The 225,391-nt window shown below is 44.3% G+C and carries 254 protein-coding genes, 6 tRNA genes and 1 pseudogene (2 of these 261 only partly in view); 55 read left to right on the top strand and 206 right to left on the bottom strand.

Annotated features, from left to right (window positions below):
• The 10 genes from rsmB to EIZ58_RS09220 form a co-directional block, all read right to left on the bottom strand.
• A protein-coding gene (gene rsmB / locus EIZ58_RS09265; protein ID WP_134700313.1) for a 16S rRNA (cytosine(967)-C(5))-methyltransferase RsmB crosses the window boundary here: on the bottom strand, window positions 1-681 show its start. It extends 687 nt beyond the left edge of the window; the window shows 681 of its 1,368 coding nt (coding positions 1-681); the start codon lies at window positions 679-681; its stop codon lies off the left edge, out of view.
• A 19-nt stretch (window positions 682-700) separates the two neighbouring features.
• Entirely contained in the window at window positions 701-1,630 is a 930-nt protein-coding gene (gene fmt / locus EIZ58_RS09260; protein ID WP_134700312.1) for a methionyl-tRNA formyltransferase, read from the bottom strand.
• Window positions 1,631-1,694: 64 nt separating this feature from the next.
• Entirely contained in the window at window positions 1,695-2,171 is a 477-nt protein-coding gene (def, locus tag EIZ58_RS09255; RefSeq protein ID WP_134700311.1) for a peptide deformylase, read from the bottom strand.
• A 32-nt stretch (window positions 2,172-2,203) separates the two neighbouring features.
• Window positions 2,204-4,633, bottom strand: a complete 2,430-nt coding sequence (gene priA / locus EIZ58_RS09250; RefSeq protein WP_134700310.1) for a primosomal protein N' — start codon at window positions 4,631-4,633, stop codon at window positions 2,204-2,206.
• Entirely contained in the window at window positions 4,633-5,841 is a 1,209-nt protein-coding gene (gene coaBC / locus EIZ58_RS09245) for a bifunctional phosphopantothenoylcysteine decarboxylase/phosphopantothenate--cysteine ligase CoaBC (RefSeq protein WP_134700309.1), read from the bottom strand. The genes priA and coaBC overlap by 1 nt, the downstream gene beginning before the upstream one ends.
• A 59-nt stretch (window positions 5,842-5,900) precedes the next feature.
• On the bottom strand, window positions 5,901-6,113 hold the full coding sequence (rpoZ, locus tag EIZ58_RS09240) for a DNA-directed RNA polymerase subunit omega (RefSeq protein ID WP_134700308.1): 213 nt from the start codon (window positions 6,111-6,113) through the stop codon (window positions 5,901-5,903).
• A 3-nt stretch (window positions 6,114-6,116) separates the two neighbouring features.
• Complete coding sequence (gmk, locus tag EIZ58_RS09235) at window positions 6,117-6,752, bottom strand: guanylate kinase (protein ID WP_134700307.1); 636 nt, start codon at window positions 6,750-6,752, stop codon at window positions 6,117-6,119.
• Complete coding sequence (remA, locus tag EIZ58_RS09230; RefSeq protein ID WP_134700306.1) at window positions 6,745-7,005, bottom strand: extracellular matrix/biofilm regulator RemA; 261 nt, start codon at window positions 7,003-7,005, stop codon at window positions 6,745-6,747. Before remA ends, gmk begins: the two co-directional genes overlap by 8 nt.
• Before the next feature lie 13 nt (window positions 7,006-7,018).
• Window positions 7,019-7,903 carry a YicC/YloC family endoribonuclease gene (locus tag EIZ58_RS09225; protein ID WP_134700305.1) on the bottom strand — a complete coding sequence of 295 codons (885 nt, stop codon included), beginning with the start codon at window positions 7,901-7,903 and terminating at the stop codon, window positions 7,019-7,021.
• 70 nt (window positions 7,904-7,973) lie between these two features.
• Window positions 7,974-10,709 carry a calcium-translocating P-type ATPase, SERCA-type gene (locus EIZ58_RS09220; RefSeq protein WP_134700956.1) on the bottom strand — a complete coding sequence of 912 codons (2,736 nt, stop codon included), beginning with the start codon at window positions 10,707-10,709 and terminating at the stop codon, window positions 7,974-7,976.
• A 138-nt stretch (window positions 10,710-10,847) separates the two neighbouring features.
• Between EIZ58_RS09220 and EIZ58_RS09215 the strand changes: the two genes are divergently transcribed.
• Entirely contained in the window at window positions 10,848-12,566 is a 1,719-nt protein-coding gene (locus tag EIZ58_RS09215; protein WP_134700304.1) for an Rqc2 family fibronectin-binding protein, read from the top strand.
• A gap of 13 nt (window positions 12,567-12,579) precedes the next feature.
• Complete coding sequence (locus EIZ58_RS09210) at window positions 12,580-13,071, top strand: hypothetical protein (RefSeq protein ID WP_134700303.1); 492 nt, start codon at window positions 12,580-12,582, stop codon at window positions 13,069-13,071.
• A gap of 134 nt (window positions 13,072-13,205) precedes the next feature.
• Here the strand turns inward: EIZ58_RS09210 and EIZ58_RS33220 are convergent, their stop codons facing one another.
• From EIZ58_RS33220 to EIZ58_RS08940, 55 genes are all read right to left on the bottom strand, one after another.
• On the bottom strand, window positions 13,206-13,349 hold the full coding sequence (locus tag EIZ58_RS33220) for a hypothetical protein (RefSeq protein ID WP_167577584.1): 144 nt from the start codon (window positions 13,347-13,349) through the stop codon (window positions 13,206-13,208).
• 51 nt (window positions 13,350-13,400) lie between these two features.
• Window positions 13,401-14,051: an orotate phosphoribosyltransferase gene (pyrE, locus tag EIZ58_RS09205; RefSeq protein WP_134700302.1), complete on the bottom strand. Its 651-nt coding sequence runs from the start codon at window positions 14,049-14,051 to the stop codon at window positions 13,401-13,403.
• Window positions 14,032-14,760 (bottom strand): orotidine-5'-phosphate decarboxylase, encoded by a 729-nt coding sequence (pyrF, locus tag EIZ58_RS09200; protein WP_370297664.1) that lies wholly within the window; start codon window positions 14,758-14,760, stop codon window positions 14,032-14,034. Before pyrF ends, pyrE begins: the two co-directional genes overlap by 20 nt.
• On the bottom strand, window positions 14,754-15,674 hold the full coding sequence (locus EIZ58_RS09195; protein ID WP_134700300.1) for a dihydroorotate dehydrogenase: 921 nt from the start codon (window positions 15,672-15,674) through the stop codon (window positions 14,754-14,756). Before EIZ58_RS09195 ends, pyrF begins: the two co-directional genes overlap by 7 nt.
• Window positions 15,671-16,465 (bottom strand): dihydroorotate dehydrogenase electron transfer subunit, encoded by a 795-nt coding sequence (locus EIZ58_RS09190; protein WP_134700299.1) that lies wholly within the window; start codon window positions 16,463-16,465, stop codon window positions 15,671-15,673. The genes EIZ58_RS09195 and EIZ58_RS09190 overlap by 4 nt, the downstream gene beginning before the upstream one ends.
• On the bottom strand, window positions 16,458-19,676 hold the full coding sequence (gene carB / locus EIZ58_RS09185; protein WP_134700298.1) for a carbamoyl-phosphate synthase large subunit: 3,219 nt from the start codon (window positions 19,674-19,676) through the stop codon (window positions 16,458-16,460). The genes EIZ58_RS09190 and carB overlap by 8 nt, the downstream gene beginning before the upstream one ends.
• A complete protein-coding gene (locus tag EIZ58_RS09180; protein WP_134700297.1) occupies window positions 19,660-20,760 on the bottom strand; it encodes a carbamoyl phosphate synthase small subunit in 1,101 nt (366 codons plus the stop codon). The genes carB and EIZ58_RS09180 overlap by 17 nt, the downstream gene beginning before the upstream one ends.
• A 27-nt stretch (window positions 20,761-20,787) precedes the next feature.
• Window positions 20,788-22,080, bottom strand: a complete 1,293-nt coding sequence (locus EIZ58_RS09175) for a dihydroorotase (protein WP_134700296.1) — start codon at window positions 22,078-22,080, stop codon at window positions 20,788-20,790.
• Window positions 22,081-22,358: 278 nt separating this feature from the next.
• Entirely contained in the window at window positions 22,359-23,285 is a 927-nt protein-coding gene (locus EIZ58_RS09170) for an RluA family pseudouridine synthase (protein ID WP_134700295.1), read from the bottom strand.
• Window position 23,286: 1 nt separating this feature from the next.
• A complete protein-coding gene (gene lspA, locus EIZ58_RS09165) occupies window positions 23,287-23,742 on the bottom strand; it encodes a signal peptidase II (protein WP_134700294.1) in 456 nt (151 codons plus the stop codon).
• 113 nt (window positions 23,743-23,855) lie between these two features.
• Window positions 23,856-25,832 (bottom strand): glycoside hydrolase family 15 protein, encoded by a 1,977-nt coding sequence (locus tag EIZ58_RS09160; RefSeq protein WP_134700293.1) that lies wholly within the window; start codon window positions 25,830-25,832, stop codon window positions 23,856-23,858.
• Between the two features lie 12 nt (window positions 25,833-25,844).
• Window positions 25,845-28,268, bottom strand: coding sequence for a sugar phosphate nucleotidyltransferase (locus EIZ58_RS09155; protein WP_134700292.1), 2,424 nt, complete (start codon window positions 28,266-28,268; stop codon window positions 25,845-25,847).
• Window positions 28,269-28,288: 20 nt separating this feature from the next.
• Window positions 28,289-31,123 carry a 1,4-alpha-glucan branching protein domain-containing protein gene (locus tag EIZ58_RS09150; protein ID WP_134700291.1) on the bottom strand — a complete coding sequence of 945 codons (2,835 nt, stop codon included), beginning with the start codon at window positions 31,121-31,123 and terminating at the stop codon, window positions 28,289-28,291.
• A gap of 19 nt (window positions 31,124-31,142) precedes the next feature.
• A complete protein-coding gene (locus tag EIZ58_RS09145) occupies window positions 31,143-31,757 on the bottom strand; it encodes a DUF4912 domain-containing protein (protein WP_134700290.1) in 615 nt (204 codons plus the stop codon).
• Window positions 31,758-31,932: 175 nt separating this feature from the next.
• Window positions 31,933-34,707, bottom strand: a complete 2,775-nt coding sequence (gene ileS / locus EIZ58_RS09140; RefSeq protein WP_134700289.1) for an isoleucine--tRNA ligase — start codon at window positions 34,705-34,707, stop codon at window positions 31,933-31,935.
• 152 nt (window positions 34,708-34,859) lie between these two features.
• A complete protein-coding gene (locus EIZ58_RS09135; protein ID WP_134700288.1) occupies window positions 34,860-35,351 on the bottom strand; it encodes a DivIVA domain-containing protein in 492 nt (163 codons plus the stop codon).
• Between the two features lie 25 nt (window positions 35,352-35,376).
• On the bottom strand, window positions 35,377-36,156 hold the full coding sequence (locus EIZ58_RS09130) for a YlmH family RNA-binding protein (RefSeq protein WP_134700287.1): 780 nt from the start codon (window positions 36,154-36,156) through the stop codon (window positions 35,377-35,379).
• A 12-nt stretch (window positions 36,157-36,168) separates the two neighbouring features.
• Window positions 36,169-36,438, bottom strand: coding sequence for a YggT family protein (locus EIZ58_RS09125; RefSeq protein WP_134700286.1), 270 nt, complete (start codon window positions 36,436-36,438; stop codon window positions 36,169-36,171).
• Between the two features lie 48 nt (window positions 36,439-36,486).
• Entirely contained in the window at window positions 36,487-36,924 is a 438-nt protein-coding gene (locus EIZ58_RS09120; RefSeq protein ID WP_134700285.1) for a cell division protein SepF, read from the bottom strand.
• A gap of 14 nt (window positions 36,925-36,938) precedes the next feature.
• The gene (locus EIZ58_RS09115; RefSeq protein WP_255438233.1) at window positions 36,939-37,631 is read right to left on the bottom strand and encodes a YggS family pyridoxal phosphate-dependent enzyme; all 693 of its coding nucleotides are present in this window, start codon (window positions 37,629-37,631) and stop codon (window positions 36,939-36,941) included.
• 3 nt (window positions 37,632-37,634) lie between these two features.
• Window positions 37,635-38,462: a peptidoglycan editing factor PgeF gene (gene pgeF / locus EIZ58_RS09110; RefSeq protein WP_240688996.1), complete on the bottom strand. Its 828-nt coding sequence runs from the start codon at window positions 38,460-38,462 to the stop codon at window positions 37,635-37,637.
• 136 nt (window positions 38,463-38,598) lie between these two features.
• Window positions 38,599-38,886, bottom strand: a complete 288-nt coding sequence (locus EIZ58_RS09105) for a YlmC/YmxH family sporulation protein (RefSeq protein WP_134700283.1) — start codon at window positions 38,884-38,886, stop codon at window positions 38,599-38,601.
• A 123-nt stretch (window positions 38,887-39,009) separates the two neighbouring features.
• Window positions 39,010-39,786 carry an RNA polymerase sporulation sigma factor SigG gene (sigG, locus tag EIZ58_RS09100; RefSeq protein ID WP_134700282.1) on the bottom strand — a complete coding sequence of 259 codons (777 nt, stop codon included), beginning with the start codon at window positions 39,784-39,786 and terminating at the stop codon, window positions 39,010-39,012.
• A gap of 95 nt (window positions 39,787-39,881) precedes the next feature.
• On the bottom strand, window positions 39,882-40,604 hold the full coding sequence (sigE, locus tag EIZ58_RS09095) for an RNA polymerase sporulation sigma factor SigE (protein ID WP_134700281.1): 723 nt from the start codon (window positions 40,602-40,604) through the stop codon (window positions 39,882-39,884).
• Window positions 40,605-40,628: 24 nt separating this feature from the next.
• Window positions 40,629-41,594: a sigma-E processing peptidase SpoIIGA gene (gene spoIIGA / locus EIZ58_RS09090; RefSeq protein WP_167577583.1), complete on the bottom strand. Its 966-nt coding sequence runs from the start codon at window positions 41,592-41,594 to the stop codon at window positions 40,629-40,631.
• A 231-nt stretch (window positions 41,595-41,825) separates the two neighbouring features.
• Complete coding sequence (gene ftsZ / locus EIZ58_RS09085; protein WP_134700279.1) at window positions 41,826-42,974, bottom strand: cell division protein FtsZ; 1,149 nt, start codon at window positions 42,972-42,974, stop codon at window positions 41,826-41,828.
• 50 nt (window positions 42,975-43,024) lie between these two features.
• Window positions 43,025-44,296: a cell division protein FtsA gene (ftsA, locus tag EIZ58_RS09080; RefSeq protein WP_134700278.1), complete on the bottom strand. Its 1,272-nt coding sequence runs from the start codon at window positions 44,294-44,296 to the stop codon at window positions 43,025-43,027.
• Window positions 44,297-44,572: 276 nt separating this feature from the next.
• Window positions 44,573-44,929, bottom strand: coding sequence for a small basic family protein (locus tag EIZ58_RS09075; RefSeq protein WP_134700277.1), 357 nt, complete (start codon window positions 44,927-44,929; stop codon window positions 44,573-44,575).
• 4 nt (window positions 44,930-44,933) lie between these two features.
• The gene (locus EIZ58_RS09070; protein ID WP_134700276.1) at window positions 44,934-45,650 is read right to left on the bottom strand and encodes a DUF881 domain-containing protein; all 717 of its coding nucleotides are present in this window, start codon (window positions 45,648-45,650) and stop codon (window positions 44,934-44,936) included.
• 1 nt (window position 45,651) lies between these two features.
• A complete protein-coding gene (locus EIZ58_RS09065; RefSeq protein ID WP_134700275.1) occupies window positions 45,652-46,401 on the bottom strand; it encodes a DUF881 domain-containing protein in 750 nt (249 codons plus the stop codon).
• Window positions 46,401-47,168, bottom strand: a complete 768-nt coding sequence (locus EIZ58_RS09060) for a cell division protein FtsQ/DivIB (RefSeq protein WP_134700274.1) — start codon at window positions 47,166-47,168, stop codon at window positions 46,401-46,403. The genes EIZ58_RS09065 and EIZ58_RS09060 overlap by 1 nt, the downstream gene beginning before the upstream one ends.
• A 91-nt stretch (window positions 47,169-47,259) precedes the next feature.
• Window positions 47,260-48,516 carry a UDP-N-acetylglucosamine 1-carboxyvinyltransferase gene (murA, locus tag EIZ58_RS09055; RefSeq protein ID WP_134700273.1) on the bottom strand — a complete coding sequence of 419 codons (1,257 nt, stop codon included), beginning with the start codon at window positions 48,514-48,516 and terminating at the stop codon, window positions 47,260-47,262.
• Window positions 48,517-48,531: 15 nt separating this feature from the next.
• Window positions 48,532-49,437, bottom strand: coding sequence for a UDP-N-acetylmuramate dehydrogenase (gene murB, locus EIZ58_RS09050; protein ID WP_134700272.1), 906 nt, complete (start codon window positions 49,435-49,437; stop codon window positions 48,532-48,534).
• A 96-nt stretch (window positions 49,438-49,533) separates the two neighbouring features.
• Complete coding sequence (gene murG / locus EIZ58_RS09045) at window positions 49,534-50,631, bottom strand: undecaprenyldiphospho-muramoylpentapeptide beta-N-acetylglucosaminyltransferase (protein ID WP_134700271.1); 1,098 nt, start codon at window positions 50,629-50,631, stop codon at window positions 49,534-49,536.
• Window positions 50,632-50,682: 51 nt separating this feature from the next.
• A complete protein-coding gene (gene spoVE, locus EIZ58_RS09040; RefSeq protein WP_134700270.1) occupies window positions 50,683-51,771 on the bottom strand; it encodes a stage V sporulation protein E in 1,089 nt (362 codons plus the stop codon).
• Window positions 51,772-51,873: 102 nt separating this feature from the next.
• Complete coding sequence (gene murD, locus EIZ58_RS09035; protein ID WP_134700269.1) at window positions 51,874-53,262, bottom strand: UDP-N-acetylmuramoyl-L-alanine--D-glutamate ligase; 1,389 nt, start codon at window positions 53,260-53,262, stop codon at window positions 51,874-51,876.
• Window positions 53,262-54,224 (bottom strand): phospho-N-acetylmuramoyl-pentapeptide-transferase, encoded by a 963-nt coding sequence (gene mraY, locus EIZ58_RS09030; RefSeq protein WP_134700268.1) that lies wholly within the window; start codon window positions 54,222-54,224, stop codon window positions 53,262-53,264. Before mraY ends, murD begins: the two co-directional genes overlap by 1 nt.
• A gap of 39 nt (window positions 54,225-54,263) precedes the next feature.
• The gene (locus tag EIZ58_RS09025; RefSeq protein WP_134700267.1) at window positions 54,264-55,733 is read right to left on the bottom strand and encodes a UDP-N-acetylmuramoyl-L-alanyl-D-glutamate--2,6-diaminopimelate ligase; all 1,470 of its coding nucleotides are present in this window, start codon (window positions 55,731-55,733) and stop codon (window positions 54,264-54,266) included.
• A gap of 109 nt (window positions 55,734-55,842) precedes the next feature.
• On the bottom strand, window positions 55,843-57,756 hold the full coding sequence (locus EIZ58_RS09020; protein ID WP_134700266.1) for a stage V sporulation protein D: 1,914 nt from the start codon (window positions 57,754-57,756) through the stop codon (window positions 55,843-55,845).
• A 105-nt stretch (window positions 57,757-57,861) separates the two neighbouring features.
• Window positions 57,862-60,102, bottom strand: a complete 2,241-nt coding sequence (locus tag EIZ58_RS09015; RefSeq protein WP_134700265.1) for a penicillin-binding protein — start codon at window positions 60,100-60,102, stop codon at window positions 57,862-57,864.
• A gap of 25 nt (window positions 60,103-60,127) precedes the next feature.
• A complete protein-coding gene (gene ftsL, locus EIZ58_RS09010; protein WP_167577582.1) occupies window positions 60,128-60,505 on the bottom strand; it encodes a cell division protein FtsL in 378 nt (125 codons plus the stop codon).
• 30 nt (window positions 60,506-60,535) lie between these two features.
• The gene (rsmH, locus tag EIZ58_RS09005) at window positions 60,536-61,468 is read right to left on the bottom strand and encodes a 16S rRNA (cytosine(1402)-N(4))-methyltransferase RsmH (RefSeq protein ID WP_134700263.1); all 933 of its coding nucleotides are present in this window, start codon (window positions 61,466-61,468) and stop codon (window positions 60,536-60,538) included.
• 13 nt (window positions 61,469-61,481) lie between these two features.
• Window positions 61,482-61,913 carry a division/cell wall cluster transcriptional repressor MraZ gene (gene mraZ / locus EIZ58_RS09000; RefSeq protein WP_134700262.1) on the bottom strand — a complete coding sequence of 144 codons (432 nt, stop codon included), beginning with the start codon at window positions 61,911-61,913 and terminating at the stop codon, window positions 61,482-61,484.
• Between the two features lie 131 nt (window positions 61,914-62,044).
• The gene (locus EIZ58_RS08995; RefSeq protein ID WP_134700261.1) at window positions 62,045-63,307 is read right to left on the bottom strand and encodes an adenosylhomocysteinase; all 1,263 of its coding nucleotides are present in this window, start codon (window positions 63,305-63,307) and stop codon (window positions 62,045-62,047) included.
• 24 nt (window positions 63,308-63,331) lie between these two features.
• The gene (bshC, locus tag EIZ58_RS08990; RefSeq protein WP_167577581.1) at window positions 63,332-64,957 is read right to left on the bottom strand and encodes a bacillithiol biosynthesis cysteine-adding enzyme BshC; all 1,626 of its coding nucleotides are present in this window, start codon (window positions 64,955-64,957) and stop codon (window positions 63,332-63,334) included.
• A gap of 155 nt (window positions 64,958-65,112) precedes the next feature.
• Complete coding sequence (locus EIZ58_RS08985; RefSeq protein WP_134700259.1) at window positions 65,113-65,673, bottom strand: helix-turn-helix domain-containing protein; 561 nt, start codon at window positions 65,671-65,673, stop codon at window positions 65,113-65,115.
• Window positions 65,674-65,825: 152 nt separating this feature from the next.
• Complete coding sequence (locus EIZ58_RS08980) at window positions 65,826-66,230, bottom strand: DUF3397 family protein (protein WP_134700258.1); 405 nt, start codon at window positions 66,228-66,230, stop codon at window positions 65,826-65,828.
• Between the two features lie 16 nt (window positions 66,231-66,246).
• On the bottom strand, window positions 66,247-67,161 hold the full coding sequence (locus tag EIZ58_RS08975; RefSeq protein WP_134700257.1) for a ketopantoate reductase family protein: 915 nt from the start codon (window positions 67,159-67,161) through the stop codon (window positions 66,247-66,249).
• 78 nt (window positions 67,162-67,239) lie between these two features.
• A complete protein-coding gene (locus EIZ58_RS08970) occupies window positions 67,240-68,760 on the bottom strand; it encodes an acyl-CoA carboxylase subunit beta (RefSeq protein ID WP_370297663.1) in 1,521 nt (506 codons plus the stop codon).
• 53 nt (window positions 68,761-68,813) lie between these two features.
• Window positions 68,814-69,587, bottom strand: a complete 774-nt coding sequence (locus tag EIZ58_RS08965) for an enoyl-CoA hydratase-related protein (protein WP_134700255.1) — start codon at window positions 69,585-69,587, stop codon at window positions 68,814-68,816.
• Between the two features lie 24 nt (window positions 69,588-69,611).
• On the bottom strand, window positions 69,612-70,505 hold the full coding sequence (locus EIZ58_RS08960) for a hydroxymethylglutaryl-CoA lyase (protein ID WP_134700254.1): 894 nt from the start codon (window positions 70,503-70,505) through the stop codon (window positions 69,612-69,614).
• Window positions 70,506-70,542: 37 nt separating this feature from the next.
• On the bottom strand, window positions 70,543-70,755 hold the full coding sequence (locus EIZ58_RS08955; RefSeq protein ID WP_134700253.1) for an acetyl-CoA carboxylase biotin carboxyl carrier protein subunit: 213 nt from the start codon (window positions 70,753-70,755) through the stop codon (window positions 70,543-70,545).
• Window positions 70,756-70,785: 30 nt separating this feature from the next.
• Window positions 70,786-72,120 (bottom strand): acetyl-CoA carboxylase biotin carboxylase subunit, encoded by a 1,335-nt coding sequence (locus tag EIZ58_RS08950; RefSeq protein ID WP_134700954.1) that lies wholly within the window; start codon window positions 72,118-72,120, stop codon window positions 70,786-70,788.
• Between the two features lie 159 nt (window positions 72,121-72,279).
• Window positions 72,280-72,951 (bottom strand): RsfA family transcriptional regulator, encoded by a 672-nt coding sequence (locus EIZ58_RS08945; protein ID WP_134700252.1) that lies wholly within the window; start codon window positions 72,949-72,951, stop codon window positions 72,280-72,282.
• Window positions 72,952-73,059: 108 nt separating this feature from the next.
• Window positions 73,060-73,836, bottom strand: a complete 777-nt coding sequence (locus EIZ58_RS08940) for an enoyl-CoA hydratase/isomerase family protein (protein ID WP_134700251.1) — start codon at window positions 73,834-73,836, stop codon at window positions 73,060-73,062.
• Window positions 73,837-73,961: 125 nt separating this feature from the next.
• Between EIZ58_RS08940 and EIZ58_RS08935 the strand changes: the two genes are divergently transcribed.
• The gene (locus EIZ58_RS08935) at window positions 73,962-74,837 is read left to right on the top strand and encodes a 5'-3' exonuclease (protein ID WP_134700250.1); all 876 of its coding nucleotides are present in this window, start codon (window positions 73,962-73,964) and stop codon (window positions 74,835-74,837) included.
• A gap of 64 nt (window positions 74,838-74,901) precedes the next feature.
• Here EIZ58_RS08935 and EIZ58_RS08930 read toward each other — a convergent pair whose 3' ends face one another.
• Complete coding sequence (locus EIZ58_RS08930; RefSeq protein WP_134700249.1) at window positions 74,902-75,258, bottom strand: Spx/MgsR family RNA polymerase-binding regulatory protein; 357 nt, start codon at window positions 75,256-75,258, stop codon at window positions 74,902-74,904.
• A gap of 251 nt (window positions 75,259-75,509) precedes the next feature.
• On the opposite strand from EIZ58_RS08930, the gene EIZ58_RS08925 reads away from it, so the two are divergent.
• Complete coding sequence (locus EIZ58_RS08925) at window positions 75,510-76,211, top strand: helix-turn-helix transcriptional regulator (protein WP_134700248.1); 702 nt, start codon at window positions 75,510-75,512, stop codon at window positions 76,209-76,211.
• A 130-nt stretch (window positions 76,212-76,341) separates the two neighbouring features.
• Window positions 76,342-76,608: a DUF2626 family protein gene (locus EIZ58_RS08920; protein WP_134700247.1), complete on the top strand. Its 267-nt coding sequence runs from the start codon at window positions 76,342-76,344 to the stop codon at window positions 76,606-76,608.
• 61 nt (window positions 76,609-76,669) lie between these two features.
• On the opposite strand, the gene EIZ58_RS08915 is transcribed toward EIZ58_RS08920, so the two are convergent.
• The 3 genes from EIZ58_RS08915 to EIZ58_RS08905 form a co-directional block, all read right to left on the bottom strand.
• Entirely contained in the window at window positions 76,670-77,746 is a 1,077-nt protein-coding gene (locus EIZ58_RS08915; protein ID WP_167577580.1) for a class I SAM-dependent methyltransferase, read from the bottom strand.
• A 303-nt stretch (window positions 77,747-78,049) separates the two neighbouring features.
• Window positions 78,050-78,673 (bottom strand): MBL fold metallo-hydrolase, encoded by a 624-nt coding sequence (locus EIZ58_RS08910; RefSeq protein ID WP_134700953.1) that lies wholly within the window; start codon window positions 78,671-78,673, stop codon window positions 78,050-78,052.
• A gap of 124 nt (window positions 78,674-78,797) precedes the next feature.
• The gene (locus tag EIZ58_RS08905) at window positions 78,798-80,132 is read right to left on the bottom strand and encodes a PhoH family protein (RefSeq protein ID WP_134700245.1); all 1,335 of its coding nucleotides are present in this window, start codon (window positions 80,130-80,132) and stop codon (window positions 78,798-78,800) included.
• Window positions 80,133-80,360: 228 nt separating this feature from the next.
• On the opposite strand from EIZ58_RS08905, the gene EIZ58_RS08900 reads away from it, so the two are divergent.
• Window positions 80,361-80,915: a YhcN/YlaJ family sporulation lipoprotein gene (locus tag EIZ58_RS08900; RefSeq protein ID WP_240688995.1), complete on the top strand. Its 555-nt coding sequence runs from the start codon at window positions 80,361-80,363 to the stop codon at window positions 80,913-80,915.
• A 48-nt stretch (window positions 80,916-80,963) separates the two neighbouring features.
• Here the strand turns inward: EIZ58_RS08900 and EIZ58_RS08895 are convergent, their stop codons facing one another.
• Window positions 80,964-81,419 carry a pyridoxamine 5'-phosphate oxidase family protein gene (locus EIZ58_RS08895; protein WP_134700244.1) on the bottom strand — a complete coding sequence of 152 codons (456 nt, stop codon included), beginning with the start codon at window positions 81,417-81,419 and terminating at the stop codon, window positions 80,964-80,966.
• 131 nt (window positions 81,420-81,550) lie between these two features.
• On the opposite strand from EIZ58_RS08895, the gene EIZ58_RS08890 reads away from it, so the two are divergent.
• Window positions 81,551-81,790, top strand: coding sequence for a glutaredoxin family protein (locus tag EIZ58_RS08890; RefSeq protein WP_134700243.1), 240 nt, complete (start codon window positions 81,551-81,553; stop codon window positions 81,788-81,790).
• 42 nt (window positions 81,791-81,832) lie between these two features.
• Here the strand turns inward: EIZ58_RS08890 and EIZ58_RS08885 are convergent, their stop codons facing one another.
• The 6 genes from EIZ58_RS08885 to EIZ58_RS08860 form a co-directional block, all read right to left on the bottom strand.
• A complete protein-coding gene (locus EIZ58_RS08885; RefSeq protein ID WP_134700242.1) occupies window positions 81,833-82,177 on the bottom strand; it encodes a c-type cytochrome in 345 nt (114 codons plus the stop codon).
• A 102-nt stretch (window positions 82,178-82,279) separates the two neighbouring features.
• Window positions 82,280-82,558, bottom strand: coding sequence for a hypothetical protein (locus tag EIZ58_RS08880; RefSeq protein WP_134700241.1), 279 nt, complete (start codon window positions 82,556-82,558; stop codon window positions 82,280-82,282).
• A complete protein-coding gene (locus EIZ58_RS08875) occupies window positions 82,559-82,831 on the bottom strand; it encodes a YlaH-like family protein (RefSeq protein WP_134700240.1) in 273 nt (90 codons plus the stop codon).
• A gap of 210 nt (window positions 82,832-83,041) precedes the next feature.
• Window positions 83,042-83,812 (bottom strand): HAD family hydrolase, encoded by a 771-nt coding sequence (locus EIZ58_RS08870; RefSeq protein WP_134700239.1) that lies wholly within the window; start codon window positions 83,810-83,812, stop codon window positions 83,042-83,044.
• Window positions 83,813-83,934: 122 nt separating this feature from the next.
• The gene (locus EIZ58_RS08865; RefSeq protein ID WP_167577579.1) at window positions 83,935-84,435 is read right to left on the bottom strand and encodes a DUF4446 family protein; all 501 of its coding nucleotides are present in this window, start codon (window positions 84,433-84,435) and stop codon (window positions 83,935-83,937) included.
• 151 nt (window positions 84,436-84,586) lie between these two features.
• Entirely contained in the window at window positions 84,587-85,186 is a 600-nt protein-coding gene (locus EIZ58_RS08860; protein ID WP_134700237.1) for a hypothetical protein, read from the bottom strand.
• A 219-nt stretch (window positions 85,187-85,405) separates the two neighbouring features.
• Here EIZ58_RS08860 and EIZ58_RS08855 point away from each other — a divergent pair, with 219 nt between their 5' ends.
• The 3 genes from EIZ58_RS08855 to EIZ58_RS08845 all read left to right on the top strand — a co-directional run bounded on the left by EIZ58_RS08855 (window position 85,406) and on the right by EIZ58_RS08845 (window position 88,766).
• Window positions 85,406-86,032 carry a YktB family protein gene (locus EIZ58_RS08855; protein WP_134700236.1) on the top strand — a complete coding sequence of 209 codons (627 nt, stop codon included), beginning with the start codon at window positions 85,406-85,408 and terminating at the stop codon, window positions 86,030-86,032.
• A 151-nt stretch (window positions 86,033-86,183) separates the two neighbouring features.
• The gene (locus EIZ58_RS08850) at window positions 86,184-87,653 is read left to right on the top strand and encodes an aminotransferase class I/II-fold pyridoxal phosphate-dependent enzyme (RefSeq protein WP_134700235.1); all 1,470 of its coding nucleotides are present in this window, start codon (window positions 86,184-86,186) and stop codon (window positions 87,651-87,653) included.
• A 126-nt stretch (window positions 87,654-87,779) separates the two neighbouring features.
• On the top strand, window positions 87,780-88,766 hold the full coding sequence (locus tag EIZ58_RS08845; protein WP_134700234.1) for a 4Fe-4S binding protein: 987 nt from the start codon (window positions 87,780-87,782) through the stop codon (window positions 88,764-88,766).
• 46 nt (window positions 88,767-88,812) lie between these two features.
• Here the strand turns inward: EIZ58_RS08845 and EIZ58_RS08840 are convergent, their stop codons facing one another.
• Window positions 88,813-89,331 (bottom strand): MarR family winged helix-turn-helix transcriptional regulator, encoded by a 519-nt coding sequence (locus EIZ58_RS08840; RefSeq protein ID WP_370297642.1) that lies wholly within the window; start codon window positions 89,329-89,331, stop codon window positions 88,813-88,815.
• Between the two features lie 243 nt (window positions 89,332-89,574).
• Here EIZ58_RS08840 and EIZ58_RS08835 point away from each other — a divergent pair, with 243 nt between their 5' ends.
• Complete coding sequence (locus EIZ58_RS08835) at window positions 89,575-90,000, top strand: DUF1885 family protein (RefSeq protein WP_134700233.1); 426 nt, start codon at window positions 89,575-89,577, stop codon at window positions 89,998-90,000.
• Window positions 90,001-90,056: 56 nt separating this feature from the next.
• On the opposite strand, the gene EIZ58_RS08830 is transcribed toward EIZ58_RS08835, so the two are convergent.
• From EIZ58_RS08830 to EIZ58_RS33215, 3 genes are all read right to left on the bottom strand, one after another.
• Window positions 90,057-91,160, bottom strand: coding sequence for a M23 family metallopeptidase (locus EIZ58_RS08830; protein WP_134700232.1), 1,104 nt, complete (start codon window positions 91,158-91,160; stop codon window positions 90,057-90,059).
• Between the two features lie 123 nt (window positions 91,161-91,283).
• Window positions 91,284-91,844 (bottom strand): hypothetical protein, encoded by a 561-nt coding sequence (locus tag EIZ58_RS08825; RefSeq protein WP_134700231.1) that lies wholly within the window; start codon window positions 91,842-91,844, stop codon window positions 91,284-91,286.
• A 95-nt stretch (window positions 91,845-91,939) separates the two neighbouring features.
• Window positions 91,940-92,104, bottom strand: coding sequence for a hypothetical protein (locus EIZ58_RS33215; RefSeq protein WP_167577578.1), 165 nt, complete (start codon window positions 92,102-92,104; stop codon window positions 91,940-91,942).
• A gap of 77 nt (window positions 92,105-92,181) precedes the next feature.
• On the opposite strand from EIZ58_RS33215, the gene EIZ58_RS08820 reads away from it, so the two are divergent.
• Window positions 92,182-92,673, top strand: a complete 492-nt coding sequence (locus EIZ58_RS08820; protein ID WP_134700230.1) for a hypothetical protein — start codon at window positions 92,182-92,184, stop codon at window positions 92,671-92,673.
• Window positions 92,674-92,688: 15 nt separating this feature from the next.
• Here the strand turns inward: EIZ58_RS08820 and EIZ58_RS08815 are convergent, their stop codons facing one another.
• Window positions 92,689-93,246: a phosphatidylglycerophosphatase A family protein gene (locus EIZ58_RS08815; protein ID WP_134700229.1), complete on the bottom strand. Its 558-nt coding sequence runs from the start codon at window positions 93,244-93,246 to the stop codon at window positions 92,689-92,691.
• A 230-nt stretch (window positions 93,247-93,476) separates the two neighbouring features.
• On the opposite strand from EIZ58_RS08815, the gene EIZ58_RS08810 reads away from it, so the two are divergent.
• Together EIZ58_RS08810 and EIZ58_RS08805 are read left to right on the top strand one after the other, a co-directional pair.
• Window positions 93,477-93,989 (top strand): 2'-5' RNA ligase family protein, encoded by a 513-nt coding sequence (locus EIZ58_RS08810; protein WP_167577577.1) that lies wholly within the window; start codon window positions 93,477-93,479, stop codon window positions 93,987-93,989.
• Window positions 93,950-94,423 (top strand): GNAT family N-acetyltransferase, encoded by a 474-nt coding sequence (locus tag EIZ58_RS08805; protein WP_134700227.1) that lies wholly within the window; start codon window positions 93,950-93,952, stop codon window positions 94,421-94,423. The genes EIZ58_RS08810 and EIZ58_RS08805 overlap by 40 nt, the downstream gene beginning before the upstream one ends.
• Here EIZ58_RS08805 and EIZ58_RS08800 read toward each other — a convergent pair.
• Entirely contained in the window at window positions 94,420-95,259 is an 840-nt protein-coding gene (locus EIZ58_RS08800) for a PHP domain-containing protein (RefSeq protein ID WP_370297641.1), read from the bottom strand. The genes EIZ58_RS08805 and EIZ58_RS08800 overlap by 4 nt on opposite strands.
• A 141-nt stretch (window positions 95,260-95,400) precedes the next feature.
• Between EIZ58_RS08800 and EIZ58_RS08795 the strand changes: the two genes are divergently transcribed.
• Window positions 95,401-95,754, top strand: coding sequence for a hypothetical protein (locus EIZ58_RS08795; RefSeq protein ID WP_134700225.1), 354 nt, complete (start codon window positions 95,401-95,403; stop codon window positions 95,752-95,754).
• A 77-nt stretch (window positions 95,755-95,831) separates the two neighbouring features.
• Here EIZ58_RS08795 and fabI read toward each other — a convergent pair whose 3' ends face one another.
• From fabI to EIZ58_RS08785, 3 genes are all read right to left on the bottom strand, one after another.
• On the bottom strand, window positions 95,832-96,608 hold the full coding sequence (gene fabI / locus EIZ58_RS08790; RefSeq protein ID WP_134700224.1) for an enoyl-ACP reductase FabI: 777 nt from the start codon (window positions 96,606-96,608) through the stop codon (window positions 95,832-95,834).
• 120 nt (window positions 96,609-96,728) lie between these two features.
• Complete coding sequence (locus EIZ58_RS33210; RefSeq protein ID WP_167577576.1) at window positions 96,729-96,893, bottom strand: hypothetical protein; 165 nt, start codon at window positions 96,891-96,893, stop codon at window positions 96,729-96,731.
• A complete protein-coding gene (locus tag EIZ58_RS08785; RefSeq protein ID WP_134700223.1) occupies window positions 96,886-97,080 on the bottom strand; it encodes a hypothetical protein in 195 nt (64 codons plus the stop codon). Before EIZ58_RS08785 ends, EIZ58_RS33210 begins: the two co-directional genes overlap by 8 nt.
• Window positions 97,081-97,266: 186 nt before the next feature.
• Between EIZ58_RS08785 and EIZ58_RS08780 the strand changes: the two genes are divergently transcribed.
• Window positions 97,267-97,731 carry a hypothetical protein gene (locus tag EIZ58_RS08780; RefSeq protein WP_134700222.1) on the top strand — a complete coding sequence of 155 codons (465 nt, stop codon included), beginning with the start codon at window positions 97,267-97,269 and terminating at the stop codon, window positions 97,729-97,731.
• A gap of 50 nt (window positions 97,732-97,781) precedes the next feature.
• On the opposite strand, the gene EIZ58_RS08775 is transcribed toward EIZ58_RS08780, so the two are convergent.
• The 7 genes from EIZ58_RS08775 to EIZ58_RS08745 all read right to left on the bottom strand — a co-directional run bounded on the left by EIZ58_RS08775 (window position 97,782) and on the right by EIZ58_RS08745 (window position 102,569).
• A complete protein-coding gene (locus EIZ58_RS08775; protein WP_134700950.1) occupies window positions 97,782-98,033 on the bottom strand; it encodes a hypothetical protein in 252 nt (83 codons plus the stop codon).
• Window positions 98,034-98,098: 65 nt separating this feature from the next.
• A complete protein-coding gene (locus tag EIZ58_RS08770; RefSeq protein ID WP_134700221.1) occupies window positions 98,099-98,647 on the bottom strand; it encodes a TetR/AcrR family transcriptional regulator in 549 nt (182 codons plus the stop codon).
• On the bottom strand, window positions 98,619-99,671 hold the full coding sequence (locus EIZ58_RS08765; RefSeq protein WP_134700220.1) for a hypothetical protein: 1,053 nt from the start codon (window positions 99,669-99,671) through the stop codon (window positions 98,619-98,621). The genes EIZ58_RS08770 and EIZ58_RS08765 overlap by 29 nt, the downstream gene beginning before the upstream one ends.
• 99 nt (window positions 99,672-99,770) lie before the next feature.
• A complete protein-coding gene (locus EIZ58_RS08760) occupies window positions 99,771-100,223 on the bottom strand; it encodes a S1 RNA-binding domain-containing protein (RefSeq protein ID WP_134700219.1) in 453 nt (150 codons plus the stop codon).
• Between the two features lie 102 nt (window positions 100,224-100,325).
• On the bottom strand, window positions 100,326-101,438 hold the full coding sequence (locus tag EIZ58_RS08755) for a hypothetical protein (protein WP_134700218.1): 1,113 nt from the start codon (window positions 101,436-101,438) through the stop codon (window positions 100,326-100,328).
• Window positions 101,439-101,532: 94 nt separating this feature from the next.
• Window positions 101,533-101,970: a hypothetical protein gene (locus tag EIZ58_RS08750; protein ID WP_134700217.1), complete on the bottom strand. Its 438-nt coding sequence runs from the start codon at window positions 101,968-101,970 to the stop codon at window positions 101,533-101,535.
• Window positions 101,971-102,044: 74 nt separating this feature from the next.
• Window positions 102,045-102,569, bottom strand: a complete 525-nt coding sequence (locus tag EIZ58_RS08745) for a DUF6884 domain-containing protein (protein WP_134700216.1) — start codon at window positions 102,567-102,569, stop codon at window positions 102,045-102,047.
• Between the two features lie 167 nt (window positions 102,570-102,736).
• On the opposite strand from EIZ58_RS08745, the gene EIZ58_RS08740 reads away from it, so the two are divergent.
• Window positions 102,737-103,063 carry a hypothetical protein gene (locus EIZ58_RS08740; RefSeq protein ID WP_134700215.1) on the top strand — a complete coding sequence of 109 codons (327 nt, stop codon included), beginning with the start codon at window positions 102,737-102,739 and terminating at the stop codon, window positions 103,061-103,063.
• 27 nt (window positions 103,064-103,090) lie between these two features.
• On the opposite strand, the gene EIZ58_RS08735 is transcribed toward EIZ58_RS08740, so the two are convergent.
• Window positions 103,091-103,384 carry a hypothetical protein gene (locus EIZ58_RS08735; RefSeq protein WP_134700214.1) on the bottom strand — a complete coding sequence of 98 codons (294 nt, stop codon included), beginning with the start codon at window positions 103,382-103,384 and terminating at the stop codon, window positions 103,091-103,093.
• 171 nt (window positions 103,385-103,555) lie between these two features.
• Between EIZ58_RS08735 and EIZ58_RS08730 the strand changes: the two genes are divergently transcribed.
• Window positions 103,556-103,918 carry a response regulator gene (locus EIZ58_RS08730; protein WP_134700213.1) on the top strand — a complete coding sequence of 121 codons (363 nt, stop codon included), beginning with the start codon at window positions 103,556-103,558 and terminating at the stop codon, window positions 103,916-103,918.
• A 41-nt stretch (window positions 103,919-103,959) separates the two neighbouring features.
• Here EIZ58_RS08730 and rnjA read toward each other — a convergent pair whose 3' ends face one another.
• The 9 genes from rnjA to EIZ58_RS08685 all read right to left on the bottom strand — a co-directional run bounded on the left by rnjA (window position 103,960) and on the right by EIZ58_RS08685 (window position 110,594).
• On the bottom strand, window positions 103,960-105,624 hold the full coding sequence (gene rnjA / locus EIZ58_RS08725) for a ribonuclease J1 (RefSeq protein ID WP_134700212.1): 1,665 nt from the start codon (window positions 105,622-105,624) through the stop codon (window positions 103,960-103,962).
• Window positions 105,625-105,758: 134 nt separating this feature from the next.
• On the bottom strand, window positions 105,759-106,391 hold the full coding sequence (locus EIZ58_RS08720; RefSeq protein ID WP_134700211.1) for a hypothetical protein: 633 nt from the start codon (window positions 106,389-106,391) through the stop codon (window positions 105,759-105,761).
• 110 nt (window positions 106,392-106,501) lie between these two features.
• Entirely contained in the window at window positions 106,502-107,035 is a 534-nt protein-coding gene (locus EIZ58_RS08715; protein ID WP_134700210.1) for a hypothetical protein, read from the bottom strand.
• A 144-nt stretch (window positions 107,036-107,179) separates the two neighbouring features.
• A complete protein-coding gene (locus EIZ58_RS08710; RefSeq protein WP_134700209.1) occupies window positions 107,180-107,965 on the bottom strand; it encodes an undecaprenyl-diphosphate phosphatase in 786 nt (261 codons plus the stop codon).
• A 96-nt stretch (window positions 107,966-108,061) separates the two neighbouring features.
• The gene (locus EIZ58_RS08705) at window positions 108,062-108,247 is read right to left on the bottom strand and encodes a hypothetical protein (protein ID WP_167577575.1); all 186 of its coding nucleotides are present in this window, start codon (window positions 108,245-108,247) and stop codon (window positions 108,062-108,064) included.
• 140 nt (window positions 108,248-108,387) lie between these two features.
• A complete protein-coding gene (locus EIZ58_RS08700) occupies window positions 108,388-108,609 on the bottom strand; it encodes a group-specific protein (protein ID WP_167577574.1) in 222 nt (73 codons plus the stop codon).
• 99 nt (window positions 108,610-108,708) lie between these two features.
• On the bottom strand, window positions 108,709-109,200 hold the full coding sequence (gene pssA / locus EIZ58_RS08695; protein WP_134700206.1) for a CDP-diacylglycerol--serine O-phosphatidyltransferase: 492 nt from the start codon (window positions 109,198-109,200) through the stop codon (window positions 108,709-108,711).
• A 20-nt stretch (window positions 109,201-109,220) separates the two neighbouring features.
• Window positions 109,221-110,138 (bottom strand): VanW family protein, encoded by a 918-nt coding sequence (locus EIZ58_RS08690; RefSeq protein WP_240688994.1) that lies wholly within the window; start codon window positions 110,136-110,138, stop codon window positions 109,221-109,223.
• Window positions 110,139-110,297: 159 nt separating this feature from the next.
• Window positions 110,298-110,594 carry a hypothetical protein gene (locus tag EIZ58_RS08685; RefSeq protein WP_134700205.1) on the bottom strand — a complete coding sequence of 99 codons (297 nt, stop codon included), beginning with the start codon at window positions 110,592-110,594 and terminating at the stop codon, window positions 110,298-110,300.
• 244 nt (window positions 110,595-110,838) lie between these two features.
• On the opposite strand from EIZ58_RS08685, the gene EIZ58_RS08680 reads away from it, so the two are divergent.
• Together EIZ58_RS08680 and EIZ58_RS08675 are read left to right on the top strand one after the other, a co-directional pair.
• Complete coding sequence (locus EIZ58_RS08680) at window positions 110,839-111,900, top strand: NAD(P)/FAD-dependent oxidoreductase (protein WP_134700204.1); 1,062 nt, start codon at window positions 110,839-110,841, stop codon at window positions 111,898-111,900.
• Window positions 111,901-112,005: 105 nt separating this feature from the next.
• Window positions 112,006-112,404: an RDD family protein gene (locus EIZ58_RS08675; RefSeq protein WP_134700203.1), complete on the top strand. Its 399-nt coding sequence runs from the start codon at window positions 112,006-112,008 to the stop codon at window positions 112,402-112,404.
• A gap of 15 nt (window positions 112,405-112,419) precedes the next feature.
• Here EIZ58_RS08675 and EIZ58_RS08670 read toward each other — a convergent pair whose 3' ends face one another.
• The 6 genes from EIZ58_RS08670 to EIZ58_RS08645 form a co-directional block, all read right to left on the bottom strand.
• Window positions 112,420-113,307, bottom strand: coding sequence for a selenium metabolism-associated LysR family transcriptional regulator (locus EIZ58_RS08670; protein ID WP_134700202.1), 888 nt, complete (start codon window positions 113,305-113,307; stop codon window positions 112,420-112,422).
• A gap of 24 nt (window positions 113,308-113,331) precedes the next feature.
• Entirely contained in the window at window positions 113,332-114,069 is a 738-nt protein-coding gene (gene phnC, locus EIZ58_RS08665; protein ID WP_134700201.1) for a phosphonate ABC transporter ATP-binding protein, read from the bottom strand.
• Window positions 114,069-114,824: a phosphonate ABC transporter, permease protein PhnE gene (phnE, locus tag EIZ58_RS08660; protein ID WP_240688992.1), complete on the bottom strand. Its 756-nt coding sequence runs from the start codon at window positions 114,822-114,824 to the stop codon at window positions 114,069-114,071. The genes phnC and phnE overlap by 1 nt, the downstream gene beginning before the upstream one ends.
• 10 nt (window positions 114,825-114,834) lie before the next feature.
• Window positions 114,835-115,761: a phosphate/phosphite/phosphonate ABC transporter substrate-binding protein gene (phnD, locus tag EIZ58_RS08655; RefSeq protein WP_134700199.1), complete on the bottom strand. Its 927-nt coding sequence runs from the start codon at window positions 115,759-115,761 to the stop codon at window positions 114,835-114,837.
• Window positions 115,762-115,868: 107 nt separating this feature from the next.
• The gene (locus EIZ58_RS08650) at window positions 115,869-116,429 is read right to left on the bottom strand and encodes a GerMN domain-containing protein (protein ID WP_134700198.1); all 561 of its coding nucleotides are present in this window, start codon (window positions 116,427-116,429) and stop codon (window positions 115,869-115,871) included.
• 12 nt (window positions 116,430-116,441) lie between these two features.
• The gene (locus EIZ58_RS08645) at window positions 116,442-118,196 is read right to left on the bottom strand and encodes an N-acetylmuramoyl-L-alanine amidase family protein (protein WP_134700197.1); all 1,755 of its coding nucleotides are present in this window, start codon (window positions 118,194-118,196) and stop codon (window positions 116,442-116,444) included.
• A gap of 177 nt (window positions 118,197-118,373) precedes the next feature.
• On the opposite strand from EIZ58_RS08645, the gene EIZ58_RS08640 reads away from it, so the two are divergent.
• From EIZ58_RS08640 to ymzB, 3 genes are all read left to right on the top strand, one after another.
• Window positions 118,374-118,901: a gamma carbonic anhydrase gene (locus EIZ58_RS08640; RefSeq protein ID WP_134700196.1), complete on the top strand. Its 528-nt coding sequence runs from the start codon at window positions 118,374-118,376 to the stop codon at window positions 118,899-118,901.
• A gap of 96 nt (window positions 118,902-118,997) precedes the next feature.
• Window positions 118,998-119,195: a hypothetical protein gene (locus tag EIZ58_RS08635; protein ID WP_134700195.1), complete on the top strand. Its 198-nt coding sequence runs from the start codon at window positions 118,998-119,000 to the stop codon at window positions 119,193-119,195.
• Between the two features lie 100 nt (window positions 119,196-119,295).
• A complete protein-coding gene (gene ymzB, locus EIZ58_RS08630; RefSeq protein ID WP_134700194.1) occupies window positions 119,296-119,634 on the top strand; it encodes a protein YmzB in 339 nt (112 codons plus the stop codon).
• Here ymzB and EIZ58_RS08625 read toward each other — a convergent pair.
• Window positions 119,631-119,885, bottom strand: a complete 255-nt coding sequence (locus tag EIZ58_RS08625; RefSeq protein ID WP_205672135.1) for a GIY-YIG nuclease family protein — start codon at window positions 119,883-119,885, stop codon at window positions 119,631-119,633. The genes ymzB and EIZ58_RS08625 overlap by 4 nt on opposite strands.
• Before the next feature lie 279 nt (window positions 119,886-120,164).
• Here EIZ58_RS08625 and EIZ58_RS08620 point away from each other — a divergent pair, with 279 nt between their 5' ends.
• The 3 genes from EIZ58_RS08620 to EIZ58_RS08610 all read left to right on the top strand — a co-directional run bounded on the left by EIZ58_RS08620 (window position 120,165) and on the right by EIZ58_RS08610 (window position 122,700).
• Window positions 120,165-120,446: a hypothetical protein gene (locus EIZ58_RS08620; protein ID WP_134700192.1), complete on the top strand. Its 282-nt coding sequence runs from the start codon at window positions 120,165-120,167 to the stop codon at window positions 120,444-120,446.
• A gap of 53 nt (window positions 120,447-120,499) precedes the next feature.
• Window positions 120,500-120,991 carry a YajQ family cyclic di-GMP-binding protein gene (locus EIZ58_RS08615; protein ID WP_134700191.1) on the top strand — a complete coding sequence of 164 codons (492 nt, stop codon included), beginning with the start codon at window positions 120,500-120,502 and terminating at the stop codon, window positions 120,989-120,991.
• Between the two features lie 77 nt (window positions 120,992-121,068).
• Window positions 121,069-122,700 carry a thiamine pyrophosphate-binding protein gene (locus EIZ58_RS08610; protein WP_134700190.1) on the top strand — a complete coding sequence of 544 codons (1,632 nt, stop codon included), beginning with the start codon at window positions 121,069-121,071 and terminating at the stop codon, window positions 122,698-122,700.
• A 155-nt stretch (window positions 122,701-122,855) separates the two neighbouring features.
• On the opposite strand, the gene EIZ58_RS08605 is transcribed toward EIZ58_RS08610, so the two are convergent.
• A complete protein-coding gene (locus EIZ58_RS08605; protein WP_134700189.1) occupies window positions 122,856-123,356 on the bottom strand; it encodes a hypothetical protein in 501 nt (166 codons plus the stop codon).
• Window positions 123,357-123,496: 140 nt separating this feature from the next.
• Between EIZ58_RS08605 and EIZ58_RS08600 the strand changes: the two genes are divergently transcribed.
• On the top strand, window positions 123,497-124,753 hold the full coding sequence (locus EIZ58_RS08600) for an MFS transporter (protein ID WP_134700188.1): 1,257 nt from the start codon (window positions 123,497-123,499) through the stop codon (window positions 124,751-124,753).
• A 59-nt stretch (window positions 124,754-124,812) separates the two neighbouring features.
• Here the strand turns inward: EIZ58_RS08600 and EIZ58_RS08595 are convergent, their stop codons facing one another.
• From EIZ58_RS08595 to EIZ58_RS08565, 6 genes are all read right to left on the bottom strand, one after another.
• On the bottom strand, window positions 124,813-126,450 hold the full coding sequence (locus tag EIZ58_RS08595; protein WP_134700187.1) for a hypothetical protein: 1,638 nt from the start codon (window positions 126,448-126,450) through the stop codon (window positions 124,813-124,815).
• Between the two features lie 90 nt (window positions 126,451-126,540).
• The gene (locus EIZ58_RS08590; protein WP_134700186.1) at window positions 126,541-126,984 is read right to left on the bottom strand and encodes a CBS domain-containing protein; all 444 of its coding nucleotides are present in this window, start codon (window positions 126,982-126,984) and stop codon (window positions 126,541-126,543) included.
• Window positions 126,985-127,150: 166 nt separating this feature from the next.
• Window positions 127,151-127,390 (bottom strand): hypothetical protein, encoded by a 240-nt coding sequence (locus EIZ58_RS08585; RefSeq protein WP_134700185.1) that lies wholly within the window; start codon window positions 127,388-127,390, stop codon window positions 127,151-127,153.
• A gap of 27 nt (window positions 127,391-127,417) precedes the next feature.
• A complete protein-coding gene (locus tag EIZ58_RS08580) occupies window positions 127,418-127,852 on the bottom strand; it encodes a glycine/sarcosine/betaine reductase selenoprotein B family protein (RefSeq protein ID WP_134700184.1) in 435 nt (144 codons plus the stop codon).
• Window positions 127,853-127,877: 25 nt separating this feature from the next.
• The gene (locus tag EIZ58_RS08575; protein ID WP_240688991.1) at window positions 127,878-128,378 is read right to left on the bottom strand and encodes a peroxiredoxin; all 501 of its coding nucleotides are present in this window, start codon (window positions 128,376-128,378) and stop codon (window positions 127,878-127,880) included.
• A 150-nt stretch (window positions 128,379-128,528) separates the two neighbouring features.
• Window positions 128,529-128,786: a hypothetical protein gene (locus EIZ58_RS08565; RefSeq protein ID WP_134700181.1), complete on the bottom strand. Its 258-nt coding sequence runs from the start codon at window positions 128,784-128,786 to the stop codon at window positions 128,529-128,531.
• Between the two features lie 157 nt (window positions 128,787-128,943).
• On the opposite strand from EIZ58_RS08565, the gene EIZ58_RS08560 reads away from it, so the two are divergent.
• The 7 genes from EIZ58_RS08560 to EIZ58_RS08530 all read left to right on the top strand — a co-directional run bounded on the left by EIZ58_RS08560 (window position 128,944) and on the right by EIZ58_RS08530 (window position 136,089).
• Window positions 128,944-129,678 carry a glycerophosphodiester phosphodiesterase gene (locus tag EIZ58_RS08560; RefSeq protein ID WP_134700180.1) on the top strand — a complete coding sequence of 245 codons (735 nt, stop codon included), beginning with the start codon at window positions 128,944-128,946 and terminating at the stop codon, window positions 129,676-129,678.
• A gap of 169 nt (window positions 129,679-129,847) precedes the next feature.
• A complete protein-coding gene (locus tag EIZ58_RS08555) occupies window positions 129,848-130,564 on the top strand; it encodes a cytochrome c biogenesis CcdA family protein (protein ID WP_134700179.1) in 717 nt (238 codons plus the stop codon).
• A gap of 15 nt (window positions 130,565-130,579) precedes the next feature.
• Window positions 130,580-131,113: a TlpA family protein disulfide reductase gene (locus EIZ58_RS08550; protein WP_134700178.1), complete on the top strand. Its 534-nt coding sequence runs from the start codon at window positions 130,580-130,582 to the stop codon at window positions 131,111-131,113.
• A gap of 87 nt (window positions 131,114-131,200) precedes the next feature.
• Entirely contained in the window at window positions 131,201-131,326 is a 126-nt protein-coding gene (locus EIZ58_RS08545; protein WP_134700177.1) for a YqzM family protein, read from the top strand.
• Window positions 131,327-131,555: 229 nt separating this feature from the next.
• Complete coding sequence (locus EIZ58_RS08540; protein ID WP_134700176.1) at window positions 131,556-133,451, top strand: PrkA family serine protein kinase; 1,896 nt, start codon at window positions 131,556-131,558, stop codon at window positions 133,449-133,451.
• 74 nt (window positions 133,452-133,525) lie between these two features.
• Window positions 133,526-134,689, top strand: a complete 1,164-nt coding sequence (yhbH, locus tag EIZ58_RS08535) for a sporulation protein YhbH (RefSeq protein WP_134700175.1) — start codon at window positions 133,526-133,528, stop codon at window positions 134,687-134,689.
• The gene (locus EIZ58_RS08530; protein WP_134700174.1) at window positions 134,689-136,089 is read left to right on the top strand and encodes a SpoVR family protein; all 1,401 of its coding nucleotides are present in this window, start codon (window positions 134,689-134,691) and stop codon (window positions 136,087-136,089) included. Before yhbH ends, EIZ58_RS08530 begins: the two co-directional genes overlap by 1 nt.
• 37 nt (window positions 136,090-136,126) lie before the next feature.
• Here EIZ58_RS08530 and EIZ58_RS08525 read toward each other — a convergent pair whose 3' ends face one another.
• The 5 genes from EIZ58_RS08525 to EIZ58_RS33205 form a co-directional block, all read right to left on the bottom strand.
• Entirely contained in the window at window positions 136,127-136,627 is a 501-nt protein-coding gene (locus tag EIZ58_RS08525) for a DUF421 domain-containing protein (RefSeq protein ID WP_134700173.1), read from the bottom strand.
• Window positions 136,628-137,137: 510 nt separating this feature from the next.
• Window positions 137,138-137,223 (bottom strand) — tRNA-Leu (locus tag EIZ58_RS08520).
• Between the two features lie 12 nt (window positions 137,224-137,235).
• A tRNA-Cys gene (locus tag EIZ58_RS08515) sits at window positions 137,236-137,310 on the bottom strand.
• Window positions 137,311-137,319: 9 nt separating this feature from the next.
• Window positions 137,320-137,395 (bottom strand) — tRNA-His (locus tag EIZ58_RS08510).
• A 57-nt stretch (window positions 137,396-137,452) separates the two neighbouring features.
• On the bottom strand, window positions 137,453-137,626 hold the full coding sequence (locus EIZ58_RS33205; RefSeq protein ID WP_167577573.1) for a hypothetical protein: 174 nt from the start codon (window positions 137,624-137,626) through the stop codon (window positions 137,453-137,455).
• 120 nt (window positions 137,627-137,746) lie between these two features.
• On the opposite strand from EIZ58_RS33205, the gene EIZ58_RS08505 reads away from it, so the two are divergent.
• Entirely contained in the window at window positions 137,747-138,067 is a 321-nt protein-coding gene (locus EIZ58_RS08505; protein ID WP_134700172.1) for a DUF3889 domain-containing protein, read from the top strand.
• 185 nt (window positions 138,068-138,252) lie between these two features.
• Here EIZ58_RS08505 and EIZ58_RS08500 read toward each other — a convergent pair.
• The 3 genes from EIZ58_RS08500 to EIZ58_RS08490 all read right to left on the bottom strand — a co-directional run bounded on the left by EIZ58_RS08500 (window position 138,253) and on the right by EIZ58_RS08490 (window position 138,506).
• Window positions 138,253-138,329, bottom strand: a tRNA-Pro gene (locus tag EIZ58_RS08500).
• A gap of 17 nt (window positions 138,330-138,346) precedes the next feature.
• Window positions 138,347-138,423, bottom strand: a tRNA-Met gene (locus EIZ58_RS08495).
• An 8-nt stretch (window positions 138,424-138,431) separates the two neighbouring features.
• Window positions 138,432-138,506: transfer RNA gene (locus tag EIZ58_RS08490), tRNA-Asn, on the bottom strand.
• Between the two features lie 93 nt (window positions 138,507-138,599).
• Between EIZ58_RS08490 and EIZ58_RS08485 the strand changes: the two genes are divergently transcribed.
• Window positions 138,600-139,442 (top strand): alpha/beta hydrolase family protein, encoded by an 843-nt coding sequence (locus tag EIZ58_RS08485; RefSeq protein ID WP_134700171.1) that lies wholly within the window; start codon window positions 138,600-138,602, stop codon window positions 139,440-139,442.
• A gap of 376 nt (window positions 139,443-139,818) precedes the next feature.
• Here the strand turns inward: EIZ58_RS08485 and EIZ58_RS08480 are convergent.
• The 11 genes and pseudogenes from EIZ58_RS08480 to ccpN all read right to left on the bottom strand — a co-directional run.
• Window positions 139,819-140,118 (bottom strand): annotated as a pseudogene (locus tag EIZ58_RS08480) (arsenate reductase family protein); the annotation flags it as partial.
• Window positions 140,119-140,163: 45 nt separating this feature from the next.
• Window positions 140,164-140,982 (bottom strand): alpha/beta fold hydrolase, encoded by an 819-nt coding sequence (locus EIZ58_RS08475; RefSeq protein ID WP_167577572.1) that lies wholly within the window; start codon window positions 140,980-140,982, stop codon window positions 140,164-140,166.
• 29 nt (window positions 140,983-141,011) lie between these two features.
• Window positions 141,012-141,842 (bottom strand): DUF1444 family protein, encoded by an 831-nt coding sequence (locus EIZ58_RS08470; RefSeq protein ID WP_134700168.1) that lies wholly within the window; start codon window positions 141,840-141,842, stop codon window positions 141,012-141,014.
• Window positions 141,843-141,861: 19 nt separating this feature from the next.
• Window positions 141,862-142,977: a Nif3-like dinuclear metal center hexameric protein gene (locus tag EIZ58_RS08465; protein WP_134700167.1), complete on the bottom strand. Its 1,116-nt coding sequence runs from the start codon at window positions 142,975-142,977 to the stop codon at window positions 141,862-141,864.
• A complete protein-coding gene (locus EIZ58_RS08460) occupies window positions 142,953-143,681 on the bottom strand; it encodes a tRNA (adenine(22)-N(1))-methyltransferase (protein ID WP_134700166.1) in 729 nt (242 codons plus the stop codon). The genes EIZ58_RS08465 and EIZ58_RS08460 overlap by 25 nt, the downstream gene beginning before the upstream one ends.
• Before the next feature lie 109 nt (window positions 143,682-143,790).
• Complete coding sequence (locus tag EIZ58_RS08455) at window positions 143,791-144,930, bottom strand: acyl-CoA dehydrogenase (protein ID WP_134700165.1); 1,140 nt, start codon at window positions 144,928-144,930, stop codon at window positions 143,791-143,793.
• 354 nt (window positions 144,931-145,284) lie between these two features.
• Window positions 145,285-146,433, bottom strand: a complete 1,149-nt coding sequence (gene rpoD / locus EIZ58_RS08450) for an RNA polymerase sigma factor RpoD (protein WP_134700164.1) — start codon at window positions 146,431-146,433, stop codon at window positions 145,285-145,287.
• A gap of 22 nt (window positions 146,434-146,455) precedes the next feature.
• Complete coding sequence (gene dnaG, locus EIZ58_RS08445) at window positions 146,456-148,285, bottom strand: DNA primase (protein WP_134700163.1); 1,830 nt, start codon at window positions 148,283-148,285, stop codon at window positions 146,456-146,458.
• A gap of 172 nt (window positions 148,286-148,457) precedes the next feature.
• The gene (locus EIZ58_RS08440; protein WP_134700162.1) at window positions 148,458-148,910 is read right to left on the bottom strand and encodes a YaiI/YqxD family protein; all 453 of its coding nucleotides are present in this window, start codon (window positions 148,908-148,910) and stop codon (window positions 148,458-148,460) included.
• A gap of 233 nt (window positions 148,911-149,143) precedes the next feature.
• On the bottom strand, window positions 149,144-149,959 hold the full coding sequence (locus EIZ58_RS08435) for a pyruvate, water dikinase regulatory protein (RefSeq protein ID WP_134700161.1): 816 nt from the start codon (window positions 149,957-149,959) through the stop codon (window positions 149,144-149,146).
• 50 nt (window positions 149,960-150,009) lie between these two features.
• Entirely contained in the window at window positions 150,010-150,684 is a 675-nt protein-coding gene (gene ccpN, locus EIZ58_RS08430) for a transcriptional regulator CcpN (RefSeq protein WP_305033927.1), read from the bottom strand.
• 146 nt (window positions 150,685-150,830) lie between these two features.
• Here ccpN and ade point away from each other — a divergent pair, with 146 nt between their 5' ends.
• On the top strand, window positions 150,831-152,576 hold the full coding sequence (ade, locus tag EIZ58_RS08425) for an adenine deaminase (RefSeq protein WP_134700160.1): 1,746 nt from the start codon (window positions 150,831-150,833) through the stop codon (window positions 152,574-152,576).
• A 39-nt stretch (window positions 152,577-152,615) separates the two neighbouring features.
• Here the strand turns inward: ade and EIZ58_RS08420 are convergent, their stop codons facing one another.
• The 19 genes from EIZ58_RS08420 to EIZ58_RS08330 all read right to left on the bottom strand — a co-directional run bounded on the left by EIZ58_RS08420 (window position 152,616) and on the right by EIZ58_RS08330 (window position 165,867).
• A complete protein-coding gene (locus EIZ58_RS08420; RefSeq protein ID WP_134700159.1) occupies window positions 152,616-152,876 on the bottom strand; it encodes an HPr family phosphocarrier protein in 261 nt (86 codons plus the stop codon).
• Between the two features lie 40 nt (window positions 152,877-152,916).
• Window positions 152,917-153,255 (bottom strand): hypothetical protein, encoded by a 339-nt coding sequence (locus tag EIZ58_RS08415; protein WP_134700158.1) that lies wholly within the window; start codon window positions 153,253-153,255, stop codon window positions 152,917-152,919.
• A gap of 206 nt (window positions 153,256-153,461) precedes the next feature.
• Window positions 153,462-153,740, bottom strand: a complete 279-nt coding sequence (locus EIZ58_RS08410; protein WP_167577571.1) for a DUF4342 domain-containing protein — start codon at window positions 153,738-153,740, stop codon at window positions 153,462-153,464.
• Complete coding sequence (gene recO / locus EIZ58_RS08405) at window positions 153,718-154,509, bottom strand: DNA repair protein RecO (protein ID WP_134700156.1); 792 nt, start codon at window positions 154,507-154,509, stop codon at window positions 153,718-153,720. Before recO ends, EIZ58_RS08410 begins: the two co-directional genes overlap by 23 nt.
• Before the next feature lie 35 nt (window positions 154,510-154,544).
• Window positions 154,545-154,685, bottom strand: coding sequence for a YqzL family protein (locus EIZ58_RS08400; RefSeq protein ID WP_134700155.1), 141 nt, complete (start codon window positions 154,683-154,685; stop codon window positions 154,545-154,547).
• Between the two features lie 141 nt (window positions 154,686-154,826).
• Window positions 154,827-155,732, bottom strand: a complete 906-nt coding sequence (era, locus tag EIZ58_RS08395; protein WP_134700154.1) for a GTPase Era — start codon at window positions 155,730-155,732, stop codon at window positions 154,827-154,829.
• Complete coding sequence (locus EIZ58_RS08390) at window positions 155,713-156,123, bottom strand: cytidine deaminase (protein ID WP_134700153.1); 411 nt, start codon at window positions 156,121-156,123, stop codon at window positions 155,713-155,715. The genes era and EIZ58_RS08390 overlap by 20 nt, the downstream gene beginning before the upstream one ends.
• Entirely contained in the window at window positions 156,116-156,508 is a 393-nt protein-coding gene (locus tag EIZ58_RS08385) for a diacylglycerol kinase (protein WP_134700152.1), read from the bottom strand. The genes EIZ58_RS08390 and EIZ58_RS08385 overlap by 8 nt, the downstream gene beginning before the upstream one ends.
• Before the next feature lie 16 nt (window positions 156,509-156,524).
• On the bottom strand, window positions 156,525-156,956 hold the full coding sequence (gene ybeY / locus EIZ58_RS08380; protein ID WP_205672133.1) for an rRNA maturation RNase YbeY: 432 nt from the start codon (window positions 156,954-156,956) through the stop codon (window positions 156,525-156,527).
• Complete coding sequence (locus EIZ58_RS08375; RefSeq protein WP_134700151.1) at window positions 156,953-159,145, bottom strand: HD family phosphohydrolase; 2,193 nt, start codon at window positions 159,143-159,145, stop codon at window positions 156,953-156,955. Before EIZ58_RS08375 ends, ybeY begins: the two co-directional genes overlap by 4 nt.
• 50 nt (window positions 159,146-159,195) lie before the next feature.
• Window positions 159,196-160,164 carry a PhoH family protein gene (locus EIZ58_RS08370; RefSeq protein ID WP_134700150.1) on the bottom strand — a complete coding sequence of 323 codons (969 nt, stop codon included), beginning with the start codon at window positions 160,162-160,164 and terminating at the stop codon, window positions 159,196-159,198.
• Between the two features lie 4 nt (window positions 160,165-160,168).
• Window positions 160,169-161,359 (bottom strand): sporulation protein YqfD, encoded by a 1,191-nt coding sequence (gene yqfD, locus EIZ58_RS08365; protein ID WP_167577570.1) that lies wholly within the window; start codon window positions 161,357-161,359, stop codon window positions 160,169-160,171.
• Window positions 161,360-161,374: 15 nt separating this feature from the next.
• Complete coding sequence (gene yqfC, locus EIZ58_RS08360; RefSeq protein WP_134700148.1) at window positions 161,375-161,656, bottom strand: sporulation protein YqfC; 282 nt, start codon at window positions 161,654-161,656, stop codon at window positions 161,375-161,377.
• A gap of 195 nt (window positions 161,657-161,851) precedes the next feature.
• Complete coding sequence (locus EIZ58_RS08355; RefSeq protein WP_134700147.1) at window positions 161,852-162,274, bottom strand: hypothetical protein; 423 nt, start codon at window positions 162,272-162,274, stop codon at window positions 161,852-161,854.
• Between the two features lie 8 nt (window positions 162,275-162,282).
• Window positions 162,283-163,278: a flotillin-like protein FloA gene (gene floA / locus EIZ58_RS08350; RefSeq protein WP_134700146.1), complete on the bottom strand. Its 996-nt coding sequence runs from the start codon at window positions 163,276-163,278 to the stop codon at window positions 162,283-162,285.
• A gap of 14 nt (window positions 163,279-163,292) precedes the next feature.
• Complete coding sequence (locus EIZ58_RS08345) at window positions 163,293-164,627, bottom strand: NfeD family protein (RefSeq protein WP_134700145.1); 1,335 nt, start codon at window positions 164,625-164,627, stop codon at window positions 163,293-163,295.
• Between the two features lie 160 nt (window positions 164,628-164,787).
• Window positions 164,788-165,231 carry a GatB/YqeY domain-containing protein gene (locus tag EIZ58_RS08340; protein ID WP_134700144.1) on the bottom strand — a complete coding sequence of 148 codons (444 nt, stop codon included), beginning with the start codon at window positions 165,229-165,231 and terminating at the stop codon, window positions 164,788-164,790.
• 32 nt (window positions 165,232-165,263) lie between these two features.
• The gene (rpsU, locus tag EIZ58_RS08335; RefSeq protein WP_129196526.1) at window positions 165,264-165,437 is read right to left on the bottom strand and encodes a 30S ribosomal protein S21; all 174 of its coding nucleotides are present in this window, start codon (window positions 165,435-165,437) and stop codon (window positions 165,264-165,266) included.
• Between the two features lie 106 nt (window positions 165,438-165,543).
• Window positions 165,544-165,867, bottom strand: a complete 324-nt coding sequence (locus tag EIZ58_RS08330; RefSeq protein ID WP_134700143.1) for a histidine triad nucleotide-binding protein — start codon at window positions 165,865-165,867, stop codon at window positions 165,544-165,546.
• A gap of 154 nt (window positions 165,868-166,021) precedes the next feature.
• Between EIZ58_RS08330 and EIZ58_RS08325 the strand changes: the two genes are divergently transcribed.
• The gene (locus tag EIZ58_RS08325) at window positions 166,022-167,407 is read left to right on the top strand and encodes a UDP-N-acetylmuramoyl-tripeptide--D-alanyl-D-alanine ligase (protein ID WP_167577569.1); all 1,386 of its coding nucleotides are present in this window, start codon (window positions 166,022-166,024) and stop codon (window positions 167,405-167,407) included.
• A gap of 25 nt (window positions 167,408-167,432) precedes the next feature.
• On the opposite strand, the gene EIZ58_RS08320 is transcribed toward EIZ58_RS08325, so the two are convergent.
• Entirely contained in the window at window positions 167,433-168,503 is a 1,071-nt protein-coding gene (locus tag EIZ58_RS08320) for a D-alanine--D-alanine ligase (RefSeq protein WP_134700141.1), read from the bottom strand.
• A gap of 203 nt (window positions 168,504-168,706) precedes the next feature.
• On the opposite strand from EIZ58_RS08320, the gene EIZ58_RS08315 reads away from it, so the two are divergent.
• A complete protein-coding gene (locus EIZ58_RS08315) occupies window positions 168,707-169,081 on the top strand; it encodes a LysM peptidoglycan-binding domain-containing protein (protein WP_167577568.1) in 375 nt (124 codons plus the stop codon).
• On the opposite strand, the gene EIZ58_RS08310 is transcribed toward EIZ58_RS08315, so the two are convergent.
• Window positions 169,068-169,637 (bottom strand): 5' nucleotidase, NT5C type, encoded by a 570-nt coding sequence (locus EIZ58_RS08310; protein ID WP_167577567.1) that lies wholly within the window; start codon window positions 169,635-169,637, stop codon window positions 169,068-169,070. The genes EIZ58_RS08315 and EIZ58_RS08310 overlap by 14 nt on opposite strands.
• Before the next feature lie 97 nt (window positions 169,638-169,734).
• On the opposite strand from EIZ58_RS08310, the gene EIZ58_RS08305 reads away from it, so the two are divergent.
• Complete coding sequence (locus tag EIZ58_RS08305) at window positions 169,735-169,932, top strand: DUF378 domain-containing protein (protein WP_134700138.1); 198 nt, start codon at window positions 169,735-169,737, stop codon at window positions 169,930-169,932.
• Window positions 169,933-170,242: 310 nt separating this feature from the next.
• Here EIZ58_RS08305 and EIZ58_RS08300 read toward each other — a convergent pair whose 3' ends face one another.
• Window positions 170,243-170,704, bottom strand: coding sequence for a divergent PAP2 family protein (locus tag EIZ58_RS08300; protein WP_134700137.1), 462 nt, complete (start codon window positions 170,702-170,704; stop codon window positions 170,243-170,245).
• 53 nt (window positions 170,705-170,757) lie between these two features.
• Window positions 170,758-172,119: a class I SAM-dependent rRNA methyltransferase gene (locus EIZ58_RS08295; protein WP_134700136.1), complete on the bottom strand. Its 1,362-nt coding sequence runs from the start codon at window positions 172,117-172,119 to the stop codon at window positions 170,758-170,760.
• Window positions 172,120-172,220: 101 nt separating this feature from the next.
• Between EIZ58_RS08295 and EIZ58_RS08290 the strand changes: the two genes are divergently transcribed.
• Window positions 172,221-173,159: a Na/Pi cotransporter family protein gene (locus EIZ58_RS08290; protein WP_134700135.1), complete on the top strand. Its 939-nt coding sequence runs from the start codon at window positions 172,221-172,223 to the stop codon at window positions 173,157-173,159.
• A 90-nt stretch (window positions 173,160-173,249) separates the two neighbouring features.
• Here the strand turns inward: EIZ58_RS08290 and deoC are convergent, their stop codons facing one another.
• The 14 genes from deoC to gpr form a co-directional block, all read right to left on the bottom strand.
• The gene (gene deoC, locus EIZ58_RS08285) at window positions 173,250-173,918 is read right to left on the bottom strand and encodes a deoxyribose-phosphate aldolase (protein ID WP_134700946.1); all 669 of its coding nucleotides are present in this window, start codon (window positions 173,916-173,918) and stop codon (window positions 173,250-173,252) included.
• A gap of 5 nt (window positions 173,919-173,923) precedes the next feature.
• Entirely contained in the window at window positions 173,924-174,361 is a 438-nt protein-coding gene (locus EIZ58_RS08280) for an NUDIX hydrolase (RefSeq protein ID WP_370297662.1), read from the bottom strand.
• 121 nt (window positions 174,362-174,482) lie between these two features.
• Window positions 174,483-175,820, bottom strand: a complete 1,338-nt coding sequence (gene mtaB, locus EIZ58_RS08275) for a tRNA (N(6)-L-threonylcarbamoyladenosine(37)-C(2))-methylthiotransferase MtaB (protein ID WP_134700133.1) — start codon at window positions 175,818-175,820, stop codon at window positions 174,483-174,485.
• 2 nt (window positions 175,821-175,822) lie between these two features.
• On the bottom strand, window positions 175,823-176,575 hold the full coding sequence (locus EIZ58_RS08270) for a 16S rRNA (uracil(1498)-N(3))-methyltransferase (protein ID WP_134700132.1): 753 nt from the start codon (window positions 176,573-176,575) through the stop codon (window positions 175,823-175,825).
• A 15-nt stretch (window positions 176,576-176,590) separates the two neighbouring features.
• Complete coding sequence (prmA, locus tag EIZ58_RS08265; protein WP_134700945.1) at window positions 176,591-177,529, bottom strand: 50S ribosomal protein L11 methyltransferase; 939 nt, start codon at window positions 177,527-177,529, stop codon at window positions 176,591-176,593.
• Between the two features lie 34 nt (window positions 177,530-177,563).
• Window positions 177,564-178,679 (bottom strand): molecular chaperone DnaJ, encoded by a 1,116-nt coding sequence (dnaJ, locus tag EIZ58_RS08260; RefSeq protein ID WP_134700131.1) that lies wholly within the window; start codon window positions 178,677-178,679, stop codon window positions 177,564-177,566.
• Window positions 178,680-178,861: 182 nt separating this feature from the next.
• Complete coding sequence (dnaK, locus tag EIZ58_RS08255; protein WP_134700130.1) at window positions 178,862-180,697, bottom strand: molecular chaperone DnaK; 1,836 nt, start codon at window positions 180,695-180,697, stop codon at window positions 178,862-178,864.
• A 43-nt stretch (window positions 180,698-180,740) separates the two neighbouring features.
• Window positions 180,741-181,286, bottom strand: coding sequence for a nucleotide exchange factor GrpE (gene grpE, locus EIZ58_RS08250; protein WP_134700129.1), 546 nt, complete (start codon window positions 181,284-181,286; stop codon window positions 180,741-180,743).
• A gap of 12 nt (window positions 181,287-181,298) precedes the next feature.
• On the bottom strand, window positions 181,299-182,846 hold the full coding sequence (locus tag EIZ58_RS08245; RefSeq protein WP_205672131.1) for a TCP-1/cpn60 chaperonin family protein: 1,548 nt from the start codon (window positions 182,844-182,846) through the stop codon (window positions 181,299-181,301).
• 33 nt (window positions 182,847-182,879) lie between these two features.
• Entirely contained in the window at window positions 182,880-183,917 is a 1,038-nt protein-coding gene (hrcA, locus tag EIZ58_RS08240; RefSeq protein WP_134700127.1) for a heat-inducible transcriptional repressor HrcA, read from the bottom strand.
• Window positions 183,918-184,001: 84 nt separating this feature from the next.
• Window positions 184,002-185,144, bottom strand: coding sequence for a radical SAM family heme chaperone HemW (gene hemW, locus EIZ58_RS08235; protein WP_134700126.1), 1,143 nt, complete (start codon window positions 185,142-185,144; stop codon window positions 184,002-184,004).
• Window positions 185,145-185,209: 65 nt separating this feature from the next.
• The gene (lepA, locus tag EIZ58_RS08230) at window positions 185,210-187,024 is read right to left on the bottom strand and encodes a translation elongation factor 4 (protein WP_134700125.1); all 1,815 of its coding nucleotides are present in this window, start codon (window positions 187,022-187,024) and stop codon (window positions 185,210-185,212) included.
• Between the two features lie 95 nt (window positions 187,025-187,119).
• A complete protein-coding gene (locus tag EIZ58_RS08225; RefSeq protein WP_167577566.1) occupies window positions 187,120-187,452 on the bottom strand; it encodes a DUF3679 domain-containing protein in 333 nt (110 codons plus the stop codon).
• A 23-nt stretch (window positions 187,453-187,475) separates the two neighbouring features.
• Window positions 187,476-188,603, bottom strand: a complete 1,128-nt coding sequence (gene gpr, locus EIZ58_RS08220) for a GPR endopeptidase (RefSeq protein WP_134700123.1) — start codon at window positions 188,601-188,603, stop codon at window positions 187,476-187,478.
• Window positions 188,604-188,778: 175 nt separating this feature from the next.
• Between gpr and rpsT the strand changes: the two genes are divergently transcribed.
• On the top strand, window positions 188,779-189,045 hold the full coding sequence (gene rpsT / locus EIZ58_RS08215; protein WP_134700122.1) for a 30S ribosomal protein S20: 267 nt from the start codon (window positions 188,779-188,781) through the stop codon (window positions 189,043-189,045).
• Between the two features lie 58 nt (window positions 189,046-189,103).
• Here rpsT and holA read toward each other — a convergent pair whose 3' ends face one another.
• From holA to EIZ58_RS08185, 6 genes are all read right to left on the bottom strand, one after another.
• Complete coding sequence (gene holA, locus EIZ58_RS08210; RefSeq protein WP_134700121.1) at window positions 189,104-190,132, bottom strand: DNA polymerase III subunit delta; 1,029 nt, start codon at window positions 190,130-190,132, stop codon at window positions 189,104-189,106.
• Between the two features lie 175 nt (window positions 190,133-190,307).
• The gene (locus EIZ58_RS08205) at window positions 190,308-191,336 is read right to left on the bottom strand and encodes a zf-HC2 domain-containing protein (protein WP_134700120.1); all 1,029 of its coding nucleotides are present in this window, start codon (window positions 191,334-191,336) and stop codon (window positions 190,308-190,310) included.
• A complete protein-coding gene (locus EIZ58_RS08200; protein WP_134700119.1) occupies window positions 191,333-191,881 on the bottom strand; it encodes an RNA polymerase sigma factor in 549 nt (182 codons plus the stop codon). The genes EIZ58_RS08205 and EIZ58_RS08200 overlap by 4 nt, the downstream gene beginning before the upstream one ends.
• Complete coding sequence (locus EIZ58_RS08195; RefSeq protein WP_134700118.1) at window positions 191,874-194,285, bottom strand: DNA internalization-related competence protein ComEC/Rec2; 2,412 nt, start codon at window positions 194,283-194,285, stop codon at window positions 191,874-191,876. The genes EIZ58_RS08200 and EIZ58_RS08195 overlap by 8 nt, the downstream gene beginning before the upstream one ends.
• Window positions 194,286-194,387: 102 nt before the next feature.
• Window positions 194,388-194,681: a YggT family protein gene (locus EIZ58_RS08190; RefSeq protein WP_134700117.1), complete on the bottom strand. Its 294-nt coding sequence runs from the start codon at window positions 194,679-194,681 to the stop codon at window positions 194,388-194,390.
• Window positions 194,682-194,750: 69 nt separating this feature from the next.
• A complete protein-coding gene (locus EIZ58_RS08185; RefSeq protein WP_134700116.1) occupies window positions 194,751-195,167 on the bottom strand; it encodes a deoxycytidylate deaminase in 417 nt (138 codons plus the stop codon).
• Between the two features lie 109 nt (window positions 195,168-195,276).
• Between EIZ58_RS08185 and asnB the strand changes: the two genes are divergently transcribed.
• A complete protein-coding gene (asnB, locus tag EIZ58_RS08180) occupies window positions 195,277-197,199 on the top strand; it encodes an asparagine synthase (glutamine-hydrolyzing) (RefSeq protein WP_134700115.1) in 1,923 nt (640 codons plus the stop codon).
• A gap of 104 nt (window positions 197,200-197,303) precedes the next feature.
• On the opposite strand, the gene EIZ58_RS08175 is transcribed toward asnB, so the two are convergent.
• From EIZ58_RS08175 to EIZ58_RS08165, 3 genes are all read right to left on the bottom strand, one after another.
• Window positions 197,304-198,515 (bottom strand): saccharopine dehydrogenase family protein, encoded by a 1,212-nt coding sequence (locus EIZ58_RS08175; RefSeq protein WP_134700114.1) that lies wholly within the window; start codon window positions 198,513-198,515, stop codon window positions 197,304-197,306.
• Window positions 198,516-198,699: 184 nt separating this feature from the next.
• Window positions 198,700-199,989, bottom strand: a complete 1,290-nt coding sequence (locus tag EIZ58_RS08170) for a homocysteine synthase (protein ID WP_134700113.1) — start codon at window positions 199,987-199,989, stop codon at window positions 198,700-198,702.
• Between the two features lie 81 nt (window positions 199,990-200,070).
• Window positions 200,071-200,685, bottom strand: a complete 615-nt coding sequence (locus tag EIZ58_RS08165; protein WP_134700112.1) for a helix-hairpin-helix domain-containing protein — start codon at window positions 200,683-200,685, stop codon at window positions 200,071-200,073.
• A 94-nt stretch (window positions 200,686-200,779) separates the two neighbouring features.
• Between EIZ58_RS08165 and EIZ58_RS08160 the strand changes: the two genes are divergently transcribed.
• From EIZ58_RS08160 to yyaC, 4 genes are all read left to right on the top strand, one after another.
• Window positions 200,780-201,034 (top strand): DUF2533 family protein, encoded by a 255-nt coding sequence (locus tag EIZ58_RS08160; RefSeq protein ID WP_167577565.1) that lies wholly within the window; start codon window positions 200,780-200,782, stop codon window positions 201,032-201,034.
• A gap of 100 nt (window positions 201,035-201,134) precedes the next feature.
• The gene (comER, locus tag EIZ58_RS08155; RefSeq protein ID WP_134700110.1) at window positions 201,135-201,962 is read left to right on the top strand and encodes a late competence protein ComER; all 828 of its coding nucleotides are present in this window, start codon (window positions 201,135-201,137) and stop codon (window positions 201,960-201,962) included.
• 94 nt (window positions 201,963-202,056) lie between these two features.
• Window positions 202,057-202,278 carry a hypothetical protein gene (locus EIZ58_RS08150; RefSeq protein WP_134700109.1) on the top strand — a complete coding sequence of 74 codons (222 nt, stop codon included), beginning with the start codon at window positions 202,057-202,059 and terminating at the stop codon, window positions 202,276-202,278.
• Window positions 202,279-202,343: 65 nt separating this feature from the next.
• Complete coding sequence (gene yyaC / locus EIZ58_RS08145; RefSeq protein WP_134700108.1) at window positions 202,344-202,889, top strand: spore protease YyaC; 546 nt, start codon at window positions 202,344-202,346, stop codon at window positions 202,887-202,889.
• 28 nt (window positions 202,890-202,917) lie between these two features.
• Here yyaC and EIZ58_RS08140 read toward each other — a convergent pair whose 3' ends face one another.
• The 14 genes from EIZ58_RS08140 to EIZ58_RS08075 all read right to left on the bottom strand — a co-directional run bounded on the left by EIZ58_RS08140 (window position 202,918) and on the right by EIZ58_RS08075 (window position 212,286).
• Window positions 202,918-203,667: a class I SAM-dependent DNA methyltransferase gene (locus EIZ58_RS08140; protein ID WP_370297639.1), complete on the bottom strand. Its 750-nt coding sequence runs from the start codon at window positions 203,665-203,667 to the stop codon at window positions 202,918-202,920.
• Window positions 203,651-203,992, bottom strand: a complete 342-nt coding sequence (rsfS, locus tag EIZ58_RS08135) for a ribosome silencing factor (protein ID WP_134700106.1) — start codon at window positions 203,990-203,992, stop codon at window positions 203,651-203,653. Before rsfS ends, EIZ58_RS08140 begins: the two co-directional genes overlap by 17 nt.
• Window positions 203,993-203,994: 2 nt before the next feature.
• Window positions 203,995-204,579, bottom strand: a complete 585-nt coding sequence (gene yqeK / locus EIZ58_RS08130; RefSeq protein ID WP_134700105.1) for a bis(5'-nucleosyl)-tetraphosphatase (symmetrical) YqeK — start codon at window positions 204,577-204,579, stop codon at window positions 203,995-203,997.
• Complete coding sequence (locus EIZ58_RS08125; protein ID WP_134700104.1) at window positions 204,566-205,144, bottom strand: nicotinate-nucleotide adenylyltransferase; 579 nt, start codon at window positions 205,142-205,144, stop codon at window positions 204,566-204,568. Before EIZ58_RS08125 ends, yqeK begins: the two co-directional genes overlap by 14 nt.
• Window positions 205,145-205,146: 2 nt before the next feature.
• Window positions 205,147-205,440: a ribosome assembly RNA-binding protein YhbY gene (gene yhbY, locus EIZ58_RS08120; RefSeq protein ID WP_134700103.1), complete on the bottom strand. Its 294-nt coding sequence runs from the start codon at window positions 205,438-205,440 to the stop codon at window positions 205,147-205,149.
• Between the two features lie 28 nt (window positions 205,441-205,468).
• Window positions 205,469-206,314 carry a shikimate dehydrogenase gene (gene aroE, locus EIZ58_RS08115; RefSeq protein ID WP_134700102.1) on the bottom strand — a complete coding sequence of 282 codons (846 nt, stop codon included), beginning with the start codon at window positions 206,312-206,314 and terminating at the stop codon, window positions 205,469-205,471.
• 31 nt (window positions 206,315-206,345) lie between these two features.
• Window positions 206,346-207,455 carry a ribosome biogenesis GTPase YqeH gene (gene yqeH, locus EIZ58_RS08110; RefSeq protein ID WP_134700944.1) on the bottom strand — a complete coding sequence of 370 codons (1,110 nt, stop codon included), beginning with the start codon at window positions 207,453-207,455 and terminating at the stop codon, window positions 206,346-206,348.
• Window positions 207,456-207,465: 10 nt separating this feature from the next.
• Entirely contained in the window at window positions 207,466-207,987 is a 522-nt protein-coding gene (locus tag EIZ58_RS08105) for a YqeG family HAD IIIA-type phosphatase (protein WP_134700101.1), read from the bottom strand.
• Window positions 207,988-208,094: 107 nt separating this feature from the next.
• Window positions 208,095-208,664 (bottom strand): TetR family transcriptional regulator, encoded by a 570-nt coding sequence (locus EIZ58_RS08100; protein WP_134700100.1) that lies wholly within the window; start codon window positions 208,662-208,664, stop codon window positions 208,095-208,097.
• A gap of 93 nt (window positions 208,665-208,757) precedes the next feature.
• Window positions 208,758-209,174: a Fur family transcriptional regulator gene (locus tag EIZ58_RS08095; RefSeq protein ID WP_134700099.1), complete on the bottom strand. Its 417-nt coding sequence runs from the start codon at window positions 209,172-209,174 to the stop codon at window positions 208,758-208,760.
• Window positions 209,175-209,487: 313 nt separating this feature from the next.
• The gene (locus EIZ58_RS08090; RefSeq protein ID WP_134700098.1) at window positions 209,488-210,543 is read right to left on the bottom strand and encodes an NAD(P)/FAD-dependent oxidoreductase; all 1,056 of its coding nucleotides are present in this window, start codon (window positions 210,541-210,543) and stop codon (window positions 209,488-209,490) included.
• A 123-nt stretch (window positions 210,544-210,666) separates the two neighbouring features.
• Entirely contained in the window at window positions 210,667-210,960 is a 294-nt protein-coding gene (locus tag EIZ58_RS08085) for a hypothetical protein (protein WP_134700097.1), read from the bottom strand.
• A gap of 137 nt (window positions 210,961-211,097) precedes the next feature.
• Complete coding sequence (sigK, locus tag EIZ58_RS08080; protein ID WP_134700096.1) at window positions 211,098-211,811, bottom strand: RNA polymerase sporulation sigma factor SigK; 714 nt, start codon at window positions 211,809-211,811, stop codon at window positions 211,098-211,100.
• A 133-nt stretch (window positions 211,812-211,944) separates the two neighbouring features.
• Window positions 211,945-212,286, bottom strand: coding sequence for an LSm family protein (locus EIZ58_RS08075; protein ID WP_134700095.1), 342 nt, complete (start codon window positions 212,284-212,286; stop codon window positions 211,945-211,947).
• Window positions 212,287-212,479: 193 nt separating this feature from the next.
• Here EIZ58_RS08075 and EIZ58_RS08070 point away from each other — a divergent pair, with 193 nt between their 5' ends.
• From EIZ58_RS08070 to EIZ58_RS08045, 6 genes are all read left to right on the top strand, one after another.
• Window positions 212,480-213,637 carry an agmatinase family protein gene (locus tag EIZ58_RS08070; protein WP_134700094.1) on the top strand — a complete coding sequence of 386 codons (1,158 nt, stop codon included), beginning with the start codon at window positions 212,480-212,482 and terminating at the stop codon, window positions 213,635-213,637.
• Between the two features lie 18 nt (window positions 213,638-213,655).
• A complete protein-coding gene (locus EIZ58_RS08065) occupies window positions 213,656-214,306 on the top strand; it encodes an energy-coupling factor ABC transporter permease (protein WP_134700093.1) in 651 nt (216 codons plus the stop codon).
• Window positions 214,303-214,605: a PDGLE domain-containing protein gene (locus tag EIZ58_RS08060; RefSeq protein ID WP_134700092.1), complete on the top strand. Its 303-nt coding sequence runs from the start codon at window positions 214,303-214,305 to the stop codon at window positions 214,603-214,605. The genes EIZ58_RS08065 and EIZ58_RS08060 overlap by 4 nt, the downstream gene beginning before the upstream one ends.
• Window positions 214,605-215,354 (top strand): cobalt ECF transporter T component CbiQ, encoded by a 750-nt coding sequence (gene cbiQ / locus EIZ58_RS08055; protein WP_134700091.1) that lies wholly within the window; start codon window positions 214,605-214,607, stop codon window positions 215,352-215,354. The genes EIZ58_RS08060 and cbiQ overlap by 1 nt, the downstream gene beginning before the upstream one ends.
• Window positions 215,293-216,144: an ATP-binding cassette domain-containing protein gene (locus EIZ58_RS08050; protein WP_134700090.1), complete on the top strand. Its 852-nt coding sequence runs from the start codon at window positions 215,293-215,295 to the stop codon at window positions 216,142-216,144. Before cbiQ ends, EIZ58_RS08050 begins: the two co-directional genes overlap by 62 nt.
• 81 nt (window positions 216,145-216,225) lie before the next feature.
• On the top strand, window positions 216,226-216,486 hold the full coding sequence (locus EIZ58_RS08045) for a hypothetical protein (RefSeq protein ID WP_134700089.1): 261 nt from the start codon (window positions 216,226-216,228) through the stop codon (window positions 216,484-216,486).
• Here the strand turns inward: EIZ58_RS08045 and EIZ58_RS08040 are convergent.
• Window positions 216,483-216,956: an Hsp20/alpha crystallin family protein gene (locus tag EIZ58_RS08040; protein WP_134700088.1), complete on the bottom strand. Its 474-nt coding sequence runs from the start codon at window positions 216,954-216,956 to the stop codon at window positions 216,483-216,485. The two genes, EIZ58_RS08045 and EIZ58_RS08040, sit on opposite strands and share 4 nt — an antisense overlap.
• A gap of 17 nt (window positions 216,957-216,973) precedes the next feature.
• Window positions 216,974-217,282, bottom strand: coding sequence for a spore germination protein GerPC (gerPC, locus tag EIZ58_RS08035; RefSeq protein WP_134700087.1), 309 nt, complete (start codon window positions 217,280-217,282; stop codon window positions 216,974-216,976).
• Between the two features lie 86 nt (window positions 217,283-217,368).
• Between gerPC and EIZ58_RS08030 the strand changes: the two genes are divergently transcribed.
• A complete protein-coding gene (locus EIZ58_RS08030) occupies window positions 217,369-217,761 on the top strand; it encodes an Hsp20/alpha crystallin family protein (protein ID WP_134700086.1) in 393 nt (130 codons plus the stop codon).
• A gap of 7 nt (window positions 217,762-217,768) precedes the next feature.
• Here the strand turns inward: EIZ58_RS08030 and EIZ58_RS08025 are convergent, their stop codons facing one another.
• Entirely contained in the window at window positions 217,769-217,990 is a 222-nt protein-coding gene (locus EIZ58_RS08025) for a spore germination protein (protein ID WP_240688989.1), read from the bottom strand.
• A gap of 94 nt (window positions 217,991-218,084) precedes the next feature.
• Between EIZ58_RS08025 and EIZ58_RS08020 the strand changes: the two genes are divergently transcribed.
• Window positions 218,085-218,486: a LysM peptidoglycan-binding domain-containing protein gene (locus EIZ58_RS08020; protein WP_167577564.1), complete on the top strand. Its 402-nt coding sequence runs from the start codon at window positions 218,085-218,087 to the stop codon at window positions 218,484-218,486.
• 36 nt (window positions 218,487-218,522) lie between these two features.
• Here the strand turns inward: EIZ58_RS08020 and EIZ58_RS08015 are convergent, their stop codons facing one another.
• From EIZ58_RS08015 to EIZ58_RS07980, 8 genes are all read right to left on the bottom strand, one after another.
• The gene (locus tag EIZ58_RS08015) at window positions 218,523-218,708 is read right to left on the bottom strand and encodes a hypothetical protein (RefSeq protein ID WP_134700083.1); all 186 of its coding nucleotides are present in this window, start codon (window positions 218,706-218,708) and stop codon (window positions 218,523-218,525) included.
• Window positions 218,709-218,731: 23 nt separating this feature from the next.
• Entirely contained in the window at window positions 218,732-218,938 is a 207-nt protein-coding gene (locus EIZ58_RS08010) for a spore germination protein (RefSeq protein WP_240688988.1), read from the bottom strand.
• A gap of 72 nt (window positions 218,939-219,010) precedes the next feature.
• Window positions 219,011-220,804 carry a peptidoglycan D,D-transpeptidase FtsI family protein gene (locus EIZ58_RS08005; RefSeq protein WP_167577563.1) on the bottom strand — a complete coding sequence of 598 codons (1,794 nt, stop codon included), beginning with the start codon at window positions 220,802-220,804 and terminating at the stop codon, window positions 219,011-219,013.
• A gap of 60 nt (window positions 220,805-220,864) precedes the next feature.
• Window positions 220,865-222,136, bottom strand: coding sequence for a peptidase U32 family protein (locus tag EIZ58_RS08000; RefSeq protein WP_134700080.1), 1,272 nt, complete (start codon window positions 222,134-222,136; stop codon window positions 220,865-220,867).
• 15 nt (window positions 222,137-222,151) lie between these two features.
• Window positions 222,152-223,087, bottom strand: coding sequence for a peptidase U32 family protein (locus tag EIZ58_RS07995; RefSeq protein WP_134700079.1), 936 nt, complete (start codon window positions 223,085-223,087; stop codon window positions 222,152-222,154).
• A 2-nt stretch (window positions 223,088-223,089) separates the two neighbouring features.
• Complete coding sequence (locus EIZ58_RS07990; RefSeq protein ID WP_134700078.1) at window positions 223,090-223,728, bottom strand: O-methyltransferase; 639 nt, start codon at window positions 223,726-223,728, stop codon at window positions 223,090-223,092.
• 69 nt (window positions 223,729-223,797) lie between these two features.
• Window positions 223,798-224,832, bottom strand: a complete 1,035-nt coding sequence (mltG, locus tag EIZ58_RS07985; protein WP_167577562.1) for an endolytic transglycosylase MltG — start codon at window positions 224,830-224,832, stop codon at window positions 223,798-223,800.
• Between the two features lie 381 nt (window positions 224,833-225,213).
• A protein-coding gene (locus tag EIZ58_RS07980; protein ID WP_240688987.1) for a DUF1292 domain-containing protein crosses the window boundary here: on the bottom strand, window positions 225,214-225,391 show its 3' portion. The gene runs 92 nt beyond the window's last position; only the last 178 of its 270 coding nucleotides appear in the window; the start codon falls outside the window, past its right edge; its stop codon occupies window positions 225,214-225,216.

Below are 225,391 nucleotides of genomic sequence, written 5' to 3'. Positions count from 1 at the left end.
ATTCCCTACCTGGGATAAGATGAAGCCCTGTGGAGCCAGCTCTGAGAATTCCACAGCGGCACTTGAGAATTCCTCTTTGATAGCCTGCGCTAGTGTATCCCTATCCGTTTTCAACACATTGCACCTTATGCTGATAGATGGTGGAAGGTTGTTTACCTTACACATTTCAACCGTGTCTTTTTCCCCGAAGGAGCTAAGCCATCTCTTCACTAGCCACTCAGGATGCGAATGCTCGATCGCTATTTTTTTAAATTTTGGCCATTGCTCAGGTACAAGAAAACTGTCCTTGCTTCGAAGGTAATTCCGCAACACTCCATTGATGAAACCGACTGTCCCCTTATGTCCACGGCGTTTGGCTTCTTCTACTGCCTCATGCACCACGGCGCGATCGGGTATTTTATCAAGATAATGAAGCTGATAGAGAGACATGCGCAGAAGATTTTGAACCCATATCTCCAGCTTGTGAATAGGCTTATTGATCAGCTTTCCCAAGAGCCAATCGAGTGTATTCAACCTAGAGAGTGTCCCATAGACAAGCTCCGTGGCAAGCCCCGCATCCCGTCGGTCTAATTCTTCGCGCTTGAGCGCTGCGTTCAGCTGTAAGTTACTAAAGGATTCCTTCTCCTGTACATCATTCAGAACTTGAAGGGCGATGGACCGGGCTGAAACCAATTGCGCCATTGTATTTGTCCCCTTCCTCTTACGTAAATTGTACGCCTAACTGCCCTACGCCGCGAACAAAGTCCGACACACTCATTCTTTTTTTGCCTGCTGGTTGTACTTCCTTTAGCCGAACAATCCCATTTCCGCAAGCGACATCAATTCCTTCCGGCTGCCAGCTTAAAATGCTCCCAGGCTCTTGACCGGTTGAGTCCTCGGCTACAACTTCAGCCCACCAAACTTTAAACACTTGATCCCCAAGCTGAGCATAGGCAACAGGCCATGGATGCAAGCCGCGGATTTGATTATAGATTTCCCTTGCCGACTTGTTCCAATTAATTTTTTCATCTTCCCTTTGTATATTCCACGCGTAGGTGACAAGCTCTTCCTCTTGCTTGCGAGGGGTAATCTTGTCCTCCACCAACAAAGGTATTGTCTCCAGCAGAAGCGCTGACCCTGCCTCGGACAGCTTATCATGTAAGGTCCCTACATGGTCTTGATCCTCGATAGGAACGACGACTTGGGAAAGAATATCACCAGCATCTAGTTTCTCAACCATATACATAATGGTGACACCCGTTTCCTGTTCTCCTTCAATAATGGACTTATGTATAGGAGCTCCTCCCCGATACTTTGGCAAAAGCGAAGCATGAACATTAATGCACCCCCATTTGGGCAGGTCAATGATGGACTTCGGCAAAATTTGCCCGTATGCAGCCGTGACAATCAGATCCGGTCTTAACGAAACGATATGTTCCACGGATTCTGGGCTTTTTAGCTTTTCCGGCTGAAAAACCGGAATCCCGTGCTTCAGGGCTGCCTCTTTAACCGGTGGAGGGGTCAATTCTTTTTTTCGGCCTTTCGGCCGATCAGGTTGAGTTACAACCTCTACTATTGAATAGCCCGCTCCAACCAACTTCTCTAGGCACGGCACCGCAAAATCAGGTGTTCCCATAAAAATAATATTCATCCTCATCAACCTCATTTCTATCCTATAGTTTACAAAGAAGAAACTGGCTAATTAGCCAGTTTCTCTACCCTCGGTCAGGTTCGTTTGGGTCTCTTTCATACATCGTTTCCGCTAAATCAACAAATAAAACCCCGTTTAAGTGGTCAATCTCATGCTGGATGCAGCGAGCCAATAACTCGTCTCCTTCTACTTCAATCGGGTTGCCATGGCGATCCTGTCCCTTTGCCTTCACTCGCATCGCTCGGCGCACATCTCCCATCTTCCCCGGAATGCTTAAGCAACCTTCTGGACCGAGTTGCTCGCCTTCCCTTTCGATGATTTCTGGATTAATCATTTCGATCAGGCCATCCCCGCAGTCCATCACAATCACTCGCTTGAGAATGCCGACCTGAGGGGCAGCCAATCCTACTCCATCTGCGTCATACATGGTCTGGGCCATATCGTCTAACAGCTTGTGAAGATTAGCATTAAAATTCTTTACCTCCACACACTTTTCTCTTAATACCGGGTCGGGATGTTTTACAATCATACGTATTCCCATCGTTTAGCGCCTCCTTTGACTCATTCTATGTTTTACATCAACATCTGCGGATCTACATCAATCGTAAGCTGGATATCTCCTGATTTTTGGTCTCTTGCAAAAGCTTCCGCCAGTTTTTTAACCCATGCCAGTACTTCTGGCTCATCCCTGTATTTTATCATGCATTGAAATCGATATCTATCTTTGATCCTTGGGATAGGAGAAGCAACGGGTCCGAGCAGAAACACGCTGGACGGAAGGGTCTGGCGGAGCGTTTTTACCCATTCGTCCGCCGTTTTGACGACTAGGGGAACGTTGGGCGATGAAAAGGTGAACAGCACAAGACGATAGTACGGGGGATATCCTTTTTCATATCTATGCTTGAGCTCTAAGGAGAAGAAGCGGTCATACTTGTGATCCTTAGCCAATTCGATACTGTAATGCTCCGGGTTATACGTTTGAATAATGACTTCACCCGGCAGCTCATGTCTGCCTGCACGTCCTCCTACTTGCGTGAGAAGCTGGAACGTTCTCTCGGCTGCCCGAAAGTCAGGCATACCTAAAACGGTATCAGCAGCGATAACGCCAACCAGCGTGACTTTGGGAAAGTCTAGACCTTTAGCAATCATTTGCGTTCCTAAGAGAACATCCCCTTGCCCTTCGCGAAACATCGTCAACAGCTTTTCATGTGAGCCCTTTTGCGAAGTAGTATCCACATCCATACGAATCACCCGGATACCGGGGAAGTGCTTACTAAGCTCTTCTTCGACCTTTTGTGTACCTGTTCCAAAATGTCGGATATGCCCGCTTCCGCAAGAGGGACATTCTGTCGTTTCACGCTCCGTATGTCCGCAATAATGGCACCTGACGGTTTGATTCGTTCGGTGATAAGTGAGCGAGATATCACAGTGGGGGCATTGGAGAGAATGACCGCATGAACGACACATCACAAAAGTGGAGAAGCCTCGACGATTTAGAAAAAGAACCATTTGTTCTTTTCGCTCCAGCCGAAGCGCAATAGCCTGAGACAACGCCCGACTAAACATGGTTCGATTTCCGCTGCGGAGCTCGTCTCTCATGTCCACAATTTCTACAGAAGGCAGAGGTCTTGCTCCAACCCGCTCGGGCATGGAGAGATACTCGATTTCTCCTTTACTTGCCTTAAAAAACGTTTCCATCGCTGGCGTAGCACTTCCGAATAGGGCTACCGCTTGGTGGAAATGGGCTCTCTGGACGGCTATATCTCGGGCATGATAACGAGGCGTTTCCTCTTGCTTATAGGTCCCCTCATGTTCCTCATCCATAATAATGAGTCCTAGCTTCGTGAAGGGGGCAAAAATAGCCGATCTTGCTCCTACGACTACACTTACTTCCCCTTGTCTAATCCTTCTCCATTCATCATACCGTTCCCCATGAGATAATCTACTATGGAGAACGGCAACCTGTTCTCCAAATCTTGCTTTAAATCGGTTCACCATCTGCGGGGTTAAAGAAATCTCAGGTACTAGGACAATCGCTTCTTTGCCAAGCTCCAAACATCTTGCTATTGCTTCGAGATAGACTTCCGTCTTCCCGCTTCCCGTTACTCCATGGAGAAGATGAACGGATGCTTGTCTTCTCTCTAAGGCCTGTTCTAGGTGAGAGATTACACTTGCTTGCGTCTCGGTAAATTGCACAGCTTGGTCTTTTTGAAAGCTTCTCCCGGCATAGGGATCACGGCGTTCTTCTACTTCCTCAATGCTTAATAACCCTTTTTCCACCAGAGCCTTGACAGAGGAAGCGGAGATTTGCAAGTCGGCTAGCAAAACTTTCATTGGAAGAGGGCCGCTCTGTGTAAGCATGTAGCGAAGAACCTGCTTTTGTTTCTCCGCTTGCTTGGACAAGCCTTCAATGGCTTCTTTCATTCGTTCATCCGATGTCGCCGATTTCACATACAGTAGCGTCTTGCGGGTGATCCGGTCCTTGACCACTTGCTCACAGCTTAGGTACCCAAGACGTATAGCTGACATGAAAAAAGATCGCTCATCCGGAAAATCCTTAAGCACCTGGTCAAAGGGTACAGGCTCTTGATTCGAAATAAAATTCATCAATTTTTGCTCACTTTCAAGTAGCCAAACCTGCTCCCTACCTTTTTCAGTGAGCGATACTTCTTTTTGATAGCTCGAACGGAGAGCTGCTGGCAGCATCGCTTGAAGGGCGCTGTACAACCGACAGATGTATTGCTGGCTAATCCATTCGCCCAAGGAAACTAGCTCTTCTGTCAACGGAGGAGTAAGGTCCAACACATCTTGTATCTCCTTCACCTCTCTAATCGGTGACACCGAAGATAGCCCTATAACATAGCCTTGAAGGACACGATGTCCAAAAGGGACCCAAACTCGGCTCCCTACCGCGATCCATTCCCTGAACGATTCAGGTACAAGATAGTCAAAGGTACGGTCGGTTTCCACATGCGGAACATCTACTATGACTTGTGCATACACTACTTTTTGCCCTCAAATCGTACAATAGCCTCATCGAGAATCCGATCGCTAACCTCTCGTTTGCTGAGCTGAGGCAGTGACAAGAGAAGACCGTTGCGATCGTATAAGCTTACAATATTGGTATCCGTTCCGAAGCCAGCACCAACTTGAGCGACGTTATTGGCCACAATAAAATCAAGATTCTTTACATGTACCTTTTTCATCGCATTTTCTTCCACATTTTCCGTTTCCGCTGCAAATCCAACCAAGACTTGATGAGCGAGCTTTTGCTCCCCTAACTGCCGGAGAATATCCTTGGTGCGGACCAGCTCTATGGTTAAGTTGCCCTCTTTTTTCTTCATTTTTTGATCATAGATCACAGCCGGTCGATAATCGGCCACTGCCGCTGACTTAATAATAATATCGGCCTCATCCGCTCGAGACATAACAGCCTGGTACATATCCTCAGCAGATTCAATAGGGATCCATTCTACGCCATCCGGCCTGGCCAGCGGATTGGATCCGCCGCTAATTAAGGTCACCTGGGCGCCTCTAGCCTGTGCAGCTTCCGCAAGGGCATAGCCCATCTTTCCCGTGGAACGATTCGTGAAAAATCGTACCGGATCCACGGCTTCACGTGTAGCTCCCGCTGTAATAAGCACCCGCTTGCCGACGAGATCTTTTTTCACTTCAAACTGACTGATGATCGCCTCAACAATCGCTTCCGGCTCCGCCATTCTCCCTTTTCCTGTATACCCGCAGGCTAAAAAGCCTTCTCCAGGCTCAACAAACAGGACTCCGCGTTCTTTTAAGGTTTGCATATTTTTCTGAACAGCAGGATGCTGGTACATATGAACATTCATGGCAGGACATACCATGACAGGCGCTTGGGTTGCCAATAACGTGGTGGTGAGCATATCATCCCCTAAACCAAGAGCAGCCTTAGCCAGAACGTTCGCTGTTGCTGGAGCAATAACCACCAAATCTGCCCGGTCCGCCAAATCAATGTGGGCGATGACAGAGGGATCTTTTTCTTCAAACGTATCAACAATGACATGATGTCTCGACAAGGCTTGAAATGTAAGCGGCTGGATAAATTGCCGGGACGAAGAGCTCAGTATCACACGAACCTCTGCGCCTTTTTGAACCAAGGCACTGCATAAAGCGGCAGCCTTATAGGCTGCAATTCCCCCCGTCACCCCAAGCACGATCGTTTTTCCTTGAAGCACTGGTTTCTCCTCCTTACCTCAAAATGGAAAATAACAACCTAAAAAGGTTGTTATTTTGCCTAGCGATCTACTACTTTCGGCTTTTCAAACAATAATTTAGCATCCAAGATTTCTTCTAGTGCGATCCCTACATATTTCTTCGAGATCGGTTTATCCACTCGAATATCTCTTTCGTTTTCTCTTAATTGACGGGCTCTCTTCGAAGCCAAGCTGACCAGTGTATACTTACTTTCCACCTTGTTTACCAATTTATCAATAGATGGATAGATCATCTATTATACCTCCTTTAGCCATTTCCGATATTTTGCAATTTGCCTGTCCTTTTTCAGGTGTTCAGCCAGGACAATGGCTTGAATGCGATGGCAAGCCTTCTCCACCTCATCGTTAACAACAACGTAGTTATACTTATCCATCAGCTCGATTTCTTCTTTGGCCACGCTCATGCGCGAATTGATGGTTTCTTCAGTCTCCGTGCCTCTGCCTACAATTCTGCTTCGCAATTCAGCCAGATCTGGAGGAGCAAGAAAAATAAAGATTCCCTGAGGAAATTTTTCTTTTACCTGCAAGGCTCCTTGCACTTCAATTTCCAGTATAACATCTTTTCCCTCATCTAGCTGTTGGTCGACGAAGTCTCGGGGGGTACCGTAGTAGTTTCCTACATACTCTGCCCACTCAAGCAGCTGATCATTTTCAATCATCCGCTTGAACTCCTCCTTCGTCTTAAAAAAGTAGTTTACCCCCTCCTGCTCCCCCTGCCGCATAGCCCTAGTGGTTGCCGAAACGGAATAAATCAATTCGGGCATGATCTGCCTAAGTGCTGCGCAAACCGTGCCCTTCCCAACTCCAGATGGACCTGAAAGGACAACGAGCAAGCCCTTGTCATATAGGAACTCTGTATCGTTCTTATTCATCAGGATCCTCCTCTTTCGTAGATAAACGCTGGGCAACGGTTTCAGGCTGAACAGCGGATAATATCACGTGGTCACTGTCCGTTATAATCACTGCACGCGTTCTTCTCCCATATGTAGCATCAATCAATACTCCCCGATCCCTGGCTTCTTGGATAATCCGCTTAATTGGGGCCGATTCAGGGCTCACAATGGATATAATTCTGTTGGCAGAGACAATATTACCGAATCCAATATTAATTAGCTTAATGGCCACCCAAACACCCCCGTCATTCTATATTCTGCACTTGTTCTTTAATCTTTTCCAATTCCGCCTTTAAATCTACTACCTTTTTGCTTATTTCTAAATCATTAGCCTTGGAGCCGATGGTATTCGCTTCCCGATTCATCTCCTGAACCAAAAAATCTAACTTGCGGCCCACAGGCTCTGCTTCTTGCAAGATAAGTAAAAATTGCTGACAATGGCTAGACAGTCTCGTCAATTCCTCATCTATGCTGGCTTTTTCTGCGAAGACAGCGACTTCGGTAAGAATTCTCGCCTCATCGCCGTCCCACTGACCAGTAAGATATTCCTTCATTCTATTCGTCAGTCTTTCTCGATATTGCTGCGAAACCAAAGGTGTTCGAAAACGAATTTCCTCCATCCATAATTGAATGGATTGAAGGCGAGAAGTTAAATCCGATTGGAGGTTCTTTCCTTCCGATTTTCTCATATGTATTAACTGCTGACAAGCCAATTCGACGGATTCTAATACAGCGGGCAGATATTTATCCACTTCTTCTCTTGCCTCTTGCATGTTGACAAGACCTGGCAAGTTGAGAAATTCAGTTGGATGGATACTCTTTTCCACAGCTGGGAAGCGTTCTACTAACTCTTCATATAAAGTGTAATACTCCTTAGCTAAGGACCAATTCATCGTAAGATTTTGCACGGCCGCCTCTGACTTCTCCATGGCCACAAACAACTCAATTTTTCCTCGCCGGACATACTCGCATACTTTTTTCTTTATCACTTCTTCTAGCGAAATAAACTCGCGCGGCATCCGGATCGAGATCTCTAAAAAGCGATGATTCACGCTTCTCATCTCTACCCTGAGATCGAACTCACGCTGTTGTACAAAAGCTTGTCCATATCCTGTCATACTGGCTAACATATTATCACCGACCTAAGAGAGCTACTATAATTAAGTTGAAAGAAAGCAACGGCTATTACGCCGTTGCTCATTAAGCTGTTCTTTTTCCTTTTATTGTTTCCATGAGCAGTCCCATAATTCCAACTGCAACCGTAGGGATAGCGGCAAACACAAGAAGCATCATCCACTCCTGGGCATCCAGCGCGGTAGTCTTGAAGATCGGCTGAAGATTTTCTAAGTAAATGACTCCAATCAAGAGAAAAACAGAAATGATAACCGCTACAACTAAATACATATTCTGGAATGGATTGCGATGAAAGACGGAACGTTCACTTCGACAATCAAAAACATGGATCAATTGGGCCATAACAAGCGTAGCAAAAGCCACGGTCTGGGCCTTCGTTAAATCATCGGGATGGGCTTGCAGGGTAAGCCAGAAGGCAGCAAGGGTAGATACCCCGATTAGAAAACCTCGACTCAGAATTTTCCAGCCCAATCCTCTAGCAAAAATGCTCTCGCGGCTTGAGCGAGGCGGGCGGTTCATGGTATCTCGCTCAGGCTGATCCACCCCTAGAGCCATGGCGGGCAATCCATCCGTCACCAGGTTGACCCAAAGAATCATAATAGGTACTAACGGCAGTGGCATTCCTGCCATCATCGCGAAGAACATGACGAGAATTTCCCCAACGTTGGACGCTAAAAGGTAACGAATAAACTTTCGAATATTATCATAGATCGTTCGGCCTTCTTCTATGGCCGCTTCAATGGTTGAAAAATTATCATCAGCAAGCACTAGAGACGAGGCTTCCTTGGAAACATCTGTACCCGTGATGCCCATTGCGATACCAATATTTGCTGCTTTAATGGCCGGAGCATCATTTACTCCATCACCTGTCATGGCCACGACGTGGCCTTTAGACTGAAGAGCTCGGACAATTTTCAGCTTATGCTCTGGAGAAACTCTGGCGTAAACAAAGATTTTATCTACCTTATCATGGAATTCTTCATCGGACATATTATATAAATCCTGTCCATTTATTGTCAACCCACCCTTGGGGAGAATGCCCAATTGACGGGCAATGGCTTCCGCTGTCGTCTGATGGTCCCCCGTAATCATCACCGTTTTGATCCCCGCGGTGCGGCATTGGCGAATGGAATCTTTGACTTCTTCCCTTGGGGGATCAATCATTCCGCATAAGCCTACAAACACCAGCTTGCTTTCTGCCTGGCTTTCATCGACGATTCGCTCGCCGGCGGGTACATCGCGGTAAGCCACTCCCAATACGCGAAGGGCTTGTTCCGCCATAGCTTGGTTACTTTGCTCGATCTCCTTGCGTAAGGAAGGAGTCAATGCCGTTACTTTTCCATTCGTTAAGATATGGGTACAGCGAGAGAGCAGTACGTCAGGAGCTCCTTTGACCGCGAGCAGCTGCTCCCCTTTACGATCTTTAACCAAAACAGACATCATTTTTCTTTCTGAATCAAACGGAAATTCCTTGATGCGGTCCCACTGCTGGAGAGCGCTAAGTTGTACACCTGCTTTAGCGGAGACAACCAGTAGAGCTCCCTCTGTGGGGTCTCCGATAATAGTCCAATCTTTTTTCTCCTTACGCAGGACTGATTTTTTTCCTTCTTTTCCTTCCACTAGCCTCGCATTATTGCAAAGAACGTTGATTTCTAGCAGTCGCTTGAGAGCAGCCTGTCTCTCTGGATAAATCTCTTTTCCTTCATATATAAATTCTCCACTGGGTTCATAGCCCGTCCCGGTAACCGTGATTTGTTTTCCTTCCACCCATAGCCCGCATACGGTCATCTTATTTTGCGTTAGGGTACCCGTCTTATCTGAACAAATCACCGTTGCACAGCCTAAGGTTTCTACGGAAGGGAGCTTTCGCACAATGGCCCTTCTCTTGATCATCCTTTGCACTCCCAGAGCCAATGCAATCGTAACGATAGCTGGTAACCCCTCTGGAATGGCTGCTACAGCTAAGCTTACGCCAGCTAAAAACATTTGGTATGGGTTATGATCATGCATAATTCCGGCCACAACGACCATCGCCGTCAGAGCTAGGGCTATTACAATGAGAATTTTTCCTAATTGCTCCAATCGTTGCTGCAGAGGGGTTTGCATCGTTTCCGTCGTTTGAATCAGATCCGCAATTTTCCCCATTTCCGTTTGCATGCCTGTTCCCGTAACAATCCCTTGTCCGGTTCCTCTTGTCACAAGCGTTCCCATGAAAGCCATGTTTTTTTGATCCCCTAAAGGAACTTCCTTGTTGGCAATCACCCCATCGATCTTACTTACGGGTACGGACTCGCCGGTCAATGCAGATTCCTCTACCTGTAATCCATGACTGGTAATAATGCGCAAATCAGCAGGAATACGGTCTCCACCCTCAAAATAAACCAAATCACCAGGTACTACGGTCTTCGCTGGAACTTGAACAAGCTCTCCATCACGAACCACATGGGCGGAAGGAGCCGTTAGCTCCTTGAGGGCACCTAAGGACTTTTCCGCTCGGTATTCTTGGATAAAACCAAGGATTCCATTAATAACGATAATCGCAATGATCGTGATCGCATCCGTATACTCCCCTAACAGCCCAGATATTAAAGTTGCCGCCAACAGGACTAGAACCATAAAGTCCTTAAACTGATTTAACAGGATGATTAAGGGAGAAACCTTATGCTTTTCTTGCAAGGTGTTTTCCCCAACCTGCTCCAGTCGGCGGTTCGCCTCTTTACTCGATAATCCTTTTACCGGATCGGTTTGCATGCGATCGATGCATTCCTGTGCCGTAAGGTTGTACCATTGGTTCGTCTCCAACTGCCATTCCACCTCTCTTCCTCATCCTCCAGCATCTTCCCTAGCTAACATATTCAGACAAGCCTAAAAAAATGATTTGATTTTACCTTCCTAAGCTTTTGGTTTATACTGTTCTCGGAAAGAAAGGGGTTTGACGTTATGGCATTTGACGGTTTAGTAACCAGAGCGGTTGTAGAAGACTGCAAAAACACAATTGAATCAGGGCGCATCTCCAAGATCTATCAGCCAACAGATACGGATATTGTCCTTCAAATCCGAGCAGGTGGAGAAAATAAGCGATTGCTTATTTCCGCGAGTCCTACCTTCCCCCGAATGCATCTAACCCATGAATCTTATTCGAATCCCGTTGAACCGCCGATGTTCTGCATGCTTTTAAGGAAGTATTGTGAAGGTGCAATTATCGATCGGATCACTCAGGTCGGGATGGAGCGCATTATTCATTTTGACATGAAGGTAAGAGATGAATTAGGAGATTGGAAAACCCGTCGGATCGTGGTAGAGATTATGGGTCGCCATAGCAATATCCTCCTGCTTGATGTCGAGCGGAACCTCATTCTTGATGGGATTCAACACGTCACGCCAGCTATGAGCAAGCATCGAGTGGTTCTCCCAGGCAGACCTTATATTGCACCGCCTGAGCAAGGAAAAAAAGATCCGCTAACCACGACCAAGGATCAGTTTATTGGCTCCTTTGACTATAACGCAGGCAAATTAGATAAGCAGATTGTAGACCAATATTCCGGAATCAGTCCCCTAGTTGCTAGAGAGATCGTCTTTCGAGCAGGGATGGGCACGCGAGATCAGCTATGGGATTCGTTTCATAAGATAATGGCCGATATTTCGGAGGGGCTTTTTCACCCTCAAATCGTAAAGCAAGGCGATAAAGCTTACTTCTCTGTGGTGGATCTGGATCACTTACAGGGAGAAAAAGTCGAGTTTGAGTCCGTTCACGCTTGCCTTGAAGCCTTCTTTGAGAGAAAAGCAGAGCGGGATGCCGTCCGGCAAAAAGCTCATGACTTAATCCGATTTGTAACAAATGAATGGGAAAAGAATGAGAAAAAGATTATTAAATTGCAGGAAACAAGGAAAGAGGCCGAAGAAGCCGACCAGTATAAGCTCTTTGGCGAGCTGCTAACCGCCTACATGCACGAGCTTAAAAAGGGAGATTCTGTGGCTAAGGTCATAAACTACTACGATGAGAATGGGGAAATGATGGAGATTCCTCTAGATCCTCTAAAATCTCCTATTGACAATGCGCAAGCCTATTATCGGAAATACAATAAAGCTAGAAATAGTTTACACGTGATCGACGAGCAAATTGAGCTTGCCAGACATGAGCTTGCTTATTTCGAGGGTCTGATTCAACAGCTTGCTGATGCCTCTATGCACGACATTGCCGAAATTCGAGAAGAATTGGTGGAGGAAGGCTATCTTCGCTTCCGCGGCAAGCGAGATAATCGCAAGAAGAAAGCCGACAAACCACTGCTTGAGAAATACCTTTCTTCTGAGGGCACCGAAATTCTAGTAGGGAAAAACAATAAGCAAAACGAATACCTGACCAATCGTTTAGCCCATCCCATGGAAACCTGGCTTCATACGAAGGATATCCCTGGGTCGCATGTCGTCATTCGGGCACGGGAGTTCTCAGATCAAACACTCCGAGAAGCAGCTACCATAGCAGCCTTCTTCAGCAAAGCACGCGGCTCTAATCAAATTCCTGTAGACTATACCCTTATTAAGCATGTTCGCAAGCCTAGCGGCTCTAAGCCGGGTTATGTGATTTATGATCATCAAAAAACGCTGTATGTTTCATCTGATGAAGCCGTGATTCGCGAGTTGAAGAATAGAAGTAAATGAAGGGAGAATGGCAATGAAAAAATGGCTCATATCCATCGCGATCCTAGGAGGTCTCGGTTACTTCGGCTATCAATACGCTATGAGCTACCTGTCAGACCGAATGATGGATCAGGTGACCCAGGAGATTTTGACACCTAATGAAGTTCAACAGTTGCTTGAGAACCCTGTGATACAAGAAGCAATCAAGCAATATGGTGGATCTGCTGCACTTGAGAACTTGCAAAAACAGACACCCACGACTGAGGAAAAGGGGACTACAGCACCGTCAGTCTCTCCAGAGCCTGGTGCCGCACAGCCTGTATTTTCCTCTCGTGAAGAAGCAATGAAGTTTTTACTTACGAAGTTTACCATGGCTGAGCTCATGGATCTGGCGGCTCTTGCCCAAGGTGGGCTGACTGCGGAAAAGCAAGCCCAACTGAAGGACGATCTACTCTCCCGACTAACACCAGAGGAGTTTCAGGCCCTTAAGGTGTTTGGTTTGATTGAATTGAGTAGGAAGCAGTAGCTCCACCTTACTTGAGATCATTACCGGTTTATAGGCGGTACCTCAGGTGCTCGTTCCTTCAAGTTCATAATTCCTTATATATTAAAAAAGAATCCCCCGCTCTCTTTTGAGTCGGGGGATTCTCTATTATTCGTCTACTTGTCCTCCGGCACTTCCACATCAATCTGAGCCACTTGTTCCACTTTGTCGATAGCTTCTTGAATCGTTTGCTGATCGACTCCAGCCATCTGAGCCATCTCTTGAAGAGTACCTTGGGTCTTTACTTTCTTCTGTTCCATACGCCATCATCTCCTAGGAAAAGTTTCCTTCTTACTTTTCCCCAGATGATCTTAGCTATTCCATTTTGTCGTATAGGCTTCGGGATCCACTCGCCACTGAGCCAATTCATTTACCTGCTCTTGCTGCAGAATTCCGTCTTCTTTCGCCTGCTCCAAGAGAGCTGTATAGTTGCTCATCGTCTCAAACGGATAACCAGCTTCTACAAAAGCTTTTTCCGCTTTGGCAAATTGGTATGAGAAGATTGCCAGTACCGACAAAACTTCACCGCCCGCTTCTTTAACAGCGTCCGCCGCCTTAATCGAGCTTCCACCAGTAGAAATCAAATCTTCAATGACAACCACTTTCTGTCCTGGCTTCAAGACCCCTTCGATTTGGTTATTGCGTCCATGCCCTTTGGCTTTGTCACGCACGTAGATCATTGGCAACCCTAGCAGGTCTGCCACCCATGCAGCATGAGGAATTCCAGCTGTAGCCGTTCCGGCAATAACATCAGCTTGACCATACTTCTCCCGGATCACATCAGCGAAGGACTCCGCAACCATCTTGCGGACTTCCGGATAAGACATGGTCATCCGATTATCACAGTAGATCGGAGAGCGTAGCCCTGACGTCCAGGTAAAGGGTTCCTCTGGTCTTAGGTGGACAGCTCGAATCTCGAGTAGCTTTTTAGCAATCTGCTTTTCACGTTGTTCCATTTTCATTCCTCACCATTTCTATGATTTGTGACAAGGCCGCTGCCGGGTCTTGGGCCTGCGTGACAGGCCGGCCAATGACGATGTAATCCGAACCGATGCTAAACGCCATTTCTGGTGTAGTAATCCGCTTCTGATCACCGGTGTCTGCCCCAACCGGGCGAATCCCCGGGGTAACGGTTATAAAATCAGTCCCGCAGCTTTCCTTAACCAGTTTCACTTCCAGAGGGGAGGCGACGACACCATCTAATCCAGCCTCCTTAGCTAATCTAGCATATTGCTGCACCGAATCAGCAATCGTCCCTGGAATACCAATCTGCTCATTCATCACCTGCTGAGTTGTACTCGTCAATTGCGTAACAGCGATCAAGAGAGGCTTAGGCCCATTACCCGCTCCTTTTTCTAAGCCTTCGCGGGCAGCCGCCATCATCTCCTTGCCCCCAGCAGCGTGGACGTTCACCATATCTACTCCAAGTGACGCCAAGCTTTGCATCGCGCCCTTAGCGGTATTGGGAATATCATGGACCTTCAAGTCTACAAACACCTTGAAGCCCATGTCTTTAAGAGAAGCGACGATGCTTGGACCAGCACCATAATACAACTGCATCCCAACTTTCACATAACTGGCTGTTCCTTGCAGCTTCCTCGCACAAGCTAGAGCCTCTTCACCCGCTGAGTAGTCTAGGGCAATAATGATTCGATCCCTTATGCTCACGATTTCCACCCCGCGCCAATTAATTCTGTGATGGACTGAACACCCATCTTATCGAGCCATCCTTCGAGCTCATCGATGATCGTTGGGCAAGCATACGGATCCACAAAGTTAGCTGTCCCCACCGCAACCGCCGTAGCGCCAGCCAAGAAATATTCAATCACGTCTTCCGCTGACTGGATCCCACCCATGCCGATGATCGGAATGTTCACCTGTTGGCTGACTTGCCAGATCATGCGAATTGCGACGGGTTTAATAGCAGGACCAGATAGCCCTCCTACTTGGTTGGCTAAGATCGGCTTGCGCGTTCGCAAATCAATGCGCATGCCGAGCAGCGTATTAATCATACTAAGCCCATCCGCACCCGCTTCCTCTACAGCTTTGGCGATCGACACCACGTCGGTCACATTCGGGGAAAGCTTCACGAACACGGGAACGTCGCTTACTCTTTTGATTTCCTTTGTAAGCTCCCCTGCAATAACGGGATCCGTTCCAAACGTTATCCCTCCGCACTTCACATTCGGACAGGAAATATTCAACTCTAGCGCTGCTACATTTTTCACTTTAGAGATGCGGTCAGCTACTTCAACATAATCCTCGGTCGTCGTACCCGCTATGTTTACGATAATCGGTGTGTCAAACTGTTCGAGCCAAGTCAGCTCTTCCGCCATAATTTTTTCTACCCCTGGATTCTGCAGCCCAATGGCATTTAACATCCCGCCTGGCGTTTCCGCCACACGGGGCGTCGGGTTGCCCTGTCGTTCTTCCACGGTTGTGGCCTTTACAGCAATAGCACCCAACCGATTCAAATCATAAAAACGAGAGTATTCACGCCCAAAGCCAAAACATCCTGAAGCAGGCATGACCGGATTTTTCATCTCGATTCCTGCTAGATTCACGGCTAAACGAGAGGAAGTCATGACAGCACCACCTTCCTCATTTCGAACACGGGACCATCGGAACAAATTTTATGATAGGACTTAGCCGAGTCTTCGGAAGCAGGACATACACAAGCCAGACAAGCTCCCACTCCACAGCCCATTCTTTGCTCTAGCGAGAGGTATCCCTCTTTATCGCTGTTTGCATATCGGTCTTGCAGAGCCTTCAGCATTGGAAAAGGACCACAGGAATAAAGAACATCCCAAGAGGAATTATCCAGCCCGTATTGCTCATTTAACAAATCCGTTACCAACCCTTTATGTCCTCTCGATCCATCGATCGTGGTTACATAGACTTCGCCAAGCTGACCTAGCTCTTCAACTAAGAATACTTGCTCTGCTGTTCCGAACCCTATGACGCTTGTTACTTTTACACCTTGCTTCACTAATCGCTTTGCCAAGTAAAGCAGAGGAGGAACACCTACGCCTCCACCGATCAAAAGGGCGTGTTCTCCTTGTTTTCGATGCCCAATAGGAAAACCATGGCCCAACGGCCCAAGAATATCAATCTCCGCGCCAGGCACAGATTCGCTTAGGATCTTTGTCCCCGAGCCCTCTGCCCGGTAAATCATATCCAGCGTAGCCGTTTCTATGTCCACATCGCAAATACTGATCGGTCTGCGGAGTAGAGGATCGATTCCCGGTCCGCATTTCACATGAAGGAATTGTCCAGGGGACTCCATCTGCTTGACTAAATCGCCTTGAAGGCGGATCCGGAAAACCCGGTCCGCCACTGGCTCGTTGCTAATTACGGTTAATAAACCTTTATCCATGGAGTACAGCCTCCCGTTTTGGCTGTATGAATTGCGGCATGGATTCTGTTCCGAAGGTAATCGTCTCAATGACGCGCAACAAGGCTCTGGCTGTGTCTAATGAGGTTAAGCAAACCACACCGTTTTCTACAGCCTCACGACGGATACGGAATCCATCACGCTCTGGTGTCTTTCCTTTCGTCAGCGTATTGATCACGATACTGGCTTCCCCGTTTCGGATCTGATCGAGAAGATTCGGTGTACCCTCTGTCAGCTTATTAACGGTTGTTACCTTAAAGCCTGCTTCTTCAAGAGAAGACGCCGTTCCGCTTGTAGCCATCAGCTTAAAGCCGAGATCGTAGAATCCACGGATGATGTCCATCGCCTCTTCTTTGTCTTTATCCGCCACAGTTACAAGGACACTGCCATGTACCGGGATTTTCATTCCAGATGCAATCAAACCTTTGTAAAGGGCTTTAGAAAGGTTTTTGTCACGTCCCATAACTTCTCCCGTTGATTTCATTTCTGGTCCGAGTGTAATGTCTACGCGACGCAGCTTAGCAAAGGAGAATACAGGGACTTTGACAGAGATATGCTCAGCCTCTGGATGATACCCTGGTGTGAAGCCTTCCTCACGGATGCTGTGACCCATAATCACTTTGGTCGCCAGGTTGGCCATTGGAATGCCCGTTACCTTACTTAAGAATGGAACAGTTCTGGAAGCTCGAGGATTTACCTCGATCACATACACTTGGTTGTCATGGATAACAAACTGGATATTGACTAATCCTTTGACGTTTAAACCCAAGGCAATTTTTGTTGTGATTTTAATCAATTGATCTTTAAGCTCCGGACTGATACTTTGAGGCGGGTACACCGCAATGGAATCTCCCGAGTGAACACCGGCCCGTTCAATATGCTCCATGATTCCTGGGATCAGTACGTCTTTGCCATCACAAATGGCATCAACTTCAACTTCACGCCCGAGCATATAACGGTCAATTAACACCGGATGCTGCGGATTAATTTTCACCGCTTGTTCCATATAGCTTAATAGCTCGTTTTCGTTATAAACGATTTCCATCGCTCTTCCGCCCAAGACATAAGAAGGACGAACAAGAACGGGATAACCTAACCCGTTAGCCGTTTCTACGGCTGCATTTACGTTTGTTACGGTCTTTCCTAGCGGTTGCGCGATCGACAGCTCACGAAGCAGCTTTTCAAATTTTTCACGGTCCTCCGCTGTATCGATGCTCTCCAAGTCAGAACCTAGGATTCGGACGCCATTCTTTACAAGAGCTTCAGCTAGGTTAATGGCAGTTTGTCCTCCAAATTGAACGATCACGCCTTCTGGCTTTTCTACATCAATGATATTCAAGACGTCTTCAATAAACAATGGCTCAAAATATAAGCGATCGGAGGTGTTGAAGTCCGTTGATACAGTCTCTGGGTTGTTATTAATAATAACCGCTTCGTAACCTGCTTCTTTAATCGCCCATACCGCATGAACGGTGGCATAGTCAAATTCAATCCCTTGACCGATGCGGATTGGACCAGAGCCCAATACAATCACTCGCTTCTTCTGGGTGTCTTCCCGCTCATCTTCTTCCTCATAAGTCGAGTAATAGTATGGGGTTTCGGCTTCGAACTCTGCTGCGCAAGTGTCTACCATCTTGTAGACAGGAACAAGACCTTGCTCCTTACGCTGTTTGCGCAGCTCATCTTCCGTTAATCCAGTCAACTCCGCAATTTTACGATCCACAAAACCAAGACGCTTGGCTTCACGCAGAAGCTGGAAATCAAGAGGTTCGTTTTTCAAACGGGATTCAAATGCTACGATTCGCTCAAATTTATCTAAGAAGAAATGATCAATCTTGGTTAATTCATGGATTTGATCGCGTGTCATGCCGCGGCGAATCGCCTCCATTAGCAGGAAGATTCGCTCATCATCTGCCACCGCTAAACGCTTGTCAAGTTCCTCTTGAGAGAGTCCTGTTGCTTCCTTGAGCTCTAGATGATAGGTTCCAACCTCTAAGGATCTTACGGCCTTTAGAATCGATTCCTCAAAGGTTCTGCCGATCGCCATGACTTCACCAGTTGCTTTCATTTGCGTACCTAGCTTACGGTTGGCAGAAATGAACTTATCAAACGGCCATCTTGGAATTTTGGTTACCACATAATCCAAAGAAGGCTCGAAGCAAGCAGATGTTCTCTTCGTCACTGGATTTTCCAATTCGTCTAGAGTATAACCCACAGCAATCTTAGCTGCCATTTTCGCAATGGGATATCCCGTTGCCTTGGACGCTAGGGCACTAGAACGCGATACGCGCGGGTTAACCTCGATGATATAGTACTGGAAACTATATGGATCCAATGCAAGCTGTACATTACATCCACCCTTGATGTTCAGGGCATTGATGATCTTTAAGGAAGCGGAACGGAGCATTTGGTACTCTCTGTCTGATAACGTTTGGCTTGGCGCCACAACAATACTGTCTCCCGTATGAATACCTACTGGATCCACATTTTCCATATTACAGACCACAATGGAATTGCCTTTATCATCACGCATTACTTCATACTCAATTTCCTTAAAGCCGGCGATACTTTTTTCAACCAAGCACTGAGTAATGGGAGAGTACTTCAAACCACTAGCTACCGTTTCCCTTAAGCTTTCCTCATCGTGTACGATACCGCCGCCTGTTCCTCCAAGTGTGTAGGCAGGGCGCACAATGATGGGGTACCCGATGCGATCGGCAAAAGCTACGGCTTCTTCCACCGTTTGAATAATGTCACTCTCTGGAACCGGCTCGTTGATTTCATACATGAGCTCCCGGAACAGGTCGCGGTCTTCCGCTTTCTTAATGGCTTCTAAGTCCGTTCCTAAGAGCTTAACCCCTTCTTCTTCTAGGATCCCAGCTTCGTCCAATTCCTTGGCTAGGTTTAGTCCCGTTTGACCGCCTAGCGTGGCGAGAAGACCATCAGGCTTTTCCTGGCGAATCACACGAGAAACAAATTCGACCGTTAGCGGTTCAATATATACTTTATCTGCAATATTTGTATCCGTCATGATCGTTGCAGGGTTACTGTTGATTAACACGACTTCTAAGCCTTCTTCTTTAAGTGCCTCACAAGCTTGCGTTCCTGCATAATCAAACTCCGCAGCTTGTCCAATCACGATAGGGCCTGAACCAATAACAAGGACTTTTTTAAGATTAGCGAGTAATGGCATAAGGGCTTACCTCCTTCTTGTGCTTTTCTACCATGTCGAGAAAACGATCAAATAGATAACCTGAATCATAAGGGCCTGGAGCCGCCTCTGGGTGATACTGGACAGAGAAAGCTGGCAGGGTCTTATGCTCTAAGCCTTCAATCGTGTCGTCATTGATAGCGATATGTGAAATGTTTAACTCTGTACCAACAAGAGACTCTTTCGTTACGGCAAAGCCATGATTCTGTGATGTGATGAAAGTCCGATCGGTCGCAAGCTCCTTCACCGGCTGGTTTCCTCCACGATGTCCAAACTTCATTTTTTCCGTGTTTCCTCCGCACGCCAAGGCGAACAGCTGATGACCTAAACATATGCCGAACAATGGATACTTTCCTAGTACATCCTTAATCATCGTAACAGCTTCTCCCACATCCTTGGGATCCCCAGGTCCATTGGACAGAAGAATTCCATCCGGGCGAAGTCGGTTAATTTCTTTTGCGTCTGTGTTATAGGGAACTACGATCACATCACAATCTCTTTGCGTCAGCTCGCGAAGGATTCCGCTTTTGGAACCGAAGTCCACAACTACGATTCGCGGTCCTCTTCCTGGAACCGTGAATACACTTTTGGTGGAAACACGAGAAACCTGATCGTTCATGTTGCCGGATTGCTGCAATGATTTTAAAAACTCTTCGACCTGAGCATCCGAAGTTGTAATCACCCCGCGCATGGTACCAAACTCACGAATCTTTCGGGTTAATCGACGCGTATCTATATCGCTAATCCCTGGAATATCATATTCCTTCAAAAGGGAATCCAACGTCTGCTGACTGCGGAAATTGCTTGGCAGCTCCGCATGCTCTCTTACTACAAAGCCATGAATAAATGGTCTTACGGATTCAAAGTCATCTCGGTTAATACCGTAATTGCCAATTAACGGATAGGTCATGGTCACAATTTGGCCGCAGTAGGAAGGGTCAGACAGTACCTCTTGATACCCTGTAATACCTGTATTAAAAACGACCTCTCCATAAGACTCTCTGGCTGCCCCGAAAGATTTTCCGGAAAATACGGTGCCATCCTCTAAAATTAATCTAGCTAACATTCGCTCCACCCTCTCTTTACTTAATGGTTATACCGTTTTTAGTACTTCTTCGCGCTTCCATACTATGGAGCCATCCACCATCGTCATCATGGGCCAGCCTTTTAGCTTCCAGCCCGTAAAAGGTGTGTTTTTTCCTTTGCTTGCAAACTCCAAAGGATTTACTTCGCGCTCGGTTTCTAGGTCAACGACAGTCAAGTCGGCTATAGCACCTTCTTCAAGGCGCCCCCAAGGCAAGCCAAACAGTTCAGCCGGTTTGCTTGTCATCTTGCTTACGATCTCTTCTAGCGTAAAATCTCCGGTTAATACGAGGTGTGTATAGAGTAAAGGAAAAGCCGTCTCCAAGCCCACAATGCCGAACGGAGCTAAAGCCAAGCCGCGCTTTTTTTCCTCTTCAGTATGCGGAGCGTGATCGGTTACGATAATATCAATCGTGCCATCTTTCAATGCTTCAATTAGGGCAGCTCGGTCCTCCGACGAACGAAGAGGGGGATTCATCTTAAAGTTGCTGTCCAGGTTTGCCGGAATATCCTCATCGGTCAAAATTAAATGGTGAGGGCAAACCTCCGTGGTTACTTTAATTCCTTTTTCTTTTGCGTAGCGCACATGGCGAACCGATTGTTCGGCACTGATATGGCAGACGTGATAATGAGCTCCTGTCGCTTCCGCCAAAAGGATGTCTCTTGCAACATGAATGGCTTCCGCTTCGTTAGGAATACCCCTTAGTCCATGCTTGGCGGAAAACGTACCTTCATGAATGGAGCCGCCTTTAGCCAGCGTCTCGTCTTCACAATGGGCAATGACCGGCAGCCCTGCCTTCGCAGCCCTTCTCATGCCCTCTTTCATCATACGGCTGCTCTGAACGCCTACGCCATCGTCAGAAACCCCAATAATGCCGCACTCCTTCATGGCTGCCATATCGGTTAATTCTTCGCCTAGCTCACGAATGGTTATCGCGCCGATCGGCAGTACCCGAACCACACCTTCTCTTTGGGCTTTTTCTTTGATATATTTAACGACTTCCACCCGGTCGGTTACCGGCTTAGTATTAGGCATACAGGCTATGGCCGTAAACCCGCCTCGAGCTGCAGCAGCTGTTCCTGTAGCGATGGTTTCTTTCGCTTCATAGCCAGGCTCCCGTAAGTGAACGTGCATATCAATAAAACCGGCCGACACCCATTTTCCCTTGACGTCGATCTCTTTGTGTCCTTGACTATCGATTTGCTCTGCTACCTTAGAAATTACTTTATCGATAATCAAAATATCCCGAGGGACTAACTCGCCATCTTGGAGCACTTTTCCGTTTTTTATCACGATTCCCACTCCTACACCCTCCTCTTTGCTTTCTTAGTATGTCTCGATCTGTTCAGAATATGGAAAGTTTTCACTTGGAATGTGAAAAAGGCTTCCCGTCACTGACAGGAAGCCTACGTATAGCATCAAATAAGGGAAAATTACTCAGGGTAATCCCTTGGTATAGACAAAACTAGTTTGTCTATAAATGCAATCCGACAACCTTGTCAGCCTCTCAGGACTGAGTTTAAAGGTTCTGCTATAAAATTTATAGAAAGTATCCCATGAACGGGGAGTTCTGTCAATAGCTACCTCAATTGACGCAATTGTTCCGCTAATTTAACCATGTCTTCTGGCAGGGGGGCCGTAAACTCCAGGTATTCCTCCGTACGTGGATGGTGAAACCCGAGAACGGCTGCATGTAAGGCTTGTCCTTCAATATCAGCACGTTCCCCTCTCTGTCCATATTTAGGATCACCTACCAGCGGATAGCCAATATACTTCATATGAACGCGAATCTGATGAGTACGTCCCGTTTCTAACTTTAACTCGACTAACGTATGCTCAGCAAACCTCTCTAACACCACAAAGTGTGTAATCGCTTCTTTGGAGTTTTCAAATACAACGGCCATTTGTTGTCGGTTTTTCGGGTCACGACCAATCGGAGCATCTATGGTCCCCTTTTCATGAGGGATGACGCCATGAACCAAGGCCAAGTACTTCCGATTAACGGTGTGTTCTTTGAGCTGATGCGCAAGAGAAAGATGCGCTTTATCATTCTTTGCGACCATCAAGAGTCCTGATGTATCTTTATCGATGCGGTGGACAATGCCTGGTCTAAGGACACCATTAATTCCCGATAAATCCTGGCAATGATGAAGCAACGCATTCACCAACGTGCCTGTATAATGACCTGCTCCGGGATGGACAACCAACCCTCTTGGCTTGTTGATTACGATGACATCCGAATCCTCGTAGGCAATCTCAAGATCCATTTTTTCTGGTTGAATATTTAACTCAACGGCAGGAGGTACCCGAAGCGTGACTTCATCATCTGCAGATAATCGATAGTTGCCTTTGGCAGGCTGACCGTTAACTTCAACTAGACCTTCCTTGATCCATTTCTGCACCTGCGAACGAGTCCAGTCTTCGCTTACTTCAGCCAAATACTTATCTATACGCTCGCCTTCTTCGCTGGGTTCGATTACCCAGTCATATCGTTCGAACGCTGACATACTAACCCCTTCTCTCTCTCTTCATTTCTAAGATGGTATCCCAGATCATAAGTCCAACACCGATCACAATTGCAGAGTCTGCAATGTTGAAAATGGGATAATTAATTAATGTAAAGTCTAGGAAATCCACCACTTCTCCAAAAAGCAACCGATCAAGGAAGTTTCCTGCTGCCCCTCCTAAGATCAGGGATAGCGCTAGAGATACTCTAGGATTATCTTTCCCTAACTTGCGTAAATAATAGATAATTCCTCCGACTACCAGCAGCGTGATCACAATAAAAAACCATCTTTGGTCTTGGAGAATCCCAAACGCAGCACCTCGATTACGGTGAGAGGTAAAGTGAAAAACTCCCTCAATTAATGGGATGGTTTGTCCTAATTCCATGGTTTTTACCACAATCCATTTGGTTGCTTGGTCTACCACAAATACAATTAGCGCAATCATATAATAAAGCAAGATAAAAACCCCCATCGTTTGCCAATATGTTCTATTGGCCTTTTAGACAATACTAGAATTTTAGCATAGGCGCTTACGAGGAACAAGAAAAGATCTCCAGCGAAAAAGGGTCCTTAATGGGACCCTCTTGATTTTAATTCTTCATATTTTTCCAGATACTTGAGTACCGTCAAGACAAAGGTTGAATGAGACCAGGTTAACGGCGCTACAGACAGAGGTTTGCCGTTATAGGGATCCAGCTGTTCAGGCAAGACACCACTTTCTAAAGCGCTAGCTACCACCCACTGAAGGGTTTGTAAAGGCTGAGCCAGGTCGTCAAGTGTCTCAGCTTTTGCTATTCTCCAGTCCGCCATCCATAAGGTACAAATAATCCAGGGATTGCCTGGAATATTGGCAATATCTTGCGATTTTTGAAAATAGTAATCATTTTGGTACCGGCAAATTCCTCCCACCTTGGAATGAACAGTCAAGCCTTTTTCCACGGCCTCCATTGTTCGTTCCACTCTCTCATCACCAGGATCAAAGACTTGAAAAGCAAAGAGAGAAAACAAGCTGCTTTCCAAGGTTAAATCTTTCGTTATGGATCCATCCTCGTCAACATAGATCCCGCGAATAAATCGTCCGATTTCTTCATCATAGAGGTAAGTTTCTATACCATGGCGAATCCGGTTCGCCGTTTCTTGATACCTTCTGCCTCGTCTGTCATCCCCAAACAAGAAAGCGAATTTAGCTGCAGCCATTAGCCCACCGTAAACGCTGGAAGCTGTGAAGGTGAATATTCCCCTTCTTTCTTCCCATAAGTCATAGCTAGCTTTCGGCAGATCCACGCGATCATCGACATACTGAGTAAGGAATTTGGCCGCCGGCCGTATCAGATTCGCATACAAGGACTGAGAAAACTCAATTTGCTTATGCTGAGAATAATGCTCCCACAGGGCAAACAAAACCAAGGCTGTTTCATCTTCCTGAATGGGAAGCTGATACTTGCCATTGTTAACATAGGGATGCCAGCTTGAGCCCACGGAGCCATCTGGATTGTATTTATGATGAAGATACCCTTCCTCCGTGAGGACCCTCGCACAAAACTCAAAGAAAGGACTGACCATCCTTTCATATCCTGCCTTCGTCATCGCATAGGCTACTAACGCTCCATCCCTTGGCCACATATAGCTATAGTGGTCACGATTGTATTGCAGGATATCGGAATCATTAGCGGCGACAATGGCTCCCTCTTGATCCGTTTGTGTTCTTACAATAAGCAGACTTTTTTTATAAAGCTCGACAACCTCCTCAGGAAGATTGTGAAAGGAGCGATTAGACTTATTCACCCAACGATGCCAGTATACCTTCACTCGCTCAAGCAGAGAGTCTGGTCCGCTGTCTAAAACATACTGATTAAGCTTTTTCACTTCACTCAGTGTTCTTCCAATCGAGATCCAATACCACATCGGTAATTTTTCTTGGGGATCCAGAGTTAAGCGAAAGCTCACCGTACTATCGACAGAACCCTGAGCGATTGGATTTCCTGAGAGCTGTCCGTCTTCCGCATCTCTCCAAGTTCCCTCGGCATGGTTAAATCGCTTAACCCCTGTGCTGAACTGATAGATGCCCTCATCTTGGGTTTTACCATTTATCATGATGTACACATTCCTCTTATAATGATAAATAGTCCGTAATAGCGGATCAAAGACGGCGGTATCTCCTACCTCTGTTTCATTGATACTATAGTCATGGTTAAAGAATAAGCGAACCTCTCGCGCATGAGACCACAGATTCCTAACCGTAATTTTCTTGAGATAGATGGTTTCACGCTGGTGGACCGCATCCTCGATGATCAATTGGATACCCAATTCCTGATTTTCCGCGATAACATTTGTAACCAGTGTTTCAGACTGGTAGGAGAGCTGGATATGCCAACTCGCTTCCTGGCACCAGCTAAACATCCCATCCGCCCATACCCCAATCCGGGAATAGTAACCTCCGATTTGGTTCAATTGACCGACATAAGGGTAATATAAATCTCTCATATTAAGGGATGCATCAAAATTAATCAGTAGTTTTCCATTTCCTATGACTAGAGGTCGGGGCATCTTGATCACATCCTAAATGGTTTGATATTTTTGGATTCGCTCTGCATAGGTTTGAGCCAGTGTAGAAGCGATCTCCTTAGAAGCCCCCTGCGTGATGACCCGAAAGTGAGGCTGATCCATGTCCGGCATGATGAGAACCCAACCATCTGAATCATACACCTTGATTCCGTCCAGCAATTCAACCTGCTTGCCCTTGATGTCTTCCATCATCATACGCATAACCTTTCCTTTGTTCTTCCAATCGCAAAACACAGCCTGACGGGCCATATGAAAGGCTGGGAGACTAGGGAGAATATCAGATAGGGGCAGCCTTTTTTCTGCTAGATATCCTATTACCTTCACCATGGTATAGAATCCATCGAACAGGGGTTGAAAACGAAGACTGCGTGCGGCTTGCATCAGTTCCCTTAAGCTCTCCTTTGTGCGAATAACCTCCGTTCCTAGCTTTTTGGCCAGCCACTCGATTTCTCTAGGGGCACTAACCGGAATTCCCATCCGCATCGGCTCTTTGTCTTCTGCTTCACGGTGGTGAATCAACAAATGAAGGGCAATCATCGCATCATCGCTAATTACTTTTCCTTCATTGGAAACCAGGGTGTATCTTCTTGCATCTCGATCTAGACGGATTCCTAAATCGGCTCTGTTCATCTTTACCGCCTCTGCTAACTCGCCTACATGGGAACCATCCTTTGCCTTCATCTGCACCACTCGGCACCCCATACTAGATAGCACCGTCATGGCTGAAGTGCCTAAAACCGTAGAGTCGTAGTCCAGTACGACAAGAAAGCTGCTGGTTCTCACCGAATCTAAACAAATCTCACGTTTTATTGCGGCGAGATAATCCTCGGATACATTGGGATGGTAAGAGTGCTTCCCCAGTCGATCCGGTGTTACGCGTACGAAATCCTCCTGCCAGTAGGCATTTTCAATTTTGCGCTCCATCGGTTTATCAATCGGAAGTCCATGATCATCCAGGATTTCGATCGTGGCTCCATCTTCTTGTTCATCCCCCATGCTGATATGGATACCATAGTCTACTTGATACGCCTTGACCGCGTATCGAGATGCAGCCGAAACTGTAACGCCAAAGTCAGCCGTATGAATTCCCGCTGCATTTAATCCTGCCCGCATCGTAAGCTTTAGCAGCTCAGAAAAAGGATGTGGACACGAGCTAAGGCTAACCGTCGCTTTTGGCTTCAGGGCTGTTGCCATGGCAGCCGTTAACCTAGCTGCAAAGTCCGGCGTAAGATCGATATTAGGAATTCCCTTAATCCCTTGAGAACTAAACAGATTTTTCGAGACCTTGCCTCCCCATATGAGAGAGGAATAGACCGTGGAGTTTTCTTCTACTTCTTTATTCGGCCAAATTTTCACTCCTGTTTTGACTAAGCTCTTCGCTCCAATCCGACAATCATCCCCCATCACGACCCCTTCAGCCAAATGGGTGCTTTCTCCAATTCGGGATCGGTGACAAAGTGTGGCCCCTACAATTTCTGCTTTACTTCCCACAAAATTATGATCCCAAAGAATCGCTTTACTCACTTGCGCTCCTTGCTTGATGACATTGTGACGGCCAATGACCGAATACTTATCAATTATTGCGCCTTCTTCAATAAAGCTTCCTCTCCCTAAGAAAACGGGAGCATGAATCGTAGCCGACTGAGGAATACGCACATCCTCTTCGATATAGATGCCAGGCTCATACTGCTCAGCCTTCAAGGTGGTTTTTACCTTTCCATCTAACAGATCAAATTGCGCTTGCCTATAGATATCCAAGCTGCCAATATCAGACCAATACCCTTGTGCAACATGCCCCATCAGCTTTTTCCCTTGAGTAAGCAGCAAAGGGAATAGTTCCTTACTAAAATCATATTCAATATCCTGTTCAAATAGTTGCAGCACTTCCGGTTCAAGAATGTATATGCCCGTATTGACCGTATCGCTAAATACCTCACTCCACGTCGGCTTCTCCAAAAAACGAGTGATCTTCCCTGACTCATCCGTCATGACTACACCATATTCCAGTGGATTTTCCACCTTGGTCAGCACAAGGGTCGCCACTGATTGATTGGCCGCATGAAACTCGATTGCTTCCTTTAGATTAAAGTCAGTTAAGGCATCCCCGCTAATGACGAGAAAACGGTCATCGAGAAAGCTTTCGCAATTCTTCACACTTCCAGCCGTACCTAAAGGACGTTCTTCCTCGAAATATTGAATGTTCACTCCTAGATCCGTTCCGTCCCCAAAATAGCTTTTGATAGATTCAGGCAAATATTGCGTGGTTACTGCAATGTCGGTAATTCCGTATTGCTTGAGTAGCTCAATAATATATTCCATGCAAGGGCGCCCTAACAAAGGAACCATAGGTTTAGGTAAATTGGAAGTTAAAGGACGGAGGCGAGTACCTTTGCCGCCTGCCATAATGACCGCTTTCATGCGCTTTCCTCCTTTGTTGTTTAGGAGATTACCAGATTCCCTGTCAATCCATCATATATCTTGATTGTTTGCCCGGCTAAAGCGTTCCAATCATATGCGTGCTCAAATCTATTAGTAGCTTCTTCCGCCATCCTTAGAAGCTCTTGTTCATTTCTCAATGCAAAAACAAGCTGATCTCTAAGCGAATCTACTAAACCAGGATATATCTTTAATCCTGTGACTCCATGCTCTACGATTTCAGATAATCCCCCTGTATCGGAAACTAGTAAAGGCGTATTGGCTGCCATCGCTTCTAATGCCACAATGCCAAATGGCTCGTAGAGACTAGGGAATACTGCGAGGTAAGCATGGTGAAACAGAGCGTTGCGCTCGTTGTCATCAATGAACCCCGTGAATAAGAATTTATGGGCCACTCCGTACTGGTTAGCCATCTTCTCTAATTCACTTTTCATAGGTCCTTTCCCAGCAATAATGAATTTGGCTTCCGGGCATTCTCTTAAAATATGGGGAGCTGCCTCGATTAGATATTGAGCGCCCTTTTCCCTTACCAGTCTTCCTACAAAAAAAATGATTTTTTCATCTGGAAGGGCATAGTGAATCCTAGAACGAAGCCGTTCTTCCTGCAACACCAAATTCGTGGGATCCACTCCATTGGCAATGACTCTTACTTTCTTTGCTGGAAGTTCAAATAATGGGATAACTTCTTGTTGCATATATTGACTGCAAACAATGACTTGATCAGCTTCAGATGTCAATTGACGCTCTTGGCTATGAATTTGATGCTGCAGTGCAGTATGAATCCCTTGGTTTCTGCCAAATTCGGTAGCATGAATAGTTGCCACTAGGGGGATACGATATTTTTTCTTTAGCTCTCGAGAGGCAGGAGACACAAGCCAGTCATGTGCATGCATAAGATCAAAGTAATGACCTTGATCAGCAAGATGTTCTACATAGCTAACCATGGCAATATTGAGCTGAAGTACCCAGTCTATAAACTCGACTCTATCACTTTCCAACAGACATGGGAGTCGGTGTACATAAACCCCTTCTAGCTGTTCAAAAGAAGGATATCCATGTACATGGCTAGTAATCACATGAACCTCTTCTCCCTGTCTTGCTAATGCACGAGATAAATCGTAAACGGCTCTAGAAAGGCCACCGATCACCTTCGGCGGGTATTCCCAAGACAGCATAAGCACTCTTCTTTTGGTACGATGCATCTCCGTTTCCAAGCCAGAAGCTATAGCTAATTTATGCTCATTTGCTGGCAAATAGACTCGATAGCTCAACTCTTCAAAAATAGGCCATGCCGCATCCAATTCCCCAAGCCAAGTCTTTGAAAGTTCCTCGTTCATTAGGTTTTCGAACAGTCGATGGAAGTTGCCCAGATGCTCGTGAACTCTTCTCACTGCATACGTAACCATCGATTTGTTATCCATAATAAAAGGCCAGTCACTGCTTTGAGCCAGGAGAAGCTGTTTTAGCGCTTGATTAAGTGCCCTCTCTTGCAGCACGGTAGGGGCTTGGAAGCGTTGGGCCAACTCTGCCATCTTTTTCTCTGCTTTATGCAAGTGCCGGTAGATCCAAGCATTATCTTGATTGATCCAAACCTCACCATAGCCGTTCCGACCCCAGCTTGAGAGCGGGAGATGTCCAGTATCACTTTGGGGATATTGCTCCAAGTATTCGGAAGGGGTAATCATTTGAATATGCTCTTGATCCGAACAAATCTTTCGGCAAAGATGATAAAGAAATTGGGGACCTTCATACCACCAGTGTCCAAACAGTTCAGCGTCATAAGGGGCAACAATAATCGGTTTACGATCCAACTGTTCATGAAGATAAAGAACTTGCTGTTCCCGATTAAACATAAAATGGCCTGCGTGTTGCTCGGCTTTTTGTCTGGCCCATTGCGGTACGTAAGGGGCCTTCTCGTCCCCTTTACCCGTAATCCGGTAATATTTCATTCCGGTATTCACTCGAATCCCCTTAGGATGGATATAGGGCTGAATATAGGACATCGGCAAATCAAAACCAATATCTCGATAGTATTCGCGGTAATCATAATCCCCTGGATACCCTTCATAGGTACTCCACACCTGAGAGGACGACTCCCTATCTCTGGCGAAGGCATGAACGCCGTAGCCTGTTGAGAGCGGAGCATAAAGTCCACGATTCGCTCTAGGCTTCGCATGCTCGATGGCATGAGAATCACAAAAGAAATAATCGACGCCTAATTGCTTCAAAATTCGATCGATTCCGGGTGTATAGCCGCATTCAGGCAGCCAAACTCCCCTTGGCCTATACCCTAAAAAGTGTTCAAATGTAGAAAGTCCACCTTCCCACTGTGCATAAATGGCTTCCTCCGTTTCCATGGCAGGCATAAATCCATGGGTAGCAGACGTAGTGATCAGCTCTAAAACCCCTGTGGCGGCTAGTTCCCTGAATTTAGGAATTAGCAAAAATTCGTTTTCATGAAGATACTGCTCGATATTTAAATAGGTCTTCAAGTACATAATGGCAAGAGGATTCATATCCGGATCTCTTCTTGTCCGAGCCACTTCTTTTTTGGCCAACTCAATCAATTTCTGCAAATGGCGCTGATAACGAAGTAGGAGCAAAGGATCTGCCAACATGGTCAATAACGTGGGTGACAAAGACAGGGTAATTCTATAGTGAACCTTTTCCTCAAGCAGCTTTTCAAAGGTTTGCAATAAAGGTACGTAAGTTTCCGTGATGGCCTCAAAAAACCAACGCTCCTCCAGACAATCTTCTTCCAAATGTCTGACATAAGGCAAATGGGCATGGAGCACCAGCGCCAAGTATCCTTTTTCTTTTTCTTTTCCTTTAACCAAAAGTTGTGTCCCCCTGTAACTAATAGAGTGTATAGGCAGAGAAATTTTCAAACCATCTGGGCTTTACTCTTTCATTTGGTTCTATCGCGATACGAGGCACCAATGGATTGTATTCTCCTGCCTCCTGGTTTGGCGGGGTAGCCTTCGGCTTGGACTGTACAAGGGGAAGGTAATGCTGACCGTGTCGTATTCCTCGTTCAGCGATATACGTACGCCCTGGCTGGAGCTCATGAAAAAACCAATTATCCGTTGCCGAATCTATCGTTATTTCTTGGCATGTGTGAGCATTCGAACCATTAAACCAGAGATCTGTCACATCATATAATCTTATTGCGTGATCAATATGCTCATAGGGCAAGTTTAAATAGTCGCTTAGCATGTTCATAACAGGCCATGTGATTTCCCAGTAAGCAAATAGAACCGTAGGGCCTTGAACCATTAAAGCCATTTCTAGTTCGCCGTAATAGAGCGGAAGCGTTTGGTGGGCTTTTTCATTTTTGGGTTGTTCAGTGTCCTGTTTCCCATTTTTTTGATACAACCGGTATTTGACTTGACCTACCGTGATGCCAAGCTGTTGAGCAATCTGATCAATCGTATACTTTTTCTTCCGCAGCTCCAAAATTTCACCCTCCATCCTTCGCTCCCCCTTTCTTTCAGATCAAAGCTCTTGCTTCCAAGTGTTTCCTACTTATTATAGGCGCCTTGAAAACGCAAAGTCTGTCAGATTAAGGTGTGGATTTACACTAATTTTGTCGAGAGATAAAAAAAAAGCCCGCAACAGGTCTATATGACCTATCGCGGGCTTTTCATTATTCTGCAGCTATATCAGCAAAATGCTCTTTTACGACACTGGCACAGCGCGGACAAATAGAAGAATGCTCTTCATCTTGCCCTACTTCAGGAGTGACGATCCAGCAGCGCTCGCATTTTTCCCCTGTAGCTTGCGTTACTTTCACAGAAATTTTCTCAAATGCCAACGAATCAACAGGAGCTTTCTCCGTGTAAACCTTCACTTCTGAGACAATAAACAATTCATCCAGACGATCAAATTTCGCCAACAGGGATGCCGTTTCTTGATCAGGATATAATGCCACTGATGCCCCTAGAGAATGCCCTATTACTTTATTCTTACGTGCTTCTTCTAAGGCCTTCAGCACGTCGTCACGTACAGCTAAAAACTGATCCCACTTCGCTTCTAGCTGATCATCCATCGCTTCCGCGAGTGGCTTTGGCATATCGGTAAGTTGAACGCTATCGGCATCTACTCCCGGGATATACTTCCAAGCTTCATCTGCTGTATGAGGAAGAATAGGTGCCACAAGCTTCACAAGGGAAACTAACACATCATACATAAGGGTTTGCGCGGCTCGACGAGCCTGCGAGTTCGGACCTTCAGTATATAGACGATCTTTGGATACGTCTAGATAGAACTGACTTAAATCAATGGTGCAGAAATTATGAACGGCATGGAACACCGTATGGAACTGGTATTGATCATAGGATTTAAGCGCTTGTTCTATCACGCGTTGCATCTTAATCCACACATAGCGGTCTAACTCTGGGAAATCCTTTACTTCCACTCGATCCGTTGCCGGATCAAATCCTTCTAGATTCCCTAACAAAAAGCGGAAAGTATTACGGATTTTACGATAGGACTCAGCAATTTGGGTCATGATCTTATCTGAGATCCTCACATCTGCCGTGTAGTCGACAGAAGCTACCCATAAACGCAAAATATCGGCTCCAAGCTTATCCATGACTTCTGCTGGAATAATGACGTTCCCTAGGGACTTAGACATCTTGCGTCCTTCACCATCAAGAACAAACCCGTGGCTCAATACGCCTTTATATGGAGCACGACCGTGTACAGCTACGGATGTGGATAAAGAAGAATTAAACCATCCACGGTATTGATCGGAACCTTCCAGATAAAGATCGGCTGGCCATGCTAAATCTTCTCTTTCATTTAAGACAGATTCATGACTTGAACCCGAATCAAACCATACATCCATAATATCCGTTTCTTTACGGAACTCCTTCGATGCACATTCCGGACACTTCAGATCAGCAGGAACCAATTCACTGATATCCTTGGTAAACCAAGCCTGTGAACCTTCCTCACGGAACAAGTTAGCTACATGATCAATCGTCTGGTCGTTAATAATTTCCGTATTACAATCACGGCAGTAGAAGATCGGGATAGGAACCCCCCATACTCTCTGACGAGAGATACACCAATCATTACGGTCTGCCACCATATTATGCAGACGTTGTTCACCCCACGCCGGAACCCATTTTACTTCTTTAATGGAAGCAAGCAACTGTTCACGGAAGCCATCAATGGAAGCAAACCATTGCTCGGTAGCGCGATAGATAACTGGCTGCTTACTACGCCAATCATGAGGATACTGGTGAGTAATAAAGCTCATATGAAGCAAGGAACCTACTTCTTTTAGTTTTTCAGTGATGATTTTATTCGCATCATCATAGAAAAGGCCTTCGAAGCCAGGTGCATCCTTCGTGAAGTGGCCTCGATCATCTACGGGACATAGAACATCCAATCCATATTTTTGGCCAAGGTTAAAGTCTTCTTCCCCATGGCCTGGTGCCGTATGAACGCATCCTGTACCAGCATCTAAGGTTACATGCTCACCAAGCAAAAGCGGAGAGGTGCGGTCGTAGAATGGATGCTGGCAAACTACGCTTTCTAGTTCTTCCCCTTTGAAGGTTTGAAGAACCTTGTACTCTTCCCATCCAATGGCTTGAGAAACAGATTCAACAAGCCCTGAAGCCAGAACAAGCTTTTCCCCGCCGGTCTCAACAACGGAATATTCCAGCTCAGGGTGGATAGCAATCGCTAAGTTCGCTGGAATTGTCCATGGAGTGGTTGTCCAAATGACTACCTTCATATCCTCTGTTAATTTTCCTTTTCCATCAACGACAGAAAATTTAACATAAATGGACGCAGAACGCTTATTTTGATACTCAATTTCCGCTTCTGCTAACGCCGTTTCAGAGGATGGGGACCAATAGACGGCCTTTAACCCTTTGTAAATATATCCCTTTTTAGCCATTTCGCCAAATACTCGAATCTGTCTGGCTTCGTACTCAGGCTTCAGGGTAATATAAGGGTTTTCCCAGTCGCCTCTTACACCCAAGCGCTTGAATTGGCCTCTTTGCCTGTCGATGAAGGAATATGCATACTCTGCACAACGCTCTCTAAATTCTGCAGCGCCAACTTGGTGACGATCGATCTTCTCGTTCTTGATAATGGCATGCTCAATAGGTAATCCGTGCGTATCCCATCCCGGAACATAAGGGGCATCAAAACCGCTCATCGATTTGTATCGAACAATCATATCCTTTAGCACTTTGTTTAAAGCATGTCCAATGTGAATATCTCCATTAGCATAAGGTGGTCCATCGTGTAGAATAAACTTCGGCCTGCCGGCTGTCCGCTTCTGAACTTGTTGATAGATATTTTTCTCATCCCATGCCTTCTGGATTTCAGGCTCTCTCGTTGGCAGGTTTCCGCGCATCGGGAAATCTGTCTTTGGTAAATTCAACGTTTTACTATAATCCATGCCGTTTCACTCCCATATATGTTTAATACCTGCATTGTAAGCTTGAGAAAACGATAAAAGCCTTCTCCACTAATACAAAAGAGAAGGCTCCTGCTGATACAGGAGAAAAAGTTTTAGACAATTATAACTCTAATCCTACTCCGAAGCAAGCCTTACTCTTTTTCTCGAATCAGCTCTTCCTCAATTCTTTCAAATTGCTCCCAATCCCCGCTATCCAGCATTTCGAGCTGAGCTTCGAGCAAGCTGCGGAAACGAATTCGATATACGGCAGCCTTTTTCTTTAACTCTTCAATTTCTATTGCCACTTTACGAGATTTAGCCAATGATTCATTAATAATACGATCGGCATTTTTCTCTGCTTCCTTAATAATGAGCTGGGATTCCTTACGAGCATTGTTCTTTACTTCTTCTGCGGTTTCCTGTGCGATAAGAATAGACTTGCTCAGCGTTTCTTCGATGTTTGTAAAGTGCGTCAATCGCTCTGTAAGGGTTCCTACTTTCTCTTCAAGCTCTCGTTTTTCCTTGATGATTATTTCCATATCTTTAATAATCTGGTCAAGAAACTCATTCACTTCATCTTCATCATAGCCTCGAAACGCTTTACTAAATTCCTTATTATGAATATCTAGTGGAGTTAATGCCACTTGCCCTACACCTCCGCCAATCCTTTTAATTTATCAGTAATCCAATTTCTAAACGGGTATTCCCTTTGCGTGTAACTCCCTCATCCTTTATCACCTTAAACCGCCCATAACCTCGAAGCGAGACCATGTCTCCTTCTCTTAAGGGATAAGAAGGAGAATCTACAACCATCCAATTCACCTTTAAGTGCCCTGCACGAATTGGCGGTAATATCTTGGAGCGAGAGAGACGAAAAACATCTCCTGCAACCACATCGGCTCGCGTTGATGAAACGGTAAGATGAAGCTCCTTCCATTCTTCTGAGGAGGGAATGAGCTCTTCTAATCTCATCGACTCGAGATGAACCGAAGAGCGATGTACCTGGTTTAAATTGAGAAGTACATAGCTGGCAATTTCTTTGGCTACGATAATTTGAACTTCATTTTGATGCAGGAGGATATCCCCATACTTGTCCCTTTTTAGTCCGACCCCAGTTAAGGAGCCCAAAAAGTCTTTGTGTTTGAGCTGGGAAAAACTAGGAGCAGAACTAGTGATGCGAAGTGGGGTAAGTGCAAAATCCTCTTGTTCGGGCTCCCAATAATCATGGTGTATAAACACCCTGCACCGTTCGGCCTGCGCATATCCTCCGAAAGGGGATAGGGATAAATCCGGAAATCGGGCCGCAAGATTCTTGAGAACATTCTGCTGTCTAGGGTCTAAAAAATCGGTCAAGCGTGGCTCATGGCGATGATTGACCCCTTCTAGCCAATCTAACGCTTTCTCAATAAAGGGTCTTTCTTCAGGTCTAAAATGTTCAAACAGGGTCATGGGATTCGATCCTTATGCAAAGAGTAGATGTAGAAGATAAATGATGCCTTCTTCCGCAAAGTATAGTGTAAATAAAGCCACGATGGGGGAAATATCAATCATTCCCAGAGGAGGAATAATTTGTTTAAAAGGGCGCAAGTAAGGATCAACGGCTCTTCTCAGCAGGTCTCCTAGCGGTGAATCTTTTAGTTGAGGAATCCATGACATGAGAATATAGCCAAAAATCATAAAGGTATAAATCTGCAATGCAAAGCGTATGAAAGTCTCTAATGTTCCTGCCAACCGCTTCACCCCTTTGGATAGATTTTCTCTATCATTATATTATTTTTTTTATCTTGGATATGTATCATCATTCATTAATAATTCAGAAATAGTTCCTTGAATATCCACATTATCCGGTGCACACATGAAGATATTTTGGCCGACCTTTTGGATATCTCCATTCAAAGCGTATACAGTTCCACTTAAAAAGTCGATGATTCGCTTCCCTTGCTCACCACTCACTCGTTGCAAGTTAATGATTACAGGTCTTCTAGAACGAAGATGATCTGCTATTTCCTGAACCTCGTCATAGGCTCGGGGTTCTACAAGTACCATTTTCACTTGTTCCTTGGCATGCTGTAAACTGACCACGTTGTTTCTGGCCTTTTTGTTCGCAGGCTCCTCATACTCCACCTCTTGCTTAGATTGCGCTCGATCTGAGTAGTCGTCGTATGTTTCTTCTCCTGAGAGGCCCAAATAACCCATAATTTTGTTCATTACTCCCACGGCTTCATCTCCTCCTACTTCCTTTCATTTCCGACCAGGACGGAACCTAAACGAATAAAGGTGGCTCCTTCTTCTATAGCAACTTCGAAATCATTGGACATCCCCATGGATAAATGGGTTAGTTGTACCCTAGGCAGCTGAAGGGCGTTCAGCTCGTCCCGTAGCTCTCTTAATTGTTTAAAGATAGTACGTGTCTCTTCGGCTTCCTGTTCGTAAGGTGCCATTGTCATCAGCCCACAAAGGTTTATATATTTCATCTTACTTGTTTCTTTGACAAATTCCAACACTTGTTTCGGTTCTAATCCGAATTTTGTCTCTTCTCCGGAAATATTGACTTGAACAAAGCAATTTGTGACGGTATTGTTTATTTCTCCACGCTTTTCGATCTCTGCTGCAAGAGAGAGACGGTCAAGGGAGTGGACATAAGCAAAGCGGCCAATAATGTCTTTTACCTTATTCGTTTGCAGATGTCCAATAAAGTGCCATGTCCCCCGTTGACCCAGCTCTGCCCATTTGGGTATTGCATCTTGGACGCGACTCTCCCCTAGGTGAACCACACCGTGATCGAGGGCAGCCTTCGTTGTTTCTACACTGACGTACTTCGTGACAGCCACAATTTCAATTTCCTTCGGGTCTCTGTGGACGCGACGACAAGCAGCCTCGATTCTTTGTTTAATCATTTGTAAGGATTCTGGAATATTTTTCAACGTCTACACCTCATCACGCCATCCAAGGAAGGCTGCCATTCTGCCCGTTTTTCCGCCATCTGCTCGGTGAGAAAAAAACAAATCATTCCGGCAGCTGGTGCACCAGGAACTCTGCAGGATATGCTCAGGATGAATCCCTGCTTGAATGAACAAATAGTAATTTACTAACTTAAGATCAATTTGGTATTTTCCTTGCCCTTTGGAAACCAGCCAATCTTCTTTCTCTCCGACCAACTGTACAGAAATCTGATCGACTACACGATCATCCACTTCATAGCAGCATGAGCCGATTGATGGACCAATAGCCACTCTAATATCTTGTCGATGGGAACCAAAACGCTCCGTTATGGATTCGACAATTTTCTGGGAAATAATCGCTGCAGTTCCTTTCCAGCCTGCATGGGCAATCCCAATGACTCTTTTTACGGGGTCTATCACCAATAGTGGAACACAGTCCGCATAGAAAGAAGCCAGTAGAATATCCTTCTCTGCCGTTACCAAGCCATCAGAAGCAGCAAGAGCATCCTCCAACGAGTTTCTCCCTCGCCCTTTTTCGGCTGACTCAACGAAGGTAATGTGATTCCCGTGTACCTGGTCAGCACAAGTCCACCCCTCAAACGGGAAATGAAGGAGCGAAGAAAGATTTCTTCTGTTCCTTACAACGGCTTGTATATCGTCTCCAACATGGAGTCCACAATTCATTGAAGCATAAGGGGCTGTACTAACTCCTCCTATCCTGGTCGTGAATCCTGCTACTAATCCAGGAAACTGCTCCTCCCATGCGGCCAATCGAAGTAGGGAAGTTGTTTGTTCCAGTACAAATGGTTCCAAGTTTAACCCTCCCGCCATATATATCCTTCATCTTACCATATTCTGCTCTATAGCCTCAATGAAACCGATACACCCTAACCCAAAAAGAAAAAACGCGCTCAATTGATGAGGAATCCTCTCCCTCCAATGAGCACGTTTAATAAGGCTTATAACCTTCCTCTTCCAACTGCTTGGGTTCTTTGTAATGCCCTTCTTCTAGACGGACGAGGACTACATCTTTTCCAATTTTCACAATGTTTCTCCAAGGGATTACTATGTCATTACCTCCACCAAAGAAACCTAGAAATTTACTGTGACCAGGTACAACGATGGCATCGATTTGTCCGAGCTTCAGATTAATTTCTAAATCGGTTACTTGCCCTAATCGTCTGCCATCCAGAATATTCACAACGTCCTTGGTTTGGAACTCGGAAATTTTCATCATAAAATAGCCCACCCTTAATATGGCTCTCCCATTCTTACAGTTATATATATGTTACGGATGGGCAAACATGTGACAAAAAATATAAAGCATCCAGAGATACTGGATGCTTTATTCATTAATATTCTATTGTACATGCTTTTGCATTTGAGAAATGGCTGCCTTTTCCAACCTTGATACTTGTGCTTGTGAAATTCCGATTTCCTCGGCCACTTCCATTTGCGTTTTTCCTTCGAAAAAGCGCATCGACAGGATGAGTTTTTCTCTGTCATTTAATCGGTGCATGGCCTCACGAAGCGCAATTTCTTCCACCCACTGGATATCCTTGTTTCGCTCATCGCTAATTTGATCCATAACATAAATGGGATCTCCACCATCTTGGTAGATCGGCTCAAACAAGGAAACAGGATCTTGAATGGCATCTAAAGCAAAGACAACGTCTTCTTTAGGAACATTCAAGGCTTCCGATATTTCGTAGATGGTCGGTTCACGGGAGTTTCGATTCGTTAGTGAATCTCGAATTTGCAGAGCCTTATAGGCTATGTCCCGCAATGACCGCGACACACGGATTGGATTATTATCGCGAAGATATCGCCGTATTTCTCCAATAATCATGGGCACAGCATAGGTAGAAAATTTGACGTTTTGTCCAAGATCAAAGTTATCGATGGCTTTCATGAGCCCTATACATCCTACCTGGAAAAGATCGTCAACATATTCTCCTCTGTTGTTGAAACGCTGAATTACACTTAACACCAAACGCAGATTTCCATTGACAAGTTTTTCCCTCGCATGGTATTTCCCATTTTGTAGCTCAACAAACAGTTCCCGCATTTCCTTATTCGTTAATACAGGCAATTTTGATGTATCTACGCCACAAATCTCGACTTTGTTTCGTGTCACCTTTCTCCCTCCTAGGAGCAGCGTTAAAGTTAATTATCTCCTGAGAGGGAAAATTTATGCATAAACGAAAAAAGGAGTCTAACACTCCCTTTTATCTAGACCATCTTATTAAATTCTTTTCTAAGCCTCTTGATGATTCTTTTTTCTAATCTAGAAATATACGATTGAGAGATCCCCAACATGTCCGCTACATCTTTCTGCGTTTTTTCCTCATGACCATTCAAACCAAAGCGCAGCTCCATAATGGTTCTTTCTCTATCTGACAGTTTGTCTAAAGCCTTGTATAGCAATTTGCGGTCTACCTGGTCTTCTAGGTCACGGTAGATGGTATCGTTCTCTGTTCCTAAAACGTCTGATAGGAGTAACTCATTACCATCCCAATCGATATTTAAAGGTTCATCAAAAGATACCTCAGACTTAAGCTTACTATTCCTTCTTAAGAACATCAGAATTTCATTTTCGATACAACGAGAAGCGTAAGTAGCTAGTTTGATTTTCTTTTCAGGATCGAAGGTATTAACGGCCTTAATTAATCCAATGGTACCTATACTCACTAAATCCTCGATATTGATCCCGGTATTCTCAAATTTCCTAGCAATATAGACTACCAGACGAAGATTCCTTTCAATAAGCATAGCTTTTACCGCGGCTTCACCTTTTGGCAGTTTACCAAGGAGATACTCTTCTTCCTCCCTGCTCAACGGGGGAGGAAGGGCTTCGCTCCCACCAATGTAGTAGATTTCTTCTGCCTTAACGCCCACTAACAGCAATAATCGATACCACATAAGTTGAGCCAATAGTCTAAATCGAGTAATCATAGATTCCTCCTTACTCCTCATGATTTACATAGCCTGCTTAGGCAAATTAGCATCTTTTTCTGTTTCTTGAATCCGGATAGACTCATCCGTCATTTGGGGATGCACAATGGCTTGATAGCTTCCATCCGAAGATAGAGCTTGGGGATTCAAACCGATTAATGCCTTTCTCGTTTCGTAAGTCGTCCCATCTAGCGTTATCTTAACTGTATCGGGTCTTAAGGCAAGTAATAAGTCCATCCCTCTAGAAACACTGCGATAAGGGATAATTCTTACTTTATTTAGCCAACTATCGTCTAAATTCAATAGAAGCTCATGAGAACTCAGATCTTCTTTATTCTTGATCGCTTGATACAACGTCGGGGGAAGGACTTGTTCAAATAAGTGAAGATCTACTATGGTTACTGGCCATCTAGTAAGGGGTTCATAAAGCTGATTTCCCGTGTCTATTAATCCTCTGCATGTCACGGCTTGTTCGCTTACTCTAATCTCCATATCCACAAAGAAAACGGCCTTTCGGTTCGTCACGTTTAATTGCCTCAGCGCTCTTCCTGATAGCCACCATAGTACAGGGAAGGCTATAATAATAAAGCCCCAAGTGATTGAAGTTCCCATCCCCCCTGTTTGTGTGAGTACGATGCCAGAGAACACTTCACTTTCAGTTTGCAGAGCATAATGAAGACCGAGCAATCCTCCTCCAAGAATGAAGGCAACCATGTAAAACGTGAGGATTCGCTCTAAAAACACCTGTAAGCGATAAAAACCAAACGCACAAAATACCATAAGTGCAGAAAAAATCAACTTTGTAAAAAAAGTAAAAAGGCTAGTCAAGTAGGGATAAAAAATGACTAATGTATAAGTGGCCCCTAAACCAGCACCTAGTCCGAGTCTATACCAGCGCGGTCTGAGCTTTAAGACAAAAGCCGTACTCCAAAGAAGGATCCAGTCAATGAGAAAGTTGGTTAGAAAAATGAGATCTAAATAAACCGTCACTTCATCTCCAAGCCCCCTCCTCTCAGTTCCTATGAGGCTCCTATACCAGCAGTTGCCAAATCCTTACATTGCCTCTTAGTGCTATCAGTATATAATAAAGCCCATTCAAAGTCTGTCTAATCCTGCCGAGTGATACCCACTATTTTCGTCGAAAAATAAAAAGACTCCTCTCGGAGATTGAACACAAAAAAAACTTCGTACTGAAACATTCAATACGAAGTTTTTTTTACATTATTTCTTTGGAGGTGTATTTCGATTTCGACGATTGCGTAGGAAAGTAGGAACATCTAGGCTATTGCTATTGAAGTTCTGGAAAGGTCGTACCTCTACTCTTTCTTCTTCTTTAGCACTAGCTACCTGAGTTCTAGCATTGCTAACAGCACTTGGTTGAGGACGCTTGTCCAGGTTACCGATTGGCTTTTGGGCGGCTTCTTCGAAACCAGTGGCAATTACCGTTACAATAATCTCATCTTTGAGGTTTTCGTTAATAACAGCACCAAAGATCATGTTCACTTCTTGATCAGATGCTGAAGCAACAATATCAGCAGCTTCATTGACTTCATATAAGCTCAGGTTGTTCCCACCTGTAATGTTTAACAATACGCCGCGTGCTCCATCAATGGAAGTTTCAAGCAATGGGCTGTTGATTGCTTGTTTAGCCGCTTCTGTTGCACGGTTTTCACCTGTACCTACTCCAATCCCCATAAGGGCAGAGCCACGTTCAGTCATAATAGTCTTCACATCAGCAAAATCGAGGTTGATCAATCCTGGAACAGCAATCAAGTCAGAAATCCCTTGTACACCCTGGCGAAGAACGTTATCCGCTTCACGGAAAGCCTCAAGCATAGGCGTATTCTTGTCAACGATTTCTAGCAAACGATCATTAGGGATCACGATCAAGGTATCTACTTTCTCCTTCAAGGCATTGACACCATTCATCGCTTGCATGGAGCGTTTTCTTCCTTCAAATGAGAATGGCTTCGTTACAACCCCTACCGTCAATGCTCCCATTTGTCTTGCAATATCCGCGATGACAGGTGCAGCACCAGTCCCTGTTCCTCCACCCATTCCGGCAGTAACAAAAACAAGGTCAGCTCCACGCAATGCATTTTCGATCAGTTCACGACTTTCTTCTGCTGCTTTACGACCAACTTCCGGATTGGCGCCAGCACCTAGACCTCTAGTAAGCTTCTCACCAATTTTAATCTTTTGTTCGGCTCGAGATAATTGAAGAGCCTGAGCATCCGTATTTACTGCAATAAATTGTACTCCTTGCACACCCATTTCAATCATCCGGTTTACAGCATTGCTGCCACCGCCACCGACACCTATGACCTTAATCTGAGCAAGTGAGTCATTATCTAAGTCAAATTCCAACATTCTTGCTAGTCCCCCTCACATGTCTTAAACCATATTAAGTTTAAATCCAATTAAATAAATTCACTAAACCAATTTTTAACTTTATCAATTACACCGTTGTCCTTATCCTTATCTTTCGGATTGGTTGGCTTCTTTATGGCTTTCACTTGGGCGGGCACCTTTTCCTTCTCCATCGTCATAGGTTGACGAATAACCGAGTGTTTAGATGCGTACTTGATTAATCCTACTCCAATTGTATAAGAAGGATCGCGAACGCCGATATAATCTGGCATCGCCACACGGACAGGGACTTGAAGCTCTTCTCTTGCCAGTTCTACTGCTCCCGGCATCCCTGCGACGCCCCCTGTCAATACATAGCCGGCAGGAATCTCACCTGAGTAGCCGAGCTTAACTACTTCATCTTGAACCAAGCCAATAATCTCAGCGACTCTGGGCTCAATAACATGGGCAAGATCCAATTGCGTGCATTCTAAGTCTGTATTGCTGCCAATCCTCTTCACCTTAAACTTTTCGTTCGGAGAAGCATGGTCTATCATCGCTGACCCATATTTGACTTGCAGTCGTTTCGCTTCCTCAGTGGAAGTGCGGAGTGCGTAAGCAATATCACTTGTTATGTAATCTCCGCCGATGGGTATCGTACTCACACCAGCCAATGTTCCTTGCTCAAAGATAGCAATTGTCGTAGATCCAGCTCCCATATCGACTAGCACAACGCCCAGGTTCTTCTCATCCTTAGAAAGAGCGACATCGCTTGCTGCCAAGGACTGAAGGTAGAAGCCGGCAATATTTAGCCCTGCCTTCTCAACGCAACGGTACAAGTTATGGATTATGGTCTTCGAACCCGTGATAATAGTTCCTTCCATCTCTAATCGGATACCGATCATCCCATGAGGATCATTCACTCCGGATAACCCATCAATCGTGTACTCAATAGGAACGACATCAATAATTTCCTTTTCGGGAGGAATTGCGATAACCTTTGCTGCATCGGTTACCCGACGGATATCCTCATCACCGATCTCCCTATTCTCACTGGAAACAGCAACCACACCGTGACTAATAATTAATTCAATATGATTGCCTGAGATTCCAACGTATACATCTCGTATGCTTACATCCACCATTCGTTCCGCTTGATCTAAAGCTTCTCTTATAGCAAGAACCGTCTGGTCTATGTCAACGATGGCTCCCTTTTTTATTCCTTGGGATTCTGCTGTGCCTACCCCTATGATATTAATGGATCCATTATGGACTTCTCCAATTATGACTCTCACTTTGGATGTACCGATGTCTAAGCTTACTAGTAGGTCGTTGTTGTTCAATCCTTTGGCACCTCCCCTGCATGAACTCCAGCTTCCAAATCTATTAACAGTCTGTTTTCAAAAGAAGAAGGAGACAAACGCCCTTCTCCCCTACTTGTTGGGATGTTTAGGCTAAAATTCTTTTTAGCCTATTAACTTAAATTCAACATCCCTTCTAGATTCCCTTTTTTTTTTACATTTTTTTTCTCAAAAAGCGTATAACAATAATTTACAACAAAACCAACAAATGGAGCTATTCAGACAATTAAGCACTGAAAAAAAAGTCGTATTCTCTGCTTAATCGTTATAGGACTTGTCATTAAACCAGCGTCCAATCATAATTCTTCGTATAACAGCTATATTATTGAATAGCCTCACACCGAAAGCAAATATGGCCGCAAGATAAAGGTCAATTCCCATATAAACACCCAAGAAAGCTAGTCCAGCTGCTAAAAGGGTGTTAAAAAAGAAACCTGACATAAAGACTTTAATATCAAAAATATTTTCTAAATAGGAGCGTATTCCTCCAAAAACGGTATCTAGCGCTGCAAGCACGGCAATGGATAAGTAGTTGCGATACTCTACAGGCACGGTGAATTCAGAGGAAAGACCTAAAATAATACCAACAATGAGACCAATAATCGGTAACCACATCTTATTATGACCCTTCCTTCAGCGGTTTCATAAAACGGATCATACCTTTTCCATCATAGGCAGGAATTAGTAATTTGTCTAGCTTTTTCATTGTTATTTTCTTATTGATGACCATAAAGTACTCTTCAAATCCTTTTAGCTTCATCGCCGATTCCAAAACATCCGGATCACCGATCACCCTAATTTCATACGGAAGCTTAATTACTCGTGTATCGATCTGAATATCATTGCCAACATTGCGAATCGAAGTTGTCGGGTTCATCCGGTTGCCATTAATAGAGATCGCCTGTGCACCAGCTCCAAATAATTCGTTGACGATGTATCGCAGGTCATCATCATAGATTTGAGTCAAGCTGCTCATCTCTTGCTGACTAGAAAATTGCGGCATTTCCTCAATTTTAATCGTCAAACCTTTACCTTCAAGTGAAGCTAATCCCGCGAATATTTGAATTCGTTGTAATTCCTCTTTCATGACTTTAACGGAGTCAGCCTGATTTAAAGGATTCTCATACTCATAGAGCAGTTGATCGTACTTTGATATTTCCGTAAGAAGCCGCTGATGGCGTTCTAGCTCTTTCTGAAGATCTTGACGCAACTGGGAAATATCTTTAGATTCTGGCGCTGCGGCTGTGTTGTAGGACTTAAACTGGACAGCCAGCATAAATCCAATAATAATACTGATTAAAATGATAATAAATGGAACTTCTTTTCTTGGCCTCATGCTAAGAATCCTCTTTCATTACGGAGTTGTCGGAACGGAAGAGCTTTTGGCTATCTCCTGTATAGGCAGGTAAGTCCATTTTTTCCTTCTTTTCGAGCTTCACCTCGATGTTCGTCCAATCCTTAAAGTTTTGGATGACTCCTCCTGGCATTTCCAGTGCAGTTACCAAGATATCCGGATCACCAATACCCGAGATTTCAAATGGAGGGACAATTTTCACTTCATTCACAAGCACCGTCGGTCCCACGCAGCGGATGGCAGAAATAGATGTAAGGCGTTGCCCATTAATACTAATCGCTTCTGCACCAGCCGAAAACATCTCATTAACAACTTGTCGAATCTGTTCTTCGTGGACGATATAATCATTCATATTGCCTGACTCAGGAAGTGTTTTGCTGTCATTGAGCACGACCATCAGCCCTTTTCCCGTAACAGGCAATAAACCAGCCCACATACGAACCTCATCCAATTGCTCTAGTACTTCACGAGCCTGGTCCTCTTGTTCCCCCATCTTTCGTTCAATTTCAGAGACTCTGTGCTTAATCTTCTGTAATTGCTCTTCTAATTTTTGTACTTGAATTTGTTCTTCTAAGATTTTCTCTTGCAGCTTCTGTTTCTTTTCCCATTGAGAGTCCGTGTATGGAGTCGTGCTTGTAGAAATGCTCTTGGTGAACTGTACGGAGTAGGAGACAATAAAACCGAAAGCCAATAAGACCAAGGTAAGATAAACATGTATTCTACGTATTTTCATCAGTTGCCCCCCGCTTTACCATCCACATTTTCATAAGGGATGAACCACTTGCCATCTAAGAGCATGATTGTCCCCTTATCTTTTCCTTCTTGCTTCAGATTCGCAACAAAGGAGGGATACCAAGACATATTCTTAGCAAAATGACGTATGGAGGTATGTACCTCATATCCATCCTTCATATAAAGAATTATTCTTTGCGGATCCTCAACCAATGCAGGCTCAATCTCTGATATAGCATGCAGTACAAGAGGTTCCACCTTCATTAATTCTTCACATAATTTAGCAAGGAGTACTTGATCCTTCCATTCACGCAAAATGGGCTTATCTATAACTCTATCATCCCAAACCCTATTTTCCAACCGTATTCCATTTTCCAAAACTGGAATGATCTTTGTATGGCTTTCCATGAAAAAAGCAACGTGCCGGTATTCCAAAAGCTCAATCCATACTTTTCCCGGGAATTCGCGCGTGACAAGAACTTCTTTAACCTCTGGCAATTTCTTTAATTCTTCTTCAATCTCGGACGGTTGCACCGAAAAAAAAGAATCTCCCTTTGCTACTTTACTGAGGGCAATAACGTGATCCGTTTCTAACATTTCATTCCCTGTGATGTTCACTTCATCTACCTTGCTTAAGGGAGAACGAAAAAAAATAAGAATGCAAAGGCCAACCAAGAACACCGATCCCAACCCCTTAAGAATTCGGTTGCCTTTCCTTTTCTTTTTCTGCTCCTTGGTCAAAGTGGGAACTCTCTCAAAATCCCCCATAGCTTGTCTCCTCTCTCCTAAGAACTTTCTCTATATTTATATTTTTTACTTTACGCTTGAAAAGCGGCATAAGATCTATGCCGCTTCTCACTTAAGTCTGTATTCGTTTAATGCAAGCCCCAATCGATTGCAGCTGTTCTTCAATTCTTTCGTACCCTCGATCAATATGGTGGACTTGGCTAACCAGCGTAGTTCCCTCTGCTGCTAATCCAGCCAAGATCATAGCCGCTCCCGCTCGTAAATCCGTGGCGTCTACCTCAGCACCGCGTAAAGATGCAGTTCCTTCAATATGGGCTTCATTCTTCATGATCTCAATCTTGGCCCCCATTTTTCTTAGGGCATCGACGTGCCTATATCGACTATCAAATATGGTTTCGCGGATAATACTAGAACCTCTAGTCAAAGAGAGGAACGTCATCAGTTGAGCCTGCATATCCGTCGGAAAACCAGGATAAGGTCCTGTTGTAATGAGAGGAACCGCATGAACGGGTCCTTTTCTGGCTACATTTATTATATCACGGGCATAGTCTATTTCAACACCACATTGCCTGGTAACCTCGATCAGGGGTTTAATGTGATCTGCTATCACATTCTCAATCGTAAGGCTTCCTCCAGCCACGGATGCCGCCAGCAACATCGTGCCTGCAACAATCCGATCCGGTATCACTTGATAGTGAATCGCATCCAGTCGAGCAACACCTTCTATAATAATCTTTGATGTTCCGGCTCCCTGAACTTTAGCCCCCATCCGATTGAGAAAGTTTTGCAAATCAACAATCTCCGGCTCTTTCGCCGCATTGTTTATCGTTGTAGTCCCTTGGGCTAAGGTTGCAGCCATCATTATGTTTTCTGTAGCCCCAACACTTGGGAAAGCAAGATCGATGTCTGCCCCAATCAGCCGATCGGCCTGGCAGTAAATATAGTTTTCCGTCGAAGAAAAATGGGCACCGAGTGCCTTTAGTCCATGTATATGCAGGTCAATTTTTCTTTCTCCGATCGCGCAGCCCCCTGGAGGATAAATCGTGACTTCACCAAAGCGAGCAAGCATCGGACCCATCAAGAATATGGAAGATCTCATTTGTCCCATTAGGTCTTCTGGAATGTGTGAGGAAAACAGCGAGGAAGTATCGATCGTGACTACTGAATTGTTATGACTGGCTTTGGCCCCAAGTGCATTGAGGATTTGGAGCATGACTGAAATGTCGGTTAGGTGAGGAACATCCTGAATGGAGTACTGGCCTTCCGCCAGCACTGTGGCGGCAAGTATCGGAAGGGCCGCATTCTTGGATCCGTGGATGCGCAGGCTTCCGTGCAAGGGCCTTCCACCTTGGACAGCAAATTTCTCCATGGTTTCACCTCCGGATTATCCTTCACCCACCACCTCAACTTCTGGAACTAACTGAACCTTATACCTTTCAGCAATTTCCTTTTGTATATAATCAATCAGCATAAGAACATCTTGGGCAGTCGCCCTTCCCCGATTTACAATGAAATTGGCATGCTTCTCCGAGACTTGTGCATCGCCAATGCAGTATCCTTTTAATCCAGCAGCCTCTATGAGCCTTCCTGCGTGATCAGGCAGCGGATTTCGGAACACGCTGCCAGCACATGGCAGCTGAAGTGGTTGTGTAGCTCTCCTTCTATCTTTGAAGCTAGCCATTGAATCTGCTATTTCTTTACGATTCCCGTGAGCCAGCTGCAATACGGCAGATACGACTAAGCCACCTGTTTCTTGAAGGATAGAATGACGATAACTAAATTTCATGTCCTCATGCAAATATTCAACAAGCTCACCGGTTTCGGTCAATACCTCAGCTGATTTGAAAATTCGTGATAGCTCTGATCCATGAGCACCTGCATTCATGTAAACAGCCCCACCTACAGAACCTGGTATTCCGCCCGCAAACTCCAATCCCGTGAGTCCCTCTTTTCCTGCCATAACCGAGAGCCGAATAAACGAATACCCAGCTCCAACATGCACCACATCATCTTCGAAACGAAGATGATCCAATCCATCAGCCAATTTAAACACTATTCCGCGGATACCCTTATCCTGTACTAACAAGTTGGAGCCTTTTCCAATCACGCGCCAGGGAAGCTTATACTTATAAACTATTTTCATAGCGCTTGCCAAGCCATATTTGTCTCGAGGCTGTATAAATATATCTGCTGGGCCTCCAATTTTCCAAGTTGTATGGTTGGCAAGGGGCTCATTCTCTAATACCGTTCCTATATCAGCTTTCAACAGTTCCTCTACTATTTGCTTCATTACCCTTCTTCCCCCCTCCGAAAATGCCGCAGGATCATGTTCATATCACGTTATTAATATATTTTATGCTGGGCCTATTCATTTTGTGACATCAGCCTATTTAGAAACTAGGCGTTTCAACTCTTCATAAAGTTTATTAGCGGCTTTAGGCTCTCCCAGCTTTTTGGCAGCAGCTTTCATTTCAAACCACTTGGTTTTATTCATCATAATGTGATCAATGGATTCAATGAGAGAAGGTCCTGTAAGGTCCTTTTCAAGAATGACGGTTGCTGCTCCATGTTCCTCCAGCCATCTCGCATTTTTTTCTTGATGGTTATTGGTTACATAGGGAGATGGGATGAGAATGGATGGAATACCCAGCGAAGTGATTTCAGCTAGGAATGAGGCCCCAGCCCGATTCACAATCAAGTCCGTTGCTGCCAGTACTTGCGGCATATTGTATATAAACGGATAAACACTTACATTGGATTGGATCTCGTGCTTTTCTAGCTGTTCCTTGACCTTTTGATAGTGGACTTCTCCGGTTACGTATATAAAATGAAGATCCTTCTTCGTTGCGAGTTCAGGGACCGCTTGTAGAAAAGCCTCGTTAATTGCTCTAGCCCCTCGGCTCCCTCCTACAACTAAAATGATTCTGCGGGAAGGCCGGACAGCTAGCGAAGAACGCCCTTGTTCTGGATCAGCCTTCGCCACTTCAGTGGCTCTGGGATTTCCTGTGACCACGACTTTATCCTTGGGAAAATATTGGGCGGAGCCCGAAAACGAAACGGCAATGCGGTCTGTATGTCGAGACAAGAATTTATTAGTCAACCCTGGTATCACGTTTTGCTCGTGTACTAACGTCGGGATTCCTAATTTTGCTGCAGCATACACAACCGGTCCGCATACATACCCCCCAGTTCCAACCACAGCGTCAGCTCCAAACTCACGGATCATTTTTTTCGATTCCGTCACCGCGCGAAAAAATCGAATAATCGTTTTTATATTTTCTATTGAAAGACTTCTCTTAAAGCCACTAATTTCGATTGCCTTAAAGTCCACTCCAGCTTTAGGGACAATATCGGCTTCTAGGCCTTTTCCACTGCCAATGTACAAAATTTTCCCGTCTGGATGCTGCTCGATTATTTGCTTGGCTATGGCTAGAGCAGGGTAGATATGCCCCCCTGTTCCGCCGCCAGAAACGATAATTTTCATCTGTACAATCACCACTTCAATCTATCCAATCCCATTCGATGGGTTGAATTTTTATCTAGCAAAGCGAGAAATGTTCAGAAGGACACCCATACCTGTTAAAATCAAGGTTAGTGATGATCCCCCATAACTTAAGAAAGGCAAGGTGATACCGGTGACAGGAAACATCCCCGTTACAACACCTACATTAATAATGACCTGGATGGCGATCATGCCCACAATTCCCACAGCCAATAGGCTGCCAAATTGATCAGGAGCTGTAATAGCGACCCTCATACCTCTCCAGAGAATGAGTAGAAACAGCATTAATACAAGCGATCCGCCAATAAAACCAAGCTCTTCCGCAAGGATGGAAAAAATAAAATCATTATACGGTTCGGGCAGATAGTAGAACTTTTGCCGGCTCATTCCTAAGCCTAAGCCCATAATCCCACCGGGTCCAATGGCATATAAGGATTGAATGAGCTGATAACCCGCACCTAGCGGATCCTGCCAAGGATCTATAAAGGCCGTAATCCTTTTGATGCGATAAGGCGCAGCTAAAATAAGTCCTACAAATCCTGCTACACCAAGAAGAGCCAAACCTGCCAAGTGCTGTATGCGACATCCTGCTACAAAAATCATGAGAACGGCCGTGCCCATGAGGACAGTGCCTGTACCAAGATCAGGCTGAAGCATAATGAGGGCAAAAGCAAGTCCTGGGATTCCTAATGCCGGAACTAAACCTTTTCGAAAAGACACAATGTTCTTTTGATTCTCCGATAGCCATTTCGCAAGAAACACGACCATGCCAAGCTTGGTAAACTCTGCAGGCTGAATTCCAAACGCCCCGATTCCTAGCCAGCTTTTGGCGCCGTTCACGGTATTACCAATGATCAGAACTAAAACAAGCAAACCAAAACAAGTAAGTAACCCTACTTTCGCCCATTTCTTCCAGACCCAGTAATCCACATTCATCATAAAAAACATGGCTACAATCCCTAGCACCGCAAAAATAAGCTGCCTCTTCGTGAAAAAGAAAGGATCCCCTTTTCCTATGGCTACTACTGCGCTGGAACTGTAAACCATGACGACACCGATACACAATAAGATTAGCGTTGAAATGATAATGATAAAATCAGGGGTTGATCTAGCCTTTGCCACAAGCCGCCACCTCTATATCGTCTTATTAGCCGTACATTGAGGACAAGCGTTGCGAGAAAAGACGTCAAACGTTTGCGAAAGCTGCCTTAAGGCTTGCCTCCTTCAATACAGGCTTGTTTTAAGCTTATGCACGGACTCCTTAAAAATGCTTCCCCTTTCCTCAAAGGAACGATACATATCCCAACTTGCACAGGCTGGGGAAAGCAATATAATGTCGCCCGCGGTTGCCATCTTACTGGCTTGTAAGACGGCTTCATTTACATTATCGACGGAGGCAAGCTGCTTCAATCCTGCTTTATTACCAATATTTATGAACTTTTCTTTCGTTTGGCCATAGGCTACAATCCCTTTTACTTTCTGCTCTAGGATGGGAATCAGCTCTAGAAATTCATCTCCACGATCCAATCCTCCAGCAATCAAGACAATCGGGGAACGAAACGACTCAAGTGCCTTGATGGTGGCTTCAGCGTTAGTCGCTTTGGAGTTATTATAATATTTAACTCCCTTCCACTCGGTTACAAATTCAAGTCGATGTTCCACTCCCATAAATGTCGTGAGCACATTCTTCAGGACTGAGCTCTCTACACCCACACTTTTGGTGATAGCCGTAGCCGCCAGTACATTCTCAAGATTATGTGCGCCAGGAATTCCTATCTCGTCTATGGAGATTATCTTTTCCTCCCGATCACCTGCGCGGAAATAAACAAAACCATCTTTGACATAGCTCCCCTGTTCTACTTCTCTTTGACGGCTAAACCATAGCGTGCGACAGCGAACCGATTTCGCAACCTCTAGGCACCCTGGATTATCCCCATTCAACACCGCGACATCCTCATCCTGCATATTGGAAAAGAGCTTTCCTTTAGAGGTTATGTAGTCTTCCCATGTCTGGTGATAGTCCAAGTGAGCAGGAGTAATGTTTAATAAGCAGCCAATGGCTGGACGAAAATGGACGGTTCCCTTTAATTGAAAACTACTAAGCTCGGCAACGATAATTTGATCATGCCGAGCTGTTTCCGCCTTTTCGCAGAGGACCGTTCCGATATTACCTGCAACAATCGGATTCTTCCCCGCCTCTTCAAGGATTAAACCAACTAGAGTGGTCGTCGTGGTCTTCCCATTTGAACCGGTAATTCCAATGAGCGGAGCCGAACTCCAATCTGCTGCCAGTTCAACCTCAGTGATAACGGGTACCCCAAGCCTTAGCGCTTGTTGAACCGGCTCGCTGGAATAAGGGATACCCGGGTTCTTGACCACGAGATCAGTCCCTGGGTGTATCAATCCTTCAGGATGACCGCCCGTAATGACTTGAATGCCCAATGCCTGAAGCTCAGAGACCCCTGATAGCTCAGCTTCTGGCTTTTGATCATTGACGATAACCTGAGCCCCCTTTTGGGCTAACAAGCGTGAAACGGCCATACCACTTCTAGCTAGACCTAAAACCACGACATTTTTTCCTTGGATCCAATTACGATCATAGTGTTTAGTCATTAGTTCAGCACCTCAATATATACAGCTAAGCCAGCAAACAGAAGGCCTATAAGCCAAAATGTGACGACGACCCTCCATTCTGACCAGCCGCCTAATTCAAAATGGTGATGGAGCGGACTCATCCGAAACACACGCTTCCCTCTTGTTTTAAACGAAATGACTTGAATCATAACGGATAAGGTTTCAAGTACAAATACCCCTCCTATAATAGCGAGCAGCAATTCAGTCTTGGTTAGAATCGCGACGGCTGCCAGTGCCCCACCTAAAGCTAAAGATCCGGTATCCCCCATAAACACCTTGGCAGGATGAGCGTTGAACACAAGGAAGCCTAAAACGGCCCCTACAACTGCAGCGCAGAAAATAGCAACGTTCATCTGGCTTGACATCCAGGCAATAATGGCATAAGCACTAAAGGCAATAGCACTTGTACCGGCGAGCAGTCCATCCAATCCATCCGTCAGATTTACCCCATTGGATGCCCCAACCGTGATAAAGATCAGGAAGGGTAAATACATCCAACCTAGCTCAAGTCCCCAAGAGGTTCCTGGGATGTATACCTTTGTATCGTAATTAAACTGCATTAAAACGTAATAAAGAATCACCGCTATGGTTAATTGACCAAATAGTTTTTGCTTTGCCGTAAGGCCCAGATTACGCTTAAAAGAAATTTTAATGAAATCGTCTAAGAAACCAATCAAGCCATACCCAAGCGTAAGAAACATCAAGAGGAAAACTTCCATAGATGAGTTGGCAAATTTAAAAACAGTAAAAGATAAGGCCAAGATAATAATAATGCCTCCCATTGTAGGAGTGCCCGCTTTTTTCTGATGAGACTTCGGCCCTTCGTCTCGGATGCTCTGCCCAAACTTAAGTCTTCTCAAGAATGGGATGAAAAGGGGGCCTAATAATACGGCAATGAGAAAAGCTGCTGCTATGGCAAATAATAAAACGCGAATCGGCATCCCCCAGCCTCCTTCCACCTCGTTACGATCTTTTCTATGTTACTTTATTCTATTGCGAATGGCAAATGATGCAACTTCGCGGTCATCAAACTCTAAAACCTGATCTTGAATGATCTGATAGGTCTCATGGCCTTTACCCGCAATGACAACACAATCTCCGTTTTCTGCCAAGGAGATGCACCTTTCAATTGCTTGCTTGCGGTCAATAATACATTCATAGTTCTCACCGTCCTCCATCCCCTGAACCATGTCATTTAGGATAGACTGAGGATTCTCGGTTCGGGGGTTATCCGACGTAAAGACCGCATAGTCGGAATACTCTCTTGCAATACGAGCCATAATGGGGCGTTTCGTACGATCCCTGTCCCCACCGCAGCCGATGAGACAATATAATTTTCCTGTCGTAAACTCCTTGGCCGTTGCCAGCACATTCTCTAGACTGTCTGGAGTATGGGCGTAGTCTACAATGACAGCAAAGGCCTGCCCACCATCCACCGGCTCAAACCTTCCTGGTACTCCTGACATCTTCTCCACGCTTTCCTTTATTGACTGGAGCGGAACTCCTTCCATCGAGCAAGCTGCCGCCGCTGCCAGCACATTATAAACGCTAAACTTCCCGATCATCTTCATGTGGATCGTGAGCTGTTCGTTAAAGGCTTGCAAGGTAAAAGACGTACCTCCTGCTTCAATCTTGATATCGCGGGCTCGGAAATCGGCATCATGTTCTATGCCGTAGGTAATGACTTGGGCCGCGGTCATCTTTTGATAATGCGCGGAGGTTGGATCATCCTGGTTTAGAATAGCAAATTTCTTTCTTTTTCCGTGGTATGTATTCCCCAGTTGAGAAAAGAGAAGAGACTTTGCATGCCTGTAATTATCCATTGTTTGATGGTAATCCAGATGGTCTTGAGTTAAATTCGTGAAAATGGCTGTGGTAAAGTCACAGCCCCACACTCTGCCCATCTCCAGGGCATGTGACGATACTTCAATGCAGGCATGCGTGGCCCCTTTTTCTAGCATCACAGAAAACATTCTTTGCAGTTCAAGAGCATCCGGTGTCGTATTCTTAACCTCCTCCGAATAGTCCCCCATGCGCATCTGAATAGTCCCGATAATTCCAGCAGGATGTCTGGCATCATTAAGAATCTGTTCCACTAAATGAGTCACGGTTGTTTTTCCGTTTGTCCCCGTTACACCAATTAACTTCAGCTTACCCGTTGGATGACCGTAAAACTGATCTGCAAGAAGTGCCAACGCTCTCTTCGTATCTGAAACGCGAATACAAGTCTGTGGAACCCCCTTCTCTTCCTCTACTAAGTAAGCTGCAGCCCCATTAGCCCCCGCCTGATCAATAAATTGATGACCATCCACTTGAAAACCGCGCAATGCTATAAACAAGTGTCCAGGTTTAACCTTGCGAGAATCCGTTGACAATCCCGTGATCTCTATATCCAAATCCCCTACCGATTGATAGTTCGCAAGAGGAGAAAGGAGTTCTCTCAAATTCATAGCTAGCTGGCCCCCTAAATTTCTACTCAAATCAACGCTTACCATTTTAATCATTCTTTTCTCTTTTGTCACTAGTGGGCTTCATCCGCGAAGCCCACCAGATCCTTTTTTAATTCCCAAGATAAATCCGTATCGTTTTTCCTTCCTCGATATGCGTGCCTGGCTGAGGAGACTGATAGGTCACGACGCTTCCATTCCCTTCCACTTCTAATGGGATTGCATAATATTGAGACTGTAATTTTTCTTTTTCCATTCCCACTAGATTCGGAACTTCAATGAGTTTTTTGTCAGGGTACATGTATTCTTTGGGCATCTGATTTTGGCGCTTAGGGACCTCCATATACCGAAGGGCGGAATCTAGCACGTTCCGTACGATAGGGGCTGCAATGGTTCCACCAAACTGTCGCACTCCTTTAGGATTATCCACCGCCGTATAGACAACGATTTGAGGATCGTCTGCTGGGGCAATTCCAATGAAGGATACGATGTGCTTGCTCTTGGAGTATACGCCGTTTTCTACCTTTTGCGCTGTACCCGTCTTTCCGCCAACTCGATATCCGTCAATATAAGCATTTCTCCCTGTTCCATTGGCCACAACCGATTCCAAGGCATATCTCACTTTGTTTGAGGTCTCAGGCGATATCACTTGAGCGACCACCTCTGGCTCCACTTTAGCTACCACATCTCCTGTTAAGGGATGGTGCCACTCTTTCGCCAGATGTGGCTTAATCAGCTTACCACCATTCACTGCCGCAGACACAGCAGCTACCTGCTGAATCGGAGTAACAGACACCCCTTGACCAAAAGCGGTTGTGGCGAGCTCCACAGGTCCTACCCGGCTCATTCTAAACATAACCCCGTTTTCTTCTCCGAGTAGATCAATCCCTGTTTTCGCACCAAAACCGAATTTCTTGATATAGTCAAACAACGTTTCTTTGCCAAGTCTCTGACCCAGAGCTACAAATCCAGGGTTACAGGAGTTTTCAACCACCTGTAGAAAAGTCTGATCGCCATGTCCCCCCGGCTTCCAGCAACGAAGCCGCGCACCCGCAACATTGACACTACCAGGATCCGTAAACCTTTCTTTATCGAGATCGACTTTCCCTTCCTCCAGTGAGGCCGCTAAAGTTATAATCTTAAAAGTCGATCCCGGCTCATAGGTTTTCCAGATCGGTAAGTTCCGGTTATAAGTCTCAGACGGATACTCCCGGAAGAGTTCAGGATGGTAGTTTGGCCGACTGGCCATACCTAGTATTTCCCCCGTATTCGGGTTCATGGCAATGACAAGGGCATCATCAGGATCATAAAAGGCATAGGCTTGATCCAACTCTCTTTCAATAATGGCCTGAATATTGGCGTCTAGGGTTAGGTACAAGTTTAGCCCGTCCTTCGGCGGTGTAAACTTCTGGGTATCTCCGGGCATTTGCGTACCTTTTGCCGTCGAGTAATATTTGATTGCGCCTCTCTGACCGCTCAGCATTTCGTCATACACCTTCTCAATTCCAGCGAGACCCTGATTGTCTATTCCCGTAAAACCCAGGATATGGGAAGCGAAGGCCCCAAGCGGATAGTTTCTTTTACTATCCTCAGCGATATGTACACCTGGGAGATTCAAGTTCCGAACTTGTTTGGCAATATCTTCAGTAACCTTCCTTCCACCTGGAACGCGTACGATGGATTCGCGCTTCGTAATCGCGCGATAAACGTCCTGCTCGCTCACCTTTAGTATTTTTGCCAGTTCTTTAGCCGTGCTCGCTTTATCCTTCACTTGAATGGGAATGGCCATTATGGAAGGAACACTAATATTTTCGGCCAATGGCTGTCCATTCCGATCATAAATAATTCCCCTCTTCGCCTCAAATGGGATATTGCGTGTCCATAGATCCTCCGCATTTTCCGTCAGCCATGGTCCTTTAATAACCTGTACGTACCCGAGCCTTACAACGAGAAGACTGTACAGAAATACACCTATGAGCAGCGCAATAAAAATACGCCTGCGTACTGTTACGTTTGAAACCCTCACTCTTTAACCCCCGTTCCCGTTAAGTGCATTACCCACAACTTGTCTCCCTAAACCCTATTCAAAAAAGAAGAGAGATAGAACGCTTGACACGTTCTATCTCTCCATTTAGTTTAGGAACGAAGATTCTGCAGGCTCTTCCTGTACAGGTTGAGGGGTTTCTTCCGTCCCTTCTTCCACTGCTTCATCCGGTTCAGGCTCGATTTCCTCTTCTGTCCGGGAGTTGGGTTTTAAGTAAAGAATGAGGGTTGCTTCAGGCGAATAGAGCGTTTCCGGTAAGATGCTTTGATTCACCACATAACCGCGTCCTTTAGGATCGATCTTGATTCCAAGGAAATTGCATAGCTCGAGTACCTCTCGAAGAGTCATTCCCGTAAAATCGGGAACTGGTATTTCTTCTAAAACGTCAGTTATGAGGTAGACCGTACTCTCAGGCATGATGCCTGCTCTGCCTGCTGGATATTGCTTCACAATTTTAGAACCTGTGCCTAATACTTTCCCTTTTAATGAATTCTCTTTTAATAAGTCTTTGGCTGCAGCTGGAGTTTGCCCAATTAAATGCGGTACAGTCAAGGATTTAGCCTTGCCTACGGTGACTGGCGTCGAATTCAGATCAGGGGAAACCTTCATATATTGCAAGCTGTTTTGCATGACGTGTCTGAAGATGGGTGAAGCAACATCACGGCCGCCAAAATTGGCATCAGGAATTTCCGGCTGGTCTACGACTACATAAACGAGAAATTTAGGATCATCCTTTGGCGCGAAACCGATAAAGGAATAGATATACCGATTAGCCCTATAGTTCCCATCCTGCCCAACGACCTGGGCCGTCCCTGTCTTTCCCGCGACATGATAGCCATCTAGGTAATAGTATTTTCCCGTTCCGTCCGTTACGACCGTTTCTAGAATATCTCGCACTTCTTGTGCCGTTTTTTCCGATACGACTCGTCGGACAACTTCTTTGTCATGCTTTTGCAACACCTGGCCCGTATGGGAATCGCGAATCTCTTTGATAATATAAGGCTTGAGTAATTCTCCTCCATTAGCAATGGCAGAAACGGCGGCAACCTGCTGAATCGAGGTTACAACAACCCCCTGTCCAAAGGTCATCGAGGCCACGTCCCGCGGATATAGCCTACTCTTATCCTTTAGTACGGCCGCGGACTCCCCTGGCAGACCGATTCCTGTCCGTTGACCGAAACCAAACTTCTCCAGATAATCATAAAATTTATCTTTCCCTAGACGCTCGTAACCCAGAATGGCAAACAATACGTTTGAGGATTCTTGCACACCCCTTTGAAAGCTGATCGTCCCCCACCCTCTACCCGCATTATGGTCACGAATGGGAGGTCCCGGTATTTTTCGGTAGGTTCCGGACAGATACGTTTCATCGTTTCGGTACAACCCTTCTTCAATTGCGGCTGCAAGAGTCACGATCTTAAAGGTGGATCCAGGTTCGTACGTACTCGTAATAGCAAAATTCGTCCAGTTGGTAATGTTTTGGTACTGGTTAGGATTGAACTGAGGACGGTTGGCCATGGCGAGGATTTCCCCAGTTTTAGGATCAGCCACAATAACCGAAATCCCCTTTGATTTATACTGCTGTGATATTTTATTTAAAGCATCCTCGACGTAATTTTGAATTTGATAGTCAATGGTCAAATAAATATTGTTGCCGTTCTGAACAGGCTTAAAGCTTTCCATCCCATCGGGCAGCTTGAACCCTTTTCTGTCCTTTAGCACTTTATAAGACCCTTCTTGTCCTTGCAGCTGTTCATTAAAAAGTTTTTCAATTCCCATAATGGCTTGGCCATCCAAATCGGTATAGCCAATGACATGAGAAGCAAAGGCGTCGTTCGGGTAGTATCGCTTACTCTCAGGATATAAAATGATTCCCGGCAAATTAAGCTCAAGGACAAGTTTAGCCCTGTCCTCATCAATTTTCCATCCGCCAGGTCGAAGCTCTACTTGTGTTCTTCCCGCTTCACGACTGTCTTCAATTAACCTAGCTACTCTTTCGACCGGCATGCCTAAAATCGGGGCCAGTTTTTGTGCTGTCTCTAGGGCATTGGTAACGTAGTGGGTATCTGACTTATCCCAGGGTTTCAACTTTGCAATGACGGTGTAGGCTTTTGACGTAAAAGCCAGCACCTCTCCATTGCGATCATAAATGGTTCCCCTTTTAGGGTGCAGCGTATCATTGCGTTCCCATTGCGCTTGCGCGCTCTGCACCCAAAGGTCCGCATTGACCGTTTGGATGTAGAATAAACGGAACATTAACAAAAAAAAGAGGAAAGTAAAAATTCCCCCTAGAAACATCGTGCGAAGCTTAATCCTTCTTTCTGTCATGGTTCTCCCCTCCCGCTTAAGCTCGTTAGTGGGATAAAACACGCACGGTACTATTTTTCATGGTCATGCCCAGCTCATTTTGAGCGATCTGCAAGATTCGTTCTCTTTTGCTTAGTTCATCCACTTTCAGTTTCATACTGGTATTTTGCTCTTGCGTTTGTATGATGGCTTCTTTCGTATTTTCAATCTCGTAGTTATATTGTGAGATTAGGGCATAACGTGAAAGGATGAAGCCAGAGATACAGACAATCACAATGACACTCAACAAATAGAGCAGCTTTTCTTCTAAAGGAATACTGTATCTTACCGATACTTTTGCCGCCTGGCGCGGAGGGTTAACCCTTTGCTGTTCTCTTTCTCGATTGATCTGGACAGCTAGATTACCGTATTGGTTTCTGCTCAAGTTAATCCTCCTTTGTCTGATTAATGTCGTCTATAATTTTTCTGCTACTCGCAGTTTAGCTGACCGTGAACGGTTGTTTTCTGCTAATTCTTGTTCTCCAGGAAGGATTGGTTTACGATTTTCTATCCGAATCGTAGGGGTATTTCCGCATGCGCATTGTGGGAAGTCCGGTGGACACGTACATCCCCCGCTATATTCCTGGAAGACCTGTTTGCATATTCGGTCTTCTAGAGAGTGAAAGGTAATAACACTCACGCGCCCCCCTTGTCGCAGAATTCGAATGGATTCATGAAGAGCCTCCTTAAAAGCATTCAGCTCGTCATTTACAGCAATCCGAATAGCCTGAAACGTTCTCTTGGCAGGGTGTCCGCCGGTTCTTCGAGCGGCAGCAGGGATTCCCTTTTTGATCAACTCTACAAGCTCTCCTGTCGTTTCGATAGGGCCGGATTCTCGAGCCTTCACAATTTCCCTGGCAATCTGTCTAGAGAATTTCTCTTCTCCATATTGAAATATAATATGGGCCAGTTCTCGAGCCTCCCAGGTATTGATGATATCCCTTGCCGAGAGCTCTTGACTGGTATCCATCCGCATATCTAGAGGAGCGTCTGCATGGTAACTGAACCCGCGATCTCCCTCGTCTAGCTGAGGAGAGGATACTCCTAAATCAAACAGCACTCCGTCCACTTGATCGAATCCCTGGTCTTTGACAACCTGACCAATTCGACGGAAATTGCTTTTCACTAATATAACCTTATCTTCATAGGGCTGTAGACGAATCCTAGCATTATCCAAGGCCCAATCATCTTGGTCGATCGCAATGAGTCGTCCTTCTCCTGACAATTGTGACGCAATTTTTTCGCTATGACCCGCTCCTCCTAACGTACAGTCTACATATACTCCATTGGGCTTAACTTGAAGCCCAGCCACTGCCTCTTCTTTCAGCACCGTGACATGGTGGAACATGACATCACCTCATCTACAAATCAAAGTCTACAATTTTTTCTGCCAGCTCATTGAAGGATTCTGCAGACTCCTCAAAATAGGTTTCCCACAGTGTACGGCTCCATATTTCTACTCGATTGGATACGCCAAGGATGACACAATCCTTATCCAATTGGGCATGATTCCGCAGAGATCCTGGTATATTTACCCTTCCCTGCTTGTCCAATTCGCATTCTGTTGCACCAGAAAAGAAAAATCGCGTAAAAGCTCGGGCATCTGAACGGGTAAACGGCAACGTCTTGAGCTTGGCTTCAAGCTGCTTCCAGTCTTCCATCGCATAGACGAATAAGCACTTATCCAATCCACGGGTCATCACGAATTTTTCTCCCAACTCCTCACGAAACTTCGCAGGAATGGTCAATCTGCCTTTTTCATCGATGCTGTGCTGGTATTCACCCATGAACATGCTTATTCACCCCACTTTACCCCACAAATCCCCCACTTTATACCACTTTTCACCACTGTGATTACCTATTCGCGAGTCTAATAAAAAAATCCTGCAAGAGTGCAGGATTTTTTTAAAAAGCCATATGAATTTTATTCTTCCGCCCAACTGTCTAAATAATCTTTTTGCTCTTGAGTGAGGTGGTCAATTTGAATGCCCAAGGCCTCGAGCTTATACTGCGCTACTTTCTCATCCAACTCGTAAGGCACATTGACCACATGCTTGCCGAGCTGCTCATAATTTTCGTTGACATAAGCTAACGAAACAGCTTGAAGAGCAAAGGTCATATCCATAATTTCTGCAGGATGCCCATCTCCAGCTGCCAAGTTAACTAAGCGTCCCTCTGCCAGCAAGTAGATCTTGCGCCCATCCTTTAATTGATATTCTTCAATATCTTTTCTCACGGTGCGCTTGGATGCGGATAGTACCTCGAGCTCAGGCTTGTTGATCTCTACATCAAAATGTCCGGCATTCGACAGAATCGCACCGTCCTTCATCACTTGCATGTGCTCTCCTCGAATAACATCCCTGTTGCCTGTGACTGTCACAAAATAATCGCCGACTTTCGCCGCTTCAACCATGGGCATCACTTCAAATCCATCCATATAAGCTTCTACCGCTTTGATGGAATCGATCTCCGTTACGACAACCTTGGCGCCTAGGCCCTTCGCCCGTAGTGCGACTCCTCGGCCACACCAGCCATATCCCACAACCACCACTGTTTTTCCTGCTACTACCAGGTTGGTCGTGCGATTAATCCCATCCCAAACCGACTGTCCTGTACCATAACGATTGTCAAACAAGTACTTACAAAAAGCATCGTTAACGGCAACCATAGGGAATTTAAGTTCTCCTGATTTCTCCAGAGACTTAAGTCTCAATATCCCCGTAGTCGTTTCTTCTGCCCCACCTCTTACCTGTGCAACAAGATCCTGTCTTTCGCTATGAAGAATAGTGACGAGGTCTCCGCCGTCATCAATAATGAGGTCTGGTTTCGTCTCAAGAGTTTTAATTAGGTGAGATTTATACTCTTCTGGTGATGGATTATATTTTGCAAACACCCGAATGCCATCTTCCACTAATGCAGCACAAACATCATCCTGGGTAGAAAGAGGGTTGCTTCCTGTAATGGTCACTTCTGCTCCGCCCGCTTGCACCACTTTAGCCAAATAGGCCGTCTTCGCTTCCAAGTGCAAGGAAATGGCTACCTTCAGACCAGCAAAAGGTTTTTCCTGCTCAAATTTCTCGCGGATCCGATTTAACACTGGCATATGAGCCTGTACCCAATCAATCTTCAAATGTCCGTTGGGGGCGAGTGACATATCCGCTACAACACTTTCATTTACTGCTGCCATTAGCTATTCCTCCTTAGGAATGGATTATATGTATACATTAAAATGTTTACTAGGTGCTAAAGGATCAAATGTTTGCTCCAGAAGCTTTTTAATAAAATGTTCACCATATTTATTAAGGTAACCAAAAATATTATAAACTCTTTCTTGTGGTTTCTCCAAGGGAAACAGACTAACGCGTATATGTTCCCATTGCTTTAATCCAGCATGATGGCGGGCTTCAATAGCTTGAGCTGTCTTTTTCTCCAGATACTCTACCTGCATCAAGATTCTGTTCCAATTGGATTCACTCACATTTCGCACCCCAGGCTCTGCATTCGACAATTCCTGGATAAAAGACAAATAGATATCGCCAAGTTCTTGTTTGACTTGTGAAAATCGGGGTTCCCACGCAAGAGAAGACTGTTCAGCCATCCAGGCTTTTCTCCGCTCAGCCCAGTTGGTATATACGTTTTCGCAGCTTAAATGAAAAGACTGCATATATTTATGTACATCCCGCTCCATGATGGTAAAAGAAAGGCGTGGCAGCACAATAGGCATCTTCATCCCTAGTCGGTCAAAAACGGGTTTTAGCTGTGCCCAATAAGCAATTTCTCCTGGTCCTCCAACAAAAGCCAATACAGGGAAAACATATTCCTGCATGAGCGGACGGCTGACTACATTTGCGCTAAAGGAGCAGGGATCCTTCTCTAATAGCTGCAATAATTCCTGTGCCGTAAACTCCCTTTCCCCATCCTTAGTCTGAAAGCGGCCGTCCCTCCTATAGATTAACTGACGCTTCCCTTCTTCGTACACAAAGAAATGGGCATGTTCCTGCTTAATATCTACCTGTAAGGGGTATCCCTTATCTATTAGTTGCCTCTGGTTATGGAGTAGCTCCTGGCTAAAGTCATTCTGAATGAAAGAGGCAAAAACCGGCTGTTCCAATGACCGCAGGAACGGGGCCGCAGAATCTACTAGAATCAGGCCATATTCTCCAAACATCCATACTAAAAGACGAGCAAAAAACTCGTTTAATGTGGTTGTCGAACGGGATATCTCAAGCACTTTCTCATTGAGCGCATGTAAATGCAGGCTATCTGGCAAACGGGAAAAAAACGTCTGGATAAACTCCTCCACACTAGTCTCATTGACAGGCAAGTGAGAGATTGAATATTTTCCCGCCGGCTCAAACGAAAGTTGAATCTTTTCGACCTGATCATCCCAAGTCTGAACGTAGATATGGTTTACTTCATCATAATCATGATCCTCACTGGCAATCCAGAAAACAGGCACTACCCTTTCTCCTGTTTTTTCCTCTAGGCTCTTAGTAAGTTTTATCAGCGTGATAGCTTTATAAATGACGTAGAGTGGTCCCGTTAGGATGCCCGCTTGCTGTCCTCCCACAACGACAAAGGTATTGTCATTCGCGAGCTCTTCGATATTCTTCATCGCGGCATCATGATTCTGAAGCGAGCGATTGTAATGCCGGAGCCCCTCCACTAACTCTGCCCGGTGAGGAAGCGGGTGCTCGAGCAACCATTTCCTCCTGTTCATCCACGACTCCAGCTGGTCTGGATGAGACTCAAAGAAGTCTTGCACATTCGAAAAGGCGGAAACATAATCTTGCACTAAACGGTTTCCATTCAAGGTCTTCGTTTGTTCTAAAAGCAAACGGGATCCCTCCTTCCACCAAGAGTATTTCCAAATGATACAAAATTCATTTTATCATATTTTTTTCTCTCGGAAAGAAAACATTACCGGATAGAACACATTCTTAGATAAAAAGGTCTTGCATCTAAATAGACACAAGACCTTCTTATGAGCAATCAAGTAAACTTCGAAGGGGTAACGGACCAAATATATACGGCCGGTACAGAGCCCTGATTTATGGCTGCATGGGCTAAGGTACTATCAAAAAACAAGCTGTCCCCTTCGCTTAAGACTAACTCTTCTTCCCCAACACAGATCACAATTTCCCCTCTTGAGACAACTAAGCATTGCTCACCTTCACGGTCAAGGAACTGATCTCTCATCGTCTCGCCTGGCTGGAGAATGATTTCAAGCATTCGCAATCTGCTGCTATCCGTATGGCCAAGCACATAGCATGTACCCGTCGAACCTGGAAAGATAATTTGGTTTTTTTCTTCTTTACGAACCACATGTACCTGATTGTGCGCTACATCTTCAAAAAAATGTACAATGGAAGTATCTAATGCTCTTGTAATTTTCCATAGTGTCTCAAGAGAAGGCTGTGAAATTCCTCTCTCTACTTGACTGAGCAACCCCTTAGACAATCCTGTACTTTGTGACAAGTCTTCTAGAGTCTGTGCTTGTTTCTTACGAAGACTTCTGATTTTTCCCCCAATCCTCTCAATCGGTAGCTTCATGGCTCCCCACTCCCCTAAAATCTATCATGCATCGTTTTTCTATCGACTTCAGAAATTCTGTTTACTCTGACTTAACTTCCACAACGATAGGCCGGTTCCCTGCCCCTTATTGTGAACATTCTAGGAACATTCAATGGATGCAGCTGCATGTTTTAGGTTAGATGAAGAAAATAATTAATGCTGGATAAAAACAGAATAAAATAGGCTACCGTAAAAAATACAAAAGCCAAACGCCAAACCGCTCTTGCCATCTTGGGAGGATCAATTTTCCCTTTAACCTTATACTGCAGCCAGCCAATAAAGGATCCAACCCCAACAAAGAAAAGTAGAACCCACCAAAAGGCTGATATAGACTCCTCACTTTTTATGAGTCCGTGCATTAATAAAACGGCAGCGATAAGAAAAAACGTAGTTACATTCACAGCGAGCGTAAAGGATTCCTTTTTGCTTTTTTTCTTCCAAAATAATAAAACTAAATATACCGCAACAAAAGCGGCAAATGGGATGAAAACGGGTATTGTCATAATACCGGCAAACAGGTTAGCAATGGCTTCCATAGCCGCCCCTCCTTATTTACATCTCCTGCTTTGCTAGAACTAGTTGTTTAAGCAGTGCATGGTAATACACTGTTTTTTCATGTTTAGAGGCTGTTTTTTCAATGGCACCTGTAATAAATTCAATTTCTGTTTTGCGACCAGCTTCGATATCCTGCAACATGGAAGATTTATTTTCATATGTATTTCTACAAACCGTGACAATTTCCTGCAAAAAACTTGGATCGATTTTAATCCCTTCTAGCTCCGCAATGAGCCTAGCTTCCTCAAATAACATTCCCATTGCTTGCCCAGCATAGGGGGACTCCAGCAATAGGCCGTTTTTCACCCCTAACAGAGCTGTAAGTGGATTGATGCAAGAATTGATAATAAGCTTTTTCCAAACTCGCTGTTCAATTTGGTCTTCACCCACAACATGAAGAGAAGTATTAGAAAACAAGTTTTTCACGAATTGGAAGCTAGGGTCTTCGGATATCGGCGCTCTCCATTTCCCTATCCAAGTGATCCCTTTGCCCGTATGCCTTACAGAGTCTTGAGCATCCCGGTAGGCCCCTTCCGTTGTTACCGCAAAGTAGACAGGGGTAGTGGGAAATTGATTGGAAATAAGAGTTTCATGTCCGATGCCATTCTGGAAGCAGATGAAGGAAAATGGGGCTTTTAGATGACTCGCATAGGCTAAAGCCTCTTCAAGCTGAGGCTGTTTGACCGTCAAAAGCAACCAATCTATTGTCTGAGGGATATCAACTACAGAGGTGGCTCTTATATTTAGCTGTACACTCCTTCCCTCTAATTGACGGTACGTTAACCCTTCCTTGTTTAGCTGTTGCGCTTGTTCCCTGCTGCGACAAACCACGATTGGATCTTTCCCTGCCATGCTAAGCTGGCCTGCTAAATGAAGGCCTAGCGATCCTGCGCCAAGAATACCTATATTCATGTGATCTCCCGTCCTTTGTATAATGGAAAAGACTGTCCCTTGTATAATAATTATACTCGGGACAGCCCTCTTCTTCTACTATACGGGGTACACAGGGTGCTTACGGTGAGAGAATGTCATATTTTTGCTTTCATATGCTCGGAAGCGGTGAATGAGTTCTTCCCTGAGCTTATTTCCACTAACGATTCCATCAATAATAAGTTCAGAGGCTAATCTGTAGATATCAATATCCTCCTGATACTCTTTTCGTTTTTGCATAATAAATTCTTGTCGCTCTTTTGGATCTTCAATGGCACTAATCTTATTGCTGTAAACGGCATTTACAGCAGCTTCTGGCCCCATTACTGCAATTTGAGCCGTTGGTAGAGCTAAACAGCAGTCCGGCTCAAAGGCGGGTCCTGACATGGCATACAGTCCTGCACCATAAGCCTTCCGAACCACAATGGAAATCTTTGGAACTGTCGCTTGAGCCATCGCTGAGATCATCTTTGCACCATGTCGAATAATTCCAGCGCGTTCTACCTTCGTCCCGATCATGAAGCCCGGTACATCCGCCAGGAACAATAACGGAATGGAGAACGCATCACACAATTGCATAAACCTTGCTGATTTATCAGCAGAATCTACAAATAATACGCCACCCTTAACACGCGGCTGATTAGCAATAATTCCTACCACCTTCCCATCTAAACGGCCAAAGCAGGTAATCAGCTCAGGAGCAAATAATTTCTTGATTTCATAGAACGAGTCTTCATCTATTATGGAATGAATAAATTCATACATATCAAATGGGGCGTTTTGGTTTATCGGAACGATTGCTTCTGGTTGCCTTACACCATCTTTTACCGGCTTTCCTTCTTTAACAGGCGGCTTTTCTGAGAAGTTGGCCGGGAAGTAGGAAAGATATTGCCTTGCGGAAGCAATGGCTTCTTCTTCATTCGCGGCCAATACATCTCCACAACCGCTTACGCTGCAGTGCATGCGGGCTCCACCCATCTCTTCGAGGGTAACCTTTTCTCCGATCACCATTTCCGCCATTCTTGGAGAGCCGAGATACATACTTGCGTTTTTATCGACCATGATGACAATATCACAGAACGCGGGAATATAGGCTCCCCCAGCCGCCGATGGACCAAACAATACACACACTTGAGGGATCATGCCGGAAAACTTAACTTGGTTATAGAAGATTCGCCCTGCACCTCTTCGTCCTGGGAACATCTCAATTTGGTCTGTAATCCTTGCCCCTGCCGAGTCTACTAAATAAACCATCGGCACGCGAAGCTTCTCAGCCGTCTCTTGAATCCGGATGATTTTTTCTACCGTCCTCGCTCCCCAAGATCCCGCCTTCACCGTTGAATCATTAGCCATGACGCAGACCGTTTGGCCATTTACCTTGCCAATCGCTGTGACCACTCCATCTGCTGGTAGATCTCCGGCTAAGAAATTGGCCATTAAGCCATCTTCGAGTCGGAACTCTCCCTCATCAAAAAATAGCTGTAAACGATTGCGCACGAATAACTTGTTTTGCTCCTTCAGCTTTTCATGATATTTGGCTTCTCCGCCCTTTTCCACTTGGGTTATTCTCTCTTGCAACACATCGCTTAACGTTTTCGTAGAATCTACTGTACTCAACCGTTTCCCCTCCTCGTTTATTCGCCGGTGTAGACTGGCTTTCTTTTTTCTGCAAAGGCTTGAAGCCCTTCTAATCTATCCTTTGTCGGGATCAATACCTGGTAAGCATTCGATTCGATGGCAAGCCCTGTTGCTAGATCTACTTCCGATCCATAGTCAATGGCATATTTCGCTTGAGCTAGCGCCATAGGAGCATTAGCAGCGATTAAGCGAGCCATTTCTTTCGCTGCTTCTAGGACCTCATCATTCTTAACGATACGGTTCGCCAATCCCATTTCCAGTGCTTCTTGCGCTTCAACCTTTCTAGACGTGAAAATAAGCTCCTTTGCTTTCCCTTTCCCCACAAGCCTTGTTAATCGCTGAGTTCCTCCCGCACCTGGAATGATACCAAGCGAGGTTTCAGTTAAGCCCATTTTGGACGTTTCCGCCAAAATCCGTATGTCGCATGCGAGAGCAAGCTCCGTGCCGCCGCCTAAGGCTAAGCCATTTACAGCCGCAATCACGGGCTTATTCAGTTTCTCGAGAGCTGTAAAGGTGTCTCGGATCATAACGATGTATTCTTGTACTTGAGCGGGTGTCATGGTTTTACGTTCCTTTAAGTCAGCACCTGAGCAAAATGCCTTTTCTCCGGCACCGGTAACAATGATCGTTCGAATTACTTTGCTAAGGGACAATTCCTGTATCGCTTGCCTCAGATCCTTTAGCGTCGAGAGATTCAGGCAGTTGAATACCTCCGGACGGTTAATGGTTAAGATCGCTGTTTGCTCGTCTGCCTGCACAAGTATGGACATCCGTGTCTCCTCCTTTTTACGCTCTCACACTGAGCCTGCCATCGCGGAAAGAACTTTTGACGGAAGCGCGCGTCCCAGCCGGTTCCGGATAAAAGCGCCTGCCTTCACAAGCTCCTGGAGCTGAACTCCAGTAGATAATCCCATTCCCTCTAGCATATATACCAAGTCCTCTGTGGAAATATTCCCTGATGCCCCAGGAGCATAGGGACATCCCCCCAATCCGCCGATGGCGCTGTCAAAGTTTCGCAAGCCAATTTCGAGAGAAGCATACACATTCGCAAGGCCAGTACCTCTTGTGTCGTGGAAATGTCCTGCAAGCTGTTCCTTTGGAAATAGTCCAGCCAATGCCTTTAGTCTCTCCTTCACTTGCTTAGGGGTGGCAACGCCAATCGTATCACCCAACGAAACCTCATAGACACCCATCTTAAAAAGCTCCTCGGTTACCCTGACGACTGATTCGAGGGCTACCTCGCCTTCATAGGGGCATCCAAACACAGTGGAAACATATCCCCTGACCCTCATACCGTGTGAGAGTGCTTCCTGTACAACCTCTCCAAGAGTTGGGAACGTTTCCAAAATTGTTTTATTAATATTCTTCTTATTATGAGCCTCACTAGCTGACATAAAGACAGCCACTTCCTTTAAGCCAGCATGGATAGCTCCCTGCAGTCCCTTAGCATTGGGTACTAGCGCACTGTAGCTCACTCCGTCTGCTTGAGGAAGCAGCCGAACCACGTCGGCTGCATCTGCCAGCTGGGGGATCCATTTCGGATTAACGAAGGAGGTGGCTTCTATATAGGAAAGTCCAGAGCCGGCCAGCAAGCTAATCAGCTCTACCTTGTCTTCCGTTTGAATGAATTCTTTTTCATTTTGGAGTCCATCTCTAGGGCCCACTTCAAAAATTCTGACTTTGTCCATAGCTTCTCCTCTCCCCGCATCAAAAGATTGAAAGGTCCTACTCTAGCACTAGAATAACGTCCCCTTCATTGACAAAATCGCCAACATTCACTTTTACTTGAGAAACGCTTCCCTCGTGCTCGGAGACAATCGGCACCTCCATTTTCATGGATTCAAGGACGATAACGTCTTGACCCGCTGCAACCTGATCTCCAGCAGCCACTAATACATTAATGACCGTACCCGCCATACTCGCTGTAACTTCTTTCATTTCTACTAACCCCTTTTCATTAAGAATTTATTATTTTAGATAGGTTTGAACAAATGTAGTGTCATACTGACCTTTTTGGAAGCTCTCATTCTCCAATACGTCTCTAAGCATAGGAATGTTCGTCTTGATTCCTTCTATTTTCATTCCTTGAAGAGCCTTCAATGCCAGATCAATCGCTTCTTCCCTCGTGGTACCGCTAAGAATGACCTTTGCAATCATAGGATCATAAAACGGTGTGATCTGCGAGCCATTCTCGACTCCGCCATCGATTCTTATTCTATTGCCTGAAGGCATCTCATATGCGGTGATGGTTCCTGGAGAAGGAAAAAACGTCTTCGGATCCTCTGCATAAACTCGCAATTCAATAGCATGGGCAACAGCCTTCACATCCTCTTGCCTCACGGACAAGGGTTTGCCCTCCGCAATATCAATTTGCATGCCAACCAAGTCAATACCCGTAATCTCTTCCGTTACCGGGTGCTCCACTTGAAGCCTGGTGTTCATCTCTAGGAAATAGAAGGACTTATCAGATCCCATAATAAATTCGATGGTACCTACACCTGTATAATCTACTGCTTGTGCGGCAACAATGGCTGCTTCACAGATCTTATTGCGGGTGTCATTGTCAAGGAAAGGCGAAGGGCTTTCTTCCACTACCTTCTGGTGTCTCCTCTGTACGGAACACTCTCTCTCAAGCAGGTGAATGATGTTTCCGTGCTGATCTCCCGCAACTTGTACTTCAATGTGGTGCGGTTGCTCGATATACTTTTCGATGAACATGGCATCGCTTCCAAAATAGGCCTTTGCTCGCCCCTTAGCGGAGGTAAATGCCTTCTGGATATCTTCATCTGAAAAGCATAGCTGCATTCCAATTCCGCCGCCTCCAGCGCTGGCCTTAAGCATAACAGGATATCCGATATCCTTGGCGATTTGGCATGCTTCTTCCGCTGAAGCAATATTCCCGCTATAGCCGGGGACAACGGGAACTCCTGCATTTTCCATAATCTTTCTCGCTTCGATCTTATCGCCCATGGATTCAATGACCTCTGGGTTGGGACCTAGGAACATTAAACCTTCTTCTTGACAGCGCCTCGCAAATGCTGGATTTTCCGATAGAAGTCCATAACCTGGGTGGATCGCTTGAGCCCCTGTTTCTTTAGCCGCCTTAATGATTTCTTCTATCTTTAAATAGCTCTGGGCAACAGGGGGAGGTCCGATGAGCAACCGCTCATCTGCCTCGCGCACAAAAGGCATATTCTGATCGGCTTCGGAATAAACGGCAACGGTTTGAATGCCTCTATCTTTGCACGTTCGAATAACACGTCTAGCAATTTCTCCTCGATTGGCGATTAACAATTTTTGAATGATCATTCAGTCACCTCAGACCCAAATAGATTTGGCTAACAAGATTTGTAATGTTATATTTCTACACTACTTTTTAAATTCCTTGTCAGATTTTAGATTTTTTTTTGATTCTGCAAAAAAGAAAAAAAAAAGAAGGGAATGCTGTTGTCATTCCCTTCTCTACGTATCCACCCGCTCTAAATTCCCATTTGCATCCATCTTGAATCTTGGTCGCAAATCCAAATCCTCGTTCTCGGTCAGCAGTGCCATCTTCCGCGCACGGTCCATGATCTGAATGAGCGTGCGGTAATCTTCATTGACTACCTGATAATCCGTTTGAACATTGTTGAGCTGTTTATTCATTTTATGGTTTTCTTCACGAAGCTCGAGGAGTTCCGCATCTTTTTCCTCTATCTCCCTCTCGAGTTGTTTCACTCTCTTAGTAAGCTCCTTCTGGTTTTTCAAGAATCGAATAACCGCTTCAAAAGATAGTTCATCTTCTAAACTGGCATATCCGGAAGAAGCAGGCGTACTAGATACGACCTGGCTGACCGTGGAAGAAGTCATGGCACTTTCCTCTAGTCCAGTCGATACCGGTACCATCGGCTTAAGCCTTTGCGATTGCTTTCGCTGCTTTCTCTGCGCTTTAGCGATTTGAATGGCTGCTTCATACTTTTTCCGTACAAAACTATTCCACCGAAAACCGCAGGCTGCCGATGTGCGCCCTAGCTTTTCTCCAACTTCCTCGAAAGCCGCAAGCTGGGTGCTGCCCTCTCGAATGTGTCTTAAGGTTACCTCCGCCAGCAACAAATCATCATCAGGCGTCCAGGCATCTTGTCTAGCTGCTGTCATATGAAATCCCTCCGTTTTGATTGGTGGTAATTTATTCTATGCAGGTAATAGAGTTCATAGAATGATTTTTCTAGTAAACCAGTATGTCCAATCAAAACGGGAATAAACCTACTTCTCTCTAGTTTTGTTAAGAAATGCTTGGACTACTCCCAAATGAAGGTCCGAGCCCCACATTTCTGCACATCTATCAATCTCCAATTTGATGCTTTCTTCCAATTTCATCCCTGCGTCCAAGTCGTGCACCATATTCATATAGGCTTGGATGCCGGGCAAGGGTTGTTTGGCGATCTTCCTGGCAAATTCTAAAGTCTTTTCTCTTAGCCTAGTATGCTCAAATACATGGTCAACGAAGCCCAACTCTAATGCTCGTTTAGCTTCGATCACTTCTCCTGTCAGCAGAAGGGACAAGGCCTGGCTTCTTCCAATTTTTTTGACTAGCCGGCTTCCGCTTCCCCAGCCTGTCGTGATATGCATGCTAATCTGAACAAAGCCCATCCTCGCTTGCTCACTGGCAAATCGAAAGTCACAGGCTGTTGCGAACTCGCAACCTCCGCCAATGGCTGCCCCATTGATCATGGCAATGGTTGGCTTGGATAACTTTTCTATTTTAGATAATAATGAGCCGACCTTGGTTAACATGGGAAGCGCTTTTTCTTTCCCCCTGACGGATAGGAACTGATCTAGATCACCTCCAGAAACAAAAGCTTGATCCCCGCTTCCCGTGAAAATAATCACCTTAACCTCTTGGCTTGAATCCAGCTTATCAAGCAGCAAATCCAATTCTTTCACCATTTCGAAGCTAATCGCATTCCTTACCTCCGGTCGGTCTAATGTCACGATAGCCAATTGATCCATGATCTCTACCTTTAAAGTATGAGCTGACATCCTTGTGTCTACCTGCCTTTTCCTGATTATGATGTATCTACCCTTTACTTTAAAGAATAGTTCCTGCATAGTAAATGGATAGAATCGTTTAAAAGATTGTGTTCGGAAAGAGAGGTTTGACCACTATGGAATATAAGAATCGCCTACTAATCGTTGATAGCATGGCCCTCCTTTTTCGGGGCTTCTATGCTACCTATGGATTCGGTCCCGTTATGCAGACCAAAGAAGGCCTTTATACGAATGCTATTTACCAATACACGAAATATCTAATGGATGCGGTAAAAAAGTTTGAGCCCACCCATCTCATTTGCACGACGGATATGGGAAAATCCACTTTCCGCAATGAAATGTATCCCGCCTATAAGGCGAACAGAGGAGAACCGCCGTTAGAGCTTATGCCGCAATTTGATCTGGTAAGTGAAGTGGCAGAAAGCTTTGACATCCCGTTTATAGGAGTGCCTGGCTATGAAGCTGATGATGTCATGGGAACCTTCGCGCGAAAATATGGTTCTGAGGAAACGCATGTGTATATCTTAACTGGCGACGGGGATACCTTGCAGCTACTGAGCGAACACGTGACCGTCATTATGATGAAAAAAGGATTTGGAAATTATGAGATGATCCGTCTGGCTGACTTAAAGACAAAAAAGGGTCTCGAACATCCAAGTCAAATCGTGGAGCTCAAGGGATTAATGGGAGATCCGAGTGATAACATTCCAGGATGCCCGAATGTGGGTCCAAAAACAGCAGAAAAGCTTTTACTCGCTCACTCCACCATTGACGGCATATTCGCTTCCATACATGAAGTTTCAGGCAAGCTTCAACAACGGTTGCTTGAAAATAAAGAACTCATTTACCTGTCGCGCAACTTGGCAGCCATCAACACGGAGGTTCCCTTAGAGTGCGTTTGGGATGATTGCGAGTGCCAGTTCAATCACGAGAAGATTAAAGCCATGTTCCAACGCTTCGAGTTTACGACATTACTTAAATCACTAGCTTAATAAAATAAAAGGCTGCACTCTAAAATCGGCGTTTACCGACCTTAGATGCAGCCTTTTTTCATAGTTAAGCCAATAGCTCTTCCATTGCATGTTTGTTGTACCCGATAATAAGCTTTTCCCCGTCTACCAATATAGGCCTGCGCAATAGGCGCGGCTCATCGTGAAGGATATCAAGGAGCTGTGAAACCGTCAAGTCATCGATCTCCACATCGAGCTCTTTGAAGGTCCGGCTTCGCGTTGATAAGATATCGTCAAGTCCATTATGCGTCATTTTTATAATTTCAAGAAGTTCTTCTCTTGTAGGAGGTTCTCTAAAAAGGTGTCTCTCCTCATAGGCAATCCCATTTTGTTTTAAGAAGGACTTGGCCTTGCGACAGGAAGTACAACTGGGATAAGTGTAGAACTTCACGGTTCCATTCATCTTCTTTCACCTCTTTATCCGGTCTGAAAATCCGAATCCATACTTTCTATATAAAAGTATATTACTTAATTTATTACTATGTCAATAGTGTTTAATCCTCAGCGACATCCCTCAATTTTGTTATTTAACGTATTTATCGTGTAAAACATTGACAAAGTAATGACAGATATAAGATAACATCTATTCTAATAGGTAGGTTGTGTTATGATTAAATAACCAAGAATATTAAATCCTGCAAGGGGGATTCGCCCGTGGAAAATGAAACGCTGAAGCTTACAAGTGTCTTGGCTGACCCCACTCGGTTCGCCATTTACCAATATGTAGTTTCCAGTCATCGACAAGTGACCGTTCAAGAGATAGCAGACCATTTTGAGATTCATCCCAATGTCGCAAGACTTCACCTGACCAAACTAGAGGATGTGAATCTTCTTAGTTCTTGTTCCGAGAAAACAGGGAAAGGCGGAAGACCTAGTCGCCTCTATGCCGTATCGGAACAAGTAGTAAATCTTCAGTTTCCTCCACGTGATTATCAACTATTGGCGGAGATTGCCATTGATACTCTCGTATCTCTGGGCGAGCCTGGCCAAAAGGCCCTGAGCGACATGGGCCGACGATTCGGACAGGAAGCTGCCAAGAGAGCAATTGAAATGGAGCGCATCAACCTGAATGATGATCCTGAGGTGAAGCTAGATTATATCCGCCGTTTGATCTATGCTCAAGGCTTAAATCCTGAAATTGATTTGCTGGATGAACACACCATCAAGTTCCGTATCTTTAATTGCACCTTTAAGGAAGCCGCAAAAAAAATGCCGGACAGTATCTGTCAGATGCATCAAACCTTTCTCAGAGGAATTTTTGAAACCTTCTTTGGGGATATTACCTTAATAGAAGAGAATTCCATTATGGGTGGATGCCGGACATGTGATTACACCATTTTGAAGCTTCCAAGCTAGGAAATTTGTCAAGAGCAAGCACTGGACGTTCATAATTCAGACAAAACCTTTAACATTTACATCACTTGTTTTCTCCATTATAATGGTACTGGTATTATCATGGATTTATACAAAGAAGGAGGGAAATCAAATGGATCGCATGTATCGCGTTTTGGGCTTCTGGACCCTCATGTTTGCCCTTATGGCGATGTGGGGTGGCTTAACCACCATGGCGCTGATTTTCTTTGCCCAAACCGCCCTGTTCGTAGCCCTAAGCTATATTAATCTTTCTGAAAGATCGTACATGCTGCTATTTGCAGCTTATATGGTTTTTTCCTTTATCGGATTCTTCTATTATGCATTCTTTGTAATGCCGCTTGGCGGAGAGCATCATGCCATGGCTTCGCTCTTCCTTTAATGATCCGGCTACATAAAAAGAAGCTTGTCTTATGACAAGCTTCTTTTTGCATTTTATGCTTTTAAACCCACCCCTGTTGCTTCAGACCGAGGACTTGTCTGTTGACCTCTCCCTTTCCCTGCACCAGCACCTTGAAGGTTTCTCCCATCCCCCCTGGCATGATCAATTGGCGAATCGTCCGGTTTCGCTTGCTCACGATTCCCTGAAATGGATCCGTCTCATCGTGGGATTGAAGCTTGGAAAGAATCCCTCCATTGATAAGAAATTGGCTTTGGTTATAATAGCCAAGCTGGTTTAAGTTCGTTTCCTCGCCCTTTTCAATCAGGAAGGAAAAATTAAGATGTGTAGTAATGTCCTTTTCTCCCGGATCGACAAGGGGATCATCTGATGCGATATGTTGGCGGTAGCACATTAAGGTCCCGTTCGATCTGGCTGGTATGTACAATTCCGGACGCAAGAACCCGTAATCAATAGTGACAAGATACCCATGCGTGAAGCCCTCTGAAATAGCTTCTACCCATTTTCCCGCATCTAGATTGATTTCGACCCGGAATCCTTGCTTTTTGGGTATATGGATATCTTCGTTTCCCAGATACGATTCCAGCTCGGCATGGGCGAGCTTCGATCGGACCTCTTCCAGCCTTCTCTCTTCCTCATTCCAGGCAACCCTGATTTCCACCCATTCGGTGCCTGTCCATTCCGTAATGTAGACAGGAAAAGCATCCAGCAGCTCATTTGAATAGATGATACCGCGGATTCCGCTAGCGGAGAAGCAAAGACTTTCCCAACTATCAAGCCACTGAACGGGGAAAGCTCTAAGTTTCTGTTCCTGCAGAGCTCTGTGGTAGGAGCTTTTCTCAATCATGACAAGACGAATTCGCTCAATAAGGCCTGGGCTCTTCCTCTTCCATTCCTCAAGAATGTCAGCCATCAACCCCCCGGTTCCACCACCAAACTCAACCAGATAAAGTGGCTCTTCTGGTGTCAAAGTTTGGAGCATATCCGCAAAAATATCACCCAAAACTTCTCCAAATACGGGTCCAACAGAAGAGCTTGTATAGAAATCTCCATCTTTTCCTACCTTTTTTTTAGCTCTGCTATAATAACCGTACGTAGGATCATACAAAGCCAAGTTCATATATTCGTAGAAAGATATGGACCTTTCATTGCTTTGCGTTATTTTACTTTTTATCGTTTCCAATAAGTCCAATTTATTCGCCCCCACACAAGCCTTTTGTTGATTAACACTATTGACATGTTATAAATATTCTTATATTATATAAGTGAACCATCCCACATCACAAGTGTGATGAACCGAGGGGATTCTCCCCCACCCTATTATTTTTCGGAATTTTAAACCTCCCCCAAAACACAACCTTCTACCCCGAGGGTTGTGTTTTACTTTTATATTATGTTAAAAAAGCACATCCTCAGATGTGCTTTACTTCATGATGCCTGAAAGAAACGGGTTGCTGCGCTTTTCTGAGCCAATGGTTGTTTTAGGACCATGCCCCGGATAACATATGGTTCCTTCAGGAAGACCCGCCAGCTTGCTTTCGATGCTTGCCATAAGCTGCTCATAATTACCGCCCGGCAAGTCTGTCCGTCCAATCGATTGGGCAAATAGCGTATCCCCGCAAAACAGGTGCTCATCGATTAAGAAGGAAACTCCTCCCGGGGAATGGCCAGGCGTATACAGGACCTGTATAGAAAGGCCTGCTAGCTCAAGTACCTGTCCATCAGCTAGCTCTTGTTCAGCTGGCGTACAAACAATGCTGGACGTTACAGTAGGCCACCTTGAGGACCCGTTTAACTGCGGGTTGGATAGCCACTCTTGCTCTGAGCCGTGTATGTAGACCGGAGCCCCCGTAGATGATCTCACTTCATTTAGGCCGGCAATGTGATCAAAGTGTGCATGGGTCAGTAAAATGGCTTTTACCTCGTAGCCTTCAATGCAAGCCAAAATACGCTCTGGATTCGCTCCGACATCGATGATCAGCGCTTCTTTCGTTGCATCGTTGCATACGACATAGGAATTAGTTTGTAGTGCACCTAATGGGTACATATAAATCTGCAAAGCAATAACCTCCTTTAGAGTCTGGCCTTTCCAGTCTACCCTATTCTACACCAAACACCTAGATTTGAGAAAACGAAAAAAACCCGTATCATTACGGGTTTTCTTATCATATCTATAAAATATCTGCAGCGAGCTGTGCTAATGAAGAACGCTCTCCTTTTTCCAATCTTACGTGTCCAGCCATTTTCTGATCCTTAAAGCTTTCCACTACATAGGATAAACCATTATTTGATTCATCAAGATAAGGATGGTCGATTTGTTCGGGATCCCCCATCAACACAATTTTGCTGCCTTCTCCTACGCGGGTTAGGATGGTCTTTACCTCGTGCTTAGTTAAATTTTGAGCTTCATCGATTATGATGAATTGTTCAGGTATGCTTCTTCCGCGTATATAAGTCAAGGCCTCCACCTGAATGCTTCCCATTCCAGCTAAAATCTTATCCAGATCTCCAGATTTTTTCGTATTGAAGAGATACTCCAGATTGTCAAAAATGGGCTGCATCCAAGGGCGAAGCTTCTCTTCCTTTTCTCCTGGCAAGAAGCCGATATCCTTACCTAGTGGTACGATTGGCCTTGCCACAAGAAGTTTTTTGTAAAGCCGTTCGTCTTCAATCAAGTGCAGACCTGCCGCAAGCGAGATCAGCGTTTTTCCTGTACCCGCTTTACCTGTTAAGGTTACGAGCGGGATATTATTATTTAATAGCAATTCCATGGCCATTCTTTGCTGAGCGTTCCTCGCTTTGATACCCCACACCTGATCTTCATCCCTTCGCAAAACCTCTAGCCATTTTGCGTCTGGATTCACTTTTCCAATTGCAGATTGGGACCCTCCGAGTTCATCTCTCATAATGACAAACTGGTGAGGATAAAAGGTATGCCGAGGAGCTAATTTCGCCGTCTCGATTTTTCCATTGGCATAGAATTGCTGAATATATTCGCTTGAAACCGCCATTTTCAAATGGCCGGTATATAAATTGGTGTATTCATGGACGACCCGATCCGATAAAAAGTCTTCTGCCACGATACCCAAGGCATCAGCCTTCACTCGCACGAGGGCATCCTTACTTACAATGATAACTGGGCGTCCGTTCCCCATTTCTTGCTGTTCCGCCTGAATATTTAATGCGACCGCCAAAATGCGGTTGTCGTTTGTTACTTCGCCGAAGTGCTCCTGCATCCTCGTGAAAGACTTATGGTTCAATTCGATTCGAAGGGTTCCCCCAGTTTCAAGGGTAACTCCCAGATGCAGCCTTCCTTTCTCACGATAACTGTCCATCAATCTGGAGAAGAATCTTGCATTCCTTCCAATCTCATCCATATACCTTTTCTTTGAATCGATCTCTTCGAGTACGACTGCTGGGATTACGATTTCATTATTTTCAAATGAATAAATCGCATTGGGATCTTGAAGTAATACATTCGTATCCAAGACGTAGATTTTATTCAATATCTCGCCTCCTATAATTCTTGTCAATTGATCAGAACTTTTTGCTTGGTACTATTTTATGCAGGATAGGGAAATAATGGTCTGAAATTAGGAGTTTGCTTTTAGTTTATGATGCAAATGAAAATATAGACGAGTTATTTTCCTGAAGAAATGGAAAAATTATATGCATGAATCTTTAGGCTAAGCGGGAGAATAAAGATAAATCTCACTGGAGAGGATGAATCCTGCATGAACAAAAGGATAATCACCTTTATGGTGTTGACCTTGGCATTATCCGGATGCCGGATGGGCAACATGGGACAGGAACAACCTGCTCGCCAACAGGATACACAGGTTCAACACACGCAAAGAGTTCCGCAAACCGCTTCACAGAAAACGGACCAAGAACGGGACCATCAGGCCATTGCCAAGCGTCTCGCGGAATTAGCGGCGGGCGTGGCCAATGTAAATGATGCAACCGTTATTGTTTTCGGAAACACTGCCATAGTAGGCATTGATGTGAAAGCAGACTTGGACCGCCCTAGAGTAGGAACCATCAAATATACGGTAGCCGAAGCCCTTCGCAAAGATCCTTATGGCGCTGCAGCCATTGTTGTGGCCGATCCTGACGTAGTTCAACGTATACGAGAAATGAACCAAGATATTCGAAAGGGTAGGCCAGTCGCTGGCTTTGCCGAAGAACTTGCGGATATCGTAGGACGTTTCATGCCTCAACTGCCAAAAGCTACACCAGAAAGCGGCACGGACCCCAAAATAACCGAAGGCGGAAGAGTAGCAAGATAATGAAAAGGTTCCCTTTTGATAGGGAACCTTTTTAAGCATTCTTTATCTTTAGTTGTTCTTTAAAGCTGTCATGACCTGGCTGTCTAATTTCTCTGCCGCTTTTTTGTCATACGTCTTCTCGTACTGGGGTTCAACTGAGATTCTGGAACCATAAAACATGACATCCCGAACCTCCCTTATATCCATCCGTACCTTGGCTAGTTTTAACGGTACACCTGTCATGTTTTCGTCTACTATGGTAGCGTGACCCGCAATCGCATAAACAGAGCCTGCGCCGATGAGCGTAAGAGTTACCAATACGTTATTCTTAATATTCTCCACGATGCGTGAACGATTATCGACAGCGAAAAAAATACAGGATTCGCTAGGAGCATGAATCCAAGAAATGGCGCTCATATTAGGAGCCCCCGTTTCTTTATCCACCGTATTCAACAGCACGAATCTTTCTGTTCTGAGCAACGGTAGCAATTGTTCATTTAAGGAATGAGCTACTATTTCTGCCATGCACAAACCTCCTTAGCCAATATATGTGCCTCTATTATTGTATACCCAATCACTGCCAATCATCAATCCATTTTGGTATACTATCAATAAAGGCGAGCAAATGAACCCATCTAAAGGAGAGAATCAATCTCATGAAAGCCATCGTTTATGCGACAAGTCATTGCCCTGAATGCAACGTACTAAAAATGTTCCTGCGTGATTATCAAATTGAGTTCGAAGTACGAAATTGCACGACAACACCTGCTTATTGGGAAGATGTAAAGAACATGGGGTTTCTTGGAGTACCGGTAACCATAGTAAACGATAAGCCCATTCAAGGCTTTAATCCCGAAGAAATCATGAAAGAAGTCGAAGCAGCAAAAGGCAAATAAATAAATAAAGGCTGTCTACCCTGGGTAAACAGCCTTTGTTTTTTATTGTAGTGTTAATAGATATTCTGCAACATAGTCTTCGTTTCCAGGAACCAATCCTTTAGGCATGCCGCCTTTACCGTTGCGAAGAATGTCTGCAATTTCAGCTTGATCATACTTTTGGTCAAGATTATGTAGACTAGGTGCCGCCGCTCCGCCCTTAACGTCTGCCCCATGGCAGGAAGTACATGCAGATTGAACTAGTGCTTGAATCTCTTCCGCCGTAGGTGCTGCTACTTCAGCTTGTTCGCTTTCTTTTTGAACGCCTATACCGGAGAAAGCCAACCCTAAACTAAGAACGAGTCCGCCCGCCAATAAACTGAGCAACGCTCTCGATGTTTTACCCATTACCGTTCACTCCTTTTCCTAACTCAACGTCTCTATTTTAGATTCTTTTTAAATCAATAGCTACATTATAATATCTTTTCTCCTGAAATGCGAATAGAATTCTTACTTAAAATCATATCGTTCAGGATTTTCGTTAATGAAGACAAGCAAGGTCTCTGCGGTTTCTTTTCGAAACACTTCCGTTGCCTCTATACCCTCTTTCCTATATGTAACCAAATACTGATCGGCTTGCCGCTTGACCTCTTTAACTTCAGCATCAAAAACCTCTTTTAGCATTTGGGTTACATGTTCCATTGAATCCTTTGCCGCTTCATCCTCTGCTCTAGCTTCTGCCACAAGCCATAATTGTAGCCAATTGAATAAAGTATCGTAAAGACTCATCTACCTCATCCCTTCATTTTCTCTCGTGTCCGTAGGGCGACGAAATCGAACAAAAAGCAGCAACCCTGCAGCAACAAGCATCGCTTCAATCATGGGCAAGCCCAGTGCCTTAAGGATAGTCAATGGGACACACCCCACAGCCAAAAGAATATAAATAAATATCTTTTTGAGGATGGGAAGTTTCCGAGCAAATCCGAGTTCATATACGAAAGCAGCAAGTATGAGAATAATATAATAGGGATATGTATCCATCATCATTCTTATCCAGTCCATTTGTTTCACCTCACAACTATTACTTTACCTTTTCTGCTTGTATAGAACAAGCTTTGAGCATGAAAATACGGAAAAAAACTAGCCCCTAAGGACTAGTCAGGATACATCTGAAACACACGAGTTGTCCCAGAGGGTTTGGATCGAAATATAAGCCTACATGTATTGTAACACAGATTTCTTAAGAATCACCGTTGTACTTTTATCCAATTTTTATTGAGGCCTCTCCAGGAAGTGATATATTCCATCCTCATTGTTGGAGCCTATTACATGATGGGCATAGCTCTTTACCTCATCAGGGGAATTTCCCATCGCAATGGCCTTACCAACAACCTTAAACATGTCAATGTCATTATAATTATCACCAAAGGCTGTGAACTCTGAAAGCGGAATGCCAATAGATTCACTCAAACGTGTAAGGGCAGTAGCCTTGTTATCGACCCCTGACAAGACTTCCCACATATGAGGGAGTGGGCTGAGCCGTATTCTTGGATCTATGCTATCCAATTCACGACGGATCGACTCTCTTCTGCGGGTGCTTATCTTCTCAATATTAAAGGCAAGTAAGTTTTTTGCATGAATCTTTTCATGGAAGCGGGTCTGGTCAAACAAATGCATACAGTGCTCCACATCGTTATACGGAGTATGATAAGATGTGCTGATGACCATATGATTGGTTGCAATCAAGAAGTCAGCTAATCCCATCACAAGTTCAATAAACCGGCGAATAAAATGAGGAGGCAAGTTATTATCATATAGAATCTCGCCTTGTCGGGTCCGAATGTGTGAGCCATTCCCACAGATCACATAATCGATCCAAGGAGACACCTTCTTCATGACGGGTTTGGTACACGCCCATGTCCTTCCCGTACAGAGTGCAATCGGATGTCCCTCGGCATGAAGCTTCTGCAGGGAAAGAAGAGTTTTGGGGAGAATCTGCTCCCTGCTATTCAACAATGTGCCATCGATGTCAAATACAAACATGCCGATTCAACTCCACTTTGTTTTTTAGGTTATCATATTCAGAAGATTGTGTCAATATTTTTTGAGCCCATTTTAGCCATGTTATTCTTTTGCAAACAAAAAAAGTCCTTTAAACAAGGACTTTATTTCTCTTCCCTACCTTGGGCTTTATTTATGGCCTCTATTTCTTCCTCCGTAAGATGGTAGACCGACTGAGCACCATGTAGCGGTTTCGCGTAGACCCGTGATTCTTCTCGTCCGTATATGCTTGTCAGCACAAATCCATCGCTAAGTTCATCCATAACGGCAATGGAAAAGCTGAGATCGCTGCCCTCATTGTGAAATGCGTTAAACCTTACGATTCCAACATTACCCTTTTTCCTCTGCAGGGATTCCGTCATGCGGTTGATCTCTTGCTGCTGAATCTGATGTTCCAATTCGACCCCTTGGAGTTGGATAATCAGCTTTTCAAGTAGTTGTTCTAAGTTTTCCTCGCTTGTGCCTCTCATCAACTGATTGAATTGTTTACGCAACCTACGAACTTGAATCGATGTGAGAATCAGTCCTATTAAGGAAGAAAATACAAGTAAAGTCAAAAAAACAACAGTAACCCATAATAGTTGTGATTCATTCCAGGTGTTCAAGCTGATTCATCCTTCCTCAAACCATCTTGTTCCTAGTCTGTACGATGTGCCTCGACAAATTCACTCTATAGACTGGAAAGATACCTACCTATAATACAAGAATTATCCTGGAATGAAAAGAGGAGCCTTAAGGCTCCTCTTTTTGGCGTGCTTATATTTCTAACAGAAGCATCTCTACTCTCAACTTCTCCAGTTCTTGCTTGCTGCTTTCTATTTGATTTACGTCTCCCTTCTCCATCGCTTCAAATAATCTAGACAATTCATAATCAAGCTCCATCTTGAGTACTGGAATACGCTCTTCTGCATCCTTGCGTTGAATGGCCTCGATTACTTGTTCCATCGTTACGATACACTCCTTCTCAAACAGAATTTTTTTATTCGGACCTTTGATCTCGATAATTCGGATAGGCTCACCATAGCGGATATTCTGCACGACAAGCTGTTCGTTTGAAAGAAGTTTCAGAATCGCATGACCTCTTACTTCTAGGATAAAATGCTGAAGAATCTTAGCAAATTTCTGATCTTTTATGTTGTAGCTTTTATTTTTAAGTTTGAATCGATTTCCATATTTATCAAAAGTGAGTCTCTGGGTAGTCCAAGTTGTCTGTACGGAAAGGGTGAAGTACCTTTTGGTTTCTTTCCAAGATATCGGGAGTCCAGCTTCTACAAAAGCCTCAATGAGACGTTCGATCTGAACCCGCTCAAACTGCAAGGTAATATTCGTGTATTCCATAACCTCATAAGTTTCCATAGATAGCTCCTCCGTAGTTTCTAAATTTTCAGTTTATTTACCTTAATAATATTATGAATAAACAATAAAATCAAGACATTTTTTACGTAAACCATGCTGAAAAATGTTCCATTTTGTGCCTGTAAGCTCTTTCTCTGTTCTTTCTTTGTTTTAAATTTATATGTCGTCTATGATATAGTTATGATATCCCTAATGATAGTTACGGAGGTTCTAGAAAAAATGACGTTTTCCGGTTTTACCCCTCATGATTTTAACGTTTTTTCTATATCTGGACTGGATGAAAGAATGGAAGCCATTAAAGAACGCATCCAGCCAAAATTTCAAGAAATAGGGTCCTTCCTGTCTGATGATCTTGCCCTAATGGCAGGAAACGAGATGCATCTTCACATTGCTAAACATGCCAGACGTACCGTCAACCCCCCAAAAGACACTTGGCTAGCCATTTGTCACGACAAAAGAGGATATAAGAAACACCCTCATTTTCAGGTGGGCCTTTTCGACGATCATGTTTTCCTTTGGCTGGCTTATATTTACGAAGTCCCTAACAAGACCCATATTGCAGAACAATTCCTACAACAAATTGACACGGTTTACCAAACCATCCCGAAAGACTATGTCCTATCTCTAGACCATACCCAAAAGAACTCTATCCCGATGGAAGGGCTGAATATCTCAGAGTTTACGCAGGCCGTTGAACGCTTCCGGGACGTGAAAAAAGCGGAGCTCTTGGTCGGGAAGCATCTATCAGCCACAGATCCCTTGCTTGATGATGGAGCTGCCTTCCTTCAATACGCCAAACAAACTTTTGAAACGCTAATGCCTCTTTACAAGCTATCTTTAGCGTAGCCTTTCCCTCCACCCAAAATGTGGAGGGATTTTTATGTAATGAACGTTTGTTTTTATGCAAACCCTAAAAGAAAAATATTGTTGAAAATCGACTCGATTTTGATATACTCAATTTTGTTGCAATTTTTATCATGGATGGGAGGGGATAATTATGGATCAAAATGTAACTCCGCTATTTACTGGCTTAGTTGAGCACAGCAAGCGAGACCCCATTCAATTCCATATCCCAGGTCATAAAAAGGGTCAAGGAATGAACCCTGAATTCAGGGAATTCATTGGTAAAAACGCTTTGTCTATTGATCTGATTAACATAGGTCCTCTAGATGACTTGCACCATCCCAAAGGGATGATCCTAGAGGCGGAGAAACTCGCGGCAGAAGCATTCGGTGCAGACTACACGTTTTTCTCAGTTCAAGGAACCAGTGGAGCCATTATGACCATGATTATGGCTGTATGTGGCCCCGGGGAGAAGATTATTGTTCCTCGGAATGTTCATAAGTCGGTTATGTCCGCTATTATTTTCTCGGGCGCGATCCCTATTTTCGTACATCCTGTAATGGATGAAAAACTCGGTATTTCCCATGGAGTCACAACTGATTCTGTACGTAAAGCCCTAGAACACCACCCAGAGGCTAAGGCCATCCTTGTTATTAATCCTACATATTTCGGTATTTCTGCAAATTTGGCTGAAATTGTAGAACTAGCCCATAGCTTTGAAATTCCTGTACTTGTCGATGAAGCACATGGAGTTCACATCCACTTCCATGAAAACTTGCCGATCTCAGCCATGCAGGCCGGTGCAGATATGGCGGCGACAAGCGTCCACAAATTGGGGGGCTCACTAACCCAAACCTCGGTATTAAATGTGAAGGAAGGATTAGTATCCGCCAATCGTGTAAAGTCCGTGATTAGTATGCTTACTACAACCTCGACGAGCTATATTTTGTTGGCTTCCCTCGATACCGCTCGTAAACAACTTGCGATATACGGAAGAGACATGGCAGAAGAAGCAATCAAATTGGCCGAAATTACACGTAGGGAGCTCAACCAGATTCCAGGTATTTATTGCGTTGGTTCAGAGATCCTCGGTGGCCCTGCCACGTATGCCATGGATCCTACTAAGCTTATTATCCATGTAAAAGAGCTAGGGATTACAGGATACGAAGTAGAAAAATGGCTAAGGGAACATTATCGCATAGAGGTTGAGATGAGCGATTTATACAACATCTTATGTATCATCACGCCTGGCGACTCCGATGAAACCATCGGCATTCTAATTCATGCTTTAAAGCATTTATCTAATGAATTTTATCTTAAGCAAAGAGTGGAAACGGTCAAAGTTACGTTGCCAAGAATTCCCGCTCTTGCCCTTAGTCCGAGAGATGCCTTCTATTCCGAAACAGAAATCATCCCGCTAAAAGAGTCTCAAGGCAGAATAATTGCTGAATTTCTAATGATTTATCCTCCAGGAATTCCAATTTTTCTTCCTGGTGAGATTATTACGGAAGAAAATATCGAGTATATTCAGCAAAACCTTGCTGTTGGTCTGCCTGTTCAAGGTCCAGAAGACGAGAATATTGAAATGATTCGTGTTATAAAAAGACATGATCCCATTAAGTAGAAGAAGAGGTCCTTTTCCCAAAAGGACCTTTTTTTCATCCGTTCTCTTCACAAAGTATTCACTTTATTTACCTAGTAGGGTATGAGAAAATGACGGTAAATAAAGCGAATAGTTGAGGTGAGTCACATGAAGGTCGGAGCTACAAGACCTCTAACTCAAGTTGGCATCTTCCTATTATTTTTTATCGTTCCTTTGCTTGATCTTTTTCGAATGGACTTAAATCAACTTCAATTTTATGTTTTTCGCAAGAGCTTCTCCTTTAATGAAGCCTATATTTTACTTCTCTCTGTCTTGTTGCTCGTCTTTTTCTTTGTCGGCATTTCGAAATGGTTTGGGAGGCAATTTTGCGGTTGGATGTGTCCACATAATACATTTTCTGTCTATATTGCCAAAATAACAGGAACGGATAAACTAAAATCTAGCCCCACCCTGCGTCAGTTTCTTAATATCTTCCTTTCCGTCCTATTTGCCCCTATTATTGCTTTTAGCATGGTTGCTTATTTTTTTAATCCGATTACCCTTTTCCAAGAGATTATCAGCTTGCAGTGGAATAGTTGGGCGTTTGGTGCTTATGCCCTTCTGGTTCTCTTTTTCTTCGTTATGATCTTTAAGCTAAGAAGCAACTTCTGCCGCAACGCCTGCCCTTACGGCATGTTCCAGATGATTCTTTCCGATAAGGATTCTCGACCTGGCGGATTTAAGAATATGTTCAGAGGTGCAGGGCTTGTACTACTCATCATTGTTGTATCACTCATGGGATTGCTAGGCTTCTCGATCTATTCAAGCAGTGGTTTTTCTGTATCCATAGACAAAAAAATCCAAGGTATACCCACCGAAGAATACCTAACCTATACTTACGGTCTCTCCATACACAATAACTACAACCGCAAAGTAACGTATGCCATCGATTATCAGGGAATTCCCGCAGACTGGGATGTAAAGGTACCGAAACAAATTTCCGTTAGCAGTTCGGTTACCCATAGTGAAACCATGATGTTCCGAGTAGATAAGCACAGCCTCAATCAAAACTATAGTATTTTAGTTACGATCCGCAGTGACGATGGACATCTGATCGAAAAACAGCTGAACATCTATCCCGTTGCGCCAAAATAAAATAAAAGAAGTCCTGTCTGCTTGATGGTAGACAGGACTTCTTTTATTACGAGATCTCTCTGACTTTTTCTTCGCTTTCTTTGATCCATTTAATCTTCTCTTCCCCATGCAATTCTTGGGCGAGAAAAGTTAAGCATTCAAAGAATAAGTTCATGACATTCGGACCATACCTTTCACGGAAGCTCTCTAAGGCCTTAGTGAAATGGAAGTTCTCAAGGGCTTGTACTCTACTGTCCTCTACAATCTTCTTCCCTAGGCTGGTCAAATAGACGTTAACCACCCGACCATCTTTGTCGCTCTTTTCTATGGTGAGAAGGTCTTTCTCCATCATTTTCTTCACATGAATAACCACAGATGAAGGATGCCAAAATGTCCAGTCTGCAATTTGAGTCACTCTAACTCCTTCGTAACAGTACACGATCCATAGAATATTAAGCTGAACTGCTGAATCCAAATTGAGTTTCTTCGCAGCCGCTTCCCAGTCATCCTTATTGACAACTGATATCGCTCGAAACATGTTCAGAGCTTCATGAAGTTGTTGAATACGATCTTGCATATCCTTCATTGTTTTCTCCTCACCTTACATCTCTTTGATATCCGATTATTGTTTAGTCCTATGCCCTCTTTGTGTTGTATATAAAGTATTATGTCTATTGTATATTTTTCTAAAAATTTAGTCAACCTTTTTTTCATTTTCCGTATTTGGCATGAGTTGTCAAAGCTCTGTTAGAATGCTAAGATGTGAATGAGTAAAAAGGTTAGGCTATTAAGCCTTTAGATAAACCGCGAACGACGAGGAGTGAGGAACATGGGAAGCAGTGCCTATATCAAATTAGTAAAGGATTCACGCGTTCAGCAGATTTCTCTTGAAGATGTAAAAAATAAAATGACTCATTACATAGAAATGACCCAAAAAACTGGCCAGCAACTCGATTGGGGCTACGCAAATGCTGCTTTTCCTTATACATTAATTGAGAAACCAGAAGCCCAGGGCAAGTGGTTCTATCTTAAAGGAAACGATCCTAAGCTTTATAAATACATTATGTTCGGTGTCGGAACCGAAATGCAGGAAAATGAAGAGCTTCAGTACTATATACAAGTTTCCCTCCCGGAAGGAAGCACACATGGGGATAAAGGGAAGGCTAATGAATTTTGCAAGTATCTCGCTAAAGAGTTCCAAGGTGAACTCCACCTCTTCAACAATCGAGTGATGTATTACTACCCACGTAAATAAAAAAAAGAGTATTCCTGTCATTTGACAAGAATACTCTTTTTTCTTTTACAGTTCAATTAAGAATGAAAAAGCTGCTCTAAGATTTGAGGAAGTTCTTCAGCCTTCACATACTCCCAAAACAGTCTCCCATAAATCAGAATATCCGAATGCAGATGTAAGCCCCCTAAGGAACCTTCTACCCCATAGCTTGTCCCCGAATTGCCTACATAGCCGATTACATCTCCAGCTGATACGGCTTGTCCTACAGTGAGGCCAGGCTCTACCTTGGATAAGTGGGCATATCGTACCATTACTCCCTTATCGTACTGTACCCAGACTGATCTTCCTCTAAGTTTATCTAAGATATAGATAGGCGTATGACTCGACTGAGAAGAAAGAACTAAGTCTTTTTCCCTTTCTTCCAGCGTAAATTCTACATAATCATGATCAGCCCGAACAACAATGCCATCTGCCATCGATTTAACAGGTGTATTCTCGGTTATATTGATCCCGCTAGTGCCGGCATACCAGTCAATTCCCTCATGTGTTCCATTTCTGTAGGTTCGAGGGGCACCCGGGAGATGCGATGGTTTTTTGCTGATATGTGCTCCATCGATTGGAATCTTCAAGAAAGAAAGATAGCTGATTAATTGTTGATCAGATAGTTGCTCAGGAATAGGGGCTTGGGCCTGATTAACTGGAAGAGATGTCCCGCGACTATCTTTAACGATGACTTGGGCGTATTCTGTCCCAAAAACCACTTCATCGTTCAACTCTTTCATTATGCTTGCGGGTATCCATACGGCATCTTCTTTGAATAATGTTTTTTGTCCATTTGGCAGATATAATCCATTCTTCTCCACCATAGGGGTATCCCTCACCAAATTTAGTACTAGGCCTGGTTCCCTATAGCTGGCCGTACCCTCTAATTGATCAATATCTGCAGCTCCCCCTAGAGAGCTAGCTAGCGTATCCAAATTAACATAAGGTAGCCCTTCTATGGTTTGGATGGGTACCTCTACTACTTTTGCTTCCTGAGCTTCCTCAAGGGCTTGAGCTTCCTTTATAGATTCAAACCTCGTTTGCTCAAGCTGATCTCTGACATCAAACGTGTCCATTGCAATGACGAAAACAAGAAGAACTAATCCTGCACATATGGCGTAGAAAATCTTTCGGTTCATTACTTTTACCCCTTATGCAACTGAAGTTAGAATACCAATACCTTACCATAAAAACTTCTCAAATCGAAGCTTTCCTTCAATGAAAAATAAGGAACCACGCAAACAGCCCGTGGTTCCTTATTTTTAAGGCGTTACTTTGATCATAATGTGTCCAACTCGAACTGCTTTATCCGTATTTTTCGTTTTCATATGGAACTGAATTCGATATTCGCCAACCCGGTCAAACGTAATTTCATCAAGCGTAGAGATACCCACAAAAGCTGTTCCTCTGGATATGGTATTAACGACGTCTAAGTCCATTGTAAAAACTTCTCGATTTCGTGGATCAAGCACGGTAATCTGGGAGATCAGTGTTCTAGTCGTTGGAGCATTATCAATCATGTAATACAGATGTGGGACTACCTTTTGATCTTTCTTGACTGAAGTAAAAGGAGTCAGCGAGATCCGATTGGTTGTGCTTTCCCTTACTTGCTCCGATACGATCATATTGACATTCGGTTTGGCACCAAGAGCCGCAATCACATCCCCGTCCGAAGGGGTCTCGGCAGTGCTCATCCCTCTTTCGAGGATAGAGTCAACCTTAACGAAGCGTTTAAAGAAGGAATCCTCAACTGGAGCGCCAAGGACAGGTGTAGAACCTAAGAGACATAAGGTGGAGAGAAGAGCTATCGCCTTGCGTTTCATTGTGAACCTCCGTATTTTTTTCTTACATAGTTATACGCATAAAATAGGCAATAGTTTTGTTTGAAACCCAATATTTCTTAAAATTAAAGCAAGGCCTACCAGTAATAGCGAACTCCGTATTTTCCATTCTTATAACGAAAAATCTCTATCTCCTTTGGACTGTCATACCCATAAACCCACCAATCATCACTCATTCGTTTCGCTAAACATCCCGCTTGAAACTTAGATTCAAACATTCTTGACCAGTAAATCCATTTCATTACAGAAAAACCCCTTTATTGATTTTCACACAATAGAGAACACTAAAGGTAAATAGTTCAGATAAGGATGGTTTATCATGTTAGGTGTATGGTACAAGCAAACTTTCCCTTCTAAGACGTTTCACTCTCATTTTAGATTGGAGCATGAATTTCACGGCATTGTTCAGCACCATATTTCAGAAACCTTTATCATCAAGCCTGTCAGTGCCTTAGGGCTTCAGCTGCTCTTAGATGGGGTCCAGATCAGTGATCCCGTCCTGCATCTCAAATCTAAGATCACCATTAGGCAAGACTCCATTCATGTCTGTTTCCTCGTGATTGATCCGACGGAGTCCAAAAAGATGATCCAGCAATTGATCAAGGTAGTGGTTAAGCAACTGCTTGCGTTTGAAAAAAGGTTTTATTCCAACCCGGTTGTCCACTATGTAGAGCCCTTTTGCAAACGATGCCTGCATTACCAAACAAAGCCTTTCAATCAATGCATGGCCACCTGTAGCTTCCAAGAAAAAAATCAGGAAAGTGCAGAGAAGAATCTCCGCACCTCATATATTAGTCATTCCAAAAATTAGGTAATTTATTCCACGTTAACCTGCTTGTTGGTCTTCATCAGACGCTGCGCTTAACTTCTTGTCACGTTCCGCTTCTTCTTCGTCACGCAGACGGTGAGCCATGCGGCTAGAAGCAGATGAAGCAATACTTGCAACCAAGTCGTCTAAGAACGTATGAATCCCTGACCCCCGCTTCGTATCCAGTTTTTTTATAATGCCTACCTTCTGCTTATCCAGGTGACCGAAGGTTGTAACAGCAATGCTTCCATAGCCAAAGACAGAACCAAGAGCCAGTGTCTCGTCGCATCCAAATAATCCTTCATCACTTTCCACAATCGACTGGAGAGGCTCTGTTAGTAAGCCTTTTTCCGCTAATATATCAAGTTCCGTTCCTACTAGAACCGCGTGCTGAATCTCCCTCTTCTCTAATACAGCATGAACGCTCTCAATACAACTCTCCATTTTCAATCCCACATGGTACGGTGCCTGCATGAGGTAGACAACCTCGGCGATATCTTCAATCGTAACTCCACGATCTGTCAATCTCTGTAACGCTGCTGCTTTCACTTCTTTACTGTGAACCTGTCTCCTCATCGTATAAAACTCCCCTCTGCATGCTTTCGCCCTGTTGATAAATAAACTACTTTTATAATATGATAGGATGAAAAAAAAAGATATTAGAAAATTCCTTACTCTATATAGTTCATAAACCATTCTATGTGGTCAAAAATAGAGATAGCACCTGACCCTTTTTTTGAAGAGATTGGCAATAAATTGACCATACATGCTAAAATAAGAACTAACCATTCAAAGGAGGGATACCCTTGAAATACACTGTTGCCATATTTCCTGGACATGAGGTTCAAGAACGGGCGAATTCCTATCGTAAAAGATACGATTCTCACTACGCGCTAATCCAGCCGCACCTAAAGCTGAAATGGCCATTTGAAGCCTCCGACGAAAACCTGCCGGCCATTATTGAACAAATTGAACAGATCGCCAAAGATACCGAGCCTTTTGAGCTCCTTTTCCATAAAATAAAAACGTTTTACCCGACCAATCCCGTTCTTTTTTTTGGCGTGCAAGACCCGTCGTCTTTACAAACCTTGCACAGTAAACTAAATGAAGGTCCGCTAAAACGCGAGGAAAAATACGTTTTTGTACCGCATTTGACCATCGCCCAGGATATGATTGAAGACGAGTTTCATGATGTCTATGGGAGATTAAAAATGATTAACTTAAACCTTAAGAGCAAGATTGACCGCATTTCCCTACTATATCAACTAGGTGATAAAACATGGACAACCCATCAAACCTTCCTACTTGGCCAGAAATAAACGTTCGCTTAGTAAGCTCTACTGAGGAGAAAAATGACGCCCATTTCGTCCGACATGCTGTTTTTGTTCATGAACAGAAGGTGCCTGCTGAGCTTGAATACGATAGTCATGATGATGCCCCGACTACCTTGCACTTTGTTGCCTATAACGAAAATAGCCCCATCGGAGCAGCCAGGATAAGAACATACGCCCCTGGCATTGCGAAAGTGGAAAGAGTTGCCGTCATGAGCAGCAATCGTGGAGCGGGTATCGGAGCCATGATTATGAAAAGAATAGAAGAACAAGCTGCTTCTCTTGGATATACTCGTCTGAAGCTTAACTCTCAGCTGCAAGCCGTCCCCTTTTATAGAAGGTTAGGCTACGAATCAGTTGGAGATGTGTTTGTAGAAGCTGATATTGAACATCTAGCAATGGAAAAAGAGCTGGAGGCTTAGTCCCCAGCTCTTTCTGCTGCCTTCTTCTTTAGTTGAAGCACGATCTCATAGCTTGTCTTGCGGGTACCCAAGTCTCCATGAAAAATGACTCCATTTCTTTCCCCGTGAAAATCCGAACCCGCTGTACAGATTAAGCCAAATCGATTGGCTAATTCCGCATAATAGTCTTCTTGTTCTTTTGTGTGGTCGGTATGAAAGGCTTCAATTCCTTCTAATCCGTATTCTATCAGCCTAAGGACCATTTGATCATCCCCATATAAGCCTGGATGAGCCAATACGGGAACGCCTCCTGCTTGTTTAATCCAGTCGATGGCATCCTCAGGTCCAATTCGCGGAGGATTAGCATAGGCCTTACCTGTTTTCCCTAGGTATTTTTCAAAGGCCTCCTCCATGCTCGAGACAATCCCTTTCCCCATAAGCACCTCAGCAATATGGGGCCTCCCCAGGTTTCCCTCGTCCATCTTTCTGCGAGCAGCCACTTCATCTAGTGTTATATCTATCCCTAAGGCCTGTAAATTATGAACAAGCATCTCATTGCGCCGATCTCGAGTAGCGCGCAGCTCCTCTAGTCGAGAAAGAAACTGCTTATCTTGATAATTAATGTAGTAACCAAGAACGTGAACATCTTGATTTTGATCCACCGTACTGATTTCAATACCTGGAACCACCTCTATGTTCCACTGGTGAGAAGCCTCTAGCGCTGCAGGTATTCCGGCTACGGTATCATGGTCTGTAATCCCTAAGGCCTGCAACCCCTTTTCTCTGGCTCTTTTTACATTTTCCTCAGGTTCATATGTCCCGTCTGATGCTGTCGTATGTGAATGAAGATCGACCATTTTCATCCTCCCTATTCTTTTTTTATCTAAAACCCTTCTTTTTCTTCACCATTCTTCATATGATTTCACTATCTACATCAACGATAAGTCGCTGTTTTTTCCTCTTTCGGTCTAATCGCTATCAAAAAGGGAGGAACACACGTGCAATTAAAGGATAAATGTTTACATGGACTTGTGAAATCGTTTTCGTTAGTTGACTCGACACTCATTCAACAAGGTTTTAAACGTTGTGGCAAGGCGGAAGAAGCTACGTATCAGCTAACCATCCAAGATTCCGCAACCCAGAATGTTTACTGTCTGCTTATTCCGACGAAGAGAGAAGTTCAATCCCACACGAATCACCACGATGTTCTTCGGATTGGCAGACCTAGTCTGAAACGTAATGGACATATAGTCAAACTTAAGCCTGCAATGAAAATACCTGAACCCATATGGAATGCGGTCCAAAGTAAATTAGCTGAAATAGCGGATTATCTGCAGGCTGAAAAATCCTAATCTCATTATTCGGTACCAAACAACAAAATATACAAAAACAGGCTAACCTCCAAGATGGGGTTAGCCATTGTTTATGATTAATAACCTAGAATGTGATACCCGGCATCCACGTGAATCACTTCACCTGTTACTCCTCTAGACAAGTGACTCATGAGGAAAAGTGCCGTATCCCCTACTTCTGTTTGATCTATGGTTCGGCGCATAGGTGCTTTTTCTTCGATCATATTCAAGATTTGGTTGAAGTTTCCAATCCCCTTGGCAGCTAACGTGCGGATAGGTCCAGCAGAGATGGCATTCACTCTGATATTATACTTGCCTAAGTCAGCAGCAAGATACATGACGGAAGCATCTAAGGCTGCCTTCGCCACTCCCATTACGTTATAATTCTGAATGACGCGTTCACCGCCAAGATAGGTAAGAGTAACAATGCTCCCGCCTTCTGTCATGAGATCTTTTACAGCCTTGGATACAGCCACTAAGGAGAATGCGCTGATATCTTGAGCAAGAGCATACCCCTCTCTTGAAGTGTTGACAAACTCGCCTTCTAATTCCTCTGTCTTAGCAAAAGCAATACAATGGGCTAAGCCATGAACAACTCCAACCTCTTGTTTAATTTGCTGAAAGGCTTGTTCTATATCTGCATCATTGGTAACATCGCAAGAAATTAAGATTTTTCTTTCTGGTTTTAAGCTATCCACAAGCTCTTCGACACTTTTCTTTAAACGCTCTCCTTGATAAGTAAAAATCAGGTTGGCTCCAGCTTGATGTAAGGATTGTGCAATTCCCCACGCTATGCTTCTTTTATTGGCCACTCCCATGATAATGTAATTCTTTCCTGCTAACAACTGGTTCATAGGATTATAAACCCTCCCTATTTAATTGACGTTGGAGTCTTGTCCATCTAAAAATTTACAAAAAAAAAGACCACGCAGTGTTTGGTCTATTATACCACTTCGTGGAATAAAAAGAAATTGTTATTCATCTGTATTGGAAATTTTTTCCCAACCGTCATCAAGACTAGTAATGGTGCGTCCAACATCCACGTTGATTTCTTCGATAAGCGGATTCAGAGCAGTACCATACACCCCTGGTTGTACCAGCTTGTTCTGCATTCCGTGAATTAATTGCCAATCAGCCATTAAATTCTCCCCCCTTTTTTTCTTCAATTGGAGTTTCTTGAAGCCTATAAGGGTTATATTCTTCTGGATTCTCCGGATCAAGATTTGTCTTTGCACCAATCAATGGACCAGGAGAGGCCTGGGCAATCACTCTATCGGTTAACTGATCAAAACGAGGCATTTTTATTTCTGTTTCTTTTTTTGTCATGGATACATCACCTCCTATGTTATAGGGTAGGCTATATCAATGATTTCTATGTGTTTTTGTAGGAACGTTCACTGTTCACACAACTGTATGGATTTTGTAGAGATTTTGACACATGTCGTTTGAGTGAAAAGAGAAGAAATGCTATACAATGCAAGTAGAATTGATCACCTTGGGGTGAAAGGTCATATGACAATGATTGAACTAATCTCAGAAGTAGAAAACATTTTTCAGAAGCACGATATTTTTTATACTTACGAGCTTCTTCCCCATCATCGCCATATGTTTCGATGGAATGAGACCATGCGGGATGCAGGCATGGTCGCAGATAATGTTATGTTGGACTTTAATCTGGATGAAACCCATGAAGCCATATATCTAGGCTTAATCCGCGTTCCGCAGTCATATCGTTCTCATGGCATAGGAGAAGAGATCGTAAACCTCCTCAAGCTCTACGCTAAAGAACATCATTACTCCATTCTTTTAGAGAGTGCACCAGAGAACATGCTCTTCTGGCAGAAAATGCACTTTTCAACCTTTCTTTTTGAGGAATATGGGTTTTGGATGATGGGATATGGCGGGAAAAACAAGCAGTTATTTAAGGTAAAGTGGTCTCAAATGAAACCACAGGTTTATGAAGAAGCATGCTATTGATGGCTTAAAGGGTTCCTAGGGCGAACCCTTTTGTTTTTAATCCCTTTCTTTTAAGGGATATAGAATTCAGAGATCATCTGAGTGATTTCACTTCCGCAGGTGGGACAGGTCAACACATGTGGACACTGGTGGCTGGATGTGTCATCCGGAAAGCCATCAACTTTTTTCATCCCATCTATCTCCAGATAAGCGCTATAATCATCGAAATAATCCATCAGCCTTCCGCTGTCTACCATCACCTCGCTGCAGGTAGGGCAGTGGAAGGTGCGATTTGCATCAAACCCGTTACATAAAGGACACATATAGGACAAGAGAAGTACCTCCTCGCGGCTCTTTTCTTGACTTAGTCTTTGCTAGCAAACCAGGATTATTCTTCCCTCAAAGAGAGTATCCATTTTTTTGCTAGTTCATACGCCTCCTTCTCCCTAAATGCCGGATCGAATAAGGCTTGCAAGGCTAACCCATCCATTATGGCAAGCAGCAGACGGCTGACCATTTCCTTTTCTCCTGTACATTCATACAAGAGCCCCAGCCTTTTTTGGAAGGCTTGTCCCATTGCGCTTCGCATCTCCTTATTATGAAAGGATAATGAAACTAACTCAAATAAAAGCTGGTGTTGCTCCGACGAGATCTGAGCCTTGTACATTTCTTCCGAGATCAAACTCTTTAAAGCCTCTTGAGGATTTTTGTCCTTCTGAAGCTCTTGAATATGCAGAAGCTCCTTCCCCATTACCTCTTCTAGCAAGGAGATCAAGAGTCGATCCTTGGATTTGAAATGGTAATATACGACTCCTTGAGTAACTCCCGCAGTTTCTGCTACGTTTTTAAGCGTAATTTTTCCTTGTCCGTTTTTAATTAATTGTTGCCTAGCAGATTGGAGTAAGTCTTTAGTGGTTATTTGTTTCGGCTTCCCCACTTTTCTTCCCTCCTATATAAGGATTTTTTTCCCCTGGGCCATCATAAAGCTTGGATAGCCTTTCCTGGAATTCTTCATCCAGCTCTAGATGGATGACTTCACCCCGGTTGTACTCCATGATAGGAAACGCGCCTTCTTCAATGGGTCTTCCCTGGACCGTTACAAGAAACTCAGGCATCGATAAGAGGGCTGTACTGATTGGGTTTTCTTCCATTTGCTGATCGTGTACTACGGCTAACAGCTCGGTGAGGGGAGGGCTCATATACACAGTCAGCAGCCTGGCTTCTTTCCCATCCTTTCCCCATTCTCTTTTCTCCTCCACCCACAAGAGGAATGTAGATTCTCTTACGCCACTTGACGGATGATTCTTAATGGAAGATAGAGCATGTAGCAATGACTCTAACAGTCTTTCTTCAGCTTGCTGTACTCCATACTTATTCACTAATGAGGTGAAATCCAGCGCATATCCGATCCCCTCCTGCAGAAGTAGCTTCTCTGAAACACCCATAGCACTTCTGATTAATGGTTCTTCCTGATCATCTTTGCTCTGCTCAGACGAATTGTGGTCCATTAAGGCTTTGACCTGTTGGAACCACTCCTCTTTTTCTTGCTGTGGTAGAGTATAAGCTTCTGAAAAAATATGAATCAAGCTTTCCTCCTCGATGGCCAGATAGTGAATCCAAACCTGCTCTTGTTCAATTAACCTACGAAATTGTTCTCTTTCAACCCTGTCGGTCATGGAAAAAGCGATTGGAAAGCCAAGCGGATTCTCTGGGTCGGTTAAAGTCCAAACCACGAAAATCATACGATCTTTATACGTTTTGCACTCCAACAAAATATTGCTGCCTGACGATTCGGTAAAGTCGTCGATATTATCAAAAACAATAATGATATCCATCTTGCCAAGACTGTCCTCTCTTGAGAAGTAGAGCTGCCCCTCTTCTCGAATAAGGAAATAGAGGTCTGAAAATCTAGGCTCATCGAGAATGCAGCCGACTGTTTGCTTCGATAAAGGAACCTTCATGTTTACCTCCTGGACCTTTTTTTGGGGAAACCGCATTTCCTCCTCCATATTATACCGTAAACTGGAAAAAGCGGTATTCTCGAAGAATACCGCCCTTCTTTATTTTCTCTTTTGTTTGGACGCTAAATCCTGCATCCTTTCTTCACTCGATTTCATCCATTTTTTAAGCTTTTCTTCTAAGGAGTTCAGCTTATCTTTTCCCGTGTCCTGTCGTTCCTTTCTGGGTGGACGACCTGCTGGACTGGAATCCGCACGTGCGGGCGACCTACGCTCGCGTAGAGCCTCTGGTTTCTTCCCGTCTTTTCTTTCCAAAGGAGCAACTTGCTTAATGGATAAGGAGACCTTACCTGTATCTGAAATATCAATAACCTTAACTTTCACCGTTTCTCCCACTGAGAGATAATCCTCTACCTGCTTGACATATTCGCTTGCTATTTGCGAGATATGTACAAGCCCCGAACGTCCTGCCGAAAGCGAAACAAAAGCACCGTATTCTTTTATTGCAGTAACCTGGCCCTCTAGGACATTTCCAACCGCTATTTCACTAGGCATATAATCGCTCCCTTAAACTTCATCCCCTTGGATAGGTGAGAATATGATTATAAATACTATATGCTTGAAGTTAGGCGAATGTTCCTAAACGGTAAAGAAAACTCACTGAAAATGACTGTTAAACCTGTGAAGAACAGCCAATTCGTCTTCTCCCAACCAGGTCGCAAGCTTGGATAAAGATTCTTGTATATAGGCCTGGAAATCCTCCAACTCTTCTTCATTGTAATATACGGCGTCATCCTCCACCTCGGTCGTTACGACTAATGAAGTGAGAAAACGGGTCATCGGATAATCTTCATTATTAAGGAAATAAAAGATGTGAGGGTGCTTTTCTACAAGCAAGGACGCCCAATCTTTTATTTCCTTGCGACCCATAAGGTCCAGAAGCTCCCCATCCTTAGCATAGCCGTAAAAGGAAAAAAGCAGGCTTCCTTCATAGCTTTTTGCTGATTCTGGAGTCCTTAAAGCTTCAGCCATATAATGATCCAACTGATGTATATTTTCGTTTTCAACTTCTTCTCTGGAGACTTTAATCATCATGGTTTCATTACGTTGAACGGATAAGGTCGTAGAAGCCAGCTGTTGTTCTTCTTCTTCATGCTTCTGAAGAACAGAGTACCGCCACTGCTCAAACTCTTCAAAAAAGTTTTCTCCCATGGGGATCTCAAGCGATTCGAAGTATTGTTCGATTTCTTGATGATAATCTCTCATCAGTGCTTCTGCCGTCTCATAGATCATAAAACAACGTTCTTGAAGAAATCCATTCAACTCACTTACTCTCTGAGGCAGGGCATACGTTTTATAGATTTCCATCGTATGAGGATCGAGCTTATCAAGAAAATACGTAAATTCAACTACCTCTTGCTCACAGAGGTGAAGATATTTTCCTAGTCGTTTAGCAAAGATAGCATCCATTTGTTCAATTATCGCTTCTTCCAATCGAATGCGAATTCGCCTAGGTTGAGCGGATAGATCTTGCAAGGCTGACTCATAACAGTGATGAACCAAGTTGCTCCAATCCTTGGTCAGATGCTTTTCAATCCATTCCTTTTGTATGATTACCTCTTCAACTGTATAGTCAGTTAATTTAGTTGTTTCCTCAAACATGTTCGAATTCAGAGTATCCTGCGCAGTTTCTGGAGAAGCTGAATGTTCTTCTGACACCACAGACTCGGTATTCGAAGAAAAGACTTTTTTAAGAAAACTCTTAATCATTAATAAACCTCCTGTTGCAAAAAACTCTACTCTCTTACCATTCGACATCTTCGACAAATTTCCTACTTCAAATGAAAAAAAGAGCCATTCGGCTCTAGAAACTTCCATCTTTCATTAATGTAAATTCACCAATGAAATAAACCAAGTCATCCTGACCATCTTCTTCGAGTAAATCTTCTTCTTCTCGATCTTCCTCATTTTCGTCATGGTTCAGCATGCTGTTAAAGCGATTAAGTAGCTGATTAGAAAAATCCTGGAAGGGAATAGGATCAGCTTCTGGCTGCACTTCGTCCATAACGGTTATTTTCTCTAATCCTTCAATGTGCGTTAGAATAGAAAATCCCCCTATTTCACCAAGAGACTCTATCGTATTTAACTTTGATTTCTGTAGACGAATCATCAGCTGTACGAAGTCATTGGCAGCAATGGACGGGAAAAGAATTTGAACGAACTTGCGTCCCTGTGTATTTTCATTTATTTCTGGCTTTAGAACTAGAAGATCAAAGCTTTTTTTCTTACCTAAACCAAACACAGCTTGTTCACCTCAACCGTTTTCAATGGATTGTTAATCAAAATACTTTTATTCCTTCCCCATTATACACTATTTTAATCTGGTGCGTACTGCAGGGATTGTTGGTGCATCCATGACATTTGCTGTGAGATTCCCATTCCCTTCAACGGTTCTTCGATATGGGTATCTGGAAGATAGGAGGCGATGGAGCGATATTTACCGCTTCCGAAGACGTACAATTGATCTTGATCTAAATTTTTTTCCTTGATTTGTTGTGCAGTAAGTTGAGCCCACCTCTCAATTTGCTCAGACTTAAACTGGTTTAAATGCTCGGTGTAGTCTTCAATTTCCTCGAATGGAGAAAGTAAGTGATATTTCGCAGAAAGGATATAGTACCCATCAAAATCCGCTTTTTCAACGTATTCTTTTGTTTTGACAAACCAGGCCGACGTAAACAGATCACAGGCTTGGTGAGTCCCTTCTTTTTTTTGTTTCACACATGCAATTAAAGCAATTTTCTTTTGCTGGGATGGTACTGAAATCGAGTCAAGCATAGTCTGAGTGAAGCAGGCGTTCCAATATACAGGGGTCAAACAAAGATCCATATACCATTTGAGCATTCCTACCACCTTTATCCTTCCTCTCTCCTTCATCTCCACGGCAGTTTTACTTTTATTTTAACAATATTTCATGTGAAAAGGTGGCTTTTTCCTTTTTTTATTGAAAAATTGTATAAATCTTCTAGACCTGTAGCAATCTAAGCTTAACTAATCTGTGGAGGTGCGAAATGAACAAAAAATACTATTTTGTACTGGGACTTATTCTGGCGATTGCAATTGGAACCTTTCTTCCCCGTTTATTTGTAGGGGACGTTATGGGTTCATCCGATGAAGAAACATACCAGCTTGTTAACCTAGGAATGACAAGCGACGAAACGAGGAATCAAATCCATGAGATCTTAGACGGGATTGTCGGGATCTCTAGCATTCAAATCGATCCTCTGGCTGATCTAGTCACCATTACGGTTGACACAGAAACAATGAAACCCGAATGGATTATGAAGTCATTGAATGCTCATGGTTTTTCTCCTGAAGAGTATCATAAGGTAAAGTAGTACAAAAGGGCCGAACCCTTCAGGCGATTAAACCTGAAGGGATGGCCCTTTTTCCATGATTTCTTTTTTATTCAAAATATAGTGCCCTTCAGGCAAACCGTGCTGCTTCAAGTCTTCACTCGTCTGAAGTATAAAACGATCGTTCTTAGACGCAGCTGGCATAAACCCACCAATAGGACTCTTGGTCATACAGGGGTTATCGGATTGGATGACAAGGTATAAATCTTTTTTCTCTAACTCTTCGAGCAACGCCACCCATTGCTGTTCTGTCAGTCCCATGCTTCTCTTCTGTAAGATGGATCCCATCTGGACTGATTGCATCAGTTTCCTCTCCCTATTCTCTCTATTTTTATCGATATGGTTCAAATATTAAGCCCCACCTGAGAAGATGTCAACTCCAAAAATTTCTTCATTCTTCACAGAAGTATTGTTATGATAGAATAGGGAGCTAATAGATTTCGATTTAGGTGGAGACAAAAGGAGGACAACTCATTGGCAACAGCACTTGTGGTTGACGATGCTTTATTTATGCGCACCATGTTAAAAAGGATTCTAGAAGATAACGGGCATACCGTTATCGGTGAGGCTTCTACCGGAGAAGAAGCTGTCCAAAAATATAAGCTCTTGAACCCAGACTTTGTGACCATGGATATCACCATGCCGGATATGAATGGCATTGATGCAGTTAAACAAATTATATCCACTTCCCCAGGAGCGAAAATTATCATGTGCTCTGCTATGGGACAGCAAGGAATGGTTCTTGACGCCATAAAATCAGGAGCAAAGGACTTTATTGTGAAACCCTTTCAATCTGATCGAGTGCTAGAGGCTATCTCAAGGGTGCTTGGATGCTAAAAAAAGGCAATAGCTGACAGCTATTGCCTTTTCCCTTATTCCTATACTTCCATAATAACTGGAAGGATCATGGGTTTGCGTTGCGTCTTCTCGTAGAAATAAGGTTCTAGTACATCAATAACCTTAGATTTCAACTGTGACCACTCTTTCACGTTTCTTTCCGTTAACCTCTGCAGGGACTGCTGAACCAAACGAGTAGCTTCATTGAGCATTTCCTCTGACTCTCTAACATAAACAAAGCCTCGTGTTACCAAGTCAGGTCCGCTCACAATCTTCCACTGCTCTTTATTGATCGTGACAACAACCACGATTAAGCCGTCTTCAGACAATTTTCGGCGGTCACGCAATACAATGTTCCCAATGTCCCCTACCCCTTTGCCATCTATGAGGACCATGCCGGATGGAAGCTTAGCCGCCTTCGTGGCCACTCCATCAAGAAACTCAACGGGGTCTCCATTATCTAGAATAAAGATATTGCTGCTAGGCACACCTGTCTCCTCTGCAAGCTTCTTATGCATAACAAGCATGCGGTACTCACCGTGGATCGGAATAAAGTATTTGGGTTTAATAAGATTAAGCATCAACTTCAATTCTTCTTGACTACCATGACCCGAAACGTGGAAGCCCGAAACAGATCCAAAAACAACCTCTGCACCCGCTCGCATGAGCAGATCAATCGTTCTTCCTACAAACCTTGCGTTTCCTGGAATCGGCTGCGCTGCAATGATGACCGTATCTCCCGGATAGATCTTTACGGTACGATGCGATCCCGTGGCAATTCGAGTTAGAGCTGCCATGGGTTCACCCTGACTTCCTGTACAAACGATAACCACTTGATTAGCAGAAAAACGGTCAATTTCATTGACATCAATCAACATACCCGTAGGGATATTGAGATACCCTAGCTCCGCCCCAATGCGAAATACGTTTTCCATACTGCGCCCGATTACCGCAATCTTTCGTCCATAAAGATCTGCTGCTTCAATTACCTGTTGTAAACGGTATACGTTTGAAGCAAAGGTCGCAAAAATAATGCGTCCATCAGACTTGTGAAACACTTCTTTAATCGTTTCTCCAACGGTGCGCTCAGACAGTGTATGCCCAGGTCGTTCACTGTTGGTGCTGTCTGAAAGCAAGCAAAGGACTCCTTTTTCTCCTAGAGCTGCCATCTTGGCTAGATCAGCTTTTTCTCCAACAGGGGTATAATCAAACTTAAAATCCCCTGTATGTACAATAATACCCTCAGGCGTATCCACAGCAATACCTACCGCGTCAGGTATACTGTGGTTGACACGGAAAAACGAGAGGCTAAGCTCCCCAAGATTTAGTACCGTATTGTCACTAATTTCGTGAATCTTTATCCGGTTGATCAGGCCATGCTCCTGGAGCTTGACCTTGGCGAGACCCAAAGTGAGCTTAGTGCCATACAAAGGTACATCCAGTTCCTTCAAAACAAAAGGCAATGCACCTATATGGTCCTCATGACCGTGAGTTAAGACGATCCCGCGGACTCTATCCTGATTTTCACTTAGATATGAAACATCAGGGATAACGAGATCGATTCCAAGCATTTCTTCTTCTGGAAACTTCAAGCCTGAATCAATGACAACAATGTCATCCATATATTCCACTACATACATGTTCTTTCCGATTTCGCCTAGCCCTCCCAAGGCGAATACCCGTAACGGACTACGTTTGTTCTTCATAGGTTCACTCCTTTAAATGCCGACACTCTTAATCTTCTCCATTTTGCACATAATATGAAGGAGAAGTCCAATGATAAAATGATTTAATCATATCTGAATCAAAAAAGCAAAAAATGGTACCCCCAGAATGATCTTTAATGGGAAGAATAGTTCCGAATCGATTCAGCTATCCGAAGAAGTTGAATTTGCCAATCTTCTTCTTGGGGTTGAACTGTTGGCGCTTGTCCAATTAAAGCGGGGCGAAGTAAGTGAGGAAAGGTGGGGTAAAGCTGCTGAAAGAAATATTCAATCAGACAGGAATCTCGAATCTGTTGCTGAACAAAACGCTTGGTATAGGGTACGATTATCTTTTGTCCGTTAGCTAGGATTAGTTCGCTGTGCTTGTGGTTTGTCTTAACTGAAGCAATCTGTTCAAGCCCACGATGGTTCAACCATAAGAAACCGCGAGCCTTAAGTTCGTCCTTCCTTAGATTCCGAAGAGGGAATAGGACTAAATGAGAGGTAATCGGCAGGGGAAGCAATTGTTTCTTACTCAGATGAATATGGACAAATCGATGTAAAGATTCAATATCAAGAAAAAAAACCTCAAGCAACTGTCGCAAAAACCGACTGCTTGTGTACGGCAAGATCTCCTCTCGATCATACAAGAGAATTCTAGTCAACTCTCCACGCCCGGGAACCAGTATCGGTTCAATTGCCAATCCTTTCTGCAAAAAGTCTGCAGCAAGCAAGGCAAACTGCTGGGAAAACGCTCCGTTTCTATTCATTATGATATACATCCCTCCTAAACAAACTATAGTACAGGAACATTTTAACAAAACGTTTAAAAAAAAGAAACAAAAAAACAGTTTTCTCCTGGAAAACTGTTCCTTGCAAGTTAGTCCCATAATTCAAATTCTTCTCCTGCAGCCAGCTTGCCCTTATTGCACTTAGGACACTCAACACCAGCTTGTAAGCGCTCTTCGGTTATCTTAGTAACCAGCCTGCCATCACAGAACACGCAGCTGGGATCATCACCTAATAGACTCGTCCAGGTATCATTAGACAATTGAAACATCTGCTTCACTGGGTTCACGGCTGCTTGTCTTACCGCTCCGATATCCCCTACATAAACCTCTTCTTCCTTCAGATGCAAAATATCCAAACGCTCATATGTCTTCTGGCAGGTATAGCAAACACATGCCTCATATTGATAAGACGTTTCTGGGAGGGATTCTATTGTAACCTCTTTTAGTGCATTCTGATACTCGTCTAAATGTCTTGGATGCATATACAAGTCGATTTCTTGAGAATAGGTGAAGATATATTTTTGAATGACTTCCGGAATGGAATCCTGGCTCCCTTGGTGAAGCATAAGAATCCCTGTGTCATATCCGCAACATTTGCAAACAAAATTCATTCCGATGCCCATGTTTCCTCCTTCTGTCCTGCCAATTCAACAGCTACTAATGGCATAACTCTCGGACTATCTGTTTCGTCTTTATAAATTCTACGAAGGAACCCTCAAATCCTATATAAATGTTTCTACATTTTTTGACGAAAGTTGACAAAGTATCTACCACTTTCCCAGGATCTGTAAGACTATAATTATCCCCCCTACCCCCCATACATAGTAGGCGAAAGACTTCAGGGATCCTCTTTTAAGAATATTCAACATCCATCTCACGGCAATATATCCTGCTATCGCAGCGGCAAAAGTTCCAATTAAAAGAGGAAACAGGCCAATGACTTCCGACTCATTTGTCACTAGTTTTTTACCTTGTAATAGACAGGCACCAAAAATAGCTGGAAGACTTAACAAAAACGAAAATCGAGCAGCTGCTTCTTTTTGTATGCCCATGAAAAGAGATCCAGCTATGGTCAGCCCCGATCTGGAAATGGCCGGTAAGATGGCAGCTCCCTGAAGAGTGCCTATAAAAAAGGCATCTTTATACGAAATCTGTTCAAATGATTTAGATCCCTTGTCCTTAATTCGATCGGCCCACCAGAGAATGAAGCCTGTAATGATAAACTCGGCTCCTATAGTGCTCCCAGTCCTTGATATTTCCTCAAAATAATCTTCAAATGAAAGCCCAATAATGGCTGTAGGAATCGTCCCTACAACGAGCAAAAGTCCCAAGCGACTAAAGGGATGTTTCAGCAAATGGACAATATCATCCCAAAAAACCGCCATGACCGCGATCAGGGTGCCAAAATGAAGCAGCGTATCCAGTAGCAGCCCCGCTTCGGCCATCCCCAAATATTTTCTCCCCAAAACTAAATGACCTGTACTGCTTATGGGCAAAAACTCCGTAAAACCTTGAATAATCCCCAGTATAAAAGATTTCCATAGTTCCTCCATATTGAGCCTCCCATAGTTTGGCTATCTCTCTTTTCTACATCTATGTCCAAGCCCTTCCATTTATGCCCACAAAAAAAAGAGGATTAGCCCTCTTTTTTATGCAATGTATAGAACTGCTTTTTGGTCAATGGAATAAAGCTCATCAATAGTAGAAATGGAGTACAGCTTCCTTAAAAGCTCATTCCTGCCAAGGCCAGATCGAAGAAAGCAACGGGTAAACTTTCCATCCAGGTCCATCATTACCTCAAAGTATTCTCCCTTACCATCCATCTTTTTTTTCAAAGAGAGGACGGAGATGTGTCCCATAAGATTGTACCTTCCTTTCGAGCTGTATGAATGTCTGAGTCAGTTTTATATACAGTTTATACCACGTATGCAATATTATTCGTGTTCAAATGAAAAAAAGCATAGACACAAAGTGTCTATGCAACTAATTGCTTAATGAATTCAAGAGCATTTACTCTTTCTTCCTCACTAGCTCGTTTCTCAATTTTTTTCAAAGCGTGAAACAACTCATTTAGTTTGGATTGATCCCACTTGGATTCCTTCAGTCCTTCCTTAATTCCTTCCACAAGGACAGCTTCCAGCTGATCTTGGACATCTTCCAATTTTTCTAGAATATCCTCAGCCGGATGATCTTTCATACATATTCCCATGCTTTCTCTCCCCTTTTGGATGATTCTTTCCAATAACTCTATTATCGCCTAGTCCTGCCTGTTCGTCTATCTTTAAACGCGACGATCTTACAGCTTCTTGACACGGAAAGGGCTAACCATGAGGATGGCAAGCAGGATGGTGATGTAGGGATTCGCATACAAGAAAAGTCCCATCAGGCTAATCACCAGTCCCGCAGCGGGAATAGGCAATCCATTGAAGTAGCCTACGGTAGGATTGGCATTAAAACGAGCCAAGCGCAGAGCCCCCATTGTCGGATATAAAACAAAGGCGATCGGATTGACCCAACTTGGATCGGCTAATGTGTGAAAAATGAGTGCAGGGGCAACACCAAAGCTTACAATATCCGCAAGCGAATCAAGCTCTACCCCAATTTGATTATTAACCTTTAATTTTCTTGCGATGCGCCCGTCAAACAGATCTAAGAAAGCAGCAAGGAATATGAGTAAGCTTGCTGTCCGATGATACCCATTCATGGAAAAGGTAATGGAAAACACTCCAGACAACAAATTCCCCAGAGTAAACAAGTTTGGTATTACTCTTACTATATAGGGCAGCAAGCCTATCCCTCCTTTTTCTTTTACTGACGTGTTTCTTGTGGTAATGTCTTGGGTGCCTCTGGAACATTTCTCAACTCTGCTAATAAGCTTTTGCTGGAATAAATAGTGACGACGTTCGCCCCATGCCTTGCGTAACATTTAATCATGATCGGGTGATCATAATCATTCCGGAAAGAGAAATCAGGGCCATACCAGCTAACCGTAGCATCTCTTCCCTCTGGAACATACCCAACTTGTTTGCTATGCGAGTACCTGGCTAAGATGGTTAACCCTGCACGGTCCACTGCATTAAAAAGGGTGGAAGATACCTGGCAAATACCACCTCCGAGCCCCTCCGAAAGTTCTCCTCTTACAATAACTGGAGCCCGTTTATAGCCGCGTTCTGCCGTCCGCTTTCCAACCACTTTATTAAAGGAAAAAGTCTCACCTGGAAGAAGAACGTAGTGATGGATGGCGGAAGAGGCTAATTGGATATTATGGGAACGATTGAAGTTCCGGTTATTATAATAGGTCGCAAAGCTTGAGATTTGCCTTTGCATTGAAAGCTTAAGCTGCTGGGTGGTAACTCTAGGCGGAATAAACTGAATGGGTAAGCTAGCGGCACTCTCCTCTTTGCTATATATCAATTGCTGTAGAACAGCAAAGAACTTTGTTCGATCGAGTGCGATTCCGGTTAAGTGCTCAACAATGGCCCCTGTACCATTGATATAGGCACTTTGTTCTTTTACTTTGATCTGTTCATTAATATGCTCTCCGATCTTCTCAACAACCTTCTCATTTAGGATAGGAATTCCCATTCCGGGAAGGATGAGTTCTGAGATCCGATATGTAAACTTCTGATCCAAGTAGTACAGGACGATCTTATCCCCTGTGTCCTCACCAATACCAGTCAGATCTTGAATCTTAATGTTATCAGCATATCCTATTGAAGGCATCATACACAGTAAGCATGCAAAGAAAATCCAAAAGCCTCTCCTTAGCCACATGGTACAGTCTCCCTTCGGTTCAATAATCCTATTGTCCCTTACGTGAAACTGATTATCCTGTGAAGCACTGGAAATAAAAGAGAAAGGTAAAACCCTGCACCTATTTGCAACTCACGGACGTTGCCGTTGCTTGCGTTTAGCTAATCTTTCTTTGGCGATTTCATAAGGGGAATCGATTCGAATAATATCGAACAAAGGCATACCCTTGGGTATATGTTCCTTTAATTCATAAAACAAAGCCGGGTTTTCTGTTTTCAGGATGGTAATGAACTCAATCATGGGGGGAATCACATTTTTTGGCAATCTTCTATTTACGCCTTTTAAGAAGGTCAACATTTTATGATGATTCGTTTCAGGTGAATCGACTAATGCCTCAAACTCTTCAATTAATTCGATTAGATCAACCATAGTTAGCTCCTTTAAGCAAACTTTTCTTTCTTTTATTGTATCAAAAGGGAAGAAAACCGCAAACGAGTTTCCGAATATGGGTATACTAATTGATGAATGAAAGCAAAAATTATTAGAATAATATTATTTTTAGTGAAACCGTTCGCAAGATCGTAAAAAAATCGTCAAACATTTGTACATTTTGTCCTTTTTGTCTTAAAATAAGGAAGGATTCTATCGCAACACATATGAGGTGTTATTCATAATGGGAAAAAAACTAGTTGTATTAGGCGGCGGATATGGCGGGATGAGACTCATCCAAGGTCTCCTACCCAAAGTTCGCGATGACCACGAAATCATTTTAATTGACCGGCTTCCGTATCATACCTTTAAAGTAGAGTATTATGCTTTAGCCGCTGGAACCGAATCATTAGCTGAGCTAACGCATCCCTTTCCCGATGATCCAAGATTGACTAAGATCTATGGAGAGGCAACCTCTATTGATTTCAAGAGTAAACGCATCGAAATGCGTGACCATGATCCTGTTGAATTTGATGAATTAGTCATCGCTGCAGGCTGTGTCGATGATTATCAAAATGTGCACGGTGCGGAAGAAAATGCTTTTAGCATTCAAACGATTAAAAAATCGCAGATTGCCTCACAGCGATTGACAACCTTAGACCCCTACGAAAGAGTGATGATTATTGGGGGCGGGTTAAGCGGCGTAGAGCTTGCTGCAGAGCTTCGCCAATCGCGTGCGGACTTAAACATTTCGATCGTTAATCGAGGTAAAGGCTTACTGAGCCCTTTTCCTCAAAAGACGCAGGATTATGTAACGCAGTGGTTTCAGGAGCATGATGTAAATCTAGTGAATCACATTCAATTAAGTGAATTGTATCCGGATCACGCCATCCATGCAGAAGGAACACTAGAATATGATGCCGTGGTTTGGACAGCTGGTATTAAACCATCCCCGATTACCGATGGGATTGCCGGTGAACGTGACCACCAGAACCGCTTTGTTGTAAATGAGGATTATTCCATTCCTATGCATCCTGATGTCTACATTATCGGCGATTGTGCATCGGCTAGCTTTGCACCTAGTGCCTATCTTGCCGAAATGATGGCAGACCGGCTAAGGGATATTTTGCTGAGTAAATGGAAAGGCCAAACCATTCAGTTGCCTCCACTTAAGCTTAAGGCTGTTTTTGGCTCACTAGGAAAGAAAGAGGGTTTTGCTGTAATAGGGGATACTCCACTTCATGGACGAGTTCCTCGAATACTGAAATCCGGTGTTCTTTGGCTCTATAAACGCCACCTCGGATAGAGGAGACCTTTTGGGTCTCCTCTTTTTTCTATCCCCTGTTCTTAGGATTAGCCCTCACTGAATAGAATGTGGTAACAACCAACTTTCGAATGTAGGTGAGCGGCAATGTCAGAAAGACGAGGTGGCTTTTGGCTCAGACTAGCAGCAGGACTTGTGGATGGAATTTTGCTTGGACTATTTTGCTCAGCCCTTACTTTCGGTATGGACACAAGTACGGCGAGTGCCACAGAAACCGTGGTCAATTTGATATATGCCACGTTCCTTCCTTTGCTTTGGGGGGGCTATACTATAGGCAAACGTTTGTTAAGCATTCGCATTAGTCGGTCTGACAGTCTGCCACTTTCCTTAGGCACAATGTTGCTTAGGGAAGTGTTCGGCAAGATGCTCCTAGCATTAATAACCTTTGGAATCACTTTAATAGTCAGCGCCTTCATGGTTGCACTCCGTGAGGATAAGAGAGCTATTCATGATCTGATCGCCGGGACTTATGTATCAAGAAGTTAAAAAAACGCCATCTTTTTAGATGGCGCTTTTTTCATGCAAAAATTGGACAAAGGTGGAAATGACGGACTGGTTTCGCTGATCTTCCATGAAAGAACAATAAAATTTTCTGGAGATGGAGAACTCTGGAATTTCGACCATCTTGACACCACCTAACCGAACAGCTTTATTTGCAGCTAAAGCCGAAACAGCTGAGATTCCAAGGCCAGCTTCTACAGCAGCAATAACAGCTTCTGTGCTTTCAACTTGTCCAGAAATGGAAAGACGATGAACATCAATCCCCGATTTGATCAGGTAAGATTCCAAGGTTCTGCGCGTATCGGAATCTGGCTCTCTCATAATCCAGTCGGTCTCAGCGAGCATATCCAGCTTTTCAATGGTCGTTGGCCAGTCGTAATCAATGGGGATAATGATGCGCATCTGGTCTTCGGCTAAAGGAAAGGACACTACACCTTCCGTGGTCATCGGCTCTCCCGTGATCGCAATATCCACTGTCCGATCTCTCAACCAGCGAATTACCTCATTGGTTCCAGAGATTCTAAGCTGGAGTTTCACATCTGGATAGATACTCCGATATAGCTTTAATAAAGGAGGAAGCACGTATTCGGATGGAATCGTGCTTGCACCAATCGTTAATCTCCCCTTAACCTTCGTACCCCAAACCTCTTCCTCTACTCTTTCCCACTGGGAGAGAATTTGAATGGAGGCCTCATAAACCGTTCTTCCATGGCTTGTGAGTTGCACCCCATCCGCTTCTTTTGAGAGAAGCCGCGTCTTCAGATATTCCTCTAACGCTTGAATACGCTGAGTTATGGCCGGTTGGGATACGTTCAGATGCCTCGCTGCTTCCTTGAAGCTGCCGGTTTGTACCACCTTTACGAGTGCCTTGAGGTGATTGAGATTCATCGCACATCATCCTTCTAATGGAAATTAAGAATAAATACGTTCCAAAACTGCATTATCAACATCCTGCGGATGTCCGTCAAACACGATTTTACCTCTAGAAATCCCAATAATGCGAGTAGCATACTGTTTAGCTAGCTCGACATCATGAAGATTAATGACCATTGTTATTTGTTCTTCTTTATTTATAGATTTTAACAAGTCCATCACACTTCTTGAAGTAAGAGGATCGAGGCTCGCTACCGGCTCATCCGCTAAGATAAGCATAGGCTTTTGAACCAAGGCTCTGGCTATGGCTACCCTCTGCCTTTGCCCTCCACTCAATTGATCTGCCCTCTGATGCATGACATGCGTGAGGCCCACGCGATGTAGCGCCTCATTGGCCAGCTTTACATCGGATGCTTCATACATTCTGAAAAATGCACGCCATGCAGGCATAAACCCAAGCCTTCCCACCAAAACATTCGTTAAAGCCGAAAGCCTTCCAATCAGGTTAAAGGACTGAAAGATCATCCCTATGGAACGACGATAGTTCTTAAGCGCTTTTCCCCTCCATTGATTGACAACCCGGCCCCTCCAATAGATCTCCCCACCTGTAGGCTGGATTAACAAGTTAAGACAGCGAATTAAGGTTGATTTCCCTGCTCCACTTAAGCCCAAGATGACGACAAACTCCCCCTCGCCGATCCCAAAGTTCAGATCCTCTAGCGTAGGCGCTTTGGCTTTTCTGTATTTCATATGTAATTTTTTTATTTCCAAGAGCATCAAATTACCCTCTTTCTTACGAAGGTGCCCAAATAATCAACAGCAATAACTAATAGCATGATGACTAGGACCTCTGTTGCGACGGATGAGTAATTAAATATTTTAAAGTCGATGAATAGCATGTTCCCAATTCCGCCCCCTCCGATAAAGCCTAAGATGAGAGAAGCCCTTACTCCTACCTCTAATCGGTAAAAATAATTAGAAAGGATGTTGGGTATAATTTGCGGCAAAATCCCATACAGGATCACAAATAGGCGACTCGCTCCCACAGACTTTACGGCTTCTTGAGGGCCTTCATCTGCAGCCTCAATTAATTCTGCAATGAGTTTTCCGAGCACTCCAATATTGTGTATGGCGATGGCAATAACAGCAGGAAAAGGGCCCAGTCCCAGGGACGGAACTAAGAGTAAGCCTAACACGATTTCTGGGATGGAGCGGAACAAGTTGAGCAGCCACCGTGTCCCATTGTATACAAACAATGAGGGCGATGTATTATAGGCTGCTAAAAAGCTTAAAGGCAAAGCCACAAGTATGGCGAGGAAGGTCCCCATGATTGCAATCTGGAGAGTGATTACAGCCGCCTTTAAAGCGGGAATGAGTACGGTCCAATCAGGCGGCAGCCATTTGGACTGCAAAAATACAAAGGAATTGCCAAGGTCAAAAAACTTGCCAAGATCGAACTCGGTGCCATAGGCACTCCAAACAATGATAATCGCTGACAAAAATGTCAGCGATCCCCTAGTTAATCTATTCAATTGCATCCTCCTACTTTAAACGTCCATCCTGCTCGGCCGCTTTACGAATGGCTTCATAGTCAGAGTTTTGCGCTTTTACAAAGCCGGTTGCAGCAAAAGCATCCAAAATGACTTGATCGGTCACTTTTAAGAAAGCATCTTGGATTTTTGCTACTGTATCAGCGTCAACATCTTTTACTGCCCAAGGATACTGGAAAAGCTTGTCGGACTGCCAAATGATTTTATAAGCTTCTGCATCAATTTTACCATTTTCTTTTAGCGTGTCAAAAATGGCACTGTCAATCGCCCCAGCATCTACCTGCTTATTCTCGACGGCCAATGCGGTTGCATCATGACCTCCAGTAAAAATGACATTTTTAAAATCAAAGTCATTATTGCTTCGATACACGCCGCGTTCCTTCAATTCTAGACCTGGGATCAATGAACCGGAAGTTGAGTTCGGATCACCAAAAGCAAAGGTTACATCTTGAGGGTTCTGTAACAGATCCTCTAGGCTGTTAAAAGGAGCATCCTTATGAGTGATGATGTAAGCATAATAGAAGGGTTCCCCCTTGATTAGCTGAGTCATAATCGCCTCAGCGCCACTCTGGTGATGGGCAATAACATAAGTTAACGGACCAAAATACGCCATATTCACTTTTCCAAAGTTCATCGCTTCAACTACACCATTGTAATCAGGGTAGACATCGATCTTTACAGGAATTCCAAGCTCTGCTTCAAAATGTTTGCCAAGCTTATCAATCGCCTCTTGCATCTTTCCTTGATTTAGCGTTGGGATGACACCAATAACTAAAGACTCCGTTTTCGCTGGTTCGGCCGGTTCGGCTGCAGCTGGCGGCTCTCCCGGCTTGGTTTCTTGCTGTCCGCCGCCACATGCTGACAGGATTAAAGTCAAAACAAGTAAAAAGACCCCATTTAAACTCCACTTTTTGAACATCACGTTTCCTCCTAGCTCTCTATCTACAATAATTTTAATTCTCACATATTGTAATTAGTATTTCTGATTTTGTCTATAACTAAACTTTTGAAATAAAAAACAGACCTTTACAGGTCTGCAAGATCTTGCTTCTTAAACGGATCATGGATATCCATATGTCCGCTTAATGTTTGTTTCTTTTCCCCATTAATGAATAGTTGCACCTGTTCTACTTCGGAGAATTGAAACATGGTTTTTAAAAGAGTCAACAGCATAAGTCTCTCTATGCTACTTCCTACAGCCTCCTCCGGTCCATCGAGGTTTAGCGTTAAGACGCCGTCAACAAGACTAGAATCGATAAGGCTCCAATCCTCCCACAGTGTCACCGCATGATCCCCTTGCGGTATAGATAAGGCCTGGAAGAGGGTTTCATATTTCGTTTCGCTACTATATGAAAGCTCTGCCTGCGTCTCTACGACTTCTAGAGCCATTTCGTCGGTCATAAAAAGCTGAACCTGAGCTTTCTCCTCTTCTATAGCTGGTGATGGTTGAACAGGCTGATTCGTTTCTTCAACCTTTTCTGTATCCTTTGGGGCTACTGCATGCTCTGTACCTGGTTGTGAACTGCACCCGCTCAACAAAGTTATGAAAACAACTAGGCTGAATAGAGAATATGCACTTCTTTTCATTTCTCACTCACCTCATTGATAAGACGTATAATATTCATTTATGGCTCTTCCTAAAGCTTGGGCAACTCTTGCTTGGAAGAGCGGGTCTAACATTTGCGTGTTATCTTGGGCATTACTTAAAAAACCAATTTCAACTAGAGCGGAAGGCATAGTCGTGTGTTTTAAAACGTATAACTCTCCCTTTTTGGTTCCGCGATTAGGGAACTTCGTTGCTTCAACCAAATAAGCGTGAACCAGTTTAGCGAAGCTTTCACTCTGCGGTGTGTTATAAAAGGTTTCTGTCCCTCTAACCGTTGGCTTGTCCTTCACCGAATTCGCGTGAATCGACAAAAACAGGTCAGCCTGAATCGTATTGGCCAGTTGAACACGCTCTTGCAGCGTAGGATATGTATCGTCTGTTCTGGTTTCTAGTACATGGATCCCTTTATATTGGGAAAGCTCTTCTTTTAGCAACTTAGAAAGGGTCAAGGTCAGGTCTTTTTCCCAATTTCCGGATACTCCTTTTGCCCCGGGATCTTTACCGCCATGGCCTGCATCTATTACGATAAGAAAGCCTTCCTTTTTAGGGATAGGTTCAAGACTAACTTCCCAAGCTTCTCCCGCTGCCACAATGTCGTATTTCACCTTTTGCGATAGCTCTACTACCACTCGTACCGTTTGAGGCTCCACGGAAAATTGACTAAAGCGAATTTCTTTTATAAGCTCCTCTTCAGGCTTTGGCTGGCTTATCTCGGGTTGCTGCTCTATTAAAGCAGCATCATCAATAGGCACCTCGAGCTGCTCTCCATTCTCCGTGTCCTCCGCTGTCACCCCTAGTACAGTAACTGGGTTCGCTTTCCTGATCACTCCCATTCCAGCTGTAAAACCTACGGTCTCCCTTATGCTCTCTCCGATAACCGTATTGGGTAAGTCAATCACTAGTCGATGCGGAGACTCCATTAAGAAGTGTTGAAGCTGCGTTTGGCTGGTGCTGGTTTGGAGGATAATTCGTCCGTTTTCTTCTTTAAGGGCCTCCAGCACATTCACTTGCTTAATCTTTTCAATAGAGACTTCATTGTTATGCACAAGGACTTTGGCGGCGAAATCTTGCTCAACAACCGTAAGAGGAACAAGCCAACCCGCATCCAACTTTTTAAGCTTCCACAGCTTTTTTCCGCTTTGAGCCAGATCTGTATTCAAGCCTTCAAATAGGAGCAGGTCTTTTTGTCCAGATGTTTGAAAGGTCGCCCCTAAGAATGGACTGATCTCTTTAAGGGGAAGGTATACTTCTTGCCCGATTCTATATACCTTGGCCGCTGGAAGATTCGTCCCATTCGCCAGCAAGGAAATGGGTTGGTTTAGGATTACGCTCCGCGTCTCTTGCTCCCATCCCACAGTGATTCCCAGCGATTCTCCGACAAAGCGCAAAGGAACAAGAGTTCTTCCTCTATCAATCATTGGCGGAACATCCATGGCAATCTCTTTGCCGTTTATTGTCGCCTTCTTCAATCCAATCTGCATGGATATCGTCACCGAGTCGCTTTGGATCGTTACTTTACGAAGTCGCTCATCCCACCCCACCTCTGCTCCTAGGCCTTCTGCGACTACTCGAATCGGTACGAGGGTTCTCCCTTGTATCAGGTTAGGCGGTACATCAGGGTGCAAAATTTCACCTTCTAGCATCAACTGGATGCTTGAGGGGCTTGTGTTAGCAGAAGCGGTTGCAAGTGGAAGGATCATGCCTAGAACCAAAAGCAACATGCCTAACCCAAGACTCCATCTTTTCATGTTTCTCCATCTCCTCTCCTTTACCTAAACAGACTAGTTGCGACAATTTTTGTCGAACTCTACTATTATACGTATAGGACTGCATAAGGTTTTGTTTTCCACTACAGGTTTTTTTAGCTAACTTTATGTTAAAATTTAGTATAAAAAAAAAGACAATAAAGGAGTGTACATTTACTTATGACCATTCTCCCCTACATGGGAAAAAGCCCAGTTATACATGATACCGTTTTCCTGGCTAAAGGAAGCCTTGTAAGTGGTGATGTCACTATCGGAAAAGACAGCAGTATCTGGTATAACACCGTCATTAGAGGGGATATTGCTCCTACTATTATTGGGGAACGCACAAGTATCCAGGATAACTCCACTTTGCATCAAAGTCCCGGAAACCCTCTCATTATCGAGGACGAGGTTACGGTAGGTCATAACGCTGTCCTGCATAGCTGTATTGTTAGACAAGGAGCTTTAATTGGCATGGGGGCTATCATTCTAGACGGTGCCGAAATTGGAGAAGAAGCGATGATCGGAGCCGGCTCCCTTGTTCCTCCCGGGAAAAAAATTCCGCCTCGCTGTTTAGCTGTAGGTTCACCTGCAAAAGTCATTCGTGAACTTAATGAGAAGGATTTCGCAGAGCTAAAGCGAATTAGGCAAAGCTATGTGGATAAGGGCCGCTATTACAAGGAAGCCGAAAGAGAAAACAACATCTAGGGGACACCCCCTAGATGTTGAATAAAAAACTATTTACATTAATATTTATTCGTTATAGAATAAGTGCATTAATCATTCTTGAGGAGCTGCATGAACATGTTAGCCTATAAATCGGTTCTGGATCCCCTTGTAAAAAATCACCCCACACTCACGATCCAATTGAAAGACAAAAAGATTACAGGTGATCTGTATAATACATCAGCCACCCAAGTTGTCTTATTGGTCCACGGACGGGATTACCACTTTGAAGTGATTCCCTACGATGACATTGAACATATCCATTTTAAAGAATAAGCTCTCTTCCTCCAAGGAAGGGAGTTTTTCTTCATATTTGATAATCTTTACGGGAACAGTAGGGGTGTAGCACGCTGATTTTTTTATAAGGAGGGCAATGATGGAGCATCAAATCGTAGACCTCGTCACCAATTGGATTAATCAGCAAGAAAAAAAATCCATCCTGATTAGTAAGGAAGAAGATGGCGATCTTGATCAGGTTTTGCTCGACATTGAGGAAGTAAGTATAGGGACGCTTGAACAACCCGATCCGGATGGTTATGTTTCCCCTCAGTCTCTCCTATTTCGTGGGGAAGGGACCATCGTTAACAACACAAAGGATCCACTTCCTCAAGATGTTTATGAGATCCCGTTGTACGGCACGTGGATTACCCAAAATAAAGGGACGAGTTTTCAAATCCGAACCGAGCGGGGACTATATACCATTCAACCCCATTAAAGCATATAGCTTGCCGGGTCCACCGAGACCCGGCTCACCATATCCTCTTTTTGTTTTTTTTTCAACTTCTTGATCTCCCATTCTCTCTTTAGGGCCAGAGACTTATCCTCACATGTTTCTACATATACTACGACTACGGGCATCCTGCTCCTTGTATAGCGGGAAGCCTTCCCTTCGTTGTGCATTCCTACTCTTTTTCTTAAATTGTTAGTGATACCGGTATAGAGACTTCCATCCCTGCAACGTAACATATATACACAATACAACTGACATGCCTGCCTTCCTCTGTTCTATCTACATAGTATACCAGATTCGTTCAATAGGAAATTTTAATAAATTTCAAAATTAGCTATTGAAACCGCTTTCTCTTTCCGCTATAATAAATTTAACACCTTAACTAGCAGTTATGGTTTCTCTCCACTCCTATCTACTTGCCCCTGGTCTAAGACCAGGGGTCTTTTTTTGTGTGTATATGAATTCCACTTTTTGGATATCAATGTTAAAAAAGCGGGAGGAGGGATTGGTCGCCCATGATTGCAAAATCGACCCTCTTTGAACAATATTGTGTAATTGAAGAGATTATTGATGAGTTAAACAGGATTCTCCTTCATCATCTTCAATCTTCACCCCATTGTCCCTTTATTCCTAACTCTTCTTTTATCGCCCACGTTATCATGGTACATTCGATGATGCAGTATTTTATTCAGGCAATTGAAGAAAAGGATTGGCTAGAAGAGTTTTATTCCCTTTACCATCGTACAAGAAAACACTTATTCACTACGGAAATGATGCTGGAAGATTTGATCTCTTAGTCGATATTCCATGGTAATATAAACTGTAAAGTATGGAAGGAGGACAAATCCCTATGAGTAAAGAAAGTTCTTTTGATATTGTTTCCAAAGTTGAATTAACTGAGGTAACAAATGCCATCAACCTAGCGTTGAAAGAAATCGAAACACGCTATGACTTTAAAGGGAGCAAATGTGATCTCAAACTAGAAAAAGAGGAAATCGTTATATTGGCAGACGATGACTTCAAACTTGAGCAAGTGAAAGATATCCTAGCGGGTAAGCTCATTAAGAGGGGCATCTCGCTAAAGTCCGTCGAGTATGGCAAAGTTGAACCTGCAACAGGCGGTACAGTCCGCCAACGGGGAAAGATTGCCCAAGGCATTGATCAAGACAACGCGAAGAAAATAGGTAAACTCATCCGCGATTCAGGCATTAAGGTAAAATCTCAAATTCAAGGCGACCAATTGAGAGTTACAGGTAAAAATCGTGATGATCTTCAAGCCGTCATTCAACTGGTTAAGCAAGCCGATTTGCCCATCGACTGCCAATTTATCAATTATCGTTAAAATGACTAAGAGTTCCCACGAGGGAACTTTTTCTTTTTTGCCTACACTAAAGTAGTCATTGAAAAGGGGGGGTTCCATTGCAAACTACGAGGTCAGTTGCACAGACGATTATAGACCAATTGCATAATTATGGAGTAGAATACATTTTCGGCGTTTCAGGTGATGCCATCCTTGATTTACTCAGCGAGTTATCAAAGCAAAGCCAACTCAAGTTTATTTCAACACGCCATGAGTCAGCCGCTGGATTTATGGCCTCAAGTTATGCCAAGATGACCGGTAAACTAGGCGTATGTATTTCCACTAGCGGTCCTGGAATGGCAAATCTGTTAAATGGATTAGGAGATGCCTATAGTGACCATACCCCAGTCCTGGCTATTACCGGTCAAGTGCCGACAAATAAGATTGGGACCCATTCTAAGCAATATGTCGATCAACAAAGGTTTATAGAACCCTTAGCTGTTTATTCCAGTTTAGTTGCTGACCAAGAGGCGATTGTTCCTCTCTTAAACCGTGCGGTCACTACGGCAATAAAACAAAAGGGAGTCGCTCATTTATCCATTCCGAAAGACCTTTTTGCTAAGACTCAATCCCAAGATCTTGTTCCAGGAAATCCATTTATCTATCGCCAACCTCTTACCGATCTAAACAATATCACTAAATCTGCCCAATTCTTAAGTCAATGCAAGAAACCCATGATCTATGCAGGAAAAGGAGCCTATGGCTGTCGTGAAGAAATCCGCCAACTAGCAGAAAAGCTTGGTGCTGGAGTAGTCTGCAGCTTAGGAGCGAAAGGGATTATCCCTGAGAAATTTGAATGGATGGTGGGAGGAATAGGAGAAGGCGGCAGTATGCAAGCTTCCCGTCTGTTGAATGATTGTGACGGTTTACTTATTATTGGTGCCATGTGGTATCCGAAAACGTTTATGTCTACTGATATCCCTTTCGTGCAGATTGAATTAGAGCCTGACCACATCCATGTAGACAAAAATCTTTATTCTGCTCTGCTTGGAGATGCTCAAGAAATCCTTGGACCTTTGACGGATTCGATTCAAAAGGATGCGAATTCAGCTTGGGTTCAAAAAATCCAAGAAGCTCGAAACGAGTGGCTCAAAGAACTGGCATTGGAAAAAGAAGATCATTCCGTTCCTATATCGCCTGCCAGAGTAATGGCAGTCTTAGAGCAAGCGGCAGATCCTCACGCCATTATTACTTTAGATACGGGTGATCATACCGTTTGGTTTAACCGCGCGTTTGCAACAGACCGTCAGGATATTCTATTTTCCGGTACCTGGCGCACGCTAGGATTCGGAGTTCCCGCAGCAAACGCAGCCCAGCTCTTGTTTCCAGATCGGCAAGTCATTGCTATTGTAGGGGACGGTGGATTTGCGATGAACTTATCAGAACTATCTACCACCGTAATGAATCAGCTTCCGGTAAAAATTATTGTCCTTAATAATAGTTCCTATGCCATGGAAAAAAATAAGATGGCTCTCACGGGTTTAAATCCTTTTGGAGATAAGCTTTATAATCCTCAATTCTCAAAAATTGCTGAAGCTTTCGGAATCCAAGGGATTCGCATAGAACAGCCTGATCAGCTTCAAGCAGCTATTCACACCATGCTGAACACACCGGGTCCGGTATTACTCGAAGTGATTAGTTCCACTCAGCCGTCCCCTCTTTCCAAAATAAAAGCTATGGCATCGGTCTAATTGACGTAAAAAAAGCGCCCACAATCGTGGGCGCCAAAACTCTCACCTAACAAAACCTTGTTAGTATATATATAACATAACATATGTTTATGAATTAGGAAAGAAATTTGGAATAATATGTCGAGAAAATTATTGGTAACACGCTTCGTTTTGATCTATTCAAACGACCGCAACACTTCCTCGGCTCCGTTTACATCAATATGGTATTCGTAAAACGTTCCTTTCTCTTGCTCGTTATATAGATATAAGGCGGCTGTTTCAACAACCCCTTGATCAGTCCAATCTATAAACAGTTGCGCTTCTACACTTCTTATTTTTATTCCTTCAAGATCCACGCGATCTATTCCCTGGTCATCAAACTGGTAGCCGCTAGACCTCCCTATATCATACCGCCACGTTTCATTTCCAGCCATGGCATTCTCCACCAAAGCAAAATCTCCACCGAATAGGCCTCTAATTTCTTCCTCGGTCATTCCTGGCTGCAGCTTGTCCAAGACAAGGAGCCTCGTTTCTTCGCCTTTCGACAACACCTTAGCTTCTTCTTGTACAATCTTCTCTTGTAATTGAACAGCGGGCGTAGGCTGCGATTGACAAGCGGAAGTCAATACACTTAAGGCAGTTAGGGTCCCTATCCAATAAACCATGCTTTTTCTCATCTAATCCCCTCCACAACATGTTTTACGCATAGAAAGAAAAAAGGTTTCTGTTTCCAATCTAACCATTGTTTCACTGAAGAAAACAGGACCAAACACGGCACACTATGATAGTGAAATAATAATTTCAAGGAGCTGAACGTATGCCAAAATCAGGATCTGCTTTAGAACTGACTACACTGGCTGCCATTCCTTTAGTCATGGTTCTGGGAAACTCTATGATTGTACCTGTTTTACCGACCATGCAAAAAGAATTAAACCTTACACAGTTTCAAGTAAGTTTAATTATAACAGCCTTTTCATTTGCAGCAGGTCTTATCATACCCTTCGTGGGATACCTTTCTGATCGCTTCGGAAGAAAGGTGATTATTGTTCCAGCTCTGATCCTGTACGGATTAGGCGGTATAGTGGCGGGCTTAGCTGCATGGTTAATGGACAATGCTTATACCGTGATTCTCCTTGCCAGGATAGCACAAGGGATAGGAGCCGCAGGAACAGCCCCTATAGCTATGGCTTTAATTGGTGACCTCTATTCAGGTGCCAAAGAATCCAAAGCATTGGGGCTGATTGAAGCCACGAATGGTTTAGGTAAAGTCTTATCTCCTGTTTTAGGGTCTTTACTCGCTCTCCTTATTTGGTACGCTGTCTTTTTTGCTTTTCCGGCTCTTTGTTTTTTAACGGCATTAGCCGTTTGGTTTCTGATTAAAGAAAAAAAGCCGGGCAAACCCAAACCATTGAATAAGTACTTAGCTAGTCTAAAGCAAGTATTCAAGGAGCAAGGTGGATGGCTCGTTACAGCGTTCTTCGTGGGATCCATTGGATTATTTATCTTGTTTGGCGTGTTGTTCTATCTGTCAGACATGTTGGAAACACAATACAAGGTTGACGGAGTTATAAAGGGACTTATCTTAGCTATCCCCCTTATGGGGATGGTTACAACGGCTTACATAACAGGCGGACGAATCAAACAGAACAAGCCATTAATGCGAAAAATCATGCTCACTGGTTTGCTCATTCTAACCACCAGTCTCGTAGCCGTCGCATTCTTCAAGCAACTCTATGTCATGATTGGATTGCTAACCCTTGGAAGCATAGGTACCGGTCTTCTATTGCCTTGCCTAAATACACTGATTACAGGTTCAGTAGCTAAAACTGAAAGAGGTATGATTACTTCCCTTTACAACAGTCTAAGATTTCTAGGCGTTGCGGTAGGTCCACCTGTCTTCAGCTGGTTGATGAGTATCTCCCATGAAACCTTGTTTTTCTCCGTAGCAGGACTAGCCTTCTTTACCCTAATCCTTACTTTCTTCTTCATCAAGCCCGGTGGGAAAGGAAAAACGGATTCAGGAAAAAAAGAGGAACGTCCAAGTACTTTATTCCAGAAGGTACCTGCTAAATAAAGCAAGGTGCTAAAGGAAAAAAGCTATCTTACGAAAAACTTCGTAAGATAGCTTTTTTGTTACACTAAGTACTGACCATACCCACTCTCGCGAGCGATATCTTGTCTTACTTGCTGTGGATTCGTATTGCTGAATCCTGGCTGGAACATCGCTTGCGCTCCTCCGCCTACAAATTGACCCTGATTGCTAAAAGATTGGCTGGTTGCCCCTGCAAAGCCACTTTCACGAGCAATGTCTTGACGTACTTGTTGTGGGTTGGTATTGCTAAACCCGGGCTGGAGCATCGCTTGCGCTCCTCCGCCAATGAATTGGCTGTATTGGCCTTGAGTGCCCGAAGCCTGACCTCCTAAGTAGCCACCCTCAGAAGCAATATCCTGTCTCACTTGCTGTGGATTCGTATTGCTGAATCCGGGCTGGAACATCGCTTGCGCACCACCGCCTACAAATTGACCTTGATTGCTGAAGGATTGGCTGCCTGCTCCTACAAAACCACTCTCACGAGCGATGTCTTGACGTACTTGCTGTGGGTTCGTATTGCTAAAGCCGGGCTGGAACATCGCTTGCGCGCCGCCGCCTACAAATTGGCTTTGGACACCAAGGCCTGCTGCTCCAAATCCACTTTCACGAGCAATATCTTGTCTTACTTGCTGTGGGTTCGTATTGCTAAAGCCGGGCTGGAACATCGCTTGCGCGCCGCCGCCTACAAATTGGTTTTGGACACCAAGGCCCGCTGCTCCAAATCCACTTTCACGAGCAATATCTTGTCTTACTTGCTGTGGATTCGTGTTGCTAAACCCGGGCTGGAACATCGCCTGTGCTCCACCGCCTACAAATTGGCCTTGATTGCCAAGCGCCGCTGCTCCAAATCCACTTTCACGAGCAATATCTTGTCTTACTTGCTGTGGATTCGTGTTGCTAAACCCGGGCTGGAACATCGCCTGTGCTCCACCGCCTACAAATTGGCCTTGATTGCCAAGCGCCGCTGCTCCAAATCCACTTTCACGAGCAATATCTTGTCTTACTTGCTGTGGATTCGTGTTGCTAAACCCGGGCTGGAACATCGCCTGTGCTCCACCGCCTACAAATTGGCCTTGATTGCCAAGCGCCGCTGCTCCAAATCCACTTTCACGAGCAATATCTTGTCTTACTTGCTGTGGGTTCGTGTTGCTAAACCCGGGCTGGAACATCGCCTGTGCTCCACCGCCTACAAATTGACCTTGATTGCCAAGCGCCGCACCTCCGAATCCACTTTCACGAGCAATATCTTGTCTTACTTGCTGCGGATTCGTGTTGCTAAAGCCGGGCTGGAACATCGCTTGTGCTCCGCCACCTACAAATTGACCCTGGTAGCCAAGACCCGCTCCTCCAAATCCACTTTCACGAGCAATATCTTGTCTTACTTGCTGTGCATTCGTATTGCTAAAGCCGGGCTGGAACATCGCTTGTGCGCCACCGCCAACTCCAAACTGACTGTTTTGGAATCCAAAACCAGATTCTTGAGCAATGTCTTGTCTTACTTGTTGCGGATTCGTATTGGAGAATCCCGGCTGGAACATGGCTTGTGCGCCTTGAGATCCCATAGACATCATGCCTCCAAAACCTCCCTCGCGAGCAATATCCTGTCTTACCTGTTGAGGGTTCGTATTGCTGAACCCGGGCTGGAACATGTTAGTGCTTTGGCTAAAGTTATTAAACATATGTAATTACACCTCCTAGAGTTATAATCTGCAGTTTCAGGAAAAATATGCGTGATGAGGAAAAAAAAAGATACCAATTTGGTATCTTTTTTATCCTTCACTTAAATAAGTTAAAATCTTTTGTAATACCGCCTGACGAGTCAGTATCCCAATAAACGTATTAGTCTTATCGATGATGGGTACGTAAGACCGATCAATCATAAGCTCAAGAGCAAAAGACAGCGGAGTATTTTCCCAAATTCCCATATAGTTACGATTCATTGCTTGATGAACAAAGTAATTAGGCAGGTCATTATAATTAATGTTTTGATTTTCAGTCATGAAATCTAAAATTAACGTTTTGCTTATAAGCCCCTCTACTTGGTTTTGAGAATTGATAACAGGGACTGATGTATACCCTGACCGAATGAGTTTAATTAATGCTCTCTCTAAGGTCCAATCGGGGTGCATGGTAATAATCTTATCCTTTTGCAAGACGAGATGACGAATATCTTGAGACATGAATTGCTTTTTGTCCATCCCTAAGCTGCTCAAGTCTAAACCTCCTTAGCCTTTAACCGAGTGTTCTCACTTTCATCCACACACTAGTTACTGTATCTCTTAAGGCAAACTCTGTCAACTTTCCTTAGATGAATTGTGAGTCAAAAAAAAGATGACCAAAAAAGCTTACGCTTTCTTAGTCATTCTTTTTCTTGACTTATTAATATCCTGGAAAATCCAACTGATGGATTTGTCCCGGCTCTTGTTTGGTAACTAATTGCTCCAGTGCAGCAAGGATCACTTGAGTTTGAGTTTCCTTATCGTGCGGTTTCCCTAACGAATGGCCAAACTCGAATCCCTTAGGATGGATCGCCCTCGGCGGCCTCATCAGCCCGGATTGTTCAACATCTAGCGTAACCAATACTGTCGGAATACCTTGTGCCTCAATGCCACGTTGCACTGTAACTACAGTGCGATGACAAAGCGGTCAGCCAGCTGTAAGGAGGACCGCATCGGCCTTCGACCTTACAACTTCCTTCACGATAGCAGGTATAGTGACTTCATTAATCTGCTTGAGCTTCATCGCATAACCCATCATGGTAATATGCTTCTCTGCAAGTCCCTGGATCGATCCTTGTTCAGCCAATTCTCTTAGTCTGTCAATAGGAAAGACACAGTTAATATCTTCTTTTGGAGCATCTGTATTGTAGTGCTCCTTAGGAGCTGCATGAGTAACCGTGAGTTCAGCAGCTTGTACATCACCAGGAATTACACGATATGTAACATCCCCTTGAGCCGTATCCGTACTAAAAGGATCCTGATCCACCTTGTGCACGCCGGAGGTGGAAACAATCATCAGGGTCATTTCACTTAAGCTTTTTTGATTCGGTGTATATGGAATGGCTTTTCTTGACATTTCCATAAGCTTCAGCTCCTGACCTCTATGATTATAGCTTTCTTAGTATTTCAAACAACTCTTCGTTATCTGGCTGTTCACCAATAGGGTGAACGTCGATGAAACGAACGATTCCTTCTTTATCAATAATGAAAAGAGCGCGCTCAGAAGCTCCGTATGCTGGTTCTCCAGCAGTCGTGCGCAGAACGCCAAACTTCTCAGAAATCTCTCCATGTGGGTAGAAATCAGACACTAGTGGATAAGCAATTCCACCAATAGACTTTTGCCATGCTTCATGACTAGGAATAGAATCAACACTAATACCCAGAACCTGGGTATCTAGCTCTTCAAATCTGGACAGGTCGTCCTCGTAAGAAGGCATTTGCGCGCCTCAGACAGGGGTCCAATCTAGAGGATAGAACGCGATAAATACGTTTTTCTTGCCTAGGTAATCGCTTAGAGAAACAGTGCGGTTACCGTGAGCTTTTGCCGTAAAATCAGGGGCCTTGTCGCCGACCTTCAAGGTCTTGGTTTCAGTTGCACCTTTTGGCATGGTAATCCCTCCTTTGAGAATTAAGATCAACACTAGTATACCAACTTGTCCAAGAAATACAAAGAGTTTTACTGTAAAAATTTTACTTATATTGTTTATAAGATCTTCTTATATATAATTCTTACATATTAATAGGTGTTATTTTCAGCCTTATTGTTGGCCTTCTTCAGGGAAACAATCGATGAATCGATCCCGAATATCATCAATCTCGTGCACAGCATTATCCAGCATCATCTGCACCATATCATTGTCTTCCGTCTTATCTAGAAACACAACCGTGTCAACATCAAGTTCAACACCTAGCTGATATTCGTTTCCTTCTCTTACTACCATTGCTCCTACATCGCTCTGGGCGACAATTCCTTTGCTGCCGATAAAGTCAGATTTTCTCATTAGATGCGGTTTCATATAGTCCTCCTTACGGTTACTTTTCCAGATCTAACTTTAGAATGGCGATTAAGGTAAGGAAATATGCTTCCTAAAGACAAAGTGCCCTGACAAAAGAGGATGTCATCCAGCATATGATGTAGAGGAAAATACAGAAACTCCGATAGGTGGGAAACCCATGAACACAAGCTTCTGCATATTTGCTCATAGAGGAGCATCCCATATCTATCCAGAAAATACGCTTTCTTCTTTTAGAGAAGCTATAAGGCGCGGTGCTACAGGTATTGAATTGGATGTACAGCTATCCAAAGATGGGCATCCTGTAGTCATACATGATGAGAGCTTAAATCGCACAACCAACGGCTCTGGCCTTGTAAAGCACCACACCCTAAAGCAACTTAAGGCCTTAAGTGCGGGTTCATGGTTTCATCCCCGTTATGAGCGCATGAAAATTCCTACACTAGAGGAAGTATTTCAAAGAATTCAACGATCCAGGGTTCTTCTTAATATTGAAATGAAAAATCTGCTGATTCGTTCACAAAACCTAGAAGAGCAGATCATTCACCTCATTACAAAATACAACCTTAAAGAACAAGTCATCTTATCTTCCTTTAGCCCGCAAAGTATTGAAGTAGTCAAAAAACTCAATCCGCATATTACGACAGGTTTGCTTTATTTCGGAAAGCTCGATGAGCCCTGGAAGCTCGCTTCTGAACTAAACGCACAATATCTCCAGCCGCCCATTGAGGTTTTAACTCCTGAATTAGTTCAGCAAAGTCGGCTACATCAGCTTCAGATTTGCCCATATGGGGTAAATGAGCCAAAAGACTATGTTCTCGCTGTACGCTGTAATGTTGATGGTGTGATTACCATGTACCCTGAAAAAGCCCGAAAATTTTGTAGAATCAAGTAGAATAATATTGCTACTCGTGAAACATTCAGCAACACTTTGTAAACATGCTATGTAAAAATCATAGCATGTTATTTTGTCCACAAAGTTGTACGTTCCCTCCCTTTCCCACTAGTGCTATTCATGATAGAATTTATTCGTATTGGGATTTTACGCATAAGGGAGTGATCACTTGACTACTGCAGCTGATCCTACGCTATGGCTGGCCCTTGGAGCAGGGTTTTTATCTTTTATTTCACCATGTTGTCTGCCTTTGTATCCTTCCTACTTGTCTTATATAACAGGTATTTCTGTCTCTGAGCTTAAGGAAGATCGTTCACTGGTCATGAGAAAAGCGGTCACCCATACTCTTTTCTTTGTTTTAGGCTTCTCCATCATCTTTGTATCACTAGGACTAACCGCTACTCTGCTGGGCTCCATTTTCAGAGAATATCAGGAATTAATTCGTCAACTTGGAGGAATTCTAATTTTTGTCATGGGGCTTTTTATGCTTGGATGGTTCAAGCCTACCTTGTTTATGAAAGAAAAACGTCTGGAGTTCGCCAGCAAGCCTGCGGGCTATTTAGGTTCGACGCTTGTCGGCATTTCTTTTGCTGCGGGCTGGACCCCCTGTGTTGGACCTATCCTGACTGCAGTTTTAGCGGTGAGCGCAAGCAATCCTTCCCAGGGAGTGCCGCTTATCTTAGCTTACACAGTAGGCTTTGCTCTTCCCTTTATCCTCATGTCTTTCTTCATCGGGCGTACCAAATGGATCTTGCGTCATTCGGCCAAGATGATGAAGGTTGGGGGAGCCATCATGGTTTTACTAGGTATTCTATTGTATACTGATAAGATGACCGACATCACCATTTGGCTGATCTCGATATATGGAGGATTTACAGGATTTTAGGCTGGAGGGATTCAATTGAAACGCAACCTTCTCATTATTGCTGGGATTATACTCTTAGCGGGCTTAACCCTATATGGAAATCAAAGTGAAACAGGGAAGCACGAGGAGCCCGTAGATCGTAAGCCCCAAGCAGGCTTTGCCGCTCCTCTGTTTACATTGGAAGGCATGGATGGGAAAACTTATGCACTTGCTGATCAAACTAAACCGGTCGTCATTAATTTCTGGGCTTCCTGGTGCGGTCCTTGTCGACTCGAAGCTCCTATTTTAACTGAGCTGCATGAAAAATACGGAAATGAAATTGAAATATGGGGCATTAATTTAACCGTGAATGACCAGTTCGAAAAAGCACAAGCCTTTGCAGAGCATTATGGATTTCAGTTTCCTGTCCCATTAGACAAAGAAGGCTCTGTTGCCAACCAATACCAAGTGATGGCTATACCCAGCACATTTTTCCTAGACCGCCACCAAAATGTGGTAAAAGTTGCAACAGGTCTTCATTCAAAGGAAGAAATTCAAGAGACGATTGAACAGCTGATTGCCATTCCTTAATGGGAGTCACAGGCATGTCACAAATTCATTTACCACATACTAAGGGTAATGTGATAAGATGAAGGATGAAGATGGAGGTGAAGAGCCATGGAACATAAAAGAGATTTAAAGCAAGACGATATCGTAGATAATGCTATTGGATTCGGCGTATCGTTTGGATTCTTCATGCTTATAGCTGTTATCTTTACGGTTGCAAGTTTATTTCAACACTAATGATTACATACAAAGAACCGGAAACGTTATCGTTCCGGTTTTTTGTTTTTCCCCCATTTTTTTTATTTCCTCTCCCCGTCGCTCCAGACTTAAAGCATGCTTATGTGTAAAAGTTGAGAAAATTCACGATTATAACTTCTCTTTTTGGTCAAGAATGATAATAAATTTCTAATACTTCTTAGTCCTACAGGAGAAACACTATTTTTCATAAGGAAGGAAGGAGCTTTACATGGGGATCTTAAACTTGCTGAACGACTTTCATAATGAGGAGAATGGCTTGCAATGGAGGGGAACGTTTGAACAGTACTTGGATATGATCAAACAAAACCCCTCCATCGCTCAAACTGCCCACGCTCGTATCTATAATATGATTATGAGCAGTGGTGTTGAAGAAGTAAACGGCTCGAAAAAGTATAAATTTTTTAGTGACACGATGTTCGGATTAGATGATGCCATTGAGAGATTGGTAGAGGATTATTTTCATTCGTCTGCTCGCCGCCTCGATGTAAGAAAAAGAGTATTGTTGCTGATGGGACCTGTAAGTGGCGGTAAATCTACCATTGTACATCTATTAAAGCGTGGAATGGAGCAATACACTCGTACCGACGATGGAGCTGTCTATGCGATTGAAGGATGCCCAATGCATGAAGATCCCTTACACCTTATCCCAGACCGACTTAGACCTCATTTTGAAGAGGAGTACGGAATTAAGATTGAAGGTAACCTCTGCCCTATGTGCCGTTTCCGACTTCGGGAAGAATGGCGCGGCGAAATTCGAAATGTGCCTGTCAAGCGTGTCCTCTTCTCCGAAGATGATCGCGTAGGAATTGGTACCTTTAGTCCATCTGACCCTAAATCACAAGATATTTCAGAGCTAACGGGCAGCATTGACTTCTCTACTATCGCCGAATATGGATCCGAATCTGATCCTCGCGCCTATCGCTTTGATGGAGAATTAAATAAAGCGAACCGTGGTCTTATGGAGTTTCAGGAGATGTTGAAATGTGATGAGAAGTTTCTATGGAATCTCTTATCCTTAACGCAAGAAGGAAACTTTAAGGCCGGTCGCTTTGCTCTAATCTCTGCCGATGAATTAGTTGTCGCTCATACGAACGAAACAGAGTATAAATCCTTTATCAACAACAAGAAAAATGAAGCTCTTCATTCTCGCATTATTGTGATGCCTATTCCTTATAACCTTAAGGTGTCCGAAGAAGTTCGAATCTATGAGAAACTTGTAGCACAAAGTGATTTAAAAAGTGTTCATATTGCTCCGCATGCCCTTAGAGCCGCTGCTATGTTCAGTGTCCTAACCAGATTGAAGGAATCTAAAAATCAAGGATTAGATCTCGTCACCAAAATGCGCTTGTACGACGGCGAAGAGATGGAGAATTTCGGTGCTTCCGATCTGCGTGAACTGAAAAATGAATTTGCTGAGGAAGGGATGTCTGGAATTGATCCTCGCTATGTCATCAACCGGATTTCCAGTGCTCTTATTAAAAATGAAATGACATGCATCAACCCATTGAACGTGCTTCGCGCCCTAAAAGATGGATTAGATACCCATCCAAGCATCACCCTTGATGAAAAAGAGCACTTTATGAACCTGATTGGCATTGCACGCAGGGAGTATGATGAAATCGCCAAAAAAGAAGTGCAAAAAGCTTTTGTCTATTCCTTCGAGGAATCTGCAAAAACCCTATTAAATAATTATTTGGATAACGTCGAAGCTTTCTGCCACGGTAAAAGATTAACGGATCCTATCACCGACGAGGAAGTAGATCCGGATGAAATGCTCATGCGATCCATTGAAGAGCAAATCGGCATCTCAGAAAATGCCAAAAAAGCATTCCGCGAAGAAATTCTTATTCGACTATCCAGCTACGCAAGAAAAGGCAGGCGCTTCGAATATGATTCCCATGACCGCCTAAGGGAAGCCATTGAGAAAAAGCTATTTGCTGATTTGAAGGATGTCGTTAAGATCACGACTTCAACGAAAACACCAGATGAGCAGCAGTTAAAGAAAGTCAATGAAGTAACAGCGCGTCTGATGGATGAGCATAGCTATTGTCCGCACTGCTCTAATGAATTACTAAAGTATACAGGCAGTTTACTGAATCGTTAATGTAAAGGAAAAATCGTGTTCCAGCCCCCCTGCTGGAACACGGCTATTTAGTCGGGAAAGTGTGGTGACCCTTGATGGAAGAGTCTTTATTTATTGTTTCAAAAGAAGATTGGTCCCTTCATCGTAAGGGATATGAAGACCAGACCCGTCACCGGGAAAAGGTTAAAGAAGCGTTGAAAAACAATCTAGCTGACTTGGTAGCGGAAGAAGGCATCCTCAGTTCCAACGGCAAGAATATCGTAAAGATCCCTATTCGTTCTCTCGATGAATTCCGTTTTCGTTACAACTATCGAAGACAAAATCACGTAGGTAGCGGGGACGGCAAGATGAAAAAAGGCGATGTTGTGGCCAAGGATGGCGACGCGAAGCAGCAGGCTCAAGGACAAGGTGGCGGCGCAGGCGATCAGCCTGGCGTAGACTATTTTGAGACAGAGGTAAGCCTAGAAGAAGTCGAAAACCACTTGTTCTCTCAGCTTAAGCTTCCCCACCTAGATAAGAAGGAACATGCTGAGATTGAGGTTGATAGTGTGGTGTTCAATGATATCCGCAAAAAAGGGATCATGGGGAACCTTGACAAAAAAAGGACCGTTCTCCAGGCCATTAAGCGGAACATTCAAGATGGCGGCCAAGGGCTAGGAAAAATACTCGAAGAAGATCTTCGCTTTAAAACGTGGAGTGAAGTGAAAATCCCCCACTCGCAAGCGGTTGTTCTCTGTATGATGGATACAAGCGGAAGTATGGGCAGGTTTGAAAAAGATATCGCAAGGACTACTTTTTTCTGGATTTCTCGTTTTCTTCGCCAAAATTATAAAAACGTAGAAATCGTATTTATTGCCCATCACACCCACGCAAAGGTCGTATCGGAAGAGCACTTCTTTACCAAAGGAGAGATGGGTGGAACGGTTTGCTCTTCTGCTTACAAACTGGCTATGGAACTGATTCGGACCAAGTACTCTCCTAGTCGTTATAACATATATCCGATTCACTTTTCCGATGGAGACAATTTGCCGTCCGATAATGAAGAATGTACAAAAATCATCAAAAGCATGATGGATGTAACCAATTTTTTCGCCTACGGTGAGATCAATCAGCACCACCGCATGTCCACCCTCGGAGACGTGTTTAAAAGCATCAATCACCCTAAGCTTCGGACATCGGTTATCTACGAGAGGAAGGATATTTTAGAAGCCCTAAAAACCTTCTTCACTGAAACAACGGAACAGGAGATGATCGGCTAGTGGAAAAACTATCGCGAGCCATCGAGGAAATCACAGACATAGCTAAAGGGTTCGGACTCGACTTTTATCCAATGCGCTATGAAATTTGCCCTCCGGAAATCATTTACACCTTTGGCGCCTATGGAATGCCTACTCGCTATAATCATTGGAGCTTTGGGAAGTCATTCCACAAAATGAAACTGCAATATGACCTAGGAATGAGTAAAATTTATGAGCTGGTCATTAATTCAAACCCTTGCTATGCCTTTTTGCTAGATTCGAATACGCTTATTCAAAACAAGCTTATTGTTGCTCATGTTCTTGCTCATTGCGACTTTTTTAAGAATAATGCCCACTTTTCACATACCAACCGGAACATGGTCGATAGCATGGCTGCGAGTGCGGACCGCATTCGCCAATATGAAAAAAAATATGGTCGCGTAAAGGTAGAAGCCTTTCTCGATGCAGCGATGGCCATCTCTGAACATATCGATCCTTATGCGGATCGGATCAAGAAAGCTGCAACGAAAGAAAAAGCTTTGAAGCCAAGAACCTTGCTTCCCTACGAGGATCTTTGGGACTTAGAACCTGCAGTTGGCGATACGCTTCCTGCAGTAGCTCCAGCCTCCCCCGGCACAGGCTTTCGTTCTATCAAGGATATCTTAAAGGAGCATCGGTCCCAAAAAGTGGACAACCCTCCAGAAAAGCAGATGGAACCAGAAAAAGATCTCTTGCTTTTCATCATGGAAAACAGTCAGCAGCTTGAAGATTGGCAACGCGACATCCTGACAATCGTTCGTGACGAAATGTCCTACTTCTGGCCCCAAATTGAGACCAAGATTATGAACGAGGGTTGGGCTTCCTACTGGCATACGAGAATTTTAAGAGAGATGGACTTAACGGGAGAAGAAACGGTGGAATTCGCCAAATTAAACGCTTCCGTCATCCAGCCTTCTACTACGCAGATTAATCCTTACTACCTTGGATTGAAGATGTTTGAGGACATTGAAAAAAGATTCGGACGAGAGCATATGTTTGAAGTACGAGAAGTAGAATCCGATGTAAGTTTCATCCGTAACTATCTTACCCAAGAGTTAGTCAAAGAAATGAATATGTATACCTTTGGCAAAATGGGAAATGATTACGTGATTAACCACACGGAGTGGGAAAAGGTCAGGGATACCCTAGTAGAAAGCCGTGTTAACGGCGGCTTCCCTTACATTACGGTTGTCCATGCCGACCGCGAATTATTCCTTCAGCATCATTATGAAGGCGTTGAGCTCGACATCAAGTATCTAGAAAAAACGATTCCCTTTGTGTATCAATTGTGGGGGCGCAATGTCCATCTAGAAACGAAGCTCGAGGAGCGGAATGTTCTTTTTTCCTATGACGGAGAAAAGGTGCATCGAAAGTTCATATAACAGCTAAAGGTTAGCCTGAGGAAGGTTGTCTCCTCAGCTAACCTTTTTTCTTTTCTTCCATAAAATCTCCTTTGGTAACCGGCTTTTCTTTTTCCAGAGGAATTACACTCACCTGACCCTCGGGTTCAAGATAAGCCATTTCAACATCGGCAATTCTGGTAACTCCCTTTAACCTTAGCTCTTCCATTAGATTGTTGTAAGTTAGCCTTGACTCTCTAAGCCCTTTTTCATCAATTTTTCCTTGCTCAATCAGCTTAATGGGCTCACCGATAGCCATTTTGGAGAACCATTTGCTCTTGAGTGTAAGAAATGCCGTAAATCGCTGTAAAAATACAAGGGTTATAATCGCTGTAGCTGCCATGAAAATATTTAGCGATTCATCTGCTAAGGGGGCGCCAATCAAAGCACCGAGCGCAATGACGACCACGAGGTCAAACGCGGCCAGCCTCCCCACCGCTTGATTTCCCATCACATGAAACCCTATCAACACAACAACAAACAGCCCCGCGGCCTTTATGGCAACAGTAAGATATTCCATGTTTCAATTCACCTCAACCATATCATGTTCCCTCCCAAGTAATTTATGCGGACCTCTGATGGAACCATAATCCGCTCTGGTGAGCACCTAGGCAACGGTGTCTTCTAAGAGAGTAAAGAAAACTTGGCTGGCGCCAAGCCTTAAGGCGCAGGCGGCAGCCTTAGTTGCACTTATGCAGATAAGGAATTCTAAATAAATTATAAATTCTTATCTGCCAAGCAAGGCCACAGGCCCTCGAAAGGCCTCGCAGCCCTCTGTTGAGTCCGGCAAACTCAGGCCTGTCCGGGGAACTACTCATTTAACTTCCCTCTTCTCGCTCCCGAGCTAGAATGGAGCATCATAGAACACGATAAGCACCTTGAACAAAAGAAACAAGGTACTACTATGGGATTAATTAACTTGATTCCGTGGAATGAGGGCTCAGGCCGAACCAGGCCATGACTGGAGGTGAATACATAAAAAAGGCTTGCCTCTATACCTAAGAGACAAGCCTCAAATCTACTATGTAATTGGTGCGGTCGGCGAGACTCGAACTCGCACGATCTGGGATCACTACCCCCTCAAGATAGCGTGTCTGCCAATTCCACCACGACCGCACAATGGACCTATGGAGGGAGTACCCGGATTTGAACCGGGGAATAAAGGTTTTGCAGACCTGTGCCTTACCACTTGGCTATACTCCCAAATATAAATGGGGCGATCGATGGGAATCGAACCCACGAGTGTCGGAGCCACAATCCGATGCGTTAACCACTTCGCCACGACCGCCATTTCTTTAAGATAAGGAATATTATATATAATTTTATAAAGCAAGTCAAGTTGATCTTAGTCTATTCCTTTCACTTCCTTAGTCGTGCGAAACAGTTTTTTGCATGTAAGACAAAGAAAATCCCATATTTCAATAGTCCCTTTTTGTTCCGTCCAATCGTAGCGTGGACCATCCGCATCAAAGCTCTGCATTTGCTGGCAGCTGTAGCAATACATTTCCTTACAAGCCACAAAGCCTCCCCCCTTTAAAAGGGTTTATTTTGATATATACGAATGATCCTGTAAAATATTCTCACAATTTTTTAATGCAATAACTTAAATGAGGCAGAATAAACCTGAGGTGACTGTTTTATGGACAGAAAAAAAACTATACTCTTAATCACTCTGTTTTTCCTGCTGACATCGACGGTTGTTCATGCCCAACAACAATCCATTGCCTACGCAAAATGGGGAAGATTAGCTATGCAAGAGACCCAAAAAAAGTACCCTCAAGCTGAGATCATCGACTATCTTTATGTAGGTCTTAAAACATTAACCCCAACCACAGGACAACAGACTTTTAAACTTTGGTTAAGACAAGGAAATAAGGAATTCGGAGTTTATGTCAGAATAAAATTCGATCTAAGAAGCGAAGAGGTTCACTCCATCTCTTTTGAAGAAACAACGAGTTAACAAAGAGATCGCCCTGACGGGCGACCTTTTGGGTAAACAAGAGGATGAGACCGGCTTTCAGACTCCCTTGAGCTTTCCTCGCCCTCTCCTGTCCGAATCAGGCGCGGTTCCTTGACTAATCCACTTTCCTCTATAATGAAAAACACTCCTTCATTAGATGAAGGAGTGTTTGTATGTACTGTAAATGGTCGGAACGACAGGATTTGAACCTGCGACCTCACCCACCCCAAGGGTGCGCGCTACCAGTCTGCGCCACGTCCCGATTAGGTTGCAAAAATTTGGTTGCGGGGACAGGATTTGAACCTGCGACCTTCGGGTTATGAGCCCGACGAGCTACCGTGCTGCTCCACCCCGCGTTCACTAGTGGCTCCTCAGGACGGACTCGAACCGCCAGCCTACCGGTTAACAGCCGGTTGCTCCACCATTGAGCTACTGAGGATCAAAATGTAGTAATAGTATAACATGGGATTTTTTCAAAATCAAGTTTCACCTCTACATGTTATAATATTAGAAAAACAAGGAGGAGATAAACATGACGGAACAAGTACAGACTTCCGATTTCAAATTTTCTCTTGGCGATGACCTTTGGCTGCGCGGCAATGTTCATACTTTGGTTAATCAGCAAAATAAACCAACTCTTGTCCTATGCCATGGGTTCAAAGGTTTTAAGGACTGGGGATTCTTTCCATACATTGCTGATCGATTAGCCCAACAAGGATACTACGTAGTGCGTTTCAACTTTTCTTGCAACGGTGTAGGCCAAACGGACTTTGATGAACTGGAGAAATTTGCAGTAAATACATACTCTAGGGAACAAGCAGATCTGTTGGCATTAATGAATCATATCAAGAATAAGGATCTCCCCTTTGCGCAGGAAAGCCATTCGAAACAGATTGCTTTACTAGGCCATAGTCGCGGAGGAGGAAACAGCCTTATCTTCGCAGCGGATCAGCCTGAAATATCTTGCGTAGTCACTTGGAATGGAATTGCTAACGTCGATTTATTTGATGATCAGCTTAAGAAAGAGATCCACGAGAAAGGTGTGGGATACATAGCTAACGCCCGTACTAAGCAAGACATGCCTATTCGTTCCATTGTTCTGGACGATATGGCTCTTCATCAGCAACGATTTAATATTACGGATCGTATACGATCCTACCCGAACCCGATACTGGTAATCCAAGGAGACAAGGATGTCCCTCGTCTGGTCGATGGAGCGCAAAAACTGAATACCGCAGCTCCTCACTCACAGCTTGTCATTATTGAGGGCGGGAACCACACCTTTGGTGCGGTACACCCGTTTCAGGGTACGACATCTTTTCTTGAAGAAGCTCTTTCGGTAACAATCAACTTCCTTGAACAAAACTTAACCTAAGAAATAAAAGAGACTCCTGATTCGACACAGGAGTCTCTTTTGCTGAGTTTCTCTTATTCAACTTCGAATTCCAGATCACCTAAGATATCGTCAGAGTAGGTCACCGATATTTTATCCTGACATTCCCAACAATCGCTTCTGTTTCTCTCCATAAGAGATAACTCAGCACCACAAAACACACAACAATCAGGCATTATCAATGACCTCCTTGTTTATTAGAATGATGATCCTACACTATAGCATATTCAAAAAAGCTAAGGATTAGTCCTCATTCGACTAAAACTTGGAAATCAAATTTTTGAACCTAAAAAAATAACCGGAGAAAACCCCGGTTATTTCGACCTGAATGAAGATCAGGCTATATTTAGTAACAACCTTATGTCAAAATCCTCTCGTATGCTTTTTCGTCATAGCCTACAATGACTTGGTTATCTTTAATCACAATGGGACGACGGATTAATTTTGGATCCTTGGACAACTCTTCTAACAATTGATCAGGAGTTAATCCCTCGAGCTCAGACCTGCGCTCCTTATACACGACACCTTTTTTATTTAGAATTTCATCTAGTGGAATCTTATTCGTTATTTCCTTGAGTTCTTCAACCGAATAAGTATCTTTCATATATCTGCGCTCTTCATAAGCGACACCATGATCTTCAAGCCAAGACTTGGCTTTGCGACAGCTGGTTCAAGACGGATAAGTTGAAAATAATACGGACATTTATTTCTCCTCCTTCAATATCTTATTCTTCAACCACTCTTCAATGGCTGAATAGACCTCTCTTGTTTTTTCTTCGATTACTTGATGTCCTGCATTGGGAAGACTTACAAGGGTGGAATGAGGGAGATCTTGCCTTAAACGGATTCCCTTACGCAATGGGACAATTTGATCTTCTTCTCCCCAGATCAACAAGCAAGGCAACTTGATTCTGCCTAGTTCCTCCTGGCAAAGATCACCTTCACGGTAGCGAAGCAAGCCTATAAGGGTATCACAAAAATTCGCATCCCGAACCGGCTTGGAATAAACCTCCATCATTTCTTCATCTATGAGAGATGGATCATAAAAAGTTGTAGCTAAAACATCCTTTACTTTGAATCGCGTGATCCACCACTTTACCCATAGCCTCGCTAGCGGCAAATAGGACGCTGCTCTTGCTAAGGGATGTGCTTTGCTTAAATAACCAGATGCCCCGACCAGAATCATTCCTTTTACACTTTCCGGCGAAGCCAGTGCCATATGAAGCGCGATCTGGCCTCCCATGGAGTGACCGAGAAGAATCACTTCCTGCAGACGCATCTTCGAAATAAACTCTGTAACGAGAAGAGCATAATTTCGATAGGAGTATCGAAACCTAGAACCTTTTTCACTTTGACCGAATCCTAATAGGTCGAGAGCATATACGTCATAGTTTTTCTGCAGGAAGGGGACGAGCTTTTTAAACGTGTAGGTACATGCTAGGAAGCCATGAATGAGCACAATGGTATAAGCTGGTGATGATGAGAAAGATCGATGATATTCATAGTAAACTTCACCACCCATAAGGAGGGTGCGGCTACAGTTGGTCATCACTACTCTCCCTTTTTTCTCACAATCGACGGGGCGGCACCTGGAGCGGCCATTACCATAATAGGCTCTAACTCATTGTTCGCGTAAAGGAAAGGCAATGGCGAAATGGGAATATCCCCCTTCATGCAGAAGTCCATATTTATTCTAGACAATGCCTTGTAGCCTGTTTCATTTTGAATATCAGCCATAATTAACACATCTTGATGGGGGATCGCAATTCCCATATCCTTCGTCATTTTTCTTCTCATAAACGCTAAGAGTTCATCGTTTAAAATCCTGCTGGCTGCATAACCGTCCCGCTGAGAGAAAAAGTAAAAACGATTCCCTGCCACTTCATCTTCTTTAAAAGAAGTATCCAATTTTTTCAAGTTGGTTATCGCCATCTGATGAATCTCCTCGTCCCTATAACCGGACTCCTCAGCCATTTTTCGATCAATGACCACATAGGTCCTTCCTAAGTCTAGAGCATAAAAAATATGAGATTCAGCGGTATGTTCTCTATTAAGTAAGGGAACCCCTTGTTTTTCACGCGGGAAGGAAGCACTCCGAATAATGGGATACACCTGATCCTCGAATCCTTTTACCTGCTTGACCTGGGTGCTCGCATAAGCCATTTCTTTCATTTTCCGAACGGCTTCAGTTAAATAAGCTTCCTCTTTTCCTTGCTCCATTTTGGCGAGTACAGAGCTAATGGATAGTTGGAAGCCCACTCCTTCCAATGACTTGTGCATAACCTGAATTTGATCTTCCTTTTCTGTTACGGACCAAGCATCCGGTTCAAGTTCCTGATTTATTTTCTGAAGTAGAAAGGCCGTGGCTGCTTGTCTATCCATGTGTGATACATTCCTTTCTTTACAAAAATTGAAAAGGATCGGTATTGACTTTGGAAATGATGACTTGGGTCTCCGATTTGGTTTTCTGCAGTTTAGTCATCAAGATTTCCCTAAGAGCCTTTTTCATAATTTTTTCCACATTATGTCCTGGATCAATAAGAGCTAGCCCAGAAGCTATGGCATCATGAGCCGTATGATAGTATATATCACCAGTTACCAGCACATCTGCCCCTTTAAAAGCGGCTTTAGACACATAACTGTTACCGTCACCGCCGAGCACCGCCACTTTCTTCACCTGACGATTTAGCTCTCCCACTACACGCAGACCATTCACCTGAAAAACACCTTTTACTTGATCGGCCAGCTCCTTTAGACTTATTGGGTTTGGCAGCTTGCCAATTCTCCCTAATCCGTAGCTTTTACCGGCTTGCTCGAGTGGATAGATATCGTAGGCTACCTCCTCGTAAGGATGTGCTTTTAGCATGGCTTTGACTACACGGTTTTGCAGATCGCTTGAGATAATGGTTTCTAATCGAACTTCTTCTACCTTCTCCAACTCACCCTCCCTTCCAATAAAGGGTTGAGCCCCATCTCGAGGCATAAACGTTCCCGTTCCCTCCATATTAAAGGTACAGTGACTATACTTTCCAATCCAACCTGCTCCTGCTTCTGCAATCGCTTGTAGGACTTGATCATGATGGGAAACAGGAACAAATACAACCAGTTTCTTTAATTGCTCTGTATGGAGGACATCGATTGGCTCCGTTTCTATAAGCCCCAGAGCGTCCGCCATTAAATCGTTAATTCCGCCTGGTGCTACATCAAGATTCGTATGAGTAATATACACAGCAATATCGTGCTTAATCAACTTCTCGTAGAGACGGCCTGCAGGAAGATCCGTGCGTAAATTTTTCAGTGGACGAAAGATAACCGCATGGTGGGCAATGAGCAAATCTACCCCTTCTTGGATAGCTTCGTCTACTACTTCCTCTAGGACATCAAGGGTGACCATTACCTTTTTTATCTCCTTGTTTAAGGTACCTACCTGCAGTCCGATCTTGTCGCCCTCCATGGCTAAATGCTTTGGAGCAAATTCTTCTAACAGCTGAATTATCGTATGTCCGTTCGTAAGCATTGGAGCACCTCCTCAATCCACTCTAGTCTATGACTCATTTCTCTTTTCTTCTCTTGAGCCTCTGGAGCTTGCGACTTTTCTAGTCCCTTTACAACTCTTCGTGCTTTCTCTTGTTCTGATTCCCACTTTTCTAGTAGGATCGAAGAACCTTCTCTCCATAGGAAAGGACCTAGCTCAAACCATATTTCTCTGCTCCACTCGGAAGAGGCATATGGCTCTTGTGGATTTCCCCTTATTGCACTTAGCACTTCATAAATGACTCCATCCTCTTTCAGGATGCTTTCTGCCTGTAGCTCCCATCCATGGTTGTACAGCCATTCTCGTACATTACGCTCAGCTACATTCGGTTGCAGAACCAACCTCTCAACGGAAGACAGTCGATGAAGGCCTTGTTCAAGAATGTGGCAGATCAAAGTTCCTCCCATTCCTGCGATACAGATGGTATCAACTTCTCCGTCAGACAGAACAGCCAAACCATCACCTAGCCTTACGTCAATTCGTTCACCCAAACCTGTCGCCTGGACTTGTCTCTTGGCAGACTCCCATGGTCCTTTATTCACTTCTCCAGCAATCGCGGAGGAGGCTTTTCCTGTTTTTACGAGATAGACGGGTAAATACGCGTGGTCTGAACCAATGTCTGCTACCCTGCTATTCGGCAATACATAGCTTGCTATCGTTTCTAACCGCTTGGAAACGGTAATCATGCCATCACCTTACCTTAAATTAACACTGTGCCTCTATTTTACCTTAAATATGAAGAACAAACAAAAAGCGTAGAGTATTTCTCCTCTACGCTTGCCCCGTTATTCTTTCTTAACAGCCAATTTCTCTTGCGATGACAATACGCTGAACCTCAGATGTTCCTTCTCCAATCTCAAGAAGCTTGGCATCGCGATAGAAGCGCTCCACTTCGTATTCTTTCATATAGCCATAACCGCCATGAATCTGGATCGCTTGATCACATACTTTGGCTCCAGTCTCAGAAGCAAATAGCTTCGCCATGGAGGCTTCTTTCGAAAACTTTCGTCCTTGGTCCTTTAACCAGGCCGCTTTGTAAACCATGGTACGAGCTAGCTCAATATTCATCGCCATATCCGCAAGCTTGAATTGAATAGCTTGGAATTTGGACAGGCTTTGTCCGAATTGCTTACGATCTTTAGCATACTGTAAGGCCTTCTCATATGCCCCTTGAGCAAGGCCTACTGCCATGGCTCCAATACCAATACGACCGCCATCTAGGGTAATCAGGAACTGCTTGAAGCCATTCCCTTCGGTTCCTAGCATGCTTTCTTTTGGTACCCGTACATTTTCTAGGACCAGCTCCGTTGTGTTAGAGGCATGCAATCCCATTTTTTCATAATTGTTGATTACCGTAAAACCCGGAGCATCCGTAGGTACAATAAAAGCCGTGATGCCATTTGTTCCTTTAGAACGGTCTGTCACAGCTGTAACAGCCAAATGCTTCGCATAACTTGCATTGGTGATGAAGCACTTTGATCCATTTAGCACCCACTCATCCCCATCAAGAACAGCCGTAGTCTGTGTACCACCCGCATCCGATCCGGCATTAGGCTCAGTTAATCCAAAAGCACCAAGAGACTCTCCGCGACAGATGGGTGTTAAATATTTCTCTTTTTGCTCGTGGGTTCCAAAAGAGTTAATGGGAGCTCCGCCTAAAGAGATGTGCGCCGAATACGTAATACCAGTAGACCCGCAAACTCGGCTTAGCTCTTCTACTGCAATAGCAAAGCTGATTGTATCTGCCCCTCCACCACCGTATTGCTCGGGAAAAGGCAATCCCATCAATTCCAATTGAGACATTTTATTAATCACATCCAGTGGAAATTCCCCCGTGCGGTCCCTTTCAATGGCTCCAGGAGCAACCTCACCTTCAGCAAAATCCCGTACCATCTTTCTAATCATTCCTTGCTCTTCTGTTAAATCAAAATACATATCAACGCCTCCTTTGATTGAGCGCTTGCTCAGAAATTAGCCAAGTTTTTTGATGATTCTATTCTATAGTAATTATATAAAAAAACACCCTAGTTTGACAACGGTTTCATGTTTTATTTTTCCAATCCGACATTTGCATTGTCCTTTTAGAAACGCTAAAATAAAAAAAACTTCATCGAAGCAAATCCAAAGTAGCCAGACCGCCTTTAAAGGAAGTTTTTCCCCTTCGGGGACAACAGTTTCTTCCGAGCAAGATGTTAAATCAACGTAGTCCGGAAGCGATGAATGTTGTTATGCCTCCAGGAGCAAAAAATACACGGCGGAAACATATCCACCGTGCAGGGCACAAAAAAACTATTCAAGAAAATCCTTTAGTCTCTTACTGCGGCTAGGATGACGAAGCTTTCTTAAGGCCTTAGCTTCAATCTGGCGAATACGCTCGCGAGTAACGCCAAACACTTTCCCAACTTCTTCTAACGTCCTGGTTCTTCCATCGTCTAAGCCAAAACGCAGGCGGAGAACATTCTCTTCGCGGTCAGTTAAGGTATCTAAGACATCCTCTAGCTGCTCTTTCAACAATTCATATGCTGCGGCATCAGAAGGAGCTAACGCTTCTTGATCTTCTATAAAATCGCCTAGATGTGAATCGTCTTCTTCTCCAATCGGGGTTTCCAAGGAGACTGGCTCTTGAGCAATCTTCAGAATTTCACGTACCTTCTCAGGAGTAAGATCCATCTTTTCTGCGATTTCCTCAGGGGAAGGCTCTCTTCCGAGCTCTTGAAGAAGCTGACGAGATACCCGGATTAACTTATTAATCGTCTCCACCATGTGAACAGGAATCCGTATGGTTCTAGCCTGGTCTGCGATCGCACGGGTAATGGCTTGTCGGATCCACCAAGTCGCGTACGTACTGAACTTGTATCCCTTTTTATAATCGAATTTCTCTACTGCTTTAATTAAGCCCATGTTTCCTTCTTGGATCAAATCTAGGAAAAGCATTCCACGACCGACGTAACGCTTGGCAATACTTACGACTAGACGCAAGTTTGCTTCAGCTAGCCTTCTTTTTGCTTCTTCGTCTCCTGTTTCAATCCTTTGCGCTAAATTAATTTCCTCATCAGCAGATAATAAAGGAACACGGCCAATCTCTTTTAAGTACATGCGGACAGGATCATTAATTTTGATTCCTGGAGGAACGGATAGATCGTTGAGATCAAATTCTTCCTCATCATCCATTTCATCCTCAGGAACAATATCGTCTTCCTCGTCAGCTTCATTGATCATTTCAACGCCCTGATCCGATAAGTATTCATAAAACTCATCCATTTGATCAGAATCTTGCTCAAAAGGAGCTAAACGGTCCACTACTTCTTTATAGGTGAGAACCCCACGCTTCTTTCCTACTTCCACCAATTGTTCTTTAACCTGATCGAGATTTTGCTCGGATGCTTCCTGAACAACTTCTGTGACAACACCTGGCTTGTTTTCTGTTTTTTTGGCCATGGCATTCCCTCCTTCCTTGGGTTCATATGGATAACGGCCTGATAGACTTGCGAAGCTGCAGGATGCGAATTCCGACTTGTGCAGCCTTCAAACTGTCTCCGTCTTTTTCCAATCTTTTTTGTTCGTTTTTTAATTCCTCGATCTCCATCAAGATTGGATAATTGAGCACTTGCTGTATGTAATCGGATAACTCCCTGGAAGTGAGTTCTTCCGGGAATTCCTCTACGGCTAGTTTAGAAGCCAATGCAATGAGTCTCTCATCCTCTAATCCTGAGATGAATTTGCTTGGATTTGCGGTATTTCCCGTCGTATAATAGTGGTATAGATGAGCTGCAAGTGCAGCGAATTCATCCACATTAAAATTGCCACCAATTTTACGCATGATTTGGTCTGCCCAATCTTCATTATGAAGCATTAAGACAAGCAATCTCTTCTCAGCGTTATAATGAGCTGGAAGCAAAGATTTCACAGGCAAATGAACTCCATTATTTATACTATTATTCCATTTCTTTGACAGTTTATCCCTGCCAGCTGCCTTTTTTTGCTTATAATAGATCTTATACTGTTCTTGCTTCAACGCTTCTAACGAATAATCAAACTCCTCAGCCAATAACCGGATATAATGATCTCGTTCTACTGCGTTGCTCAAGGTTGAGATCTGCTCGAGTACCGAGTGAATAAATTGTAATCGCTGGGTTTCATTCGTAAGATCGAATCGCTTGCGCAGATTTTCCATTTTAAATGCGGTGATGGAGCTTGCTTCCTCGAGCTGTCGTTTAAATTGATCTGCTCCATACTTCTTAATGTAGTCATCTGGATCCAAGCCCTTCTCTAAGCTTACCATGCGTACCTGACACTCAAGGGCAAGAAGAATGTCAGCTGCCTTCATCGCCGCTTCAATCCCAGCCCGATCGGAATCATAGCAGATAAGGACTTGATCAGCGTTTCGTTTAATGATCTTTGCCTGACTCTCCGTTAGAGACGTACCAAGTGAAGCAATTCCATTCCGAACCCCAGCTTGCCAAGCCGCAAGGACATCCATATATCCCTCGAACAGGATTGCCTTCCGTTTTTTGCGAATATCATTTCTTGCTCGATGGAGGTTATATAAGATATGGCTCTTATTAAACAGAGGATGTTCAGGACTGTTTAAGTATTTCGGTTGCCCTTCACCTATCATTCTTCCCCCAAATGCAACAATCCTTCCTTGTGAATCCGCGATTGGAAACATCAATCGATTACGGAACAGATCAAATGGCTTCTGATCATATTCCCGCTTCGCCAAGAGGCCTGCCTTCTGCATTAGAGGCAGGTGAAATCCGCGTTTAGAAAGAAACTGCGTGGTAAACTCCCAACTATCTGGGGCGAATCCCAACTGGAATTCTTCAGCCGTTGCTTGGTCGATTCTCCTTGCAGCAAAGTACTCTCTAGCCTGTGCACCATGCTCTGTTTGAAATAAAAGATGATGATAAAGCTTACCAACCAGATCGTAAGCCTCAAACATCGAGCGCTTATCTCTTTGCTCCTCTGTTTCTGCTTCTTCATCGACAGTGGGCTGCGGCAGCTGTATTCCAGTTCGTTCTGCAAGATGCTGAACAGCTTCGGGAAAATTCATCCCCTCTAGCTTCATCAAAAAAGAAAAGACGTTACCTCCTTCACCACAACCAAAGCAATGAAAGATCTGTTTCTCTTCTAAGACAGAAAAGGAAGGTGTTCTTTCCGAGTGAAAAGGGCACAAGCCCATATAACTTCGACCGCTCTTTCTCAGTTGTACATATTGTCCAATCACATCGACAATATTATTTGAGTTTCTGATCTGGTCGATTAGTTCTTCAGGAAATTTGCTACTCATGATCTTCTCCCCTACCTCACCTTCTTTGTACGCTGCAATGACGTAGCCGATGTTGAGTTCCCACCATTCCCTAGACTATAAAGGGTTTGCCTGATGTGTAAGAGATAGTCCTCTTGCTGAAGATCTATTGAGTGAAACTAAAAATCGCATTTTGAAACTAATTCGTCAAAATTCAACATTCTCCTTCTTGCAGTTGCAAACATTTTTTTAAAACTTGGCGAAACTGCTCTTTTTCCATAGGAGTAATAGGTTTTGGTCCTTTGGACCTTTTTCCTGCGCTTCGTTCCTTCTGTAATCGATGTCGGGTCATTAAAAGATAATCAATATTATCATTAGTATATTCTTTACCTCTAGAACCGATAGCTAAACACTTCCGTCCTAGAACCATACAAGCCAAACCATAGTCGTCCGTTATGACAAGATCTCCTGCTGCCACCCGGTTCGCAATGAACATGTCAACCGATTGAAAACTCTTATCCACCACAATGGTCTGCGTCCACTCTTCCACCAATTGAAAATGGTTAGCGAACGAACAAACAAAGATGGCCTTGGTCTGATAGTTTGAAGCTTCCTCGGCAATGATCGATTTGGTGGGGCATGCATCTGCATCAACATAAATGATCATCCTGCCGACTCTCCTCCTGATTATTGTAGAACCTCCCCGGCTATCAGCTGCTAAAGATCATCGAATAATGTCGAAATGATTTTGGAACTTTTTCCGGTAGGTCTTCCCCATCAAGAAAGAAAATATGTTATAATAAGATTTATTAACTTTCTTACATAATATATACGATATTTTTTTACTTTTTCCTGCTGAAAAAATAAAAAGTTCTCGACAATCGAGAACTTTTTTGTTTTTTAACTTTGATTTCTTTTCCGTATAATCTCCATGATTAAGTTTGCAGTCTCTTCAACGGCCTTGTTTGAAACATTGATCACGGGGCATCCGATTCTCTTCATGACCTTTTCTGCGTACTCCAGCTCTTGCATAATTCTTTCTAAGCTTGCGTAGTTGGCTTGTGAAGCTAATCCGAGCGCCTTGAGTCTTTCCCGTCGGATCATATTCAACTGATCTGGGCTTATTGTCAAGCCAATACATTTCTTGACTGGAATCATATAGAGCTCCTCTGGAGGCTCCACTTCAGGTACAAGAGGAACATTGGCCACTTTAAAGCGCTTATTGGCGAGGTACATGGATAGCGGTGTTTTAGAAGTTCTAGATACCCCTATTAAGACCACATCTGCTCTTAGTAAACCTCTAGGATCTCTTCCGTCATCATATTTTACAGCAAACTCAATCGCTTCGACTTTCTTAAAATATTCTTCGTCTAATTGACGTACAAGTCCGGGTTGATTTTTGGACTTTCTTTTCACAACCCCTTCTAGGCTCTGGATCATAGGACTCATGATATCCACAACCGTTACGCCATGTTTTTTTGCGGTTTCCGTAAGATAAGACCTTAGCTCTGGGATTACAAGAGTAAAGGCAATCACAGCCTGGGATTCTTTAGCAGCAAGTACTAACTCGCTTATCGTTCCTTGGTCCTCCACATAAGGAAATTTTCTTATATCAATAGAATGACCTTCGAATTGGCTAGCTGCAGCCTTCACTACAACTTCAGCGGTTTCACCTACGGAGTCCGATACGATGAAAACAGTGGGTTCTACCAACATATCCTCACTGAAAATAAGCCATGCCTCCCTTCTTTTGCTTTAAGCGTAGGTCAGATGGATTGGTCACTCGCCAGCTCCAAGTATGCCTTGGTCACTGTGGTTTTGGTTACTCTCCCGACCACCTCTAGCACAGCCCTTCCACCATCTTGCTCTTCCTTCACTACGGGCAAAGAGTCAATCTGATAATTAATGAGCTTCTTAGCTACTTCAACGATGCTGTCCTCTGGATAGCAGGTAATGATGTTTGGCATCCTGGTCATAATGATATTAACCGGAATTTCTTCAAGCTTTTGCTTTCCCAGCATCGCTCTTAACAAGTCTTTGCGAGAAACAACACCAGCAAGGTATCCTTTATCATTAACTACATATAGCGTTCCTACATCTTCCAAAAACAAAGTACACACGGCCTCATAGACAGAGGTCGATTCTTTTATGACGACCGGTAATGCTTTATAATCCTTAACGAATTTTTTACGTGCAAGATCACCTAAAAGTTGGGGGGCACTCTTGCCTGAGTAAAAATATCCAACCCGAGGTCTAGCATCTAAATATCCTGCCATAGTTAGGATGGCGAGGTCCGGACGCAAGGTAGCTCTCGTCAAGTTAAGCTTATCGGCGATCTGCTCCCCGGTAATGGGTCCCTCATTCCTTACAATCTCCAAAATTAAGTCCTGGCGTTTTGTCAGCTCGATGTTGATCACCATCCCTACTTCTAAATATGTCATACTAATTCCATGTTTTTATTATATAGTATGAAACATATTGATAACAGAGTTTCTTTTGTCTGAAAGAAAAGTGACTAGAGTATTTTTCTACATTCTTAGCCATAAAATGTGTAAAAGGATCTGTTTAGCAGAAAGGGATGAATTCCATGGATAAACTCCAAGAAGATCTAAAAAAAAGAATACTTGTTGCAGGGCACGAGCTCGCTGCAGACCTAGTTATTAAGAATGCCAGAATCATTAATGTATTCACAGGAGAAATCATGGACGGCGATGTAGCCATTACCGACGGAATGATCGCTGGAATTGGATCTTACCAGGGCAAAAAATTCCTTGATGCACAAGGTCAATACCTTATTCCAGGCTTCATTGATGGTCATGTGCATATTGAATCCGCTATGGTTCTGCCTAAAGAGTTAGCTAAGGTGCTGTTACCTCACGGGGTAACTACCATTATAGCAGATCCTCACGAAATCGCGAACGTTCATGGGGTCGAAGGTTTACAGTTTATGTTGCAATCCATTGAAAACCTCTCTCTTGATGTATACTATATGCTCCCTTCCAGCGTGCCGGCTACTCCCTTTGAAAATGCTGGAGCCCGCTTACTTGCAGAAGACCTTATCTCTTTCTATTCACATTCCAACGTGTTGGGTCTGGCAGAAGTCATGGATTTTCCCTCTGTTAAAAAAGCTACATTAGACATGCTTCAAAAGTTATCCACTGCGCATAATCAGTCAGCCAAAATTGACGGTCATGCGGCTGGTCTTTCTTATGAGGCCTTAAATATCTATATGGCAGCAGGCATTCGAACAGATCATGAAGCCGTTTCCGTAGAGGACGCAAGAAATCGCCTTTCATTAGGTATGTACTTAATGATCCGGCAAGGATCTGTAGCGCGTGACTTAATCAATCTTCTACCTGCCATCACCCCCAGCAATGCTAAACGCTGTTTATTTGTTACAGATGACAAACACTTAGACGATCTCTTAGAGGAAGGAAGTATTGACCATAATGTCAGACTTGCCATCCAAAATGGGATTGAACCTATCACAGCAATTCAAATGGCCACCCTAAATGTTGCGGAATGCTTCGGTCTTACCGACGTAGGGGCCATAGCCCCAGGATACAAAGCTGACCTCCTGCTGCTAGAGAACCTTGAATCGATTTCTATTTCCCATGTCCTAAAGCATGGCGATCTTGTATATCAGAAGGGAAGCCATCTCCAAAAATCAACGTCCGATTCCAATTCAGCACCCATTCCCCTACCCAATAGTGTTAATCTGGCCCCCCTCTCCCTGGAACAGCTGTCTATCCCTCTCGCATCGGCACGTTGCAATGTGATTGGTATTATTCCTAACAGCTTGGTGACGCAACACCTTCAGGAAGAAGTAGATGTAAAAGACGGTGTCTTCGTTGCCTCCACGGAAAATGATCTGCTTAAGCTGGCTGTATTGGAAAGACACCATCAAACAGGGAACATTGGGTTAGGTATCGTAAAAGGATTTGGCTTAAAAAGAGGCGCTATAGCCTCCACTATCGCTCACGATTCCCATAATCTCATTTGCGTGGGGGTTAAAGATGAAGATATGCTATTAGCGATCCGTCACTTAGAAAAGGTAAAAGGAGGACTAGTAGTCGCTCATAGCGGAAAAATCCTAGCCTCTCTTCCTTTGCCAGTTGCCGGCTTAATGTCTGACCGACCTTACCTAGAGGTCTACGACGGTCTAAAGGAAATTGCCAAGGGGCTTCGTTACTTAGAAGCAAGTGAACAATTTAATCCTTTTTTGACCTTGTCCTTTCTGGCGCTACCTGTTATACCTCAATTGAAGCTTACGGATTTGGGGCTGTTCGATTTTTCCCAGTTCAAGCATATCCCCATTGAGGTTGATGGTTAGTTGGAAATTTGAGAAAGGCAGCTTACTTGCAGCCTTTCTCTAGGCGGACGCAGAACCTAGAATTTCACTTAAATGGGCTAAAGCTTGTTCAGCATCTGCACCTTCCGCACTAAGAATAATCCGTTCACCAACGGTTGTATTTAATAGATGCAGGATGCCAAGATAGCCTTTAGCATTGATTTGCAGCTCTCTCTGCTGCAGAAGAATGTAGCTTCGAAATCGATTGGCTTCCTGAACGAATTGGACCAGAAGTTGAGGGTTACAATCTTGAGCAAACGTAATAGTTACCTCTTTTTTCATCAATCATTCTCCTTACGACCGTATTACCTACTTTGAGGAGTTACGATGGGGAATCTAGCTCTTTCAATATCTGTCCTAATTCATCAAACCACTGCCGATCCGAAACTTCTACAGCTAGGGTCTGCATTTGCAGCAATTGGGCTTTGAACAGCTTCTTCTCTTTTTCATGGCCTAACCAAGGAGCAATTTCTAATCGGGATACCACCATTTCCTGACCGTCCGCGAGTCTTAGAGAAAACAGGCCGTTCGTTTTAATACAACAAATTTCGCCTATTTCTTGATACAGATAATTCTCTTCATTGATGACTTGAACGAAATCTCCTCTTTGGAATAGTCCATAGTGCTTCATTTCAACCCCTCTTTTAAAAGAAATTAGCATCAAGAGCCCACCTTGTTACTCAACACAGCGCTAATCAGGTAAATGACAAGGTTATATAGGTGACTTTTGCACATAGGTGACTTATATTTTTACTATAAAGAACAATGACTCACGAGACAATAGGCTTTTTTTGTTGAATTTTAGTTTTTTTTGAACAAAATAAAAAAAATCTCCTTCCGTAACCCTCTGGAGGAGATTTCTCGTGATTATTTCTTTTCAACTACAATCCTACAGTCTAAAGCAAGCAAGGATATCATGGAAAACAAGGATATGAAGGGGAATAAAGTGGCCACGACCCCTCCATACACGACTGGTATAGATGCTAACGGACGACCCTGGTGCCAGATGGAGATACGTACGACATTCGCAAGTTTTAATAGATCTTTAGCTAACCCCCAAGCATCTTTTCCTTTTGCTTCATAGGTTTCCTGTTCAGGAAGTAACTCATCTATCCACTCTTGATCATGACTGGCGGTTCTCTGCATCTTCATTCTCCTTTCGAGGAAAATATTGCTCCATCTTCTCCAACTGATCAATGAAGGTTCTGGTTTTCAACCGAATGCCTGTATATTCGTCCATAAAAAGATACATGATTTTTTGCAGTTGTTGTTTCGTCTCCCTCTTCACCGTAATTTTCCCCAAATGACTGATATCTAGATTCTGTATTATGGATAAAATACGCGTTACTCCATCGGAGAGAAGCATGGCATGAGGATCTTTTCTTCGGCATGACTCGCACAGGAGTCCTCCTTCACGAATACTGAAAAACCAGGGAGACTGGCCTTTCCTGCAGGAGGCACAGGTATCGAGAATAGGTTTATACCCATGCATGGAGAGCAGTTTGAGCTCGTAAATGCGACAGATGATCTCACTATCTTTCCCGTCCTCCAACTGATGTAAAGAATGGAGCAAGAGCTGGTACAACCCCCCGTTTTTTTTGCGCTCTTCTGACATCCTGTCCGTTAATTCTAAAATATAACTTGCGTAGGCCGTTCGATACAGATCGCCTCTAATATGGGGGAAGATTTGGATAAGATCTGCCTGATTCAGGGAAGCTAAACCCGATCCGATATGAAATAGAAAAAAGGCATGGGTGAAGGGCTGAGAAACCGCAGCAAATCTGCTCTTGGTTTTTCTGGCACCCTGTGCCATCATCCCCACCTTGCCCATTTCTTTGGTATAAACCGTTAAAATTTTATTTCCCTCTCCGTAGTCGCTCGTTCTCAAAACAATACCTTCGGTCTTTCCTAACACCTTGTGCCTCCCTCATAATCGAGGTCACCTAATCTCTACCCTTCATTTTCCTCCGAAACCATGGATAATTCCGTTTCATCATCTCCATCTATGCTGACGCGCTGTGAATCCTTATAGAGAAGATAAGCGTCAATGTTTCCTGTTGCACTAAATAAGTTCCAAGAAATATTTTGCATCGGCCGTTATCATCCTTTCGGGAGAAATTGATGTGGCATCACTGGGTAAAGGACATCTAGGAAAAGATAAATTTGCCTAGTTTTCTCTATAAGATTAGAGTGACCTTACTTCCGAAATCATATGCTTAGGAATTTTTTCCATTATGGTTCCAATTGAAATCCAAAATCCTTCAATAGGCGATCTTGATTACGCCAGTCCTTTTTGACTTTGACGCGCAGTTCCAAGAATATTCTGGTGCCTAGTAATCGCTCGATGTCTTGCCTCGCACGCTTCCCAATTTCCTTTAGCATGGATCCTTGCTTACCCACTAGGATTCCTTTCTGGGATTCTTTCTCTGCATAGATTCCCGCATAAATATAGATGGCATTGCTATCTTCTCTTCGCTCTATATGCTCAATCGCTACAGCCACAGAGTGAGGAACTTCTTCTCTTGTAAGATGCAACACTTTTTCTCGAATCAGCTCCTGCATAATAAACCGCTCGGGGTGATCCGTTACTTGATCTGGTGGATAGTATTGCGGTCCTTGAGGCAGCAGCTCAAGCATTTGCTCCATGAGGGTGGTCACATTATTCCCTTGTAAGGCCGATACGGGTATGATCTCTTTAAATGGATATAGAGTCCGATATTCCTCGATAAATGGAAGCAATGCTTCCGGGTGCACCTTGTCGATTTTATTGATAATGAGAAACACTGGGGTCTTTACCTCTTCAAGTTTCTCAATAATAAAACGATCCCCAGGTCCAAGCTTTTCCGAAGCATCCACTAGGAATAGGATAAGATCTACTTCTTTTAAGGCTGTTTCCACAGAGGTGTTCATATACTCTCCGAGCTTGGACTTCGGTTTATGTATTCCTGGGGTATCCATGAAAATGATCTGTCCCTTTTCTCCTGTATACACCGCTCTGATTTTATTGCGAGTCGTTTGCGGTTTGTCCGACATAATCGCAATTTTCTGACCCACAACTTGGTTCATGAGGGTGGATTTACCAACATTAGGTCTTCCGATAATAGCAACGAATCCTGACTTATAACCTGTTTTGTTCATTTAGATCCTCCTGATTGAATGCCCCCGGTAGAAGCTCAGCTACCGTTTTAATTAACGTTTCTCCTTTTAGGTTGCCCATGATGACCTCCATATCTGGCGGGCACAGCTCTGCCAATACCTGGCGGCAGGCACCGCACGGAGCCACTGGTCGGGGAGTATCCGCAATAACGGCCATCTTCTGGTATTTTCTTTCCCCTTCGGAAAAGGCTTTAAACAAAGCCGTACGTTCGGCGCAGTTGCATAAGCTATAGGCTGCATTTTCGATATTAAATCCGGTAAAGACATCACCCTTGTCTGTTAATAGAGCCGCTCCTACTTTAAAATGAGAATAAGGAACATATGCGCCTTCCCTTGCTTCCTTGGCCTTTTGCATTAATGCTTGATTATCCATTGAACGAACCTCCTATTGTTCTTATTACTTGAAGCAGTGGTTCTAGGAAAACATAAAAACCAACCAATATAGACAGTACAGCTGCAAGCAACACGGCTCCTGCAGCTACATCCTTTGCCACCTTAGCTAAAGGGTGGTATTGATCGGTTACAAGGTCGACTGTTGCTTCAATTGCCGTATTGACCATTTCCAGTATGAGGACTAAAAAAATAGAAAAAAAGACCAGCAAAACTTCATTCCATGGGATCTCCAGCAACCAACTGGCCAAGAAAACCATCGTGGCGGCTCCTACATGGATCTGCATGTTTCGCTGTGTCTTAATCGTATAGGCTATCCCTTCCATGGCGTTTCCGAAGCTTCGGATCAGGCGTGTCCATTCGCCCATTTTCTCTCCACCTTACCTAACGGATTAACCCAAATTCCTGCAGGATCTGCTCCTGACGTGCAAACATCTCCCTTTCTTCCGCCTCAGTTTCATGATCGTACCCTAGTAAATGGAGAAAGCCATGTACCGTAAGGAAGCCTAATTCCCGCTCAAAGGAATGACCGTAATCCTCCGCCTGCTCCCGTACCTTGGGAATGGAGATAATGATATCTCCCAACGCATCCTCTTCATCCAATGGAAAAGAAAGTACATCCGTAGATTTATCTTTATTTCGGAACTGCTGATTTAATTCTTTGATTCGTTCATTATCTACGAATGTAATGGCTACTTCTTTTTCTGAAATCCCTTCGAGCTCAGCAGCTTTCTCGAGCAAATGGACAAGGGTGTCCATTTGCTCGGCAGTTAGGGATTCTTCTTGTTCATTTAAAATTTCAACCATTAACGTCACGCCCGTTTCACCTCTGCTTCTTCAGGGTACTCGATCCGATTATGAAAGATTCCTTGCAGCGTTTCACATATGCTCCGAGTGATAAGCTCCAGCTCCTGGAACGTTAGGTCGCATTCACTGAATTGTCCATCATCCAGCCGATCCTTTACTATCTTGCGCACTAGCGTCTCTACGCGCTCTGGTGTGGGCTTAGACAAGGATCGAACGGCAGCTTCTACACTATCGCAGATCCCGACAACGGCAGATTCCTTGAACTGAGCCTTGGGGCCTGGATAGCGGTAGTCAGACTCTAAAACGGCCGATCCTGAATCTTGCATCGCCTTATGGTAAAAAAACTTGAGTAACGTGGTCCCATGGTGCTGTTCGGCGATATCTTGAATCGGCTTAGGCAGTTTATGCTCTTGCAATAGTTTTACCCCGTCCGCTGGATGAGCAATAATAATGGTCCGGCTTAAGCTAGGAGCAATCTTGTCATGTGGGTTTTCTTTGCCTATTTGATTCTCTATAAAAAATTGAGGACGCCTCATTTTCCCAACATCATGATAATAAGATCCTACCCGGGCAAGCAGACCATTGGCTCCTATGGCTTCGGAAGCTGCCTCGGAAAGATTGGCCACCATAATACTATGGTGATACGTCCCCGGAGTCTCCATGAGTAGACGACGCAACAACGGATGATTCGGATTTGAAAGTTCTATAAGCTTCATCGTAGATAATATTCCAAAGGCCGACTCAAAAAACGGGACAAGTCCCATCGTTAAAATAGAAGATAACAGCCCGCTGAGTATGGCATAGCCGTAAAGGTGTACTAGATCACCCCATTTTACCGAATAAAACAGCATGTATACGGAGGTAATCGAAAGGATGTTCACCAGGACGACCAGTGAGCCTGCTAAAAGAATGTTACGCTTTAGCTTAGGTTTACCTAGAGCATAGGCAGCAGTTAAGCAGGCAGATAAAGCCACAAACCCATATCGATAATCAAAAAGGTAGGTGCTGTCTGTATTAAAGATGATGCTTGAGCAGATAGAGAAAAGCACCCCAGCAAACATAGCCAACCTCTGGTCTAGGAACAGAGCGATCAGCATACTCCCAAATGAAACAGGGGCAAGAAAACCAATAAACGAATACTCTAGGGCCTGTCCTAAACTTACGATCTTCATCGTCATTAGAGTAAGCAAAATAATGGTCATCAGCATCATCAACTGCTGGTTATCCATTTTAAAATCGGGTTTATTCTGACCTAGGTAAAAATAGAAAAAAGCGATGCACAGCAAGACGAGTAACAACAAACCTAAATAAGGAAAATAGTTGGGTTTGTGGGTCAATAAGCCTGCTACCCCTAGTTTCCTGTACGTTTCTTCGGTAATGTATTCCCCTTCACCTACTAGTATATCCCCTTTATGAATAACGATCGGCTTCACCGCTTTTATCGCCTTGTCCTTCGCTTGTTCTGTCGCTTGTTCATCAAACACAATATTGGGCACAATGCTCGCTAGTACAAGCTCCTTTACCACTTGAAGTGCTCTGCTCTCAAGTTCTGTACCTGACAGGTGCTGATTCACTCGTTCCTGGGTCTGGGATTCCCCAGTCAATCTTACCCCCTCTAACATAACGGCAGATATGATATTGCGGGAGATCGTTTTGATGATGGCCAGGGATTCGGGGGATTGCTTTAATAGTGTCCGATACGTCTCGTCGGACAGCTGATAAGGGATACTGTCCTTAAGTTGGCTAATCCACTCCTCTTGAGTCGGCAGCTTATCTTCCCACTCAGCGAGTGAATCCGAAGTTTCCTGATCTCCTAAAGCTTCCCTTTCAGCTTGAGCTGCGAGTTCCAGTTTTTCTTGCTGTAGCCTCGTTTCTGTTACACTTCGAAAGATCTGGTCAAGAACCTTCAACTGATTGTTTGTTATTCTCTCGTCCAGGACATAAATTGGCTTAATGGATTTCACTGCCTCATCCCTAAAACGCTGAGTTAGATCGACATCTTCTACTTCCATGGGAGCTACGATCTTCATATTGCTGATCGTATTCTCCTTCAGATCGTATGTCTTTGGAACTACATGCTCCAAGAGCAAAAAATAAATGCCTATCGCTAAAAAGAAAAAAAGAAGCATCCGGACAGCCCAGCTTGTCTTCCATGTCTCCGGGATACGCCATGTTCCCTGGAGTAACCCTTTTTTCATGTATAACAGCCCCTTTGCTTCTCCTCTGCCCCCTGGGGGGCAAGTGTTGATTATTGATCCCCTTCTGTCTCTGCGTAAGCCTTGATAATCTTGTGTACTAAAGGATGTCTGACTACGTCTGCTTCGCTCATAAGGACAAAGGAAATGCCTGGCACATTGGCAAGAATTCTCTCTGCCTCTTTGAGACCTGAGCGCTTGCCGCGCGGCAGATCAATTTGGGTAACATCACCTGTGATCACCATCTTAGATCCAAAACCTAGTCGAGTTAAAAACATTTTCATCTGCTCTGGCGTCGTATTCTGAGCTTCATCCAGAATAACAAAAGAATCCTCCAAAGTACGGCCACGCATGTAGGCTAGGGGAGCCACTTCGATCGTTCCCCGCTCCATGAGACGGGTTACTGCCTCCATGCCCAAAATATCATTCAAAGCGTCATATAAAGGTCTGAGGTAAGGGTCTACCTTTTCCTGAAGATCACCAGGCAAAAATCCTAGGTTTTCGCCAGCTTCTACTGCCGGACGGGTAAGAACAATCTTCTTAACCTGTCCTCCCTTTAACGCGACGACTGCCATAACAACAGCCAGGTAAGTTTTACCTGTTCCGGCAGGACCAATGCCAAAGACAATATCATGCTTCCGAATGGAAGTAATGTAGTGACGCTGTCCTAGCGTCTTCACACGGATGGGCTTGCCTTTAGCAGATTGGGCAATCTGCTCATCAAAAAGCTCTAGCAACTCATCTACTGCCCCACGCTTAGAAAGATCGATGGCATAGGCAATATCGCGTTCGGACAGCTGCATGCCCTTTTCTACAAGGACGGCAAGCACTTGCAGGAGCTGACGAACGGTTGAGGCTTCCTGGTCATGTCCTGATATGGTAATTTCATCGCTGCGGGCCGTAATTTTGGTTTGAAACGATTCTTCAATCTTCTTCAGGAATGCATCTTGCGGTCCAAATAGTGCAATCGCAGTTGCTGTATCTTTAAGTCGTACTTTGATTGATTCTTCTTGTACGGGCAAAATATCATTCTCCTTCAATGATTATAGGTTGTTCGACAGCAATGTCTTCAATGGCAACAACGTGCATCTTAATATAGACTTTATCATTCTCTCGCTTCAGGTGCAAAACTTTTTCTTCTTTAATATATCCTCCATTTCCCATTTTACTAAGGATGTCCTGCCTAGCTGCTTGAATCGCCATATCTTGAGCTTGTTTCTCATCCACTAGTTTTTCCTGGGTTTCCACAGCGTGGAGATCCTCCGTCTTCCAGGCGAGCGGGAAGGACTTGTCTCCCCAACGCATCACCCACTTTTGATCCTTTATCTCATAGTTTTGGAAAGGAAGCTCTTTATATCCCCAAATCTTTATTTGTTTTTCACCCCATACGATGTAGAAATTGCGATGACTCTCCCCAACAAATACAGCCTGCTTCTGTTCAATCGGCACAATCACTTCTGTCTCATACCATACCTCCCCTTCAACCCTTCCCCTGGCCGCTACAGCAGTGGGACTTTCCGCTTTACCGATCAAACCCGAAACGAGAATATCTCCCTTTTTTACAAAATCATCTGGACGAACCACTGGTTTTCCCTCTTCTGCAAAAATAGTAGAGATCACTGCCGATTTTTTCGCCACGAGGTGTCTAGGGCTTAATGCTTCCTTCGTCTCGGGAAGAATTTTTTCGACTACTCGGATCTGTGCTTTCGTCCCTTTTATCTGAAACCCAACCCACGAAGCTTCCGGGAGGTTTTCCAAGAGCTTAGCCTGGATCTTGTCAGGTTCGTCCATCATAAAGCTAAACTTCCCCTGTTGGATTCCAATTTTCTCGGCCACTTGTAAAACCTCGTACTTCCCGATCTTCTCGTTTCCTACTACTTCAATCGACCAGATTACATTGGATAATAAAAATAGCATGATAATAAACAATAGAAAGCCGCCGAAAAACGCATAGCGTTCCCTTACTCTTGTTAAAAAGAAGGGAAACCCATGTCTGCTCATGATCTGCATGCGACAACCTGTCTCTCGTAAAAGAGGCTTGAGAAGAAAAAAGTCCTCAAGTCGGATATTTATCTTTCCTCGCTGATCATCATAACGAGTAATATTCCACACCTGCATTTTTTTCTGAACAGCGAGATTAATTAAGCGTTCTATCCTCCTCCCCCTGAGGATAATCACGAGGTATCCATTAAACCATTTTAACCATTGATGCTGCATATTTTGCATATCCCCCTATTCAATAAATTGAACTCCATCCACTTTTCCCTCGATGAGAACCTCTTCAGAAAGAATGGCACGGATCACCAGCTTTTCTCCCTTTACAAGCAACTGACCCTTTGTTAAAAGCAAACGGAGCTCCTTGTCATTAAAAAGAAGAACTCCGCGATGATTCTCTATGTACATATGAATCTGCCCGATCATCGTGATCCTGGGCATCTCCATGGTAACATCGGCTGGCAGGTCGAGCATTTTTGCTGCAAATTTACGCAGGTGTCTCCCCCACATTTTTTTCATTCGGCCTCGGCTCCCCCTTCCAATGATCACTGTCTGTTTTAAGCCTCATCTCTTGGGAAATGATTAGGCAAAGTGCTACTAATGTAGATGTATGCTCAGACAAAGGCTTTTATGAAGCTAAAAAGAGAACGTTCTATACAAAACAAAAAGGACCCCCAACCTTGGTTATCAGTTGGGAGTCCCCTTCTTTAAGCTTCAGTATTTTTTTCTTCCCAGGCGATGAGGCGCCTTAGATCGAGGAGGTCCATAAATCTGGCTCCAAATCATTCCCTGTACAGCAGGAGGAAGGCGCGATTCATTTTGTGCAAGAGCCGGGGCTACTTTCTTATCCTTCCTGTGAGCTCGCACAGGGGCCTCCCTATCTCCTTCACCTGCTACAGGGACCATTGGGCTAACTTGAGCAGGTGAATCTCCTATAGGGTCTACTGGTCTTCTCCGAATGACGGGTTCCTGTTCTCTTTCCCATGGAAAATCTACGGGCACTGTCTCTCGGGACGACGCCGGGTCTTCTTCCATCCCTTTCCGCGCTCCTCTTGCAAAGGAACGAAACAACCAAAATACCAACAGCAGTAGCCAAAGGTTGGAGAAGATGAGATCAAGCAACCAGCTAATCAACATCTTCTATCCTACTTTTTATCCGCATCTTGATCTCGATTGCCAGTCTGTTGACCAAAAGACTGTCTCATCTCGGTATCTGCATCAAGATTCTTCATATTAAGATAATCCATAACGCCTAGCTTCCCATGCTTGAGAGCTTCTGCCATGGCTTGAGGAACCTGTGCTTCCGCTTCTACTACCTTGGCCTGCATTTCCTGTACCCGCGCCTTCATCTCTTGTTCAAAAGCAACGGCCATCGCTCTACGCTCTTCGGCACGCGCCTGAGAAATTTGCTTATCAGCTTCTGCCTGTTCAATCTGCAGGTTAGCGCCTATATTTCTTCCGACATCCACATCGGCAATGTCAATGGATAAGATTTCAAACGCAGTCCCTGCGTCAAGCCCTTTTTCGAGAACGGTCCGAGAGATTCGGTCCGGATTCTCTAGTACTTCTTTATGGCTATTCGCGGAACCGACGGAGGTTACAATCCCTTCTCCAACACGTGCAATTATGGTTTCTTCTCCTGCTCCCCCTACGAGGCGGTCAATATTGGCCCTTACGGTAACCCTAGCCTTAGCCTTAAGCTCAATACCATCTCTTGCCACAGCGGCCACAAAAGGCGTTTCAATTACTTTAGGATTAACACTCATCTGAACAGCTTCAAGAACATCCCGCCCTGCTAAATCGATAGCAGCTGCCCGTTCAAACAGCAAATCGATGTTCGCTCGTTCCGCTGCAATTAGAGCATCCACTACACGATCCACGTTTCCTCCAGCCAGATAGTGACTCTCTAGCTGATTAGAAGATAGATCAATTCCTGCTTTTCTAGCCTTAATTAAGGGATTAACAATCCGAGCGGGAAGAACTCTTCTTAATCGCATTCCAACTAACGTAATAATCCCAATAGGCACCCCTGAAGCCAAGGCTGAAATCCACAGCATCACAGGCACAAACGTAAAGAACACGGAAAGTACAACCACTCCTAGAGCAACCGTCAGTAGAAAGGATAGCGTTGCTGCATCCATCTTATCAACTCCCTTTAATCCTTATTTTTTACCTCACGGACCACGACGCGCGTGCCTTCCACTCGAACAACTTTAACCGGCCTTTCCTTTTCGATATAGCTCCCCTCTGTAACGACATCGATCAGCTCTCCATCAATTTGAGCTGTTCCTGAAGGTCTTAATGTGGTGACTGTTACTCCTTCTTTGGATAGGAGTCCTCTCCAATCTTTAGGAGCCGAATAACCTTTTTCATTTCTTTGGTCTTCTCGTAAAATGAATTTGTTCCATACACCACGGTGACCAAAATATTTGATAACAATAAACGAAATTACAAGAGTGATAACAAATGCAATCCCTAGTGAGATAGAACCATGAGTAGCATCATATGCAGCTAATACGATCCCAGATAAAATGGATATCAAGCCAATTCCTCCAAATATTCCAAAACCAGGGACGACAATTTCAATAAGCAATAAAATAATCCCCACAATAAAAAGTACAATATGGAGCCAGTCAGCGAACCCCGCAATAAAGTGCCCAAAGAAATAAAGCGAAAATGCGGTTAAACCAATTAACCCAGGCACTCCGAATCCTGGGACCAAAAGTTCAATAACAATACCGGCTAGCCCTACTGTGAGCAATAAAGGGATAATATAAGGACTCGTTACCCACCTCGCCACTCTTTCTCCCATATTGGGCTCAAGGTTAATGATCATAGCCCCCGCAAAGCCTGTTTGGTTTAAAGCATCTTCAAAGTTTTGGGCTAGATAGTCTGCATATCCTACTTCCTTAGCGACACTCGGGGCAAGAGATAAGATTTTCCCTGCTTCAGTAACCCCTTCAATCTCAATTTGAGGATTTACCATTGCTTCAGCAATTAAGGGATCTCTTCCATTCATCTCGGCAGCACTTCTCATCTTTTTCGTCCAAGCTGAAACGAACTTTTCCTCCGCCATGTTCCCCGCCATATCAATAGGTGCAGCTGAGCCCATCGCGCTGCCCGGTGTCATTATAATCTTATCGGCATTTAGTGCTATGTAAGTTCCAGCGGAGAAAGCTTCATCCACAATATAGGCATAGACTGGACGTTCTTCTTTTCGAATTAATTGCCCTATAAGTCCTGCTGCCTGCACCTCTCCCCCAGGGGTATCAATCATCAGAAATATCGCATCAGCCTCATTTGTATCAGCTTCCGCAAAACCCCTTTGCAAAAAGCTATAAAGTCCTTGTTCTACTCCTTGCTCGACAGGAATGACATAAATCAGCTTACCTGTTTGCGCTTTGGTTTGAAGAGGCAATAGGAAAGAGATTATTGTTGCCAAAAATAAGAAGCTTAGCACAATCTTAGTGATCCTTTTGCTATGCGACATTGACCAACCCTCCCTTCTACTCTATATACATGCCGTGCTAGCACCTTTATTTTTTCCCTTTTCCCCTCCAGACTATTACTTCATACGGGATGAATTGGAAAAGGTTTCATCCGAACAAAACAAAAACACCTTATGCAAATGCATAAGGTGTTTGTATGTTCTAAGGAAGCAATTCCTGAACAATTTTGTTCACGAGGTTTCCATCGGCTTTGCCTTTAACTTTAGGCATGATGGCTCCCATAACCTTTCCAAGGTCCTTCTTCGAAGTAGCTCCAACTTGTTCTACCGTTTCTTGTACAATTTGACGAACTTCTGCTTCGCCTAATTGCTCAGGTAAGTATGTTAATAACACTTCGATTTCAGCGCGAGTTTGCTCAGCCAAATCGGTTCGGCCAGCATTTTCAAATTCTTGGAGGGAATCGCGTCTCTGTTTCAACTCACGATTGAATAAAGTTAGCACCTGATCGTCGGTCAGCTCTTTACCTTGGTTGATTTCTTCGTTCTTAGCAGAAGATTTCACCATGCGGATGACGGAGAGTTTGAGCTTATCCTTATCTTTCATGGCTTGCTTCATATCATCGTTAAGTTTATCAAGTAGACTCATTTCGTCACCCTATCCTACTTAAACTAAAAAAATTAGAACTTGCGCTTGCGAGCAGCTTCAGACTTCTTCTTGCGCTTAATGCTAGGCTTTTCATAGTGTCTGCGCTTCTTCACTTCAGCTAGAATACCGGCCTTACCTGTTTCACGTTTAAAACGACGAAGAGCGGCATCAAGAGATTCGTTTTTACGTACGCGAACTTCAGACATTGCTTTTCCCTCCCTCCGCATTAACCATTAAAAACAATCTTATTCAGACTGTCAAAGCATATTATATTATACCTGGGCCACCCTGGTCAACATGAACTTATATTATTTATTCTTTCCAGCCCCAGAGGTGATAATGGAGATGAAAAATCTCTTGACCGCCCTTTTCTCCGCAGTTGTTGATTAAGCGCATCCCTTGAAGTTCCATCTTATGATACATGGTTTGCGCAATCTTATGTATGTAAGCAATCAGCTCTAGATCTTCCTCCGCAACATCCATCATGGTTGGAATATGCTTCTTAGGTATGATCAGCAAGTGTACCGGCGCTTTAGGATGGATATCATGAAATACCATGACTTTTTCGTCTTCATATTCAATCTTAGCAGGGATTTGCTTTTCAATAATCTTGCAAAATAAACAGTTTGCTTCCATTTCAATGCCTCCTAATACTAGATAAATTCACTGTACCGTTTTTTGGAGAATTATGTCAAGGGAGCTATTGCTTCCATTGCTGGTTGCTCCCATCCTCGTCTTAGTGTTAGCATAAAAACAAATGATTTTTTTTCCCGATTGGAGGAACCCTTACATGCTTACTCTTGAAGACATATGCCGGGCAACCGGAGGAAAACTAATAGGTTCTTCCCCCTCACTGCCTATTACATCCTTTCACTTTGATACAAGGCAGATCCTTCCTGGCGCCATGTTTATTGCCATTACCAGCGGCTCTCGTGATGGACATCTATTTATAGCCGATGCAAAGGCGAATGGGGCAGTGGCCATTCTTATTTCTGATGAGCGATATATACAAGAAGATTCCGGCTTAGCCTATGTTCTTGTGAAAGACACGCAACTAGCTTTCGGTGAGATGGCTCGCTTTTACCGAGCTGGGCTAACGATCCCCATCATTGCGGTTACGGGAAGCAATGGCAAAACAACAACCAAGGATATGATTTCCCACATTCTAGCCCATAAAAAGTCCGTGTATAAGACCTATAAAAATTTCAATAATCATCTCGGCGTTCCCCTCTCGATCTTGCAGATCACGGATGAGCACGAAATGGCTGTGTTGGAAATGGGGATGAATCACGCTGGAGAAATTGACTATCTCGCCTCTATTGGTAAACCTGATGTTAGTGTGATCGTGAATGTAACCGATGCCCATATTGAAAACCTAGGATCTAGGAAAAACATTGCACGAGCAAAAGGGGAGCTGCTTCCTCATACGTCGCCATCCGGTTTTGCCATTCTTAACGGCGATAATGAGTACGTTGTGAGTGTCAGTCATCTAAACCCAGGAAAAAACTTTTTTTACGGTATCGAAAAAGAGGCCGACATCTATGCAACCGATCTTCGTACAACCGAGCAAGGAACGAATTTTATCGTCCATCTTAAAGGCCAAAGCTATAATATGGCTATTCCCATGTTTGGCACACATAACGTTGCGAATTGCCTCCCAGCCATTTTTATCGCGTATCACTACGGATATACCCTTGAAGAGATTCATACTAGCCTATCGACCTTAGCGATATCCCCTATGAGGTTTGAGCTGGTAAGAGATTCGAAAACAGCCATGATGATTAACGATGCCTACAACGCGAGCCCTACTTCGATGAAGAGTTCCATTGAAACGTTTACTGGAATACTTCCTCTGCATAAGAAAGTGCTTGTCTTAGGCGATATGTATGAATTGGGGGCAGAAAGCTCAGCTTATCATCGGGAAGTAGGGCATTTTATTCAATCGCTGGATGCGGCGAATGTGGCTTATGTAGTTACCGTAGGAGATAAGTCCCGTTTTATCGGGGAATCATTATCCATCCCTACACAGCATTTCGAAGAAAAGAAAGACGCAGCTGCATTTCTTCACCGCTTTATGGACCCTCAATATGCTATATTGTTTAAAGCTTCCAGAGGAATGAAGCTGGAGGAGGTTATTCAGGATGTCCTGGCAAAACAAAAAAGAGAGCGTCCCTAAAAAAAGGGACCCTCTCTTTTTTTCCTTACTCCAGCTTCTCCGCGGCAACCGCATTAGCATGACGGTCATTGTACCGTTCTAGCCCTAGTTCGACTAATTGATGGATGAGTTCTGTGTATGAAACTCCTGCTGCCTGAAACAGCATAGGATACATACTAAATGGGGTAAACCCTGGCATCGTATTGATTTCATTGATATACACCTTATCCTGCCGCTCATCCCAAAAGAAATCAACTCTACTCAATCCCGAAGCATCTACGCTATGAAAAGCCTTTTTACCCATTTCTTCAATCTGTATTCTTACATGATCTGGAATTTCCGCAGGGATATATAACTTTGTCCCTGTGTTTTTATACTTGGCTTCATAGTCGTAAAACTCGTTAATCGAGACAATCTCTCCTACAACGGATGTCTTCAAATGCTCATTCCCCAATACGCCGATTTCCAACTCTCTCCCGCTAACGAATTCTTCCACCACAATTTTGCGGTCAAAACGGGCAGCCAACTCTAGGGCCTGAATCAAAGAGTCGCGGTCCTTAGCCTTTGATATCCCCACGCTCGAACCCATATTGGCAGGCTTGACGAAGCACGGGTAACCAAGAGTATTCTCAATGTCTGAGACAATAGAATCCATGTTTTCCAATTGTGTCCGTAAAAAAGAAAGATACTTGCATTGGGGAATTCCTAATTCACCAAAGACGTTTTTCATAGCAACTTTATCCATGCCTACTGCAGAACCTAGTACACCTGTTCCAACATAAGGTATATCCGCCATTTCAAGTAAGCCTTGTAGTGTTCCATCTTCTCCATTCGGCCCATGGATAACGGGAAAAGCAATATCAACCATTTCCTTGAGTCTGAGTACGTTGGGCTGACCTTCGAGGGCTCCACGGAACCTTAATTCCTCAACAGAAGCGATATCTCGATCCGATACTGCGCCTTGCACCCATATTCCATCAAGCTGGATATATATAGGGATAATTTCATAACTATTGCGATCGATGGCGTTTATTATCGCCTTTGCGGTACTTAGTGACACCTCGTGTTCACTTGATTTTCCACCATAAATAATGCCTAACCTTATTTTACTATTCATTCTTGCAAAGCCTCCCTTATCCATCGCTGCCGAGCTTATAATAGATATCTCTCTCGATATGATACCAATTTTATAGGCAAATGGTTACTAATATGTACACTATACCCCATATCCTCTTTAAGTTAAATCCCTCCTTCTTTTCTTGGTGCATAGGACAAGTTCTTGGTTTTGCCTGCATAGAATGTAATGAAGGAGGGATAGTTATGGCCGTGATCTTAAAAAAGTTAAAGGGAAAAACCGTGTATAAAGGAGATCCAGAACCGGAATGGCAGCATTTACTTACTCTTCTTAAGTTACTGTTGATCCTTTTCCTCATTTTCAGCAGCTTCCATTGGATCGTAAAGAAAAGAGTTCAGCATCTACCCGCAGATGGTCTTTCTGTTGCCATTCAAACAACGACAGAAACCAAAGCACAGGCCCAACGCATGTATACAGTAAAAGAAGGAGATACCCTCTGGAAAATAGCCATTCAGTTCTATCCACAGGATAATCCTGTAACAAAGATTAAGGAAATCATGAAGGTCAACCACATGAAAACAGATTCCATAAAGGCGGGCCAGCCGCTTAAGCTCCCCTAAACCTCATCTGCAATATGAGATTGGCAATGGCTCTCCAGTCCGCTAGATAAAACAGATTCTGGCTTCTGAAGTGGGAGTTATAGGGATAGGGAATAGCGATCGTGGTCACGCCGTGTTGCAATAAGTTTTTGATATTTTTATCAGAATCCTCTACCATTACAGCGATTCCATTCTCCCTGCAAATCTTTCCTTTCTCCGAAGCCCCAAAGATGACCTTGTCATAAGGAACATCATGCTGCTCTAGCCAAGCCAATGTCATCGGCTTCATGATAATAGGCCGCGCGGTTATTAAGTAGATCCTGCATCCATTTCTCCTCAGCCAATGCAAGGCCTCCCTACAATATGGCTGAGGCTTAGAATGGAACGCAATTTCTAATCCGAACTTCTTCCAAAACCATAACTCCTCCCAAACGGAAAGCCTCAAGGCGTCTCTTAAATGATAGCGTTGGTAAATATCCCACAACGTCCACTTATTGCCAAAGTGCTTCTTTACACTTCTCTCCAATAGTGGACTTAGGTTATTAATTACATTATCAATATCCACCCCAACACGCACGATCACCACCTCCACTTTTCCATATTATGTATATCAGCATAGACATGGGACGCAGAGGGAAAGATAAACTTAAACTAACAAGATTGGAGGGAAAAAGATGGATCGTGTGGCCCTTATCTTAGTCATTATTGGAGCCTTGAATTGGCTGCTGGTAGGATTATTCCAATGGGATTTAGTGGCCGCCTTATTTGGCGGCGAGTCAAGCTGGGTAAGCCGTATTGTGTACACACTGGTTGGCTTGGCAGGGATCTATTGCCTGTCTTTACTCTTTAGAGAGCGAGCGGTACAAAAATAAGGCACGCAATAAAGGGAAGGATCTCAGTGAGAGTCCTTCCCTTTTATGTTTATGTTACTTAATTTCCAAAAAGCCAGCTCAAGAACCTGATAATCGGGGTTTTTCTCGTTTTGTTGTTGACTTGCCATTGGTGTACATCCAATAGGGTTCTTTTGTATGTGCCTATCTTGACTTCGCTCATTTTTGTAGATTGTGGTTTATCTAACAACGAACTCACCCCTCTATAGCTTGTCCTGTTATTACAATACCATAGAACAGCTATAGAATGGTGTCACAAAGCGTTGTCGAATCTAATCTAGTTTTGTCTGTCTTACCTTTCTGATAAGAGATAACTCACTGCTCCGACCGCCAATCCAAACAATGCACCTGCAGCCACCTCGGACGGCAAGTGACCCAAACGTTCTTTAAGTTCTTTCTCTGTATCATGATAATGCTCAATTTCAGGATGGGCTTCTGACAGTTTTTCCACAGACTCCTTTAAATCGTTTACCGCGATAGCTGTCTGTCCCGCATGATATCTCACCCCTGCGGCATCGTACATTACAATCAAGCCTAATAATGTCGCAATGGAAAAGTCGATAGAACAAAACCCTTTCTTGAGTCCGATGTAAGTGGCTAATGAACTTACCCCTGCGGAGTGAGAACTTGGCATCCCTCCAGGAGTTACGGCTGTCTTGATGTTCCACTTTCCTGTCTGAAGGTATTCAAAGGGAATTTTAAGACCTTGGGCTAAAACAATACCGGATAGTGCCGTCTTAATTGCTCTATTCATTGTCATTTCACCCCTTTATTATTCTCCCCCGCCGCTATAGACCCATTCAAGAGTTAGTGCTGAGAACGAACTTCAAAAATAGCAAATTTTAAGTAATGACCCTCATTCACGCCCAATATTTCAGGATGATCGATGCCTGCACCGCTCCAATGAACGACTCGGAGAATTTTTTTAGCATCCTGAGCGGCTTCCTCAAGGGTCTCGCGGAATAACTGTGGAGACATATGAAACGAACAGGAAGCCGTGACTAAAAACCCGCCCTCGTTAACAAGCTTGAGCCCATGCAGATTAATATCCTTATAACCCCTGCAAGCGGACTTAACGGCCCCTTTTGACTTTGCGAACGCTGGAGGATCTAATATTACCACGTCCCAAGTCCGTCCCGCGGCCACTTGCTCCCGCAAATAGTCAAATGCATTAGCAACAACGAAATCAACACGATCAGTGAAGCCATTTAGCTCTACATTTTTCTTGGCTGTTTGAATGGCATGATCTGAAATATCTAAACAAGTTACTTTTTTTGCGCCATGCTTGCAAGCATTTAGCGTGAATGAGCCAGTATGGGCAAAACACTCCAATACCGTTGCCCCATCCCAATAAGGAAATTGCACAATGTTTCCATTTTTATTAACCGGGGCCCATTCGGGCTGCCCATGCAGATCTAGGGTTTGAGTAGCCTGTTGCGTAAATTTAGGGTTGTCTGGATTATCCGCTTTCACTTGATCGAGAGGAACCAACCGAATTCCGCTTCGCCCTCCCCACCCCTTCATTAAGGGAGCAATGGCGGCGCGATTTTCTCTTTGGTCAAAGAAAAATCCTGTTTTTTGCCCTTCCTTTACATCAATAATATATTTTAGACCGTTCTCGATAATTTCGACCTCCGTATGGAATTCACCATGCCAGAACCCTTTTTCTTGGGCTAACCCTTCTAGCTCACGGACGGGTACATCGTTGCGCAAATAGATCCCCCTAGGATTAAACGTTTCAAGTAAAGCTTCTTTGATCCAATCTTTTCGAAGCTCCATCCCTAGAGATAAAATCTGAACAACCAGTATATCCTCGAATTTATCTACAACAAGCCCTGGTAAAAAATCGGCCTCGCCATAGATCGCCCGGTATGAATGGGTATCTGTTAAAAAACGCTGACGGTACTCAACCGCCTTTTGGATTCTCGTCTTAAAAAAGGAAGGATCAATATTTTCTTCTGAGTCATAGGTTAACACCCTCACCATAATTTGCGATTGGGGATTAATATATCCTTTTGCCAGAAATTGTCCCTTGTGATTACACACCTCTACAATATCCCCAGGCTCATATTGTCCTTCTATAGAACCAATTTCAGATTGAAAAATCCAGGGATGTCCCTTTTCTAGTCTTTTTTTTCTGTTGCTGGATAGAAATACTTTTGCTGTCATCTTCGTTTTCCTTTCTGCAGGTAAATTGCTTGTCATGCCTGTCTATTCTTTATCATACCTATAATTATCATGGAATAGATCTATACCATAGGAGCTGAAGAATGAAAGAGATCATTATTCCCTTTGCCGTCGGTATTTCCATCTTCTTATTCGGTATGCAGATTATGAAACTGGGGCTGAATAATCTAGCAGCCCATAAACTTAAAGAAATTTTGACTCGTTTTACCAAAACACCTTCGCATGGGTTCCTTACAGGAACGGTCCTCACGATGCTTTTGCAAAGTAGTAGTGCGGTCACGGTGATTACCATCGGCTTGACCAATGCTAGGCTGCTTACCTTCCCACAAACGATTGGCATAATCCTCGGGACGAACATCGGGACCACTGTAACTACGCAAATTATCGCCTTAGACATATACCAATATGCCGTTCCTCTTTTTCTATTCGGAGCTTTTCTTTGGCTTATTCCTTATCACATACTACGTTGCACTGGCCTTGCCATTGCCGGATTCGGATGTATTTTTCTTGGAATGGATGCCATGCAAACCATCGTTCATCCCTTCCGTGAAACAGGAATTTTCCGGGAGCTTGTGGTTTGGGGGTCAGAAAACAGTGTAGTTGGCGTTTTAATTGGGACAGCCATTAGCGCTGTGATTCAGAGCAGCTCAGCCACCACAGCCATTACCATGAGCTTCATGGGCGATCATCTGATCCCCTTAACCATGGCGATTGCGATAGTCCTAGGGAGCAATATTGGAACGTGTATGACCGCGCTCATCGCGGCAATTGGAGGTAATACCGCTTCCGTTCGTGTTGCTTGGAGCCACATCATCCTGAATGTAGCTGGTGTTGTTGCCTTTATTCCGCTTATCAGTCTACTCGCTCTTATTTCTACTTCACTCACGGCCCATCCTCCGGCACAAGTTGCCCATGCTCAGACCATTTTTAATGTGGTATGTTCTTTAGTCGTATTGCCTTTTGCCCACTTGTTCGCTCGGCTTGTTGAATATTTGATCCCTGAAAAGAAACCCTATACCTAAAGTGTCCTGAATGATCTGATCTATCCTCACCTACTTAAGCATGAAGAAGGCTTTTGTTTTGTGGTCGCCCACAGAACAAAAGCCTCTTCCTTAGTATCCGCTTGTTTGAGATGTTTGGCCCGTTACGATCGCGATTCCGGCACTTGCCCCTATTCGTGTAGCACCTGCCTCAACCATCGCGGCTGCCGTTTCATAATCGCGTACCCCACCCGATGCCTTGACCCCAATCTCCGGGCCAACGGTCTTTCTCATTAGTGCAATATGAGGAACGGTGGCTCCTCCTGGTCCAAACCCAGTAGAGGTTTTTACAAAATGAGCACCGGCTTCAACTGAGATTCTTGAGGCTGTTTCAATTTCCTCTTCAGACAAAAGACCCGTTTCCAAGATGACTTTTACGATAGCTTGTTCCCCAGCAGCTTCAACTACAGCAGCAATATCCTTTTTTACCCATTCCAGGTCGTTGGATTTTAAGGCTCCCACATTCATGACCATGTCAATCTCAGTAGCGCCATCACTAATCGCTTGTTTTGTTTCAAACGCCTTAACTTGAGGCATATTGGCGCCGAGAGGAAACCCTACAACAGTAGCCACTTGCACCTTTGTACCCGTGAGAAGCTCTTTACAAAGAGCCACCCATATAGGGTTCACACAAACAGCAGCAAATTGGTATTCTTTAGCCTCTTCGCATAGCTTGAAGATTTGTTCTTTGGTTACCTCAGGCTTAAGCAAAGTATGATCTATGTACTCATTCAGCGACATCATGACTATTTCCCCTTTGGTAGACTTAGTAATGTAAAAGCTTTATCAATCACGGAGTGATTGTTTTCGTAGCCTATGGACATCTGAACCCTCCATGCTTCCTCAGGCGACATCCAGGTAACTTTATTAATTTCTTCAATTTGCGGGACGAGTTCTCCCGAAATGGCCTCCACTAAATAATAGTGAACCTCCTTGTTAATCGGTCCCAGCTGGGGATGGTAATATTGATAGTAGATCACTTCGAGGGGTTCTACAATCCGTCCATCTATCCCGGTTTCTTCCTTTACCTCGCGCAAGGCTGTTTCTTCCATTGTTTCTCCCGGCTCTTGTTTGCCCTTGGGCAATGAGATCTTCATATACCGATCTTCGATAATAAGCAGCTCTAGCTGCTCTCCTCGCTTACGATAAACAACGCCTCCGGCAGATATCTCTTTCACGTCCATCACCCTTTTCTACCCTGGTAACTTTCTCTTATTTTACCCTTTATTATCAAAGAAAAAAAGTTTCTTGAATAAGATAGCAAACAAAAAGGATATCTGTCTAACGCCAGATATCCTTCCCGCTTTACCTTGCCGTTGTAGGTTCTAATTCCCGGATAAAGGTTCCTCGGCAAAACTCAACACCCGGTTCATCTAAACGCACTCGAACCATTTTTCCGATCAAGTCAGGCGTCCCTTGGAAGATAACCTTTAGGTAATTATCCGAATAACCGTAGAATAGGTCTTGCTGTCCGGATCCATCCGTATAGGCACTTTCAGGGATAATGTCTAATGCCTGCCCTAAAAATTCCTTCGAGTATTGGAGAGAGAACGCATTAGACAGCTCGATTAAGCGCTGCACCCGCTCATTTTTAATCTCTTCCGGAACCTGATTCTCAAACTTTGCTGCTGGAGTTCCGGTTCTCTTGGAGTAAGGAAACACATGCATTTCCGCAAATTGAATTTCCTTTATAAAATCAAAGCCATTCTCAAAGAGCTGTTTCGTTTCACCCGGGAATCCGACAATCACATCTGTCGTTATGGCTACTCCGGGCATCGCTTGACGAATTTGTTCTATTTTCTTTCGGTACTCATCCACCGTATATTTTCTGCGCATTCTTCTAAGGACTTGGTCATCGCCTGCCTGAAGAGGAATATGCAAGTGCCTGCACATTTTTTCGGAACTTTGAAGCACTTCAATGACACTGTCGGTGATTTGGCTTGCTTCAATCGAGCTGATTCGAATCCGTTGAAGACCCTCCACCTTGTCTAAGTCCCATAAAAGCTTAGCCAAATTATAATCCTCAAGATCCTCACCATAACCACCTGTATGGATTCCTGTAAGAACAATTTCTTTATATCCGGCTTCCACAAGCTTGTGGGCTTGTTCGAGTACATTTTGCGGGTCTCTGCTTCGCATGAGTCCTCGTGCCCATGGGATAATACAAAACGTACAGAAATTATTGCAACCCTCCTGGATCTTCAAGGAAGCACGTGTCCGATCCGAGAAATCTGGAACTTCCAGTTCTTCAAACTGGCGAGTCTTCATAATATTCTTGACTGCATTTATTGGTTCCCGATTTCGTTGATATTCTTGAATCAAGTCAAGAAGCTGTTCTCTTCCTTGCGTACCAAGAACAATATCGACACCGGGGATATTAGCCACTTCTCCGGGAGACGTTTGGGCATAACAGCCTGTTACAACTACTATGCCTTCCGGATTGCGTCGAACGGCACGGCGAATAACCTGACGGCTCTTTTTATCACCTGTGTTCGTAACGGTACAGGTATTGATGACGTAAACGTCCGAGTCGCCCTCAAAGGAAACCTGTTCATAGCCTCCTTGCTTAAAGATCTGCCAGATGGCTTCTGTTTCATAATGGTTGACCTTACATCCAAGTGTTTGAAAGGCTACAGTAGGCATTTTTACCTACCTCCCAACTGTTCAAAATAATACGAAATACAAGAAAGGCTATATAAGGCTGCTGTTTCCGTGCGTAGAATCCTTCTACCTAACATCACGGGAGAAAATCCTGCCTCCATTGCCTCTTCAACCTCCAAGTCGGAAAAGCCTCCCTCAGGTCCCACGACCAGCAACACCTTTTTCCCGGGCTGAAGATGCTGCATCGCCGCGTGCAATGTCGATGTTTGCTCGTTCTCATAAGCGATGAGGGCAAGATCGTACTCTTCGCCTTCAGCTAATAGCTGCTTCCAGGAAAGTAAGGAGTGGATAGAGGGAACTCTTTGACGGTGAGCCTGCTCCGCCGCTTCCTTGGCAATTCTCCCCCATCTCTCCAGGCGTTTTTGTTCCTTTTTCGCGTCTAGCTGGACAACCGTTCTTGATGAGATAAAAGGGATAAAGCTATGGGCCCCAAGCTCCGTTCCTTTTTGTATGACCAGCTCCATCTTATCTCCTTTAGGAAGTCCCTGGGCTATGGTCACGTTCACCGGTAGTTCTCGATTGTCCGTTAGCGGCTCCACAATTTTACAAAGAACTTGTTCCTTATTGAGCTGTTCCACTTCACAGAGAAAGCAAGCACCATTTTCATCGCAACTAATCAAATGGTCACCAACAGAAGTTCTCATCACCTTCGTGATGTGCCCCACATCATCCCCAGTAATCACGATCTGTTGGCTGCTCTTATTCACGTTTTCCTGTTCTACAAAGTACCTCTGCATTGCTTGCCCCTCAATCTACATTTTTTTGGCTACAATGGAGACCCAATCGTCCAGCTCTTGAACCTCAATAATCTCAAATCCTGACCTTCTTAAGGCGTCTTTTACGTCCTCTTGCTTTTGCGAAATGATACCGGAGGTAATAAAAAGACCATCCCTTGGTAATAAAGCAAAAGCATCATCCGTAAAACGCACGATAATTTCTGCTAAGATATTGGAAACAATCATTTCAACTGGCTGATTAATCCCCTCAAGCAGGTTATTTTGTTTAATACTTATTTTGTCCTCCACCAGGTTTAATTCCGAGTTAAGAAAAGTGGATTTTACAGCAATTTCATCCAAATCCATAGCCAAAACGGAGCTCGCACCGAGCTTGGCGGCTGCAATACTTAAAATGCCTGAACCGCATCCCACATCGATCACCCTGTCACGGGGGTTCAGATACTTCTCTAGAGCACGAATACATAAAACGGTAGTAGGATGTGTCCCTGTACCAAAAGCCATGCCTGGGTCAAGTTCAATAACCAGTTCATTCTTATTGCTTGGAACGTACTCTTCCCATGTAGGGGTAATGGTAATTCGTTCGGAGATCTGAACAGGCTTATAGTATTTCTTCCAGGCCGTTGCCCACTCTTCTTCGTGAACCTCTGCTAAAGAAATTTCAGCACGACCAATGGGAATATCAAACGTCTCCAACAATAAAACCTTCTGTTTAATTTCTTCTACCGTTTCCGCAATATGGGCATTCATAGGCAAGTAGGCTTTAACAATAACCCCTTCCTGGGGATAGTCGCTTGGAGAGAGCTGATAAATTTCACCATAGGATACATCCCACTCACGCAGCAGAATCTCGGGATCTTCAATGACGACCCCGCTGGCTCCTGCTTCATGAAGGATATTAGATACAGCTTCCACTGCTTCTTGCGTTGTATGAACACTTACTTCCGACCACTTCATATTCACTCAAACTCCCTCCAATTGACTGCTTCAACTAATCCCCGCGGAAGGCCCGCTTCATCTTGTCAAAAAACGATGCTTCTTCTTCCGTTGGCTTGACTCCACTAATTTCTCCAAACTCACGAAGGAGATCTTTTTGTTTTTCCGTTAGGTTGGTTGGTGTAACGACCACAACACGAACATGTTGGTCCCCTTGACCAGTGCGACGCAAATGCGGAACCCCTTTTCCTCTGAGACGGAAATACGTATCGGTTTGCGTACCTGCAGGTACCTTTAACTTCACTTTTCCATCTAGTGTGGGCACCTCAATCTCATCTCCCAGTGCAGCTTGGGCAAAAGTAATCGGAACCTTACAATAAATATCCACTCCATCGCGCTCAAAAAATTCATGATCTCTGACACGAATAACGACATATAAATCCCCAGGCGGTCCTCCGTTGATGCCTGGTTCACCTTCACCCGGCACGCGAAGTTGGGCTCCTTCATCTACCCCTGCAGGAATATTCAAGTGGATTTTCCGGCGCTTCTTCACGGTTCCAACTCCGCGGCAATCCGAACACTTCACTTGAATCATTTTGCCTTTACCGCCGCACGCGCTACAGGTTCTTCTATTAACGACTCTACCAAATGGAGTATTCGCCACTTGCTCTTGTTGCCCAGTACCACGGCAGGTGGAGCAGGTTTCAATCTTACTGCCTGGTTCCGCACCGGATCCGTGGCATTTTCCGCATTCCTCGTCCTTTGGTATTTCTATATCCAATTCTTTCCCAAAAACCGCTTCTTTAAATTGCAGGGTCAACGTATATTGCAAATCCGCTCCTTGACGTGGTGCGTTAGGGTTTCTTCGTCCACCCCCGCCGCCAAAGAACATGTCAAAAATGTCGCCAAAGCCGCCAAAATCCTGACCGCCAAAGCCGCCCGCGTTAGGATCCATCCCCGCATGGCCATATTGGTCATAGATGGACCGTTTCTGAGGATCACTTAAAACATCATAGGCCTCTTTTACTTCCTTGAACTTCTCCTCAGCATCCGGAGCCTTATTCACGTCAGGATGATACTGACGAGCCAGCTTTCTATAGGCTTTTTTGATCTCATCGTCGGATGCGCCTTTTCCTAAGCCGAGCACTTCGTAATAATCGCGTTTACTCATGATCCTTCACTCCCTTTCACACTTATCCGTTAAAGAAAACTTGGCTGGCGCCAAGCCTTTACGGCGCAGGCGGCAGCCTAGTTGCCCTTATGCAGATATAGAATTCTATATACATTTTTAAATTCTTGTCTGCGAAAAAAGTCAAAGCCAAGTATAGCCTTGACTTTGACTCATTGCAACCCTTACTTTTTATCTTCTTCAACAACCGTATAATCTGCGTCCACTACATTGTCTTTTTTCTCTGCAGATCCTGCAGCTCCTGGGTCTTGACCCGCTGCTTGAGCTGCCTGAGCGGCTTGCTCATACAATTTCACAGATAGTTGCTGTACGATTTGAGAAAGTTCTTCTTTAGCCGCCTTGATTGCATCAAGATCCGTTCCTTGAAGAGCCGTTTTCACTTTTTCTTTAGCATCGTTAGCTTTTGCTACCTCTTCAGCATCCACTTTTCCTTCAAGATCCTTTAAGGTCTTTTCTGTAGTGAAGACTAGCTGATCTGCTTCATTACGAACTTCCACTTCTTCTTTGCGGCGTTGATCGGCGTCAGCGTTGGCTTCAGCTTCTTGAACCATGCGCTCAATCTCTGCATCGCTCAATCCAGAGGAAGCGGTAATCGTGATCTTTTGTTCTTTACCTGTACCTAGGTCTTTAGCTTTAACATTCACAATACCGTTAGCGTCAATATCGAAGGAAACCTCGATTTGCGGAACGCCGCGCGGCGCTGGAGGAATATCGGTCAATTGGAATCGTCCTAGCGTTTTATTGTCTCCCGCCATGGAGCGCTCCCCTTGTAATACATGGATTTCTACAGAAGTCTGGCTATCAGCCGCTGTAGAGAAAACTTGAGACTTGCTTGTTGGGATGGTGGTGTTACGGTCAATTAGCTTAGTCATCACTCCACCTAGAGTTTCAATACCAAGGGATAAAGGAGTAACGTCCAGCAATACCACATCTTTTACATCCCCGGTAAGCACCCCAGCTTGAACTGCAGCACCTAAGGCAACCACTTCATCTGGGTTAACGCCTTTATGCGGTTCTTTTCCTGTATACTTGCGAATGGCTTCTTGTACAGCCGGGATACGAGTAGATCCTCCAACAAGAAGGATTTTATCAATTTGACCTGGTTGCAAACCAGCATCTTGGAGCGCTTGGCGAGTTGGACCCATCGTTCTTTCGACTAAATGCGCAGACAGCTCTTCAAACTTCGCACGGCTTAATGTAACTTCCAAGTGCTTAGGACCTGTTGCATCAGCTGTAATGAAAGGAAGAGAGATCGTCGTCGTTAAAACCCCAGATAGATCCTTCTTTGCTTTTTCTGCAGCATCCTTCAGACGCTGAACCGCCATTTTGTCGTTGGCTAAGTCGATACCATTATCCTTCTTAAATTCTGCTACTAGATAATCAATGATCACTTGATCAAAATCATCCCCGCCCAGCTTGTTATCGCCAGAGGTCGCTTTTACTTCAAAAAAGCCTTCCGATAGTTCCAAGATGGAAACGTCAAATGTACCTCCACCCAAATCGTAAACTAGGATCGTTTGATCATCAGATTTCTCTAGGCCATAAGCCAAGGCGGCAGCCGTTGGCTCGTTTACAATACGCAATACTTCTAAACCTGCAATCTTACCAGCATCCTTCGTAGCTTGACGTTGGCTATCATTGAAGTAAGCAGGTACTGTAATTACGGCTTGAGTAACCTTTTCTCCTAAATAGGCTTCCGCATCGGCTTTAAGCTTTTGGAGAATGATCGCGGAAATTTCTTGCGGAGTGAAGTTCTTACCTTCCGCTTCCACCTTGTGGTTTGTTCCCATATATCTCTTAATGGAGATGATGGTGTCTGGATTGGTAATAGCTTGACGCTTAGCCGTTTCTCCGACAATGCGTTCTCCATTTTTGAACGATACGACAGACGGAGTGGTGCGATTGCCCTCTGCGTTAGGGATAACAACAGGCTCCCCACCTTCCATAACTGCCACACATGAATTGGTTGTTCCTAAATCGATACCGATTACTTTACTCATGGTTAAACTCCCTCCTGGGTTAAATGTACTTTTAATTTATAAACTATGAGCTGACCTTCACCATGGCAGGGCGAACCACTCGATCTTTGAGAATATAGCCCTTTTGCAACTCTTGGATTACGATGCCTGCTTCATGATCAGCACTTTCCTCTTGCATAACGGCTTGATGGTATTGGGGATCAAATGGCTTGCCTTCTGCCTCAATGGCTTGCAATCCTTCTTGTTCAAGGACTTGCTGGATCTGGCGAAGGACCATTTCTACTCCCTTTACTAGAGAGTCTGAGTGTTCAGCATTTTGTCCAGCGGACAAAGCTCGTTCTAGGTTATCAAGTGCTGGGAGAAGAGATTCAATTACAGGCAAAGAAGCGTATTTAAGCAGCTCCTCTTTTTCTTTGCGTGTTCTTTTGCGGAAGTTGTCAAAGTCCGCTTGCACTCGCAAATAGCGATTGTAATTTTCCTCCGCTTCTTGCCTTAGAGCGAATAAGGGATCGGACTCTTTTGCTGCTTCTTCCTGATTCAGTTCTTCTTGCTCTGTTTCCTTGGACTCTTGCTCCAGTATTTCTTGCTCTGCTCCATTTCTCTCTTCCATTGCAATCAACTCCTATTCCTCTGAATCGGCATGTGGTTTCATCCGAATCACGGTATGAATTCGTAAGATGCTCTCCGCCACCTCACCAGCAGCTTTAAGGGCATAGTATTTAACTAAAACGGGGTCGACAATGCCTTTCTCAAACAGATCTTGAACGCTTCCTGTGGAAAAATCCAACCCCATGGAAGGAGTAGTGGCAGCGATCTGGGCAGACCTTACTTCTTCGACCTTTTCTAGCGGGTTAAAGCCAGCATTGACGATCATTTGATGGATAGGTTTCTGAAGGGCTGCAACGACCGCTTCCACTCCATAGCCTTCTAAGCCTTGTAAGTTCGCCCGCCACTGTTCTAGCTCCCTAGAAACGGCTAGTTCTATGCAGCCGCCCCCAGCAACGATTCCACCTCTTACAGCAGCCTGAACAGAGGAAGCCGCATCTTTTGCAATCCTACCTCTTTCTCCTACCACCTCAGCTGTTGAAGCACCGACCAAGATAGTAGCCGTGGGCTTCCCCTGTCCCTTCTCAATCCGAACTCTGTTGGTTCGGTCGTCCGCATGCATGAACGCTGCCCGACCCAGAACATCAATCAGTTCTGAAATAGATTTGTTTAACCCCGTTCTTTTAATCGACTTCGCACCTACGTGCCCTGCTAAACGATTCAGTTCCTCTTTGGAGACTCTATGTAACACTGTAATCCCCTTATCCGCACAGAATTCTTCGGCAAAGGGATCGCAGGTGCGTTGACAAACAATGAGAGTTACGCCAGCTTCTGCTATCTTTTGTAGATTATATTTAAAGGTTTCTTTGTAATCAAGAAAACGCTGAAATCCGGTTTCGGTCCCCAACGCTTCCTCATCAATTTCTTCAGGTGCGAGCCCATCTTCAAGGATAAGGATCAGCGGTGCTGTAAGAGTGGAAGGCATTTGTTTAGAGATCGGCATCCGACTGAGAAGAACTCCTTCAAACACCTCGTTTTCCTCACCCGGGTAGGGATGAACGAGATCTGAAAGTCTCCAGTTTTCGGCAACTAGCTGATCATATCCAGCTAGCTTACAGCCCCTCATGACTAAATCACTGATATCTTCATATTCTCTCGCCGCGATGTATGCCACTCTTTTTAGGTAAGAGTCTTCCAAATCATGAATAGGCGAGGCAAGCTCCTGCAATCGAGTCAAGGAAAACTGAACTCCCTTCCGTATACCTGCAATCACTTGCGCGACAGGCACTCCCCGCTGGACCTGTGCTGCTCCCTCTTGAATTAATGCACTGGCAAGAATAGTCGCTGTTGTTGTGCCGTCCCCTACTTTTTCTTGCTGGGCTGTTGCTATGTGGATCAGCATTCGAGCCGCAGGATGCTTGACTTCCATCTTTTCTAGGATCGTGACTCCATCATTTGTAATAATCACATCTCCATTCTCATCCACCAGCATGGTGTCTAGCCCTTTAGGCCCTAGCGTCCCTTCTACTGCAGAGGAAACAGCACGAACAGCGTTTACGTTATTCATGAGTGTCGATAGCTTTTCATCCCCAGCTTTTTGCCCGGCATCAAGAGAACCTTTCATCATTGATCTCCTTATCTTTTAACCGCGCTACCGCTAGACTTTACCACTGTAGAATCTCTCTAGGGCTCGGGAAAGATCTTTAGCTAGAAAATCTACCACGCTAATCACTTTTCCATACTCCATTCGGGTAGGTCCCAAGATTCCAATTGTGCCAACTGGCTGCCCATCTACATGATACGTAGCGCTAATAATACTGCAATTACTAATGGCATCTTCCCTATTTTCTGTACCGATTCGAACCTGAATACCAGGTAGAGCCGGGCTAAAGTGTTTGAGCAACTGTTCATTCTTCTCTAGGAAATCGAATATCTCTTTCACTTTTTCTACATCCCGAAACTCGGGCTGCATCATAATGTTTGTCGTCCCTTTCAAGACAACCTTTTCTTCTATATCTTCTTGCGTAAATGTATTCTCAAGGATCTGAATAGCTGCCTGAAAGTTTTCCATCAGCTTCTGTAGCTCGGTAGAAAGTTCCCTCTGGATCTGTGATCTTAACTCGTGCAGGGGTATCCCCACAAGCTTGCTATTAAGGAAATTCACCAGCTTCTCAATCTCATTAATGGGAACTCCATCAGGGACATGGATCGTTTTGTTCTGAACCTTGCCCGAATTCGTCACAATGATGGCTACAGCTGTATCTGATGTAAGGGGAATGATCTGGATATGCTTCAACCGAGCATCGATCACCTCATGCCCTAAAACAATCGAGGTATAGTTGGTTAATCCGGATAGAATCGCAGCCGTTTGTTGAGTAATCTGCTCAAAAGCATAATACTTGTCAGCAAACAGCTTCCGAATATTCGTTACATCGCCATACGTAAGCTGAGAAGGTTGAACTAAGTGGTCTACATAATAACGATACCCCTTCTGTGAAGGGATGCGGCCCGCTGACGTGTGAGGCTGCTCTAGAAATCCCAATTCTTCCAAATCAGCCATTTCATTGCGAATGGTGGCTGAACTATACCCTACATCCTCCCGCTTAGAAATGGTCCGTGAACCGACAGGTTCGGCATGGCGAATATAGTTATCTACAATGGCATGAAGGATTTGGATTTGTCTCGTCGATAACAACCTGATCCCTCCTTATTATTAGCACTCCATTAAGTTGAGTGCTAAAACCTTCTTAATAAAAATACCAAATTGGCTAGACCCTTGTCAACTGGTCAGGAAACGAAGAAAAACCTCATTGCCTAAAGGAATTCCTTGCTCCGTCAACATGATCCGATCACCTTTTTCTTGAAGCAGTCCTAGTCCCATGAGCTCTTCGATTTCTTTTCCGAATACTTGATCAAGCGGCACCCGATAGCGCTGGAAGAAGTCTTCCTTAGAAACCCCTTCTATTAGGCGAAGTCCCATAATCATAAATTCTTCCATCGCCTCTTGCGATGATACTTCAAACTCCTCTACTCGGGGCAGCCCTCCTTCTTGAACCAGCTGGAGGTATTGCTGCACGGGACCAGCATTCACATGGCGGAATCCTTTTACATAACCATGAGCCCCTGCCCCCATTCCATAGTACTCTTCATTTTTCCAGTAGGTTTGATTATGGCGGCTCTCAAACCCAGGCTTCGCAAAATTGCTGATCTCGTATTGGCGATAGCCGTGTCTGGCCATCTCTTTTCTGACAAGCTCATACATGGCGACTTCCTCTTCCTCCGGGGGCAAAACAAGCTGATTGCGTTCATATAGCACATGGAATTTTGTGTTCTCTTCTACCTTTAAGCTATAGGCTGAGAAGTGCTGCAAGCCTAGTGCAAAAGCTTGGTCAAGGGTGCGCTGAAAGATTTGAAGGTTCTGACCAGGCAATCCGAAGATCAAATCGATAGAGATATTACCAAACCCTGCCTTTCTCGCATTTTCAATACTGCGCAGGACCTGCTCCGAATCATGAATACGCCCGATTCGCTTTAGAAGTTCGTCATCAAAGGCTTGAACACCATAGCTCAAACGGTTAACGCCGCCTTCTTTCATAATGATTAGTTTATCCAAGTCTGTTGTGCCTGGATTCGCTTCCATCGTAAATTCTATATCTTCTTCCTGATTCGCAAGCCAATGATTCACCGACTGCAAGAAATATTTCATCTGCTCAGCCGTAAGGAAAGTGGGCGTACCGCCACCTACAAAAATGGTCCTAACCGCTTCTGCCGGAACCCTCTGAACGGTTTGTTCCAACTCCTTCTCAAGGGCGTATAGATAATCCCAAATCAATTGCTGATTGTCTGTGACATAAGAATTAAAGTCGCAATAGTAGCATTTATTCGTACAAAACGGAATATGAATATAGACCGAATGGGGCATTCTAACCCCTCCCCCTTCAAATATAGATAAAGGCTTTGGCGAAAAATGCCAAAGCCTGCCTCTTCCTACTTTTTATCCATCTGCAAAACAGCCATGAACGCTTCCTGTGGAACTTCCACGTTCCCCACTTGCTTCATACGTTTCTTTCCTTCTTTTTGCTTCTCCAACAGCTTACGCTTACGGGAAATGTCTCCTCCGTAGCATTTAGCCAATACATTCTTCCGCATCGCTTTAATCGTTTCGCGGGCTACAATCTTTTTGCCGATAGCGGCTTGGATTGGCACCTCAAACATTTGCCTTGGGATCAATTCTTTCAGCTTCTCACAAAGCAGTTTGCCTCGGGCATATGCTGAATCCTTATGAACAATAATGGACAAAGCATCGACTACTTCTGCGTTCAGCATGATATCCATCTTCACCAGCTTGGATTGGCGATATCCGATCAGTTCATAGTCAAAAGAAGCGTAACCTTTTGTTCCGGATTTCAACTGATCAAAAAAGTCGTAAACGATTTCCGCTAAAGGCATTTCATAGGTTAGCTGCACACGATTTTCGTCAATGTACTGCATATCCATGAATTCCCCGCGCTTGCCTTGACACAATTCCATAATGGCCCCAACGAAATCCTTCGGCACCATGATCGACGCTTTTACGAAAGGCTCCTCTACAAAATCAATAAATTGGGCATCAGGCATCTTCGATGGGTTGTCGATAATAAGCTGCTCTCCATCTGTCTTGGTCACATGAAAAATAACACTTGGTGCCGTGGTGATCAACGTAATATTGAACTCACGTTCAATTCTTTCCTGAATGATCTCCATATGAAGAAGGCCGAGGAAGCCGCAACGGAATCCGAAGCCTAGGGCTTGAGAGGTTTCCGGTTCAAACTGTAAGGACGCATCATTGAGCTGGAGCTTTTCCAGGGCTTCACGAAGGTCATTGTATTCTGACGTATCTACGGGATAGAGTCCGCAGAATACCATAGGATTGATCTTTCGATAACCTGGAAGAGGTTCCTGTGCTGGCTTCTCCGCACTCGTGATGGTATCCCCCACGCGAGTGTCGCCAACCGACTTAATGCTCGCAGCAACAAACCCAACATCACCAACAGTAAGTTCATCTACAGCCATAGGAAACGGAGCAGAGGTTCCTACTTCCGTAACCTCAAACACCTTGTTTGTAGCCATCATTCTTACTTTCATACCTTTGCGAATGGTCCCATTAACGACCCGAACATTCGCGATAACACCCCGATAAGCATCGTAGTAAGAATCAAAGATCAGGGCTTGTAATGGTTCGTCTGGATCCCCTTGGGGAGCAGGTACCTTCTGTACAACTTGCTCCAAGATCTCTTCAATCCCGATGCCAGCCTTCGCAGAGGCGAGTACAGCATCACTTGCATCCAAACCTATGACGTCTTCTACTTCTCTCTTTACTCGTTCCGGTTCTGCACTAGGCAAATCAATTTTATTAATGACAGGCAAGATCTCTAGATTATTGTCCAAGGCTAAATAGACGTTTGCCAAGGTTTGGGCTTCAATCCCCTGAGCAGCATCAACTACCAACAGGGCTCCTTCACAAGCGGCAAGGCTTCTAGAGACTTCATAGGTAAAGTCTACGTGTCCGGGAGTGTCAATCAAATGGAGAATATATTCCTCGCCATCTTTAGCCTTATACTTTAGGCGAACGGCGTTGAGCTTGATCGTAATGCCTCGTTCTCTTTCTAAATCCATAGAGTCCAGAAATTGGTCTTCTTTTTCCCTATCGCTTAGAGTTCCAGTAAACTCCAGCAAACGATCCGCTAGGGTAGATTTTCCATGATCAATATGAGCAATTATAGAAAAATTGCGTATCTTCTTTTGTCTTTCACGTCTGTCCATGTTTAGCAAATACCTCCCTGAGGCCAAAAAATGCACTAAGTTTGATTATAGCAGGGGAGGTTACCGGAAGCAATGCCTTTCATGGATTTCGTCCTTTAGCCTAGAAGCCACCCCATTAGTTTTTGAGAAGCCAAGGTCATCCAAGTCCCCACTTCGTTTCCAATCTTACTCGCCCAATTTTCCGATGGCCTTTCAGATGGGGGTGGACTTGATCGCTCAGGAATGATGTCTTGCTCTAATGAATACTGTCTGCCCAACACCGTCATTTCAAGCTTCCCATGTTCTGCGCGAGTAATGTCAAAAGATTGCTTGGGCTCATGATCCAAGCCCTCCACGCGATGGATTCCTTTTTCCGCTAAGTGAATCCCCCCTATGACTAAACAAGACATGAACATGACGAGAACGATGAATTGGATTCTCCATTTCATTAGAAACATCACTCCTTTAACAATCAATGCGTGTAAGCCGAAACATTGTTCATATCAATAATGTCATGGAGAGCCGCATTTAACCCGTTAGCGATAATATTGGCCATGTCCTCCACAAATTCATCCACTTCTTTTGGCGTTACAATCAAATTATGTCCTAACGGCTGTAAAACCTCACGAATAAGCTCTCGCTTTTCCTGTTCCGGCAGGGTTCCTACAAGACCCATAATTACTTTTTTCCCTTCCTCTGAAGGTCGGTCTTCCTCTGCGAAAGGCTTTGGCTTACCCGGCAAATTAAAACCCGCAGGAGTAAGACGGCTGGCAGGGGCAGGATTGGCATTTTCGCGCATCTGTCTACCCATGTGCGAAAGCACATAATCTATAGTGTCACTCGCTATGGAGACGGCATCGACAACAGTCGGGACACCAATGGCGATAACTGGAACGCCTAAGGTTTCACGGGTAAGTGGACGTCGCTTGTTTCCTACTCCGGAGCCTGGGTTAATCCCCGTATCAGAAATTTGAATGGTACTGTTCACTCTTTCAATCGATCTCGATGCCAATGCATCTACGGCTATAACAAAGTCTGGCTTGGTTCGCTCCACGACCCCGTACACAATTTCGCTTGTTTCTATGCCTGTAATCCCTAGTACTCCAGGTGAGAGGGCACTAACCGCGCGATATCCTTCATCCACATGCTCGGGCATTAGCTCAAACAGGTGACGAGTGACTAACAGGTTTTCCACGACAATCGGGCCGAGGGCATCAGGCGTTACATTCCAGTTCCCCAATCCGACCACTAGCGCTTTTGCTTCTTTGTCGATTCCAAGATCGGCCAGAAACTGGCTAAAAGCTTGCGCAAACTGAGTCGCCACTTTATTTTGAAGCTCCGTATCCTTTCTTCGGAGACCAGTAGCCTCAATGGTTAAGTAATGTCCTGGCATTTTCCCAATGGATTGAGCGCCTTGCTGATCCTGCACGTGGACTCTAGTAATTCTAACCCCTTGTTCTTCCTTGGTTATCATCTCTACACCCGGAATGTAGGGAACACCTGTTCTTTCTGTAGTTAATTGATGTGCTTCGAGAGCAAGATCCGTCCGTATAGCATACTGGCTGAGATCAAGATCATGATCCGTCTTTTCTTGTGACATGATTCTACATCTCCTTATCTTCCATTTTTTCACAACTATTCTATAATTATAATGCTAAGTTTGCCTTACTTTTATACAACTCCGTTATTGCATTTCTATTTTCGGCATGATAGAATATTTTCTGTTGCTAACTTCAGCGAATGTTATTTATGGATGCACCAAGGAGGTGAATCTGATGCCAAATATTAAATCTCAAATTAAGCGTACCAAGACGAATGAAAAAAGACGTCTTCAGCGTGCAGCACAAAAGTCTGCCCTTCGCACAGCGTTGAAAGGGGTAGAAGTAGCAGTTGCTACAAACGACGTGGCTGCAGCTCAAGTAGCTTATAAATTTGCAGCTAAGAAGCTTGACAAGGCTGTGACTAAAGGTCTTATTCATAAGAATGAAGCTTCTCGCAGAAAGTCTCGCTTGGCTCAAAAAGTGAACGGCGTTACTGCTTAATCACTTACCATAAAAAAGAGTGTTCTTGTACCTAAGACAAGAACACTCTTTTTTTGTTTTATTGAATCATATCCCGCAGCCTCATGAAAAAAAGCTCAAGGGAAAGCACCTTATCCATTTTTCCAGATTTGATGCGATAATCCTCCTCGGCCAAATAAGCTAATATATTTCTCAATGCCGACTCCTTAAACCGTTGAGACTTTTCAGCCGCTAGCTTTACGGGATAGGGATGCATGCTAAGAGCTGATGCAATCTGCTGCTGAGAATACCCTTTTGCGCTCATGACCTTGACCTGGAGAATTAAGCGAAACTGTCGAGCTAACAAACTAAGGACGGTCAGCGGTTCTTCCTTATTCTTTAATAAGTCGTAGTAAATTCTTAGAGCTTGATCGATCTCAAGCCGAGAAACCTTTTCTATTAGGCCGAAAATGTCTTGTTCTAAAGTACGGGATGCAAGCTGATAAACGACCTCTTCCGTTATTCGCCCTTGTGAACCGACATACGAGGACATCTTGTCCAGCTCCTGCTGTAAGCGGCGGAGATCATTGCCCACGATGCGGTCTAAGGTCTGGACCGCCTGATCCTCAATTTGAACCCCTAGCTTCTGCGCCCTTCTTCTCATCCAGCTCCACAACTCTTGGTCCTTCAGGTGCATGAAAGGCACATCTGCCTTGTTTGCCTTTAGCGTCTTGACTAATTTTTTTCGTTCATCTAGCTTGTCCTGCATAACAGTCAAGATCAAAAGGCTTGTTTCGATTGGACTTTCTATATAGGTTTGCAAGGCTTCAACCTGATGCTCTACGTTCCCGGATGATTTGGCTCCTGTCAAGAACAAAGCATTCTTAGCTACCACGACTCTTTTTTCCCCCATAAACGGATGCGTCTCTGCATCCATTACGGCATGCTGTATAGGGGTCTCCTGTAGGTCATACACACTAAAATTAAAATCTAGGAACTGTTCATCCAGCACTTTATCTCGTAGAAAATGTATAAACTCTTCGATCAGAAAGGTCTCTGTTCCATACAGCAAATAAACGGGTTTGATCTGCCCTTGCTGAATGTCTTTCATCACACTTCGGTATTCCATGACTTCACCTCATAGCCTTGCCTTTGAGACTTTATTATAGCACAAAAACCGCAGCCCCGATGGACTGCGGTTTTACCTTTTTTCCCGAATATGTAAACGTCCGGCCGCTACATCCTAGGCTTGAGCAGCCAGACGGGAAGCAGAATTTAATGACTTGCTATACTATACGCGGGAGTTATTGCTTTTGTTCCTGTCCTTGCTTTAGATCGATGGTCCATTTTTCTGGCTGTGTCACACCTTCTTCCCCTTGAGTCCCATTGACTGGGAAAAGGGTATAGAGCACGGTTTGATCATCGATCCACTCCACGGAAACGTAGACCGTGCCTTTCCATTCATGGCTGCGGAAAACTTCATTTCCTTGCAGGTCGGCTACAATCACTTGCTGCCCCTCCACATGGGCACTCCAATTTCCGTTTGGAGAGAAAAACAAATCTCTTCCAGGCTGCTGCTTTTTTTCTTCAGGCTGTTCGGCCATTAAGCTCATAGTCGGTCCCTCTTCCACTCGAGCTTGCTCCTCTGGAACCGTCTCTGGAATAGCCATCATAGCCATATTCTCCGTATCTTGTGGTTTGGTTGGCTTCTCAAGATCCGGCTCAATCGCTCTTTTACTGGCAATAGCACTGTCTTCCTTGTCAGATGTTTCGTGGTTCTGCGGCTGATTATCCTTCTGCAAGACTTGTGGCTCAGGAACCGCCAAAGAAGCCATGTCTTGCTGTGGGTCATTTTCATTTGCTGATTCTGTTGATTTTCTCGCCATTTCCGGTTGATTTTCCTGCTCTGCGGGGATTTCCATTGACCTCATCAGGCTCTGGTCTGCCTTCTCTTCCACCCCTGCCATATTGAGTTCTGGTTCTTTCATTAGCTGCGGTGCAGTCAGAAGAAGCAGGATCACCGCTGCAGCACCACCTATCCAATAAGACCAAGACTTCCAAATAAGCTTGCGAGCCTTAAGAGGGGGGGGCACAGGACTTGGAAGACTTTCTTTTGGTTCATGTAATGCAGGCAGGATGGCATCAACTAAACTCTTCGGCGGTTCTACGTCGGGAAGAGACTCTAGCTGCAGATGCAAAGCCTTTAGGTCTTCGTACAACTTCTGGCATTCGCTGCATGAGCATAGGTGCTCCTCCATCAGAGAGAGCTCTTCTGGCGATAAATCATGATCAAAGCTTCGCTGCATAAAATCTACCACCTCTTCGCACCTCATACCTGAACACCACCTTTCTGATATTCCTGAAGAAGCTTTTGTAGTTGTTGTCTGGCTCTGAATAAGTGGGATTTAACGGTATTCAAGGGAAGCTCCAAGGCCTCCGAAATTTCATTATAAGAATAGTCCTGAATATATCTCATGACCACAACCGTACGGTGCTGCTCTGGCAATAGGTTAATGGCTTCTCGAATATCCTTTGCCATGTAGGTCATCTGCACTTCCTCTTCCACATCGGTTTGATCTTGAAGCGGCAGCTCATGTTCATCAATCGACATGGTCTCTTTACGCTTGCGGCAGTGATCAATGCATATATTGGTAACAATTCTTTGAACCCAAGTAGAAAACTTGGCCTTTTCCTGGAATGTATCAATCTTGTTGTACACTTTAATCAATGCTTCTTGGGCAGCATCCATAGCATCTTGCTCATTTTTTAATATATAATAAGCCGTCTTATAAACCGACTTTTCTATATTTCTCAAGAGTTGAATCAGGGCGTCGCGATCGCCCGCTTGCGCAGCTCTGATCAGATCTGCTTCAGTCACTTGTGTTCCCCCCTCTGATATCTTTCTGACGCCGGTCCTTCTCAAAAAGTTGCAGGTAAGACCAAATCCGAATTTTTCCTGGATGTAATTCGAGTATCACAGCCCCCTGCTCATCTGTTCGATAAATTCGGCTAGGGACGGCTTTTAGGTTTTCTACCGTCTGCTTATGGGGATGGCCATAGCGATTTTTCTGCCCTGCTGAAATGACAGAAATAGCCGGTTGAAGTGCCTTCACCCATTCCTCGATCGTCGACGTGTTGCTTCCATGGTGAGCTACCTTAAGCACATGAACGGGAGCGAGCGAGTAGTTCTCCAAGATCTCCAACTCCCCCTCGCGCTCCACATCTCCAGTGAACATCACTTTATAATGATAAGCTTCAAGCTGCAAAACGAGCGATTGATTATTTCCCGAGGCCGAAGCTTGGAGAATACCCGGATGGAGGATCTTCCATTTTATATCTGCTGCCTCCGACCATTCCATTCCTCGCTTTCCTTGGTAAATGGGGACACCTTTTTCCTTTAGAAGCTCGAAAAGCTCTTTTTCCTCCTTGCCTGTGGGAGCTATGCCATTAAAGAGCGCTAGACCAACCGGCATTTCTCTCACAATAGAAGCTAATCCTCCTATGTGATCTACATCCCCGTGCGTCATGATTAGCTTGTCGATGTTCTGAATTCCTTTCGATTTCAAAAAAGGGAGCAGAATGTCTTTACCCGGATCAAAGGTTTTCTGCCGTTTCTTCCAATCTTCTTTATCATAAGCTAGAACGCCACCGCCATCAATGAGATAGACTAGATTTTGGGGCATTTGAACTACGATCGCATCACCCTGTCCCACATCTAAAAAGGTTATCTCAACCTTATTTTTATCCAACTGCAAGATAAAAAGGGTGATCCCAACTAGGCCTAAGGACAGGAGCCAGAACCCCTTATTTCTCTTTATTATCCATATTCCGCTATAAAGAACAATGTAATATAGTCCCAACCACCACAAGGGCGGTGACGGGATATACAATTGAAAAACGGGCCAAACCGTGATTTTCTCCAGTATAGGACCCAATCCGAGTAGAAGCTGGTCAATCCCTACCGTCCAAAGCCATACCAAGCTTGGGTGAATCAGCCCCATAACAAACAAGGCAAAACCAAACGGAATGATAATCAGAGAAAATAAGGGTACAAATAATATATTAACTGCTAATGATAGGAGGTGGTACTGGTGGAAGTAAAAAATGCTGAGAGGAAAGGATACTAGCTGAGCCGTGAGAGATACGGCTAATAGAGAAGAGATGACTAAAGGAAATCTGCTAAACCAAGGCATGATTAGAGGAACGAATTGAATAAGCCCCCATGTAACTAGAAAAGATAATTGAAATCCGATATCCCATATGTAATAAGGATCGATTAGCAGCATAATAAGCAATGCCGTCCCCCATAAATTTAACCCTTCTCGCGGACGATGAAGATAAAGGCCCCACAGGACAACCATGGCCATAATCCCTGATCGAACAATGGAGGGCGAAGCTCCTGCCAATACAATGTAGATGGGGATGGCCCCCATGGTTGCTAGGTTGGTTGTTTCTCTAGTTAGTCCAACAAACCGCAGAAAAGCCACAATCCCTCCTGAAATAATACTCATATGCAGACCGGATATGGCGAGCAAGTGAATCAACCCCAGCTTGCTGTATACATCCGTTACGGTTATCGGCAAGTCTGATCGGATGCCTAAGAGCAAAGCTTTCATCACTTTTGCCGCATCTTCCGGGAAGCTTCGTTCGAGAGATACGCTAAGGAAGTTTCGCAGCTGATGAAGCCGAACATCAAGTCTCCATGGCGAAGCTGGGCGTACTTCCAGCTTAGACCAAGCAGAAGAATGAACAATCCAATGAATCTTCTTATTATAGAGGAATTGTCGGTAATTGAAGGTTCCTGGGTTTCGAGGAAGATCAGGAGGGGTTATGCGAGCGGAAAAGGTTAGGTGTTCCCCTACGATTAGTTTTCTTGCGAGGGTTTGCTCATCTTGGCTCTGGAGTAGGATCCGGGCCTCCACTTTCTCCCTCACCTCTCGCCCTCCTGCGCTGGTCAGTTTTAATTGAAGTCGCACAAGGTCTCCATCGACACGAGGTGGAGAGGCAATAACCCCCGACACGATGATCTCTTTATCCGTCTCTTTCAACATGGTGATGTTGGATCCATCCACCCACGCATAGTAAGAAAAACCTGCTAGAAAGCAGAGGACGGCGATCAGCCGTTCCCTTCCCGCTAGGGCAAGGAGCGAATATCCAGAACAAACAAGTACACCACCTAAAGTTGCTAGCAAGTATCCGTACTCTCCTTGTCTTGCGAGATGCGATAGAATCATGCCCAAAGCCACGAGTAGACTGATCCAATACAGCGGTCTTGACTGCAAGGACTAAGCCCCCTTTCGCTATTTAGGATCATCTTATCTTGTTTAGAACAACAAAAAAAGCCCCCTGGAAAAGTGGAGCTTTCAGATTGAAAAGCAGTCTCTCTATGCGCCAAGAAGAAATCTTAACACGGTATGCAAGCCGCGGAGCAAGAAATCCGAGATCCAACTGTAAACGAAGAAGGCAACAATCGGAGATAAATCAATCATTCCTAGCGGAGGAATAAAACGGCGAAATACCGCTAAATAGGGCTCTGTAATGTTATATAAGAATTCAGCAAAACGATTTTCCTGCAATTGAGGCAACCAAGATAGCAGGATGCGTCCGATGAGCGCAAAGTAATACAAGCGAACCAGCAGTGCCGCCCCTTGCATAATAGTCATGATCAACGAATCCATCAATTATGTTCCTCCATTGTTTTTTTATAGTATCATTCCATTATACGTTTATTCCCATCAAAAAAAAAGTTAAGTCGTGCGGGGTAAGTGGACCATCTCTATATCATTGAGAAACACGCGGTTCCGGTCATTCTTATACCGATGCCTAAAAACAATCCGCTTGATCCCAGCTTGATTAAGAAGCTTTGAACAGGTCTCACAAGGTTCATGAGTAATGTAAGCTGTTGCTCCTTTTATTTCATCCCGCTTCGCATGGATAATCGCATTCTGTTCGGCATGGATCGTACGAATGCATCTCCCTTCCTCGTTGAGCAAGCATCCGACATCGGTGCAGTGCTCATGACCGTGAATGGAGCCATTGTATCCTGTCGAAATGATCATTTTGTCCAAAACAATGACACAGCCTACGGCAAGCTTATTGCACGTTGAACGGGTCCCTACCACATCTGCTATATCGAGAAAATATTCATCCCAAGACTTCCGCATGGAACTCCCCTCCTTTTACGCTATCGACATTGTACCACAAGATTGATTCTAGCTTAAAAGAATGTTAAAGTTTACTCTGAACGATTTCGATTAAAAAGGAGCATTTGCTATGTGCGGATTTGTCGCTCTTTATAATAAAAGAAAGCAACCACTTTCCCAGCAAAATCTTAAAGCTATGACGGACCTGATCATTCACAGAGGCCCTGATGATCAAGGCTTCCATGTAGACAGTCACATTGGCCTTGGCTTTCGCAGATTAAGCATTATTGATCTAGAAGGGGGAAAACAACCCCTTTGCAATGAGGATGGCGACATTTGGATTGCGTTTAACGGAGAAATCTATAATTACTTGGAACTTCAAAAGTGGCTAAAAGAAAGAGGACACCACTTCAAAACGGAGTCTGACACGGAAACGATCGTCCACCTCTATGAGGAGGTAGGTTTCGATTGCGCTAAACACCTAAGGGGCATGTTTGGATTTGTCATATGGGACAAAAAGAAAAACATTCTCTTCGGCGCGAGAGATCATTTTGGCATCAAGCCATTCTATTGGACCCAAACCGATCAAAGCTATGCGTTCGGCTCAGAAATTAAAAGTCTTTTGCAGGTAGCCGGTGTGGAGAAAAAGGTGAATCCTACTTCTTTCTATCACTATCTTACCTTTCAATATGTTCCAGACCCTGAAACCATGTTCGATGGCATCCACAAGCTGCCTCCTGGACACTTTTTTACACTTCAGGACGATGAGTTCAAGATTCAGCCCTATTGGGAAGTCCAATTTCAGCCTGAAGACAAGCCTTTCTCTTATTTTGTGGAGGGGACTCGCGAGATTCTTACCGATTCCGTTAATAAGCATAGGGTAAGTGATGTTCCTCGCGGGGCTTTTCTCTCTAGCGGAATTGACTCTAGCAGTATCGTAGCTCTTCTTAAGCAATACGAGGATGTCAAAACCTTTACCGTTGGCTTTGACATCCCCGGCTACAGCGAGCTTGACATTGCAAGGGAAACTTCGCGCTTTCTGAAGACGGATCACCATGAGGTAAAAATTAGTGCTGACCGTTATTTGGAAGAATTGCCTCGGTTAATCTGGCATCAAGACGAACCTGTAGCTGATCCTTCAGCCATCGCTTTATATTTCGTGGCAGAGCTTGCAAGCAAGCATGTAACGGTTGTGTTATCGGGTGAAGGTGCGGATGAGTTTTTTGGCGGTTATAATATTTACCGGGAGCCTCACTCCTTGCGCATGTTTTCCCATATGCCCGGCTTCCTTAAATCCTCCCTTCGCCATGCGGCAGAACTCTTGCCGGAAGGGACACGAGGAAAGAGCTTCATGATACGCGGATCGAAGTCCGTAGAGGAACGATTCTTCGGGAATGCACTGATTTTCTCTGAGGAGCTAAAAGAAAAAGTGACGATGAAAAATCTGGCTGCAGATCCCCTGTATACCGCAGCAAAGGATTTGACTTCCGCCATTTATAAGAACGCCCAGCATTATGACGATGTAACTAAAATGCAATATTTGGATATTCACACTTGGCTGCGCGGCAATATTCTCATGAAAGCTGATAAGATGACCATGGCTAATTCATTGGAGCTTCGCGTTCCTTTTGTCGATCCTAAGGTCTTTGAATTTGCTGCTCGCATTCCTACCCAATACAAGATTGCCAATGGGACCACCAAGCATGTCCTGCGAGAAGCCATGAAAGACATTCTCCCGCCGCAGATTAAATCCAGGAAAAAGCTTGGGTTTCCTGTTCCGACGAGACATTGGCTGAGAAATGACTTTTATCAATGGGCTAAAGAGCTTATTTATGATGCCAATGTAGACGAATTCATCAATAAGGCCTTTGTTCTTTATATGCTAGATGAACACAAAGAAGGCAAAGCCGACTATGGAAGAAAACTCTGGACGATCCTGGTATTCATGCTCTGGCACCAGATCTATATTGAAGATAAGTATTCCTTTGGTCCTTACGTCAGCCCCTATATTGAAACGCGACGCAAGCGTCTCGAAACGTATCATGTAGGTTAATAAACAGAGGATGTTTGCCAAGGGCCTTTCCCTTGGTAAACATCCTCACTTTTTTATTATCTATGATAATCAAATCACCTTGTAATTTGAGTAATTTCCTTCTTTCAAGCGGTATTCCGCTTCGTGATAGGTCCCGTTTTTTCAATAACATGCCATTCCATACCCATGGTCTTTAAGATCGTTAAAAAAGGTATCGGATCAATCAGTTCAGGAGGAATACATCCATGCTTCCCCTTTAGTACGTCGGTAGCGATGAGTTCTACGGCAGCTACGGGTGGAACACCGGTCTGCCAAACGGTAGCCTGGAATCCTGTTTTTTTATAAACTTCATCATGGTTAGCCAAAGTGTAAACATACAGTTCTTTGCTGCGATCCCCTTGAATCCCCTTCACGAGGGCACCAACGCAGGAAAATCCATGGATCTTACCTGCTAAATCAGCCGGTTTTGGCATCGTTGTCACCACGACGTCTCGCGGGATCACGCTGACTCCATTCACCTCGATCATTTCGTCGCTATCTAATCCTAGATAGGCTAAAACTTTGAGTGTATTGACAAAATCAGGGTGTAGGGCGTACTTAAAATCAATATATTGACATCCCTTTTGCTTTCCGATCGTTTCTCCGAGAGTGGTTACTTCTTCATGCTCTACATTATAGCAATCTAACCAGCCGATCGGCTCGGGAAATTCAAATTCCTCTTTATTAAAGAACGGATCCGGAAAAAATTGCTCTCCCTGATCTGCGGTCCAGTAGTTCGGTTTGGCAAGACACTCTTTGATAGCGGTTTGAGGACTGAAATAAGCACAAAACCCATCATAATCGACCATCGAATTATCGCCATCTCGTATCATGATAGATTGTACGCTATCCATCTGATCTACAGCATATCGGGCAGCTATATTGGAAAAGCCGGGATCGCAACCTATTCCCATTATTCCCAGAATGCCTCTTTTCTTAAATATAGGATCCCAGTCCAGCTGCTCCAACAACCACTTAGGACCATTAGAGGCCATATCAATATAGTGGGTTCCCGTTTCCAAACAGGCTTTCATGACAGGAATATTGTAATCCGGTAAGCCCGCATGAATGAGAACATCTGCTTTGCGCGACACTTGAACAACACTTTCAACTTTGCTTGCGTCCACACGGTGCACGAGAATTTCCGTTTTCGTAGCGGAACGAAGTTTATTAATAAATTCCTCCGCGTAATCGATGGAAATATCTCCAAGGATGAGTGTTTTCACATAAGATTTTTTTGCCAACTCCGCCGCACAAACCTGACCTACGCCTCCAACACCGAGTACTACTACTCTCAACAGGTCGTCCTCCTTAAGAATTTTAACAACAGTCAAACCGTTTAAGTACATCAACTAGAGTTCTCGTAACCATCTCCCCCTTTTTTCTAATTTATTTACATTTTATGCTTCAAGTTTCAAAAATAGGTCTGAATAGAAAAAGACAGGAGCCAGACGCATTCGTCTAATCCCTGTCTTCTTATGATTACTGTTGACTTGCCCGCAAGGCTTGATCCAGATCCCAAATCAAATCATCCGCGGTTTCTAATCCGATTGATAACCTGACCATATCAGGGGTTACTCCCGCCAGGCGTTGGCTCTCTTCATCCAGCTGCTGGTGAGTCGTGCTGGCAGGATGAATAACCAAAGACTTAGCATCTCCTACATTGGCAAGATGCGAGAACAATTGAAGGCTGTTGATAAATTTCTTTCCTTCCTCCAGTCCACCCTTAAGTCCAAAGGTAAAAATGGAGCCTGCTCCCTTAGGCATGTATTTTTTAGCTAGCGAATAATAAGCGTTGCTTTCTAGTCCTGGGTAGTTGACCCAAGAAACCAGCTCATGCTGCTCTAAAAATTCGGCTACCTTTTTGGCATTCTCTACATGGCGTTCCATTCGCAAATGAAGTGTTTCTAGCCCTTGCAAGAATAAGAAGGCATTAAACGGAGCCACAGCAGCCCCAATATCTCGCAACAAAGTCACTCTAGCCTTAATGATATAAGCTAATGGGCCAAGGGCTTGAGTATAGACCAAGCCGTGATAGCTTGGATCCGGCTCTGTAAGCAAAGGAAACTTGCCAGAGCTCCAATCAAATTTACCGGAGTCTACGATAATTCCGCCGATAGAAGTGCCGTGGCCACCGATAAATTTAGTAGCAGAGTGTACAACGATGTCCGCTCCATGCTCAATCGGACGGCACAGATATGGAGATGCGAAGGTGTTATCTACAATTAAAGGCAACCCATACTCATGTGCGATGTCAGCAATCTTCTCGATATCAGCGACATTGATGCGAGGATTTCCTATCGTTTCGATAAAGACGGCCTTAGTCTTTTCATTAATCTTGTCCCTAAATTGATCGGGTTGGTCCACATCGGCAAAAGATACCTTAATGCCCATCTTCGGGAAGGTATGCGCAAACAACGCATAAGTACCTCCATAAAGGCTGCTTGATGCCACAATCTCATCACCCGCTTGGGCGATGTTGAGGATCGAGTATGTAATCGCTGACTGGCCAGAAGAGGTAGCTAGAGCGGCAACCCCACCTTCAAGCTGCGCTACACGCTGCTCAAACACATCTTGAGTGGGGTTCATAATGCGAGTGTAAATGTTTCCAAATTCCTTAAGTGCGAATAAATTAGCCGCATGTTCTGTATCATTGAATACATAAGAGGATGTCTGGTAAATCGGAACCGCCCTTGAATTGGTCGTTGGATCCGGCGTCTGCCCTCCATGTAGTGCAATGGTCTCAAAGCCTAGTTTGCGTTCTTGCGTCATCTTCGTTCCCCCTTAAAAATCTTTTTCTTCTGAACATTAAGTTGATCATACGTTTTGATCCTAAATCTGTCAACCGCATTGTTACTTCACGCTAATCTGTTCCTTTACCTTTTCAAATAACTTGTCCCCAATCCCTGTAACCTTCTTCAAATCCTCTTCTCTTTCAAAACGGCCTTGTTTTTCTCGGTACTCGACAATAGCAGCAGCCTTGACTGCTCCAATCCCAGGAAGCTGGTCCAGTTCTTCAGCCGTCGCTGTGTTGATGTTGACGCGGGAGCCTGCTTTCCCGCTGCTAACGCTTGGCATGGGCAAGGGCTCTTCTCCCTTTAAGGGAATATACACCATTTCACCATCTTGAAGAGTCTTCGCTAAGTTAACAGCTCTGGTTTCTGCCTCGGCAAGCATACCCCCGCTAGCCTCTAGAGCTTGGTAGACTCGCGAACTACTGGCCAGCTCATACACTCCAGGTCGATGGACGGCCCCTTTTACATCAACCCAAATCGTTTCTAGTTCTGTAAGGGGAGCAGTAACCTCCCCCTCTGCCACCGGTTCTTCATAAAGCTTGGCTTCGAACGGCATAGAATCTTCCTTCACAGAATCCGTGCTCCAGATGACATAGCTCATACTTAAAAGGAAGGCTAAGGATAATCCTAACAATACGGCAAGTTTTTTTTCGCGAGGGGTCCAGTGCAGCATAAACGGCTCCTTCCCTAGATATTCAATTGCTTGTAAATAATATGGGGTTTCATTATAATCGAATGAGCATAAGAGGAATGGAGGATAAATGAAAATGAGTGTGCATCTTGAAATATCAAAAAAGGTTAATCAAACGGTGAGTCTTGTAGAGTCTTATCGAAGATTGGACAAGGTTAGGGAAAGTGAGATTGAAAAAGTGGTCAAGCAAGCAATGAATGGCGAGGAGTTCACTCTAGAGGCAATCAATCAGGTTACAGCTGAAATCAACCAATTGGCGGCTAAGCATCATCTCCCTTCTAGGCAGACGGTCACGAAGCAAATGATCATGGACTTCATTAACCAAGGCTAGTATAACCTAACGATTCTGGTTCGTTCAAGAGATTTAACGTATGGAAGCATTCCACCTGTCATAGATATAAAAATATACATTTTTACGGGAGGAATTAACCATGCGTGTAGGCTTTATCGGCACGGGGAGTATGGGAAGTATTCTACTCGATTCGTTCATCTCTTCGGGTGCCCTCCAGCCAGGTCAAATAACGGCCAGTAATCGAACAAGGGAAAAGGTCTTAAAGCTTTCCCAGGACTTTCCCGGCTTAACTGCGGCTGTGGATAACGCTGAGGTTGTGCAAAAAAGTCAGGTGATTTTCGTCTGTGTAAAGCCTTTAGAATTTAAAAAGGTGTTTGACGATATCATTCCTTGGATCAAGCCTGAACAAATCGTGATCTCCATCACCAGTCCCATCTTGCTTAGAGACCTAGAAAAGCAACTACCTTGCAAAGCTGCAAAAGTAATTCCCAGCATCACGAATTCGGTTCAGGCGGGTGCTTCTCTCATCATGTTCGGCAATCGCTGCGCGGAAGAAGATCGCGAATGGATCCATCAGCTGTTCTCAAAAATCAGCTCGCCTCTAGAAATCGAAGAGGCCTATACCCGCGTTTCCTCAGACATTGTCAGCTGCGGTCCCGCCTTTATGAGCTATCTGCTTCAGAGATTCATTATAGCAGCGGTGGAGGAAACTGGCATTAGCCGTGAAGAGGCAACCTTTCTGGCAAGTCAAATGATCGTTGGCTTCGCTGATCTTATTTCTAAGGGGCCCTTCGATCTCGAGACCCTTCAACAGAGAGTCCTTGTCCCTGGTGGAGTCACAGGAGCGGGGCTAGCCGCTTTGGAAGGGATTGGAGATGTATTTAATCAGGTTTTTAAGAATACACACAAAAAGTATAATATGGACCTTCAAGAAGTTTCCCATATGTTTTACCAAGAAAAGAAATAGCCGTATCCTTATGGATACGATTTTTTTTTGTCAATTTTCCTCCCAAATTAGACATACTAAACTTAAAGAAACCAAAAGTAGGAGATGAATGATCATGATTCGCTTACAGTTAAAAAATGATGTCATGCTGTCCATGTTTTTCGATGACATTAAAGGTGGAAAATCCTCCTTCACTCCGGGATCCCATGGCATGCAAGCTACGGTCACGAACGAGGAATTTGATGGATTCCTCAAAGCGAATAATCTTATTACATACCACAATACATTGAAGGGCTACGAGGATGGTACGGTATACGGGGAATTCAATACGGAATAGAAAATCCGCATTTTCCCTAGATGCCTTGGTCTGAAAAATGAATACCTTATAGTGGGTGATTGCAAATGTCCCTGCTATATCAGGTTTCATACAAGAATCAACAGGCGGTTCCTTTACTGGGCGAGCATATTAGGGCAAGATTGCTCCAACAGGCTGAACGCTCGAATCTCATCATCCTATGTATAGGAACCGATCGGTGTACGGGAGACGCTCTGGGGCCTTTAATCGGAATGAACCTGGAGCGAGCTCAACTGTCCTCTCCCCAAATTTGGGGAACTCTAGAAAAACCCGTTCATGCGCTCAATCTTAAAAAAGCTATAGAAAAGCTATCTACTCAATCTAAACCAACGGTGATTGCTGTAGATGCTTGCCTCGGTCTTCCCCAACATGTTGGGGATGTCCAAATTGTAGACGGTCCCTTGCGGCCAGGGTTAGGCGTAAGAAAAGTTTTACCTTCCGTAGGCGATTTTCATATTAAAGGCATAGTCAACAGCAATGGTTTTCTAGATGCCATGGTTCTCCATAATACTCGCCTGCACACGGTAATGGAGATGGCGCATGTCATTTCGGAAGCATTGATCTATGCTATAGGCAAAAAGGCAAATTCCTAAAGCGTTGCTCGCTTTTGGAATTTGCCTTTTACTTTTTACTAGCCACATAAAAAATTCTTTCACTGGTGTCTGTTGGTTCCTGATTAGTAAAGTCGGCCGAGCAATGAAGGAGTTCAAAGCCTGCTTGATAGAGCCACTCCACGAGTTGCTCATGGCTGTAGCCTCGCTGCACATGCACTTCTTCAAACCTTCTGTAAAGGTGCCCTTCTTTGGCAAATATCGTTAAGTCATGATAGACCTTCGCTTCTCCCTCGAGCTCACATTGCCAAATATAGGCGACATCCTCTTCTGTAAGCGTAAAGGTTGAATCAGCGAACACTTCATTGATTTTGTAAAGAGAGTGGACATCAAATAAGAAAAGCCCTCCAGACTTTAAGGCACCACATATCTGCAAGAACGTCTGAAATACATCGACGCCTTCAGTTAGATAATTAATGGAATCGCAAAAACTAACGACAGCATCTACTTCCACAGCGACTTCAAGTTCTCTCATATCCTGGTGAAGAAGCTCAACCTGTACGCCTTTTTCTTTGGCTTTATCATAGGTTATGGCCAGCATTTCCTCAGATAGGTCCACTCCAGTTACATGATAACCAAGTTGAGCTAGTGGGATAGCAATAGCCCCTGTGCCGCAACCCAAGTCCAGTATAGTCCGAGGCTTTACTCCGAATCGATCCCACATGCTCTCAGCGAAGCTGATCCACTGCTCGTATGGCGCTTCAGTCATCAGTAAATCATAGACCTGCGCTAAATGCTGATAACTAGTGTGTGGTGACAATACTCGCATCTCCCCAAATCCGCTCAATGTTATAATATTCTCTTTCATCCTTATGGAAGATGTGGACGACCACATCGCCTAAGTCTACAAGTACCCATCTTGCCTCGTCATAGCCCTCGACCCCTTTTAGCTCAATGTCGAGTTCATGCACTTTCTTTTTCAGCTCCGCTGTCAAGGCCTGTACTTGGGTGGAAGAGTTTCCGTGGCAGATCACAAAGTAATCTGCAATCACCGAAAGATCCTTTATATCCATAATCATGATATTGCTTGCTTTTTTATCTTCAAGAATCTCAGCTGTTCTTTTTGCAATTTCCAATATACTCATGTTTAACTGCTCCTTTCTTGCCTATCAAGCTCTTGGACAAGGTCGTTATACGTGTCAATTGTTAAGGGGTAAATGCGCTTTTGCTGTTTAACTAGAAAGGTAATGGTATTCCCCAATGCCTTGACCAATGCCCGATTCAGGTCCTGGTTGGCCAACTCGCGAACTTCTTCTACTCCAGGAAAGTGCCTTCCAGGTTCAATGTAGTCTGCCAGCCAAAGAATTCTCTCGAGAAGGCTCATGCCTGGCCGTCCGGATGTATGAAAGCGGATGGCATTTAAGACCTCAGCATCTTCAATATGCAGATCACGCTCAACCACAAGAGCGGCAACAGGCGCATGCCAAAGCTCCTTATCATAGCGGAGGAGATCATCAGGAATCCGGTCACTTTGTTCAATCCACTCTTTCATCCTGGACTTATCCCAATATTTGCAGAAATCATGAAGAAAACCTGCGAGTTCTGCTTTTTGTTGATCGGCACCATATCGCTCAGCTAGAGCCACCGCCGTGCTTGCTACACCAAGGGTGTGAGTAAAGCGGTGATCTGTCATCTGCTCCTTTACTTTGCTCAATAATTCATCTCGATTCATACAACCGATTCTCCTCAATATATTCTCTGACTTTATCCGAGACCATGAACCGGATCGATTGACCTTCTCTTCGTCGTTGCCGAATGAAAGTAGAGGATAAATCAATCAACGGCATCTCTACCATCCTGACATGCTTTTGGGCAAATTCATTGTCTGGACAATACCCAGGACGATGCACACCTACAAATTGCACGCATTGCACTAATTCTTGAATTCGATGCCAGTGGGGCAAATAATCAATCATATCGCCACCGATGATAAAATAAAACTCATGCTCGGGAAACCGGTCTCGCATCAAAGTGATCGTATCAAAGGTATAAGAAGGACCCGGTCGCTCTAGCTCAAAATCAACAGCCCGAAAGTAAGGAATACTTTGAATGGCTAACTCCACCATTCTCAGTCGTTTCCGGGCATCACTTACTCCACTCTCATCCTTATGAGGAGGGATTTGGGCTGGCATAAACCACACCTCGTCTAACCCCATCTGCTCCCTCGCTTGTTCAGCGCTGAGAAGGTGTACAAGATGGATGGGATCAAAGGTTCCACCTAGAATTCCAACTTTCATGGTTAAGAAGGCAATTCAATTTTTTTATTTTCTCTGGATTCCTTATATAAGACGATCGTTCTTCCAATCACCTGCACAAGCTCTGCTCCAGAGCCCTCTGCTAATCTATCGGCCACTTCCCCTTTTTCTTCGCCACACGTATCGAGAATAGAGACCTTGATTAATTCGCGCACTTCCAACGCCTCATCGATTTGTTTAATCAAATTTTCATTGACTCCACCCTTGCCAACCTGAAATATAGGGTTTAGGTGATGGGCTTCCGCTCTTAAGAATCTTTTTTGCTTTCCAGTCAACATTTCAATCACACCTTATAATTAGTTTTGCTTATCCTCGCAGCTTTTCCAGTACAACATTTCTCATGACATCAATGGGAGCCTCATTCCCAGTCCAAAGCTTAAAAGCTAAGGCTCCCTGATGAATAAACATCCCTAGCCCTTCGTGGGTTGAAGCTCCTGCTTGAGCTGCTTCCTTCAAGATTCTAGTTTTCATTGGGTTGTAAATTAAATCGCTAACTAGCAGCCCTGAGTGAAGGTATTCCCTTGGAATAGGCAGGTCATCAACCTGTGGATACATCCCGACCGAAGTCGTATTAATTAATAGGTCAGTATTAGATAGAGTATTGGAGTCAAGGTTATCCAGATCTATTGCCTTCGCTTCCGTATACCTTGCTGCCCTATCTGCGAGCATTTTCGCCTTATCCACGCTCCGGTTTGCAATCATAATCTGTTTAACCCCATGACGAGCTAAAGAAATGCTTACGGCACGCGCTGCCCCGCCTGCACCTATGACCAATACGCGTTTTCCCTCAAGACGGAATGAGGTTTCCTGCAAGAGAGATCTCACATAGCCCGCTCCATCCGTATTATAGCCAATCAGCTTGCCACCATCATTCACAATGGTATTTACGGCACCAATATCCTTGGCCTCTTCGTCAATTTCATCCAAGTAAGCCATAATCTCCACTTTATGCGGAATCGTCACATTTACTCCCCGGAATCCTAGGGCCTTAATGCCATTTACAGCGTCCTGTAGGTTCTCATTAGCGACAGGAAAAGCAGCATACGCAAAGTTCAGGCCTAGCTTTTGAAAGGCAGCATTTTGCATCGCAGGCGACATGGATTGGGCGACGGGATTTCCAAACAGGCCCGTCATGACGGTTTGATTATTCATAGTTCTAAACTCCTCTCCAATCGTTCTTTATTTATATAAGAGAATTGCGAATGAGGACCGAAACGCCTTCAGGCGCATAAACATCTACCCATGCTCCAGCCGTCCCCAGTGTAATCCAACCTAGACCTGAAATGACAATATCTTTCTTTTCCCCAGGAGGGATTTTAAAAGATGCTCGCCTGAAGGGAGGGAGCATGCTCGCCTTCTCTCCAGATGGCGGAGAAAGAATGTCTGTACCTCTGTGGGTAAGATAAAGCTCGTCCGCTTTCTCAAGCTTTGTTCGATGGATATGAATGCGGTTAGAGGCATAGACCACAAACGATTGCTTGTCCCCTCGGACAAAATCAATGCGTGCCATCGCACCCAAAAATAGGGTTTGATTATCATTCAACTGAAACACTTTCGGGTTGATCGCTTTTTCTGGAGAGATGAGCTTCAAGTCCTCAGGACTGACCATGTGGACAATCTGGTCCCGGTTAATGATACCTGGGGTATCGAACATAGACGTTTTCTCATCAATCGGAATTTCAATCATATCCAGCGTAGTTCCTGGAAAGCGGGAGGTAGTAAGCTCAGTATCCCCTTCACCGTACTCCTTTAATAAGCGGTTGATCAAGCTCGATTTCCCCACGTTTGTAGCTCCAACTATGTATACATCCTGACGTTTACGGTATGTTGACATCGCCTCCACCAACCGTTCAATGCCCGTTCCTTTCTCGGCACTGCAAAGCACAACATCCACTGGCTTAAGCCCCAATTGCTTCGCCTCATACTTCATCCAGTTTACCAGTCGGTTCGTATTGATGGCCTTAGGCAGAAGATCCAGCTTATTACCTACTAAGAGAATGGGGTTAGCTCCTACAAACCGATGAAGCCCTTTGAGCCAGCTCCCATTAAAATCAAAAATATCTACAACTTTGACGACTAGTGCCTTCGTTGCTCCAATCTCATTCAGAATTTGAATAAAATCATTGTCATCCATGGATACCTGCGCTACTTCATTATAGTGTTTAATTCGAAAGCAACGCTGACAGATAATCTTTTCTTTTGCCAGTGCGCCTGAAGGGACAAACCCAGGCTTTTTTGGATCCTCGATCTGAATCCCTACTCCACATCCGGCACAATGTCTTGCTTCAACCATTGATTCCATTCTACTTGTCCTCCCAAGTAATAAGCCCTTTTTTCCTCATCCAGGCAAGAGCTAATCGTTCTAATTGACGATTAAACCGAGTAAAAAAACCATCGGTCTGGGCTACAGGAACAACCAATATTGTATATAAGCCCAGCCGATTTCCTCCCAGCACATCCGTAAACATTTGATCCCCGATCACAACTACTTCTTCGGGCTTCAGCTCTAGCATCCCTATAGCCTCTCTGAAGGGTGATCTGGTTGGCTTTTTCGCCGCGTGAATAAAAGGAATGCCTAGTGGATCAGCAAACGCCGATACCCGGATTCGATTGTTGTTGGATACGACAATGACTCTGAAGCCCTCTTGCTTGAGGCGTTCCAACCATTCCATTAATTCCGGTGTCGCATTGGGCCGATCCCATTCGATTAGGGTATTGTCAAGATCCGTAATAATCCCCTTAATTCCTTTCTCCTTCAAGGACTGAAAATTAATGTCGTATATTGAATTCATATGTAGATTAGGAAGTAACTTCTTCAATAGCATGGGGGTGGCACCTCGCCAGATTTTAGAGTCCTTATTCTCTTTATTTTTTCGGAGTATACTATACCATATTCACAGAAATGGGGCAAAAGCAGAAAAAAACTGTGGGCTTATGCCGACAGTTCGCTAGATAAGGAAGATAAAACTGTTTCCACATAGTCATCGAACAAATCAGGTCCGAATGGTCGCTGATAATATAATTCTACACTATTCGCATTGGTAAACGGAAATCGCGTCAAGGCCATAAATTTCATTAATGCCCTGCGAGGTTTCTCGATGCCTATACGTTCAAAAAAGTCAATGACCTTATTATTAATTACTAAGTAGTGAGGCTTGATCACCTCGTCAAACCGCTCAGTTTCGAGCGTAATTTCCCTCATGATAATTCGCGACGAATGGAAATGATGATACATATATTCAATAGATTTACCTGTGAGTTCTTTAATCGCTTCTCGTTTGTCAGTAATAGTTCCATCAAATACGGGATCGATCGCCTCCCCCAACCCGGCATAGAAGTCCTCAACAATTTTCTGTAGGATGCCAATCTTATTGTGGAAGTAATAAGAGATAGATCCTATATTAACATCTGCCTCAGAAGCAATCCTCCGAACAGAAACATAGTCATACCCATACATGGCGAATAACTTTCGGGAAGCTTCCAGTATGTGTTGCTCCGACATGCTCTTTCTCCTTCCACGTCGTTTATGACGCTTCAAATAATGATGTTACTCGCTTTCTATAAAAAGAAAAAGCCCTTATCGGACTCAAAAAACTCATTGGGTGCCACATTCATTACAGTAACCATAGATTTCGAACTTATGTCCAGTAATGGTAAAATCGTCAGGAGCCCCAAGCATTCCATCCAAGGGACAAGCTCTTAGGTGCTTGGTCTTCCCACACGCTAAGCAAATCAAGTGATGATGGTGATGATCATCGCTGCACTGGAATCTGTATTTCCGTTCGCCGCTAAGCTCGGTCTCTTCTAGGATCCCTAGTTCGGTAAACAAGGACAGGTTTCGATAAATCGTATCAAAGCTGAGATTAGGGTATTCGTCCTTCATATGGTCCAATAATTCTTTAGCAGACATATATCGTTTCTGGGCAGCAAAAATGCGAATCATCTCTTCTCGCTTGCCAGTATATTTATAGCCTTCTTGTTTTAGAGTTTCCAACGCTTGATCGACGTTCATCCTAAATTAACCCCTTCCAATCGCTTATCTTTCATTGTAGCAAAGCTCAGATACAGAGGTCAATTATGAAACGCTTTTCTAAAAAGAAAAGACAAAAGGCCGCTATCGGATAACGGCCTATAACCTACCTACTATTCTTCTTTTTCAGGCTCTACCTTACAATCATCACAGATCCAGTGTTCCACTTGCTGTCCTTCCTTTACCGTACGATTACAGAAATCACAAGTTGGCACGTCTCTCACCTCTCTGTTTCGATATAAATTATCATACCTTATTTATTATGTCCAATGCTGTGAACTTTTTCACTGAAAAACTATCGTTTTTTCTTTTCAAGCTCGAGTAACGCCTTGGCTGCCGCTATACCGGAGAGCACAGCAGTTTCTACTCGTCCATATCCCAAGGGATCACTTTCGGGTACAAACACATCTCCTGCAATAAGAAGAGGAGCCGTTGTTTCGATAGACATAAAAGATTCTCGTACAATCGCAGAAGGTAAAGAATAGGTCCAACGTTTAAGCGCCACCCCCAGCTTTTCTCCCGTCCCCACCCAAGGCTCAGCTACTTTTAAGATCTCACCAAGAATGTCTTGATCCTCTCGCCAAAAGTTCTCTTTTGACCATTCTTCATGGATTTGGATTGTAAGGGCAGGCACCTCTGAAATCCCTTTTTTGAAGTTATCGGTGATGAGCTTTAGAGGATATGGCAGCTGTTTGTTTAAGAACTCCTGCAGAGGACAGGGCTCTTTCAAAACAACCAGAGCAGTAAGACATGGGAGATATTGTATAGCTTGAAGCTTTTCACGAATGAACTGCTCTACTTGCACCTTTCCTTGATCCAATAAATAGAGCAGCTGTGGTGCGGGGACGGTTGATATGATAGCACGGGCATGAACGACCGCTTGTTTACCCGGATCATAAATCGCTTCATTCGGAACCTCGCTGTAGGTTTGCGCGACATAGTCCTGTTCCTCAGAAATCCACCGCAATAACCAGCCATTCGGCTGGGCTTGAACTTGGGTCACACGAACGCGTACACAAAAATCTACTGGATCGGCTAAATGTTTAACTAGCGCATTCATTCCTCCTGTCCCGTAGTAGGTGGTCAGCGAACTCTTCCATTCATTTACCCATCCTTGCTCTTGCCACTGCTTAACAAGGTGTTGAAATGCCTGCGAGTGAGCAGTGAAGTATTGGACTCCATGGTCAATCTTGGCTCCCTGAAAAGCACGTGTGACCATTCTACCTCCCAATCCTCGTCCCTTATCGAGCAATAGAACTTGATCTTCCCCTGCTTCCGCTAGAGTTCTAGCCGCCATAACTCCACTGATTCCTCCACCGATAATCACAATGGGATCCTGATTGGCTGTCATAAATCGGATGATCTCCTATCCTAATTAAATACTGTCTTACTCTATTCTACTCTATATTTGTTTCAATAAATAGAAAAAGCTGAACCTTAAGGTCAGCCTCTTCTTGTCTGGTTATCAATTTAATTAGATCCACCAGGCTAAACTTAGAGCAAGGATCACAAAGAGCGGAAGAGCGATCGCTCCAGGTCCCCACCAATAAACTTCTTGAGTTTCAGCTTTTCCTGGTTTGTCAGCTGTCTTTACCTTAAGCTTCTCTTGCTTATGGGATACATAGCCCGCAGGAGCTCCAATCGGCTGCAAATAAACGGTATCATGAGTTACACTTTTGACCATCCCATAATACGTTCTGCCCCCTACACAATGGGCTACTACATGCTGTCCTACAAAACGGCTTGCGTGCGCATAAGATACGGCCATAGCTATTAAACCTCCTTTCTCAATCCCTCTTATACGGTATTACTTGAGAAAGATATTTGATTGTACGTTAAACTAGGTCTGGCCCAATTAGGCATAAAAAAAGAGCTAGCTTATGAAATAGAGCTAGCTCTTGTCTATTACCTTGACTTTGAAGTGGACTGCTTACGGTAAAACTCATTAAACAGCTTCATGAGCGCCCGTTTCTCGATTCTTGAGACGTACGAGCGTGAAATTCCAAGCTCTTTTGCAATTTCCCTTTGTGTCTTTTCCTCCTGCGTCTCCAGACCGAAGCGTCCAATGATTACTTCCTTTTCTCGGTCATCGAGTACATGAATATGCTTATAGATCTTACTCTTCTCAATTTGGAGCTGAACCTTATCCACTACGTCATTCATATCCGTTCCCAGAACATCGATCAGGGAGATTTCATTCCCCTCTTTATCCGTTCCAATCGGATCATGCAGGGAGACATCCTTTTTAGTTTTTTTCAAAGATCTTAAGTGCATGAGGATTTCGTTTTCAATACACCTTGCTGCATACGTCGCAAGCTTCGTTCCCTTGTTCGTTTGATAGCTCTCTATTGCCTTAATGAGCCCTATGGTGCCGATCGAGATCAGATCCTCGCTGTCCTCCCCCGTATTCTCGAACTTCTTGACGATGTGAGCGACGAGACGAAGATTATGTTCGATAAGCATATTTCTCGCGTGCTCGCTTCCTTTTTCCATCATCTTTAAATATTTTAATTCTTCCTCTTCAGGAAGGGGCTGAGGAAAGGCGTTATTTTTAACATAAGAGATAAAAAGGACCATCTCCCGAATAAGTAAAGAGATGGCTGTAAACAAACCTGGCACAGGCTGTCACCTCCAGATGGCTTTTTTTAAGATTGTTATAAGCATATGTGGCAGGCACGCTGTCCGTGCCTGTACTGCTCTAAAATAAATAAGAAAAATATTAGGTGCCTGAGCAGACGGCACCTGAAATAGATTAAATCCAATAGTACGGCAGCAAAGATAAACCACCAATTAAGGCGAGCGGTAAAGCTAATCTTGCAAATCGGCCATACCCCCAACCATATCCGGGGAATCCATACCCGAAACCTGGATAACCGAACCCTGGGTAACCAAACCCTCCAAAAGCTGGATAGCCAAAACCAAACTGGCGCTCCTCCTCCCCCTGTCTTTCTCCGCCTCGAGGTACCGCTAAGTATACGTTCTCATTGTCTACGCTCTCTACGATCCCATCAAACTTCTTTCCGTCTTTCATGCTGATTTCGACATAACGGTGTATGTGCTTCATGCACAGATTATGGGCTTCTTGCTGATTCATAGGCTCATGTCTCCTTTTGTTGGATTACAAGATATCCTATTCAGCTCCTGCCCAGATTGACTTTGGGCAGGAGCCCGAGTTTTCAAAAAACCCTATCCATAGAAAGTGAGAATAGGACTAGTTATAACTTAGTAAAATCGATATAAGACGGCACTCATGCTTTCGACAATTTATACCTAGGGGGTGAGGTGTAATGGGTTTTTTTGATAACCATGGATTGAATTACAGGCAAAAAAAGGGGGCTGAACAAGGAAAAGGCGACCTTTGGGGCATTCAGGCTGCCTACGAGGAAGAAAAAATACCTACAAAAGAATTCAAGGAGGAGATCGTTAATTCTTTAGAAAAGGGGCTTCGAGGAGCGGATTCGATCAATGATCGCAGCATCTCCTGCTTTACTCGTGAACAAAGACCATCTTATGCGGGGATCGCCACCTTTCTGAAAACGCCGTTCCTTGAAGATGTTAATCAAGTAGGGGACTATGATGTTGCTTTTGTCGGGGTTCCCTTCGACATTGGAACAACATATAGGCCCGGACCGCGCTTTGGGCCCGAGGCCATGAGGAGAATTTCCAAGCTATATACCCCTTATAACTATGAATGGGGCGTGGATCTCTCCGAATCCCTCAAGATGTGTGACCTGGGCGATGTGTTTACCATTGCCAATATCGAGAAGAGCTTCGATCAGATTACCAAAGCGGTATCCCATGTCTTCAGCAAGGGGACAATGCCTATCATCCTGGGAGGAGACCATGCCATCGGGTACCCCTGCCTTCGGGCCATCGCCGAAAACATTGATGGTAAAGTAGGCATCATTCATATGGACCGTCATTTGGATCTTCAAGAAACAGACATGGATGAAAGAATGCACACTACTCCCTGGTTCCATGCGACCAACATTCCAAACGCTCCCCCTGCCAACCTCGTGCAGGTTGGAATTGGCGGATGGCAAGTTCCAAGGCCGGCAGTAAAACAAGTAAGGGAACGAGGAACAACGGTCATCACCATTGGAGATATTGAAAGACTTGGCATCGACAAAGTAGCGGAAATTGCTCTGGAAACCGCTTGGAAAGGAGCAAAGGCCGTCTACTTAAGTGTGGACATCGATAGCTTCGACGCCGGATTTGTTCCGGGTACAGGTTGGCCTGAGCCGGGAGGCTTCCTGCCAAGAGAGGGATTGAAGTTCCTTGAGCATGTGACGAAGGAAGGCGTATGTGCCATGGAGGTTGTAGAAGTTTCACCGCCTTATGATGTGAGCGATATTACGGCATTGCTAGCCACGCGTGTGATTAGCGATGTCATGGCGAATATGGTCCGGCATGGAAAGTTAGGCGGCAAGAAAAAAATGAAGTAATGGAGGTGCCTTTATCTTATGCATATTCCTGACGGATTCCTTAGTGCACCGGTCTGGATATCGCTGGCTGCGGTTTCCGCTGCGGGAATCGCTGTAGCTATTAAAAAAACAAGGCTAAATGAGGATCAGTCACAAATCCCTCTTATCGGGGTCACGACAGCCTTCATTTTTGCCGCCCAAATGATTAACTTCCCCGTGGCCGGAGCAACCTCCGGCCATCTGGCGGGGGGGACATTAGCAGCGATTCTTTTTGGACCATGGACAGCCATGCTCATCATGACTGCAGTAATTATGATCCAAGGTTTGTTTTTCCAAGACGGCGGAATTACTGCCATGGGAGCCAATCTGTTTAACGTCGCCCTTGTTGCGCCTTGGGTGGGATATGGCATCTACCGCATGTTCCAAAAGTGGAAGAGCATCCAGCCTGTCTCCATTTTTGTAGCATCGTGGATGTCCGTAACGGCATCAGCAGCCCTGGTTGCCATTCAGCTTTATCTCTCAGGCATTGTTCCACTGGGATTGGCCATGAAAGCTATGCTTACTTGGCACGCCATTATTGGGATTGGGGAAGGGATTATCACTGTCGTCATCCTGCGCTACATGATGGAGCGTCAAAGTCAGGACCATAATGCGCTTGCAACTACACCAGCTAAGGTGGTGGAGAAATGAATAAAAAAACCAAGATCTTCCTAGCTATTACGGTTATGCTGGCTCTGTTCATGGCTCCTTTCGCCTCTTCTCTGCCTGATGGCTTAGAACGAGTAGCACATGATCTTGGATTTGTGGAAATGGAGGCTGAACCCCTGTTCGAGGTTCTTCCTGACTATCAAATTCCCTTTATCGAAAGTGAAGGGTTGGGTACCGCCTTATCAGGTTTGGCCGGTCTTCTGCTTTGCCTTTTGATCGTTTGGGCATACGCCCGATTAGGAACTTTAGTGAGGACCATGAATAAAAGGGAAGAACCCTAATGGTCGGTCAATTCTTTGATGTCTCAGAAGGGAAGGCCAAGCGCAAGATTATCGCGTCCGATCCTAAGCGCGTGATTAGCCTTCTTCTTCTACTTGCTTTCACAGCCTCCTTTAACCAGCCCATCATCCTGGCTGGTCTGGGGCTTCTGGTTCTCGTCTTGTGCATATGGGCTGGCATATCATGGCGGTATGCATGCCTTCGATTGCTCCTCCTCATCCCTTTCGGACTAGGGGCAATCGTACTGCTTCCTTTTGCGATTGAGGGGCACGTCATCTTAACCATTCTTGGCTTCACCATCTCGCTAGAAGGAGTGCTTCTCGCGTCTCGGCTGATTGCCAAGCTTGTTCTATGCCATTTCATTCTTTGCATACTACTCTCCACCACATCTTTTTCGGCTTTACTAAGAGCTTTGATTCGAATCGGCATCCCTACCGTCATCGTGGAGATCATGCTTTTTACCCTTCGTTACCTAGCGGTTTTGTTTGAAGAAATCGAAAGAATGATTCTAGCTCAGCAATCGAGAGGTTTAACCATTGCGAGTTTTGCATCCTGGAGCTCTTATAAGCGATGCGGTGAATTGCTAGGCGTCCTTCTGATCCGTTCCTATGAACGAAGCGGACGCATTTATCAGGCTATGTTAGCAAGAGGCTACGGCTCTATACCCATGCAAGAAGGAGAAGCTGCTCATGAACGCCATTCGAATCAAAAATCTTTCTTACCAGTATCCGGACAAAACCAAAGCGATTGATAATTTGTCTATAGAGATTCCTATCGGCTCAAAGGTAGCCCTGCTCGGACCAAACGGAGCGGGCAAATCCACGCTGATGCACCATCTAAATGGAATTAAACTTCCACAGCAGGGCACAATCGAAATTATGGGATTGCCCTTGAATAAAAAAACGGTAAAGCAAATCCGTCAAAAAGTAGGACTGGTCTTTCAAGATCCCGATGACCAAGTTTTCTCTGCTACAGTATGGGAAGATGTTCAGTTCGGGCCCCGTTACCTTGGCTTGTCTGAAAAGGAAATTGAAGAGCGCTGCAACATGGCGCTAGGCTCTGTCGGAATGCTCGAATATCGTTTCAAGCCCCCCTATCATCTCAGCTACGGTCAGAAAAAAAGGGTGGCCATCGCAGGGATCCTAGCCATGAAACCGGACATTGTCGTGCTGGATGAACCCATGTCCTATCTGGACCCAAGCGGTCAGGATGAACTGGCCTACCTGTTGAAGAGCCTTAACTACTTTGGGAAAACGATTATTGTATCGACCCATGATGTGGACTTTGCAGCGGCATGGGCGGATCAAGTGATCATCCTGAAAGACGGTAAGCTATTAGTAACGGGCGAGCCTGATTTACTGGTTGATCCTAATTGGATTCAAGAAGCGAAACTTCATCTTCCGAGAATCGCCAGGCTGTTTTATATGCTACCACCATTTAAGGATAAGAAATTGCCCAAGAACGAACTTGAAGCCTCGCGGCTGCTCTACGAAATCTTAGAGCCGGAGGCGGAAGAAGATCGACTGGAAAAAAGGGGGTAGCATTAAGCTGCTATCCAAGCAAAATGGCATGCGGGGCATAAACTGATAGGGAATCAGGATTTAACTGAAAGGAGAATGTTCATGTATCCTATGCCCGTGCACCCCCAGCATGCCTCTTTCTATCAAGGGAAAAAGGCTTTCATTATCCTTCAAGATGGGTCCCGTTATTTTGGAAGAATTGAAGAGGTAAGAAATGGTTGGGTGATGATAAGATCGGACTCGCCCCCGCGTCGGACACCCTATACGCTTGTCGGCTTTCCCGGTTGGAACATTGGAGTTGGCCCGGGTCCTTTATTTGAACTGGCTATGGGGATGATTGGGAAACTCTTTATCTTCAGCTAGATAAAATCTACATTCACTTCATGGTACTGATCTTCCATCGCCAGTTTTTTCATTCGAACTTGAAGAATTCCGTCCTTAAATACCGCCTTGGAGTTCCTGGGAACTACAGGAAAAGGGAGCTTTACAACATGCTTTTGCTGATCTGGAAATCCTCCAAGCTTGATGCTTTGATTGTTCACAAAAACCATCAACTGGTAGGGATCCACCCCTTCTGGGATATATACCTTGGCAATCACATGATGAAGAGTATCCATGACGTCTGATCGAAGGCCTGGTCCTACATTGCTGAATCCGTTTCCTTGGGCAAATCCATTTTTGAACACCGAGTCCATCGTATTCTTGATATATTGTTCAATCGATCCGACGTCTGAAGCTCCACTCATAGGTTGCATGTTGGGGAAGTTATTTTTAAATAGTTCCTCAAAGTTCTTCCAGCTTGATTCAAAATGGTTATCCCATTCTTCCTTCACTTTACTCTTCCTCCTCTTTACTGTCCGTTGACTTCAGGTCCTTGCTCCATATCATTGAGGACTACTGCTTCTCCTTCCTCTGCTTCTCCCATCCATTTTTTCAATTCTTCAGGGTCGGTTAAGGCCGTCATCCCGATGTTTAGCGTCCCGCTCAGCTCCTCTACCGTTAGTTCCTGGATTTTATAATTAATGTTTTCAATCGTAATCGGCTTAATTTTATCGACTTTTTCTTTTAATTCTTCGTTTTGCTTTTCTAGCTGCTCAATCCGCTCCTCTAATTGCTTTAGAAGATTAGAATTATGGTAAGGATAAGGCATTTGATGCATGAGCTTTCACCTCCTTAATAAAGGTAATTAAAACAATAAGGCCTACATAAAAATAGATATGTGGAAAGCAAGAGGGAGGTGCATAAATGAGTCAGAATGATCTTGAAGCCTGGAAAAAGATGGCGGAGCAGCTGCTTGGAAAAAACTTTTTTCTTGATTTGGCTGAAGATCTAAAACAAGACGGTCCCCTTTACAACCTATATACTGACAATCAGAAGTATACGATCTTGCTCGACCTTCCCCATAAAGGAGGTCCCCCTCACCTGCGAGTGAGCTGCAAGCCCAAGGAGGTAATTATTGAAGGAACTATTCCTATCATCATGGAGGGGATGCAGCCGCTGGTATCCCAATTGGTCAGCGGAACCTTCAGTAAAGTCATCCCCTTGCCTGAGCCTATCATTGCCAGTGAAATGAAATATGAATACAGGAATGGCATGCTACAGATCGAGTTACCCAGATGGCTCGATCAAGATAGTTAATCCAGGTTTATACTTGTGCTTGAGGCTGATCAATAAGATCCGGATCAATGTGGATATTTTTATTGAAGTTGTTCGCCGGACTATAAAAGGCATCCCCCATTAAAGCCTGCCCGATATTAGCTTTAACATTGGCTTGATGACCTTTGTGGATGACGTTGCCGAAGTTAATGGAGGCGTTGTTCGAAACATTGTTCACCCGAACGTTAAAAATGTTATTAATGTGGGTCATTGCAACCATCCTTTGTCACGTTTGGTTTATCATATGCCCAAGATTCGCTGAAGTGACAGCATACTTTCAACCGACACATAAAAGGAGGATGATCATGTTGAGTACGTACATTGCCAAAAAAGGAGACACGATTTGGGAACTAGCGGAAAGATTGCGCGTAGACCTAAGAACGTTAGTCAACCTTAACCCGCATATCCGTGACCCCGATGACATCCCAGCAGGTACCAAAGTAAATTTGCCTACCGCAGCTTATCCCGGCATGCCACCTCATCCTGGCGATCCGTATGCTGTCCATCCGTATGGAGCAAGTCCTGTACCTGCGTATCCTGTTATGACCTCTCCCTATCATGTTCCCCAATCCCACCCTTACCCCCATTATCCTGTTCAAGCACCCTTAGCTAATGCACCAGTTCCTCCTCCACCACAAGGTCAGGTAACACAACCCCTGGACGCTGGCAAACAGCCTACGCTTCCTGATAAAAAATCAAAGAAATAAAGCTTGTGAAAAGGGCAGCTCATTGAGCAGCCCTTTTTATAAACTATGTTCGTTTTCTTCGGCCATAACAAGTGTTTGAGTTTGAACATCTTCTTCCGGCGGCTCACATTCGACAAAAGTGGTGTTTGCCTTATTATCATAGAAAAAAGTTTTACCAATGTTCAGTGAGCCCAGAGCAATGATGGAGTTGACCCTAACATTGCTGATATTGATCTTAATCATTAGGCCAACACTCCCCCCATCGATTAGATTTGGACCTGGCCCTGGTCGATGCCATCCGCGTCATTATACACATTCAAGTTAAAATTCGTAACTGGACTAGCAATCACCCCGTCTGAAGCTAGCCACTGTCCATACTGTGTCTGATCATTGGCTTGATGACCCTTATGAATGACATTACCAAAATCAATCGTTCCATTAGTGCCAATATTATTCACACGAAAATTGAACATGTTATTGGTATGGGTGAAAAATGGAATCATCTTATCTCCTCCGCAAAGCATTTGTTTTTTTCTAGGTTATGCCTATGGGCGCAATTGGTGACTCGAATCTTGCTGTACCGCTAATTCATTCATGATTCGCTTAACCACAGGTATCACTTTATTTGGTCCGGACTTAGGCTCCTGCTCAGCAACAGCTACTACTACATATTGAGGATTTTCCACCGGTCCATATCCGACAAACCACTGATTGTTTTTTCCTGAATTGGTCTGAGCTGTCCCGGTTTTTCCCGCTAGCTTCCAAAGGCTATCTTTTAGGGTCTGAGCTGTTCCGCTATCCACTACAGACTCCATCATCTTACGAAGCTGGTAAGCCGTGTACCGGTCAATCTGCTCTCCTTCAATTGGATGGGCTTCAAAGGAGTGAAATAAAGAACCTGTTTTATAACGGATTTCCTTTACTACCCGAACCTCTTCTTTTTCTCCCCCTTCGAGGATGGTGGCCATCATATTCGCGGCTTGCAACGGGGTGATTTGTACATCCCGTTGTCCGATTGCCGTTTGGATCAACACCCCTTCGTCTTGTCGCGGAGTTTGCGCCGAAAAAATTTGTCCTCGGTCCTCCCCATCTAATTGGCGGAAGGTGTTCATCTTAAAAAAGGGAGACTGACTCCAGCCTACTTGCTGCGTTAGTCCTAGCTTTTCAGCATATTTCTCTAGGTCCCCTGGTTGCAATTTCAGCGCAGCATGAGCAAAAGCAATATTGCAGGATTGGGCAAATGCCTCGGCAAATGTGATTTCCCCGTGCCCCCCTTCTTTCCAGCAAGAGAACCCATACTTGCCATAGTGACCCTCACAATGAAACTTGTCGTCAGGCTTAACCACGCCTTCCTCTAGTACGGCAGCGGCAACAACCGTCTTAAAAACCGATCCCGGCGAGATTTGCTTAATCGAGCGGTTCACCCAATTTCCATTCTCCAGCTCAATTCGGCTGCCCGGGTGGAACACTGGATGGCTAGCCATAGCAAGAACTTCTCTCGATTTTGCATCGAGTACCACTACTGATCCCAAGGCCACTCCCTCATGAAGCAAGGATTCTTCTGCTAGCTTCTGAAGATCTTTATTCAGTGTAGTTTTTATAGCCAATGGATAAAACTGGTTTTCTTGTTCCACCATCTTAGACTTTAATCCGTTCAACGGATTGCCTCTTGCATCAACAAAATAAGATACCGTCGTAGGTCCAACCCCCTGCAGAAAACGCTCGAAGCTGCGCTCCAAGCCTGAGGCGCCAATTAGTGTTCTTTTGGTGATTTCTCCTCTTTTGAGCTCTTCTGCGTACTCCTTTTGGATTCGTTCAGGATTTTGACTAATGTAACCCACTAATTGAGTGGCTAAAGCATCTGGCTGGTAGCGCTCCGTAATCGGCAAGGAGACAATACCAGGCAGGGAGAGCTGATCGACTTCCTGTGCATTCATCTCATTTAATGCAATGATCTTTCCTTCGCTATCTCGAATAAACGTAGGAACCCTGACCTGCTGGATAACATGATGCAACTGGTCTTCATTCAGATCTGTAAGTTCCGCCAGCCTTGCTATCTTTTCCTTGTCGAGATTACCCCTGACTAAAGGAAAAACAGCAACCCCTGTTCTCTCACTTCCTGTTAAAGGCTGTCCGTTGCGATCTAGAATGTCCCCTCGCCCGGTATGAAGCGTCACTTCTTGCTTTCGCTGCGTAACAGCTTCTTCAATAAGATTCACCCCATGCTTAGAGAACTGGTGGACATCGAGAATCTGGATCCACATTAATCTGCTTATCAGTACTACCCAAGCCGTAACAAGCAAGGATAAAGTGAAAAACATCCTTCTTTTGCTAGACACAAAAAACACCCCCATTTCTACCCATTGTTACCGGTAAAAAGGGGGTTCATTCGAATTGGATCACTTATGTTTTCTCATAATATCCCACGCACTGACAGGCTGTTCCACTCTCATCTTGACAACCATGAGAGGGTGAGGGGCCTTCTCAATCGCTTGGCCTTCATCGTTCCACATTTCCTGGATAGCCTGACGGAAGAATCGATTGCCCGGGCCAAAGAATTCAACCTCCTGCCCCAGCTTAAAGTGTGTTCGCTGCTGGATCGTGGCTATGCGGTTGTCAGCATCATAATCTAAAACGAGCCCAGCGAAATCATATTCAGCTAAGGATTCCGCTTCTCCGTACAAGTGATCCTCCGGGCCTGGGATTTCGTAGAAAAACCCCGTGGTCGTCGAGCGATGCGCAGCCTTATGAATTTCTTCTACCCAATGCGGATTTAATTGGTAATTATCCGGATCTGCACAATACGCATCTATAGCCTGTCTATAGGCATTAACCACTGTAGCCACATAGTGAACACTCTTCATGCGACCTTCTATTTTAAGAGAATCAATACCAGATTCAACAATCTCCGGTATATGTTCAATCATACTTAAATCTTTGGAACTAAAGCTAAAGGGGTTATCTCCTTCTCCGAAAATAGCTGCATCCTGATTTGCTTCTTCCGGATTTTCGTACATATCATAACTCCAACGACAGGAATGACAACATCCTCCACGGTTAGAATCCCTTGCAGTCATATGATTGGATAGTACACATCGGCCAGAGTACGCGGGACACATGGCGCCGTGAATAAATTGCTCAATTTCCACATCTACTTTTTCCTTGATCTTGCGAATTTCTTCGAAAGACACCTCCCTGGCTAATACCACGCGGGCAATCCCTTCATCTTTCCAAAACTGGACAGATTGCCAGTTCGTTGTAGAGGCCTGGGTACTCAAGTGAATTTCAAGCTTTGGAGCTCCCTTTTTGCATGCTTCGATGAGTGCTGGGTCGGCGACAATCACGGCATCAATCCCTACTTCATAAAGCTTGGCAAAGAAATCCTCCACACCCTGCATATCTTCGTTATGAGCGATGATGTTCGCTGCTACATAAACCTTTGCTCCATGGGCATGGGCAAAATCTGTTCCCTCTTTCATTTCTTCATATGAATAATTATCCGCGTTCGCCCGTAAGCTGAATTGCTGCCCCCCAATGTAGACAGCATCAGCGCCATAATGAACCGCGATCTTTAGCTTTTCCAAACTGCCAGCAGGAGCCAAAACCTCCGGCTTCTTGAGAATAGGTCCTCGCTTCACAGCTGTTTTTTCTTCTTTCAACACTTCCGGCATAGCTAGTCACCTCACTTAGAATACCAATTCCTTATAATAAAACCCTGTTGTCAGGGGCCTTTTCGGATCTTGCTTTTCCTCTAGCTGCTCCTTCCAACTGTCGAGCTGGTCGAAGAACAGGTCTGGATCTTTTGCGTACGCATCAATAGCTTCACGGTACACACGCAACACCGTCTCGTTGTACTCCATGGATTTCAGCAACCCTTCCACTCTGAAGCTATAGATGCCCGCTTCCATCAATTCGTCTAAGTTATCCAAAATGCATACGTCTTCGGCACTCATGATGTGTGTACCGCATGCGTCCTCATAAACCGGATAAAAGATGTCTTCCCTTTTTTCTTCCTTCAGATAAAGGCCCCTCTCCTTCCCCTTTCCTTCAATGACCGCATTTTTCCCTAAATGGTGAAAGTAGGACGATACCAAGGGGCGTTTTGAATGGAAGATACAAGACATGCCGTGTATTTGCACTTCAATTTCGAGTTCATTGGCTTCTTCTTTGATTTGGGAGATTTCATCCATATTAAGCTCACGAGACAAAACTGCACGCCGAATGCCCTTAGTCGCCCAATATCCAATGGTATGGAAGCTTGTTGCAATAATTTCTGCATTCCAGTGCAACGGCATGTTCGGTATCGTATGTTTGGCCGTCATCAGAACAGCTGGATCTGCATACTCAATGGCATCGACTCCCATCGCATTCAATTGAATCAGATATTCCTCTAGCCCTTCAAGTTCATTATTGTGAAGAAGTCCATTCACCGAAGCGTATAACTTTTTGCCGCTTGCGTGGGCTAAATCAGTCGCCTGTTTGATTTCCTCTAAGGTCATCGTACCAGGCAGACGCAATCCATAGCGTTCAGTTCCAACCACTATGGCATCCGCTCCTGCTTCCAGGTACTGTCTTACCTCAGTTAAACTCCCAGCAGCAATCAACAGTTCAGGTTTTCTCATTTCTATTCACCTTTCTTTACAGAAAACGTTAATCCATCCCCTATAGGGATAAGGGAAGTATCCAACTCCTGGTGCCCCATGATGTAGGCATTAAAATCATTAATTTTTTTCACCAGGGGAGCCAACCGCTTGTTATCCACCGTCTCTTCCGATACCAATCCTTTAAAAAGTACGTTATCGCACAGAACGATTCCCCCGGGTTCGAGCATGGGAAGATATAAGTCGAGGTAGTGCTTGTACTGTCCTTTGGCCGCATCTAAGAACAAACAATCAAAGCGATAATGCTCCGGTAACCCGTCGCCTGCATCCCCTTCAATAATTTCAATTCGCTCGCGAATACCGGCCTTATCAAAATTGCTTAAGGCACGGGTGATCCGTTCCTTGTCAATTTCCATTGTCGTGATTCTGGCCAGTGGAGCAGCATGGGCAAGCCAAATAGTAGAATATCCAATGGCTGTACCGATTTCCAAAATTCTTTTAGGCTGGAAAGCCAATAGAAGGGTTCGAATAAATTGGATGCTCGGCAACTGGATGATCGGTATGCGCTCTTCTGCAGCTTCTTGCTCCAACACTTGAAGCAGCTCAGCCCTTGGTGGAATAAGTGCTTCTATATAGTCATTCACGCGTTCATTCGTAATCATATGGACAACTCCCAATCATTTTTACCCTGACAACTGGATTTTATCTTATCATAAGTAAGAAGGTGTAGGCTATTTGTTAGCTCTTTTGCTCAATGCGATATTTTTTAAATGCTGTTGGTAGGTTTCGGAAAAATAATGTTCGCCCGAACCATCTTTCTTTGTCACATAAAAGAAATAGCCATGCTTTTCGGGCTCCACAACCGAATGCAGGGCAGCCCTTCCAGGAGAAGCAATCGGTCCTGGAGGCAATCCTTTATACCGGTACGTATTATAAGGATGGTCAAGCTCCAGATCTTTATAAGTCACAATATCCTTTTGTTTACCTAAAGCATATTGTACTGTGGCATCCGCCTGAAGGAGCATATCGGTCTCTAGCCGGTTAAAATAGACGCCGGCCACTTTGGCCTGTTCTATATCAACGATAACTTCTCGTTCCACGATGGACGCAAGCGTGACAGCCTCATGGATAGACATGTTTTTTTGAATTAACTGGTCCGTCCAGGTCGGGTCCCATTCTGTTTGAAATTGAGCAAGCATACGCTCAATGATTTCCTTTTCAGTAGCCCCTTCTCTTACTTCATAAGTCTTAGGGAATAAATAGCCCTCTAAGCGGAATCCCAAACTCTTATCGTTTGGAATACCACGAACAAATGGGAAATCAAACTCTCCTTCGTTTACAAGTTGAAGAAATTTCTCTTCATTTACCCACCCTTTCTCTGCCAAGAAAGAAGCGATTTGCGGGACTGTCCAACCTTCCGGAATCGTAAATTGGATGGTACGTTGGTAAACATCACCCATAACCATCTTCGTCAATAAGCGGTCCACGCTTTCCCCTGGTGTAAATTCGTACTGACCCGCCTTAAGCTGACTGCCCTTCCCACTTTGCCTTACGTATAGGACAAACGTTTTGCTGTCTCGTATAAGATTGTTTTCCTCCAAGATTTCGGCAATTTTCTGTGTTGAGCTGCCTGGTGGGATATCAACTACAACGGCAGGCCCAGGCTGAGTTGGCTGCAAGGATTCCTGGTAATAATAATAAGCTCCTGCAACACCTATTACTCCAAATATAATAAGAAGCACAATGGCTTTTGTCATCACTCTCATAAAGTTCCTCCCTCCATAGGATGCCCATCCGCACGGTTCAGTATAGAAAACTTGGCTGGCGCCAAGCCTTGGCGCAGAAACTCCACTTGACATCTTTTTGTCAAGTGAGTTGTGCGACATTTCCCTAACTTGATATCAACCCTACGGGTCATTTCTGATAAAATTAAATTTTATCAGAAATGGGGGTTTATCCCTTGATGTCAAGTTAGGGGAAACTAGTTGCCCTTATGCAGATGTAGAATTCTAGATATCTTCTAAATTCTTATCTGCCAAAAAAAATGACAACATCCTACATTATACTTCATTTCCAGTCCTTATGGGCAACCCTAAAAAACGAAAAAAGAAGCTCTGTCCGTAGACAAGAGCCTCTTATTGTTTACCCTATTCATTAAATTCGGCTTCCAGCGTTTCAAAGGTAGCGATGACGTTCTCCTGCTCCTCCTCTGACTCAATCGGATAAAGCATCCCATCGGTTTCGTCATAACGGAGGAAATGAACCTCTACCTCATCTCGGTCATCCTGCTCCTCTGGCACAAGACAGAGGTAGGTACGGTCTTCA

Origin of the sequence: Ammoniphilus sp. YIM 78166 (genome assembly GCF_004522215.1) — a bacterium.
In the GTDB taxonomy this organism is placed as follows: domain Bacteria; phylum Bacillota; class Bacilli; order Aneurinibacillales; family RAOX-1; genus YIM-78166.
This window is presented reverse-complemented; position numbering and strand designations above follow the sequence as displayed.

Excerpts from the sequence above, each read along its gene's own strand:
- EIZ58_RS08595 (WP_134700187.1), bottom strand. The coding sequence starts at position 126,450 with ATGTTTAATAACTTTAGCCAAAGCACTAACATGTTCCAGCCCGGGTTC.
- murA (WP_134700273.1), bottom strand. The coding sequence starts at position 48,516 with ATGGAGAAATTTGCTGTCCAAGGTGGAAGGCCCTTGCACGGAAGCCTG.
- EIZ58_RS08830 (WP_134700232.1), bottom strand. The coding sequence starts at position 91,160 with ATGAACCGAAAGATTTTCTACGCCATATGTGCAGGATTAGTTCTTCTT.
- EIZ58_RS08675 (WP_134700203.1), top strand. The coding sequence starts at position 112,006 with ATGTCAGAAAGACGAGGTGGCTTTTGGCTCAGACTAGCAGCAGGACTT.
- EIZ58_RS08760 (WP_134700219.1), bottom strand. The coding sequence starts at position 100,223 with ATGCCTAGTGAAATAGCGGTTGGAAATGTCCTAGAGGGCCAGGTTACT.
- mltG (WP_167577562.1), bottom strand. The coding sequence starts at position 224,832 with ATGAGAGTGATGACAAAAGCCATTGTGCTTCTTATTATATTTGGAGTA.
- EIZ58_RS09145 (WP_134700290.1), bottom strand. The coding sequence starts at position 31,757 with ATGGAGGGTGAAATTTTGGAGCTGCGGAAGAAAAAGTATACGATTGAT.
- EIZ58_RS08855 (WP_134700236.1), top strand. The coding sequence starts at position 85,406 with ATGACGTTTTCCGGTTTTACCCCTCATGATTTTAACGTTTTTTCTATA.
- EIZ58_RS09190 (WP_134700299.1), bottom strand. The coding sequence starts at position 16,465 with ATGGATAAAGGTTTATTAACCGTAATTAGCAACGAGCCAGTGGCGGAC.
- EIZ58_RS08355 (WP_134700147.1), bottom strand. The coding sequence starts at position 162,274 with ATGTTGATTAGCTGGTTGCTTGATCTCATCTTCTCCAACCTTTGGCTA.
- EIZ58_RS08100 (WP_134700100.1), bottom strand. The coding sequence starts at position 208,664 with ATGTCGGAGCAACACATACTGGAAGCTTCCCGAAAGTTATTCGCCATG.
- EIZ58_RS08300 (WP_134700137.1), bottom strand. The coding sequence starts at position 170,704 with ATGAATAGAGCAATTAAGACGGCACTATCCGGTATTGTTTTAGCCCAA.
- EIZ58_RS09025 (WP_134700267.1), bottom strand. The coding sequence starts at position 55,733 with ATGAATTTGAGAGAACTCCTTTCTCCTCTTGCGAACTATCAATCGGTA.
- gerPC (WP_134700087.1), bottom strand. The coding sequence starts at position 217,282 with ATGCATCAAATGCCTTATCCTTACCATAATTCTAATCTTCTAAAGCAA.
- EIZ58_RS08440 (WP_134700162.1), bottom strand. The coding sequence starts at position 148,910 with ATGATCATTTATGTTGATGCAGATGCATGCCCCACCAAATCGATCATT.
- mraZ (WP_134700262.1), bottom strand. The coding sequence starts at position 61,913 with ATGTTCATGGGTGAATACCAGCACAGCATCGATGAAAAAGGCAGATTG.
- EIZ58_RS08945 (WP_134700252.1), bottom strand. The coding sequence starts at position 72,951 with ATGACAGCAGCTAGACAAGATGCCTGGACGCCTGATGATGATTTGTTG.
- EIZ58_RS08840 (WP_370297642.1), bottom strand. The coding sequence starts at position 89,331 with ATGAAGGATATGCAAGATCGTATTCAACAACTTCATGAAGCTCTGAAC.
- EIZ58_RS08020 (WP_167577564.1), top strand. The coding sequence starts at position 218,085 with ATGTTGAGTACGTACATTGCCAAAAAAGGAGACACGATTTGGGAACTA.
- era (WP_134700154.1), bottom strand. The coding sequence starts at position 155,732 with ATGAACAAAACAGGTTATAAGTCAGGATTCGTTGCTATTATCGGAAGA.
- EIZ58_RS08025 (WP_240688989.1), bottom strand. The coding sequence starts at position 217,990 with ATGACCCACATTAATAACATTTTTAACGTTCGGGTGAACAATGTTTCG.
- phnD (WP_134700199.1), bottom strand. The coding sequence starts at position 115,761 with ATGTTCAAAAAGTGGAGTTTAAATGGGGTCTTTTTACTTGTTTTGACT.
- EIZ58_RS08615 (WP_134700191.1), top strand. The coding sequence starts at position 120,500 with ATGAGTAAAGAAAGTTCTTTTGATATTGTTTCCAAAGTTGAATTAACT.
- EIZ58_RS08890 (WP_134700243.1), top strand. The coding sequence starts at position 81,551 with ATGAAAGCCATCGTTTATGCGACAAGTCATTGCCCTGAATGCAACGTA.
- EIZ58_RS08920 (WP_134700247.1), top strand. The coding sequence starts at position 76,342 with ATGGATCGCATGTATCGCGTTTTGGGCTTCTGGACCCTCATGTTTGCC.
- yqfC (WP_134700148.1), bottom strand. The coding sequence starts at position 161,656 with ATGAAAAAAATGTGGGGGAGACACCTGCGTAAATTTGCAGCAAAAATG.
- EIZ58_RS08095 (WP_134700099.1), bottom strand. The coding sequence starts at position 209,174 with ATGAACGTCGATCAAGCGTTGGAAACTCTAAAACAAGAAGGCTATAAA.
- EIZ58_RS08635 (WP_134700195.1), top strand. The coding sequence starts at position 118,998 with ATGTTAGCCTATAAATCGGTTCTGGATCCCCTTGTAAAAAATCACCCC.
- EIZ58_RS08505 (WP_134700172.1), top strand. The coding sequence starts at position 137,747 with ATGGACAGAAAAAAAACTATACTCTTAATCACTCTGTTTTTCCTGCTG.
- gmk (WP_134700307.1), bottom strand. The coding sequence starts at position 6,752 with ATGAATAAGAACGATACAGAGTTCCTATATGACAAGGGCTTGCTCGTT.
- EIZ58_RS09060 (WP_134700274.1), bottom strand. The coding sequence starts at position 47,168 with ATGGGGGATTTTGAGAGAGTTCCCACTTTGACCAAGGAGCAGAAAAAG.
- EIZ58_RS08030 (WP_134700086.1), top strand. The coding sequence starts at position 217,369 with ATGAGTCAGAATGATCTTGAAGCCTGGAAAAAGATGGCGGAGCAGCTG.
- EIZ58_RS08720 (WP_134700211.1), bottom strand. The coding sequence starts at position 106,391 with ATGAATAGAAACGGAGCGTTTTCCCAGCAGTTTGCCTTGCTTGCTGCA.
- cbiQ (WP_134700091.1), top strand. The coding sequence starts at position 214,605 with ATGGTCGGTCAATTCTTTGATGTCTCAGAAGGGAAGGCCAAGCGCAAG.
- yhbY (WP_134700103.1), bottom strand. The coding sequence starts at position 205,440 with ATGTTGACTGGAAAGCAAAAAAGATTCTTAAGAGCGGAAGCCCATCAC.
- floA (WP_134700146.1), bottom strand. The coding sequence starts at position 163,278 with ATGGATGCAGCAACGCTATCCTTTCTACTGACGGTTGCTCTAGGAGTG.
- EIZ58_RS08980 (WP_134700258.1), bottom strand. The coding sequence starts at position 66,230 with ATGGAAGCCATTGCTAACCTGTTTGCCGGTATTATGACAATACCCGTT.
- EIZ58_RS08680 (WP_134700204.1), top strand. The coding sequence starts at position 110,839 with ATGGGAAAAAAACTAGTTGTATTAGGCGGCGGATATGGCGGGATGAGA.
- EIZ58_RS08710 (WP_134700209.1), bottom strand. The coding sequence starts at position 107,965 with ATGGAGGAACTATGGAAATCTTTTATACTGGGGATTATTCAAGGTTTT.
- ftsZ (WP_134700279.1), bottom strand. The coding sequence starts at position 42,974 with ATGTTGGAATTTGACTTAGATAATGACTCACTTGCTCAGATTAAGGTC.
- ymzB (WP_134700194.1), top strand. The coding sequence starts at position 119,296 with ATGGAGCATCAAATCGTAGACCTCGTCACCAATTGGATTAATCAGCAA.
- rsfS (WP_134700106.1), bottom strand. The coding sequence starts at position 203,992 with ATGAGTATATTGGAAATTGCAAAAAGAACAGCTGAGATTCTTGAAGAT.
- EIZ58_RS09160 (WP_134700293.1), bottom strand. The coding sequence starts at position 25,832 with ATGCCCCGACCTCTAGTCATAGGAAATGGAAAACTACTGATTAATTTT.
- gpr (WP_134700123.1), bottom strand. The coding sequence starts at position 188,603 with ATGTCACAAGAAAAGACGGATCATGATCTTGATCTCAGCCAGTATGCT.
- fmt (WP_134700312.1), bottom strand. The coding sequence starts at position 1,630 with ATGAATATTATTTTTATGGGAACACCTGATTTTGCGGTGCCGTGCCTA.
- EIZ58_RS08815 (WP_134700229.1), bottom strand. The coding sequence starts at position 93,246 with ATGAGGAGACAGGTTCACAGTAAAGAAGTGAAAGCAGCAGCGTTACAG.
- EIZ58_RS08065 (WP_134700093.1), top strand. The coding sequence starts at position 213,656 with ATGCATATTCCTGACGGATTCCTTAGTGCACCGGTCTGGATATCGCTG.
- murB (WP_134700272.1), bottom strand. The coding sequence starts at position 49,437 with ATGAAGCAAATAGTAGAGGAACTGTTGAAAGCTGATATAGGAACGGTA.
- rsmH (WP_134700263.1), bottom strand. The coding sequence starts at position 61,468 with ATGTTCCACCATGTCACGGTGCTGAAAGAAGAGGCAGTGGCTGGGCTT.
- EIZ58_RS08900 (WP_240688995.1), top strand. The coding sequence starts at position 80,361 with ATGAACAAAAGGATAATCACCTTTATGGTGTTGACCTTGGCATTATCC.
- EIZ58_RS09195 (WP_134700300.1), bottom strand. The coding sequence starts at position 15,674 with ATGACTTCCTCTCGTTTAGCCGTGAATCTAGCAGGAATCGAGATGAAA.
- yqeH (WP_134700944.1), bottom strand. The coding sequence starts at position 207,455 with ATGGTTGAAGCAAGACATTGTGCCGGATGTGGAGTAGGGATTCAGATC.
- EIZ58_RS08160 (WP_167577565.1), top strand. The coding sequence starts at position 200,780 with ATGAGTGTGCATCTTGAAATATCAAAAAAGGTTAATCAAACGGTGAGT.
- lepA (WP_134700125.1), bottom strand. The coding sequence starts at position 187,024 with ATGGACAGACGTGAAAGACAAAAGAAGATACGCAATTTTTCTATAATT.
- EIZ58_RS09215 (WP_134700304.1), top strand. The coding sequence starts at position 10,848 with ATGGCATTTGACGGTTTAGTAACCAGAGCGGTTGTAGAAGACTGCAAA.
- EIZ58_RS08390 (WP_134700153.1), bottom strand. The coding sequence starts at position 156,123 with ATGGATAATCAAGCATTAATGCAAAAGGCCAAGGAAGCAAGGGAAGGC.
- EIZ58_RS08340 (WP_134700144.1), bottom strand. The coding sequence starts at position 165,231 with ATGAGTCTACTTGATAAACTTAACGATGATATGAAGCAAGCCATGAAA.
- deoC (WP_134700946.1), bottom strand. The coding sequence starts at position 173,918 with ATGTCGCTGAATGAGTACATAGATCATACTTTGCTTAAGCCTGAGGTA.
- EIZ58_RS08415 (WP_134700158.1), bottom strand. The coding sequence starts at position 153,255 with ATGCTAATTTCTTTTAAAAGAGGGGTTGAAATGAAGCACTATGGACTA.
- EIZ58_RS08885 (WP_134700242.1), bottom strand. The coding sequence starts at position 82,177 with ATGGGTAAAACATCGAGAGCGTTGCTCAGTTTATTGGCGGGCGGACTC.
- EIZ58_RS08015 (WP_134700083.1), bottom strand. The coding sequence starts at position 218,708 with ATGATTAAGATCAATATCAGCAATGTTAGGGTCAACTCCATCATTGCT.
- murD (WP_134700269.1), bottom strand. The coding sequence starts at position 53,262 with ATGACTAAACACTATGATCGTAATTGGATCCAAGGAAAAAATGTCGTG.
- EIZ58_RS08860 (WP_134700237.1), bottom strand. The coding sequence starts at position 85,186 with ATGGAAACTTATGAGGTTATGGAATACACGAATATTACCTTGCAGTTT.
- EIZ58_RS08735 (WP_134700214.1), bottom strand. The coding sequence starts at position 103,384 with ATGCAATCAGTCCAGATGGGATCCATCTTACAGAAGAGAAGCATGGGA.
- EIZ58_RS08775 (WP_134700950.1), bottom strand. The coding sequence starts at position 98,033 with ATGTGTCCTTTATGTAACGGGTTTGATGCAAATCGCACCTTCCACTGC.
- EIZ58_RS08485 (WP_134700171.1), top strand. The coding sequence starts at position 138,600 with ATGACGGAACAAGTACAGACTTCCGATTTCAAATTTTCTCTTGGCGAT.
- EIZ58_RS09015 (WP_134700265.1), bottom strand. The coding sequence starts at position 60,102 with ATGACAGAAAGAAGGATTAAGCTTCGCACGATGTTTCTAGGGGGAATT.
- sigE (WP_134700281.1), bottom strand. The coding sequence starts at position 40,604 with ATGATTACTCGATTTAGACTATTGGCTCAACTTATGTGGTATCGATTA.
- ileS (WP_134700289.1), bottom strand. The coding sequence starts at position 34,707 with ATGGATTATAGTAAAACGTTGAATTTACCAAAGACAGATTTCCCGATG.
- EIZ58_RS08625 (WP_205672135.1), bottom strand. The coding sequence starts at position 119,885 with ATGTTACGTTGCAGGGATGGAAGTCTCTATACCGGTATCACTAACAAT.
- EIZ58_RS09210 (WP_134700303.1), top strand. The coding sequence starts at position 12,580 with ATGAAAAAATGGCTCATATCCATCGCGATCCTAGGAGGTCTCGGTTAC.
- EIZ58_RS08330 (WP_134700143.1), bottom strand. The coding sequence starts at position 165,867 with ATGGAAGCAAACTGTTTATTTTGCAAGATTATTGAAAAGCAAATCCCT.
- EIZ58_RS08715 (WP_134700210.1), bottom strand. The coding sequence starts at position 107,035 with ATGGGCATCGGAATGAATTTTGTTTGCAAATGTTGCGGATATGACACA.
- EIZ58_RS08650 (WP_134700198.1), bottom strand. The coding sequence starts at position 116,429 with ATGAAAAGAAGTGCATATTCTCTATTCAGCCTAGTTGTTTTCATAACT.
- EIZ58_RS08985 (WP_134700259.1), bottom strand. The coding sequence starts at position 65,673 with ATGAAGCTACCGATTGAGAGGATTGGGGGAAAAATCAGAAGTCTTCGT.
- EIZ58_RS33220 (WP_167577584.1), bottom strand. The coding sequence starts at position 13,349 with ATGGAACAGAAGAAAGTAAAGACCCAAGGTACTCTTCAAGAGATGGCT.
- EIZ58_RS08880 (WP_134700241.1), bottom strand. The coding sequence starts at position 82,558 with ATGAGTCTTTACGATACTTTATTCAATTGGCTACAATTATGGCTTGTG.
- EIZ58_RS07995 (WP_134700079.1), bottom strand. The coding sequence starts at position 223,087 with ATGAGAAAACCTGAACTGTTGATTGCTGCTGGGAGTTTAACTGAGGTA.
- EIZ58_RS09065 (WP_134700275.1), bottom strand. The coding sequence starts at position 46,401 with ATGAAAATACGTAGAATACATGTTTATCTTACCTTGGTCTTATTGGCT.
- EIZ58_RS08940 (WP_134700251.1), bottom strand. The coding sequence starts at position 73,836 with ATGTCAGCTCATACTTTAAAGGTAGAGATCATGGATCAATTGGCTATC.
- aroE (WP_134700102.1), bottom strand. The coding sequence starts at position 206,314 with ATGAATAATCAAACCGTCATGACGGGCCTGTTTGGAAATCCCGTCGCC.
- EIZ58_RS08305 (WP_134700138.1), top strand. The coding sequence starts at position 169,735 with ATGGATCGTGTGGCCCTTATCTTAGTCATTATTGGAGCCTTGAATTGG.
- EIZ58_RS09070 (WP_134700276.1), bottom strand. The coding sequence starts at position 45,650 with ATGAGGCCAAGAAAAGAAGTTCCATTTATTATCATTTTAATCAGTATT.
- EIZ58_RS09105 (WP_134700283.1), bottom strand. The coding sequence starts at position 38,886 with ATGATGAAAATTTCCGAGTTCCAAACCAAGGACGTTGTGAATATTCTG.
- EIZ58_RS08645 (WP_134700197.1), bottom strand. The coding sequence starts at position 118,196 with ATGAAAAGATGGAGTCTTGGGTTAGGCATGTTGCTTTTGGTTCTAGGC.
- yqeK (WP_134700105.1), bottom strand. The coding sequence starts at position 204,579 with ATGAATCGAGATGAATTATTGAGCAAAGTAAAGGAGCAGATGACAGAT.
- EIZ58_RS08070 (WP_134700094.1), top strand. The coding sequence starts at position 212,480 with ATGGGTTTTTTTGATAACCATGGATTGAATTACAGGCAAAAAAAGGGG.
- pyrE (WP_134700302.1), bottom strand. The coding sequence starts at position 14,051 with ATGAAAATGGAACAACGTGAAAAGCAGATTGCTAAAAAGCTACTCGAG.
- EIZ58_RS08385 (WP_134700152.1), bottom strand. The coding sequence starts at position 156,508 with ATGGGCGAATGGACACGCCTGATCCGAAGCTTCGGAAACGCCATGGAA.
- rpsT (WP_134700122.1), top strand. The coding sequence starts at position 188,779 with ATGCCAAATATTAAATCTCAAATTAAGCGTACCAAGACGAATGAAAAA.
- def (WP_134700311.1), bottom strand. The coding sequence starts at position 2,171 with ATGGGAATACGTATGATTGTAAAACATCCCGACCCGGTATTAAGAGAA.
- EIZ58_RS08670 (WP_134700202.1), bottom strand. The coding sequence starts at position 113,307 with ATGAATCTCAATCACCTCAAGGCACTCGTAAAGGTGGTACAAACCGGC.
- EIZ58_RS08620 (WP_134700192.1), top strand. The coding sequence starts at position 120,165 with ATGATTGCAAAATCGACCCTCTTTGAACAATATTGTGTAATTGAAGAG.
- EIZ58_RS08930 (WP_134700249.1), bottom strand. The coding sequence starts at position 75,258 with ATGAATGGAACCGTGAAGTTCTACACTTATCCCAGTTGTACTTCCTGT.
- EIZ58_RS08435 (WP_134700161.1), bottom strand. The coding sequence starts at position 149,959 with ATGTTGGTAGAACCCACTGTTTTCATCGTATCGGACTCCGTAGGTGAA.
- EIZ58_RS08910 (WP_134700953.1), bottom strand. The coding sequence starts at position 78,673 with ATGTACCCATTAGGTGCACTACAAACTAATTCCTATGTCGTATGCAAC.
- EIZ58_RS09130 (WP_134700287.1), bottom strand. The coding sequence starts at position 36,156 with ATGACCCTGTTTGAACATTTTAGACCTGAAGAAAGACCCTTTATTGAG.
- EIZ58_RS08000 (WP_134700080.1), bottom strand. The coding sequence starts at position 222,136 with ATGCCGGAAGTGTTGAAAGAAGAAAAAACAGCTGTGAAGCGAGGACCT.
- EIZ58_RS08755 (WP_134700218.1), bottom strand. The coding sequence starts at position 101,438 with ATGATTAAGAGTTTTCTTAAAAAAGTCTTTTCTTCGAATACCGAGTCT.
- EIZ58_RS08460 (WP_134700166.1), bottom strand. The coding sequence starts at position 143,681 with ATGATTACCGTTTCCAAGCGGTTAGAAACGATAGCAAGCTATGTATTG.
- EIZ58_RS08835 (WP_134700233.1), top strand. The coding sequence starts at position 89,575 with ATGGGAAGCAGTGCCTATATCAAATTAGTAAAGGATTCACGCGTTCAG.
- yqfD (WP_167577570.1), bottom strand. The coding sequence starts at position 161,359 with ATGCAGCATCAATGGTTAAAATGGTTTAATGGATACCTCGTGATTATC.
- EIZ58_RS09225 (WP_134700305.1), bottom strand. The coding sequence starts at position 7,903 with ATGTTAGCCAGTATGACAGGATATGGACAAGCTTTTGTACAACAGCGT.
- holA (WP_134700121.1), bottom strand. The coding sequence starts at position 190,132 with ATGGAATACCGAAGTGTGATGAAAGACATTCAGCAAGGGCAGATCAAA.
- EIZ58_RS08320 (WP_134700141.1), bottom strand. The coding sequence starts at position 168,503 with ATGAATAGTAAAATAAGGTTAGGCATTATTTATGGTGGAAAATCAAGT.
- EIZ58_RS08850 (WP_134700235.1), top strand. The coding sequence starts at position 86,184 with ATGGATCAAAATGTAACTCCGCTATTTACTGGCTTAGTTGAGCACAGC.
- dnaJ (WP_134700131.1), bottom strand. The coding sequence starts at position 178,679 with ATGAGTAAACGCGATTATTACGAAGTGCTCGGCTTAGGAAAAGGCGCA.
- EIZ58_RS08605 (WP_134700189.1), bottom strand. The coding sequence starts at position 123,356 with ATGAGAAAAAGCATGGTTTATTGGATAGGGACCCTAACTGCCTTAAGT.
- EIZ58_RS08245 (WP_205672131.1), bottom strand. The coding sequence starts at position 182,846 with ATGAAAGGTTCTCTTGATGCCGGGCAAAAAGCTGGGGATGAAAAGCTA.
- ade (WP_134700160.1), top strand. The coding sequence starts at position 150,831 with ATGGATAAACTCCAAGAAGATCTAAAAAAAAGAATACTTGTTGCAGGG.
- EIZ58_RS08050 (WP_134700090.1), top strand. The coding sequence starts at position 215,293 with ATGAACGCCATTCGAATCAAAAATCTTTCTTACCAGTATCCGGACAAA.
- EIZ58_RS08170 (WP_134700113.1), bottom strand. The coding sequence starts at position 199,989 with ATGACGCAAGAACGCAAACTAGGCTTTGAGACCATTGCACTACATGGA.
- EIZ58_RS08045 (WP_134700089.1), top strand. The coding sequence starts at position 216,226 with ATGTATCCTATGCCCGTGCACCCCCAGCATGCCTCTTTCTATCAAGGG.
- EIZ58_RS08870 (WP_134700239.1), bottom strand. The coding sequence starts at position 83,812 with ATGTTTGTATTTGACATCGATGGCACATTGTTGAATAGCAGGGAGCAG.
- EIZ58_RS08455 (WP_134700165.1), bottom strand. The coding sequence starts at position 144,930 with ATGTATTTTGATTTAACAGAAGAGCAAGGAATGATTAGAAAGATGGTA.
- EIZ58_RS08915 (WP_167577580.1), bottom strand. The coding sequence starts at position 77,746 with ATGAACTTGGCTTTGTATGATCCTACGTACGGTTATTATAGCAGAGCT.
- EIZ58_RS08280 (WP_370297662.1), bottom strand. The coding sequence starts at position 174,361 with ATGGACGTGAAAGAGATATCTGCCGGAGGCGTTGTTTATCGTAAGCGA.
- EIZ58_RS08800 (WP_370297641.1), bottom strand. The coding sequence starts at position 95,259 with ATGGTCGATCTTCATTCACATACGACAGCATCAGACGGGACATATGAA.
- EIZ58_RS08105 (WP_134700101.1), bottom strand. The coding sequence starts at position 207,987 with ATGCTATTGAAGAAGTTACTTCCTAATCTACATATGAATTCAATATAC.
- EIZ58_RS08935 (WP_134700250.1), top strand. The coding sequence starts at position 73,962 with ATGGAATATAAGAATCGCCTACTAATCGTTGATAGCATGGCCCTCCTT.
- EIZ58_RS08785 (WP_134700223.1), bottom strand. The coding sequence starts at position 97,080 with ATGACAAAAAAAGAAACAGAAATAAAAATGCCTCGTTTTGATCAGTTA.
- carB (WP_134700298.1), bottom strand. The coding sequence starts at position 19,676 with ATGCCATTACTCGCTAATCTTAAAAAAGTCCTTGTTATTGGTTCAGGC.
- EIZ58_RS33210 (WP_167577576.1), bottom strand. The coding sequence starts at position 96,893 with ATGGCTGATTGGCAATTAATTCACGGAATGCAGAACAAGCTGGTACAA.
- EIZ58_RS08010 (WP_240688988.1), bottom strand. The coding sequence starts at position 218,938 with ATGTTCAATTTTCGTGTGAATAATATTGGCACTAATGGAACGATTGAT.
- EIZ58_RS08820 (WP_134700230.1), top strand. The coding sequence starts at position 92,182 with ATGTTAGGTGTATGGTACAAGCAAACTTTCCCTTCTAAGACGTTTCAC.
- mtaB (WP_134700133.1), bottom strand. The coding sequence starts at position 175,820 with ATGCCTACTGTAGCCTTTCAAACACTTGGATGTAAGGTCAACCATTAT.
- EIZ58_RS08960 (WP_134700254.1), bottom strand. The coding sequence starts at position 70,505 with ATGGACAAAGTCAGAATTTTTGAAGTGGGCCCTAGAGATGGACTCCAA.
- comER (WP_134700110.1), top strand. The coding sequence starts at position 201,135 with ATGCGTGTAGGCTTTATCGGCACGGGGAGTATGGGAAGTATTCTACTC.
- EIZ58_RS08600 (WP_134700188.1), top strand. The coding sequence starts at position 123,497 with ATGCCAAAATCAGGATCTGCTTTAGAACTGACTACACTGGCTGCCATT.
- EIZ58_RS08975 (WP_134700257.1), bottom strand. The coding sequence starts at position 67,161 with ATGAATATAGGTATTCTTGGCGCAGGATCGCTAGGCCTTCATTTAGCA.
- EIZ58_RS08475 (WP_167577572.1), bottom strand. The coding sequence starts at position 140,982 with ATGGGTGGTGAAGTTTACTATGAATATCATCGATCTTTCTCATCATCA.
- EIZ58_RS08420 (WP_134700159.1), bottom strand. The coding sequence starts at position 152,876 with ATGAAAAAAGAGGTAACTATTACGTTTGCTCAAGATTGTAACCCTCAA.
- mraY (WP_134700268.1), bottom strand. The coding sequence starts at position 54,224 with ATGCCGATTCGCGTTTTATTATTTGCCATAGCAGCAGCTTTTCTCATT.
- EIZ58_RS08955 (WP_134700253.1), bottom strand. The coding sequence starts at position 70,755 with ATGAAAGAAGTTACAGCGAGTATGGCGGGTACGGTCATTAATGTATTA.
- EIZ58_RS08225 (WP_167577566.1), bottom strand. The coding sequence starts at position 187,452 with ATGAAATGGAGAATCCAATTCATCGTTCTCGTCATGTTCATGTCTTGT.
- EIZ58_RS08780 (WP_134700222.1), top strand. The coding sequence starts at position 97,267 with ATGACAATGATTGAACTAATCTCAGAAGTAGAAAACATTTTTCAGAAG.
- EIZ58_RS08965 (WP_134700255.1), bottom strand. The coding sequence starts at position 69,587 with ATGTCCATACTTGTGCAGGCAGACGAGCAAACAGCGATCTTAACCATT.
- EIZ58_RS09075 (WP_134700277.1), bottom strand. The coding sequence starts at position 44,929 with ATGTGGTTACCGATTATTGGTCTCATTGTTGGTATTATTTTAGGTCTT.
- rpoZ (WP_134700308.1), bottom strand. The coding sequence starts at position 6,113 with ATGATCTATCCATCTATTGATAAATTGGTAAACAAGGTGGAAAGTAAG.
- EIZ58_RS08125 (WP_134700104.1), bottom strand. The coding sequence starts at position 205,144 with ATGAAAGTTGGAATTCTAGGTGGAACCTTTGATCCCATCCATCTTGTA.
- EIZ58_RS08470 (WP_134700168.1), bottom strand. The coding sequence starts at position 141,842 with ATGGATAGACAAGCAGCCACGGCCTTTCTACTTCAGAAAATAAATCAG.
- EIZ58_RS08895 (WP_134700244.1), bottom strand. The coding sequence starts at position 81,419 with ATGGCAGAAATAGTAGCTCATTCCTTAAATGAACAATTGCTACCGTTG.
- EIZ58_RS08325 (WP_167577569.1), top strand. The coding sequence starts at position 166,022 with ATGCTTACTCTTGAAGACATATGCCGGGCAACCGGAGGAAAACTAATA.
- EIZ58_RS08545 (WP_134700177.1), top strand. The coding sequence starts at position 131,201 with ATGGAACATAAAAGAGATTTAAAGCAAGACGATATCGTAGATAATGCT.
- EIZ58_RS08270 (WP_134700132.1), bottom strand. The coding sequence starts at position 176,575 with ATGCAGAGGTACTTTGTAGAACAGGAAAACGTGAATAAGAGCAGCCAA.
- EIZ58_RS08410 (WP_167577571.1), bottom strand. The coding sequence starts at position 153,740 with ATGCAGAGAACCGCCAGTCATGATCAAGAGTGGATAGATGAGTTACTT.
- EIZ58_RS08150 (WP_134700109.1), top strand. The coding sequence starts at position 202,057 with ATGATTCGCTTACAGTTAAAAAATGATGTCATGCTGTCCATGTTTTTC.
- EIZ58_RS07990 (WP_134700078.1), bottom strand. The coding sequence starts at position 223,728 with ATGATTACGAATGAACGCGTGAATGACTATATAGAAGCACTTATTCCA.
- rpoD (WP_134700164.1), bottom strand. The coding sequence starts at position 146,433 with ATGGCCAAAAAAACAGAAAACAAGCCAGGTGTTGTCACAGAAGTTGTT.
- EIZ58_RS33215 (WP_167577578.1), bottom strand. The coding sequence starts at position 92,104 with ATGAAATGGATTTACTGGTCAAGAATGTTTGAATCTAAGTTTCAAGCG.
- dnaG (WP_134700163.1), bottom strand. The coding sequence starts at position 148,285 with ATGAGTAGCAAATTTCCTGAAGAACTAATCGACCAGATCAGAAACTCA.
- EIZ58_RS08060 (WP_134700092.1), top strand. The coding sequence starts at position 214,303 with ATGAATAAAAAAACCAAGATCTTCCTAGCTATTACGGTTATGCTGGCT.
- EIZ58_RS08580 (WP_134700184.1), bottom strand. The coding sequence starts at position 127,852 with ATGGAAATGTCAAGAAAAGCCATTCCATATACACCGAATCAAAAAAGC.
- EIZ58_RS08165 (WP_134700112.1), bottom strand. The coding sequence starts at position 200,685 with ATGCTGCACTGGACCCCTCGCGAAAAAAAACTTGCCGTATTGTTAGGA.
- EIZ58_RS08315 (WP_167577568.1), top strand. The coding sequence starts at position 168,707 with ATGGCCGTGATCTTAAAAAAGTTAAAGGGAAAAACCGTGTATAAAGGA.
- EIZ58_RS08465 (WP_134700167.1), bottom strand. The coding sequence starts at position 142,977 with ATGCTTACGAACGGACATACGATAATTCAGCTGTTAGAAGAATTTGCT.
- EIZ58_RS08295 (WP_134700136.1), bottom strand. The coding sequence starts at position 172,119 with ATGACAGCAAAAGTATTTCTATCCAGCAACAGAAAAAAAAGACTAGAA.
- EIZ58_RS08565 (WP_134700181.1), bottom strand. The coding sequence starts at position 128,786 with ATGAAACCGCATCTAATGAGAAAATCTGACTTTATCGGCAGCAAAGGA.
- EIZ58_RS08640 (WP_134700196.1), top strand. The coding sequence starts at position 118,374 with ATGACCATTCTCCCCTACATGGGAAAAAGCCCAGTTATACATGATACC.
- EIZ58_RS09170 (WP_134700295.1), bottom strand. The coding sequence starts at position 23,285 with ATGTCAGCGTTCGAACGATATGACTGGGTAATCGAACCCAGCGAAGAA.
- hemW (WP_134700126.1), bottom strand. The coding sequence starts at position 185,144 with ATGCCCCATTCGGTCTATATTCATATTCCGTTTTGTACGAATAAATGC.
- yhbH (WP_134700175.1), top strand. The coding sequence starts at position 133,526 with ATGGAAGAGTCTTTATTTATTGTTTCAAAAGAAGATTGGTCCCTTCAT.
- EIZ58_RS08345 (WP_134700145.1), bottom strand. The coding sequence starts at position 164,627 with ATGTCGCATAGCAAAAGGATCACTAAGATTGTGCTAAGCTTCTTATTT.
- rpsU (WP_129196526.1), bottom strand. The coding sequence starts at position 165,437 with ATGTCTGAAGTTCGCGTACGTAAAAACGAATCTCTTGATGCCGCTCTT.
- EIZ58_RS08375 (WP_134700151.1), bottom strand. The coding sequence starts at position 159,145 with ATGAAAAAAGGGTTACTCCAGGGAACATGGCGTATCCCGGAGACATGG.
- EIZ58_RS08825 (WP_134700231.1), bottom strand. The coding sequence starts at position 91,844 with ATGAAACGCAAGGCGATAGCTCTTCTCTCCACCTTATGTCTCTTAGGT.
- EIZ58_RS08995 (WP_134700261.1), bottom strand. The coding sequence starts at position 63,307 with ATGGCAGCAGTAAATGAAAGTGTTGTAGCGGATATGTCACTCGCCCCC.
- EIZ58_RS08090 (WP_134700098.1), bottom strand. The coding sequence starts at position 210,543 with ATGACAGCCAATCAGGATCCCATTGTGATTATCGGTGGAGGAATCAGT.
- EIZ58_RS08765 (WP_134700220.1), bottom strand. The coding sequence starts at position 99,671 with ATGAAGGTTCCTTTATCGAAGCAAACAGTCGGCTGCATTCTCGATGAG.
- EIZ58_RS08185 (WP_134700116.1), bottom strand. The coding sequence starts at position 195,167 with ATGCGGAAGTCTTGGGATGAATATTTTCTCGATATAGCAGATGTGGTA.
- EIZ58_RS09155 (WP_134700292.1), bottom strand. The coding sequence starts at position 28,268 with ATGAAAGCGGTCATTATGGCAGGCGGCAAAGGTACTCGCCTCCGTCCT.
- yyaC (WP_134700108.1), top strand. The coding sequence starts at position 202,344 with ATGTCCCTGCTATATCAGGTTTCATACAAGAATCAACAGGCGGTTCCT.
- EIZ58_RS08290 (WP_134700135.1), top strand. The coding sequence starts at position 172,221 with ATGAAAGAGATCATTATTCCCTTTGCCGTCGGTATTTCCATCTTCTTA.
- EIZ58_RS08690 (WP_240688994.1), bottom strand. The coding sequence starts at position 110,138 with ATGATGCCTTCAATAGGATATGCTGATAACATTAAGATTCAAGATCTG.
- EIZ58_RS08700 (WP_167577574.1), bottom strand. The coding sequence starts at position 108,609 with ATGAAAGATCATCCGGCTGAGGATATTCTAGAAAAATTGGAAGATGTC.
- EIZ58_RS08540 (WP_134700176.1), top strand. The coding sequence starts at position 131,556 with ATGGGGATCTTAAACTTGCTGAACGACTTTCATAATGAGGAGAATGGC.
- grpE (WP_134700129.1), bottom strand. The coding sequence starts at position 181,286 with ATGGAAGAGAGAAATGGAGCAGAGCAAGAAATACTGGAGCAAGAGTCC.
- ccpN (WP_305033927.1), bottom strand. The coding sequence starts at position 150,684 with ATGACATATTTAGAAGTAGGGATGGTGATCAACATCGAGCTGACAAAA.
- EIZ58_RS08560 (WP_134700180.1), top strand. The coding sequence starts at position 128,944 with ATGAACACAAGCTTCTGCATATTTGCTCATAGAGGAGCATCCCATATC.
- EIZ58_RS09180 (WP_134700297.1), bottom strand. The coding sequence starts at position 20,760 with ATGTTAGCTAGATTAATTTTAGAGGATGGCACCGTATTTTCCGGAAAA.
- EIZ58_RS08845 (WP_134700234.1), top strand. The coding sequence starts at position 87,780 with ATGAAGGTCGGAGCTACAAGACCTCTAACTCAAGTTGGCATCTTCCTA.
- EIZ58_RS08075 (WP_134700095.1), bottom strand. The coding sequence starts at position 212,286 with ATGAATCAGCAAGAAGCCCATAATCTGTGCATGAAGCACATACACCGT.
- murG (WP_134700271.1), bottom strand. The coding sequence starts at position 50,631 with ATGAAAATTATCGTTTCTGGCGGCGGAACAGGGGGGCATATCTACCCT.
- EIZ58_RS08740 (WP_134700215.1), top strand. The coding sequence starts at position 102,737 with ATGAACAAAAAATACTATTTTGTACTGGGACTTATTCTGGCGATTGCA.
- EIZ58_RS08400 (WP_134700155.1), bottom strand. The coding sequence starts at position 154,685 with ATGCAAAATATTTCTTGGAACTTATTTAGTGCAACAGGAAACATTGAC.
- EIZ58_RS08745 (WP_134700216.1), bottom strand. The coding sequence starts at position 102,569 with ATGCTCAAATGGTATATGGATCTTTGTTTGACCCCTGTATATTGGAAC.
- EIZ58_RS08685 (WP_134700205.1), bottom strand. The coding sequence starts at position 110,594 with ATGGTTGATCTAATCGAATTAATTGAAGAGTTTGAGGCATTAGTCGAT.
- EIZ58_RS08085 (WP_134700097.1), bottom strand. The coding sequence starts at position 210,960 with ATGGCCGTATCTTATGCGCACGCAAGCCGTTTTGTAGGACAGCATGTA.
- EIZ58_RS08805 (WP_134700227.1), top strand. The coding sequence starts at position 93,950 with ATGGACAACCCATCAAACCTTCCTACTTGGCCAGAAATAAACGTTCGC.
- EIZ58_RS08190 (WP_134700117.1), bottom strand. The coding sequence starts at position 194,681 with ATGGATTCGTTGATCATGACTATTATGCAAGGGGCGGCACTGCTGGTT.
- rnjA (WP_134700212.1), bottom strand. The coding sequence starts at position 105,624 with ATGAAGAACAAACGTAGTCCGTTACGGGTATTCGCCTTGGGAGGGCTA.
- phnC (WP_134700201.1), bottom strand. The coding sequence starts at position 114,069 with ATGCTCTTGGAAATAAAAAAATTACATATGAAATACAGAAAAGCCAAA.
- asnB (WP_134700115.1), top strand. The coding sequence starts at position 195,277 with ATGTGCGGATTTGTCGCTCTTTATAATAAAAGAAAGCAACCACTTTCC.
- dnaK (WP_134700130.1), bottom strand. The coding sequence starts at position 180,697 with ATGAGTAAAGTAATCGGTATCGATTTAGGAACAACCAATTCATGTGTG.
- EIZ58_RS08875 (WP_134700240.1), bottom strand. The coding sequence starts at position 82,831 with ATGGACTGGATAAGAATGATGATGGATACATATCCCTATTATATTATT.
- prmA (WP_134700945.1), bottom strand. The coding sequence starts at position 177,529 with ATGAAGTGGTCGGAAGTAAGTGTTCATACAACGCAAGAAGCAGTGGAA.
- fabI (WP_134700224.1), bottom strand. The coding sequence starts at position 96,608 with ATGAACCAGTTGTTAGCAGGAAAGAATTACATTATCATGGGAGTGGCC.
- EIZ58_RS08205 (WP_134700120.1), bottom strand. The coding sequence starts at position 191,336 with ATGAGGTGCGAAGAGGTGGTAGATTTTATGCAGCGAAGCTTTGATCAT.
- EIZ58_RS08525 (WP_134700173.1), bottom strand. The coding sequence starts at position 136,627 with ATGGAATATCTTACTGTTGCCATAAAGGCCGCGGGGCTGTTTGTTGTT.